We start from the raw sequence: 230,686 nt of genomic DNA, 5'->3' as shown, positions 1-230,686 counted from the left end.
TTCTGCAGCCGGGCGTTTTCCTGGGCGATATGCAGCCGCGCTTGTGCGGCACGCAAGGTGAAGTAGGTCTGGGCCAGTTGCGCATGCAGCAGCACCAGCACGTCCTCATAGGTCGCGCGTGAGGCAAAGTAGGCCGCATCCGCCGATTCGATCGCGCGACTGAAGCGTCCCCAGAAGTCCAGTTCCCAGCCTACGTCCACGCCGGCGCTGTACTGCCAGACACGGGTGGGCTGGACGCCCCCGGACGGCCGGCTATGGACGTAGAGCGCTTCCGCACTGGCCTGCTGGACCTGCGGGTAACGGCCGGCCTGTGCAATGCCCAGCTGCGCCCGGGCCTCGACCACGCGTAGTCCGGCGATCCTGACGCCGGCGTTGTTGGCATCGGCCTCGGCAATCAGTCGTTCAAGGACGGGGTCGTTGAAAACCTGCCACCACTGGCTCAGGTCCGGCTGCTGCCGCGGCTGCGTGGCCTGCTCTAGTGCGGCGGTGCTCCATTGTTCGGTCCAGTTCGCGTGCTGGGCCTGGAAGTCCGGACCCAGCCGCGCGCATCCGCCAAGCAGCATTGCCACCGCCAGCAACCGGCAATGCAGCGCGGCCCGCTTTGCCATGGTCAGAGGCTGGCTGTTGCAGCCATGCCGTTCAGCTGCCGGCCTGGCCGGCCAGGAAACCAGCGCAAGACGCAGGACGCCTGGGGCCCGGTTCGGCGCCTGGTGCCAGGCGAGCCTTGACGGGTCGTCATTTCGGATGCGGGAACCTGCGGCATACGGGTCTCCTCTGCGAAACCGCCATGTGACGATTCGATAGACGTGGCAATTATGCGTTGCCAAGGTTATTTCGCCTATCCATCGTTCGTGTCAGGCGCGCAACAGCCGTGCGGCGCCTGGCACCCACAAGAAAACGGCCGGTCTTGCGACCGGCCGCTGGCTGAGTGTAGTGTCGTCAGCCTGACGCTCAGCGGTTGGCGACCTCGAAGCGGTCCAGGTTCATCACCTTGTTCCAGGCCGCGACAAAGTCCTGGACGAACTTCTCCCCGGCATCCGAGCAGCCATAGACTTCGGCCACCGCGCGCAGTTGCGAGTTGGAGCCGAAGACCAGGTCGACACGCGTGCCGGTCCATTTCAACTTGCCTGTTGCGCGATCGTAGCCTTCGAACACGTCCTTGCTGTCCGCGACCGGCTTCCACTCCGTGCGCATGTCGAGCAGGTTGACGAAGAAGTCGTTGGTCAGCGTTTCCGGGCGGTCGGTGAAGACACCGTGCTGCGTTTGTCCGACGTTCGCGTTCAGCGCGCGCAAGCCGCCGACCAGCACGGTCAGTTCCGGCACCGTCAGGGTCAGCAGTTGCGCCTTGTCGATCAGCAGTGTCTCGGCCGGGACCGCGTACGTGCCCTTCAGGTAATTGCGGAAACCATCTGCAATCGGCTCCATCACGCTGAACGACTGCACGTCGGTCTGTTCTTGCGACGCGTCCATGCGCCCGGGAGTGAAGGGGACCTTCACGTCGTTGCCACCCTTCTTCGCGGCCTGTTCGATGCCGGCGCAACCCGCCAGCACGATCAGGTCGGCCAGCGACACCTTCTTGCCGCCGCTCTGCGTGCCATTGAACTCGTTCCGGATACCCTCCAGGGTCTCCAGCACCTGGGCGAGCTGGGCCGGCTGGTTCACCTCCCAATCCTTCTGCGGCGCCAGGCGCAGGCGCGCGCCATTGGCACCGCCGCGCTTGTCGGAGCCGCGGAACGTCGACGCCGAAGCCCAGGCCGCGGACACGAGCTGCGACACCGGCACCCCCGAAGCCAGAATCTTGCCCTTGAGCGCGGCAATGTCCTGCTCGTCGACCAGCACGTGGTCCACGGCGGGGATCGGATCCTGCCAGATCAGTTCTTCGGCCGGCACCTCCGGACCCAGGTAGCGCGAACGCGGGCCCATGTCGCGGTGCGTCAGCTTGAACCATGCGCGGGCGAAGGCGTCGGCGAACTGGTCGGGGTTCTCATGGAAGCGCCGCGAGATCTTTTCATAGGCCGGATCCACGCGCAGCGAAAGGTCCGTGGTCAGCATGGTCGGGCCACGGCGCCGGGACGGATCATGCGGGTCGGGAATCGAATTGGCCCCGGCATCGCCCTTGGGCTTCCATTGATGGGCACCGGCCGGGCTCTTCGTCAGTTCCCAGTCATAGCCGAACAGGTTCCAGAAGAAATTGTTGCTCCACCTGGTCGGCGTGCTGGTCCAGATGACCTCCAGGCCGCTGGTGATGGCATCGCCCCCCTTGCCGGAACCATAGCTGCTGTGCCAGCCCAGCCCCTGCGCTTCGAGCCCGGCGGCTTCGGGCTCCGGGCCCACGTGGGAGGCCGGGCCGGCACCGTGCGTCTTGCCGAAGGTGTGGCCGCCAGCGATGAGCGCAACGGTCTCTTCATCGTTCATGGCCATGCGCGCAAAGGTCTCGCGAATATCCACGGCGGCCGCGGCCGGATCCGGGTTGCCGTTCGGGCCTTCCGGGTTCACGTAGATCAGGCCCATCTGCACAGCCGCCAGCGGGTTTTCGAGGTCGCGCTCGCCGGAGTAGCGCTTGTCGGCCAGCCACGTGCTTTCGGATCCCCAGTAGACATCCTGGTCCGGCTCCCAGACATCCTGGCGCCCGCCACCGAAACCGAACGTCTTGAAGCCCATCGATTCCAGCGCGACGTTGCCGGTCAATACGATCAGGTCGGCCCACGAAATCTTCTTGCCGTATTTCTGCTTGATCGGCCACAGCAGCCGGCGCGCCTTGTCCAGGTTGACGTTGTCGGGCCAGCTGTTCAGCGGCGCAAAGCGCTGCTGCCCCGAGCCCGCGCCGCCGCGGCCGTCGCCGGTACGGTACGTGCCGGCGGCATGCCAGGCCATGCGGACGAACAAACCGCCGTAGTGGCCGAAGTCCGCGGGCCACCAGTCCTGCGAATCAGTCATCAGCGCGGTGAGATCCTTCTTCACTGCCGCCAGATCCAGGCTCTTGAATGCCTCGGCGTAGTTGAACCCCTTTTCCATGGGATCGGCCAGCGAAGAATGCTGGCGCAGGATACTCAGGTTCAGCTGATTGGGCCACCAATCACGGTTCGATGTCCCCGAGCCGGCGGCGTGATTGAACGGACACTTCGCTTCAGTCGACATGTGTTCCCCTTGCTTAGTTGCATCCAGATCGTTCGCTATTGGATCGTTTGATCCCGACCGCACGGCTCAAGCCCTGGTACATCCAGCCACCGCCTTGCATAGAGTACTGTTTCTCCACACGGGCCGGAAATAGGTTTACTTCATGGCCGAGCAAGAAAAAAGCTAAGGCCTGAGCCGCATTCCCTGTTCTTTCGCATCCTTCGGCTACGGACCTTCATGACCGGGCGGTTTCGCCCCGTTCGGGTGAGACACGCGCATCGGCGGCTAACCGGAATCGGCGGACAGTGTACGCCCGGCGACTAGAATGAAACAGCCCGGCCCCTCGGGTACACCAAAGCCACTGATACCACGCTGCAGGAAGGATTGCCATGACGGAACTCGAAAAGGACAAAGTCGTCGGCGTGCTGAACCGGATACTCGAAGCCGAGCTCGCCGGCGTGGTGCGCTACACCCACTATTCATTCCTGGTGTTCGGCTTCGGACGCATCCCGATCGTGTCGTGGCTGCGCGAGCAGGCTAACGAATCGTTGCTGCATGCCCACCTGGCCGGCGAATGGATCACGACGCTCGGCGCCTATCCGTCGCTGGGCATCGGCAAGCTGCTGGACAGCCATACGTTTGATATCGCTTCGATTCTGCGCGAATCCCTTGCGACAGAGACGCTTGCGCTGCAGCTGTACCGCGAACTGCTGGGCCTGGTCGAAGGCCGTTCGGTGGCGCTGGAAGAATATGCGCGTCAGCAGATCCAGGTCGAGGAACTGCACGCCGGCGAAGTCGACAAAATGCTGCGCAAGCCAGGACAGTCGGCAACGGCACAACCCAGCCCGGGTTGAACCCTACCCGCGCGGCCGCTGCCCTGCAGCCTGGTGGATCGCCGCGCGGATGCGCGAATACGTGCCGCAGCGGCAGACGATATTGCCGAGCGCCGCGTCGATGTCCGCATCGGTGGGCTTTGGCCTCGCCTTGAGCAGCGCGCAGGCGGCCATGATCTGCGCGCTCTGGCAGTAGCCACACTGGACCACGTCGACATCGAGCCACGCCGCCCTGACGGCGTCGATCTCCTTGCCCCCCACGCCTTCGATGGTCGTGATCTTCATGGCCGGGCTTAGCTTCGACAAGGTCAGCTGGCAGGCGAGTTCGGCCTTGCCATCGACATGCACGGTGCAGGCGCCGCAGATGCCCACGCCGCAGCCGAACTTGGTTCCCGTCAGCGCCAGGTCGCAACGCAGTATCCAGAGCAGCGGCATCTCGGGTTCCGCGTCCACGCTGACCGGCTTGCCATTTACGTTCAGGGTCGCCATGGTTGTCCTCCTCGGCTAGGCAAGCTTCAGCGGCAGCGCGCGCAGCCGCTGGCCGGTCAATGCGTACAGCGCGTTGGCCACTGCCGGCGCAATGGGTGGTGTGCAGACTTCCCCAGTGCCCTCCGGGGCCTCGGCGCTGGCGATGATCTCGGTCTGGATCGCAGGGCAATCCGCCATGCGCACCACCGGGAAGTCATGGAAATTCTTCTGCTGCACGACGCCATCCGCAAAGGTGATTTCCTGCAGCAGCGCCGCCGACAAGCCGAAGACGATGCCGCTCTCGGCCTGCTGGCGGATCAGGTTCGGATTCACCGGCGTACCGCAATCGATCACGCAGTACACGCGATGGACGCGGATGGTCTTGTCCCGCGCGACAGAGACCTCTGCCACCTGCCCGACGATGCTTCCGTACGACTGGTGCAGCGCCACGCCGCGTGCGCGAGCGATACCGTCGGCCGCGCGCTCCATCGGCTTGTTCCAGCCCGACAACGCTGCCACGCGCCGCAGCACGGCAAGGTGACGTGGATGCTCGCCCAGCAGCGCCGCGCGGAACGCAACCGGATCCTTGCCCGCCGCCACCGCCATCTCATCGAGAAAGCACTCCGTGAAGAAGGCCTGGTGCGAGTGCCCGACCGAGCGCCAGAAGCCGACTGGAATCGGCAGCATGACATTCGCATGGGAAACGCTGGCGGCCGGCCATGCATAGGGCTGGTCGTAGGCACCTTCCGCCGCGGTCTTGTCGACGGGAATGCGCGGCAAGCCGAAGTCGCGCGCCATTATCTCCGGTACGATCGCCTGCCCTGCCGAACGGGCCTGCCAGCCCACGAGCCGTCCTTCGCGATCGAGACCGGCCCGCAACCGTGCCACGCAGGCCGGTCGGTAAAAGTCGTGCGTCATGTCTTGCGAGCGCGTCCAGATGGTCTGCACCGGCCGCCCCTTGGCCTCGCGCGCAATCGCAGCCGCCTGCGAGACGAAGTCCGCCTCGAGGCGCCGGCCGAAACCGCCGCCCAGGAGCATGACCCGCAAGTCGACCTGGTCGGGCCGCAGGCCAAGGACTTTTGCGGCATGGGCGCGGGCAATGCCGGGCACCTGGGTCGAGACCCACACCGTTGCCGCATGGTCCTCGTACTGGACGGTGCAATTGATCGGCTCGACGGCGCCGTGCGCAAGATAGGGCGCGCGATACTCGGCGTTGATGACCTTCGCGGCGCTGCGCAGTACCTCGTCGACATCGCCACGCGCATAGTATTCATGGCCATCATCGCGATCCAGTGCCGCGGCGATGCGCGCCATTAGCCTGGCGCTCGATGCGCCCGCCGCCGGGCCAGGGTCCCAGTCGACCTTCAACACATCCAGCGCCTGCATCGCGCGGAACGCATTGTCGGCAATCACGGCCACGCCACCCGTGCCGCCGTTGAAAGGCGGCACCACGAACGCCTTCACAACCCCACGTTGCGCCAAGGCTGCAGTGACGTCGGCATGCTTGACGCGGCCGCCGACGGTCGGGCACATCAGCACGCTGGCGTACAGCAGCCCCGGTGGCAAGGCATCGATGCCAAAGCGCGCCGAGCCGTTGGTCTTTGCCGCCGCATCGAGCCTGTGCAGCGGGCGGCCGATCAGGCGGAACGCGGACGGTTCTTTGAGCGAGACCTTGTCCGGCATCGGCTGGCGTGCGGCATCCGCAGCCAGTTCGCCGAAGGTCACGGAGCGTCCGGAGCCATGCAGGACCCTGCCGTCTTCCGTGCGGCATTCCGATTCGGTCACGCGCCAACGCTGCGCGGCCGCGGACACGAGCATGGCGCGTGCCGATGCTCCGGCCTCGCGCAAGGGCATCCACAGGTCGCTGAGGCCGGAGGACCCGCCCGTGACAATCCCGCCGATCTCGCGCATCAGCTTGCGCGTGACGTGGTCCGCATAGCGACGGATCAGGCGATGATCGTCCGGATGAAAGGGCAGCCCGTCGACCACGACCTGAAGGTTGTTGAAGATCTTGTCGGGGGGCGCGTTCTCCACGCGCACGCGGCGCCAGTCGGCATCGAGTTCCTCGGCGAGGATCATCGCCAGACCGGTATGCACGCCCTGCCCCATTTCCGAGCGGCACATCATGATGGTGACGCTGTTGTCGGCGTCGATCTTGACCCATCCATTGAGCGCCACCTCGGTGCCTTGCGTCGGCAGCGGCACCGCTGTGGTCAGGCGCTGGCGCACGGGCAGCACAGTCCAGCCGACAAGCAAAGCGCCTGCCGCGCCGATTGCGCCGATACCGCCGAAGACGAACGCTCTGCGCTTCATGGTGGGGTCAAGGCATGGCGTGTGCCGCGGCCAGCAATTCGTCGGCAGCCTTTTCGGCCATCATGTAGATGGCGCTGACCGGAAAAAAGCCCGGAATGCGCGGGAATGCCGAGGCATCCACCACACGCAGCCGACGCGTGCCATGCACGCCGAAACGGCTGTCCAGCACGCCGCCCGAAGCCGGTGCACCGATGGGGCACGAGCACGACGCATGGTGCCCCCAGGCGTTGTCGCGGATATAGCCGGCCAGGTCTTCATCGCTCTGGACGTGCGTGCCGGGCAGCTCTTCCTGCGCGATATACCCCTGCTGCGCCAGCGGCTGGGCCAAGCCTCGCACAAAGCGGATCGCGCCGATCAGCGCGCGCATGTCCTCGCCCTTCGGATCATCCGCTTCCTCGAAATACCGGAAGTCGATATCGGGCACGTCGCGCGGATCGGCCGAACGCAGTGACACGATGCCGGCGCGGTTGCGCGTGTGCCCCTTGAGGATCGCCCACGTCAGCATGTTGTCGTGCTCCGCGAAGACTTTTGAATAGCCGGGGTAGTAGCCAACAAATCGCTCGAGCAACGCCATGCAGAACATATCGGGCACCGGCGTGCGCCGGCCCGAACGGCGAATCACCGCTGTCGCCACGCCGTTGGTGGTGTAGACGCCGTCGCGCGCATCGAACCAGCTGCGATACGGCGCATCGTCTCGCACGAATTTCACGCCGTGAAGCACGTCCCATGAGCGCGACATCCGGTTCACGACCCCGATCTCATAACGGTCCTGCAGGTTGCGGCCGACGCCGGGCAGGTCCACGCGTACCGGAATGTCGTGCTTGCGCAAATGGTCGGCCGGCCCGATGCCGGACAGCATCAGCAATTGCGGCGTGTTGAACGCACCGCCCGCAAGAATGACCTCGCGCCGCGCGCGGACCTGACGCCGCTCGCCCGCCTCTGCGTTGGGCTTTGCATGGGCCTGATAGAGATGCCTGCCCTTCAGGTACTCGACGCCGCAGGCGTTGTCCTGATCGTCGAACAGGACGCGCGTGGCCAGTGCGTCCATTTCGATATGCAGCCGCGCCGGATGCCGCTGCGCCACGTCCAGCAGGCGTTCGCGCGTACCGTGGCGCGCATGGCGCTGCGTGGTCAGCGGCGTGTAGCAGACGCCGTGAAAGCAGCGCCGCCCCCACAGCCGCGAATTGGGATCGCCCTGCCAGCGGATCAGCCGCAGCCATGCGTGCAGGCGCCGCGGCACGCTTCGCGCGGCCAGTTCCATCGAGCCGATGATGACGCGGACCAGCGCATCGTCGGCCAGCGCTTCCAGCGGCATCGCGCGTTCGGTGTGCAGCCACCCGTCCCATCCGTGCAGCGTGGGGTCCACGCCTAACCGTCGCGCCAGGTTCCACAGTGGCCGATGGTGGCATTGTTCGACGCGTTTGGTATATCGGTGCATGCGAGCCGCCGTCCATGACGGGTCGCCAGTCAGGTCGGCAATATAGTCCCAGTCCGCATCGTGGGGATACACGAAGATCAGCGCGTTGTGCGCGGTGCAGCCGCCGAGCGTGCCCGCGCGCGGATACAGCACGCCCGACGGCCCGCATTTGGGATCGCGGCGCTGCTGGGCGTCGTCGGCATAGTGGCGCACGAAGAAATTCCATGCCATGGCCGGGTTCTCGCTGGCGCAGGCATGGAAGCCCGGCACGTCGTAGTCCTCGGGCATGCACGACATCTCATGCGCGCGCGCATCGCAGCCGGCTTCCAGCACGCACACGCGCATGCCGGCCTCTGCCAGGCGTGCGGCCAGCGTACCGCCGCCAGCGCCGGATCCGACGACTACGTAGTCCCATTCCGTTTCATCTCGCCCAGACATAGCCCCCCGCCACGTCGTCGGCCTTGCATGGTCAGAACGTCTTCAGGAAGGCGATCAAGGCCCGCTTGTCGTCATCGCTCAGCACGGGTTCCTTGCCGAACGCCCGCTCGTCGGCACTCAGGCCGTCCTGGTTGTTGAACTCCGCGGTGCCGAAGTAGTGGCCGCGGTTGACCACGAAATCCGGGCACTTGCTGAGTTGCAGCATCGGCTTGACCACGTCCGCATAGATCCGGCGCAAGTCATCCTCGGTCGCGCCTTCAGGCACCGAAGCAAGGTCTCCCTTGAGCTTGACCAGCAGCTTGAGCACCTTGGCCGCGTGCTCTGCCTTGGCGACCGGGTCGGAGGTCTCCGACAACGGCTGCAGGTTCGCCAGAAGATTCACGGGCATCCTGGCCGGCGCCGGGCCGATGGTCACGTCGCCGCTTTCGCCCACCAGCCAGGGCACCCAGCGGTGGAGCAGGTCCTCCATGGGCCGCAGCGCATCCGGCACGAAGCCGACCGGGATGGTGATCTGGCTGCGTTCCGTGGTGCGGTCGATCACGCCCGGGACTTTCGTGCCGAGCACGGTGTCATGAGCGCGCTTTTCGGGCCACAGCAGCTGTTCGATCGATGCGTCGAAGACTTGCATGCGGCTTTTGACGGAAGGATCGCTGCTGAATGGCCCGAGCGAATTGTTGAGCAGGAACGGCGCCGTCGACCAGATGCTGATCAGCGACGGCACCCGCGTATAACCGCGGCCACCGGCCGGCATGCGGTAGGGCCAGCGCTCGGCGGTGAACGGGTCGTACAGCGTCACGGTGCCGACCGACGGCAGGCTCTTGTAGGTCTGCGAGGAAAAGTTGTCCCAGATATTGCCGCGGATCGCGTTGGTGGCCAGCGGGCTGCAGATATTCGTGCGCAGCAGCGTGGATGGCACGCGCACATCGCTCGACAGGTAGTTGTTGGCAAGGAAGTCCGGCGCGTTGACGATGTCGCGCATCTTTGCCTTGTAGTCATCGGTCTGGGTCCATTTCCAATAGCGCTGGACGCAACCAAGGTACTTGTCGCCGCCGCAGTCGCGCATCTGGAGGTCCGCTGGCGGCGGCGGTCCCTTGCTCGAATGGCAGCGCGCGCACGTCTCCGCGAACACGGTCTTGCCCCGGTCCAACAGACGGGCGCCGTCCGGCGTTGCAGGATCGGCAAGGTAAGCCCTGCCACCCGGGGCGTCAGCGAGGTGGTCGGCCGGCGTCGATTTCAGCAGGAACGCGGCCATGTTGAAGGAGCCGGCCTCCGTGGCACGCCAGTACGAAGAATTCTTCTGCGCCACCGCGATCTCGATCGGAGAGATCGACTTGCCGCCGAGGATCGGATTGAAATGCAGCAGCCATTCCTCGCTGAACAACCCGATGTTCAGGTAGACGCGATTCAGTGCGCCGAGTACGCCGACGGAATCGGCGCCGTCCTTCAGTACGTGCGGCGTCCAGACCGTATCCGGCGCCTTGTAGAACTCTGAAAGCGCCCCGGTCTGGACGAAATCGTTCAGCTGCTTGTTGTTCTTCTCGCCGCCGGCGATGGTCTCCTGTCCGAGCCGCCGGGCCACGCCCATGCGCGCCATCAGGTCGTAGAGCGCATTCATCGTGCGCGGGTTGTTGATGTTGTCGGTCGAGACCAGCGAGGTGTCCATCGCCCCCGGGCGGAAGGTATGGACGAGCTGGAACATGAAGTTCTGCTTGCCCGCGGGCGTGGAGGCGTTGTGGATGAAGAGCCGGTCGACCCACATATACTGCGCACCGACGGTGGAACTGAGTTCCGCCCATTGCGGATGCTCGGGGTCCGCTGGCGGATGGATCGGGCTCGGGCCGACGTGGCAGAAACCGCAAGACATACCCACACGGTAAGGCCGCACGAGATCGGCGCGGTTGTAGTAGGACGGATCGGTGTAGTAGCGCTCCGCGTCCCAGGCCTTGGCGGCCTTCTCGTCGAAGGCGGGATTGGGGAAGAGCCGCAGGCCGACAATGCCGGTCGGGTAGCCGTAGTACGAGCCGACCGGAAGCTTCTGGCCACTGGCGAAGGTCGTGCCGCGCGCGCCGGTCTTGACGCCCGGGTACGCCTGCTCGTTCTCAAACGGATCGGCCGGGCAATCCTTGGCGCGCTGGTCCAGCCACAAGCCAAAACGCTGCGGATCCGGTCCGGCTGGCTTGCTGAAGCATGGCTCGTTGAGGAGGCCAAGATAGGCCCAGCGGTTATCGCGCGAATAGCCCTGGCCTGGATGGGAGCTAATCGACTTGAGCAGGTCGAATGCGCCGAACGTGTAGTTCGTCATCGCGTCCCAGAACCGGTCATTGCCACCGGTCCACACGATCCACATGTTGCGGCCCTGGATCTCTTCCCTGGTCAGGGACACGCCGCGGTCCATGTCGCGGAAGTAGTCTTCCGCCGCATGCCTGAATGACTCGGCATTGCGGCCCGCCTGCTGCGCTTCATCCTCGACGTGGCCGGCTTTGAGCCTGGAGCAGCCACTGGCGGTCACCACACAGCAAAAGATGGCCGCCCAAAGCATCGATTTGCTGTGCAGGTTCACCGTCGTCCCTCCCCGGCCGGATGGTCTACCACAGCAGCGTGTGCGCTACGCACGCCGTTGAGTACAGATAAACCTAGAAATGACGTGAGGAGAAGTCAAGCTTGTTACTGATCTACAACGCTATTTGTCCGCCGTGAGTTCGACGATGTTTCCGACAGAGATAAGCAAAGCGATGCACGGGCGCGCTGGCCGATGCGTTGTGGGATGGTCCGCGCCAATCCGGCGCCGCCAAAGCAAAAACCCCTCGCAGCACATGCTGTCGAGGGGTTTTGCGTTGTAAGAGCCTGGCGATGACCTACTTTCACACGGGTAATCCGCACTATCATCGGCGCGGAGTCGTTTCACGGACCTGTTCGGGATGGGAAGGGGTGGTTCCAACTCGCTATGGTCACCAGGCATAAGGGGTTGTGAGGCTGACGCGGTCAACCTCACCAATTCGGGATGTAGTTCTGTAGTCTTGGGTTGTGCTTGTCAACGCACGGCACAGGCGATTCTCTCACCAGGCTAAAACACACTGGTTATAGGATCAAGCCTTACGGGCAATTAGTACTGGTTAGCTTAACGCATTACTGCGCTTCCACACCCAGCCTATCAACGTCCTGGTCTCGAACGACCCTTCAAGGCGGTCAAGCCGCCAGGGAATCCTCATCTTCAGGCGAGTTTCCCGCTTAGATGCTTTCAGCGGTTATCTCTTCCGTACATAGCTACCCTGCGATGCCTCTGGCGAGACAACAGGTACACCAGCGGTACGTCCACTCCGGTCCTCTCGTACTAGGAGCAGCCCCCGTCAAGATTCCAACGCCCACGGCAGATAGGGACCAAACTGTCTCACGACGTTTTAAACCCAGCTCACGTACCTCTTTAAATGGCGAACAGCCATACCCTTGGGACCGGCTACAGCCCCAGGATGAGATGAGCCGACATCGAGGTGCCAAACACCGCCGTCGATATGAACTCTTGGGCGGTATCAGCCTGTTATCCCCAGAGTACCTTTTATCCGTTGAGCGATGGCCCTTCCATTCAGAACCACCGGATCACTATGTCCTGCTTTCGCACCTGCTCGACTTGTCGGTCTCGCAGTTAAGCACGCTTTTGCCATTGCACTTTAGGTACGATGTCCGACCGTACCAAGCGTACCTTCGAACTCCTCCGTTACACTTTGGGAGGAGACCGCCCCAGTCAAACTGCCTACCATGCACTGTCCCCGACCCGGATTCACGGGCCAAGGTTAGAACCTCAAACAAACCAGGGTGGTATTTCAAGGACGGCTCCACGTAGACTAGCGTCCACGCTTCAAAGCCTCCCACCTATCCTACACAGATCGGTTCAAAGTCCAATGCAAAGCTACAGTAAAGGTTCATGGGGTCTTTCCGTCTAGCCGCGGGGAGATTGCATCATCACAAACACTTCAACTTCGCTGAGTCTCGGGAGGAGACAGTGTGGCCATCGTTACGCCATTCGTGCAGGTCGGAACTTACCCGACAAGGAATTTCGCTACCTTAGGACCGTTATAGTTACGGCCGCCGTTTACCGGGACTTCAATCAAGAGCTTGCACCCCATCATTTAATCTTCCGGCACCGGGCAGGCGTCACACCCTATACGTCCACTTTCGTGTTTGCAGAGTGCTGTGTTTTTATTAAACAGTCGCAGCCACCATTTTATTGCAACCCCTTCACCCTTCTGGCGCAGGCCAGTCAAGCTACCAGGGCGTACCTTATCCCGAAGTTACGGTACCAATTTGCCGAGTTCCTTCTCCCGAGTTCTCTCAAGCGCCTTAGAATACTCATCTCGCCCACCTGTGTCGGTTTGCGGTACGGTCTCGTATGACTGAAGCTTAGAGGCTTTTCTTGGAACCACTTCCAATTGCTTCGCAGCACTAGGCCGCTCGCCCCATAGCCTTGAATTACGCGCCCGGATTTGCCTAAGCGCCTTCTCCACTACAGGGACCGGGACTTCCAACACCCGGACAACCTTCCGCGATCCGTCCCCCCATCGCATCATACGACGGTGCAGGAATATTAACCTGCTTCCCATCAGCTACGCATCTCTGCCTCGCCTTAGGGGCCGACTCACCCTACGCCGATGAACGTTGCGTAGGAAACCTTGGGCTTACGGCGAGGGGGCCTTTCACCCCCTTTATCGCTACTCATGTCAGCATTCGCACTTCCGATACCTCCAGCATCCTTTACAAGACACCTTCACAGGCTTACGGAACGCTCTCCTACCACGCACATTGCTGTGCGTCCGCAGCTTCGGTATATAGCTTAGCCCCGTTACATCTTCCGCGCAGGACGACTCGATCAGTGAGCTATTACGCTTTCTTTAAAGGGTGGCTGCTTCTAAGCCAACCTCCTGACTGTTTTAGCCTTCCCACTTCGTTTCCCACTTAGCTATATTTGGGGACCTTAGCTGGCGGTCTGGGTTGTTTCCCTCTTGACACCGGACGTTAGCACCCGATGTCTGTCTCCCGTGATTGCACTCTTCGGTATTCGGAGTTTGCTATGGCGGGGTAATCAGCAATAGACCCCCCAACCATGACAGTGCTCTACCCCCGAAGGTGAGACACGAGGCACTACCTAAATAGTTTTCGGAGAGAACCAGCTATTTCCAGATTTGTTTAGCCTTTCACCCCTATCCACAGCTCATCCCCTAACTTTTCAACGTTAGTGGGTTCGGTCCTCCAGTACGTGTTACCGCACCTTCAACCTGGCCATGGATAGATCATCTGGTTTCGGGTCTACACCCAGCGACTGAACGCCCTGTTCGGACTCGCTTTCGCTACGCCTGCCCTAATCGGTTAAGCTTGCCACTGAATGTAAGTCGCTGACCCATTATACAAAAGGTACGCCGTCACCCGTTTCCAGGCTCCGACTGTTTGTATGCATGCGGTTTCAGGATCTATTTCACTCCCCTCCCGGGGTTCTTTTCGCCTTTCCCTCACGGTACTGGTTCACTATCGGTCGATCACGAGTATTTAGCCTTGGAGGATGGTCCCCCCATCTTCAGACAGGATTTCACGTGTCCCGCCCTACTTGTCGTACACCTAGTTCCACAACGCTGTTTTCGCATACAGGGCTATCACCTGCTATGGCCGGGCTTTCCATCCCGTTCTGCTAACAACACTGCTAAAGAGTACAAGGCTCTTCCCATTTCGTTCGCCACTACTCTGGGAATCTCGGTTGATTTCTGTTCCTGCAGCTACTTAGATGTTTCAGTTCGCCGCGTTCGCTTCCCTGGCCTATGTATTCAGCCAGGGATGACCCATGCGGGCCGGGTTTCCCCATTCGGACATCTCCGGATCAAAGCTTGTTTGCCAGCTCCCCGAAGCTTTTCGCAGGCTACCGCGTCCTTCATCGCCTGTGATCGCCAAGGCATCCACCACATGCACTTGTTCGCTTGACCCTATAACGAGTGTGTCTCAGTGAGACAGTCGCTACAGGTGAGTTCTCGCATTTGTGCCGTATTCCAAGTCATCTTTCGATCACTTAAATACATTTTGGTTGATACAATCACAACCCGGTATCGCGTTGGTTACTGCAGCGTCTCATCAACGCTCGCGCGACACCTTTACTACATCCCATATTGTTAAAGAACAGCCGATTCGCAGGGCAGACCCGCGATCGCTTGGCAAATGCCAAATGCAAGCGCTTGGATTTAAGCGCTTGCATTTGGCTTCAGCCCAGGCTGAAACAACAAACAGACCGATAAGTGTGAACGCTCGACGTTGGATGCACGCTCTGGAAAGGAGGTGATCCAGCCGCACCTTCCGATACGGCTACCTTGTTACGACTTCACCCCAGTCATGAACCCTGCCGTGGTAATCGCCCTCCTTGCGGTTAGGCTAACTACTTCTGGCAAAACCCACTCCCATGGTGTGACGGGCGGTGTGTACAAGACCCGGGAACGTATTCACCGCGGCATGCTGATCCGCGATTACTAGCGATTCCAGCTTCACGTAGTCGAGTTGCAGACTACGATCCGGACTACGATGCGTTTTCTGGGATTAGCTCCCCCTCGCGGGTTGGCAACCCTCTGTACGCACCATTGTATGACGTGTGAAGCCCTACCCATAAGGGCCATGAGGACTTGACGTCATCCCCACCTTCCTCCGGTTTGTCACCGGCAGTCTCTCTAGAGTGCCCTTTCGTAGCAACTAGAGACAAGGGTTGCGCTCGTTGCGGGACTTAACCCAACATCTCACGACACGAGCTGACGACAGCCATGCAGCACCTGTGTCCACTTTCCCTTTCGGGCACCTAATGCATCTCTGCTTCGTTAGTGGCATGTCAAGGGTAGGTAAGGTTTTTCGCGTTGCATCGAATTAATCCACATCATCCACCGCTTGTGCGGGTCCCCGTCAATTCCTTTGAGTTTTAATCTTGCGACCGTACTCCCCAGGCGGTCAACTTCACGCGTTAGCTACGTTACTGAAGAAATGAATCCCCAACAACTAGTTGACATCGTTTAGGGCGTGGACTACCAGGGTATCTAATCCTGTTTGCTCCCCACGCTTTCGTGCATGAGCGTCAGTGACGTCCCAGGGGGCTGCCTTCGCCATCGGTATTCCTCCACATCTCTACGCATTTCACTGCTACACGTGGAATTCTACCCCCCTCTGACATACTCTAGCCTGACAGTCACAAGCGCCATTCCCAAGTTAAGCTCGGGGATTTCACGCCTGTCTTATCAAACCGCCTGCGCACGCTTTACGCCCAGTAATTCCGATTAACGCTCGCACCCTACGTATTACCGCGGCTGCTGGCACGTAGTTAGCCGGTGCTTATTCTTCCGGTACCGTCATCCCCCCGCCGTATTAGGGCAGAGGTTTTCTTTCCGGACAAAAGTGCTTTACAACCCGAAGGCCTTCTTCACACACGCGGCATTGCTGGATCAGGGTTGCCCCCATTGTCCAAAATTCCCCACTGCTGCCTCCCGTAGGAGTCTGGGCCGTGTCTCAGTCCCAGTGTGGCTGATCGTCCTCTCAGACCAGCTACTGATCGTCGCCTTGGTAGGCCTTTACCCCACCAACTAGCTAATCAGACATCGGCCGCTCCTATCGCGCGAGGCCTTGCGGTCCCCCGCTTTCACCCTCAGGTCGTATGCGGTATTAGCTAATCTTTCGACTAGTTATCCCCCACGACAGGGCACGTTCCGATGTATTACTCACCCGTTCGCCACTCGCCACCAGGCCGAAGCCCGTGCTGCCGTTCGACTTGCATGTGTAAGGCATGCCGCCAGCGTTCAATCTGAGCCAGGATCAAACTCTTCAGTTCAATCTCTGTGTGGACCCGAAGGTCCTCGCTCTTTCGAGCGGTCGCTCACTCTCAGAAAACTGACTGACCAGATCCGAAAATCCAGTCACATTTTGCTGTGCGAGCACTGATAACTTTTAAGCTAAAAGACCGAAGTCTTTCGCATCCGCTATCAAGCGCCCACACTTATCGGTTGTTTGATTGTTAAAGAACTGCGCAACCGGCTTTGCCGTTTTGCGTCGCTGCGTTTGCGTCAGCAGCGAAGGAACGAGACTTTAAAGAACTTTCTTCGGTTAATCAAGCTTTTCGAGAAATTTCTTTTTTCCGGCTATTTTGCTGCCGGGTTCGTTCCTGCAACCTGCCTTCGCCTCGACGCTTTGCAGCGGAGCCTCCAACAGAAGGGAGCGGATGATAATCGCTTGCCCCCTGACTGGCAAGCCCATTCGATGAGAACGGGAATAGGAGACTTTTTGAACACAAAAGCCCCTCTGATTTGTGATGCCTGGACTACGTCACAGCAATTGGGACGCCATCAGGTAGGCCCCCGCGCTATTGCGCCTGGTCCGAGGCTCCAGCCAGCTGCTCGACGACTGTCGTGACAATGTGCTGCACCTTGCCCTCCTCGGACACGTCCTGGCGCATCACCATGCGATTGGCCGGGCAATACCAGTCCGTGACCCGCATGCTCGTAGGCTTCGTCACGATCTGCTCGCCCGCAACCACCATGGGCCCAAGGGAAGTCGTGCGCACATACTCGATTGGCACGCATTCCGACTGACCCAGCGCGGTGCGCATGATTTCGCGCTTGCCCACTCGGCGCGATGTCACCGACACCGTCGCGTGCGGAGCGATGAGCTTGCCCGCCTCATCCCCGGAATCGCGCGAAAAGATGGTGAAGGACGCGCTGGCGTCGACGGTTTCACCAGGAAGCACGTCGCCTTCGCGCAGTGGCAGGCCCTGATACTGGTTATCAAGCAACCCCACCGCGTCAATGGTGGTCGTTCCGTAAAGACGCGCATAACGCGCCCATGCATTGACGGTTGCCTGCCCCGAGATACTGGCAGGCGATCCGTTGGCGGCGGGCCGCAGCAGCACGCGTTGCTGTTGCTCGGTCACCACCGGAGGCCCCATCAATGCAGCCAACGCTGTCTTGGAGTGAATCTCGATGTCGGCCTGGCAGCCCGCCTCCGTCGGCAATGGCGGCCGCAGTATGGTCTTGCGGGACAGCGGCATGGTGCCGTCCGCCTCCATCTGTATGCGTGCTCCGCGTGGAAACCAGATGGTACGGCAAACGTCCTCGTGGCCCTGCGCAGCGGGCTCCTCGGCCCCGGCGGACTGCGCAGTGGCTGCAAGAACGCCGGTAACCAGGCAGACCAGGCCGCGCCGGGACTGACGCTTCAGCAAGAAAATAGGCGCATTTCGCATGATCGGGATACCCGTTGTTTGCAAGCCTGAACGCGTCAGGACGTCAGGATTCGATCCGGTTGCGACCGCCCTTCTTGGCACGGTACAGCGCCAGGTCACTGCGCGACAACGGGGCTTCGGCATTGGCATCCGCCGCCGTCAGGAGCGTGACACCAATGCTGACCGTCAGGTCGATCCGCTGGTCCTGCTCGATCAGCGGGTACTCGGCAATACGCTGCTGGATCCGTCCCGCCACGCCAATCGCGCCGCGCAAATCGGCACCATCGAGCAGGATCCCGAATTCCTCGCCCCCGAGGCGCCCCGCCATGTCGTCGGGCCGCAAATGCGCGCGCAGGATGCTGCCGAAGTGACGCAGCGCGCGATCCCCGACCCCATGGCCCCAGCGGTCGTTGATCGACTTGAAATGGTCGAGATCGCACATCATGAGCGCCACGCCGGCGCCGCGGCCGATCTGCAGGCTGGCGAGCCGCGCCTCGATTTGCATCATGAAGTGCCGCCGGTTCGGTAGCCCGGTCAGGCTGTCGATGGTCGCAAGTTCCTGCAGCTCCGCTTCGATGCGCTTGCGCTCGGTCACGTCCGTGATGAAGCCATGCCACAGGGTGCTGCCATCAGGCAAGCGCTGCGGCCTGGCATCGCCCTGGCGCCAGCGCAGGCCCTGCATCGGCAACTGCACTCGATACTCCAGATGCCATGGCGAGAGTTGTGCGGCTGAAGCACCAAACGAGGCATGATAAGCAGCCAGATCGGCAGGATGAATCAACGCATCGATGCACGACGCATCCGCAGCCACCTGGGCCGGCGTCAGCTCGTATATATCCCTGATACCAGCGCTGGCGTAGGAGAAATACGACCGTCCCCCGGGCCTGGCGCGGTACTGGAACACCAGCCCCGGCACTTCGTTCGTCAGGTTCGTGACCAGGTTGACGGCCTCGCGCAGGCTCTCCGACATGGTGCGCAGCGAAGTGATGTCGGTGGTCGTGCCGACCATGCGCAGCGCGCGGCCCTCACTGTCGCGGTCCGCGACCTTGCCCCGGCTGCAGATCCACTTGTAGCTGCCATCGCGGCACCGGATCCGGTGTTCGACCTCATAGCTGTCGCTCTGACCATCGAAATGGGCCTGCATCGTCGCCTTGACGTACTCGAGGTCGTCGGGATGAAGACGCAGGTAGCTGTCCTCGATCCGGCTCGTCACCTCCCAGTCGGCATAGCCGAGCATGGATTTCCAGCCGCTTGAGTAGTGGATTTCGCCCGTTGCCACATTCCGGTCCCAGATGCCGGTGCCGCTGCCCGCAATGGCAAGCGCAAGCAGCCGTTCCCGCTTGCGCAGCGATTCGAGCTCTTCCGCGAAAGGTCCCGTGGTCCGGGAAACGGCCGTCGGTGCGTCTGCGGATGTCGGCGGTGCAAGCATACGGGCGGTCCGGGAGGCGATCTGAGGGCGAGTATACATGGGCCGATCCGCCACTTGCCAGTGTTGCGCGCTAGCCTTGCGTCACATGGCGATTCAATTGTTGTCTTACCCAGAATCCTGACCAGAGGTATACTGCTAGGTTGCCGCAGCGAGTCCCGGGGTATCGGGTGAGGCTGTATTCGGGGGCCGTCCGCGCTTCGGGGTCCTGATTGGCGCCGTATCGAATGCAGGGCTTTGCGCCCTTGTGGTTGGTGTGGCGGGCAAGATGGGGCGCAAACAGATCGTGAACGTCGGGAGTGCTCCCGGCCCATCCAGGCCTTTGCAAGCGCACCCGACATGCTGCAACGCAACAAACGCTGTAGAATATACGCCCCCTGCTCACGGACAACACGGCCTTTTTGGCTCATCGCCACGCCCAATGCCGATCCGATGCCTTGACAGCAGGCCAGAAAACGCACGCAATGCGTGCACGCTGTAATCAAAACGCGATTCACGAAGGAAACAGCAGTAGATGACGAGCGGTCCACAACGAACGGCTGCCAAAGGCCGCGATGCAGGTACAGTCAAAGCCCTTGGCGCCTCGGCGGAATCCATGTCGCCGGACGAAGTCAACGCGCGCAGCCAGCAGTTGCGTGCCCTGATCCAGCTGGGAAGGCAGCGTGGGTATCTGACCCACGCGGACATCAGCGACCATCTGCAAGAGAACTTCACCGACACGGCGGCGATGGAAAGCATCGTCACCACGTTCGCCGAAATGGGCGTGAAGATCTTCGAGCAGACGCCCGATGCCGAGACGCTTCTGCTCAGCGACAACGCGGTGGTGGCGTCCGACGACCAGGCCGACGAAGAGGCCGAGGTAGCGCTGTCGACCGTGGACTCGGAGTTTGGCCGGACTACCGATCCGGTGCGCATGTACATGCGCGAAATGAGCTCCGCCACGCTGCTGACGCGCAAGGAAGAGGTCGAGCTCGCCAAGCGGATCGAGGAAGGCCTGAACAATATGGTGCATGCCATCTCGGCCTGCCCATCCACGATCGCGACCATCCTCGAACTGTCGGGCCGCGTTGCCAGCGGTGAAATGGGCATCGACGACCTGGTCGATGGCCTGAGCGACGAAACCGGCGCCGATGTCACCGTGAGCGCCAGCGCTGACGACACCGACGACGACAGCACCGACGCCTCGGACGATAGCGATGGCGACGAGGACGACGACGACGCCGACGACGGCAACAGCGCGCAGCAAAACGCTGAAGCCGACCTCGCCAAGCTGCGCGACGAATGCCTGAAGCGCTTTGCCCGCGTTGCCGAGCAGTTCGAGCGCATGCAGCAGGAAAGCGCGACCAACGGCACGGACTCGAAAGGCTTCGTGATCGCCCGCGATACCGTGCGTGAAGAACTGCGCACGATCCGCTTCACCGCGAAAACCATCGAACGCCTGTGCGCCGACGTCCAGAGCATGGTTGACGATGTCCGCGTGGTCGAGCGCCAGGTGGTCCAGCTGCTGGTCGATCGTTGCGGCATGGATCGCGAGGATGTCATCGCGCGCTTCCCGGGCAACGAGACCAACCTGAACTGGGGCCGCGACCTGGCCGCCGCATCGCGCCCGTACAGTGCTGCCGTGGCGCGCGCGCTGCCCGACCTGGAAGCCCATCAGCAAAAGCTGATCGACATCCAGGCCCGCGCGATCCTGCCGCTGGCCGAGCTGAAGGCGGTGAACCGCAAGATGCTGGCCGCCGAGCGCCAGATGCGCCAGGCCAAGCATGAGATGACGCAGGCCAACCTGCGCCTGGTGATCTCGATCGCCAAGAAGTACACGAACCGCGGCCTGCAGTTCCTGGACCTGATCCAGGAAGGCAATATCGGCCTGATGAAGGCCGTGGACAAGTTCGAGTACCGCCGCGGCTGGAAATTCTCCACGTACGCGACGTGGTGGGTGCGCCAGGCCGTGACGCGCGCGATTGCCGACCAGGCCCGCACGATCCGCGTCCCGGTCCACATGATCGAGCAGATCAACAAGCTCAACCGCCTGTCGCGCGAGCTCATGCAGCAGACCGGCAAGGAACCCGATCCGGCCGTGCTCGCCGAGCGCATGGACATGCCGGAGGAGAAGATCCGCGCGATCATGAAGATCGCCCGCGAACCGGTCTCGATGGAAACGCCGGTGGGTGAAGACGGTGACACGAGCCTGGGCGACATGATTGCCGACTCGGACACCGCAACGCCGGCCGACGCCGCGTTGCAGGCCAGCCTGCGCGAAGTCGTGCGTGAAATGCTCGACGAACTGACGCCGCGCGAGGCCAAGGTCCTGCGCATGCGCTTCGGCATCGACATGGCGACCGACTACACGCTGGAAGAAGTCGGCAAGCAGTTCGATGTGACGCGCGAGCGGATCCGCCAGATCGAAAGCAAGGCCATGCGCAAGCTGCGTCACCCGAGCCGCGCCGATCAGCTGATCACCTATCTGCGCGACGCGTGATCGGCACCCGGGCGGCCAGCTTGCGGACACCAGCTTGTGCCCGCCCGGAAGAAAAATGACTGCCGGCAGCCCTTGGGCTGCCGGTTTTCACATGTTCCGTCCCTTTGCGCAACGTCACGCGCTTGCTGGCGGGTGGCGGGTACGTGGCCAAACGACCGGCTGACATATTGGTTGGTGCAAAATTCCAGCTGGAATACTTGAGATTCGCCACGCGGTTCGCGCCGTGACGTTCCGATGCACCGATCCGCGTGTCCCATCCGCTGCCCGCCGTGGCCGTAGGACAGCTCGTCCTTCAACAGAGCACACAGGAGTTTTTCCATGACTGACTCGAACATCCCATTCTTCGGCAGGATTTCGCTTGCCGTAAGCACCTTCTTTGCGATCCTTGGCGACGGCAAGCTCGCCGCGGATGTGCGGCGCCTGCGTACCGGCGGATTCCCCGCCGCTGCCCCGGCCCCCGTGGCGGCGCCTGTACCGGCTCCCGCTCCCGCACCGGCACCGGCCTCGGCTTTGAAAGAAGCGAGCCCCGTGGCCGCGCTGCAGCTGCTGGGCCTGCTCCAGCGCGATGCGCGATTCATCGACTTCGTCGAGGAAGACATCGCCGGCTATACCGACACCGAGATCGGCGCCGCCGCGCGGCTGGTGCACGACGGCTGCCGTGGCGTCCTGCGCGAGCATTTCACGATCCGTCCGGTGCGCGACGAAGCCGAGGGCAGCCGCGTCACGCTGGCTGACGGCTTCGACGCGACCGCCGTCCGCCTGACGGGCAACGTGGTCGGCAGCGCGCCGTTCCACGGCAGCCTCAGCCATCGCGGCTGGAAGGCCGAAGCAGTGCGCTTGCCGCGCCTGGCCGAGCGCCATGACGCCACCGTCATCGCCCCTGCCGAGGTGGAACTATGAGCGACGCACGCTATGCCATCGGCATCGACCTGGGCACCACGCACAGCGCCCTCTCTTACGTCGACCTGAACGTCAGCGACGGCGAGAAAACGACTCAGCATGTCCTGCCGGTCCCGCAGCTCACCGGCCCCGGCGCCACGGAAGCACGGGATCTCCTGCCTTCGTTTCTCTACCTGCCGCACGCAAGCGAACTGGCGCCGGGCGACCTGGCGCTGCCGTGGAACGCCACGCGAGAGTTCGCCGTGGGCGAACTGGCCCGCAGCCGTGGTGCGGGCACGCCGATCCGCCTGGTATCGAGCGCGAAAAGCTGGCTTTGCCACCCCGGCGTGGACCGCCGCGCCGCCATCCTGCCCAACGATGCGCCGCCCGAGGTGCCGCGTATCTCGCCGCTGGACGCTTCGGTGCGCTACCTGACGCACCTGCGCGAGGCGTGGGACCACGCGCATCCCGACGCGCCGTTCGCCGAACAGGACGTCACGGTGACGATTCCCGCCTCGTTCGATCCAGCCGCGCGCGAACTGACCGCGGAGGCCGCCGCCGCGGCGGGTTATGCACGCATGACCCTGCTCGAAGAACCGCAGGCCGCGCTCTATAGCTGGATCGAGAAAAGCGCCGGCCAGTGGCGCAAGCAGGTGAACGTTGGCGACATCATCCTCGTGGTGGACGTCGGCGGCGGCACCACCGACCTGTCGCTGATCGCGGTGATCGAGCGCGATGGCAACCTCGAACTGCATCGCGTCGCCGTCGGCGAGCATATCCTGCTCGGTGGCGACAACATGGACCTGGCGCTGGCCCACGTGGTGGCGCGCAAGCTCGCGGCGCAAGGTACGCAAGCCGATCCCTGGCAGCTGCGCGCACTGACTTATGCCTGCCGCGCCGCCAAGGAGACGCTGCTCACCGACCCGGCCACCGACACGGTGCCGCTGGTCGTGCCGAGCCGTGGCTCCAAGCTGATCGGCGGCTCGATCCGCACGGACCTGACCCGCACCGAGCTGACCCAGATCATCCTGGAAGGCTTCTTCCCGCAAGTGGACGCGTCGGCCCGGCCGGTGAGCCGCCCGCGCGTCGGCCTGACGCAGCTCGGCCTGCCCTATGCGCAGGATGCTGCGGTGACGCGGCACCTTGCTGCGTTCCTCGGGCGCCAGGTCGGGGCGCTCGCGGAACTGGAAGGGATGCAGGCCACGCAGCCGGCGGACGCAACCTTCCTGCATCCGACCGCGGTCCTGTTCAACGGCGGCGTGTTCAAGTCCGGTCTGCTGGCCGACCGCATCCTGCAGACGCTGAACGGTTGGCTCGCTTCGGAAGGCGCAGCGCCGGCACGCCTGCTCGGCGGCGCCGAGCTGGACCTGGCCGTGGCCCGCGGTGCCGCTTACTACGGCTATGTGCGGCGCGGCAAGGGCGTGCGCATCCGCGGCGGCACGGCGCGCTCGTACTACATCGCCGTGGAATCGTCGATGCCCGCGGTGCCGGGCTTCGAGCCGCCGATCCAGGCGCTGTGCGTGGCGCCGTTCGGCATGGAGGAAGGCACCGACGCCGAACTGCCGCCGCAAGAATTCGGCCTGGTGGTGGGCGAGCCCGTTCACTTCCGCTTTTTCGGCTCGTCGGTGCGCCGCCAGGACCAGGTCGGCGCCCTGCTGGACTTCTGGAATGCCGAGGAACTGCAGGAACTGGAAGAGATCCAGGCCACCCTGCCGGCCGATGGCCGCACGCCCGGCGACGTGGTACCGGTCAGGCTGCACGCGCGCGTGACCGAAGCCGGCACGCTGGAACTGGAAGCCGTGCCGAGTGGCGGCACCGAGCGCTGGAAGGTCGAATTCGACGTGCGCGGCGGCGCGGATGCCTGAACCGTGGCCACAAACCAGCAATGAAACGATGAAGCGGTACACCGTCGGCATTGACCTCGGCACCAGCAATACCGTGGTGGCCTATGCGGAGACAGGATCGGATGACATCCGCGTCTTCGACATCGACCAGCTCGTGGGCCTCGGCGAAGTCGCCGCGCGCCCCTTGCTGCCTTCGGTCCGCTACCACGCGGCGCCGGGTGAAATCAGCGGCGACGACCTGCAACTGCCGTGGCAATCGGCGGCCAGCGCTGCCGCGCGCCGCACGGTGTTCGGCCGGCTGGCGGCCGCGCTCGGCGCTCAGGTGCCTGGCAGGCTGGTGGCCAGTGCCAAGAGCTGGCTGTCGCATGCCGCGGTCGACCGCACCGCGCCCATCCTGCCCTGGGGCGCGGACGAGGAAGTCGGCAAGATCTCGCCGGTCGCGGCCAGTGCCAGCTACCTTGGCTACGTGGCTTCGGCGTGGAATCACCATTTTCCGGACGCAAGGCTGGAAGACCAGGACGTAGTCCTGACCGTGCCCGCGTCGTTCGACGAGGGCGCGCGCGCGCTGACGCTGGAAGCCGCGCGCATGGCCGGCCTGCCGGCGTTGCGCCTGCTCGAGGAACCGCAGGCCGCGCTCTACGACTGGCTGTTCCATCATCGCGAGACACTGGACGCGGACCTCTCGCAAACCCGGCTCGTCCTGATCTGCGACGTGGGCGGCGGCACGACCGACCTCACGCTGATCCGCGTCGACATGCAGGACGGGCAGCCGCAGCTGACGCGGATCGGCGTGGGCAACCACCTGATGCTCGGCGGCGACAATATGGATCTGGCGCTGGCGCACGTGGCCGAGGCGCGCCTGGGTCCCTCGCAGGCGCGCTTGTCCGCGTCGGGCCTGTCCCAACTGGTCGCGCGCTGCCGCGCGGCGAAAGAACAACTGCTCAGCGCGCAGGCGCCGGAAGCGGTCACGGTCACGCTGCTCGGCGCGGGCGCCAAGCTGATCGGCGGCGCACGCTCGGTGGAAGTCACGCGGCACGAGGTCGAACAACTCGTCGTCGATGGCTTCTTCCCCAAGGTGTCATCGAGCGAGCGTCCGGGACGCGCACGCGGCGCCATTGTCGAATTCGGCCTGCCGTATGCGTCGGACCCCGCCGTGACGCGGCACGTAGCGGCGTTTCTCGGCCAGCACGCGGCGCAGTCGCGCTCGGCGCTGGACCTGCCGCAGACGCAGGGCGATGCCTTGCCAATGCCGGACACGCTCTTGCTCAACGGCGGCGTATTCCGGGCTGAGGCGCTTGCAAGCCGCATCGCCGACACCCTGGGCAGCTGGCGCGGTTCGCCGCTCAATGTCTTGCACAACGCCGACCCCGATGTCGCCGTGGCGCGCGGTGCGGTGGCCTATGCGCGCGCGCGTTCGGGACAGGCGCCACGCATCGGCGGAGGCTCGCCGCGCAGCTACTTCCTGATGCTCGAAGACGGCGCATCCGGCCAGCAAGGTATCTGCCTGCTGCCGCGCGGCACCGAGGAGGGCCAGGAGATCCACCTCAAGGACCGGACTTTCGCGTTGCGCCTCGGGCATCCGGTGCAGTTCCATTTGGTCTCGTCGGTCGCCGACAGCGCCTACCGGCCCGGCGAACTGGCGGATCTCGCGAGCGCGGACTTCGTTCGCCTGCCGCCGATCGCCACCGTCGTGCAGCCACGCGGGGCCAGCGGGCCGAAGGAAACGCCGGTGCAGATCACGACGTCGCTGACCGAGGTCGGCACGCTCGAAGTCCATTGCCACGAGATCGCCGATACGTCGCAGCGCTGGCGGCTCGAGTTCCAGCTCCGCGGCAATGAGGCGCCCGCCCCGGCGCCCACAACGGAAACGCTCCACCCTTCCCTGCCACAGGCCATCGAGACGATCGACCGCACCTTCGGCGCGCGTTCGCAAGGCGTCGATCCGAAGGAGGTCAAGCGGCTGCGCGCGCAACTCGAACAGTCGCTCGGAGCGCGCGAGCAATGGGACAGTGCGCTGCTGCGCGAACTGTTCGCTGCCTTCTGGGAGCGCGCCAAGCGGCGTCGACGCACCGCCGACCATGAGCGCCTGTGGCTAAACCTGGCCGGCTACTGCGTGCGGCCGGGCTTTGGCTATCCGCTCGACGCATGGCGCGTCGAACAGCTCTGGTCGCTGTATGACCAGGGCATCCAGTACGTCAACGAGACGCAGAACTGGTCGGAATGGTGGACGCTGTGGCGCCGCGCGGCCGGCGGTCTCGATGAAAGCGCGCAACTGCGCCTGCTCGACGACATGGCGTTCTCTCTGCAGCCTCCCGGCAGCGGGCACTACAAGAAGCCGGCCGGTCCGACGCGTTCCGGTTACGCCGACATGGTGCGGCTGGCCGGCTCGCTCGAGAACATTGCCGCCGACCGCAAGATCGAGGTCGCCGAATGGCTGCTGAAGCGCCTGCGCAAACCGTCTGAAAACAACCAGAGCTGGTGGGCCGTGGGACGGATCGGTGCACGCCGGCCGTTCTATGGCAGCGCCCATGGCGTCGTGCCGGCCGAGGTCGCCGCGCAATGGGTGGAGGCGATCCTTGCGCTCGACTGGAAGAAGGTGGAACCGGCCGCCTTCGCCGCCACGCAGATCGCGCGCATGACCGGCGACCGCACGCGCGACCTGCCTGACGAAACCCGCGCAGCCGTCGTGCGCCGGCTTGAAGCCGCCAACGCGCCGCAAAGCTGGGTCGCCATGGTGCGCGAGGCCGTGGAACTCGATGCGGCCGATGAAGGACGCGTCTTCGGCGAAGCGCTGCCGGCCGGCCTGAAGCTGATCGGCGGCGCTCCCTGACATAGCGTTGCCTGCGGCAGCACGCCGGGCGCGGCAGCACCCATGCCGCGCCTGGCGGATAATGCTGCATTTTCGAACGCCTCCGCATCACCCATGCACGCAAGCGCCACCGGCACCAGACGCCTGGACTGGACCACACTGTTCCTGCTTACCTTTCCGCCGCTTAGCTGGGCCGGCAATGCCATTGTCGGCCGCCTGGCAGCCGGCACGGTGCCGCCGGTCACGCTGAATTTCGTGCGCTGGTTGCTGGCGGGCCTGCTGCTGGCCCCTTACGCCTGGCGCGGCGTCATCGCGCACCGCGAGATCCTGCGCCGCCATGCCGGCGTGATCGTCGCGCTGGGCATGCTGTCGATCGCCAGCTATAACGCGCTCCAGTACCTGGCGCTGACCACTTCGACGCCGATCAACGTGACGCTGATCGGCGCGTCCACGCCTCTGTTCCTGCTGATCATCGGGGCCACCTGCTTCAGGGAGAAGGTGAAGCCCTGGCATGTCGCCGGCGCGCTGCTGTGCCTGGTGGGTGTGTCGTTCGTGCTGGTGCGCGGCGAGATCGGCCGCCTGGCGCAGCTCGATTTCGTCGCCGGGGACCTGTTCATGCTGGCCGCCACCATCGCGTGGAGCGCCTACACGTGGCTGCTGCGCAAGCAGCGTCCCGACCTGCCGCTGCCCGTGCTGCTGTTCGCGCAGATCGTCACCGGCCTGGTGGTGAGCGCGCCCGTGACCGCGTGGGAACTGATGACGCTGGACCAGCCTTTGCAATGGAGCGGCAAGGTCGCAGCCATCCTGCTCTATGTGGCCACCATTCCTTCCCTGCTCGCCTACTTCGCCTGGGACCGCGCCATCGCCCGCGCCGGTGCCGAGCTGCCGGTCTTCTTCATCTCGCTGACGCCGGTGTTCGCGGCGCTGCTTTCCACGCTGTTGCTCGGCGACTGGCCGCGCTGGTATCACGCGGTCGGGCTCGTGACCATCGGGGCCGGCATCTGGCTGGCGCAGCGGCGCTGAACCTTCGAAGCGGGTCATCATGAAGAAGACGTTCGCTCCACCGGAGCAACTGGCCATGCTGGTCTATCTGGGCCGCTGGCTGTTTCTCGGCGCACTGGTCGGCATCCTGTCCGGCGCCGGCTCCGCCGTGCTGCTGCTCGCGCTCGACTGGGCGACGAATACGCGCCACGCAAACCCGTGGCTGCTCTGGCTGCTGCCGCTGGCCGGGCTGGCGGTCGGGTTGATCTACCACTACATGGGACAGTCCGTCGAAGGCGGGAACAACCTGCTGATCGATGAAATCCACGACCCGAAACGCATCGTCCCGAAACGGATGGCGCCGATGATCCTGCTCGGCACCGTCATCACGCACCTGTTCGGCGGTTCCGCCGGCCGTGAAGGCACGGCCGTGCAGATGGGCGGCAGCTTTGCCGACACCCTCACGCGGCTGTTCCGCCTCGGCAAGGATGCGCGCCGCATCCTGCTGATGTCCGGGATCAGCGCCGGCTTTGCCTCGGTGTTCGGCACACCGCTGGCGGGCGCGGTCTTCGGGCTGGAAGTGCTGGCCATTGGCCGCCTGCGCTATGACGCCATCCTGCCGTGCTTCATCGCGGCCATCGTCGGGGACCTCGTGCCGCCGTGGCTTGGCGTCCACCATACGATCTATGCCATTCCCGTGGTTCCGCAGATGGGGCTGCCGACGCTGGCGGCAGCCATCATGGCCGGCATTGCCTTCGGCATCACCGGCATGGTGTTCGCGCAAAGCACGCACCGGCTGTCCCGCGCGCTCAAGCGCGCCATCACGTTCGGGCCGCTGCGCCCGTTCCTCGGGGGCTGCGTGGTGGCAGGGGCCGCCTTGCTGCTTGGCACGGACAAGTATCTCGGCCTCGGCATCCCGACCATTGTCGACGCGTTCCGGCAGCCGCTGCCGGCCTACGACTTCGCGGGCAAGATCGCCTTCACGGTGGCAACCCTGGCCTCCGGCTTCAAGGGCGGCGAAGTCACCCCGCTGTTCTACATCGGCGCGACGCTGGGCAATGCGCTCGGCTATGTCCTGCCGCTGCCCTTCCCGCTGCTGGCGGGACTCGGCTTTGTCGCGGTATTCGCCGGTGCCGCCAATACGCCGATTGCCTCGACCATCATGGCGATAGAACTGTTCGGGCCGGAGGTCGGCACGTTTGCCGGCATTGCCTGCGTCGTGAGTTACCTGTTCTCCGGGCATACCGGCATCTACCACGCCCAGCGCGTCGGGCACGCGAAACGCCTGCGCGTGCCGGAAGGCTTGCGTCTCTCCGAAGTGGACGCCTACCGCAAGCAACAGAAAAAGGCTTCCACCGAGGAACAGGATTGACCGGATGATGGGGCTGGCCGCGGGCGAGCGTTATCGCTCCCCACGCGTTCCTCCAGAAGGGAGCATGCTGTGGCATGGCGCTGAAGGAGGAACCATGGAGCGCGGCTATCAGGTCACTTTCTATACCCAGCATGACCGCAGGCACGGCGACAAGCGGCTTGCGGAATGGCTGATGGACACGCTCCGGGAAATGGGTATCGCCGGAGCCACCATGATGGTCTGTTCGGAAGGCCTCGGGCATGACCACGAACTCCATCGCTACCACTTCCGCTCCCCGCATGACCAGCCGGTCGAAGTCTGCGTGGTGGTCAGCGAAGCGGATTGCGAGCGCGTGTTTCGCCGTCTCGATGACGAAGATGGCCTGGCGCTGTTCTACGCGCGCACGCCGGTCGAATTTGGCAATGCCGGGGGAAGCCAGGCGTGAATCGCCGATCCGTGAGCGGCCGCATCGCTGCGGCGGCGAGTAGACTGAATGCAGGATCCTTTTCCGCATGGCAATGCGATGGGAGAACATCGTGCATGGCTATCAGGTCACTCTCTATACGGTCGAGAACCGCCGGCACCATGGCAAGCAGCTCTCCCGCTGGCTGCTCGAAATCATGCGCGAGATGAACTTCCGGGGCGCCACCCACCTGATCGCCGCGGAAGGCATCGGGCACCATCACCGCTTCCATAGCTGGCACTTCGTCGAGCTGGCCGACCGCCCCGAAGAAATCACGATGATTGCGACCGAGTCGGAGATGCAAGCGCTGTTCGACCGCCTGGCCACCGAAGACGTGCATGTCTTCTACGCGAAGTTTCCGGTGGAGTTCGGCTTCCTCGGCAAGGCGGCGCCAGCCGCCGGCGGATCGCCCGGAAGCCATTCCTGACAAGCCATTGCCTGCGGATGAGGCCGGATGGCCTGGCCCTTCCCAGCCCCTGCGGAGACAACCATGAAGAAAGAGAGAAAGACGGCCCGCCAGATCCTGTCGGACAAGCCCCGTGAAGTCATTGCGGTCGGCCCCGATGATTCCGTGCTGGCCGCGCTGGCGCTGATGGCCGATAAAGACATCAGCACCGTGCTGGTCATGCAGGGTGGCAAGCTGGCCGGCATCGTTTCGCAGCGTGACTATTCGCACAAGGTCGAACTGGCGGGCCGCCGTGCCAATGAGACCAGGGTTCGCGAGATCATGACGACGCAGGTGGTCTGCGTCTCGCCGGCGCATACCTGCGAGCAGTGCCTCGCGCTAATGCATGCGAAGCGCATCCGGCATCTCCCTGTCATGGAGTCCGATCGCGTCGTTGGCGTAGTGTCGAGCCACGACGTGCTGGAAGAACTGTTCCGGGAAGACGAACATTTGCTCAAGGATATCGAGCACGACATGCTCAACCTGACCATCGACACCGGCGGGTGCTACTAGCAAACGCTACGTGGACAGATCAGGCATGCGCGGCGAAAAACGGCCGTAGTCGATCACGCCATCGCGCCCGGTCAGAATCGTGGCTTCAGGAATTTCCTGCCACACGCCCTGCACATCGATCAGCGGCTCGGACAGCACCAGGAAGGCATCGTCGCCGGCCGCGATGATGCGCGGATCATCGGGATACAGCGCGCGCAACTGGCGGAACGAGGTGCTGTGGAACAGCGAGCGCGACGCCGACTCGCTGGAGTACCGCACCGCAACCACTTGCTGGCCGTCGGTCACGCACACCGTCATATTGAGCGGATGCTCGACGCCATAGCGATGGCCGACCTCTTCGATCAGCCCGGCCATCTGCTCCAGCGCGGCGCGGGGGTCGCGCTCCAGCCCGAAGGTCAGCGCGAGATAGAACATGATCTCGGAGTCCGTGGAGCCTTCGATCCAGCGGAACAGCTGCGGCGACACGGCCATCATCAGGTCGCGCCGAATCAACGGAAACTCGCGGATCAGCCCGTTATGGACGAACAGCCAGCGGCCGAACCGAAACGGATGGCAGTTGGTTTCCTGCGTCGGTGTGCCGGTCGCAGCACGCACATGGGCGACGAACAGCGGCGCGCGCACGGCCCGCGCGGTCTCGCGCAGGTTGGTATCGCTCCAGGCCGGATGCAGGCAACGGTAGCGGAACGGCACCTCGGACTGACGTCCGTACCAGCCCACGCCGAACCCGTCGCCATTGGTCGTGGTGTGACCGAGCCGGGAATTCAGGCTCTGGTCGATCAGCGAGTGTTCCGGCTGGAAAAGCACCGCTTCAAGCGGAACGGATCGGCCTGAGTAAGCCAGCCAGCGGCACATGGTGCTCCTCCTCTGGATAACGGGTCCGGTGCCTCCCGGCCCACTCTCCAGTTTTAGGACGGCAATGCCCGAACGGCAAAGTACGGAGGAACGCGCCATGCTCGCGCGGATCTTCCGGGGGGCCGTCCGTTCAGCTTTCGGACGCCGGGCTTGCCTTGCGGCGCCCGCCGCTACGCTCGCGCGGCGCCACGCGCAAGGTGGCCAGCAACTGGCGCGCGAGCGCCGCTTCCGCTTCGCCGCGCTCGGCCCGGCGCTGCGCCGCCCCGAGTTCCGCCTGGACGGCCTCCAGGTCGCCCGCGGCCTTGCGCTGCGCCTGCTCGGCCAACCCGAGCCGATCGGCCAGCGCCGCCGCCTGCGCTTCCAGCTTGGCGCGGCCCTCCGCCTGCGCCACGGCGGCATCGCGCGCCTCGCTGCGTGCCGCCGCCAGCTCCGTACGCAGGTCGTCGGCCGTGCGCTCGCCCTTCTGGCGCGCTGTACGTTCCTGGTCCAGTTCGCGCAATGCGCGCCGTTCGCTGGCTTCCGCCCGTTCCTGGGCGATCTGCACCTGCTCGCGCGCACGCTCCAGTTCCGCCGAAAACTGCTTGCGCAGATCCGCCAGTTGCCGGCCGGCCGCCTCCAGTTCGGCACGGCCGGCATCCAGTCGCCCCTGCGTCGCGGCATGCGCCTGGCGCTCCGCGGCCAGTTCGGCCTGCACGGCGTCATGGGCCTGCCGTGCTTCGCCCAACTGCGCCGAGATCGCCATCGCGTCTTCGCGCGCGGCGGCGGTCTCGGCACGTGCGGCGTCGCGCTCCGCCTCGGCGGCAGCCGCTGCGTCGCGCGCTTCGGCCCGCAGCGCGGAGAGCGCATTGCTGGCGGCGTCGTTGGCGGCTTGCCAGATGGTCTTGACTGCCTCCGCGGCGACTTCCTTGAGCGCATCGGGCAGGTCGGGGTGATCGATCGTGACGCGCGTGCGCCCGCGCAAGTCCTGCCAGAACTGCTGAAGCACCTCCGCCGGCGTGCCCATGCTGCCCTTGCGCACCAGGCTATAGAGCTTGTTGGCCGTTGGCGTCACGCCGTAACGGAAGAACAGGAGTCCGCAGACCTCGCGGTACAAGGCGCGCGTTTCAGGAAAGCGCACACGCAATTCGGCGAGATCCGCCTGTAATGTGGCGTCGCTCAGGTTCAGCTCGGAAGTTGGCATGGGCGGCGAAGATGAAATCTATTTTGCGATATATTACTACGTATTACGTAATAAAATGAGTTCCTATGTGATTTATTTAGACATAAGTTTTCTTATGTCTATAATTACGTCGAAATCACATTTCCGACTTACCTCTCGCCATGAATTCCGCCCTGGATACCCGCGATCCGGTCGTTCACACCCTTCCCGCCATGCTGCCTGTGCCGATCGAACGCCTGCGGCTGCCCGCCGAGCTTTCCGGCACGCAGGGCACGAACCGTGCCCCGGCGCGCGGCGCGCAGATTGCCGCGTCCGATGACCTTGCCGCCATCGCCGCCTGGCTCGCACGCTACGCCAATAGTCCGGCCACGCTGCAGGCCTACCGGCGCGAGATCGAGCGACTCGTGCTCTGGGCGACGCTGCAGCGCGGCAAACCGCTTTCCTCGCTGACGCATGAGGATCTGCTGGCGTACGAGCACTTCCTGTCCGATCCCCAACCCGCGGCGCGCTGGGTACTGGCCGGCCAGAAGAAGCTGGCGCGCAGCCATCCGCACTGGCGCCCCTTCGCCGGGCCGCTGTCGCCATCCAGCATGCGGCAAGCCATGGTGATCCTGAACGCCTGTTTCGCGTGGCTCACCGAAGCCGGTTACCTGGGCGGCAATCCTTTATCGCTGTCCCGCCGCCGGCGCGGTCCGAACCAGGCGCGGATCACCCGCTACCTCAGCCATGCGTCGTGGGATGCCGTCAAGGATGCGATCGAAGCCATGCCCACGGACACCGACCGCGAGCGCCTGCACTCGGCGCGCTGCCGCTGGCTGTGCACGGTGCTCTATCTGGGCGGCTTGCGCGCCGCGGAAGTCGCGAGTACCACCATGGGCGCCTTTTTCTGCCGGCGTGACGCCCAGGGCATCGAGCGTTGGTGGCTGGAAGTCACCGGCAAGGGCAACAAGCCCCGGCTGGTTCCCGCGACCGACGAGCTGATCGCCGAACTGGCCCGCTATCGCCGCGCGCATGGCCTGCCGCCCACCCCGCAGATGGGCGAAGCGCGCCCGCTGGTGTTGCCGGTCATTGGCCGGGAAAAAGCGCTGTCTCGCGGCGCCCTGCACCTGGTCATCAAGGAAGTGTTCGGCATGGCGGCCGAGCGGCTGCGGGCGCGGGGGCCGGAATGGGCGGCGCAGGCCGACGTGCTCGCCAGCGCGTCGGCGCACTGGCTGCGGCATACGGCCGGCTCGCACATGAGCGACCGGCAAGTCGACCTGCGCCATGTGCGCGACAATTTCGGCCATGCCTCCATTGCCACCACCAGCATCTACCTGCACACCGAGGACGATGCCCGGCACCAGGCGACACAGGAACGGCACAGGATCGGGTGGACGAAGTGAATGCCCCGGCCTCGCTGCCGCCGCCCACCGGGACTGTTAGAATCCCCCAAAATTCTCAATTGGCAGGACAAGATGGGTTTCGAACAACTGGCAGCACTGAAGGCACAACTGGCAAAGCAGGCGAAGGAAGCCCGCCCGGCGAAGCAAGCGAAGGAAGCACGCCCGGCGAAGCAAGCACGTCCGGCAAACGACGCGCGTCCGGCGAAGCCTCCCCGTCCCCGCGCCGATGCAGCAGCAGCCAAGCCTGCCAATGCGGGCAAGCCCGTCGACCCGGTGATCCAGGCAATTGGCAAGCTGCAGAAGAGATTCCCGCTAGCCTTTCCCAAGAACCCTGCGCCGAAGGTGCCGCTCAAGGTCGGTATTTTCGAGGACCTGCTGCAGCACGCTGCGACGCTGTCGATGGACGAAGCGATGCTGCGTGAAGCCGTGCGGACCTGGTGCCGCGGCACGCGGTACTGGACTTGCATGGTCGAAGGCGCCATGCGCGTGGACCTGGCGGGCGAATCGGCCGGACAGGTGACGCTGGCGGACGCCAAGCGGGCCCAGCAGCAGCGCTCCCAGCAACATCGTGCTGCGCGGACACAGAAGGCCAAGCCGCAGCCTGCTGCGGAAGTTGTGAAGAGTGAAGCCGGTGAGCCGGAAGCTGTAAAGGATGAGGCGATCAAGCCGGAGTGATTTTGCACTCATGGGCCGCCTGGTCCATCGATCCTGCAAAGGCTGCTTTTCGCCGGCGTAGCCGGCGAGTCACTTTTTGTCCGGGCGACAAAAACGCGTCGCTTACCCTAACCGGCGAATATTGATGGTAGCGTGCGAAGAATTTCGTGCCGGTATTCGCTTCAGAGTCTGCACTGCTGCCTGCCGCGTGGTGCGCGTCCGCATTCAGGCGCTCCCGCAATGATTGAACCAGCCCCGAAGCTGTCCGTGGCCCGACACTGCCCGGCGATATTGCATCGTCCCCTACGGCTGCGCTACGCGCGGCTCAGCCAAAGAACCTCCCCGCGGCAACCTCCCATTTGCCCCAAAAAGCTGGACCCATCAAATCTTCCCCACTGGCTCTAACCCGGTATAGCGCGCTTCCCTACCATGGCGCTCACATGCCGCACAAAGCGACATGGACCGGCGCTCCCCGCCACCATCCGGGAAGCCCATCAAACAGAGAGGGTGCACAGACACCCCAGCCACCGGAGACTGGCATGCCTCAAGCAAAACTTCTTCTCCTCCTCGTTTAGGCACCACCCGCGGGCACCGCGCCGGTGCCGACCTACCGTGCCGCCTCCGCGGTCGGCATGCAAGCCGTCTCACTCATCGAGGAGTCTCATCATGCATTGGTTCAAGCAACTGGCAGCAGGCGTCGCGCTCGCGGCCGTCCTGGCCCCGTCCGCCTACGCGCAGAAGGAAGTCGTCATCGCCTATCAGGACATGGTCGTGCCCTGGCGCTATGCGCAGGACATGAAGGAGGTGGAGAAGCAAACCGGCTACAAGGTCTCGTTCCGCCAGTTCACCGGCGGCGGCGACGTGATCCGCGCCATGGCCTCGGGCCAGATCGCCATCGGCGAGGCCGGCTCTTCGCCGATCGCCTCGGCCCTGTCCCAGGGGCTCGATGTCGAACTGTTCTGGATCCTGGACGATATCAACGCCGCCGAAGCCTTCGTGGCCCGCGATGGTTCGAAAGTCACCAGCGTCGCCGACCTCAAGGGCAAGCGCGTGGGCGTGCCGTTCGTTTCGACGACGCACTACCACACGCTGGTCGCATTGGAGCAGGCCAAGATCAATCCGAAGGACGTCAAGATCATGAACATGCGTCCGCCGGAAGTCGCCGCCGCCTGGGAGCGCGGCGATATCGATGCCACCTTCATCTGGGACCCTGTGCTGGCCAAGGTCAAGCGCTCCGGCAAGGTGCTGACGACGTCGGGCCAGATCGCCGCGCAGACCGGCAAGGCCACCTTCGACGGCATGATCGCCAACAAGAAGTTCGCGCGCGAGAACCCCGACTTCATGGTCAAGTTCGTGCGCGTGCTGGCCGCCGCGGACGACAACTACCGCAATAACAAGGCCTCCTGGACGGCCGATTCGCCGAACGTCAAGGCAATCGCCCGACTGACCGGCGCCAAGGCCGAGGAAGTGCCGGCCAGCATGGCGCTGTACAGCTTCCCCACGCTGCAGGAACAAGCCTCGCCGCGCTGGCTCGGCGGCGGCGCGGCCAGCGCCTTGCGCTCGGCAGCCATCTTCCTGAAAGAACAGGGCACGATCCAGACCGTGTTGCCCGACTACAGCAGCGGCGTCAACGCCGAGTGGGTCCGGCGCGCCGCGCAATAACCCCAGCCATTTGAAGCGTCACGTAGCGGTGCCACCCCGGCCCCGCTGCCGAATCTGCCATCGCCCGCCCGTGCGGCCGGCGATGCGGCAAGCCACATCCCAAATTATCAGGAGGACTGTCATGTCCCGGCTGGAAATCGACAAGGTCAGCGTCAACTACGGCGGCCGCGGCGGCGCGCAGACGCTCGCGCTGTCGCAAGTGAACCTGACCATGGAACGCGGCGACTTCGTCGTCGCACTCGGCGCCTCGGGCTGCGGCAAGACCACGCTGCTGTCCTGCATTGCGGGCTTCATGCAGCCGTCGGAAGGCGAGATTCGCCTCGATGGCAAGCCCGTGCTGGGCCCCGGCGCCGAACGCGGCGTGGTGTTCCAGAAGCATGCGCTGATGCCGTGGCTCAACGTGGTCGACAACGTCGCGCTCGGCCTGCGGCTGCGCGGCGTAAGCCGCGCCGAACGTTTGCGCATCGCGCAGGAAAAACTGGCCCAGGTCGGGCTGGAGAAGGTGGCCACCAAGCCGGTCTACCAGCTTTCGGGCGGCATGCAGCAGCGCGTTGGCATTGCGCGCGCACTGGCCAATGATCCGGAAGTCATGCTCATGGACGAACCGCTCGGCGCGCTCGACGCACTCACGCGCGAATCGATCCAGGCACTGATCCTGCGGCTGTGGGCACGCGAGCAGAAGATCGTCTTCTTCATCACGCACAGCGTGGAAGAGGCGCTGTTCCTGGCCACGCGGCTGATCGTGATGACGCCCTCGCCCGGCCGCATCGCCCACAGCTACGACCTGCCCTTCGCCCGGCGCTACATCGAATGCGGCGATTCAAGGGCGGTCAAGTCCGATCCGGAATTCATCCGCTACCGCGAAGAAATCGTCGACCTGATCCATGCCACGCCCTGAGGATAAAGCCATGACCGTACCCGTCCAGCAGGTCGACGCCGCCACGATGGCGGCGACCGTCAACAACACCGCCGGCACTGGGCAGCCCGCTGCCGCGCGCCGCCCCATGCGCACCGTGTCGGGCTATCGCATGCCCGGCGAAGGCTCCAGTTCGCGCATTGCCACCGTCACCGTGGTGTCCTTGCTGGCCCTGTGGTGGATCGCCAGCCACCTCCAGTGGGTGCCGCCGCTGTTCCTGCCCACGCCCGAGGCGATCGTCCGGGCCTTTATCGATGCCTGGAACGGCAACGTGCAGGGTGGCCTGCCGTTGCTGGAACACTTCCACGCGAGCCTGGTGCGCGTGTTCGGCGCCTTCGCGCTGGCCGTGCTCACCGCCGTGCCGGTCGGCGTGCTGATGGGCGTATCGCGCGTCGCACGCGGCGTCTTCGATCCGCCCATCGAGTTCTACCGCCCGCTGCCGCCGCTGGCCTACCTGCCGCTGATCGTGATCTGGTTCGGCATCGACGAGACCTCGAAGATCCTGCTGATCTACCTGGCCTGCTTTGCGCCGCTGGCCATGTCCGCCCGCGCCGGCGTGCGTTCGGTCACCATCGAACAGATCAACGCAGCCTACTGCATGGGCGCCACGCCATGGCAGGTGATCCGCCACGTGGTGCTGCCCGCCGCACTGCCGGACATCCTGACCGGCATGCGCATCGCCATCGGCTTCGGCTGGACCACCCTGGTCGCCGCCGAGATGGTGGCGGCTACCGCGGGCCTTGGACAGATGGTGCTCAATGCCTCGAACTTCCTGCGCACCGATGTGGTCATCATGGGCATCCTGCTGATCGGCCTGATCGCCTTCCTGTTCGACCTGCTGATGCGCAAGTCGGAGACGTGGCTCGTGCCCTGGAAAGGCCGCATGTAATACGGCGCGACAGCCGGCACCGATCGATGGCGCCCGCCTGGCTGCGAAAGCGGCAAGGCGGGCGCCATTTTTCATTCCCGGCAATTCGAAGTGTGGTCAGGCCCAACGCAACCGAGGGGCCTGTTGGCGACCCCCCAACATTTCGCCGCGCCCCGGCGGCGAACTGATCACCCGGAAGTACGATCTGGCGCGTGGCACGGCATGTGCGTAAGCAAGGCAGCCGTCGAAGCCTCCCGGGGAAACAGCCATGAACGCCAGAGTCGCCTACCTGATCACCGTACTCGCCGCAGCCCTTGCCGCTGTCTTTCTCGTCGGCGAGCCTGAGGCCCTCCGGGACGACAACGCCACGGGCATTCCCGAACTGCTGCTGCCCGCGCAGTAGCGGCCGGCTCAGTCCTGCCGCGCCTCGCCTTGCTTCACGCGCGCCAGCGCTGCGCCCACTTCCCCATAGAACTGCTTGAGCGCAACGGCGTCGAGGTCAGGCGGCTGGAGCGCCGGCCACAGCAGCGCGATGAGGTCGCTGGCGGCGCGGTCGATATCGACCGGTCGCCCGCTCACTACCGCATCCCAGAGGATGTGTTCCATCGGCCCGAGAATCGCGGAGCGCAACAAGCGCAACGACAGGTCGGTCCGGATTTCCCTGCGCGCCTGCGCGCGCGCCAGCAAGTCCATCAGCGGGGCCGTGTAGCGGCGCTGCAGCGGCACGAACACCTCATCGAGCCCCTGGCCCTTGGCCCGGCCTTCCGACAGCACCAGGGCGCACAGCCCCGTGCCCTGGATCAGGAACAGCCGCAGGTGCGTGCGGACGAAGAACTCCAGCTGTACCCTGGTGCTCTGCTCGCGCGGCAGGCCGTTCTCCATCGCTGCAATGATCTCGTCGTACCAGTCCTGGATCACCCGCACGCAGAGATCGCGCTTGCTGTGGAAGTAGGTGAAAACCGTGCCTTCCGAGATGCCAAGCCGCTGCGCGATTTCCGTGGTGGTCGCGCGTTCATAGCCAAGCTCCGAGAACACTTCGCGGCCGACCCGGAGGATGTCGCGCATGCGCTGCTCCGCCTTGGCGCGTGCCGGCACCCGGCGCTGTCCCGCAATCTGCTGCATCGACGTGTCCTTGCGTGGTGTGATCTGTGAGGGCCGCATTATAAGTGGCGCCTCCCGCCCTTGGTCGCCCGTCCTGGCACGCCTCGAACTCACTTTATACGATAGTTGACCAACACTCAATTTTTGTTGATTTTTTCTGAGTACGGGTATAACTTTAGCGAACAACGAGAACAAAGCAGCGCCAAACCGCCCTGAAACTTCCCCCTCGCGTTTTGAGCGAAGCTCAAGATAGGGAAGAAAAGACACTGAACGCCGCATTCTGGAGACGAGCATGACGATTCAGCCTGGGACACCCCGGCCCGTGCCCGATACGACCTTGCCCGCCAACGGGCTGTCCTATGTAAAGGGCGACACCACCCCCCCGCTTAGCGAACAGACCATCCCGGCCCTGCTGGCCGATACGGTCGCACGCTGGGGACAGCGTCCCGCCGTGGTCTTTCGCGAGCAAGGCATCCGCTGGAACTGGCAGGAATTCGCCGCCGCGGTCGATGCCCTGGCGGCTGGCCTTCATGCGCTGGGCCTGCGCCGCGGCGACCGCGTCGGCATCTGGTCGCCGAACCGCGCCGAATGGCTGCTGACCCAGTTCGCCACGGCACGCGTCGGCATCGTCATGGTCAACATCAATCCGGCCTATCGGCTGTCCGAGCTGGAGTACGCGCTGAACAAGGTCGGCTGCAAGGCGGTCATCGCGCCGGAGTCGTTCAAGACCTCGCGCTACCTCGACATGCTGCAGACCCTGGCACCCGAGTTGCAGCAATGCGAACCGGGCGCCCTGCAGGCAGCGCGCCTGCCGGCGCTTCGCTGGGTCATCCGCATGGAAGACACGCCCACGCCGGGCATGCTGACGTGGAAAGAGCTGCTGGCCCGCGGCGCCGGCGTGCCGGCTTCCGAGCTGGATGCGATCACGGCGCAACTCGACCGCCAGGACCCGATCAACGTCCAGTTCACCAGCGGCACCACGGGCGCGCCCAAGGGCGCCACGCTGACGCACCGGAACATCCTGAACAACGCGCGCTACATCGCGGCGGCGATGCGCTTCACCGAGCAGGACAAGCTGTGCATTCCGGTGCCGCTGTACCACTGCTTCGGCATGGTGCTGGCCGTGCTCGCCTGCGTTTCGACAGGCGCCTGCATGGTATTCCCGGGCGAAGCCTTTGAACCGGTGGCCACCATGTCGGCCGTCAGCGAGGAGCGCTGCACCGCGCTGCATGGCGTGCCCACCATGTTCATCGCGCAGCTCGACCACCCCGAGTTCGGCCGCTTCGACTTCTCGACGCTGCGCACCGGCATCATGGCCGGCTCGCCCTGCCCGATCGAAGTCATGAAGCGCGTCGTCGCCGACATGCACCTAGCGGAAGTCACGATTGCCTACGGCATGACGGAGACCAGCCCGGTATCGTTCCAGAGCTCGACCGACGACCCGCTCGCCAAGCGCGTGTCCACGGTCGGCCGCGTGCAGCCGCACCTGGAATGCAAGGTCGTCGATGCCCTGGGCCAGACCGTGCCGGTCGGCGAGACCGGCGAGCTGTGCACGCGCGGCTACTCGGTCATGCTCGGCTACTGGGACGACGAGGCCCGCACCAGCGAAGCCATCCAGGACGGCTGGATGCACACCGGCGACCTGGCGACGATCGACGCCGAGGGCTATTGCAATATCGTCGGCCGCGTCAAGGACATGCTGATCCGCGGCGGCGAGAACGTCTATCCGCGCGAGATCGAGGAATTCCTGTTCCGCCATCCGAAGGTGCAGGCCGTGCAGGTATTCGGCGTGCCGGACCAGAAATACGGCGAGGAAATCTGCGCGTGGATCGTGCTCAAGCCGGGCCAGAGCGCGACGGAAGATGAAATCCGCTCGTTCTGCCGCGACCAGATCGCCCATTACAAGATCCCGCGCTACATCCGCTTCGTCAGCGAAATGCCGATGACCATCACGGGCAAGGTGCAGAAGTTTGTCATGCGCGAACACATGACGAAAGAACTCCACCTCACCGAAAGCAAGACCGCCTGACCCGCGGCGCTACTACACCTTTACGGAAGAACACGATCATGACCGAACTCCCTGGCCTGAAATTCGACCTGGGCGAAGACATCGAGATGCTGCGCGGCGCCGTGCGCGGCTGGGCCCAGGCTGAACTGGCCCCGCGCGCCGGCGAGATCGACCGCACCGACCAGTTCCCCATGGACGCCTGGAAGAAGATGGGCGACCTTGGCGTGCTCGGCATCACCGTGGCGGAAGAGTATGGCGGCGCCAACATGGGCTACCTCGCCCACATGGTGGCGATGGAGGAAATCAGCCGGGCTTCGGCTTCAGTCGGCCTGTCGTACGGCGCTCATTCGAACCTGTGCGTGAACCAGATCCACCGCAATGGCAGCGCCGCGCAGAAGGCAAAGTACCTGCCGAAGCTGGTATCGGGCGAATGGATCGGCGCGCTGGCCATGAGCGAGCCCAATGCCGGCTCGGACGTGGTGAGCATGAAGCTGCGCGCTGATTTCAAGGGCGATCGCTACGTGCTCAACGGCACCAAGATGTGGATTACCAACGGCCCGGATTGCGATGTGCTGGTGGTCTATGCGAAGACCGAACCAGAACTCGGCGCGCGCGGCATGACGGCCTTCATCGTCGAGAAAGGCATGAAGGGTTTCTCGGTGGCGCAGAAGCTGGACAAGCTCGGCATGCGCGGCTCGCATACCGGCGAACTGGTATTCGAGGACGTCGAAGTGCCGGTCGAAAACATCCTGGGCGCGAAGAACGGTGGCGCCAAGGTGCTGATGAGCGGCCTGGACTACGAACGCGCCGTGCTGTCGGGCGGCCCGATTGGCATCATGCAGGCCTGCATGGACGTGGTCACGCCTTACATCCACGACCGCAAGCAGTTCGGCCAGAGCATCGGCGAATTCCAGCTGATCCAGGGCAAGGTGGCCGATATGTACACCACGCTGCAGGCCGCGCGCAGCTACCTGTACACGGTCGGCAAGAACCTCGACTCGATCGGAGCGGAACACGTGCGCCAGGTGCGCAAGGATTGCGCGGCGGTAATCCTCTACACGGCGGAAAAGGCCACGTGGATGGCCGGCGAGACCGTGCAGATCCTGGGTGGCAACGGCTACATCAACGAATACCCGGCCGGTCGCCTGTGGCGCGATGCCAAGCTGTATGAGATCGGTGCGGGGACTTCGGAAATCCGCCGCATGCTGATTGGCCGCGAGCTGTTTGCCGAAACGGCCTGATCCGCACCCGACGCCCCACTGCCCGCCCTGACCAGAACAAGACCTGCCCAAGATCGTATGCCGACCTTAGAAACCAAACTCAACGCACGCTCCGAAGCGTTCAAGGCCAACGCCGAAGCCATGCAGGCGCTGGTGGCCGACCTCAAGGCCAAGGTGGCGAAGCTCGCCGAAGGCGGCGGCGATGCCGCGCGCGACAAGCACCTGTCGCGCGGCAAGCTGCTGCCGCGCGAGCGCGTGCAGCAACTGCTGGACCCGGGCACGCCGTTCCTGGAGCTGTCGCAGCTAGCGGCATACGACATGTACGACAATGCCGCCCCGGGCGCCGGCATCATCACCGGCATCGGCCGCGTGGCCGGGCAGGAATGCGTGATCGTCTGCAACGACGCGACGGTCAAGGGCGGTACGTACTACCCGATGACGGTCAAGAAGCATGTGCGCGCGCAGGAGATTGCCGAGGAGAACAACCTGCCTTGCATCTACCTGGTGGACTCGGGCGGCGCCAACCTGCCGAACCAGGACGAGGTGTTCCCCGATCGCGACCACTTCGGCCGCATCTTCTACAACCAGGCCAACCTGTCGAAGCAGGGCATCCCGCAGATCGCCGTGGTGATGGGCTCGTGCACGGCCGGCGGCGCCTACGTGCCGGCGATGAGCGACGAGTCGATCATCGTCAAGAACCAGGGCACCATCTTCCTCGCCGGCCCGCCGCTGGTGAAGGCCGCAACAGGTGAGGTGGTCAGCGCCGAGGATCTCGGCGGTGCCGATGTCCACACGCGCCTATCGGGCGTGGCCGACTATTTCGCGCAGAACGATCATCACGCGCTGTCGCTGGCGCGCAATATCGTGGGGCACCTGAACCGGCGCAAGCCCGACCAGATCCGCCTGCATGAGCCGGCCGAACCGCTGTATCCGGTGGAAGAACTGTACGGCGTGATCCCGACCGACACGCGCAAGCCGTTCGACGTGCGCGAGGTCATCTCGCGCATCGTCGACGGCTCCGAGTTCGACGAATTCAAGGCGCGCTATGGCACCACGCTGGTATGCGGCTTCGCGCGCATCTGGGGCTACCCGGTCGGCATCGTGGCCAACAACGGCATCCTGTTCTCGGAAGCGGCGCTCAAGGGCGCGCACTTCATCGAACTCTGCTGCCAGCGCAAGATTCCGCTGGTGTTCCTGCAGAACATCACGGGCTTCATGGTGGGCCGCAAGTACGAGAACGAAGGCATTGCGCGCAACGGCGCCAAGATGGTGACGGCGGTGGCGACCGCACAGGTTCCCAAATTCACGGTGATCATCGGCGGCTCTTTCGGCGCCGGCAATTACGGCATGTGCGGCCGCGCGTATTCGCCGCGCTTCCTGTGGATGTGGCCGAACGCGCGCATCTCGGTGATGGGCGGCGAGCAGGCCGCGAGCGTGCTGGCGACCGTGCGCCGCGATGGCATCGAGGCGAAGGGCGGCCAGTGGAGCCAGGAAGAGGAAGACGCGTTCAAGCAGCCGATCCGCGACCAGTACGAACACCAGGGCCACCCGTACTACGCGAGCGCCCGGCTGTGGGACGACGGCGTGATCGACCCGGCGCAGACGCGCACGGTGCTCGGGTTGGGGCTCTCCGCCAGCCTGAACGCGCCGATCGACGATATGAAGTTCGGCGTGTTCCGCATGTAAGCCTGCCACTACCGACGCTCACTCAAGCCAGACCGCCATGCAATTCACCACGCTTACCGTCACCATCGCCCGCCATGTGGCGACCGTTACGCTGAACCGTCCGGACGTGCGCAACGCGTTCAACGAGACCGTCATCGCCGAACTGACCGAGGCCTTCCGCGCGCTCGGCAGCCACGACGACGTGCGGGCCATCGTCCTGGCCGGCAACGGCCCTGCCTTCTGCGCGGGCGCCGACCTGAACTGGATGAAGAAGATGGCCGGCTACTCGAACGACGAGAACCGCGCCGACGCACTCGCGCTGGCCAAGATGCTGCACGCCATCTGGTCCTGCGCGCGCCCGGTCATCGCGCGCATCCAGGGCGACACCTACGCCGGTGGCGTGGGCCTTGTCGCGGCTTGCGATATCGCGGTGGCCGCCGACCATGCGCACTTCTGCCTGTCGGAAGCGCGCCTGGGCCTGCTGCCCGCCACCATCAGCCCGTACGTGATCCGCGCCATGGGCGAGCAGGCCTCGCGCCGCTACTTCATCACCGCCGAGCGCTTCGACGCCGCCGAAGCGCTGCGCCTGGGCTTTGTCCACGCCGTGGTGCCGGCCGATGCGCTCGACGCCAAGGTCGAGGAGATCTCGGCGGCGCTGGTCGGCAACAGCCCCAACGCCGTGCGCGAGAGCAAGCGTCTGGTGCAGGAAGTTGCGGGCCGCATGATTGATGACGACCTGCTGGCCGATACGGCGGACCGCATCGCCGCCATCCGCGCCTCGGAAGAAGGCCGCGAAGGCGTGCGCGCCTTCCTGGAAAAGCGTTCGCCTGCCTGGAAGCCGGCTTAAGCCACACGCGACACCCCTATCAAGAAAACCCCCGGCAGCATGCCGAGGCAGCGCCTGTCCGCTGCCTGCATGCGGCAGCGGTCGCGGCTGACACCGCCCGCCCCTCCCCAGGAGAAACCATGTTCAACAAGATCCTGATCGCGAACCGCGGTGAAATCGCCTGCCGCGTCGCCGCCACCTGCCGCCGGCTGGGCATCCGCACCGTCGCGGTGTACTCGGACGCCGACGCCGATGCGCGCCACGTCGCCTTCTGCGACGAGGCCGTCCATATCGGCGGCGCCGCCGCGCGCGACAGCTACCTGCGCGCCGACCACATCATCGAGATGGCGAAGGCAACCGGGGCGCAGGCGATCCATCCCGGCTACGGCTTCCTCTCGGAGAATGAGGGCTTTGCCGAGGCCTGTGCCGCGGCGGGACTCGTGTTCATCGGCCCGCCGGCCTCGGCCATCCACGCGATGGGCAGCAAGAGCGCGGCCAAGCAGCTGATGGAAAAGGCCTCCGTGCCGCTGGTGCCCGGTTACCACGGCGAAGACCAGAATCCCGGCCTGCTGCGCAGCGAGGCCGACCGCATCGGCTACCCGGTGCTGCTCAAGGCCAGCGCCGGCGGTGGCGGCAAGGGCATGCGCGTGGTGGAGTCGGGCGATGCCTTCGAAGCGGCGCTCGCCTCGGTCAAGCGCGAGGCCTCGGCCAGCTTCGGCGACGACAAGGTGCTCGTCGAGAAATACCTGACCCGCCCTCGCCATATCGAGATCCAGGTCTTTGCCGACACCCACGGCAACTGCGTCTACCTGTTCGAGCGCGACTGCTCGGTGCAGCGCCGTCACCAGAAGGTGCTGGAAGAAGCGCCCGCGCCGGGCATGACGGAAGAACGCCGCCGCGCGATGGGCGAGGCTGCCGTGGCCGCCGCCAAGGCCGTCGGCTATGTCGGCGCCGGTACGGTCGAATTCATCGCCAACCAGGACGGCTCGTTCTACTTCATGGAGATGAACACGCGCCTGCAGGTCGAACATCCGGTCACCGAGATGATCACCGGGCAGGACCTGGTCGAATGGCAATTGCGTGTGGCCGCCGGCGAGCCGCTACCGCTGAAGCAGGAACAACTCCGCATCGACGGCCACGCGCTGGAAGCACGCATCTACGCCGAGAATCCCGACAAGCAGTTCCTGCCGTCCACCGGCACGCTGCGCTTCCTGCGCACGCCGCCCGCTGTCCAGTTCATGCGCGGCGGCGATGCCCACGGCCCCGCTGGTGTTCGCATCGACTCCGGCGTGCGCGAAGGCGACACCATCAGCCCCTACTACGATCCGATGATCGCCAAGCTGATCGTCTGGGGCAAGGACCGCGATGAGGCGCTTGCACGCATGCGCCAGGCGCTGGCGGCCTATCACGTGGTCGGCCTTTCCACCAACGTGGCATTCCTGCAGCGGCTGTTGAAGTCCGAAGCGTTCCGTACGGCCGATCTCGACACGGGCCTGATCGAACGCAACGAGGCCACCCTGTTCCCCGCGCCCGCGCCGGTCGGCATGGAGATCATCGCACTGGCAACCGCCGCGCTGCTCGACCGCGAAACACGCGAGCGCCGCAGCGACGCGGCCGACCGGCATTCGCCGTGGACGCATGCCGGCGCGTGGCGGCTCAATGACGCGGGCTACACGACTTACCGCCTGCAAAGCGCTGACGGCGACATCGATGTCACCGTGCGCAGCGAAGTCGGCCGCCAGCGCCTGACTGCGCGCGGGAAGACCTTGCCATGGCGCGCATCGCTGCGCGACGGCGTGCACACCGTCGACCTTGGCGAGCGCACCGTCAAGGGACGGGTCCATATCGAAGGCGACACGCTGCACGTGTTCAGCGGCGAAGCACAGTGTTCGCTCGTAGTGGTGGATCCGCTGCTGCATGCCGGCGAAGCCGAGAGCGAAGGCGGCAAGCTGGCCGCGCCGATGCCGGGCCGCATTATTGCGGTGATGGTCGAGGCCGGCACCACCATCAACAAGGGCGATGCGCTGATCGTCATGGAAGCCATGAAGATGGAGCACACGCTGACCGCGCCAGCAGGCGGCACCGTGCAGGAAGTGCTGTACGCCGTCGGCGACCAGGTCCAGGAAGGCGCGCAACTGGTTACGCTGGAACAGGAGGCTGCCTGACATGGCACCGAACGCCCCTTTCTTTCCCCAGTCGCTGGCACTGCCCGAGGCCGTCAAGATCGTCGAGGTGGGCCCGCGCGACGGGCTGCAGAACGAAGCGCGCCATGTGCCGGCCGCGGTCAAGGTGGAACTGGTCAATCGCCTGAGCGAAGCCGGCTTCGCCAATATCGAGGCGGCGTCCTTTGTCTCGCCGAAGTGGGTGCCGCAGATGGCCGATGGCGCCGAGGTCATGGCCGCCATCGCGCGCCGTGCCGGCACGGTCTATTCGGCGCTGACGCCGAATATGAAGGGCTTCGAAGCGGCGCTGGCCGCCGCTGCCGGCGAGGCAGTGATCTTCGGCGCCGCCAGCGAAGCGTTTTCGCAGCGCAATATCAATTGCTCGGTGGCCGAATCGATCGCGCGCTTCGAGCCGGTGGCCGCTGCCGCCAAGGCGGCGGGCCTGCGCCTGCGCGCCAGCATTTCGTGCGCGCTCGGCTGCCCTTATGAAGGCGAGATCGCGGTCGACAAGGTTGCCGAAGTCGTCGCCCGCATGCGCGACCTGGGCTGCGACGAGATCGATATCGCCGACACCATCGGCGTGGGCACGCCGATGCGCACGCAGGCCGTCATGGAAGCCGCGGCCAGCGTCTTCCCGCGCGAGCGGCTGGCCGGGCATTTCCACGATACCTATGGCCAGGCGCTGCCCAATATCCTGGCCAGCCTGCAAGCAGGCATCCGCATCTTCCACGCCTCCGTTGGAGGCCTCGGCGGTTGCCCTTACGCGAAGGGTGCTTCGGGCAATGTGGCGACGGAAGACCTGCTTTACATGCTGCATGGCATGGGCATCCATACCGGCATTGATCTCGACGGCGTCATACAGGCCGGCGCCTTTATATCCGAGGCGATCGGACGGCCTTATGGCTCGCGCGTCGGCAAGGCGCTGCTCGAGCGCGGCTGCCGGCAGTCAACGCCCTAAGCCGGGCCGCCGCGTCCGGTTGTACCTTTCCTCACCTGCCCGCCTTTCGTCTCGCCGCGCCGGCGCTTGCCACTGCACTTGATGAGGGGCATTGCATTGATGTGGACAGACGCCATGCCACGCCGGCGTCGCTGGCAGCAACGGCGGCCACTGGAACTTTGTGGCCGGGGCGCATAGGCTAGGATTCTGGCGCATCCCGCGGGCATCACCGCCGACGATGCGACCGACGGATCCCAGGGATCCCGATGGCAAGGAGGCACTTATGAAAGCCGTTGCAGCACTGGTTCTCTCCGCCCTGGTCCCGATGGCCGCTCACGCCGCCGGACCCGCGAATCCGGCGGACCGCTACGACTACAACATGCGCAGCCCCAACCAGGGCGGCGCCGCTGCCGATACCCAGCGCTCCACCAACAAGGACGGCTATGTTCCCGACACCCAGCGTGCCGGCGACAAGTTCGATCCGTACACGCAAGGCGCCAAGCAGGAGACTTCCTCGTCCCTGGCCGATGACAAGGACACGCAGCCCAAATCGTCGGGCAAGTCACATAGCCACAAGAAGGCGCCTGCCAAATAACGTCTGATCCTTGCTGCCACCATCGCAATTTCTGCTGCATCGGATCGGACTTGATCCCGCGCAAACCCTTGCGGGCGTTGCGCAGCCAAACTTGCGCGCATGAAATCGACCCCTTCCCCAGCCCGCGCCGGCAGCGCCCTTGCTGTCGGCCAGGCCGCCAAGCACGGCATCAATTCCCGCCAACGCACATCACGTCCGCCACTGCATAGCTGGCCGGTCGGCGCCGCGAGCCTGCTCGTGCTGGCACTCAACACGCTGTTCTGGTGCCTGCTGATGTTCCCGTTCGCGCTGCTCAAGCTGGCGTTGCCGATGCCCGGCGCCAGGCGGCGCATTGATCCCATGCTCAATGCCATCGCCCGCGCATGGATCACCTGCAACGGCGCGTGGTTCGGCGCGATCCAGCGCCATCCCTGGGACGTTGACGGCCTGGCAGGCCTGAAGCGATCCGACTGGTACCTGGTCAACTGCAACCACCAGTCGTGGGTCGACATTTTCGTGCTGCAGCGCGCGCTCAACGGCCGGGTTCCGCTGCTGAAGTTCTTCCTCAAGCAGCAACTGCTCTACGTGCCGGTCATCGGCCTGGCGTGGTGGGCGCTGGACTTTCCTTTCATGAAGCGCCACACGCGCGCGCAGTTGCGCCGCAAACCCCAGCTCCGGCGCGAGGACCAGGACACCGCGCGCCGTGCCTGCGAGAAGTTCTCGCTGTCGCCCACCAGCGTGATGGTGTTCACCGAAGGCACGCGTTTCACCGAAGCCAAGCGCGTGGCGGAGGCTTCGCCGTATCGGCACCTGCTCAAGCCAAAGGCCGGCGGCCTCGCGGTGACCATCAACGCCATGGGCAACCGTTTTCGCGCCATGCTCGATGCGACCATCGTCTATCCGCATGGCGCGCCGAGCTTCTGGCAATTCGCCTGCGGACGCACCGGCCCGGTCATCGTGCGCGTGCATCAGCTGCCGATTCCACCGGCTTTCTGCAACGCAGACTACGGCACCGACTCCGCCTTTCGCAGCGAATTCCATCGCTGGCTCGCGCAGCAATGGGAGGACAAGGACACGGAGATCGACCGCCTGCTGGCCCAGGCGACGGACCGCTGAGGTTCGGGTAACGCGACGCCACGTCGCCCGACCCGGCCGTCATCTCGTTCAAAGCAGTCGAATGACTTGCTCGGGAAAATCGTAGGGAAAGCTGGCCAGAATCGCTCACCATGTCGGCATAGGCGCGCCAGGCAGCAGGCACGGCGTGCGCACCGTCAGGGAGCAGCAAATGGGACTTCTGGTGAATGGCCAGTGGCAGGACAAGTGGTATGACACCGACGCCACCGGCGGACGTTTCGTGCGCAAGGACTCCGCCTTCCGCAACTGGGTCACGGCCGATGGCAGCGCCGGGCCGTCGGGAACCGGCGGCTTCGCCGCGCAGGCCGGACGCTACCACCTGTACGTAAGCCTGGCCTGCCCGTGGGCGCACCGCACGCTCATCATGCGGCGACTCAAGGGGCTGGAAGACAGGATCGGCGTTTCAGTGGTGCACTGGCTGATGCGCGAAGAAGGCTGGACCTTCGCCGATGGGCCCGGCGTGGTGCCTGACACGGTCAACCATGCGCGCGTCCTGCACCAGGTCTATACGGCAGCGGATCCGCAGTACAGCGGCCGCGTCACCGTGCCCGTGCTATGGGACCGGCAGCGCGCCACGATCGTCAGCAACGAGTCCTCCGAGATCCTGCGCATGATGAACAGCGCCTTCGACGGGATTGGCGCAGCGCCCGGCGACTACTACCCCGCCGAGCTGCGCGCGGAGATCGACACGGTCAACGCGCGCATCTACGACACCGTCAACAACGGCGTGTACAAAGCCGGCTTCGCGACCTCGCAGGCGGCCTACGAAGAAGCGGTCTGGCCGCTGTTCGAAACGCTCGACTGGCTCGAAGCCAGGCTGGCGACGCAGCGCTACCTGGTCGGCAATCGCCTGACGGAAGCCGATATCCGCCTGTTCACCACGCTGGTCCGTTTCGACCCGGTCTATGTCGGGCACTTCAAGTGCAATCTGCGCCGGATCGCGGACTATCCGGCGCTGTCGGGCTTTGTGCGCGACCTCTACCAGCACCCTGGCATTGCGGACACCGTGAACTTCGAGCACATCAAGCGCCACTACTACGAAAGCCACCGCACGCTGAATCCGGCCGGCGTCGTGCCGGCCGGGCCGGTGCTGGACCTTGCCGCGCCGCATGGGCGCGAACGACTGGGCTGACTTCAGCCCGCCAGACGGTCCACGGCGCGCCGGCCTTGTGCGACCGCAGCAGTTAGCGACGGGCTGCCCGCGCTGTCGCTGCCCGCGAAACTCACGTTGCCGACACCCGCCGGCGATGCCCACGTCGCCGGGTCTTCTCCCGCTAGCGTGTCGGGCCGATAGCTGTAGCCATGCGCCCAGCGGTTGACGGTGATGGCGCGGATCACATCCTTCGACGCGAATCCCGCCGGCCCGAGCATTCTGTCGAGCTGCATGCGGATGCTGCGCTCGAGTTCGCTGAACGGCGTGCCCAACAGGAATGCGCGACCCGCGCGGAAGCGCTCGCGCGCGCTCATGCCGCTGTCGGGCACCGTCGGCACGTACAGCATGTGCAGCACCGCGGGATCGCCCGGGCTTGTGCCGGCCGGCGGCTCCAGCCAAAGGTCGGTATAGGCCATGGCCGGCGCATGGATGCGCCGCGTCTTGAGCGCGGCAAACGCGCGCCAGTGGTCCAGCGCCACCTTGGTATAGACCAGCGGCGCCTTCACTTCGCCGCGCAGCGTGTCGCGTTCGGCGGCCGGCAGTGACGGCATCAGGTACGGCACCATCATGTTCCAGCCCGCCAGCACCACGTGGCGCGCTTCCACGCGATGAAGATTGCCGCGCCAGCCGTAGGTAACGCGCGTGATCGGGCCATCGGGGTCCACGGCGATGGCGGTAGCTTCCAGCCGCAGCCGTACCGGGGCGCCGTCCTGATCCAGCCGCGCGTAGTCAAAGGCCGCGTTCACGATATCCGTGGGGCGCGCCAGCTTTGCCACGCCGGGAATCAGCTTCTGCACCAGCAGCCGCGCCAGCGAGGCGTTGCCGTCAGGGAACCATAGCCGCGAGGCCGGCGATTTGCCCAGGCGCGCGTCCACCGTTGGTGCCGGCATGCCGGCACCGGCTGGCAGGCCGATGCCGATGGCGTCGGCCACGCTGATGCCGTCCGCATCGAGCGCGAAGGCGTCGTTGCCGCGGCTGCGCAGGAAGCGCTGCCCGGCCAGCCCGATGCCGGCCTTGTCGCGCAGGAACGCCGCATAGCGCGTGCTGCGCAGATACGTGGCACGTTCGCCGGCGGCCATGCCCATCAGGTAGTCGGTACCGCCATCGGCAAGCCGCGCCAGTGCCGCGCGGTCCTGCTGCGGCAACGGCGCGGCATCCAGGAAACGCCTGAGCGCGGCAGCGTCCGGCGCGGCAACGCCCTGCCGCCCGCCGCGCGCGTCGACCAGTTCGCCGAACGGATCCCCGCCGAGCCACTGGTCGCGGCCGAAATGGTCCGAATCGAAGAACACCGCGCGGCCCATGCCGAGCGCGGCGTAAGGGTCCGCCGGCTCGGCCAGCGGCGCGCGCGCCGCGTCGAGGCCAAGCCCGCCGAGCAATTCGCGCATGGCGGCGTCCGCTGCCGCCGTGGGCGGCATTTCCGCGCTGCCGCCATAGGTCACCAGCCGCTTGCCCCGCACCGTGAACTCATTGCGCTTGGCGTGGCCGCCGAAGTCGTCGTGATTGTCGAGGATCAGGATGCGCTTGCCCGGACCAAAGCGGCGCTGGTAGAACCACGCCGCGGTCAGGCCGCTCAGGCCGCCGCCCACCACCACCAGGTCGAAGGCTTCATGGGCCATCACGGTGGGGTACTTCGCACCTTCGCGCGCGAGGCTGTGGGCCAGCGTAAAGGTCCCGGCATGATTGCCGCGCAAGCCCGTCAGCGACGGCGGATAGGCCGCGCCGGGCTGCCCCTGCGGCGCGGCCAGCAGTTGCGCGGGGGCCATGCCAGCGGCGATGGCCAGCGCGGTGCCGTTCAGGAAATCTCTGCGCGAAATCGTCATGGGTTCGTCGTGGCGGGTTCAGCGGGCCGTTTCCAGCTCGCGCCGGCGCGCGGCAACGGCCGCTTCGCCGACCGGCGCGGCGCGGTTGCCCCAGTTGCCGCGGATAAAGGTGAGCACGTTGGCCAGTTCCTGGTTGTCCAGGGTCCAGCCATAGCCGGGCATGTGATAGTCGGTCGGCGCGGTGTCGACTCGCGCGGTCACGGCGCCGCTCAGCAGCAGGTTGACGAGCGATGCGGGGTCCGGATCGGCCACTGTCGGGTTGCCCGCCAGCGGCGGGAACACGCGCGCGAAGCCCTTGCCGTCGGCGCCATGGCAAGGCATGCAGAACTGCGAATACTGGCGCGCGCCGGAGCTGTCGAAGCGGCCCTGCAGCAGGCGCGGCGCCGCCGACGGATCATGCCGGAACGGCTCGGTCTCACCGCGCGCGCCGGGCAACGACTTCAGGTAAGCAGCCACGGCGTCGAGATCGGCGGGGACCATGTACTGGGTCGACGTGGCGATCACGGTGGACATTGGCCCGAACGAGGTTGCGTGCGCATTGCGCCCGGTGCGCAGGAACTCCGCGATTTCCGCGCGCGACCATGCGCCCAGCCCGGTGACCTGGTCCCCGGTGAGATTGGTCGCGGACCAGCCTTCTACGCTGGCGCCTGACAGGAAGCGCTTGCTGCGCTCGTCCAGGCCCTTCTCGGCATAGAGCCACCCGCGCGGCGTATGGCACGCGCCGCAATGCGCGACGCCCTGCACGAGATAGGCGCCACGGTTCCATTCGGCGCTCTTCGCTGCGTCGGTGCGAACCGGTGAACCACTCAGGTACAACGCATTCCACACCACCAGCAGCGGGCGCATGCTGTACGGCCAGCGCATCTCGGCATCGCGGTTGCGCTGGCTGACGGGGGCGACGCCGGCCCGCATATAGGCATAGAGGGCTGCTACGTCTTCGGGCCGCATGCGCGCGTAGGACGGGTAAGGCATGGCCGGATAGAGCCGCCTGCCGTCGCGGGCCACGCCCTGGCGCACCGCGCGGTCGAACTGCGCCAGCGAGTAGCCGCCGATGCCGGTCGCGTCCGGCGTGATATTGGTCGAGTAAACGGTGCCCGCCGCCGTGCGGATAGGCAGGCCGCCGGCAAATAGCTTGCCGGATTCGCTCGTATGGCAGGCTACGCAGTTCGCGATGCGCGCAAGGTAGCGGCCGCGCTCGACATCGGCCGTGGCGCCAGGCGTCGCCGCGGCAGCGGGCGCGGCACCACCGAGCAGACCGGCGAGCAGCGTGGCGGCGGTCAGCAACCGCCGTGCGGGGAAAAGCATGGATGCGTCCCGGTCTTGTCGTTATAGGGGTTCAGCCTGCCGGTGGCCGCCGGCCTCAGGCGCTGGTTACCGCAAACTTTGCCACCAGCACCAGGCATAGCACCAGCCCGGCGGCCAACGTCACACCGGTCAGGATCAGCGGCACCGGCCGCATGGTCTCCAGGTCACGCTGGTGCTCCTGGCCTTCGCGCAAGCCAAGGAAGCCCCATAGTACGGTGCGGACCAATCTCAACGGGTTCATTGGCTACCTCCTTGTTTCGCCTGGCAGCCACTGCGGCGCGCTGCCTGTCCTGGCGCCGATTATCGGCGCCAGCCGCGGAACATGACAGCATCAGATATCGGAGATTTTTGCATATCAGATGGCCGGCCCGCCACGCTGGTGCCGGCCAAGCGTCCATTCCAGCGCCTCGAAGCCGGCCTGCACGACCAGCGCAAGCACGGCGGCAGGAATCGCCCCGGCGAGCAGCAGCACCGTGTCGTTGAGCGCGAGACCGGTGGCGATGCGCTCGCCATAGCCGCCGGCGCCGACGAACGCGGCAATGGTCGCGGTGCCCACGCTGATGATGGCCGCGGTCTTCACGCCGGCCAGCACAACCGGCAGCGCCAGCGGCAGCTCCACGTAGCGGAGCACCTGTCCATCGCGCAGCCCCAGCGCGCGCGCCGCGTCGCGCATGCCCGCGGGAATCTGCTGCAGCCCGATGCAGGTATTGCGCACGATGGGCAGCAACGCGTAGAGGAACAGCGCCACCATCGCCGGCCAGACACCGATGCGCCCCAGCAGCGGGATCAGCATGGCCAGCAGCGCCAGCGACGGTATCGTCTGGAGCACGCTGACCATGGCCAGCACGCCCTGACCCAGCCGCCGGCGCCGCGCCGCGACGATGCCCAGCGGCACGCCCGCGAGCGTGGCAGCCACCACGGCACCGGCCACCAGGCCCACGTGGCGCCGTGTCAGCCGCAGCGTGTCCGGGCCGAGCAGCGCCTGCAGCAAGCCACCGCGCTCCGCCCGCCGCGCCGCATGGCCGAACAGGAAGCCGCGCGCGATTGCGGCAAACGACTGCCCGTCGATCTCGGCCGCTGCGTTCATCGTCACCATGTCGGCGGCACCGATGCGCCCCGCCAGGGACTGCAGCGATTTCCACGCGGCCGGGAAGCGGCGCGGCACGTCGAGCCGGTAGACCACCACGGCGTCGTAGCGCGGGAAGAAGTGCAGATCGTCCTCCAGCACGCGCAGCCGGTACTTGCGGATCTTGGCGTCGGTGGAATAGATGTCGATCGCATCGACCTGCCCCGCCGCCAGCGCCTCATAGGCAACGCCATGATCCAGTCCGACCGGCTGCTGCGGCAGCCCGTAGCGGCGCGCCAGTCCCGGCCAGCCGTCGGCCCGGCCCAGGAATTCGTGCGACAGGCCCAGCCGCAACCGCGGCTGCCGCGCCAGGTCGCTCAGCTTGCGCAAGCCGTCGGCACGCGCCTCCGGCACGGCCAGCGCATAGGTGTTCTCGAAGCCCAGCGCGATGCCCGCGCCCAGTCCCATCGGCGCCAGGGCCTGGTTGATCTGCGCCAGCGTCGCGCTGGGCGGCAGTTTCAGGATCTCGCTCGCAAGCGTGCCCGTGTAGTCCGGATAGAGGTCGATGCTGCCGGCCCGCAGCGCCGCGAACACGATCGCCGTATTGCCGAGCCCGGCCTGGTGGCGCGCGTCGCCGGCCGCCTGGGTCAGCACTTCGCCAAGGATGTAGGACTCGGTAAAGCGCTTGGAGCCAACGCGCAGGACGTCGCCGCCCTGTGCCCGGCACACGCCTGCCAGCATCAGCAACGACGCCAGCAGCAGGCCGGCAAGCCAGGCTGCCGCGCATGCGGGAACGCCACTGCGGCGGAAAAATGACAAGGCAGCGCTCCTGCGGGCACGGGTGGGCCGATGTGCATCCGGCATCTCTACATGATAGGCGTGCGCGTGCGCATGACGTCATAGCGAAATAGTATTTGCCATACGCATGATGGATCGATAAGAATCCGAAATTCGCATACACAATCCTTCGTCCCATGGAAATCCGGCAGCTGGAAGCCTTTGCGGCGGTCGTCACGACTGGCAGCGTCACCGCTGCGGGCCGCCTGCTCGGCCGTTCGCAGCCGGCCATCACCCGGCTCATCCAGGAGCTGGAAGGCGAACTTGGCTTTGCGCTGTTCACACGCAGCGGCCCGCGCGTCAGTCCGACCGAGCAGGGTTTCCTTCTGTATGACGAAGTCGAGCAGACGCTGGCCGGCTTGCAGCAGATCCGCGCCCGTGCCGCCGCGCTGGCGCGCGGCGATGGCCGTCCGCTGCGGATTGCCGCCACGCCGGCGCTGTCGGCGGGCTTGCTGCCCGCGGCGCTGGCACTCGCTTTCGGGCGTGGGCTGTGCTCGCCCGAGCGCGTGGAAGTACGGAGCGTGTCGCCCGAGCAGGTCGTGCACGCGGTACTGACCGGCGCCGCCGAGATCGGCCTGAACAGCCTGCCGCTGGAGCATCGCGGCGTGAATGTCCACTGGATCGGCCAGGCAGCTTGCGTGGCCGCCATGCGCGCAGACGATCCGCTCGCGGATGGCAAGGCCGTGCGGCTGGCGGACTGCAGCCAGCGCCGCATCATCACCATGCAGAACCCGTACCGGCTGCGGCGCCGCACCGATGCCGCGTTTGCCAGCGCCGGCATTGGCGCGGCGGGCGTGATCGACACCAATACCTCGATCAACGCGCTGACGCTGGTGCGCGCCGGGCTCGGCATCGCCGTGCTCGAACCCGTGACCGCGCGGGGCCTGCCGCTGACCGACATCGCCGTGCGCCCGCTCGATGCGGACATCCCGTTCTATTTCGGCGTGGTCACGCCACAGGCGCGCCCTGCCAGCGCGGTCGTGCTCGGGTTGGTCGATGCATTGGCCGAGGCGTCCGCCTCCCTGCTGCCCGATTTCATCCGCCGCGATCCGTCCGAGCACGGCGCCCTGCTCCAGTCGCTGTATGGCGACGGCGCCGCCCCAACCTAGAACCCCGAATCACTGAGCCATGACTGAATCCGACCCTCCACGCGGCCAGGCCGGCCTGGCCGCGCTCGAATCCCGCCTGCGCCAGGACCTGGCCTGGCTGGAACTGCCCGCCAAGGCCTGGACCATGCCGCGCACCCACGACGGGCAAGCCGTGCTCGACGTTGCCGTGATCGGCGGCGGCATGGCCGGCCTGGCCGTCAGCGCCACGCTGAAGCACCTGGGCATCCAGGCCTGCGCGTTCGACCAGTCTCCGGCCGGCCTGGAAGGGCCGTGGGCCACCACCGCGCGCATGGAGACGCTGCGCTCGCCCAAGCAGCTCACCGGCCCTGCGCTGGGCCTGCCGGCGCTGACTTTCCGTGCATGGTTCGAAGCCCAGTACGGCAACGATGCATGGGAAGCGCTCGACAAGATTCCGCGGCTGCAATGGATGGACTACCTGCGCTGGTACCGACAGGTACTCGATCTCGATATCCGCAACGAGCATCGCATTGAACAGGTGCTGCCGCGCGCGGACGGCCTGGTCGCACTGTCGATGACAACGCCCGAAGGCGCGCGCACCGTGCTGGCCCGACGCGTGGTGCTGGCCACCGGCCGCGACGGACTTGGCGGCGCCTACGTGCCGCCAATCGCCGCGCACCTGCCGCGCCAGCTGTGGGCGCATTCATCCGACGAGATGGATTACGGCGCGCTGCGCGGCAAGCGCGTGGGCGTGGTCGGCGCCGGGGCGTCGGCCATGGACAGCGCCGCCACCGCGCTCGAAGCCGGCGCCGCCAGCGTGGACATGCTGATCCGCCGCGCGGACATTCCGCGCGTCAACAAGAGCAAGGGTGCTGGCAATCCCGGCCTGACACATGGCCACTATGGGCTGCCCGATGAATGGAAATGGCGCCTGCGCCATTACATCAACAGCCAGCAGGTGCCGCCGCCGCGCGGCAGCACGCTGCGCGTATCGCGCCATGCCAACGCGCGCTTCAACCTGGATTGCGCGCTTGACGCCATAGACGTGGATGGCGACGTGCTGCGCGTGTGCACGCCCAAGGGCGTGTTCGAACTGGATTTCCTGATCTTCTCGACCGGTTTCCGCATTGCGCTGGAAACGCGTCCGGAATTCGCCGCGTTCGCGCCCCAGACCCGCTTCTGGCGCGATCGTTTCGTGCCACGGCCGGGACAGGAGGACGGCGAACTGTCCGACTCGCCCGACCTTGGCCCCGCATTCGAATTCCAGGAGAAGACGCCTGGCGCGTGCCCGGGGTTGTCGCGCATCCATGCGTTCTGCTATCCGGCCGCGCTGTCGCACGGCACGGTGTCCGGCGACATCCCGGCCATCAGCGACGGTGCCCGGCGATTGGGCCAGGGCATCGCCGGCCTGCTGTACCAGGAAGATGTTGAACTTCACTACGCCGCGCTGCAGGCCTATGCCGAGCCTGAAGTCTTCGGCGACGAATGGGTGCCGGCGCCGCCGCCCGCACTGAACGCCTGAATCCACCCGAACCGTGACAAATACCATGAGCCAAGCCCCCACGTCGCCGGACCTGATCGATGCCATCACCGGGCTGCAGCCCGGCAGCGCCACGCACGCGCTGCGCCACAAGCGCGACAAGGTCGTGGCCGCCACTCAGGGCAGCTATGACGCCCTGTTCGATCCGGCGCTGCCCGGCCTGACGCTGGCCGAACGCCTGCTGGTCGCGCTCTACGCCGCGCGCCTGACGCCGTCGCCGCGACTGGCCGACCATTACCGCGCGCGCCTGGCGGTGGCTGGCGTCGATACGGCGGCCATATCGGTTGCCGAACAGGGCAGCCCCGCCGACGCGGCCGACCCGCGCCTGCGCGCCATCCTGACGTTCACGCGCACGCTGATCGAAAAGCCCGTGGAGGGCGACAAGGCCGCGCTGGAAGCGCTGCCCGCCGCGGGCCTGGGCACGCCGGCCGTGGTCACGCTGGCGCAGCTGATTGCCTTCCTGTCGTACCAGGTGCGGCTCGTTGCCGGCCTCGATGCACTGAAGGCGCTGAACGACAACGCAGGAGCACAAGCATGAGCGAGATCATCAAGGCCCACGGCTTTACCAATGAAGTGCTGGACTGGAAAGCCTGGCTCGATGTCGTCGAACTGGACCAGGCCACGCCGGAGCAGATGGCCGTGCTCGACGAGAGCCATCCCAAGGCCCGGGTGCAGGACTACTACCGCTTCCTCGTGCACCAGCCCGAGATCCTGCGCCAGCGCTCCACTGCGTTCAACGCGATCATGTACGCACCCGGCGGCATGCCGCGCGCCGAGCGCGAGCTGGCGACCACCGTCGTGTCGCGGCTCAATGGCTGCGTCTATTGCGCGTCGGTACACGCTCAGCGTTTCGAGCAGTTGGCCAAGCGCAATGACGTGATCAAGGAAGTCTTCGAGGATCCGCGCTCGGCGGGCACGACCGAGCGGGAGAAGGCGATTGCGAAGTTCTCGATCGCATTGACCGAGGATCCTGCGGGCGTATCGGCGCAGAGCCTGGCGGCGCTGCGCGAGGCCGGGATCAGCGATGCCGAGATCCTTGATCTGATTCACTCCGTGGCAATCTTTGCGTGGGCGAACCGGTTGATGTTGAATCTGGGGGAGCCGGTGTTTCCGGTGGGTGAGTGAGGTGTCGTGCCTGGCGGGCAGCGCCCGCCGGGCACGACTGCCCAGCCAATCCCCTCCCCGCCCCGCCGGCGCTCGCGCAGCGCATCGAGCATTACGCCGGGCTCGAAGCGGCACGCGAGCACCAGCGGCACGGCTCGGATTCAGGCCAGGCGGAGATCAGGGGAGACAGGCCGGCACCCGGCCCACGGCGTCAACGTCGGTTCAGCGGCTACGCCGGCTCGCAATGGACCGCCAGCCATACCGTGGGCGTCGCGGCATCCGTCCATGCCACGCGATGCCGGCAATGTGCCGGCAGGTGCAGCCAGTCGCCAGGGTGCAAGACGCGCGGGGCGGCGTCGCCCTCGCACTCCAGCCCGGCACTGCCGCTCAGCAGCAGCACCCACTCATCTTGCGGGCTGTCATACCAGAAGCCCGGCGGACTGGCCTGGCCATTGGAGATGATCCGCTCGATCTTCAGTCCGGTCCGCTCCAGCAGGGACTGGAAGATTTCGTCCGGCGCCCCCGCGGGCACGTCGGCGAACAAGTTGCCCTGGCTGAGGGTCATGGCGGCTCCCGGTTTCAGTCGCCCGGCCCGGGCGCGAGCACGTCGCGCGCGCCGTTGCGGCCCATCGGCGAGACCAGGCCCGCGGCCTCCATCTGTTCGATCAGCCGTGCGGCACGGTTATAGCCGATGCGAAGCTGGCGCTGTACCGCCGAGATCGACGCGCGGCGCGTGTTGAGCACGAACGACGCGGCTTCGTCATAGAGCGGATCGGCCTCGCCATCTCCGCCGCCGTCGCCAAACAGGTCGCTGGCACCGCCCTCGGGGGTATCGCCCGCGAGAATGCCTTCGTCGTAGTCGGGCTCGCCAAACTGCTTCCAGTGCTCGACCACGCGGTGCACTTCCTCGTCGGCGACAAAGGCGCCATGCACGCGCTGCGGATAGCCGGTACCCGGCGGCAGGAACAGCATGTCGCCCTGCCCCAGCAGGCTTTCCGCGCCCATCTGGTCAAGGATGGTGCGGGAATCGATCTTGGAAGACACCTGGAAGGCCACGCGCGTCGGGATGTTGGCCTTGATCAGCCCGGTGATCACATCCACCGACGGACGCTGCGTGGCCAGGATCAGGTGGATGCCCGCGGCACGCGCCTTCTGCGCCAGCCGCGCGATCAGTTCCTCGATCTTCTTGCCGGCCACCATCATCAAGTCGGCCAGTTCGTCGATCACCACCACGATCAGCGGCAGCGTGGACAGCGGTTCCGGCGCGTCGGGCGTCAACGAGAACGGGTTGGGCACCTTCTGCTCCGACGCCTCGGCCGCGCGGATCTTCTGGTTGTAGCCGGCGAGATTGCGCACGCCCAGCGCCGACATCAGCCGGTAGCGCTTTTCCATCTCGCCCACGCACCAGTTGAGCGCGTGCGCGGCCTGCTTCATGTCGGTCACCACCGGCGCGAGCAGGTGCGGAATGCCTTCGTAGACCGACAGTTCCAGCATCTTCGGGTCGATCATGATCAGCCGCACATCCTCGGGCGTGGCCTTGTACAGCATCGACAGGATCATGGCGTTGACCGCGACCGACTTGCCCGAGCCCGTGGTGCCGGCGACCAGCAGGTGCGGCGCGCGCGCCAGGTCGGTGACGACCGGATGGCCGGTGATGTCCTTGCCCATCGCCAGCACCAGGCGCGAACTGTGCGACTGGAACGACGATGCGCGCACGATCTCGGACAAGCGGATCATCTGCCGGCGCGCATTGGGCAGCTCCAGGCCCATGCAGGTCTTGCCGGGAATGGTCTCGACCACGCGGATCGAGGTCACGCCGAGCGCACGCGCCAGGTCCTTCATCAGCCCAACCACCTGCGCACCGCGCACGCCCATGGCGGGCTCGACTTCGAAGCGCGTGATCACCGGACCGGCGCTGGCGCCGACCACGGCGACCGGCACCTTGAATTCCGACAGGCGCTGCTCGATCAGCTCGCGAGTCTCGAGCAAGCGTTCCTCGGATACAGGCTCGCTCTGATCGGCAGCGCCCTCAAGCAATTCGGCCGGAGGCAAACGATAGTCGACAACGATACGCGGCGCTGGAGCCGGCGCAAGGGCCGGCGCAACAGACGCCGGCTGGGCCGCTTGCTGGGCGTTCAGCGCGACGGTCTTGCCGACCACCGCGGGCAATACGATGCGCGGCTTCGCCGCAGGCACGGCGGGCGCCGGTTCGGGTTCCGGTTTGGGCGCCGGTTCGGGTTCCGGTTCGGGCAGCGCCCCCGATTCAGGCTCGGGGGCGCCCAGCAGGACATTGGCATCGACGAGCGTTTCCGCTTCGGACGCATCTTCCACCGTGGTCTCGGGCAGCGGACCGTCTTCCATGACGAATGCCGGCGCAGCTTCCGGGACGGATTCCACGTCAACAACCTCTACCTCGGCTTCGACGACAACCTCGGCTTCGGCTTCGGCTTCGGCTTCGGCTTCGGCTTCGGCTTCGGCTTCAACGGTGAGATCGGTGCGAGGGGAAGGTTCCCCGGCATTCGTCATTTCCGGCGAAGGCGCGTCCACCGCCGGCGTGGCAGCTGCCTGTCCCTCACCGGCGAGCACGGGGCTGACGGCCTTGCGCGACAGCATCTGCAACTCGGCCAGCAACTGCAGGGCTTCCTCCCGGATGGCTTCCAGCGTTGCCTCGTCGCCGTCAAACCCGTCCACGTCGACAGCGTCCGCGCCGGCGTCACCGGCCTGGCTGCTCGACGCGTCCGTTGACGCCGTCATTTCCACCATAGCGGGCTCGGCCACGGCAACGGCGACATCGGTTGCCGTTTCTGCGACCGCGGCGGCAGCCTCGGCAGGCGTTGCAGTGACCACAGTTGCCGCTGGCACAGCGGCGGGCGCCATGGCTTGCTTTGCCGGGACAACCGTTGCCGCGGCGCGTGCGGGGTTAGCGACTGCCGAGGCCTCGGGCAAGGTCGTGATGGCGGCGCGCACGATGGGCTGCGGCTGGCGCGGCGCGCTGCTAACGACCTTGGCACGCGCTGGCGTGGCCGCACGGGATGCTGCAGCGGGTGTCGAGGTGGCAGCCGCCGCGGCAGCGGCCTGCAGGCTGATCGGGCGGCGCGGCTGCGGAGCCTGCGTGGCGCGCGGCGTCATCGGCTCGGCAACGGGCGGCGTGGCCGGGCGCGCTGGCGGCTTCACCGCGCCCGGCGATTCGGCCTGATGCAGCCAAAGCTCCCCTGGCTGCGGCGGCGACTCGCGCGTGCGCGGCGGCGGCTGCCAGGCGGCCTGGCGGCGGGCCGAAATGGCGTCGAAACTGCGGTGGCGCCCCGATGGCGCGTTCCAGTTGCCCGACGTGGCGCCGCTATGGGGCGTGAATTCCCGGCGCTCAGGTTCCCGCATCGGCTGGGTCGGCACGAATTCCGCGGGCGCGTCTTCGGCACGCGGCGCGCTGCGCGGCCTGCGCAGCAGGAACAGGCCGCGCCACGTTTCGCCGAATACCATCGGCGCGGCCAGCGCGAGCACGCCCAGCATCAGCAGCAGGGCGGGCGTCCAGCCAAACAGATTCCCGACCATGGCGCCAAGCGCGCGCCCTGCGGAGCCGCCCGCGCTCCCGCCTTCGCCGCCGGTCAGGGCCTCGAGCGTAGCGCTCGCGCAGAGCACGATCAGCGTACCGAGCCAGACCCGCAGCGAACCGGGGCCGGCCAGGCGCCGTTCACCGGCAAGCAGTCCACCGAAGAGCCGCCACACCAGCGGCACCAGCCAGAGAGTCGAAAATCCGAACCAGCCAAAACCCATGATCGCCATGCCACGTTCAAAACTACGGGCAGCGATTGTAGCGTTTAAGCAGACCGGCCATGCCGTCGGGCCGCGCAATAAAGCGCAAGTTTTCGTAAGCGCGGCGCGACGGCAACAGAGCCCCCTGCCCTACTGGCCGGCGCGGAACGGGTACCGGGCGAAGATCTGGCTCACCACCTTCTCGATGCGCTGCTGGATATCGGACTGGTTCCCCGTGTCGACGCTGCCCACGGCGACGCCCTCCCAGACCAGTTTCATCGCCTTGCGGTCGACCAGGTCGATGTTCAGGGTGCCCTCGGTATAGGTGTAAACGTCGTTCGAGAAGCCGTAGCCGGGCCACGGCGCATAGAGTCCGCCGCGATAGCCGTAGTAGCCCATCATCGGCGGCGGCGCCGGGGTGACCTGCACCTTTTCCTGCATGCGCGCATTGAAGTTGACCAGCAGGTCGGGCGACTGCGCGTTGTACTGGTAGCCGCGCGACGTCATCTCGCGCTGCACGGCGCCCTTGAGGTACTGCGTCGTCAGGCTTTCATAACCCTGCCGGTCCGTGCCGGGGTTCTTCACGAAGCCAAAGCTGCGATACGCGTCGAAATTCACGCTGCGGTTGTAGTCGGTCTTGATGTCCGGCGCGCTGGCGCAGGCCGTCAGCAGCACCGACGCCATGGCAACGGCCGTTGCCGTCCAGCTTCTCGGGGCCTTCACGATACGCCTCCAGCAACGGGCGGCCATAGCTAGTTCCACCGGCCGGCACCACCCACACCCAGCCTGCCTCCGCCGATCAGCATCAGCGTCAGCCCGGCCGCCAGGTACATGCCCTGCAGTTCCAGCTGCCAGCCACCGGTTTCATTGAGCATGCCGATCTGCTTGATGTGCACCAGCCCGATCGCGAACAGCATGTTCACGACCACGATCAGCGCCGCAACACGGGTCCAAAGGCCGATGATCAGCAGCACGGGCGCAATGACTTCACCGAAATAGACGCCGTAGGAGACCCAGGCTGGCAACCCCGCCTGCGTGGCGGTCTGCTCGACGAAGCCCACGCCTCCCTTCAGCTTGGCAATGCCGTGCATCAGGATCAGCGCGCCCAACACAACGCGCAACACTGCCTTGCCCAAGTCCTGCGAACCCTGAGAGCCGCTCATGGCCATCCTCCTTGCCGGTTGAGAACAATCGGAGCACCCGGGAAGCAGGCCGGCCGTTCGGTGGCCAAGCGACTTCGCCCGCACGCAAGGGGCTCTCGCCCATGTACCTTAGTGCGCCGCGGCGTGAAGGTAAAGGCGCAAGAACCCGGCAAGCGATCGCGGCCGCGCCGTCAGACCACGCGGTGCATCGCCGGCTCCCTGCCCTCGTGCATGCCGACCTTGCGCGCGTTCTCGGGCAGGATCTCGCTGAGGAAATCCAGGAAGCGCCGCACCGCCGGGGTCACGCCCTTGCGCGACGGGAACACGGCGTGCAGCGTGCCCACTGGCATTTCCCATTGGGGCAGCAGCAGCTCCAGTTCGCCACGGTCGATCGCATCTCGGCAGTACATGCGCGGCAGCATGGCCACGCCGATGCCGGCAATCGCTGCCTCGCGCAGCAGTGCAAACTCGTCGGTCACCAGGCGCGGATCATAGGAAATCTGGATGGTCTCGCCGCTCTTGCAGCCAAGAATCCAGACGTGCTTGCCATCGTGCGGCTTCTGGCCGACGCCCGGCATGCCATCGAGTGCCTGTGGCGTGCGCGGCCGGCCGATGCTGTCGAGCAGGCCAGGACTGGCCACCAGCATGAGCTGGCTTTCGCCGAAGGTGCGCACGGCGAGGCTGGAATCTTCCAGGATCTCGCGCACGCGCAGCGCCAGGTCATAGCCTTCGCCGATCACATCCACGCGACGGTTCGTGGCCTCGAGTTCGATGCGCACGGCCGGGTTGGCCCGCATGTAATGGCCGATCGCCGGCGCCAGCAGAATCTGCGCAATCGCCACCGGACAACTCACGCGCAGCGTGCCGCCCGGCTGGTCGCGCGCCTGCTCGATCACTTCGCGCGCGGCCTGCGCCTCGTTCAGCATGGCGCGGCAGCGCTCGAAGAAGGACTCGCCGAGCGGCGTCACGCGCACCTGCCTGGTCGTCCGGCGCAACAGCTGTACGCCCAGATCCCGTTCGAGCTGCGCGATGCGCCGGCTCAGCCGCGACTTCGGAATTCCCGTGGCGCGGCTGGCCGCCGAAAAGCTGCCATGCTCGACCACCTGGGCAAACAGCGACAAATCGTTCAGGTCCTGCATGTGGGCACCTCCGCCTGCGCAACGTCACACGCATCAAGGGCGCGCCAGTCGTTGCACGAATAGAACAATTATTTGCATTTTGCCTCACTACCGATACCAATGGCCAGCCGCTATCTTTCCTCCATCGCAACCGCACCTTAGTGGAGAAAGTCATGAACATCCTGCAGATCGATTCGAGCGTTCTTGGTGGCAATTCCGTTTCCCGCAACCTGACCGCCAGCGCCGTGGCCGACCTGGTCGCCGCCAACCCGGGTGCCACGGTAACGGTGCGTGACCTGGACCAGGACGCCCCGGCCCACCTGTCCGGCAACCTGCTGCCCGTGCTGGGCGGCCCGAAGGACGGCCTGAACGCCGTGCAGGAAGCCGAACTGCAGCGCACCGAAACCTGGCTGGCCGAATTCCTGGCCGCCGACGTGCTGGTGGTGGGCGTGCCGCAGTACAACTTCGGCATCCCGAGCCAGCTCAAGGCCTGGATCGACCGCATCGCCCAGGCCGGCCGTACCTTCAAGTACACCGAGACTGGCCCGGTCGGCCTGGCCGGCGGCAAGCGCGTGATCGTCGTGTCGTCGCGCGGCGGCGTGCGCCAGGACGCCAATGAACTGGACCTGCACGAGAAGACCGTGGATGTGGTGTTCCGCTTCCTGGGCATCACCGACATCACGTACGTGCGCGCCCACGGCCTGGCCATGGGTCCGGACGCTCGCGAAGCCGGCCTGAGCAGCGCCCGCACGGAGCTCGCCGCGCTGAACGACGGCGCCCGCCTGGCGGCCTGACCGCGTCGCGGCACCGGCTCGCCGCGACGGCGGATCGAGTCTATGATGGATGCGGGGCGCTACGGCGCCCCGCGTGCCATTTGGCGACGTCACTGGCCGGCCTGCAACGGCCAGACGCGTCCTTCGCCTCAGTCATCGACCGATCCCGGGAGCCCGCATGACTTCAGCCCTGCTGCCAGCCGCCGCCATCCACCCGCCGCACGAACCCGCCTTGCTGGCGCAGTACCGGCACATCCGGTCCGCGACCGAAGCCATGGTCGCCGACCTGTCGGATGCCGACGCCACGGTGCAGTCGATGGAGGAAGCCAGCCCGGCCAAATGGCATCTGGCTCACACCACGTGGTTTTTCGAGGAATTCGTGCTGGCCGCCCGCATGCCGGACTACGAGCCGGTCGATCCGGACTACCGCTTCCTGTTCAACTCCTACTACGAGTCCGTCGGCGCGCGCTATCCGCGCCCGCGCCGCGGCCTGCTCACGCGGCCGTCGCTGGACGAGATCCTGGCCTACCGCGAAGCGGTGGACGAATCGATGCTGAGCCTGCTCGGCTCCGCCCAGACCGATGCCGAAGCCGCCCTGATCACGCTCGGACTGCACCATGAGCAACAGCACCAGGAACTGTTGCTGACTGATATCCTGCACCTGTTCGCGCAGAATCCACTGCGGCCCGCGTTCGCGCCGGAACTGCTGGAGCCGGTGGTCGCCGACCCGCGGCCGGCCCCGGACTGGGTCCGCTTTGACGGTGGCGTTGTAGAGATCGGCAGTCGCGGCGAGGATTTTGCATTTGACTGCGAAGGGCCGCGCCACAAGGTGTTCCTGCAGCCCTATGCGTTGTGCTCGCACCCGGTCAGCAACCGCCAGTGGTTCGAATTCATCGACGACGGCGGCTACCAGACTGCGGGGCTATGGCTGTCGGACGGCTGGCGCTGGGTGTGCGAACAAGGTATCCAGGCGCCGCTGTATTGGGAGGAGCGCGATGGGACCTGGTGGCAGATGACGCTGCGCGGCATGCATCCGGTCGACCCGGAAAGCCCGGTCACGCATATCAGCTTCTACGAAGCCGATGCCTTTGCCCGCTGGGCCGAGCGCCGGCTACCGACCGAAGCGGAATGGGAACATGCGGCCCGCAACTTGCCGGCGACGGGGAATTTCATCGAGGGCCGCGTGCTGCGTCCGCTGCCGGACCGGCAGAACACCTCGGGCGTGCTGCGCCAGATGTTTGGCGATGTGTGGGAATGGACCGGCAGCGCCTTCCTGCCCTACCCGGGATTCCAGCCGAGCGCCGGGGCGGTGGGCGAATACAACGGCAAGTTCATGAGCAGCCAGATGGTGCTGCGCGGCGGCTCGTGCGTGACGCCCGAATCGCATATCCGGGCCAGCTATCGCAACTTCTTCTATCCGCACCAGCGCTGGCAGTTCACCGGCGTGCGCCTGGCGGACGACGCCTGAACCGGGGCGCGTTCAGCGGCCCGACCACCAGCGCCAGCCTAGCCACGCCAGCAACGCCCAAACCAGCACGATCGCCCCCGCCGCCCACAGGTTGCGTGGGCGCGCTTGCTTCGACGCCTGCCAGGTGTCGGCCTGCGCGCGGCAATCCGCCTTCACGGCAGCTGGCACCAGCCGGAAGGCCAGCCAGATCCCAGCCGGCACCAGCAGGACATCATCGACATAACCGAGCACCGGGATGAAATCCGGAATCAGGTCGATCGGGCTGAACGCATAGGCCACAACCAGCACCGCCAGCAGACGCGCGGCCAGCGGCGTATCCGGATGGCGGCTGCAGAACCACAGCATCACGAGACTGGATTTGAGGCTGCGCGCCCACTGCCGCAGGCGCCGGCTCAGGGGCATCGCCTCCGTCCGCGTACCAGATTTCGACATTATTTGCCGCTGGCGGGCGCTGCCTTCATTGGCTGGCCACCGGGCTGCGCCACGGGCGCCTTCAGCGGCGGCGCGGCGACGATAGGCACCTGCGGGTACAGCTTCTGCCAGCGCGACTTGAGGCCATTGGCGATCTCGGCCTGGTTATAGCGCTCGGCAAAGTCGATCACCGTCATGCCCTGCTGGTTCTTGAGCCGCATGTCCGCGCCTTCGTCGAGCAGCAGCTTCACGGTCTCGATGTGGCCGCCGCGTGCGGCCATCATCAGCGGCGTCGTGCCGTTCGGGCTTTCGGCGTCGATGTAGGCGGCGTGGTCGACCAGGTATTTGACGACATCGTTGTGGCCGGTGGTGGACGCATAGTGCAGCGGCGTCCAGCCGGTCTTGTTGACCTCGGCCTCCATGTCGTCAACCATCAGCTTGACCATGTCGAGTTCGCCCTGCAGCGAGGCGATCATCAATGGGGTTTCGCCGGCGGGGTTGGCCTTGTCGAAGTCGATGTCCTTGGCCTTGATCAGCGCCGTCGCGGCTTTCAGGGACTTTTCCCGCAATGCCACAACCAGCACCGGCTCGCCGCGGCTGTCCACGATATTGGGATCGATGCCCCGGCCCAGCAGCTTCTGCACGGTGCGCGCGTCGTCGAATTCCACGGCCTTGCGCATGTCGTCGGCCGGCGCGGCCCAGGCCAGCGCCGCGCATCCGAGCAGCATGGCGCCGGACAGCGCGCGGATAGATTTCATGTCAAACATGAGCTTCCCTGTTGATGTGCTTGAAAAGCTTGAAGAAATTATCGGTTGTTTGCGCAGCGAGCTGTTCCACCGGGATGCCGCGCAGATTGGCAATGAACTCGCCCACATGGCGCACCCAGGCCGGCTCGTTGGTTTTGCCGCGGTACGGCACGGGGGCGAGGTACGGCGAATCGGTCTCGATCAGCATGCGGTCCAGCGGCACCTTGCGGGCGGTTTCCTGCAGGTCTGCCGCACTCTTGAACGTGACGATTCCCGAAAACGAAATATGGAAGCCTTCGTCCAGCGCCTGTTTCGCGACATCCCAGGTTTCCGTGAAGCAATGCATCACGCCACCGGCCTCGCGGGCGTTTTCCTCGCGCATCACGCGCAGCGTGTCGTCCGCCGAGGAACGGGTATGGATGATCAGCGGCTTTCCCGTCTGCCGTGCCGCGCGGATATGCGTGCGGAAGCGCTCGCGCTGCCATGCCATATCGGCGATGCTGCGGCCGTTCAGGCGGTAGTAGTCGAGGCCGGTTTCGCCGGTGCCCACCACGCGCGGATGCGCGGAGAGTTCCAGCAGACGCTCCAGCGTGGGCTCCTCGCCCTCTTCGTAGTCCGGATGCACGCCGACCGAGGCGTACAGGTTCGAATACTGCTCGGCCAGCGCCAGCACGCGCGGAAAGTCTTCCAGCGTCACCGAGATGCAGAGCGCGTGCGACACCTGGTTGGCGCGCATATTCTCGAGCAGTTCAGGCAGACGGGCGGCCAGGTCGGGAAAATCGATATGGCAGTGTGAATCTACAAACATGGGGGAAACCTCGGTACTGCGACCCAGGAACCGGAAACCGGCTAGCCTGGCGGGACGCTACGGACAACCGCGCCGACTCGGCCGTCGCCACGGGCAACGCGAATACGGTGCTGCGGAGAGCAGCGGTACCGGGCATGTCGCCGGCACCATCGTGCTTACAGTAAAACTAAAAAAATATTCTTCAATATCAGCCAGTTACCAAGCAATCTTCGCAACCATCATAAAGTCTGGGTTGGCCGTCCGGATTCCAACTGCTTGCCCAGGATTTCCTCTACGGCACGCCGCAGGTTGCGGCCATTGTCGTCGTCAGGGAAATGCACGCCTACGCCGGGCGTCTTCATCGGCGTGCCCGGCGGCGTGATCCAGGCAACATGACCGGCGACCTGGTATTTCTGCGGACGGTCCAGCAGCGACAGGACCAGGAACACCTGCTCGCCCAGACGGAACGGCCGGTTCGACGGCACAAAAATGCCGCCGCGCGCCAGGAACGGCATGTACGCGGCATAGAGCCCCGCCTGGTCCTTGATCGACAAGGACAACACGTTCGGCCGCGATGGTGCGCCACCCATGGTGGCGGTGGCCCGCCCCGGTATGGTTGCGACTTCTGCATTCATGACTGACCCCTTTTTGACCGACTATCGTTCTGTTTTAAGTGTTCCGCAGCTGCTCCCCGGCGGTTGCCGGGCCTCGCCTGCTACGCCAGCGCTGTCACTGGAACAGTTGCCGGTATTCGAGAAATACGGATTCCATCACCAGCCTTGCCGCGAGCGGATGATTTTCGCTGCGACGGTGCGCATTGATGCGCGACGCAAACGCCTGCAGCCGATGGGCGCTCGATGCGCCGGCACAACGCGCCAGCACCGCGCGCTCCTTCGGGAAGTAGCGCGGCACCGCGCCGCCCGAGGCATCGAGCCGGCATTTCAGCAGATCGTACGTCCAGCGCTGGAGGATGCCAAGCACGGCGGGGACCGGCATCTTTTGTAGTTGTTCCGCCGCAGCAGACGCGTCGAACTCGGCGCCGGCACCCAGTTGGCCGACCAGCCAGCGCTGCAGCGGCTGCTCCTCGGCTTCGGCGGCATGCAATGCCGTCAGCGGCGAACCGCCGGCCAGTGCAAGCTGGGCTTCGGCGTCCGCCACGCCCTGGCTCTTGAGCCAGGCGAGGGCGGCTTCCGGTGTCGGCCGCTGCGCGGAAAACTGGCGGCAGCGCGACAGGATGGTCGGCAAGATCCGGTCGAGCCGGTCGGTGACCAGCAGGAACACCGTCGAAGATGGCGGCTCCTCGAGCGTCTTCAGCAGTGCGTTGGCACCTTCGGCCTGCAGGGCATCCAGCGGGTAGACCACCACCACGCGCAAGCCGGCCCGGTGCGTCCCGACGCCGACCGCCTCGATCAGCGCCCGCACCTGCTCCATGCGGATGATCTTGCTGGGCGCCTTCTTCTTGCCGCTGTCGTCCGACTCGCCTTCGCCCGAAGCCTCCAGCGCCTCGGGACGGACCACGGTGAAATCGGGATGGTTGCCCTGGCTGAACCAGTGGCAGGCCGCGCACTGGCCGCACGGCTGGCCATCGGGCCGCGGCGACTCGCATAGCAGGCCCTGAGCGAAATGCAGCGCCAGGTCGCGCTTGCCGGTCCCTTGCTGGCCGTGGATCAGCAGCGCATGGGGCAGCCGCTCGCGCAGCGCGCCAAGCCGTTGCCAGTCTTCCGTTTGCCAGGGATAGAGCATGCGAATCAGTCAGTTAGCCGTGAAGGCTGAAGTGCCGCCTTCATCTCGAAAGCGATATTATCAATCAATCTAAAGCTTCAAAATCAAAGCGTTGCGATGATTTTCTCAAGCTCGACACGAATCTGGTCGATGCTCCGCGTGGCGTCGATCACGCGAAAACGGCCGGGTGCTTGCGCGGCACGACGCAAGTACTCGGTACGGGTGCGTTCGAAGAAGGCGCGCGATTCGGCCTCGAATTTGTCCGGCGCTCGCGCACCAGCCAGGCGTTCGCTGGCGGTTTCCAGCGGCACGTCGAACAGCAGCGTCAGGTCCGGCTGCAGTCCCGCCTGCACCCAGTCTTCCAGCGCTTCGAGCCGCGCCGTGGCCAGCCCCCTGCCACCACCCTGGTAGGCAAAGGTGGCGTCGGTGAAGCGATCGGAGATCACCCAGTCGCCGCGCGCCAGCGCCGGTTCGATGACTTCGGCGATATGTTCGCGCCGTGCCGCGAACATCAGCAGCGCTTCGGTTTCCAGGTGCATCTTCCGATGCAAGAGAATCTGGCGCAGGTCTTCGCCCAGCGGCGTGCCCCCGGGCTCGCGCGTGGTGACCACGGCGCCAAGGTCCTGGCGCTCGCGCAGGCGCGCCGCCACCCAGTCGATATGGGTGCTCTTGCCGGCGCCGTCGATGCCTTCGAAGGTAATGAATTTTCCGCGCATGGATGCCTATTTGCCGCGCTGGTACTGGTCGACCGCGCGGTTGTGTTCGGGAAGCGTGTTGGAGAAATGGCTGGTGCCGTTGCCGCGCGCCACGAAATACAGCGCGTCCGACGGCGCCGGCGCCGTCGCTGCCGCCAGCGAGGCCAGCCCCGGCAACGCGATCGGCGTGGGCGGGAGGCCATTACGTGTGTAAGTATTGTACGGGGTGTCGGTCTGCAGGTCGCGCTTGCGCAGGTTGCCGTCGAAGCGCTCGCCAATGCCGTAGATCACGGTCGGGTCGGTCTGGAGCATCATGTTCTTGCGCAGCCGGTTGACGAATACCGCGGCGATCATCGGGCGCTCGGCGGCCTGGCCGGTTTCCTTCTCGACGATCGACGCCATCACCAGCGCCTCGTACGGGGTCTTGTAGGGCAGGTCCGCGGCACGCGCGTTCCAGGCTTCGTTCAGGCGCCGCTGCATGGCCTTGTAGGCATGGCGGTACAACTCGATATCGCTGCTGCCGCGCGCGAACAGGTAGGTATCCGGGAAGAACAGCCCTTCCGGCGCGGCCTCGGCGGCGCCGATCGCCTTCATCAGTTCGGCATCGGACATGCCCTGCGTGTCGTGGCGCAGCGCCGGGCTGGCGTCCACGGCCGCGCGCATCTTGCGGAATTCCCAGCCTTCGATCACGGTGACCACGTAATGCGTCACCTCGCCGCGCGCGAGCTTGCCGATCACGCCCAGCGGCGTGATGCCCGCCTCGAAGGTGTAGCCGCCCGCCTTCAGGTCCGGTCCGTGCCCGGTCAGCCTGACCAACAGCTGGAACAGCCGCGAATCCATGCCCACGCCGCCGCGCTGGAGCTGGCGACCGACGCTGGCGACGCCCGAATTAGGCTTGATGACGACCTCGACGGGCGATGTGGACAGCCCCAGCGGCTGGTTGGCCCACCATGCAAAAGCGCCGGCGACAGCCGCGGCAAGCACCAGGACCACGAGCCCCAGGCGGATGAAAAGACGTGTCATGAAATCCGTTCAGTCTCGGCAGCGTCCGTGTGGCGGGTGATGCCCCCTGCCCGCCGCGCGCGCCGGCGCCGGCTGAAATGCCGGCAGCCCCATATAATACCGGGAGCCTTGCGCCGCCACGATGAGACGGGTCTCTACCGGAGCCGTGACGCGCGGCGCGCACCTGCCAAACGCACCCTCTCGCCTGAACGGAATGCCTGAAATGAACACCCCAGCCCCGGACCTCGCCGCCAGCCTTGACGCCCTGCAAAGCAGGGGCATTGTCTGCGCGCCGTCCGGGCTTGGCTGGATCCGCGTGGCGGGCGACGACGCCGCCACGTTCCTGCACACCCAGCTGACCAATGCGGTCGAGGATCTCGCTCCTGGCGCCGCGCGCCTGGCCGGTTATTGCTCGCCCAAGGGCCGGCTGCAGGCCAGCTTCCTGATGTGGCGCGACGCCGACGGCATCGTGCTGCAACTGTCGGCCGACGTCCTGCCCGCGCTGCAGAAGCGCCTGAGCATGTTCGTGCTGCGCGCCAAGGCGAAACTCAGCGATCTCACGCCGGCCGTCGCGGTGCTCGGCGTGGCCGGGCCGCACGCCGCACAGGCCCTGGCAAAGGCTGGGCTGGCCGCGCCCAACGCCGTGTTCGCCGCCGACAGCGCTGACGGCACGACCGTCGTCCGCCTGCCGGACGCCGCCGGCCAGGCGCGCTGGCAACTGCTGCTGCCGGCCGAGCGCGCCGCCGAAATCCGAGCGGCGCTGGCAAGCCAGCTGTCCGAAGCCGATGCGGCGTTCTGGGACTGGCTCGAAGTCCAGTCCGGCATCCCGCGCATCGTCGCGGCGACGCAGGAGCAGTTCGTGCCGCAGATGGTCAATTTCGAAATCGTCGGTGGCGTCAATTTCCGCAAGGGCTGCTATCCGGGACAGGAAATCGTGGCCCGCAGCCAGTACCGCGGCACGCTCAAGCGCCGCATGTGGCTGGTACAGGGCAACGGCGCCGTGCCGGCACCGGCCGCGGAGATCTTCCGACCGGAAGACCCGCAGCAGCCGTGCGGCATGATCGTCAATGCCGCTCCGGCGCCCCAGGGCGGCTGGGCGGCCCTGGCCGAACTGAAGATCGACGCCGTCGCGGCAGCCCTGCACCTGGGCAGCGCCGAAGGCGCCGCGCTGACAGTGGGCCGTCTTCCGTACGAAGTACCGCTGTCCGAGGCCGCGCAGGCCGCCGGCTGACCTGCAGGACACCGTCATGAGCGATCACCTCTACGTTTATTTCCGCGTGCCGGAAGCCACAGCGGCCGAAGCGCTGCCGCACTGGCACCGCTGGATGGAGACCGTTGCCGAGGCGACCGGAATTGGTGGTACGCTGATGCGCAGGCCCGAAACCCGCGCCGGCGTGCAGACCTGGATGGAATGCTATGCCGATGTCCCTCCCGCCTTCGACGCCACGCTGTCAGGTTTGTGGCGCCAGAGCGGTCTGGAGCAGTGGGTGGATGGCGAGCGCCAGGTCGAGCATTTCATCGACCTGGACCTGCTGTAGATTCTGCGCAGTAAAGGAAGCAAAGCAATGTGCCTGATCCTGGTTGCCTGGCAATCACACCCGGACTATGCCCTGGTGGTGGCCGGCAATCGCGACGAATTCTATGCCCGTCCGGCGGCGCCCGCGCACTGGTGGCAGGAGGCCTCGCAGGTGCTGGCGGGCCGCGACCTGGCCGATGTCATCGGCGAGCCCGGCACCTGGATGGGCGTGGCGGGCGAAGGCCGCTTTGCCGCGCTGACAAACTATCGCGCCCCGTCGGAAAAACGCACCGACGCGCGTTCGCGCGGTGAACTGGTGGCCGGCTTCCTGCGAGGACACCGGGGGCCAGCCGACTACCTTGGCGCCCTCGCAGGCGCGGACGGCTGCTACAACGGCTTCAATCTGCTGGCCTGCGATTTGCACGAACTCTGGTGGTACAGCAACCGGTCGGCCTCTCGCCAGCCGGAGCGCCTGCGGCCGGGCCTGTACGGGCTATCCAACGCCTTGCTCGATACGCCGTGGCCCAAGGTGCGCAGCCGGGTCGGCGCGCTCGCGGAAGTGCTGGCGGCCGATACCGGCCATGCCAACGCCAGCGCCGCACCCTACCTCCAACTGCTGGCTGACGAGCGCCAGGCCGCGAACTTCGAGCTGCCCTCGACCGGTGTCTCGCCCGAGTGGGAAAAGCTGCTGTCGTCGGCGTTCATCCGCTCGCCCAACTACGGCACGCGCGCGAGCACCGTGCTGCGCGTGCGCCACGACGGGCGCTTCGATTTCAGCGAACGCAGCTTCGATGCGAACGGCCAGACCGGCGAGGTCTCCTATCGCGGCAAGCTGAACCTGGCCCGCGACACGGGCACGGTACCGGCGCCGCGCTGATCAGCCGCGCAGGCGTTTGCGCATCTCCACGTGCGGGATGCCGGCTTCCTCGAATTCATCCCCGGCCTGCGTGAAACCGGCGCGCGCATAAAATGCCGCGGCATGCGTCTGCGCGTTGAGCACCAGCTCCGGATAGCCCAGTTCGGCGGCCTTGTTCATCAGCGCCTCCAGCACGCGCGCGCCGACACCGGTGCCCCGCACCAGGCCGAGCACCGCCATGCGGCCGATATGCCCGTCGGGCAGCAGACGGCCGGTGGCAACCGGCGTGCCGTCCCCGGCCAGCGCCAGGGCATGCCAGCTCGGCTCATCCCATTCGTCCCACTCCAGCTCGACCGGCACGCCCTGCTCTTCGACGAACACCGCGTAGCGGATGGCGCGTGCTCGCTCGCGCGCTTCGGACCAGGGACAAATCAGGACGGTGACAGGCATGGAAATTCGTTGGAAGTAAGCGGATAAGCGTTGGAACCGCGGGTAGGCTGCGGCTGCCATGATACGCCACAAACCTCCGCGTATCGGAGGCACCGTCATCGTGCAGCCTGCACCGTATAAGGGTTTACCTGCGCTAACAGATCCCTGTTAAATTTGTATGATGACCTGACCACCCGATGACCAGATAAGCCATGTTCCAGAAAGTCCCGGCCCGAGCCCTGACCGACAATGTCGCCGAACAACTGCTGGACAAGATCCAGAGCGGCGCCTTCTCGCGCGGGGACAAGCTGCCGACGGAAGCTGTGCTGTCCGAGGAATTCGGCGTCAGCCGCACGGTGATCCGCGAAGCGATCTCGCGGCTCAAATACGAAGGCGTGGTCGAATCGCGCCAGGGCAGCGGCGTGTTCGTGACCGAGCAGGCCGGCATCCGCCCGCTGCGAATCGACTACACCGACACCGGCACGCTGGATTCGGTCCTGCAGATCGTCGAACTGCGCCGGGCCATCGAGGCCGAAGTGGCGGCGCAGGCCGCGCGCCGCCGTACCGACGCGACCATGGTGGCCATCGACGCGGCGCTGGCCCGGCTCGATGCCGAAGTGGCCGAGGGCGGCGACGGTGTCGCCGCCGACGTGGCATTCCACCGCGCCATTGCAGCGGCCACGGGTAATCCGTATTTCCTCAAGACCCTCGAATTCCTGAGCCAGTACCTGGAAGCCGCAACGCGCGTGACGCGGACCAACGAAGCGCGCCGCGCCGACTTCACGCGCCAGGTGCGCGACGAACACCTTGCCATCGTCGCCGCGATCCGCGCGGGCGACGCGCTGGCCGCCAGCAATGCCGCGCAAAACCATATGTTCAACGCCGCCCGCCGCCTGTCCCAGCTGGGCCAGGACGAAGCGGACGACGAGCGTTCCGGCACGGCTAGCTGAACCGGCGCCGTCCTCATCGATTGACCAGTCTCACCTGCATCAGGAGTTTTCTATGTCCCGGAATATCGGCGTAATCGGCCTTGGCGCCATGGGCAACGGTGTAGCGCAGTCGCTGCTGCGCGCGGGCCTCAACGTGCATGCCTGCGACCTGCGGCCCGACGTGCTGCAGCGCTTTGCCGATGCCGGCGGCGTGCCGTGCGCCAGCCCCGCCGAACTGGGCAGCCGCTGCGATGTCGTGATCACGCTGGTGGTCAATGCCCAGCAAACCGAGGCCGTACTGTTCGGCGCCAACGGCGCCGCCACGGCGATGCGCCCGGGCACGCTCGTCATTGCCAGCGCGACGGTGCCGCCCGCCTTTGCCGAAGCCCTGGGCCGCCGTCTTGGCGAGCAAGGCGTCCTGATGCTCGACGCCCCGGTGTCCGGCGGCGCCGCGCGCGCGGCCAGCGGCGAGATGACCATGATGACGTCCGGCCCCGCCGAAGCTTATTCGCTTGCCGAAGACGTTCTCGCCGCCATTTCCGGCAAGGTCTACCGCCTGGGCGATGCCCACGGTGCCGGCTCCAAGGTCAAGATCATCAACCAGCTGCTGGCCGGCGTGCATATCGCCGCCGCGGCCGAAGCCATGGCGCTGGGCCTGCGCGAAGGCGTCGACCCGGATGCGCTGTACGACGTCATCACGCACAGCGCCGGCAATTCGTGGATGTTCGAGAACCGCGTGCCGCATATCCTCTCCGGCGACTACACGCCGCTGTCGGCGGTCGACATCTTCGTCAAGGACCTCGGCATGGTGCTCGACACCGCGCGCACCAGCAAATTTCCGCTGCCGCTGTCCGCCGCCGCGCACCAGATGTTCATGATGGCCTCCACCGCCGGCCACGGCGGCGAGGACGATTCCGCCGTGATCAAGATCTTCCCCGGCATCGAACTTCCGGCCAACGCCGACAAGGCCCACTGAGGCGCAGCGCATCATGACCGCCATCCAAGCGCAAAAGCGCCCGCTGCTGGGCTGCATCGCCGACGACTTCACCGGCGCCACCGACCTGGCCAACACGCTGGTGCGCAACGGCATGCGCACGGTGCAGACCATTGGCGTCCCGGACGCCGGCGCCGTGCAAGACATGGCGCAAGCCGATGCCATCGTGGTCGCGCTCAAGTCGCGCACCATTCCCGCCGCCGACGCCGTGGCGCAATCGCTGGCCGCGCTCGACCGGCTGCGCGGACAGGGTTGCAGGCAGTTCGTCTTCAAGTATTGCTCGACGTTCGATTCAACCAGCGCCGGCAATATCGGCCCCGTCGCCGAAGCCCTGCTGGCAGCGCTCGATAGCGACTTCACCATCGCCTGCCCGGCCTTCCCCGAGAATGGCCGCACGATTTTCCGCGGCCATCTGTTCGTCGGCGATGTCCTGCTGAACGAGTCAGGCATGGAGCACCATCCGCTCACGCCAATGACCGACGCGAACCTCGTACGCGTGCTGCAGGAGCAGAGCCGGGGCAAGGTCGGCCTGCTGCGCTACGACGCCGTCGCTCGCGGTGCGAATGCGACTGCCGAACGTATTGCGGACCTTCGCGGCGATGGCGTGCGCCTCGCGATTGCCGATGCTGTGTCCGATGCCGACCTGTTCACGCTCGGACAAGCGTGCGCGGACCTGCCGCTCATCACCGGCGGCTCGGGTATCGCGCTGGGCCTGCCCGAGAACTTCCGCCGTGCGGGCCTGCTGCCGCAGCGTGGCGATGCCGCGTCGGTGCCGCGCATCGACGGCCATGGCGTCGTGCTGGCTGGCAGCGCCTCTCGCGCGACGAACGGCCAGGTTGCGCGCTGGCTCGGTGAAGGCCGCCCCGCCCTGCGCATCGATCCGCTGGCACTCGCGCGCGGCGAGGCGGTAGTCGATGCCGCGCTCGCCTTTGCGGCCGGCCGCGATGAGCCTGTGCTGATCTACGCGACCAGCAGCCCCGATGAAGTCAAGGCCGTGCAAGCCGAACTCGGCGTGGAACGCGCGGGCCATCTGGTCGAACAGGCGCTGGCCGGTATCGCGGCCGGACTGCTCGCCAGCGGCACGCGCCGCTTCGTTGTCGCGGGTGGCGAGACTTCGGGCGCCGTCGTGCAGGCGCTGGGTGTGCGGGCGTTGCGCATCGGCGAGCAGATCGCGCCGGGTGTGCCTGCAACCGTCACGCTCGATGCTCAGCCGCTCGCGCTCGCCCTGAAATCCGGCAACTTCGGCGGCGAGGATTTCTTCGCGCAGGCACTCGCCCAACTCGGAGGACAGCCATGAGCCAGGAAAGCAAGCTGCGCGAAGAGATCTGCCGCATCGGCGCGAGCCTCTTCCAGCGCGGCTATACGGTTGGCTCGGCGGGCAACATCAGCGCGCGGCTCGATGATGGATGGCTGATCACGCCGACCGACGCCTGCCTCGGCATGATGGATCCGGCAGCCGTGGCCAAGGTGTCCGGCGACGGCAACTGGGTCTCGGGCGACAAGCCGTCGAAGACGCTGACGCTGCACCGCGCCATCTATGACAACAACCGCGAGGCGAACGCCGTGGTGCATACGCACTCGACGCACCTCGTGGCATTGACGCTGGCCGGCGTGTGGGCGCCCGCCGATATCGTGCCGCCGCTCACGCCGTACTACGTCATGAAGGTCGGCCACATCCCGATGATTCCGTACCACCGCCCCGGCGATCCGGCCGTTGCGGCGCAGGTTGCCACGCTCGCCAGCAAGGTGCGCGGCGTCATGCTGGAGCGGCTCGGTCCGGTGGTGTGGGAGTCCGGCGTCTCGCGCGCGGCCTTCGCGCTGGAAGAACTGGAGGAGACCGCGAAGCTCTGGATGATGATGAAAGATGTGCCGGGCTTCGCCGCCCGCGCCGCGCTCAGCGAAAGCGCACTCACCGAACTGCGGGATACCTTCAAAGCCCGCTGGTAGCAACTTACTGATTCCCGACCCGACGCGACCCGGACGCGACTGCCGCCAGGCAGCCGCGCGGAGAACACTCGCGCCCCCAAAACCCGAACGGAGACCACCGTGACACCGAACCAACCCGCGGCCAGCGTGCCCGCCTACGACAGCCTGGGCGGCAATGCCCGGCTCGACGCCGACGCCCAGATCGAGAAACGCGCCTATCACAAGGTGTTCTGGCGCATCATGCCGTTCCTGATGCTGTGCTACGTGATCGCCTATCTCGATCGCGTCAATGTCGGCTTCGCCAAGCTGCAGATGGGCCAGGACCTGGCCTTCTCCGAGACCGTGTTCGGTCTTGGCGCCGGCCTGTTCTTCATCGGCTACTTCCTGTTCGAACTGCCCAGCAACCTGCTGATGCACAAGCTCGGCGCGCGCATCTGGATCGCGCGCATCATGATCACCTGGGGCATCGTGTCAGGGCTGTTCATGTTCGTGCAGACGCCGACCCAGTTCTACGTGATGCGCTTCCTGCTGGGCCTGGCCGAAGCGGGCTTCTATCCCGGCGTGATCCTCTACCTGACCTACTGGTACCCGGCCAACCGCCGCGCAAAGATGATCGCGCTGTTCATGTCGGGCATTCCCGTGGCCGGCATGTTCGGCAATCCGCTGTCGGGCTGGATCATGGACGCCTTCAACAACACCCATGGCCTGCGCGGCTGGCAATGGATGTTCATCATCGAAGCGCTGCCGTCCCTGCTGATCGGCGTGCTGACCGTCTTCGTGCTGCGTGATGGCATCGACAAGGCGCCGTGGCTCGACGCTGATGAAAAACGCGTGCTCAAGCGCAATGTCGAGGCAGACCAGCAGAATGCGGTCAAGGCGGCCGGCGCCGCCTCGGGCAAATCGCATGGCCACTCGCTCGGCGCCGTGTTCCGTGACAGCCGCGTCTGGTGGATGTGCCTGATCTACTTCTGCTTTGTCACCGGCCAGTATGCGCTGACGTTCTGGATGCCCACGCTGGTCAAGGCCAGTGGCGTCACCGGCAACTTCAACATCGGCCTGCTGTCGGCGATTCCGTTCCTGTGCGCGATTGTCGTCATGAACTTCCTCGGCCACAGCGCCGATGCCCGCAGCGAGCGCCGCTGGCACCTGATCGTGCCGGCACTGATGGGCGCCACGGGCTTTGCGATTGCGGCCTCGTTTGCGGACAATACGACCGTAGCCATCGCCGCGCTGTCGCTGGCCGCCGCCGGGGTGCTGACCTGCGCGCCGCTGTTCTGGTCGCTGCCAACCGCGTTCCTGTCTGGCATCGCCGCTGCTTCGGGCATCGCGGTGGTCAACTCGGTGGGCAACCTGGCCGGCTTCGTGTCGCCGTATATGGTCGGTGCGCTCAAGGACATGACGCACAGCACGCAGTTGCCGATGTACGTGCTGTCGGCGATCCTGGTGGTCGGCGCCGTGCTCGTATGGCTGACACCGGCCAAGCTGGTCAACCGCTGACCCGCCCGCATTCAAGACTCACAACCGGAAGCCAACCATGCCGCGTTTCGCCGCCAACCTTTCAATGATGTACACGGAGCATGACTTCCTGGACCGCTTTGCCGCCGCTGCGGCGGATGGCTTCCAGGCAGTCGAGTACCTGTTCCCGTACGAACACCCGGCCGCCGAACTGCGCGCGCGTCTCGACGCCCATGGCCTGGTGCAGGCGCTGTTCAACGCGCCGCCGGGGGACTGGGCCGCGGGCGAACGCGGCATTGCCGCCCTGCCCGGCCGCGAAGCGGAGTTTCGCGCCGCGTTCAGCCGCGCACTCGAATATGCCGGCGTGATCGGCAACGACCGCATCCACGTGATGGCCGGCCTGATCCCGGCCGAGGCCGACCGCTCGCGCTGCCGCGCCACTTACCTCGAAAACCTGTCCCATGCCGCCCACGCCGCCGCAGCGCAAGGCATCACCGTGCTGGTCGAGCCAATCAACACGCGCGACATGCCCGGCTATTTCCTGAACCGCCAGGACGACGGCCAGGCCATCTGCAAGGCAGTCGGCGCCGACAGCCTGAAGGTGCAGTTCGACTGCTACCACTGCCAGATCGTGGAAGGCGACGTGACTAAGACACTGCAGCGCGACTTCGCGGGCATCGGCCACATCCAGATTGCCGGCGTGCCCGAGCGCCACGAGCCGGACATCGGCGAACTGAACTACCCGTACCTGTTCGACGTCATCGACAACCTGGGCTACCAGGGCTGGATCGGCTGCGAGTATCGGCCGCGCGCCGGCACCTCCGCCGGCCTGGGCTGGATCAAGCCTTACCTGAAGCGCTGAACCCACGGAGAAGCATTGCCATGAACGTACTGATTACCGGCGGCGCCGGCTTCCTCGGCCTGCAACTGGCGCGCCTGCTGCTGCGGCGCGGGACCCTCGACCTGGACGGCCGCGCCGTCGCCTTCGACCGCCTGACGCTGCTCGACGTGGTAGCGCCGCAAGGCCTGGATGATGCGCGCGTGCGCGTGGTGAGCGGCGACCTGTCGGACCCCGCCGTCCTTGCGCAAGCCATCGATGCCGACACCGGCGCCATCTTCCACCTGGCCGCCGTGGTTTCGGGCCAGGCCGAGGCCGACTTCGAGCTTGGCATGCGCGTCAACCTCGACGCCTCGCGCGCGCTGCTGGAAACCTGCCGCCTGGCCGGCCACAAGCCGCGCGTCCTGTTCACCAGCTCGGTCGCGGTCTATGGCGGCGAGCTGCCACCCGTGGTGCAGGACGATACGGCGCTGAACCCGCAATCGTCCTACGGCGTGCAGAAGGCCATCGGCGAATTGCTGCTGTCCGACTACAGCCGCCGCGGCTTCGTAGACGGCCGCGTGCTGCGCCTGCCGACCATCAGCGTGCGACCGGGCAAGCCCAATGCGGCGGCCTCGTCATTTGCCAGCGGCATCATCCGCGAGCCGCTGGCGGGCGTGGAGGCCAATTGCCCCGTGGCACCGGAAACGCCGCTGTGGCTGCTATCGCCGCGCGCGGCCGTGACGGCGCTTGTCAACGGTATCGAATTGGATGGCGAGCGTCTGGGCAACCGCCGTGTGGTGAACCTGCCGGGTCTGTCGGTGACGGCAGCGGGCATGGTTGAAGCGCTACGCCGCGTGGCGGGCGATGCAGCGGCCAACCGGGTGACGTGGCAGCGCGAGGAACGCGTCGAGAAGATTGTGGGCACGTGGCCGGCGGCGTGGAATGCGGAACGCGCGATATCGCTGGGGTTCCAGAGCGATGCGAGTTTTGATGAGGTGATCCGCGCGTATATCGAGGATGCGGGGTTGGCGAAGTAAGCCGCAACGTTTTGCTGCCCCCCGCTCGCTACTGCCAGCGCCCTCGCATCTCGCAGAAGCCGTTCCCTTCTCCCGTTAGCGGGAGAGGGGAGAAACCACGGCAGCCTCACGCCGCCGGTTTCACCACCTCATACCCTTCAATAATCTCCCTCACCGTCCCCGGAATCGGCGCCGATTTCTGCGACGTCGGATCCGCGCACACATACACGATTTCGCCCGTGATCAGGTGTTCGTCCCCCCGGTACATCTCCACCCGGAACAGCATGCTCGACCGCCCCATCCGCGCCATACGGCCGCGGATTTCGAGCACATCGTCGAACCGCGCTGACGCGTGATACTCCAGCGTGGACTTGACCACGAAGATATCGACCCCATGCGCGTGCAGCACGTCTTCCGGATAGCGGATGCCGGCATCGCGCCAGTATTCGGTCACGCAGATATCGCAGTAGGTCAGGTAGTGCGCATTGAAGACGATCGACTGCGGATCGACTTCGGCCCAGCGCACGCGCAGTGGCATGCTGTGGCGGAAATCTTCTTTTGCCATCGGGCTGGTCTCCCTTGAATGGATCTCACATGGCATTCAGGCCGCCACCCCGCTTCGCATGGTTCCGGCGGGATGGCGGCCTGAGCCGTGGTGCAGGCTGGCGCCAGCGAATTTACTGCTTGGCCAGGCCCAGTTTCTCGATGATGGCCTTTTCCTTCTTCACCGTATCCGCGGCGAACTGCGAGTACTGTGCGCTGTTCATGTAGTACGGCTCCATGTCGAACTTGGCCAGCGATTCGCGGTAGTTCGGCATTTCCATGGCCTTCTTGAAGGCGTCATGCAGCTTCTGCACGATCTTCGGGTCGGTGCCCTTCGGTGCCACCAGGCCAAACGGCGAGGTCTGCACGATGCCCATGCCCAGTTCCTTCAGCGTCGGCACGTTCGGGAAGCGCGCCGAGCGCTTGTCGCCCCACGTCGACAGCAGGCGCAGCTTGCCCTGCTCCACGTACTGCGCCCACGCCGGCGTATCGGCCACCGACATCACGTGGCCGCCCAGCAGCGCCTGCATCGATTCGGAGTTGCCCTTGTACGGGATGTGCGAGAACTGCACGCCCTGCTTCATCGCCAGTTCTTCCATGGTCAGGTGCAGCGTGGTCATGGTGCCGGGCGAGCCGTAGGTCAGCTTGCCCGGATTGGCCTTGGCGTAGGCGATGTAGTCCTGCATGGTCTTGATCGGCGAATCGGCCGGGACCACCAGGCCGAACGAATAGCCGGCCAGGTTGATGATGTAGCTCAGGTCCTTGACCGGGTCCCAGTTGATCTTGGTCGTGTACGGCAGGCGATAGACCGGCATGGCGACCTGCGCCAGCGTGTAGCCGTCCGGCTGCGTCGATTGCATCATCTGGGCCGGCAGCACGCCGCCGGCACCCGGCTTGTTCTCGACGATGACGGGCTGGCCGAGGATCTTCGAGGCGTTTTCAGCGAGCACGCGGAACGGGATATCCGTGGAACCGCCGGCCGTATAGCCGATGACCAGGCGGATCGGGCGTTGCGGGAATTTCTCTGCCTGCGCTTGCGCGGGCATGGCGGCGAAACCAAGCGCGGCGGTGGCGGCGGCGAGGCCGGCGCGGGCGATGAATTGGCGGCGTTGCATTTGACGATATCTCCTTGTGCTGCAAGTCACTGCTAGAAATGATTGGATCGGGTGCCGCGCGTGCCGCGGCCCGATGCTTGCTTTTTATTGCCCGGTGCCGAAAGCGGCCCGGAGCGCCGCCACGGCGTCGGCATGCGCCTGCGCCACGGCGGGGACGAAACGGCCCATCTTGAAAAAATCGTGGATCATGCCAGCATAGTCGGCCAGCGTGACCGCCACGCCGGCCGCGCGCAATTTTTCCGCGTAGGCCACGCCCTCGTCATGCAGCGGGTCGTAGCCGGCCACGGCGATCCACGCGGGACAGCAGCCGCGCACATCGGCACCGGCGCCGCCGCCGTCGAGCGGAGCAAAGCGCCAGTCGTCGCGGCTGGATTCCTGGTCAAGGTAGTGCGAGAAAAACCACTGGATCATGTCCTCGGTGAGCAGATAGCCGTCTGCCAGAGCCCGGTGCGACGGCGTGTCCTGTCGCGCGCAGGTGCCTGGATAGATCAGCAGTTGCAGCACGGGCGCCAGGCCGCTGTCGCGCGCATGGATGGCGCAGGCCGTGGCCAGCGTGCCGCCGGCGCTGTCTCCGCCCAGCGCAATGCGCTGCGGGTCCGCGCCCAGGCGGGCGGCTTCCTCGAACACCCAGTGCAGCACGTCGAAGGCATCGCTGGCCGCGGTCGGGAATCGCCATTGCGGTCCGAGGCGATAGTCGACGGACAGCACCATGCAATCGGCGCGCGACGCCAGCATGCGGCACAACGGATCGTGCGAATTCACGCTGCCCACCGTAAAACCACCGCCATGGAAATACACGAGCAACGGCAACGGCTCGGCCCAGCTCGCCTCGCGCGCCGCATACAGGCGTACCGGAATGGCATGGCCATCGCGTGCACAGATATGGAGATCCTCCACCGCGTGTACCGCGGGCGGCGAAATATCGAGGATGGGCGCACTCTTCTCGTACGCGATCTTGGCGTCTTCGACGTCCATCACATGGATGGGCGGCCGCTTGGCACGCGCGATCAGGTCGAGCAACGCTGCCACTTGCGGATCGAGTGCCACCGCCGGCATGCCAGTAACCGCGTGGCCAGCGGGCGAGGCGGGTGATGAGGTGGACGGTACAGCGGACATGGCAGACACTGGATTCGATACAGCCCTGGCGGCATCCTGGCCGGCCAAAATGTTTCCCGCTTCCCCCGGCATCGGGAGAAGTTCGAATTGTGAACGATCGTTCGATTTAAGTATCATGCCAGTGTTTCAGGAAGCGGGCAGTCCGAAATAACCCCGATGCATGAGCGCGGCGGGGGTTTTCTGGGCGATGATCGACCCATCGAACCCGTTTGGCCAGTGAATACAGGAAGCGCCCTAGAAGCGAAATTAGCGGCGGATCGCCGCAGGAGACAGCGAACCATGGCCTTTATCTATTATCTGACCCACATCCATCTCGACTTCGGCGCGGTGAGCCTGCTCAAGTCCGAATGTGAACGCATCGGTATCCGTCGGCCGCTGCTGGTGACCGACAAGGGCGTGGTCGCGGCGGGCGTGGCGCAGCGCGCGATCGATGCGATGAAAGGCCTGCCGGTGGCGGTCTTTGACGAGACCCCGTCCAACCCCACAGAGGCCATGGTGCGCAAGGCCGCACAGCAATATCGCGACGCCGGCTGCGATGGCCTGGTCGCCGTCGGCGGTGGTTCTTCGATCGACCTGGCCAAGGGCATCGCGATCCTCGCCACGCATCCGGGCGAACTGACCACCTACGCGACCATCGAAGGCGGCAGCGCGAAGATCACCGAGCGCGCCGCGCCGCTGATTGCCGTGCCCACCACTTCCGGCACGGGCAGCGAGGTGGCGCGTGGCGCCATCATCATCCTCGACGACGGGCGCAAGCTCGGCTTCCACTCCTGGCACTTGCTGCCGAAATCAGCCATCTGCGACCCGGAACTGACGCTGGGGCTGCCTGCCGGCCTGACCGCCGCGACCGGCATGGATGCGATTGCCCATTGCATCGAGACCTTCCTGGCGCCCGCCTTCAATCCGCCCGCCGACGGCATTGCACTGGACGGCCTGGAGCGCGGCTGGGGCCATATCGAGCGCGCCACCCGCGACGGCAAGGACCGCGATGCGCGGCTCAATATGATGAGCGCGTCCATGCAGGGCGCCATGGCGTTCCAGAAGGGCCTGGGCTGCGTGCATTCGCTGTCGCATCCGCTCGGCGGACTGAAGATCGACGGCAAGACCGGCCTGCACCACGGCACGCTCAACGCGGTGGTCATGCCAGCCGTGCTGCGCTTCAATGCCGACGCCCCGACCGTGGTCCGCGACGACCGCTATGCGCGCCTGCGCCGCGCCATGCACCTGCCGGAAGACGCCGACATCGCCCAGGCCGTGCACGACATGACCGCCCGCCTGGGGCTGCCCACCGGCCTGCGCCAGATGGGTGTCACCGAGGACATGTTCGACAAGGTGATCGCGGGCGCGCTGCTCGACCACTGCCACAAGACCAATCCAAAAGAGGCCAGCGCGGAGGATTATCGGCGTATGCTTGTGGCGTCCATGTAGGCCAGCCTGGCCCTGGGCCGGTCCGGGACACTCATCCACTGGGGGAGACAGCGAATGACTGGTGAACACTTGCAGGTTGTGCATGGCGACATTACCCGGATGGAAGTCGACGCAGTCGTCAATGCGGCCAACAGCGGCCTGCTCGGCGGCGGCGGCGTGGACGGCGCCATCCACGGTGCCGGCGGACCCGCGATCATGGCGGCGTGCAAGGCCATCCGCGACACGCAGGGTGGCTGCCCGACCGGCGAGGCGGTGATCACCACCGGCGGACTGCTGCCCGCGCCGTACGTCATCCATGCGGTCGGCCCGGTCTGGCATGGCGGCAGCCGCGACGAAGACGCACAGCTGGCCAGTGCCTACCGCAACAGCATCCGGCTGGCCGCCGAACATCACCTGCGCACCATTGCCTTTCCCAATATCAGCACCGGCATCTACGGCTTTCCGCGGGAACGCGCGGCCGATATCGCCATCCGTGCGGTGCGCGAGGCCCTGGCTACCGCCAAAGGCATCGAACAGGTGACGTTCGTCTGCTTCGACGACGAGAACTACAAGCTGTACCGCGAGCGCCTGTCCTGACGACGCCTACGGCACCACGCCATCATCGGCCATGGCCACCGCGGCCTGCGCATGCAGCGCGGTGGTATCGAACACCGGCAGCGCGCTGTCCTGCGGGCCGATCAGCAGCGTGATCTCGGTGCAGCCGAGGATCACGCCCTGCGCGCCGCGCGTGCCGAGTTCGCCGATGATGCGCTGGAATTCCGCGCGCGCCGCGTCGCGAATCGTCCCATGACAGAGCTCGTCATAGATGATGTCGTGCACGATGGCGCGATCGGCTTCGTCCGGCACCACGGTCTCGATGCCATGGCGGTCGTGCATCCGGCCGCGGTAGAAATCCTGCTCCATCGTGAAGCGCGTGCCGAGCAGCGCGACACGGCCGATGCCTGCTTCGCGCAGCGCCAGCGCGGTCGGGTCGACGATATGGACGAACGGCACCGACAACGCAGCTTCGATCGCCGGGGCCACGCGATGCATGGTGTTGGTACACAGCAGCACGAAATCGGCACCGCCGGCCTGCAACTGCCGGGCGGCCTGCTGCATCAGCACGGCAAGCTCGTCCCAGCGCCCATCGTGCTGCAGCGCCTTGATCTCCTCGAAGCACACCGTGGCCATGACGCTGCGCGCATTGCGATGCCCGCCCAGCCGGGCTTTCATGCCCTGGTTGATGAGACGGTAGTATTCGGCGGACGATTCCCAGCTCATGCCGCCGATCAGCCCGATAGTCTTCATTGCCTGCTCCGTGTGGCGCATGGGGGCTGCGCGTTGTCGACGAGGCAATCTACCACCCGGATCTGCCGGCAGACAGGGACAGTTTTCGCGCGGGCGACCCGGCCAGTTATGGCCGGGCAACCATCCCAACTGCACGGCAAGACTGCGTTTTCCGCTACTTCAGCGCGCTGCGTATCAACCGGTTGACCAGTTCCGGCTGCTCGTGCACTACCCAGTGCGTGCCGTCCGGAATGCGCTCCAGCCGCATGTCCGGCACGAACTGGTCGAGGCCATCGAGCAGCGATTTCGGCAGTGCGCGGTCGCGCTCGCCCCAGATCACGAAGGTTGGCACGCGCACCACGAACGCCGCCGGATCGAGCCGCGAGATGTCCGGCGGCGGCTCGCCGGGCCCGGGCGGATGCATCGGAGAAGCGCGGTAGTAATTGACGCCGCCCGACAGCGAATGCGATTCGCCCTCGCCCGGCTGCGCCCATGCGGCCAGGTATTTCTCGCGCGTTTCGCCGCTGAACCACGGCGCGGGTTGCTCGCCACCCGCCTTGAGCATGTTCTCCAGCATCGCGAAACCATTGGCGGCCAGGATTTCTTCCGAGCCCGGGCGGCGTAGCCAGTTCATATAGGCCGAGGCCGCCTGCTGCTGCGGATCAGTTGCCAGCGCTTTGGCGAACAGGTACGGATGCGGCGAATTAATGATCACCAGTTGCTCGACCAGTTGCGGGAACTGGATGGCAAGGTTCCAGCAGATCGCCCCGCCCCAGTCGTGGGCCACGACGATGCAGCGTTCGTAGCCGAGCACGGAGACGAACTGCACCAGGTCCTCGACGATATGGCGCGGGCGGTAAGCGTCGACGGCCTCGGGCTTGCTCGACAGGTTGAAGCCGCGCAGGTCCGGCGCCACCGCAAAGTGGGTGCGGCCGAATTCGGCAAGCTGGGCTTCCCACTCGAACCAGAACTCCGGGAAGCCATGCACGAACAGCATCAGCGGCTTGCCGCGCTCCCCGGCGCTGGCATAGTGCAGGCGCGTGCCGTTGGGCAGGCTGGCAAACTGCAGATGGCGGATTACGGCGGGGGCGGTCATGGCGTTCTCCATGCGCGGGCCTCGTCTGGTTTGTTGCGTTGCGTCAGCCGCGCAGCGCGGCAACCAGGCCGGCGCGCACCTCGGGCTTGTCCGCGAACGGATCGCCCGGATTGCGCTGGCCGATGATGTCCTCGAAACGTTGCTGCACGGGTGCGAGGGCCTGCGGGTGCGAATAAATATAGAAGCTTTCGTCGCGGATGGCATCGAAGGTCTTGCGCGCCACGTCCTCGGCCGTGACCTTGCCGGAAGTGACCGCCTTGTCCGTCAACGCCTGCGACACCATCTGCGAACGCGTGGGCGGCGCGTCGTTCGCCAGATCGGTGGGCCGGTTGCGCTGTGACTGGTTGATGCCGGTCGGCACGAAGTACGGGCACAGCACCGAGCAGCGCACCTGCTCGGTGACGAGCCCGAGGTCCTGGTAAAGCGTTTCGGTCAACGTGACCACGGCATGCTTGGACACGTTGTAGACGCCCATCGCCGGAGGACTCAGCATGCCCGCCATCGACGCCGTGTTGACAATGTGCGCCTGGTACGCGGGATCTTTCGCGGCGGCGGCCAGCATCAGCGGCGTGAAGATGCGCACACCGTGGATCACGCCGTACAGGTTCACGCCCAGCACCCACTCCCAGTCCTTCAGCGAGTTTTCCCACAGCAGGCCGCCCGCGCCGACGCCGGCGTTATTGAACAGCACGTTGACCTGACCGAAGCGCTCCATGGCCGCGTCGGCCAGCGCCTGCACCTGTTCACCGCGCGAGACATCGGTGCGCACGCCGATCACCTCGGCACCTTGCGCCTTCAGTTCGGCCACGGCGGCATCCAGCGCATCCTGCTGCACATCGGCCAGCACCAGCTTCATGCCGAGCGCCGCGCCCGTGCGCGCAAATTCCTTGCCAAAGCCCGAAGCGCCACCCGTGATGACGGCTACCCTGCCTTCGAATTGCTTCATGTTCTAGTCCCCTCTCGCTGTGGTTTGCCTTATGTTCCGGTCGGTCAGTACCGCCCTGCATGCGGCATGCAGGTCATCGTGTCAGTCCAGCAGGTCGGGCTGCTCTTTGACGATACGGGCATACAGCGGCTGGAACTGGAACCAGCCTGCCTGCGCGGTACCGACGATCGAATAAGCCTGGCGTGCGGCAGCATCGGAAATGACTTTGAGCGGCGCATTGGTACGCGCGGCAGCCGCCTCGGCCAGCAGTTGCACCTGGCACGAACGCTCCATCGTGATGAACCACCACGCGGCCTCGTCGACCGTCTTGCCCACCGTCAGCAGCCCGTGGTTCTGCAGGATGGCGGCCTTGTTCGATCCCAGCGCATTGGCGATGCGCTGGCCTTCGTCCAGCTCCACCACCACGCCGCCGAAGTCGTCATAGAGAGCGTGGTCGTTGTAGAACGCGCAGACATCCTGTGTGAGCGGATCGAGCGGACGGCCCAGCGTGGACCAGGCGCGGCCATAGGTGCTATGCGAATGCGCTGCGGCCACGGCATCGGAACGGGTCTGGTGGACGCGCGAATGAATCGCGAACGCCGCCGCATTGACCGGATAGTCGCCCTCGACCACGTTGCCGTGATGGTCGCAGCGGATCAGGTTCGACACCGTCACCTGGCTGAAATGCACGCCGAACGGATTGACCCAGAAGGTATCGGTGAACTCGGGGTCGCGCGCGGTGATGTGGCCGGCCACGCCCTCGTCGAAACCGAATTTGGAGAACAACCGGAAGGCTGCGGCGAGGCGCTGCTTGCGGTGCAGGCGTTCCTGCGCCGGCGTGTCGAACTGCGGCGGGCGCGGCAGGTTTCGATAGCGTGCCTTGACCTCTTCTGACAGGCCGGCGCCGATCTCGTCGTCGGGTGCTGGCCGGGCTTGCGGTGCGTTCATGGCTGTCTCCTGTGGTTGTCGTTCTATGCAGGCCAGCCGGCCGCGCAGGGCCGGCCGCGCCCTCGCCGCTTACACCAGCTTGACCAGCTGCTTGCCGAAGTTCTTGCCCTTGAGCAGGCCCATGAACGCTTCCGGCGCGCTTTCCAGTCCCTGTGCGACCGATTCGCGGAACTTGATCTTGCCCTGCGCAACGGCCGTGCCCAGCTCCTTCAGCGCCTGCGGCCACACTTCCATGTGCTCGGAGACGATGAACCCTTCGACGGTCAGGCGCGACACCAGGATCAGTTGCGGGTTCTTCAGCGGCAGCGGCTGGCCGTCATAGCCCGCGATCATGCCGCACATGGCGATGCGGCCGAACGCATTCATGCGCGTCAGCACCGCGTCGAGGATGTCGCCGCCGACGTTCTCGAAGTAGCCGTCAATGCCGTCGGGCGTGGCCGCCTTGAGCATCGTGTAAAGCTCCTTCGCATCCTTGGCCGCCTTGTAGTCGATACACGCGTCGAAGCCGAGTTCGTTGACCACGTAGTCGCACTTGTCCTTGCCGCCCGCGAAACCCACGGCTCGGCAGCCGGCCAGCTTGGCCAACTGCCCGACCACGCTGCCGACCGCGCCCGACGCGGCGCTGACCACCACGGTCTGGCCGGCCTTGGGCTGGATGATCTTGTTCAGCCCGTACCACGCCGTCACGCCCGGCATGCCGACCGAGCCGAGGTAAGCCGACAGCGGCAGATGCGTGGTATCGACCGGCTGCATGCCGGTGCCATCGCTCACCCCCATCTCCTGCCAGCCGAACATGCCGACGACTTTGTCGCCGACCTTGTACTTTGCGTTCTTGCTGGCGACGACTTCGCCAACCGTGCCACCGATCATCACTTCATTCAGCGGCTGGGGCACGGCGTAGGACTTGCTCTCGTTCATGCGGCCGCGCATGTACGGGTCCAGCGACAGGTAGTGGTTGCGCACCAGCACCTGGCCGTCGGCAAGCTGCGGCACGGGCACTTCTTCGAGCCGGAAGTTGGCGGGCGTCACCGCGCCTTCGGGACGCGATGCGAGAACGATGCGCTTGAATGTGTTCAACATGGTCGGTTCCTTCCAATGGGAGTTGGAAAACTGCGGGCTGCAGGACACTGCGTGGCTGCGATGCGGGAGCGGCGAATCCGCTCCCTTGTGTTTGCTGTGCCGGCGTTCAGCCGTCGGCGCCGGTATCCGTTGCGCCCGGACGCTGCGGAGGCATGCGCCGGATGTACTTGAACGTGCCCGAGCTGCGCGCCACGGTCTTGCCGTCGGCGTCGACGATCTCGGCCTCGCAGAACACCATGGTGGTGGTGCGGTGCACGGTGGTGCCGCGCGCGGTCAGATGGCCGCGCCCCGGCGCCATGAAGCTGGTCTTCATCTCGATGGTGACCACGCCGCGGCCGTCGGCATCGCTGCTGCGGCCGGCCACTGCCATGGCCACGTCGAGAAGGGTCATGATCACGCCGCCGTGGGCCATGTCCCAGCTGTTCTCGTGGCGCTTCTCGATCGGCAGCGAGATCTCGCTGCGTCCGCCCTCCGCCAGGCTGCAAGTCACGCCGAGATCGGCAAGGAAAGGAATATGGCTCAGTGAGCCGGTGTACTGGTTCATGGCAATGCGATTTGGTGTGGGGGATGGTGTGGTGCCGAAGACAGATGATGCCGCCGGCACCGGTTCCGCATTATTGCCGCAAACTCCGACTATCGTTAGGACCGTGCACCGATAGCCGTCAGACCGCGCTGACGCCGCCGTCCACCGCCAGCACCTGGCCGGTGATGTGCTTGCCCGCGTCGCTGGCAAACAGCAGCGCGGCACCCTTCAGGTCCTCGTCATCGCCCAGGCGATGCAGCGGCACGCCCGCGCACATGGCATCGACGCCCATGCGATCGAGCGAGCCCTTGGTCATCTTCGACGGAAAAAAGCCCGGCGCAAGCGCGTTGACGGTGATGTTGTGCTCGCCCCATTCGCCTGCCAGCGTGCGCGTGAAGTTGATCACGGCACCCTTCGAGGTGTTGTAGGCAATGGTCTCCATCGAGCCCGGCGGGTTGCCCGCAAGTCCGGCGATCGACGCAACGTTGATGATGCGGCCATGGCGGCGCGGAATCATTGACAGCTTGCCGATGCGCTGGCTCAGCAGGAACAGGCCGCGGATGTTCAGGTTCATCACCTTGTCCCAGGCCTCGACCGGATAGTCTTCAGCGGGAGCGCCCCAGGTTGCGCCGGCGTTGTTGACGAGGATGTCGACGTGGCCCAGCGTCGCCAGCGCCTCATCGGCCAGGCGCACAATGTCCGCCTCCTGCGCGCCGTCGGCGGCGATCCAGTCGGCCTCGATGCCGCGCGATTTCAGATGCGCCTGCGCGGCCTGCAGTTCGTCGGCCTTGCGCGCGGACAGCACCACGCGCGCGCCCTGCTCGCCGAGCGCTTCGGCGATCTGCAGGCCAAGCCCGCGCGAACCGCCGGTGATCAGCGCGGTACGGCCCTTCAGGTCAAACAGTTGCTGGATGGTACGCATGATTCGGTTCCTTGATGATTCTTGATGTCGGGGAGTGGAGGAGCCAGTCAGAACCAGGCGTCCTGCATGTCCAGCGTGGTGCGGTCCAGCGTGGCCAGCAGGTCGAGTTGCGGACCCACCTTCGGCAGTTCCCAACGCGAGAAGTACGCGGCCGCGGCCAGCTTGCCGCGATAGAACATCTCGTCTTCGCCGCTGGCGCCGCGTGCCAGCGCATCCTGCGCCACCAGTGCCTGCTCCAGCCAGATCCACGCCACCACCACGTGGCCGAAGGCCTCGAGGTAGAGGCTGGCGTTGGCCAGCGTCACGTTGGCATCCCCCGCGCTCCAGAGGACCTTGGTGACCTCCGACAGGCGCGTGGCAGCAGCGCCCAGGGCACGGGCTTCGCCGGCCAGTTCCTTGTCGCCCGTGGACAACGCGCGCTCCCAAGTGGCCTGCACGCGCTCGCCCAGCAGCCGGAACGCGGCGCCATCCTTCATCACCACCTTGCGGCCCAGCAGGTCCAGGCCCTGGATGCCATGCGTGCCTTCGTGGATCGGGTTCAGGCGGTTGTCGCGGTAGAACTGCTCGACGTTGTATTCGCGGGTATAGCCGTAGCCGCCATGCACCTGGATCGCCAGGTTATTGGCTTCCAGGCACCACTGCGACGGCCAGCTCTTGGCGATCGGCGTCAGGATGTCCAGCAGCAGCGACAGCCGCGCGTGCGATGGCGCATCGCCGGCGGTGGCCGCGGCGCGTTCTTCGTCGACGAGCTTCGCGCAATACAGGTTCAGCGCCAGGCCGCCTTCGACGTAGCTCTTCTGCGCCAGCAGCATGCGGCGGATATCGGCGTGCTCGACCAGCTTCACCTGCGGGCTGGCGGGATCCTTGCCGCCGGGGCCGAGCGGGCGGCCCTGCGGACGGTTGCGCGCATAGTCCAGCGCATGCAGGTAGCCGGTATAGCCGAGCATCACGGCGCCCAGGCCCACGCCGATGCGTGCCTCGTTCATCATGTGGAACATGCAGGCCAGGCCCTTGCCGGCCTCGCCGACCAGGTAGCCGATCGCACCGGCCTTGCCGCCTGGCCGGTGCTTCATGCCCTCGCCGAAGTTCAGCAGGCAATTGGTGGTGCCGCGATAGCCCATCTTGTGGTTCAGCCCGGCGAGCACCACGTCGTTGTGCTCGCCGAGCGAGCCATCGGCGTTGACGAGGTACTTGGGCACGATGAACAGCGAGATCCCCTTCACGCCCGGCACGAGCTTGCCGTCCGGGCCCGGAATCTTGGCCAGCACCAGGTGGACGATATTCTCCGACAGCTCGTGCTCGCCTGCCGAGATCCACATCTTGTTGCCGCGCAGCCGGTACTGCGCGCCCAGCGGCGATTCACCTTCGTATTCGGCGCGCGTCGTCACGTCGGACAGCGATGAACCCGCCTGCGGCTCCGACAGGCACATGGTGCCGAAAAAGCGGCCTTCCATCTCTGGCTTGACGAAGGTGTCGATCTGCGCGGGCGTGCCGTGCGTCAGCAGCAGGTTGGCGTTGCCGATGGTCAGGAACGGGTAGGAACTCGTGCCGACGTTGGCGGCCTTGAAGTAGGCGAAGCCGGCCTTCTCGACCAGCACGGGCAGCTGCATGCCGCCCAGTTCATAGTCCTGCCCGGCGGCCATCAGGCCAGCCTCGCAGAAGGCCTTCAGGGCGGTGCCGACTTCGGGAATGATGGTGACGGTCTCGCCATCGAATTCCGGTTCGTGCTGGTCGTTCTTCTTGTTGTGCGGCGCGAACAGGTCGGTGGCGATTTTTTCGCAGGTATCCAGCGCCGCGTCGAAGGTCTCGCGCGAGTGGTCGGCATAGCGCGGAATCTGGCTCAGTTCTTCGGCCTTGAGCCACTCGTACAGGACGAAATTCAGGTCACGGCGGGAAAGGATCAGCGACATGGTGTCTCCGTGCGGCACTGCTTGGCGTGCCGCGAATTCTTTTGTCTTGCTGGTGTGCCCCGGGGCTGCCAGACAGCCCTACTGGAAGGGAGTGACTTCGGAGCGATATTGCGCCAGCTGTAACGGCTGGCCCGGGAATGGCTGCAAGCGTGCTCCCTCTCCCGCAAGCGGGAGAGGGAGCAAACAAGCGGTCCGCCTTTACAGCACTTCGAACAGACCCGCCGCGCCCTGGCCGCCGCCGATGCACATCGTCACCACCACGTACTTCACGCCGCGGCGCTTGCCTTCGATCAGCGCATGGCCGACCAGGCGCGCACCCGACACGCCGTACGGATGGCCCACGGCGATGGCACCGCCGTTCACGTTCAGGCGATCCATCGGAATGCCAAGCTTGTCGGCGCAATACAGCACCTGCACGGCAAACGCTTCATTCAGCTCCCACAGGCCGATGTCGTCGACCTTCAGGCCGGCCTTCTTCAGCAGCTTGGGCACCGCGAACACCGGGCCAATCCCCATTTCATCGGGCTCGCAACCGGCCACGGCAAAGCCGCGGAACACGCCCAGCGGCTGCAGGCCCTTGGCGGCCGCGACGCGTGCGTTCATCACCACGGCTGCCGAAGCACCGTCCGAGAACTGCGAAGCATTGCCGGCGGTAACCACGCCACCCGGCACCGCGGTGCGGATCTTAGACACGGCTTCCAGCGTCGTGTCACCGCGGATACCTTCGTCGCGGTCCAGCGTCACTTCCTTCGTGACCAGCTGGCCCGTGGACTTGTCGGCCACGCCCGCAAGCACCGTGATCGGCACGATCTCGTCCTTGAACTTGCCGGCTTCCTGGGCGGCGGCGGCGCGCTGCTGGCTGCGCACGCCGTACTCGTCCTGGCGATCCTTCGAGATGTTGTAGCGCTTGGCCACGTTCTCGGCGGTCTGGAGCATGTTCCAGTAGATTTCGGGCTTGTTCTTGACCAGCCACGGGTCGGCGATCATGTGGCGGTTCATCTCGGACTGCACGCACGAGATGCTTTCCACGCCGCCGGCCACGAAGATGTCGCCTTCATCGGCAATCACGCGCTGCGCGGCCATGGCGATGGTCTGCAGGCCGGACGAGCAGAAGCGGTTCACGGTCGCACCCGGCACGGTGACCGGGCAACCGGCGCGCAGAGCGATCTGGCGTGCGATGTTGGAGCCGGTTGCGCCTTCGGGGTTGGCACAGCCCATCAGCACGTCTTCAACTTCGCCGGCTTCGATCTTTGCACGTGCAATGGCGTGCTCGACGGCGTGGCCGCCCAGCGTGGCGCCATGGGTCATGTTGAACGCGCCCTTCCAGCTCTTGGCCAGCCCGGTGCGGGCGGTGGATACGATGACTGCCTCGTTCATGTCTTGCTCCTCGGAATCTTGGTGTCTTTCAGTTCGGTTGGTTCGGTTCAGCCTTTGGCTTGCAGCAAGTCGGCAGACTGGATACGCCTCACGCCCGCGGCGGCGAGGTCTTGCCACGCCTGTGCCAGCGACCCGTTCAGGTCGATGGCGCGGCAGGCGTCCTCGGTCAGCACGGCTTCAAAGCCTGCGGCGCGCGCATCGAGCGCGCTCCACGCCACGCAGTAGTCGGTCGCCAGTCCGGCCAGGAACACGCGCTTGACGCCGTGCTCGCGCAGATAGCCGGCCAGTCCGGTGCGCGTGCTGCGGTCCGCCTCCAGGAAGGCGGAGTAGCTGTCCACGCCCGCATGATGGCCCTTGCGGATCACCAGCCGGGCATTGGGCACATCGAGCGCGGCATGGAAAGCCGCGCCCGCCGTGCCTTGCACGCAGTGGACCGGCCACAGCACCTGCTGGCCGTACGGCAACGCCAGCATCTCGAACGGCTGGGTCCCCGCATGGTTGGCGGCAAACGAGACATGGTCCGCCGGGTGCCAGTCCTGCGTCAGCACCACGTGCGAAAACATGCGCGCCAGCTGGTTGACGACAGGAACGATTTCGTCGCCACGCGGCACGGCAAGCGCGCCGCCGGGCATGAAGTCGTTCTGCACGTCGACCACCAGCAGGCAGTCATCCGGACCGGGTCTCATGTTCACCTTTGCCTTCGCTTTCGCCTTCCTTCTGCCTTGCTGCGGCCCGGGCCTCAGTCGTTGAAGCCCTTGCCTTCGTCCGCCAGCTTCTGCAGCAGCGGTGCGACTTGCCAGGCTTCGCCGTGGTAGCCCTTGGCGTACTTCTTCATCGCCAGCGCCACGTTGTAGAGGCCAACCTGGTCGGCGTAAAGCATCGGGCCGCCGCGGAACAGCGGGAAGCCGTAGCCGGTCAGGTACACCATGTCGATATCCGAGGCCTTCGACGCAATGCCCTCTTCGAGGATCTTGGCGCCTTCGTTGACCAGCGCGAACACCAGGCGCTCGACGATTTCCTCGTCGGAGATCTTGCGGCGCGTGATGCCGAGGTCCTTCGAATGCTGCACGATCATGTCGTTGACCTGCTGATTCGGGTACGGCTTGCGGTCGCCCGCCTTGTAGTCGTACCAGCCCGCGCCGGTCTTCTGGCCGTAACGGCCCATTTCGCACAGCAAGTCGGCGGTCTTCGAGTACTGGATGTCCGGTTTATCCACGGCGCGGCGCTTGCGGATGGCCCAGCCGATATCGTTGCCGGCCAGGTCGCCCATGCGGAAAGGACCCATGGCAAAACCGAACTTCTCGATGGCCTTGTCCACTTGCTCCGGCAATGCGCCTTCGTCCAGCAGGTAGCCGGCCTGGCGGCTGTACTGCTCGATCATGCGGTTGCCGATAAAGCCGTCGCACACGCCCGACACCACGGCGGTCTTCTTGATCTTCTTGCCGATCGCCATCACGGTGGCCAGCACATCCTTGCCGGTCTTCGCGCCGCGCACGACTTCGAGCAACTTCATCACGTTGGCCGGGCTGAAGAAGTGCATGCCGACCACGTCCTGCGGACGCTTGGTGAAGGATGCGATCTTGTCCACGTCCAGCGTCGAGGTATTCGAAGCCAGGATCGCGCCCGGCTTCATCACTTCGTCCAGCTTCTTGAAGACGACTTCCTTGACGCCCATCTCTTCGAACACGGCCTCGATGACCATGTCGGCGTCCTTGATGTCGTCATAGGACAGCGTGGTCGACAGCAGGCCCATGCGCTGCTCGACCTTTTCCTGGGTCAGCTTGCCCTTCTTGGCGCTGTTCTCGTAGTTCTTGCGGATGACGCCCACGCCGCGGTCCAGCGCTTCCTGCTTGGTTTCCAGGATCGTGACCGGAATGCCAGCGTTCAGGAAGTTCATGCTGATGCCGCCACCCATGGTGCCGGCGCCGATCACGGCGATCTTCTCGATCTTGCGCACCGGCGTGTCCGACGGCACGTCGGGGATCTTGCTGGCGGCGCGTTCACCGAAGAAAGCATGGCGCAGCGCGCGCGATTCCGGCGTGGTCACCAGGTACAGGAAGCCATCGCGCTCTTCCTTCAGGCCCTGCTCGAACGGCTTGATCGAGCCGGCCACCGCTTCCAGGCACTTCAGCGGCGCCGGGAAGTTCTTGGCCATCGCAGCCACGGTGGTCTTGGCGAAGCCAAGGAAGCCTTCGGCGTTCTCGTGGCGGACCTTGAGATCGCGCACCTTCGGGTACGGGCCGGGCGCGGCGGCAACGTTCTGTGCGAACTTGAAGGCGGCGGGCAGCACGTCACCGTCCACAATCTCGTCGAACAGCTTGGTGCCGGCAAACTTCTCGGACGGCACGGCGGTACCCGACACGATCATGTTCGCGGCCGCTTCCAGGCCGATCACGCGCGGCAGGCGCTGCGTGCCGCCGGCGCCGGGCAGCAGGCCCAGCTTCACTTCCGGCAGCGCAATCTGCGCGCCCTTCGACGCCACGCGATAGTTGCAGCCCAGCGCCAGCTCCAGGCCACCGCCCATTGCCACCGAATGGACCGCTGCCACCACCGGCTTGGACGAGCCTTCGAGCACGCGGATCACCGAATGCAGCGTCGGCTCCTGCGTGGCCTTGGGGGTATTGAATTCGCGGATATCGGCGCCACCCGAGAATGCCTTGCCGGCGCCGGTGATGACGATGGCCTTGACGGCCGCATCGTCCAGCGCACGGGTCATGCCATCGACGATGCCAAGCCGGGTGCTGTGACCCAGGCCGTTGACAGGGGGATTGTCGAGCGTGATGACGGCTACGCCGTCCTGAACCTGATACTGCGCTGTCATGCTGGTTCCTTTGGTGTCTTGGGTTGTCTCGGGATTCGAATTCTCGAATATGTCTTCGTGCTGCACTGCCGGCCTGTCCCGGCCGTCGGACTGCCGCGGCCGGAGCCGCGACCGAAGGGTAAACCCTCCGCATTCCCGCGCCCGACAAGCGTTTCAGCCGACGGGCGAAACACAGCATACACAAAATAGCACGGTCGTTCAATTTTAATTTTCCAGCTATTTCGCTACCATGCGCGGGCTTTATTTCCGCCCTTCGCCGCGTGCATGGGCCCACGGCCCCGCACCCGGATAAACCCTTGTCCAGCCAAGCGTTTGCGGAAAAACCCATGGCGCCCGCCGCACTTTCGCGAAGTCAACGCTGCGGATCAAGGCCAGTATGCGACTTAATTTGAGCTCGGCGGACGATTCCCAAAAAAGACAGGTTAGACTCCCGGCTTTTCATTTTTCGGCCCCGGATCTCCAGAAGAGGTCCGGGCAGGCGAAGTTCCAGCGACCCTGATGTCTTCCCACTCCCACCCTCATCCGCACCAGCACCCGGTCGTCGAGCATGACGATCTCCAGCGCAAGCTCAAGGCGCGCCATCTCACCATGATCGCCATCGGCGGCGCCGTGGGCACGGGGCTGTTCGTCGCCTCGGGTGCTTCCATCGCGCAGGCCGGCCCTGGTGGCGCGCTGCTGATGTATGCACTGCTCGGCTTCATGGTGTACTGCCTGATGACCAGCCTGGGCGAACTGGCCGTCCACATGCCGGTGGCCGGCTCCTTCGTCACCTACAGTGCGCTCTATGTCGACGAAGGCTTCGGTTTTGCGCTCGGCTGGAACTACTGGTTCAGCCTGGCCGTGACCATTGCAGTGGAGCTCACGGCGGCGCAGCTGGTGATGCAGTTCTGGTTTCCCGGCATGCCGGGCTTAGCCTGGAGTGCGGGCTTCCTGCTGCTGATGTTCGCGCTCAACGCGTTCTCGGTGCGCGGCTTCGGCGAGGCCGAGTACTGGTTCGCGCTGATCAAGGTGATCACGGTGATCGTGTTCCTGGGCGTGGGCCTGCTGATGATCTTCGGCATCATGAAGGGCGGGCCGCAATCGGGCTGGCACAACTTCACCCTCGGCGACGCGCCGTTCGTCGGCGGCATACCGGCCATGATCGGCGTGGCGATGATTGCGGGCTTCTCGTTCCAGGGCACCGAGACGGTCGGCGTGGCCGCCGGCGAGGCGGAGAACCCGGCCCAGACCATCCCGCGCGCGATCCGGCAGACCTTCTGGCGCATCCTGCTGTTCTATGTGATCGCGATCCTGATCATCGGCGTGCTGATTCCCTATACCGATCCGAACCTGCTGCGCAATGACGTGACCGACGTCGGCGTGAGTCCGTTCGCGCTGGTATTCCGCCACGCCGGGCTGGCCTTCGCCGCCGGCCTGATGAATGCCGTGGTGCTGACCGCGCTGCTGTCGGCCGGCACGTCGAGCATGTATGTCTCCACGCGCATTCTGTACGGCCTGGCCGTCAGCGGACGCGCGCCGCGCTGGCTCGGCAAGCTGACCGTGAACGGCGTGCCGTTCAATGCGCTGGTGGTCACCACGGCTATTGGCGCGCTGTGCTTCTTCAGCTCGCTGTTCGGCGACAAGGCGGTCTACCTGTGGCTGCTCAATACGTCGGCGATGACGGGCTTCTTCGCGTGGTTCGGCATCGCCCTCAGCCACTACCGCTTCCGCCGCGGGCTGGTCTGCCAGGGCTATGACGTCAATGCGCTGGCTTATCGCTCGCCGCTGTATCCGTTCGGCCCGCTCTTCGCAGGCGTGCTTTGCCTCGTGATCGTGGCCGGGCAGAACTATCAGGCCTTCGCGGACATTCCCAACCGCTGGCCCGAGATCATCGCCACCTATATCGGCGTGCCGGTGTTCCTGGCGCTGTGGCTCGGTTACCGTATCGTCAGGAAGACGCGGCTGATCGACTATGAGGATATGCCGTTCGAGCTGCCGAAGACGGCGAAAGTCGCGGCCAGGCAAGCTGCACAAGCGGGATATCCGGTCGCGTCCGGTGGTGAACCGGACGTGACCTGAGCCTCTACACCTCCAGCCACTCCTTGCGCACCTGCGCATTGGCCTTCAGTTCGGTCGGCGTGCCTTCGAACACGATGTGCCCATGGCCCATCACGTACACCCGCTGCGAGATATCGAGCGCGATGGCCAGCTTCTGTTCGATCAGCAGCACCGACACGCCCCGCTCCTTCAGCGTCTTGAGGTAGTCACCCACCAGCGTCACGATCATCGGCGCCAGGCCTTCGGTCGGCTCGTCGATCAGGATCAGGTCGGGATCGCCCATCAGCGTGCGGCACAGGGTCAGCATCTGCTGCTCGCCGCCTGACAGCACGCCCGCCGCGGTATTCTCGCGCTCCTTCAGGCGCGGGAACATCGCGAACATATCTTGGATAGACCAGCGTGGCTTTGCCTGGCGCGGATTGCGCTTCTCGCCGAGCAGCAGGTTCTGCCGCACTGTCAGCGTCGGGAAGATGTCGCGATTCTCCGGCACGTAGCCGATGCCGAGATGGGCGATCTCGAAGGTGCGGCGGCCCAGGATTTCCTCGTCGCGAAAACGCACCGAGCCCTCGGCTTTCACCATGCCGAGGATGGCCTTGGCCATGGTCGAGCGCCCCACGCCATTGCGCCCGAGCAGCGCAACGATCTCGCCTTCATCGATATGCGCGTCCACGCCGTGGAGGATATGGCTCTTGCCGTAGTAGGCGTGCAGCCCGGTAACGTCCAGCATGCGCTTTGCCATCAGTGCGCTCCTTCGGTGGCGCCTTCATCCAGCGTGGTACCCAGGTAAGCCTCCTTGACCTTGCGGTTGTTGCGGATGGCCTGCGGCGTATCGGTGGCGATCACCTCGCCGTAGACCAGCACCGAGATGCGGTCGGCCAGTCCGAACACCACGCTCATGTCATGCTCGACCATCACCAGCGTCTTGCCCGCGGTGACCTTGCGGATCAGCTCGACGGCATGGTCCGATTCCGAGCGGCTCATGCCGGCCGTGGGTTCATCGAGCAGGATCACGTCGGCGCCACCGGCGATGGTGATGCCGATTTCCAGCGCGCGCTGCTCCGCATAGGTCAGCAGCCCCGCCTGCGACTCGCGCCGGTGCTGCATGCCGATCAGCTCCAGCACTTCGTCGGCGCGCTCGCGCGCGTCGCGCAGCGCCGACAGGCGGTGCCAGAACGAGTACTTGTAGCCGAGCGACCAGAGCACCGCGCAGCGCAGGTTCTCGAACACCGACAGGCGGTGGAAGATATTGGTGATCTGGAAGCTGCGCGACAGCCCCATGCGGTTGATGGCGAACGGCTGCAGTCCGCCGATTTCCTGTCCGTTCAGCCGCACCGAGCCGGTAGTCGGCGCGAAGCGCCCGGAGATCAGGTTGAACGTGGTCGACTTGCCGGCGCCGTTGGGCCCGATCAGCGCGTGGCGCTCGCCCTTGGGAACGGACAGGTTCACGCCGCGGATGATCTCCGTCTGGCCGAATTTCTTGCGCACATCGGTCAGTTCCAGTGCCGCTGTCATGCCCTGCCTCCCGCGATTTCGCCTTGCACCTTGTCCCACGCGGCGCGCACGCGCGCTACCGCCATGCGCCATGCCAGCAGCCCGGCCACCCACAGCACGGCGGCGACCGCCCACGGTATCGGCGTGGCCGCATCGAAGCCGATGCCGAACAGCGACATGCCGGTCCCGTTGGCGCTGTCGACCTGGACCTTGTAGACCAGTTCGACGGTCAGGATCATGGCCGCCAGCAGCACCACGCCCGCTGCCGCTGCGCGGCCATAGGACGGCAGCATCTGCCTGAACTTGCCCTTCGCCAGCAGCGGCATCTGCATCAGCAGCAGGCTGGCAATGCCGCCCGGCACGAACATCACCATCAGCACGAAGAACAGGCCCAGGTACAGCAGCCACGCCTTGGTCAGGTCCGACAGCGCGACCGCGAACAGCATGAAGACCACCGCGCCGATGATCGGCCCGAAGAACACGCCGGCGCCGCCGATAAACGCCGCCAGCAGCACGCCGCCAGAGCGCACCGCGCTGACGTTCTCTGCCGAGACGATCTCGAAGTTGATGGCCGACAGCGCGCCCGAGATGCCCGCAAAGAACGCCGACAGGATCAGCACCAGATAGCGCACGCGCTGCGTGTTGTAGCCAATGAACTCGACGCGCTCGGGGTTGTCGCGCACCGCGTTGGCGATGCGGCCCAGCGGCGTCTGCGTCCACGCATACATCGCCACCATCGACACCAGGCACCACGCGGCAATCAGGTAGTACACCTGGCGCCCGGGACCGAAGGTGATGCCGAGGAACGGGTCGCCCACCACGCGGTTGGTCGAGATGCCGCCTTCGCCGCCGAAGAACTCGGGGAACATCAGCGAACTGGCGAACACCATCTCGCCGATGCCCATGGTGATCATGGCGAATGTGGTGCCCGACTTCTTCGTGGTCACGTAGCCGAACAGCACGCCGAAGAAGGCGCCGGCCACGCCGCCCACAAGGGGCAGCATCGACACTGGCAGCCACACCTTGCCCGCGCCGATCATATTGAGCACGTGCACGGCAATGAAGGCGCCCAGGCCCGAATACACCGCGTGCCCGAACGACAGCATGCCGGTCTGGCCCAGCAGCATGTTGTAGGACAGCGCGAAGATAATCATGATGCCCATCTGGGACATCAGCGTGATCGCAAACCCGCCGGTGAAGATCAGCGGCAGCACCAGCATCACCAGCACGGTCATGCCCCATATCAGCCAGCGCGCCAGGTTTAGCGGCTTGTAGTGCACGGTACGGCCGGTGATGACCGCTTCACGGCGTTGTTCCATCGTCGTTTCGACTCTCATGGCTCAGCTCTCCCGGGTTCCCATCAGGCCGCGCGGCCGGAAGATCAGCATCAGCACCAGCAGCAGGTAAGGCAGCACCGGCGCCACCTGCGCCACGGTGAGCTTCCACAGCGAATAGAACGGCGTGGCGTCGGTCACGGCCAGTCCGATGCTGCTGAAGAGCCCGGCCAGCGACGCATCGATGGTCACCGCAAAGGTCTGCAGCACGCCGATCAGGATCGACGCGATAAACGCCCCTACCAGCGACCCCATGCCGCCCACCACCGCCACGACGAAGACGATCGAGCCGACCGCCGCCGCCATCGATGGCTCGGTGACAAAGGCATTGCCGCCGATCACGCCGGCCAGCCCCGCCAGCGCGGCGCCGCCGCCGAACACCATCATGAACACGCGCGGCACGTTGTGGCCGAGCGCCTCGACCATCTCGGGGTGCGTCAGCGCGGCCTGGATCACCAGGCCAATGCGCGTGCGCGTGAGCACGAGATAGATCGCCACCAGCATGCCGAGCGACACCAGCATCATGAAGGCGCGGTATTTCGGGAATGACGAAGTGAAGACCGTAAACAGCGGTCCATCCAGCTCGGCCGGAATGCGATACGGCACGGCGGCCAGGCCCCACACGAGCTTGACGCCCTCCTCGATCAGGTAGGCCAGCCCGAACGTGAACAGCAGTTCGGCGACGTGTCCGTACTTGTGCACGGTGCGCAGGCCGAAGCGCTCCACCAGTGCGCCGGCTCCAGCCACCAGCAGCGGCGCCAGGATCAGCGCGGGCCAGAAGCCGACCTTGCTGGCCACGGTATAGGCGAAGTAGGCCCCGAGCATATAGAAGCTGGCGTGCGCGAAATTGAGCACGCCCATCATGCTGAAGATCAGGGTGAGGCCTGAAGAGAGCATGAACAGCAGCAGCCCGTAGCTGATGCCGTTCAGCAGTGAGATGACGAAGAATTCCACAACTTATCCTTCAATCAGGCTGCGCCGCGGCACAGCCATCCGGTTTCGACAAGGACGAGCGCCATCGAGCCGGATGCATCGCATCCCGGCGCTCCCCATTTTCGACCGAAAGTATGCAGGATCGGGCGGCCGGCTTTATGCTGCCGGCCGGCCCGCCGTGGGCGGATCAGCCCGGCCGCTTCATCTGGCAGGAAGTCGGCTGCGCCGCGACGTACTGGTCCATCAGCGCATTGGTCTTCCAGCCGTAGCCGGTGTTCTCCTGGTCGTACTTGACGTCCTTGCCGTTGACCTTGGTCCACGTGGCCACCACCAGCGACTGCTGGGCCTGGTGGTCGGATTTGCGCATCTCCACCTGCCCATTCATGCTGTCGACCTTGATGCCTTCCATGGCCTTGGCTACCTTGACCGGGTCGGTGGAGCCGCTGTCCTTGACGGCCCTGGCCAGCATGGCTACGCCGGTGTAGGCAGCCATCACGTAGAAGTCGTCGTTGTACTTCTTCTTGTAGCCCTCGATGATGTCGGCGCCCTTGAAGCCCTCGTTGTTCGGATTGTAGTAGCCGACGTACTTGACGTGCTCGGCGCCGGCGGAGCCCATTGCCGTCGGCACGCCGGTGGTGCCCGCGTAGTACGTGTAGTAGTTGGTGGTCAGCCCGGCGTCCTTGCCGGCCTTGATCAGCAGCGCCAGGTCGCTGCCCCAGTTGCCCGTGATCACGGTATCGGCGCCCGAGGCCTTGATCTTGGCCGCGTACGGCGCAAAGTCCTTGACCTGCGCGAGCGGGTGCAGGTCTTCGCCGACGATCTGGATATCCGGGCGCTTGCGCTTCAGGTAGTCCTTGGCCGCGCGCGCCACCTGGTGGCCGAACGAGTAGTTCTGGTTGATCAGGTAGACCTTCTTGACGTTGGGGTCCTTGGCCAGATAGGTGGTCAGGGCCTCCATCTTCATGTCGGAGTTGGCGTCGAGCCGGAAATGCCAGTAGTTGCACTTGCTGTTGGTCATGTCCGGGTCCACCGCGGCGTAGTTCAGGTAGACGATTTCCTTGCCCGGATTGCGCTCGTTGTGCTTGGCCACCGCATCTTCCAGCGCAAGGCCCACCGACGAGCCGTTGCCCTGCACGATATAGCGGATGCCCTGGTCGGCCACCTGTTTCAGGATAGTCAGGCTCTCCTGCGGCGACAGCTTGTTGTCGAAGCCGACCACCTCGAACTTGTGCGGGCCGCCCCATCCCTTCTGGTTGGCCACCTCGGCCACGTACTGCCAGCTCTTGAGCTGGTTCTGTCCAACGGGGGCCATCAGCCCCGAGAGCGGATCGATGAAGGCAATCTTCACCGTATCCGCGAGTGCCGTGCCCGAAACCAGCGCAGAACCCAGTGCCGCGAACGCGGCCACGCCGGCCACCAGCGGACGCATTTTGGTCATACCTGTCTCCTTCACTCTTGTCGTTGGCTTGTCATCGATCATCGATTGCGGCTTGCCGGGCGGGACTTCCAGCGCTCTGCACGCGCCCGCCGGTGCCCCGCCCGCGCCGTGCCGCAAGCGAGGCACGGCGTGGCGGATGCCCGTTTCCGCCTTACACTGCCGGCAGGCGGTAGTCCTTGAACTGGTCGCGCAGCTTGAGCTTCTGCATCTTGCCGGTGGCGGTCAGCGGGATCTCGCTGACAAAGGCCACGTCGTCGGGAATCCACCACTTGGCGACCTTGCCCTCGAAGAATTTCAGCAGTTCTTCCCTGGTGACTTCGGCGTTCGGCTTCTTGACCACGACGAGCAGCGGCCGCTCGTCCCACTTCGGGTGGTACACGGAAATGCAGGCGGCCATATGCACGGCCGGATGGGCCGCGGCCACGTTCTCGATATCGATGGACGAAATCCATTCGCCGCCGGACTTGATCACGTCCTTGCTTCGGTCAGTGATCTGCATGTAGCCGTCGGCATCGATGGTGGCCACGTCGCCGGTCGGGAACCAGCCGTCGACGAGCGGGTTCGCATCATTGCGGAAGTAGCGCTCGATGATCCACGGGCCGCGCACCAGCAGGTCGCCGAAGGCCTTGCCGTCCCACGGCAACTCCTTGCCGTCGCCATCGACGATCTTCATGTCCACCCCGAACAGGACGCGTCCCTGCTTCTCGAGGACCTTCTGGCACGCCTCCTCGGACAGCTCCTCGTGCTTGGCCAGCAGCTTGCAGGTGGTGCCAAGTGGCGACATCTCCGTCATGCCCCAGCCGTGGATGACTTCGACGTCCAGGGCCCGCAGCGCACGGATCATTGCCGGCGGCACCGCCGAGCCGCCGATCACGGTGCGGCGGAAGGTGGAGAACTTCAGGTTGTTGGCCTGCACATGCTGCAGCAGGCCCAGCCAAACCGTCGGCACGCCGGCGGAGAAGGTCACCTTTTCCTGCTCGAACAACTCATACAGCGAAGCCCCGTCGAGCTTGGCGCCTGGCAACACGAGCTTCGCACCGACCAGCGGCACCGAATACGGCAGGCCCCAGGCATTGACGTGGAACATGGGAACCACGGGCAGGATCACGTCGCGTGCCGAGCAGCCCAGTGCATCCGGCAACGCCGAAGCGTAGGAATGGAGGACCGTGGAGCGATGCGAGTACAAGGCGCCCTTCGGGTTGCCCGTCGTGCCCGACGTGTAGCACAGGCTCGACGCGAGGCTCTCGTCGAACAGCGGCCATTCGTAGTTGCCGTCCTGGGCGTCGACCAGTTCTTCATAGCAAAGAAGCGGAACCTTGGACTCGGCCGGCATATGGGCGCGATCGCTCATCAGCACCCAGCCCTTCACGTTCGGGCAATGCGGCGCAATACCTTCCACCAGCGGCAGGAAGGTCAGGTCGAAGAAGACATAGCCGTCTTCGGCGTGGTTGACAATATAGGCGACCTGCTCCGGAAACAGGCGCGGATTGATCGTGTGGCAGACGGCGCCCATGCCGGACACGCCGTAGTAGATCTCGAGGTGGCGATAGCCATTCCAGGCCAGGGTGCCAACTCGGTCGCCCTGCTTTACGCCGAGCGCACCGAGCGCCTGGGCCAGTTTGCGGGCGCGCAGCTCGCAGTCGCGATAGGTATAGCGATGCAGGTCGCCTTCGGTACGTCGCGAGACGATTTCGGTGCCGCCGTAGTAGCGTGCAGCGTGCTTGATGATCGAGGAAATGAGCAGCGGCGCGCTCATCATTTGACCCATCAATGCCATGAAACAGTCTCCTGAATTTTAGTAATTTTCTTCTGAAAACGAACAACCGTTCTATTTTTTGGCGATTGTTCCCACACCCTGGATCGACGTCAACGGGATTCCGTTGTGCACTGCCATATTCGAGGCCGCAAATGTGTGAGATTCATGCACCGGATTCATCGACGCAATCAATGGGAAGAAGATTGCGTTGGCAGGCAGCCTGGCGGGCCGGATCCGGATGTGGAAGTACAATACTGCGAGCCATGTTGCGCCTCAACATGTCGTTTTCCCTAGCACGCAAGCGCACTTCCGGGACAAACAGCATGCCGGCGCTGCACCGCCCACACGCGGCATTCGCTAGTCAATGCCTGAATCCCTTGCCGCGCGGTCCGCCCCCAGACAATGTCCGATACCCTGAATCCCCCTTCCGCCCGGCGCGATGCCGCCGGCAACAGCGCGACGTTCGAGGCGCCATTCCGAACGACGCCCGGCTTTGCCGAGCTTGGCGAGCGCTTTTTCACGCGCCTGCGCCCCACGCCACTGCCCTCGCCCTACCTCGTCAGCATCGCGCCGTCCGCCGCTGCGCTGCTCGGCATGCCCGCCGCAGCATCGGCGCAGCCCGGGTTCATTGAAGCGTTCGTAGGCAACAGCGTTCCCGAATGGGCAGACACCCTGGCCACGGTGTACTCGGGGCACCAGTTCGGCGTCTGGGCGGGGCAACTCGGCGATGGCCGTGCGATCCGCCTGGCGCAGGCGCAGACCGATGCCGGCCCGTGGGAAATCCAGCTCAAGGGGGCCGGACTCACGCCCTATTCGCGCATGGCGGATGGCCGCGCGGTGCTGCGCTCGTCGATCCGCGAGTACCTGTGTTCGGAGGCCATGGCGGCGCTCGGGGTGCCGACCACGCGCGCGCTGAGCATCATCGGTTCCGACGCGCCGGTGCGGCGCGAGACCATCGAGACCGCAGCCGTGGTGACGCGGCTTGCGCCCACGTTTATCCGCTTTGGTCACTTCGAGCACTTCGCCGCGCACGACGACGTTGCCGCGGTACGCCAGCTTGCCGATTTCGTCATCGACAATTTCATGCCGGGCTGCCGCGAGTCCGCCCAGCCTTACCAGGCACTGCTGCGCGAGGTCGCGCTGCGCACGGCCGACATGGTGGCGCACTGGCAGGCGATCGGCTTCTGCCATGGCGTGATGAACACCGACAATATGTCGATTCTCGGCCTGACCATCGACTACGGTCCCTTCGGTTTTCTCGACGCGTTCGATGCCAACCATATCTGCAACCACTCGGACACCCAGGGCCGCTACGCGTACAGCCAGCAGCCGCAGGTCGCGTTCTGGAACCTGCACTGCCTGGCGCAGGCGCTGCTGCCGTTGTGGCTGGAGCCGGACGCCGGCGACGCCGCGCGCGATGCCGCCGTGGCACTGGCGCGCGAGGCACTCGATCCGTTCCGCGATCGCTACGCCAGCGCGTTCTTCCGCCACTACCGCGCCAAGCTCGGGCTGAGCATGCCCGCCGGCGGCGACAAGGAAGACGAGCCGCTGCTGACCAGCCTGTTCCAGCTTTTGCACCAGCAGCACGTGGACTACACCTTGTTCTGGCGCAACCTGGCCCATATCTCATCCATGGATGGCGCCAGCGACGCGCCGGTGCGCGACTTGTTCCCTGACCGTGCCGCCTGGGACGCATGGGCAGAAGACTACCGGGCCAGGCTGCGGGCCGAACAGTCGAACGACACCGCCCGGCGGGCCGCGATGCTGGCGGTCAATCCCAAGTACGTGCTGCGCAACCATCTTGCCGAAACCGCCATCCGCCACGCGCGGGCAAAGGACTTCAGCGAGGTGGACAAGCTGCTTGCGGTGCTGTCGCGTCCCTTCGACGAACAACCGGAATCGGAGGCCTACGCGGCGCTGCCGCCGGACTGGGCGTCTGGCCTGGAAGTGAGCTGCTCGTCGTGAACTCGGCCGGACGCCCGCCGGCACGCCGGTCCGGGCTGGTGTAAGGTTCCGACCACGGCCGCGACCAATGCGTGAGGCCGGCATGGCACGCCAGCCCCCTACCGAAAGGATCCAGCATGACCACAAGCAAGACCGACGCCGAATGGCGCGAGCAACTCTCCGACATCGAATACCGCGTGGCGCGCGAGTCCGCCACCGAACGCCCGTTCACGGGCCGCTACTGGGACCACTGGGACAACGGCATCTACAAGTGCGTAGGCTGCGGCACCCCGTTGTTCGAATCGGCCACCAAGTTCGACGCGGGCTGCGGCTGGCCCAGCTACTTCCGGCCCATCAACGGCGAGGTGATCGCCGAACACGCCGACCACACGCATGGCATGGTGCGCGTCGAGGTCCGCTGCAAGGAATGCGGCAGCCATCTCGGCCACGTATTCGAAGATGGGCCGGCGCCGACCGGACTTCGCTATTGCATCAACTCGGCTGCGTTAAAATTCGACGATCGCGACCCGGCTGAGCGCGACGGCTGACGCACACGCGCCCGGCCGTGCAGCCGGCCTGCGGGCCGGCTGCACGGCCGGGCCCGCCAACCCAGGCTATTCCTGCATGAAATTCCTTTTCGACCTGTTTCCGGTCATCCTTTTCTTTGCCGCCTTCAAGCTGGCCGGCATCTACACCGCCACGGCCGTGGCCATCGGCGCCACCGTGCTGCAGATCGGCTGGGTATGGCTGCGCCACCGCAAGGTCGAGCCGATGCAGTGGGTGAGCCTGCTGATCATTGGCGTGTTCGGCGGCGCCACCCTGGTCCTGCACAACGAGACCTTCATCAAGTGGAAGCCGACCGTGCTGTACTGGATGTTCGCCGTGGCGCTGATCGGCTCGGTGATCGGCTGGCGCAAGAACCTGATCCGCGCCATGATGGAAAAGCAGGTCACGCTGCCCGACCCGGTCTGGGGCCGCCTCAATGCGGCCTGGGCGACGTTCTTCGCCGCCATGGGGCTGCTGAACCTGTATGTGGCCTTCCAGTTCTCCACGGACGTCTGGGTGAACTTCAAGCTGTTTGGCAGCATGGGCCTGATGCTCGTCTTCATCATCGCCCAAAGTGTCTGGCTGTCACGCCACATGCAGGAAAACACGCCGGACTGAACGCCGGCGCCACATTTGCGAGGCCGGGGCTTCCGGACCTCGCTCCAAGATCCCCGAGGAACACACATGGCAGCTGATCCCGCCACTATCGAGGCGATGCTGCGCGAAGCGCTCGCCCCCAGCCATCTGGTCGTGCGCGACGACAGCGCGTTGCATGCCGGCCACGCCGGCGCGGCATCGGGCGGTGGCCACTATGACGTGACCATCGTCAGCGAGCGCTTTACGGGGCACTCCCGCGTGGCGCGGCACCGCATGGTGTATGATGCGCTGCGCGGTCTGTTCCCCACGCAGATCCACGCTTTGGCCGTGACCGCGTTCACCGATCAAGAATTTCAATCCCGCGAAACTTCACGCGGTTCTTCCAGCAACTCTCAGACCTGATTCCATGAAGACCACCGTCCTCTCGTTCAGCCTGGCGGCTGTGCTCGCTGCCGGCAGCCTGCCCGCAGCCGCCCAGAATGCCGCTGTCGTGAATGGCAAGGCCATTCCCTCGGCCAAGCTGGACAAGCTGATCGCCGGCACCGGCCAGCCCGAAAACCCGGAGTTGCGGGACCGCGCGCGCAGCATGCTGATCGACCGCGAACTGCTGGTGCAGGAAGCCAACAAGCGCGGCCTGACGCAGCGTGACGACGTGCAGGAGCAGCTGGAACAAGCCCGCCTGAACGTGCTGGCCGGCGCGGTGTTCGAAGACTACGTGAAGACCCACGGCGCCAGCGACGCCGAACTGCGCAAGCAGTACGACAAGATCAAGTCCCAGTTCGGCAACGGCAAGGAATACCACGTGCGTCACATCCTCGTGGAAAAGGAAGCCGACGCCAAGGCCATCATCGCCAAGATCAAGGCCGGCGCCAAGTTCGAGGACATGGCCAAGGCCTCGTCCAAGGACCCGGGCTCGGCGGCGAACGGCGGCGACCTGGACTGGGCCAACAGCAGCAGCTACGTGCCGGAATTTTCGGCGGCCATGACGGGTCTGAAGAAGGGCCAGATGACCGATACGCCGGTCAAGACCCAGTTCGGCTGGCACATCATCGAACTGGTCGACACCCGCGACGCCAAGATCCCGAGCTACGAAGAGGTCAAGCCCCAGCTGATGCAGATGATGATGGGCGACCAGAACTGGCAGCGCGAGCAGTTCCAGGCCATGATGAAGGCCCTCAAGGAAAAGGCCAAGATCCAGTAACGTTGCAGGCCGGAGCCCCCGCCCGCCTGCAGACTAGAAGGAAGCAGCAGCGTGGAGCCTCGAGCCGGCTACTGGCAACTCTGGCATCTCTCTTCCCGGGGCATGTGCTATTGCGCGCTTGCCTCGGCCTCGCTTGACGGCGCCGCCCCCGGGTGGCGCACGCTCCATCAGCACCTGCCGTTGCGGGACCGCTATGCGCCGGAGAAGATCCTCCGCGCGGTGGTCGCCTACAAGGAATCGCGCGGCGAAATCATCCCCCTCCAGGATTGCGACCCGCACCGGCTGCTTCACTTCGCCTATGCGTCGTGGAGTTCGCGGTTGCTGGCGCCGCTGCAAGAGTAAGGGGCTCGTGATGCCATGCTTTGCATGACACCACGAGCCCCTTAACCCATCTCAGGCAGCATACGCTGCCCGACTCGGCCCTGAATTACCCCACCCACTTGCGCGCATTGCGGAACATGCGCATCCACGGGCTGGCGCCGTCGGCGACCTGCTTCCAGGCATCGGGCGCCCAGCTCATGGTCGCGGCACGGAACACGCGTTCCGGGTGCGGCATCAGCACGGTAAAGCGCCCATCGGTCGTTGTCACCGACGTGATGCCATCGGGCGAGCCATTCGGATTCAACGGATAGGTCTGCGTCACCGCACCGTGGTTGTCGACAAAGCGCAGTGCCACATTGGCCTTTCCGATCTCGCCTTGTTGCGAGAAATCTGCAAACCCTTCGCCGTGCGCGACGACGATCGGAATGCGGCTGCCTTCCATGCCGGCGAAGAAGATCGACGGCGACTGCTGCACTTCCACCGTGACGTAGCGCGCCTCGTACTGCTCCGATTGGTTGCGCGTGAACTTCGGCCAGGCCCCGGCACCGGGGATGATCGGGGCCAGGTTGCTCATCATCTGGCAACCATTGCACACGCCCAGCGCGAAGGTGTCCTGGCGGTTGAAGAAGGCCGCGAACTGCTCGGCCATCTGCGCGTTGAACAGGATGGTCTTGGCCCAGCCTTCGCCCGCGCCCAGCACGTCGCCGTAGCTGAAGCCGCCGCACGCGACAAAGCCCTTGAAATCAGCCAGGTTTGCACGGCCCGCGATCAGGTCGCTCATATGCACGTCGTGCGTATCGAAGCCCGCGCGGTCCATGCTGTAGGCCATCTCGATCTGCGAGTTGACGCCCTGCTCGCGCAGGATCGCCACGCGCGGACGGGCACCGGTCGCGACGAACGGCGCGGCGATGTCCTCGGCCGGATTGAAGGTCAGCACCGGGCTGATGCCGGGGTCGGCGGCGTCCAGCAGGCGGTCGTATTCGCTGTCGGCGCAGACCGGGTTGTCGCGCAGGCGCGCAATGCGCCAGCTGACCTCGCTCCAGTTGCGCTGCAGGTCGGTGCGCGAGGCGCCGAACACCTTCTTGGCATCGCGATAGATCTCGATCTGGTCGGTTGCGTTGGGCTTGCCGACCACATGGCTGCATGCCGACAGCCCAGCTTCGCGCAGCACCGCGAACACGGCATCGCGTTCCTGCAGGCGCACCTGCACTACTGCGCCCAGTTCCTCAGAGAACAGCGCGCGCAGGGTCTGGTCGTTGCGGCGCTCGGCGATCTGCTGAGCCCAGTTCTTGGCGTCGCCATAGTCCTGTTCCTGCTGCGGGTCGAGCGCCAGCATGTCTACGTTCAGCGAGATCCCGCAGTGGCCGGCAAACGCCATTTCCGCCAGCGTGGCGATAAAGCCGCCGTCGGAGCGGTCGTGGTACGCCAGCAGCTTGCCTTCGCCGTTCAGGCGCTGGATCACGTTGAAGAAGTTCTTCAGGTCTTCGGCGCTGTCCACGTCGGGAGCGCTGTCGCCGACCTGCTGCGTGACCTGCGCCAGGATGCTGCCGCCCATGCGGTTCTTGCCGCGGCCCAGGTCGATGCCGATCAGCACCGTGTCGCCCGCGTCGGTGCGCAGTTGCGGCGTCAGCGTGCGGTTCACGTCGTCCACCGCGGCGAACGCCGAGATGATCAGCGAGACGGGCGCCACCACTTCCTTGGCCACGCCATCGTCCTGCCACTTGGTGCGCATCGACAGCGAATCCTTGCCCACCGGGATGCTGATGCCGAGTGCCGGGCACAGCTCCATGCCCACGGCATGCACGGTGTCGTACAGCTTCGCGTCTTCGCCTTCCACGCCGCAAGCGGCCATCCAGTTGGCGGACAGCTTGACTTTGCCCAGGTCCTTGACCGGTGCCGCCGCCAGGTTGGTCAGCGCTTCGCCGATCGCCATGCGGCCCGAGGCCGGGGCGTTGATCACGGCCAGCGGCGTGCGCTCGCCCATGGTCATCGCCTCGCCGGCATTGCCCTTGTAGTCGAGCGTGGTCACGGCCACGTCGGCCACCGGCACCTGCCACGGGCCGACCATCTGGTCGCGCGCGTTCATGCCGCCCACGGTACGGTCGCCGATGCTGATCAGGAACGACTTGTTGGCCACGGTCGGGTGGCGCAGCACGTCGCGCACCGCTTGTTCCAGCGAGATGCCGGTGACGTCCACCGCCGGCAGCGACTGCTCGACGCGCGTCACGTCGCGGTGCATGCGCGGCGGCTTGCCCAGCAGCACGTCCATCGGCATGTCGACCGTGAAGTGCTCCTTGAGCGCGGCGTCGACATGCGAATCGACCAGCTGCAACTGCTTTTCCTCGGTGGCTACGCCCACCACGGCGAACGGCGAACGCTCGCGCTCGCACATGGCCTGGAACTGGGGGAAACTGTCCGGCGCGATGGCCAGCACATAGCGCTCCTGCGATTCATTGCACCAGATTTCGGCGGGCGAAAGGCCGGACTCTTCCAGGTGCACCTTGCGCAGGTCGAAGCGCGCACCGCGGCCGGCACCGTCCACCACTTCGGGGAACGCATTCGAAATGCCGCCCGCGCCGACGTCGTGGATCGACAGGATCGGGTTCTGGTCGCCAAGCTGCCAGCAGGCGTTGATCACTTCCTGCGCACGGCGCTCCATTTCGGGGTTGCCGCGCTGGACTGAATCGAAATCCAGGTCGGCGGTGTTGGTGCCGGTCGCCATCGAGCTGGCGGCGCCGCCGCCCATGCCGATGCGCATGCCCGGGCCGCCCAGCTGGATCAGCAGCGTGCCGGCCGGCAGGTCGTTCTTGTGCGTGTGGCTGGCGTCGATATTGCCGATGCCGCCCGCGATCATGATGGGCTTGTGGTAGCCGCGCACGGTGCCGCCCACGTTCTGCTCGTAGACGCGGAAGTAGCCGCCCAGGTTGGCGCGGCCGAATTCGTTGTTGAACGCGGCGCCGCCGAGCGGGCCCTCGATCATGATCTGCAGCGGCGAGGCGATGCGGTCCGGCTTGCCCGTCACGCCGGCTTTGTCGTCGGGATTGCGGTGCGCCACTGGCTGGGCAGCGTCGCGGTCGTTTTCCCACGACTCGACGGCCTCGGGCAGCATCAGGTTCGACACGGTAAAGCCGGTCAGGCCAGCCTTGGGCTTGGCGCCGCGGCCGGTCGCGCCCTCGTCGCGGATTTCACCGCCGGCGCCCGTGGAGGCACCCGGGAACGGCGAGATCGCGGTCGGGTGGTTATGCGTCTCGACCTTCATCAGCGTATGGGTCAGCGCCTCGTGGCGGCCATACTTGTGAGCATCGCCGCGCGGGAACCAGCGCTCGGCCACGCCGCCTTCCATCACGGCGGAGTTGTCCGAATAGGCCACGATCGAGCCCTGCGGATTGAGCTGGTGCGTGTTGCGGATCATCGCGAACAGCGACTTGTCCTGCTGCACGCCGTCGATGGTCCAGGTGGCGTTGAAGATCTTGTGGCGGCAGTGCTCGCTGTTGGCCTGCGCGAACATCATCAGCTCGACGTCGGTCGGGTTGCGCTCCAGCTTCGCGTAGGCGTCGATCAGGTAATCGATCTCGTCTTCCGACAGGGCCAGGCCCATGGCCACGTTGGCCTCGGCCAGCGCGCTGCGGCCTGCTGCAATGTCGATGAAGCGCAGCGGCTTGGCCGGCAGCTCCTGGAACAGTCCGGCGGCGTCCTCACGCGAGGCAATCACCGTTTCGGTCATGCGGTCGAACAGGTGCGCGGCCACGGCGGCGCGCGTGTCGGCATCCAGCGTCTTGCGCCCGCGCAGCAGGCCCTTCTTGCAGATCACGGTGATCTCGATGCCGCGCTCGATGCGGTGCACATGCGTCAGGCCGCAGTTGTGCGCGATGTCGGTGGCCTTGCTGGCCCACGGCGAAATCGTGCCGAAACGCGGAATCACGACGAAGCGGTCGCCCTCCGGCTGCTCCGCGAACGGCGCGCCGTAGGTCAGCAGCGCGGCAATGCGGCTCTGGTCTTCCGTGGACAGCGGAGTGTCCGAGTCAACGAAATGGAGGAACTGGCCGTGCACCGATTCGATATCGGTGTCGATCTGCCGCAGGGCGGTGAGCAGGCGTTGCTGGCGGAAGGCGGAAAGCGCCAAAGCGCCGGGGAAGCATGAAAAATGCGCCATGATCGTAGCGGTCGGGAGGCGAAGGAGGAGATAGGGGCTGCTGCATGCCGGCACCGCTGTATGGGATGCCGGCCGGCGGGAAACCGGTATTGTACCTTGCCGGCACCCGGATTTTGCACTGCGCCATCACGGGCGCCCCGTGTTACGCCTTGCCGTGATAATGCCTATGCATCACTTTTTCCAAGTCACCAGCCTTCCAGGCCTTAAAGTGACGTTGCGGAGCGCGCCGCCTGCTCGTATAGCCCGGTCAGCACGCGCATCAACCGTGCGAGTTCGCCGATCTCGGCGTTTTCCTCGCTGCCTGCGGTGAAGTTGCTGGTCAGGCATTGCTCGCGGATTTCGCGGTAGCGCGCGCAGGCTTCGGCGCCCTCCGGCGTGGTCGAATAGGTGGCCTCTTTGCCGACTCTTTCGCCCGTCACCAGCCCCAGGCCCTGAAGCTTCTTCAGCGCGTAGGTCACCAGGTGGGTGTCTTCCACGTTCAGCACGAAGCAGACGTCGGCCAGGCGCTTGGCCCGGCCGCGGTGGTTGACATGGTGCAGCACCAGCACGTCCAGGAAGGTCAGGTCGCGCACGCCGGCCGCGCCCATGCAGCGCACCACCCAGCGGCTGTAAGCGTTGTACGCGGTGTTCAGGCCGAACTCGAACTCGGACAACTCCGGGCTGCGCGCCGACACGAGATGCGACGACGATACGATGTTGGTGCCCGCCGCGCGCGACAGCGAGGTAGCGGACTTGACGGGGACGTCGTCCGGCGCGTGGATGAGGTCCGCTTCGGCGGCCGAACCGGGCGCGGCGGGCTTGCGTGCCATGGGGAATGCTCCTTGCAACGTTGCACGGGAGCCGCCGGGCGATGCCCACCGTGACGTCCCCGCTAATTTTGGCTTGACAGTTTATCGGCAAATTATGAGCATGAATGCCTGACAAGAACAGGCAGGGCGCGCACCGCTGCGCGCCTGGAGCCAGCACGCCGGCTGAATCCGGAGCCATTGCGCCTGCCCGACTCCACGCCTCCAAGCCTCCAAGCCACCGATGCTTCCAGACCTCGACATACTGAACTCCCGCCTGCGCGATGGCACCACGAGCCGCGCCGACCTGGTGGAGACGGCCGCCGCCGCGGCGGCGGGCGAGCACGCGCAGGCCGTGTTCCTGCACAGCACCTTCGACAGCGCGATCCAGACCGCCCGTGCCGCCGATGCCGCGTGCCGCGCCGGCAAGCGCCTGCACCCGCTCGCGGGCCTGCCGGTCTCGGTGAAGGATCTCTTCGACGTCGCTGGCGAAGTCACGCGCGCGGCGTCGGCAGTGCGCCACGACGCCGCACCCGCCAGCGCCGATGCCGCCGTGGTCGCCCGCCTGCGACATGTTGGTGCGGCCGTCGTCGGCCGCACCAACATGACCGAGTTCGCGTTCTCGGGTGTGGGCATCAACCCCCATTTCGGCACGCCGGTGAACCCGGCCAGCGCGGATGGCGTCGCGCGCATCCCTGGCGGATCGTCGTCCGGCGCCGCAGTCTCGGTGGCTCTCGGTCTGGCGGTAGCCGCGCTCGGCAGCGATACCGGCGGATCGATCCGCATTCCGGCGGCCCTGTGCGGCCTGACCGGTTTCAAGCCGACCACGCGCCGCGTGCCGCTCACAGGCGCTTTTCCGCTGTCCTATACGCTGGACACCGCATGTGCCATGGCCCGCACCGTCAACGACTGCCTGCTGGTCGACAGCGTGATCGCCGACAGCGCGCTGGTACCGAGCGTCCCGGCTCCGGCGGCCATCCGCCTGGCCATCCCGCGCCAGGTGCTGCTGGACGACCTCGATCCCGTAGTCGCCCGTGCGTTCGATCGCGCGCTCGGACGGCTCTCCGCCGCTGGCGTGCAACTGGAACACACGGACCTGCCCGAGTTGGCCGAACTGCCGGGGCTGAACGCCGCGGGCGGCTTCAGCGCCGCGGAGGCTTATGCGATCCACCGCCAGACGCTCGCGAGCCGGCGCGAACTCTACGACCCGCGTGTCGCGATGCGCATCGATCGTGGCGCCGCCATGGGTGCGGCCGACTATGTGGACCTTGCCCGTGCGCGCATTGACTGGATCACGCGGGTTGAGGCTCGCCTGGCACGCTTCGACGCAGTGATCTGCCCTACCGTGCCGATGGTGGCTCCCGCCATCGAACCGCTGCGCAGCGATGACGACCTGTTTTTCCGCACCAACGCGCTGCTGCTGCGCAATCCCTCGGCCTTCAACTTCCTTGATGGCTGTTCGATTTCGCTGCCCTGCCATGCCCCCGACGAACTTCCGGTTGGCCTGATGCTGTCCCATGGGCCAATGCGCGATGCCCATCTGTTAGGCACCGCGCTTGCACTGGAAGGCATCGTGCAACCGGGCTTGCGCGGCGAATAGGCGCGCCGCCACGCGACCATCCTCGGGCTTGCCTGTCAATGAACCCCACGCAACCTTGTTGCCCCATCCCGGCCGAAGGCTGGACCGCGCTGGCCGCCGACTCGCCAGAGGCCATCCCGCTCTACGACGTCGACACCCTGCGGCACATCGAGAACGCTGCGTTCGCGCGCCTGCCGTCGTTTGAGCTGATGTCTCGTGCCGGGGGGGCCGCCGCCGGCTGGCTGGCGCAGCACGCGCCGCAAGGACTGCTGCTGTTCCTGGCAGGCCCTGGCAATAACGGCGGCGATGCGCTGGTGGCCGCGACACGCCTGCACCAGAACGGCCGTGATGTTCAGGTCTGGCTCACCGCCGATCCCACACATATGCCAGCCGATGCCACGCGCGCATGGCAGGAAGCCGACGCTGCGGGCGTGCCCATGCACACCGTGCAGCAGACGGCGCCGTGGCCCGCCAGGATGGCGGCCGTTGTCGACGGCCTGCTCGGCATCGGCCTGAACCGCCCCGCGGGCGGCGCTATCGCCGAGTGGATCGCGCGCCTTGCACAAGCGCCCGCACCAGTATTCGCGCTCGATATCCCAAGCGGCCTGTTTGCCGATACCGGTGCCGGCGCCCCCGCGGTACGCGCCTGCCGCACGCTCACTTTTATCGGCGCAAAGCCTGGCCTGCTCACGCTCGATGGGCGCGACTGCGCTGGCAAGATCGATATCGCACCGCTTGGCCTCGACTATCCGCCGGTGCAAACGCCGCGCGCATGGGTGAACGGGCCCGCGCTGTTCCGGCACGCGCTGCCGGCACGTCGGCACGCCGTCAACAAGGGCACGTTCGGCTCGCTCGCAATCCTCGGCGGCAACACCGGCATGACCGGCGCCCCGTTGCTCGGCGCGCGTGCGGCGCAGTGTCTTGGCGCAGGCAAAGTCCACATCGGTTTTCTCGCCCCGTCCGCGCCTGCCATCGATCCACTTCACCCGGAACTGATGCTGCATCCACAATCCGAACTGGCCGTCAGCGCAATGTCGGCCCTTGTGATCGGGCCGGGGATGGGTACGGATGCCGGCGCGCGCAAGGCCCTCGCGCAATGGCTGGAAGACGCCGGTCGAAGCGCATCGCCGCCATCGCTGGTGCTCGATGCGGACGCACTCAATCTGCTCGGCGCCGATGCCAGCCTGGCCGCCACGCTGTCCGCTGCGGGGTTGCCACGCGTCATGACGCCGCATCCGCTCGAAGCAGCGCGCCTGCTGGGCACCACCGTGGCAGCCGTACAGCGCGACCGACTGGCCACCGCCGCGGCGCTGGCGGCGCAGTGGCAGGCCGTCGTCATCCTCAAAGGCTCGGGATCCGTGATTGCCGCGCCCGGTACCTCGGCCATGACGATCAACCCGACTGGCAATGCGGCGCTCGCGAGCGCCGGGACTGGCGACGTGCTGGCCGGCATGGCAGGCGCCCTGCTAGCCCAAGGTATGCCGCCGCTTCAGGCAGCCCAGGCGGCCGTATGGATCCACGGTCGCGCCGCCGACATGCTGGTCGCCAACGGTGCCGGACCGGCCGGCGTCAGCGCCAGCGAACTCTGCCTCCCCGCCCGTTCGATCCTGAATGCGCTATTGCGCGGCGAAGCGGGATAGCGCAGCGCGGTTGCGCCGGTGCCTCAACGGACACAATTGCACCGTATCATCGCTACAATCGGACAAAGGCCTACAGGATTGCGGCAAGGAGATGCGCTACGGTTTCATCTCGTAACGATAACCATCCCGACTAGCCGTGATCGACGCAAGACACGCTTTATACTTACAAGGCCTGGACTACCGGGCATCAAGCCCCCGCCACGAATCTGTGCCCTGCATGCCCACCAATCTTCACGCCTGGAACGCCCTTCTGCAGCATCACGACGCCATTCGCGACCACCAGATGCGGGATTGGTTTGCCGAAGACGGCGAGAATCGCGTCAGGCAGTTTTCGCTGGAAGCCGCCGGCCTGTACCTGGACTACTCCAAGAACCGGATCACGCCGCAGACCATGGAGCTGCTGCTGCAGCTTGCCGACGAAGCCGGCGTTCCGGCCCGTCGCGATGCCATGTTTGCCGGTGAGCATATCAACGCCACCGAGGACCGCGCCGCGCTGCATGTTGCGCTTCGCGCCACCGCGGGCGCAGGTTTCAAGGTTGACGGTGTGCCGGTGATGCCGTCCATCCAGAACGTCCTGGTGCGCATGCGCGCGTTCGCCGAAGCGGTCCGCAGCGGCACATGGACCGGCTCGACCGGCGAGCGCATCACCGATGTCGTGAATATCGGCATCGGCGGCTCCGACCTGGGTCCGAAGATGGTGTGCCGCGCGCTGTCGCATCTGGCGCACGACGACGGCCACTCGGGGCCGCGCATGCATTTCGTATCGAACGTCGACGGTACCGAGCTGGCCGAAGCGCTTGAGCGCCTCGAGCCACGGCGCACACTGATGATCGTCTGCTCGAAGACTTTCACCACGCTGGAAACCATGGCCAACGCGCACAGCGCGCGTCAATGGTTCCTGGCCAATGGCGTGGCCGAGGACCAGTTGGCCAGGCACTTCGTCGCGGTATCGACGAACGTAGAGGCCGTGCGCGCGTTCGGCATCGACCCGGGCAATATGTTCGAGTTCTGGGACTGGATTGGCGGCCGCTTCTCGCTGTGGTCCTCGGTGGGCCTGTCGATCGCCCTGGCGGTCGGCTTCAATGCCTTTGCCGACCTGCTCGCGGGTGGCCGCGCGATGGACGAACACTTCCGCACCGCGCCGCTCGAGCGCAATATGCCGGTCGTGATGGGCATGCTCGGCATCTGGAACCGCAACTTCTTCAACTTGCCGACCAGCTGCATGGCGCCCTACTCCACGTCGCTGGAACTGTTCCCGGCGTACCTGCAGCAGCTGGAGATGGAAAGCAACGGCAAGTCCGTGCAACTCAATGGCCGACGGGTGCGCACGCATACCTGCCCGGTCGTGTGGGGCAGCGCCGGCACCAATGGCCAGCACGCGTACTTCCAGAAGATCCACCAGGGATCGCAGATCGTGCCGGTGGATTTCGTTGCGCCGCTGGTACCGCCGCGCGAACTGCCCGGCCACCATGCCAAGCTGCTGGCAAACTGCTTCGCGCAGGCCGAGGCGCTGATGCGCGGCCGTTCCGCCGAGGAGCTGCGCGCGGCCGGCATGACGGACGAGCTGCGCATCGCCCACATGGTCTTCGAAGGCAACCGTCCAAGCAATACGCTGTTGATGGAAGACCTGACGCCGCATGTGCTGGGCGCCCTGATCGCGCTCTACGAGCACAGGACCTTCGTGCAGGGCGTGGTCTGGAACATCAATTCCTTCGACCAATGGGGCGTGGAGCTGGGCAAGATCCTGGCGCGTCCGATCGAAGCCGAACTGACCGGCGCCGAAGCAGGCCCGCATGACGCCTCTACGGCAGCCCTGATTGCCAGGGCCCGCGGCGTGCTGGCGCGAGGCGGTTAGACCTCGGTCGCCATCCATTCATCGCTGGCCACGCGGCCGGCGTCGATCGTCAGGATGCGGTTGCACCGCGCCGCAACCGACCGGTCGTGGGTAACCAGCACCAGGGTGGAACCCGCGTCGCGGTTCAGTTCGAACATCAGCGCAATCACGGCCTCGCCGGTAGACGTGTCGAGGCTGCCCGTCGGTTCGTCGGCAAACAGGATGTCCGGACGCGTGACGAATGCGCGCGCCAGTGCCACGCGTTGCTGCTCACCGCCGGAAAGCGTGCGCGGATAGTGGTTGAGTCGCGCGCCCAGACCGACACGCTGGAGCATATCGATGGCCCGCTCCCTGACCTGCTCCGCTTCACCGCGCAGTTCGAGCGGCAACATGACGTTTTCCAGGGCGGTCAGGTGTCCCACGAGCTGGAACGACTGGAACACGAAGCCGACATGCCTGCCCCGCAACGCGGCACGCTGATCCTCGTTCAGGGCAAAGAGATCATGCCCCATGAGCCGTACCGTGCCGCCGGTCGGCAGGTCCAGCCCGGCCAGCAAGCCGAGCAGCGTCGATTTACCCGAGCCCGATGCCCCGACGATGGCGAGCGTTTCGCCGCTCGTGACGGAAAACGTGACGTCGTGCAGAATCGTCAACGAACCGGTCGCATCGGCAACGGTCTTTCCCAATGACTCGACGTCGAGGATGGAAGAGGACATGAAGAGTTGGATCCGAAGCAGTTGGCACAAGGCGGCACTGGCCGCCTGCATGGCCTTCATGGTGTCGGCGGCGGCCGCCGCCCCGCAGGCTGCGCCTGCCGTCCTGGTGCTGGGCGACAGCCTCTCGGCTGAATACGGCATCGCGCGCGGCACTGGCTGGGTCAGCTTGCTGCAGCAGCGCTTGCAGAAAGAGCGCCTCGATTATAGCGTCGTCAATGCGAGTATCAGCGGCGAGACCACGATTGGCGGCAAGACGCGCCTGCCTGACCTGCTGGCGCGGCATCGTCCTGCCGTGGTGATCGTGGAACTAGGCGCCAATGACGCCTTGCGCGGCCTTTCGCTGCAGGTGACGGAATCCAACCTGCGCACGATCGTCGGCGGCGCGCAGAAAGCCGGCGCCCGCGTGCTGCTGGTCGGCATGCGCATCCCGCCAAACTACGGCCAGGACTACACCGAGAAGTTCTTCGCGCTCTATCCGCGGCTGGCCCAGGACTTCAAGGCACCGCTGGTGCCGTTTTTCCTCGACAAGGTCATCTCGCGCCAGGACTGGTTCCAGCCGGACCATATCCATCCGACGGCGGACGCGCAACCCGCCCTGCTCGATACCGTGTGGCCCCAGCTCAGGCCCTTGCTCAAGACCGGCGGCAAAGGCTGAGGTCACCGCACTCAGCGCGAACAAAAAAAAAGACCCCTGCAAATTTCGCAGGGGTCTTTTTCCTCGGCGCGGACCTTATTGCGCCGCCGCTTCGCTACCGGCCGCCGTATCGGCCGCCGCGACCGGCTTGAGGATCTTGACCTTCGAGCGCGCCTTCAGGCTCTCGTAATAGGCTCCGATCTCGGTCTGGCCAGCGAGCTGCGAAAGCTGCTGCGCCTCGGCCTGGCGCTGGCCTTCGTTGGCCTGCTGAGGCTGGTTGATCTTGGTGATGCGGTACACCGCGTAGCCGTTCGCGCCCAGGTCCACGCCGACCACGGCGGGCAGCTTGGTGGCGTCCGCGCGCATGATGGCTTCCACCGCCTTGGGTTCCATGCCTTCGGCCTTGGCGCGAGACACCATCGTCACAGCGCCGAAGCCCTGCGCGCTGTCGCTCTTCTTCAGCGCCTCCAGGCGTGCCTCGCCATCCTTGCGCGCCAGTTCCGCCGCCTGCTGGACAACGTAGCCTTCGCGGACCTTGGCCTCGACTTCCTCGAACTTGCGCACGGTCGCCGGACGGTAATCCATGATGCGTGCCGCCACCAGCGTGGTCGGGCCGACCTGGACGGCTTCGGTGTTGCGCTTGTTCTTGATGGCGTCATCGCTGAACAGCGCCTTGAGCAGCTTCTCGTTGTTGAGCGGGCTGTTCTGGCCCAGCGCAGGATTCGGCTGGCGGGTCACGCCGTCGGCGGTCTGGATGGTCAGCTTGAACTTGTCGGCAGCCGGCTTCAGGCTGTCGGATTGCTCGTACACCATATTGCCGAACGCATCGGCATCTTCCGCGTACTTCTTGGCGGCAAGCTGCTTGCGCAGCTCGGCTTCCAGTTCGGGCCGGACGGCCTCCAGCGGTTTCGTTTCCGCCGGCTTGAGGCCGGTCAGCTTGATGATGTGATAGCCGTAGTCCGTTTCCACCACGTCGCTGATCTGGCCTTCCTTGAGCGCGTACATGGCATCTTCGAACGGCTTGACCAGAGCGCCATGGCCCATAAAGCCGAGGTCACCGCCCTTTTCCGCCGAACCCGGATCCTGCGACTGCTTGCGCGCCACCTCCGCGAACGTGTCGGGATGCTTGCGCAGATCTTCCAGCAGCTTGGTGGCCTTGTCCTTCGCTGCCTGCCGCTGTGCCGCCGGCGCATCCTTGGGTGCAGCGATCAGGATATGGCTGGCGCGGCGCTGCTCATCCGTGCGGAAACGCGCGATGTTACTGTCGTAGTAAGACTTCAGCTCCTCCGGCGTGACAGCCTGCGCGGCCGCCAGTGCATCGCCGGACAGCACGAGGTACTCCACCTTGGCCTGCTCGGGCACCGAGAACGCCGACTGGTGGCTGTCGTAATAGGCCTTCAATGCCGCCGCATCCGCCTGCACCTTCGCCGTGTAGTCGGCCGGCTTGAACAGCAGTGCCTGCACCTCGCGCTGCTGGTCGCGCACGGCGATCAGGCGGTCCAGCAACGACTTGGGTACGAACGCCGTGCCGGCGATCGAGGTGCCCAGCTGCTGCGTGGCCAGGTCAAAGCGCATGCGCGCGTCGAACTGTTCGGGCGTCATGCCTTGCGCCGCCAGCAGTTGCAGATAGGCCTTGTCGTCGATCGATCCGTCCTGCTTGCGCGGCAGTTGCGCAATCGCCGGGATGCTGTTGATCGCCTCATACAAACGAGCATTCGATACCGTCAGGTGCTCGCGTGCCACTTCGTTGGCCACCACGCGTTGCAGGATCAGCTGATCCATCACGTTCTTGCGCAGCGCCGGGCCTTCGAACTGGCGCGGATCGTAACTGGCCCCGAGCATCTGGCGCATGCGTTCGCTCTGTTCACGCACCACGTTGTCCAGTTCCTGCACCGTGATCGCGCGGCCGTCGACCTTCGCGACATCGTGCGAGCTGTCCATGAAGCGCGAATAGCTCTCCACGCCGAAAAACACGAACGACGGAAAGACAAGCACCAGCAGCAGCAAAAGCATCAGGCGCCGGTTGTTGCGTACGAAATCAAGCATGCGGACTCAGGTAAGAGGGTTGGCACGAACGTCAAACCCCGCGATTCTAGCAGGAGCCGGGCGCCGCACCGCCATTTGCCGCCGGGGACGGCAGGACACGGATGCCAGTGCTCGACGACGCCCTGACATGGCCGGAGGCCTCGGCGCCAAAAACAAAAATGCCCGCGTAAGCGGGCATTTTTGCATCACATGTCTGGCGGAGTGGACGGGACTCGAACCCGCGACCCCCGGCGTGACAGGCCGGTATTCTAACCAACTGAACTACCACTCCTTTGTCGGTTCCCGCTACGGCCGGATTTGCGCGATGGTGAAGTGGTGGGTGCTGAGGGGCTCGAACCCCCGACCTACGCCTTGTAAGGGCGCCGCTCTACCAACTGAGCTAAGCACCCACTGAACCATCGCAGGCTGGGCCGCCTGCAGGGAATCTCGCTTCGCACGACTCGACAGGTACTGCTTGGCTGCCGCTGTTTGCGTTGCGAGGCCGCGATTGTAATACGAGAGTTTTCGATTTGCCAAGCACTGATGGCAATAATCTTTTGAAGCGCAAATACAAGAATACGGCCTGCCCGGAATAAAGAAAAACGCCGCGGATGTGACTCCGCGGCGTTTCGTCCGCTGTGCAGCAACCGGATCAGTGGTGGATCATCTCGACCTTGGCCGTTGCCTTGTCCGACACGTCCGCCGGCTTGGCATCTTCCTCGGCCAGCGGCTCGGGCTTGCGCTCGAGTGCGAGCTCCAGCACCTTGTCGATCCAGCGAACCGGCACGATCTCGATGGCGTTCTTCACGTTGTCAGGAATCTCTGCGAGGTCCTTGACGTTTTCCTCGGGGATCAGCACCAGCTTGATACCACCGCGGTGGGCAGCCAGCAGCTTTTCCTTGAGGCCACCGATCGGCAGCACCTCGCCTCGCAGCGTGATCTCGCCCGTCATCGCCACATCGGCACGCACCGGAATGCCGGTCAGCACCGACACCAGCGCGGTCGTCATGGCGCCGCCAGCCGACGGACCGTCCTTGGGCGTGGCGCCTTCTGGCACGTGGATGTGGATGTCGCGCTTCTCGAACATCTCATCCGCAATGCCCAGGCGACGCGCCCGCGAACGCACCACCGAACGTGCGGCCTCGACCGATTCCTTCATCACATCGCCCAGCGAACCGGTGCGGGTGATGTTGCCCTTGCCCGGCATGATCGCGGCTTCGATGGTCAGCAGATCGCCGCCCACTTCCGTCCATGCCAGACCGGTCACCTGACCAACCTGGTTTTCCTTGCCGGCCAGGCCGAAGTCGTACTTGCGCACGCCCAGGAACTTGTCGAGGTTGTCCGAATCGACCTTGATCGTGCCCGACTCCTTCTTCAGCAGCAGCAGCTTGACCGCCTTGCGGGCGATCTTGGACACCTCGCGCTCGAGTGAACGGACACCGGCTTCCCGCGTGTAATAGCGGATGATGTCGCGGATCGCCGCATCGGTCACCTCGATCTCGCCAGCCTTCAGACCGTTGTTCTTGATCTGCTTCGGCAGCAGGTAGCGCGTGGCGATGTTGAGCTTCTCTTCCTCGGTGTATCCCGACAGGCGGATCACTTCCATACGGTCGAGCAGCGGCGGCGGGATGTTCAGCGAGTTCGACGTCGCTACGAACATCACGTCGGACAGATCGAAGTCGACTTCGATGTAGTGGTCCTGGAACGTGTGGTTCTGTTCCGGATCCAGCACCTCGAGCAGCGCCGACGACGGATCGCCGCGGAAATCCTGGCCCATCTTGTCGATCTCGTCGAGCAGGAAGAGCGGATTGCGCACGCCGACCTTCGACAGGCTCTGCAGGATCTTGCCCGGCATCGAACCGATGTAGGTACGGCGGTGGCCGCGGATCTCGGCCTCGTCGCGCACGCCACCGAGTGCCATGCGCACGAACTTGCGGTTCGTGGCGCGCGCCACCGACTGGCCGAGCGAGGTCTTGCCCACGCCCGGAGGCCCGACCAGGCACAGGATCGGCGCCTTGACCTTGTCCACGCGCTGTTGCACGGCAAGATACTCGAGGATCCGTTCCTTGACCTTCTCGAGACCATAGTGGTCTTCGTCGAGCACGCGTTCGGCGTTGGCCAGGTCGTTGTTGACCTTGCTCTTCTTGCGCCACGGCAGGTTCACCAGCGTGTCGATGTAGTTGCGCACGACGGTGGCTTCCGCCGACATCGGCGACATCAGCTTGAGCTTCTTGAATTCGGCATCGGCCTTCTTCTTGGCTTCCTTCGGCATGCGCGCAGCCTTGATGCGCTTGTCGAGTTCTTCCAGGTCGGCGCCTTCCTCGCCCTCGCCCAGTTCCTTCTGGATCGCCTTGACCTGCTCGTTCAGGTAGTACTCGCGCTGGCTCTTCTCCATCTGGCGCTTGACGCGGCCGCGGATGCGCTTTTCCACCTGCAGGATGTCGATCTCGCCCTCGAGCTGAGACAGCAGGCTTTCCAGGCGCTCGGTCACATTGACCATCTCCAGGATCTTCTGCTTCTGCTCGAGCTTGATCGGCAGGTGCGCGGCGATGGTGTCGGCCAGGCGCCCGGCCTCGTCGATGCCCGACAGCGAAGTCAGGATCTCCGGCGGGATCTTCTTGTTGAGCTTTACGTATTGGTCGAACTGCGACACGATCGCGCGGCGCAGGGCCTCGGTCTCGGCGCTCTCAACCGGCTCGGGCGGTACGGGGACGGCTTCGCACATGAAGTGCGACTCGTCCTCGCTGACCTCGCGGATGTTTGCACGCTGCGTGCCTTCGACCAGCACCTTCACGGTACCGTCCGGCAGCTTCAGCATTTGCAGGATATTGGCGATGCAGCCGACCTCATACAGGTCGTCGGCGGTCGGTTCGTCCTTGGCAGCAGTCTTCTGCGCCACGAGCATGATGCTCTTGCCCGACTCCATCGCAGTCTCAAGCGCCTTGATGGACTTCGGGCGTCCCACGAACAACGGGATCACCATGTGCGGAAACACCACCACGTCGCGCAGCGGCAACAATGGGAGGCGAATCGGCTCGGCCGGGAGGAGTTGTGTTCCGGACATCATTTTCCCCAAGTCAGTCATTTAAGGCGTAAATTGGGCCGCCCAAATCGATTACAAGATACCGCTGACGAAACCGATTCGGATTGACAGGCTGATGCCGCATCCTGCACTTGCAGGCCCATCTGGAACAGCATACCCGCGTTTCCTCCTCTTCGTCGGTTGAAATAAACAAAAAAAGCCGCTCGCTTCTACGCGAACGGCCTTGCTGGCTGGCTGTCGTGGGCTCCTGACCACTTCACCCCGGACAGCGCTCGCGTCAGTTGGAGCCTGACACCTTCGGCTGCTGTTCCTCGTACATCAGCAGCGGAGGTGCATCTCCGTTGATGGTGCTCTCGTCGATGACCACTTTCTGCACGCCCTTGTAGTTGGGCAGGTCGTACATGACATCCATCAGCGACTGCTCCAGGATCGATCGCAGGCCACGCGCACCCGTCTTGCGGCGAATTGCCTTGCGCGCAATCGCGGAAAGCGCCCCGGGGCGGATTTCCAGCTCCACACCCTCCATCGCCAGCAACTTCTGGTATTGCTTGACCAGCGCATTCTTGGGCTCGACCAGGATCTGCAGCAGCGCGGCCTCATCCAGCTTGGCCAGCGTGGCAACCACCGGCAGGCGGCCGATCAGTTCCGGAATCAGGCCGAACTTGATCAGGTCTTCCGGCTCGGTCTGCGGCAGCACTTCGCTGACATCGCGCTCTTCCTTGCTCTGGACTTGGGCCGCAAAACCGATGCCAGTCTTGTCCGAGCGCTGCATGATGACCTTCTCCAGGCCGTCGAATGCGCCACCGCAGATGAACAGAATGTTCGTGGTGTCGACTTGCAGGAAGTCCTGGTTCGGATGCTTGCGGCCACCCTGCGGCGGCACCGATGCCATCGTGCCTTCGATCAGCTTGAGCAGCGCCTGCTGGACACCCTCGCCCGACACGTCGCGCGTGATGGACGGGTTGTCCGACTTGCGCGAGATCTTGTCGATTTCGTCGATGTAGACGATCCCGCGCTGCGCCTTCTCGACCTCGTAATTGCAGTTCTGCAGCAGCTTCTGGATGATGTTCTCGACGTCTTCGCCGACATAGCCGGCTTCCGTCAGCGTGGTGGCGTCCGCAATCACGAACGGCACGTTCAGCAGTCGGGCCAGCGTCTGGGCGAGCAGCGTCTTGCCGGAGCCGGTCGGACCGATAAGCAGGATGTTGCTCTTGGACAGTTCGACATCGTCCTTCTTGCCGAGATGCTTCAGGCGCTTGTAGTGGTTGTACACCGCCACGGCCAGGATCTTCTTGGCCTGTTCCTGGCCGATCACATACTGGTCCAGGCTTACCCGGATCTCATGTGGCGTCGGCAGGTCCGAGCGCGTGGCCGCGGTCGCATCCTTTTCGGTCGCGGTGGCTTCGTCTCGGATGATTTCGTTGCACAGGTCGATGCATTCGTCGCAGATGAACACCGACGGGCCGGCGATCAGCTTCTTCACCTCATGCTGGCTCTTGCCGCAGAAGGAGCAGTAGAGAAGCTTTTCGCTGGATGAACCTTTTTTTTCCGCCATAGGAATCAGTCACTTAGCAGTGCGCGCACTGCGACACGGGGGGCGCCGCAGGCGTACGCTTCTGACGCATCATACGCCAAAACAATTTGCCCAGCCGGCAGGGGTTACCCCGGCATGTGGGGCAAACGCAAAAAACGAGGCACAAGGCCTCGTTCCGTTGTAGCCTGTGCCGTTTCGGCCAGCCAACGTGCCGCCGCGTACCACCTTGCCGCAGCAGCGCGCAGCATCAGCCGCGGCGGGCAATGACCTTGTCGATCAGGCCGTAGTCCACAGCCTGGTCGCCGCTCATGAAGTTGTCGCGATCGGTATCGCGCGCAATCTTCTCAACCGGCTGGCCGGTCACTTCGGACAGGATGCTGTTCAGGCGCTCGCGCAGGTACAGGATCTCGCGTGCCTGGATCTCGATATCGGAAGCCTGACCACGCGCGCCGCCCAACGGCTGGTGGATCATGATCCGCGAGTTCGGCAGCGCGGAGCGCTTGCCCTTGGCACCGGCCGCCAGCAGGAACGCGCCCATGCTCGCCGCCATGCCCATGCACAGCGTCTGCACGTCGGGCTTGACGAACTGCATGGTGTCGTAGATCGCCAGACCAGCCGAGACCGACCCCCCCGGCGAGTTGATGTACAGCGAAATATCCTTGTCCGGGTTCTCGCTTTCCAGGAACAGCAACTGCGCCACCACCAGGTTGGCGGTCTGGTCATTGACCTCGCCAACCAGGAACACCACGCGCTCCTTCAGCAGGCGCGAGTAGATGTCGTAGGCACGCTCGCCCCGGCCGGACTGCTCGACGACCATCGGCACCAGCCCCAGACCCTGGGTTTCCAGCGCCGAAGCCTGCGTGGTGGCGAGACGGTCCAGCAAATCATTGCGGGTCATGCAAGTTCTCCAGGGTATCGTTGGATGGCAAGGAATGTCGGGCTTCACATCCCCGCACCATGGCACGGGGGCTGCGAATCACGCCTGACCTCAGGCTTGCTGCTGTCCGTTGCCTTCGGCGGTCAGTTCCTCGAAGGACACCGACTTGTCGGTGACCTTGGCCTTGTCGCACACGAAATTTACCACGTTGTTTTCGAGCACGTAGGCTTCCATCTCGGCCAGGCGCTGCTGGTCGCCGTAGTACCAGCGCATGACTTCCTTCGGGTCTTCGTAGCTCTTGGCGAAGTCTTCGATCTCGGCCTTGATCTGGTCAGCCTTGGCTTCCAGGCCGTGGGCCTTGACGATCTCGGCCAGGATCAGGCCCAGCTTGACGCGGCGCTCCGCTTGCTGCGCGAACATCTCGGCCGGAATCGGCATGTCCTTGGCGTTCGGCATGCCACGCTGCTCGAGGTCACGGCGGGCCATTTCCACCAGGCGCTCCTGGTCTTGCTCGATCAGGGCCTTGGGCACGTCCAGCTCGCTCACCTTCAGCAGCGCATCCATGACCTGGTCCTTCAGCATGGCATGCGTGCGGCGCTTCACTTCGCGCTCGAGGTTTTCGCGGATGTCGGCACGCATCTTCTCGACGCTGCCGTCGGCGATGCCCAGCGACTTGGCGAACGCATCGTTCACTTCCGGCAGGTGGGCCCACTCGATCTTCTTCAGCGTGACGGTGAACTCGGCGGTCTTGCCGGCCACGTCCTTGCCGTGATAATCGGCCGGGAACGACAGCGGGAAGCTTTTGCTTTCGCCGACCTTCAGGCCCAGCGTGGCGGCCTCGAACTCGGGCAGCATGCGGCCTTCACCGAGCACGAACGGGAAGTCTTCGGCCTTGCCGCCGGGGAATTCCACGTCTTCGATCTTGCCGACGAAGTCCAGGGTCACACGGTCGCCGTTCTGCGCCGTCACGTCGCCGCCACCGTCGCCGTGCTCGCCGGCTTCGCCGCGCACGTGGTAGTGCACGCGCTGCTTGCGCAGGATGTCGATGGTCTTGTCGATTTCGGCGTCGCTGATTTCGGTCTTGGTGCGGGTCACTTCCGCGCCCGTCAGGTCACCCAGCTTGACTTCCGGGTACACCTCGAAGGTTGCGTCGAACGCGACTTCGTCCGCGCCCACGCCATCGGTCTTGATCTCGAACTTCGGCTGACCGGCAACCTTGACGTCCTGCTCCTTCGTGATGTCGAAGAACTTGCGGGCAGCCTTGTCGAAGCGGACTTCGAACTCGACTTGCTGGCCGTATTGCTTCTCGACCATCTTCATCGGCACTTTGCCCGGACGGAAGCCCGACATCTTCACCGTCTTTGACAGGCGAACCAGGCGCTCCTGCTTTTCCTTTTCGACTTCGGCCTTGGGAATGGCCAGGGTCACCTTGCGGTCCAGCTTGCCGAGGTTTTCAATGACGTTCGACATGGTCGTGATCCAATCCAGAAATGTAGTTGTGTTCGTAGCGCAATCGCCTGCGCGCCGGCCAGTCCGGCACTGGCGCGTGCCCGCGAATAGCAAGCTCCGCGCGAACGGAAAACGAGCATTATCGCACGGTTTCCGTCCGGTTCCGGCAGTTTTTACCCTGAGGTACCGCCAGAATGCTGTTCCGCATCGATGACCAGCCCGTGGCGCAACGCGCGAAGGAGCAAGCGCGCGGGATCCACGGCGTCGGCCAGGTCGGCTTCCAGCGGAAGGGGCTCACCCTCGATCTGGCTGATCAGGAGTTCCGCACCCAATGCGGCCCATGTGAGGCCGCGCGAGCCATATGCAAGTGCAGCGTAAAGCCCAGGCAGGCGTGGAATATCGCGCAAGTGCCCTCCGCGCAATGCCGAGGCCGACGCTGCTGCCGCTGCCTCATCCGGCATCGGACCAATCAAAGGCAGCCGGTTGTGCGAAACGGTACGCACGCCGACATACCCCTCCATCCCGCTGGCGTCCAGCCGTCCGATTTCCTCGGAGGTCGCGGGCAGCAGTCCGGCCAGCCGATCCAGATTTTCTGCGTGGACGTGCGCCCGCGCGACCAGTGGCCCTTCATCCGCCTCATAGCTGGAACCGACCCGGCCACGGCCATCTTCTGCCACCGGCAACAGGTACCCTGCCCCAGTCACCACGCAGTCGGGCCATTGCCCGAGGGCGCCAACCTGCTCCTGCGATAGCGTCGTGAGCTGCCCCCGAACACGACGCACCACCTGGTGCCGCATCGGGACCAGCCGTGGTGCTTCGTGGGCATTAGCCAGGACCATGACGGGGGCCGATGCCAGGATTGCGCCATCGTGCCCGACGGCCTCCCACGCCCGGTCTTGCCTGCGGACGCGATCCACGCGCACGCCGAACCTCGCATGGACGGCATCGCCCGCGCGGCGCAGTTGCGCGTTGCAGATATCCGGCGGCGCGACCCAGCCGCCCTGGGCGAACCAGAGTCCGCCGCGCGCCACGCCGGCGCGGTGATGCGCCGCCGCTTCCTCAGGCGTCATCCAGCGTACGAAGGACTCGGGCAAACCGAGTGCTTTAAGCGCTGCACGCTGCGCTTCGGCTTCCGCTTCGTTCTCGCCGATCTGGAGCACCCCGCACCCATGCCAGCCGACCGGATGGCCGGCAGCAGCGAGCGCCGCCCAGGCACGCAACGCGTACTGGTTGCCCGCGCGCGACAAGCGGGACAACAGGCTGTCGTCGGCCGATATGTGCGCGTGCATGGCGGCAGCGCGATGGGACGATGTCTGCCTGGCCGGGCCGTCGTGGGCGTCCAGCAGCGTCACCCGCCAGCCGCGCGAAGCCAGCCGCTCCGCCATGGCGCAGCCGGCCAGCCCCGCGCCGATCACGATGGCATGCCGGTCGTTCCAGTCTGCGGCAGCTGCCGGCGCATGCCGCCTGACTTTCCATGCCGGACGGAACGTGGCAACGGTCATGTCCGGCTTGTCCCCGGATCCCGGCGCCAGGCGCGCGTCGAACCCGACTTCCTGAAGCCCCCGATGCACGGAGCCGCCCGCCGCATGCGCCGCAAGCGTGGCACCCGGCCGCGCCAGGCGCGCCAGTCCGCGGAACACCTTGGGCGACCACGTATCCGCATTGCGTGCCGGGGCATAACCGTCCAGATAGAACGCATCGGCGCCGGCCACCAGCTTGGGCAGCAGAGTCTCGAGATCGCCAAGCGCCAGCGTCAGGATCACGCCGCCATCCTCGAAAGCAAGCCGGTGCAGACCGGGCAGCGCATCGGGCCACGCAGCCTGAAGCTGGCCGGAGAGCGGCCGCAGTTCATCCAGCCCGGCGTGCAGTTGCGCCAGCCCGTGGCGCGTAAGCGGATGCTTCTCGATTGAAACGAAATGCAGGCGGGCGCAGCGCCGGCGATCCTGGCGCCAGGCCCGCCACGTTGCCAGGAAGTTCAGCCCTTGGCCGAAGCCGGTCTCGATGATGACGAATTGCTCCCGCCCGGCCCACGCCCGTGGCAGCGCGTTGCCGGCAAGGAAAACGTGATGCGCGTGCGCGAGGCCGCCTTCCGCACTGTGGCAGACGTCGTCGTAACGCGGGGAACAAGGGGTGCCTTCGGCAGACAGGACAGGCTCGGCGGGCTCGAGTGCACGCGGCATAGACAGGACAGAAGCAGGAAAAGAGCCAGGGGGCGACTCGCGGCGGATGGTAGCATAGCGCCCCGTCCTGAATCCGGCACGGCCGTCCCGGCCGCCGCCCCGCGCTGATCCGCCATGCTGTCCTATCGTCACGCCTTCCATGCCGGCAACCATGCCGATGTCCTCAAGCACGCCGTCGTGGTGCAGTTGCTCGAGCACCTGACGCAGAAAGACAAGTCGTTCTGGTACATCGACACCCACGCGGGCGCCGGCCTGTATGCGCTGGATCATGCCTACGCGCAGAAGAAGTCCGAGTTCGAAACCGGCATCGCGCCGCTGTGGCGCGCCGCCGCCGGCGGCACCTCGCTGCCGCCCATGCTGGACGCGTATCTGGACCAGGTGCGCGCACTGAATCCGGACGGAAACCTTCGTCACTATCCAGGGTCGCCCTGGCTTGCCTGGCAGATGCTGCGCGACCAGGACCGCCTGCGCCTGTTCGAACTGCACAGCACGGAGATCCAGGTGCTGCGCGACAACTTCCGCGGCGCCGGCCGCAAGGTCATGCTCTACGACGGTGACGGCTTTGGCGGCATCAACGCGATCCTGCCGCCGCCCCCGCGGCGCGCGCTGGTCCTGATCGACCCGTCCTATGAAGACAAGCAGGACTACGCGCGCACGTTGCAGACCGTCCGCGACGGGCTGCAACGCTTCGCAACCGGCGTCTACGCCGTCTGGTACCCGCAGGTCCAGCGCCGCGAATCGATCCAGCTTCCGGTGCAGTTGAAGAACCTGCCGCTCAAGAGCTGGCTCCACGTCAGCCTGACCGTCAAGCATCCCGTGGCCGGCGGACTTGGCCTGCATGGCAGCGGCATGTTCATCGTCAACCCGCCATGGCGGCTCAAGGAATCGTTGCAGGAAGCCATGCCGGTGCTCAAGGAACTGCTCGGGCAGGACAGTGGCGCCAGCTTCGTGCTCGAAGCGGAAGAAGGCTAACCGCGGGAAGCGCCGGTACGCAACCGACCAGCCCAGGCGAGAAGCCAATCCAGCGCCAGAGCAGCCAGCAGACCGATCGAATCAGCCAGCACGTCCGCCGGATCCGCGTCGCGGTACGTCGTCATGCCCTGGAGCAATTCGATCAGGACGCCATATCCCACCAGCGCCAGCAGCACCGCCGTACGCTGGCGCCCATAAGCCCGCCGGCCTAGCCCACCGAGCACCACGAAGGCCAGCACGTGGTTGGCCTTGTCCCAGCCCGTAGTCGGCATCGGCTGCGTGGGCGGCATCAGCGCCAGCACCAGCACGGCGATCACACACAGCCAGAACAGCAGGCGCCAGATGCGCGGCGACAGCCGGAAAGCGGGGTTGGGACTCATGGGGTGGCGTAGTGATCTCGATGATTCCGCATGCTAACGGCTCGCCTGGCTTGCCGCGCATCGCTGGATGCCAGCACGCTAGGCGGCCAGCTTGCAGTCGAAGAATAGCGGTTGGCGATCGTCCAGGATGGCATGCATCGCAGCCAGGTCCGAGGCATCGGGGTCAAGCCACGCGTCGAGATGCTCGGGACGGATAGGAATGATGCAGCGGTCGTGTCCGGCGGCGGCCACTTCCGGCGGCGGCTCGTCGGTAATGGCGGCGAACGAGTACAGGTCCTGCCCAGCCTCCTCGCCAGGACTCACCGACCACAGGCACGCCACCAGCATGTCCTGCGGCGGGCGCGGATGGAATGCCAGGATGACGCTCTCCTCAGCCTCGCCCGGCCGCAGCGCGCGACGTTCCGCCTTGTGACGCGGCACGTGCTCGTAGAACGCGGTCATCACCGCCACGCCGTGGCGATGCCCGAACAACGGGCGCCAGACGCGCTCAAGGTTGTCGCGGCGCGCATTGTAGGTGCCGGGCCGCTTGCGTTCGTCGGCTTCCGTCCAGCCAGGCAGGCGGCATTGGTAGCGCATCGGCACCACCACCCGATGATCGCCCTGCACGATGATCACGGGGGCGTAGTAGCCCGGAAAGAGGCGGTAATCCTGCTCGGTCAGCGCCGGCCGTTGCAGGTCCGCAAGGTTCTGCTGGGCCCGGGTGATCTTGTCCGTCGAAATGCGCCGGTCAGTCTCGGCCTTCTTGGTCGGGCGCGCGGCCAGCGCACGCTCCGCCTCCGCAAGACGCGTGCGCTGCTGGAAGATCTCCGACTCGAACCGGTTGGCCTGCTCCCGGTCGCCGCCCTCGACAAGCGAAGCGTCCGTGCCTGCCTCGGCAAACGCCATGCGCAGCGCCTTGGGGATTCGCTGCCAGCCGCCGCTGCGGCGCTGCTGCCAGAACAGTTCCACGAAGCGCTCCATGCTGATCGACGCGCCGTATTCGCGCTCGAACCTGCGGAACTCGGCCTGAATCTGGGAGGAATAGCACATGGCAAGATCCTTTCGCGTGACGCGGGCGGGCGGAGCAGGATCATTCTAAGCCGAGGTGCCGGGAAAGGCGGCCGTGTGCCGCGGCAGGCCGGGAAGTCAGCCTTTCGCCACTTGAAAAGAAGGGATTGGTGCGAGGGAGGGGACTCGAACCCCTACACCATTGCTGGCGTCAGGACCTAAACCTGGTGCGTCTACCAATTTCGCCACCCTCGCGGTCCTTGCGGCCGCCGGACGGTGGCCACGATGCACGTTGCAGCCATGGCGCGCGAAAGCAAAAAAGGCGGCTGGAACTGCCCGCCTTCTCGCATCGCCCGCTTGCCGCGCTTGCGCGCCGGCTGTGCAACGAAGCAGCGGATTGTAGCGCAAGCGCCGGGGGGAATCCACCCCCGCCCCGATGACATAGTGCAAGCCCTCATGTGCGTCGCCTTTCGCGATGGTGGTCCGCCATCTATGCTGAAGTCGTGGGACGCGCAACGCATGCTTGCAGAGAGCAGCGCGATTTGCGGAGCGCTTCCGCCCCGCACGGAGGGGATATGAAATTACGTGCCTTGCTGTTGGCAGCCTCGATGGCGCTTGCATGGTCATCGACGGCCAGGGCTGCTGGTTGTCAGTACGACATGCAATGCAAAGGGGAACGGATTTGCCAGCAGGGCCAATGCGTGTCCCCTGATGCGGACGAGCAGGCGGACGCCACCGCGCCCAAGGCCACTCCATCCCCAAGGACCACCGCACCGGCAACGCCGGCTCCCGTGGCGGCTCCAGTTGCTCCGCCAGTTGCAGCGCCCGTTGCAGCCCCCGTTGCAGCTCCCGTTGCAGCACAGGTCGCAGCGCCAGCGCCGGCACCAATGTCTGTGCCTGCGCCGCGTGGCTGCTGCACGGTTGCCGGCAAGCTGAAGCTGGCCCCGGGCAGTGCCGGCGACACGACGCTGATCATTGGCGATGCCTGCCAGGGCATGACGAATTCGGGCAAGCCGGTTCCGGGGACGCTCTGCAATTAGTCGGCCTCAAGCCGTCACCGCCCCCGCCCCCGCCTCCGGCTTCGCAACCCGGAACCATGCCGCATACAACGCCGGCAGGAACAGCAGCGTCAGGACTGTGGCGATGATCAGTCCGCCCATGATGGCCACGGCCATCGGTCCCCAGAACAGCGAGCGCGACAGCGGGATCATGGCCAGCACGGCAGCTGCGGCGGTCAGGATGATCGGACGGCAGCGCCGCACCGCCGCTTCCACAATGGCGTTCCACGCCGGCACGCCGGCCTTGACGTCCTGTTCGATCTGGTCCACCAGGATCACCGAGTTGCGGATGATCATGCCCAGCAGCGCCGTGATGCCCAACTGCGCAACGAAGCCCATCGGCGCACGCAGCAACAGCAGCGTGGCGGCGGCCCCGATCAGCCCGAGCGGGCCAGTCAGGAACACCATCAGCGTGCGCGAGAAGCTGTGCAACTGGAGCATGAGCAGCGTGAAGATCAGGAAGATGCACAGCGGCAACTGCGCCGCGATCGATGCACCCGCCTTGCCGCTCTCTTCCTCGGCACCGGCCACCGTAATGCGATAGCCCGGCGGCAGCTGATCGCGCAGCTTGTTGAGCAGCGGATCGATCTGCGCGGTCACGGTGGGCCCCTGGATGCCGTCCACCACATCCGCCTGCACGGTCACGCCGAAGTCGCGATTCTCGCGCCAGATCACGCCCGGCTCGGAGCGCAGCGACAGCCGCGCCACCTGGGTGAGCGGCACGACACGGCCGGTGTTGGTCGGCACCTGGATATTGCCGAGGTCGGACATGGCGTCGCGCTCGTTGCGCGGCGTGCGCATCATGATGTCGATCAGCTTGTCGCCGTCGCGATACTGACCCACCGGAATGCCGGTCAGCACCGTCTGCATGACGCGCGCGATCGAGCTGGTGGTCACGCCCAGCGAACGAGCCTTGTCCTGGTCGATCTCCAGGCGCAGCATCTTGACGCTCTCATTCCAGTTGTCGTTCACGCCGACCGTGTTGGGGTTCGCGCGCATCAGCGCCTTGACCTGGTCGGCGAGCTGGCGCACGCCGGCGGCGTCGGGGCCAATCACGCGGAACTGCACCGGGTACGCCACCGGCGGCCCGTTGGGCAGCAGCTTGACACGCCCGCGCAACTGCGAGAACTGGCTGTTCAGCACCGCGATCACGCGCTGGCGCAGCGCGTCGCGCGCTTCGGCGCTGACCGGCATCACGATCACCTGCGCCACGTTGCTTTGCGGGAAGATCTGGTCCAGCGGCAGGTAGAAGCGCGGCGTGCCGCTGCCGACAAAGGTGGTCAGGCTCTGCACGTCGCGGTCCTGGCGCATGGCGGCTTCGAAGCGCTTGGCTTCGGATTCCATCTGGGCAAAGCTGGTGCCTTCCGGCATCCACAGCTCGACCATCAGCTCGGGCCGGCTCGAGTCCGGGAAAAACTGCTTCTCGACGAACTTGAATGCGTACAGGCCCAGCGCGAACGTCACCAGGGTGATCGCGATGACGGTCTTGCGCCAGGTCACGCACCAGTCCACCAGGCGCCGGAAGCCCGTGTAGAACGGCGTATCGAAAACCTCGTGGTGCTCGCCGCCTCCCGGCCGCGACTTGAGCAGCAGGTAGCCCAGGTAAGGCGTGAAATAGACGGCCGCCAGCCATGACAGCACCAGGGCCAGAGCGGTCACGGCGAAGATGGCGAAGGTGTATTCGCCGACCGTGGATTTCGCCAGGCCGACCGGCAGGAACCCGGCAGCCGTGATCAGCGTCCCGGTCAGCATCGGCATGGCCGTGGAGGTATAGGCGAAGGTCGCGGCCTCCATCTTCGACAGCCCCTCCTCCAGCTTGCGCACCATCATCTCCACGGCAATGATGGCGTCATCGACGAGCAAGCCCAGCGCCACGATCAGCGCGCCCAGCGATATCTTGTGCAGGCCGATGCCAAAGATGTTCATGAACAGGAACGTCACCGCGAGCACCAGCGGGATGGTCAGTGCCACCACCAGGCCGGGGCGCACATCGAGCCGCAGCGGCCGCGTATGCAGGCCCAGCGAGACAAAGCTGACGCCGAGCACGATGACCACGGCCTCGATCAGCACATGCACGAACTCGCCCACCGAGCGCTTTACGGCCTGCGGCTGGTCCTGCACCTGGTCCATCTCGATGCCGACCGGCAACTGGCCGCGCAGGCGTTCGAACGCGCCGCGCAGGTTCTTGCCCAGCTCGATGATGTCGCCGCCCTTCGCCATCGAGATCCCGAGCCCGATGACATTCTTGCCGTTGTACCGCATGGTGCTCTGCGGCGGATCGACATAACCGCGGTACACATGCGCAATGTCGCCCAGGCGGATATTGGCGATGCCGTTCGGTCCCCGCAGCACCAGGTTCTCGAGATCCGACACGCTGGCGAACTGGCCCGTCACGCGCACCTGCAGATTGTCGGTCGGCGTGACCAGCACGCCGCTGCCGTTCAGGTTGTTCTGCTGCGTGATCTGGTCGGCAATGGCATTGATGTCGAGCCCGAGCTGGGCGAACCGTGCCTGGTTGAACTCGATGTAGATCTTTTCGTCCTGCAGGCCGAGCAGCGACACCTTGGCCACGGCGGGCACGCGCAGCAGTTCCTGGCGCACCAGGTCGGCATACTCGCGCAATTCCTTGTAGTTGAAGCCATCGGCCGACAGCGCGTAGATGCTGCCGTACACGTCGCCGAACTCGTCATTGAAGTACGGCCCGCGCACGCCGGCCGGCAGCGTTTGCGCGATGTCGCCGATCTTCTTGCGCACGGTGTACCAGATCTGCGGCGTCTCCTTGGCCGGAGACGTGTCCTTGAGCTGGAAGATGACCGTGGTCTCACCCGGCTTGGAAAAACTGCGGATCTTGTCGGCGTACGGCACTTCCTGCAATTGCCGCTCGATCTTGTCGGTGACCTGCACCGCGATCTGCTCGGCGGTAGCGCCGGGCCAGAACGCCTGCACCACCATCACGCGGAAGGTGAACGGCGGGTCTTCGTCCTGGCCCAGGCGGAAAAATGCCAGCATGCCGGCCAGCAACAGCACCACCAGCAAATAGCGCGTCAGCGGCTGGTGTTCCAGGGCCCAGCGCGACAGATTGAAGCGGGAATGATCCATGCCGCGGCCTCAACCCTGCTGCGGCGCCGAAGCGGCCCCAGGCGCCGAGGCCGGCGCAACGGTCTGCATCGGCCTGACCTTCTGCCCCGGCTTGAGCAAGTGCACGCCGGCCGTGACGATGGTCTGCCCCGGGGCCAGGCCCTGGCGCACTTCGATTTCGTTGCCCACCGGGTCACCCAGCGTCACCTGGACCGGCCGGACCGTGCCGGCGGCCGGGTCATAGATCCAGACCTGGTTGCGGCCTTGCTCCTGCAGCAGCGCGGTCAGCGGCACGCGTACTGCGGGCGCTGCGCCAGTGCGCACGAAGGTCACGACAGCGGTCATGCCGAGCTTGAGATCAGCCGGCGGGTTGGGCACCGACACGCGCGTGGCGTAGGTGCGGGTCACGGGATCCGCGGCAGCGGCGATCTCGCGCACGCGTGCGGGCAGCGCGCGGCCGGGGTCGGCCCATGTGCGCACCGTCACGTCGGTCGTGCCTCGCAACAGCTCGACCTCGTCTTCCGGGAGCCCGATGGCCACTTCCTTTTCGGCGGTCTGTGCCACGCGGATCACCGGCTGACCGGGGGTGATGACCTGGCCGACCTCCGCGTCCACCGCGGTCACCACGCCGTCGGCATCGGCCAGCAGTACGGCATAGGCGGTCTGGTTGGCCTGGCTGCGCAATCCCGCCGAGGCCTGCTTGACGCGGGATTCGGCGGCATCGAAGGTGGCCTGGCGCCGATGCTGCTCGGCAGCGCTGATAAAGCCCTTGGCGAAGAGTTCGTTGTAGCGCTTGAGGTCGGAAGCGGCCAGGTCGCGGTCCGTGCGGGCCGCCTCGTACTGGGCGCGCGAGCCGGCTTCGGCCAGCGACAGGTCGGTCGGGTCCAGCCGGGCCAGCGGCTGCCCCTTGCGCACCATGGCGCCGACGTCGACCAGCCGCGCCGCGATCTTGCCGCCCACACGGAAGCCCAGCCGTGATTCGATGCGTGGCCTGACATCGCCCGAGAACTCGAATGCGGTCTTGCCCGTGTGCTGGCTCAGTTGCTGCAACCGCACCGGCCGAACTTCCGGCGCCGGCTCGCTCTTCTTGCCGCAGCCGGCCAGCGCGAAGGCCACGCCGACCAGGACGACAACGCCCAGCCGGACCAGCCGGGGCCTGAATGAGAAGCAAGGAACAATCTGGGAACGAACGGCCGCAACTTCCGGCATTTGGCAATGCACTGGCATGGATAAGCAGCGAATCGGACAACGTGGGAAAGGCTGGCGCAGCCGGCCTGAGCGCCCCATAGCACACAAACTATAAGCGATGGATGAAGGCCGGCAGTTAAATAACTGGCCGGTCAGCAATATAGCGAGCCCCCTCAGGTGCGTCAAACGGCCTGCGACGAAACAGCCGGAATGGCTACCGAAGCTTTCCTCCAACCGGATGAACAGCGTGACATGCGTACACCCGAGCGGCGACTTGCCCATCCAGGGAGCCAGCGGGTTAGTGATAACGCAATGCTACAATCCGGCGCTCCGCTGGCGCCAACTACGCCAGCAGGCGGGGACACCAACCACCCGTGCCGCATGCCATCGGGCGCCCATCGGACCGCGGCGTTGGCATCAGGCCCGGCCCGCCCGCCTCCCCTACCTCATCAGACCGAGACCGGCGTGACGCCCGATCAGTATTGCCAAGAGAAGGTCGCCCAGAGCGGCTCCAGCTTCTATTACAGTTTCCTGTTCCTGCCCGCGGAACGCCGTCGCGCCATTACGGCGCTGTATGCCTGGTGCCGCGAAGTCGACGATGTGGTCGACGACACCCATGACCCCGCACTGGCCCACCAGCAACTCGACTGGTGGCGCGGTGAACTGCGCCGTCTCTTCGAGGGCGAGCCGACCCACCCCGTGACGCAGGCGCTGCAGCCTCACGTCAAGGCCGCCGGCCTGCCGCATGCCGAGATGTCCGAGGTCCTGGACGGCATGGAAATGGACCTGGCCCAGACGCGCTATCTCGACGAGACCGGCCTGAACCGCTATTGCCACTGCGTAGCCGGCGTGGTCGGCACGCTCAGCGCGCGGCTGTTCGGATACTCCGAGGCGCGTACGCTCGTGTTCGCCGAAAAGCTGGGGCTGTCGCTGCAACTGGTCAACATCCTGCGCGACGTCGGCGAGGACGCGCGCCGTGGCCGCATCTACCTGCCCGTGGATACGCTGCAGCGATTCCAGGTGCCAGCTTCCGAGATCTTGCAGGGCAAGCATTCCGAGCGCTTTGTCGCGCTGATGCAGTACCACGCCGGACGCGCGCGCACCCTGTACCGCGAAGCGCTGGAACTGCTGCCGCGCCAGGACCGCCGCGCCCAGCGCGCCGGCCTGCTGATGGGGGCCATCTACCACGCCCTGCTCGACGAAATCGAACGCAGTGACTTCCAGGTGCTGAACCAGCGCATCGCGCTGACCCCGCTGCGCAAGCTGTGGATCGCCTGGAAGACATGGCTGCGCAATAGCTGAATCCGGCCGCTGAAATCAACGATGTGGCGGCCCGCACGCGGGGCCGCCACCAATATCTGCCCTGGCCTTGCGCCATATGGCACCCCCAGCCATGACCGACAACCTTCATCCGCTCGGACAGAGCATCCTGGATCGCGCCGAAGCGCTCGCGCAATTCTCCGACCTGGAGGGCGGGCTTGCCTGCGCATTCCTCACACCCGCCCACCGATCCGCCCAGGCCCTGCTGGCGCAGTGGATGGAAGCGGCCGGCATGCAGGTGCGCATCGATGCCATCGGCAACGTGATCGGCCGGTATGCCGCCGACCCCGCTGCCGGCGGCGACGCGCGCGTGCTGATGACCGGCTCGCACTTCGACACCGTGCGCAATGGCGGCCGCTATGACGGGCGCCTGGGCATCCTGCTTCCGATCGCGGTGGTGGGCGCGCTCCACGCGGCAGGCATCCGCCTGCCCTACCATCTCGACGTCGTCGGCTTCGCCGAAGAGGAAGGCCTGCGCTTCAAGACGAGTTTCCTGGCCAGCAGCGTGCTCGCCGGGCGCTTCGATCCGGCGCTGCTGGCCAGGACGGACGCCGACGGCGTGACGATGCGCGAAGCGCTCGCGGCCTCCGGCCTGCCGGGCCATGGCGAACTCGCGGCACTGCAGGCCGCCGCCGTGGATTCGGCCGCCTTGCTCGGCTTTGTGGAAGTCCATATCGAACAGGGGCCGGTCCTGCTGGACAAGGGCCTGGCGCTCGGCGTCGTGACCCAGATCGCCGGCAGCAGCCGCTTCCAGGTGCGGGTCGAGGGACAGGCCAGCCATGCCGGCACGACACCGATGGGGATGCGCCGCGACGCCGCCGCAGGCGCCGCCGAGATGATCCTGCTGGTCGAAACGCGGTGCAGCGCGGTGCCAACACTGGTCGGTACGGTCGGCCAGCTGCAGATACCCGACGGCTCGAGCAATGTCATTCCGGCGGCCTGTACCTTCTCGATGGACATCCGCGCGGGAGAGGATGGCATTCGCGAGGCCGCCATTGCCGACATCGTCGCCGGCATCCGGCAGATCGCCGCGCGGCGCGGTTTGTCCGCCCACGTGGACCGGGTCAGGCCGGTGCAGAACGCGCCGTGCGCGCGCTGGCTGATGGACCAGTTCGGCGCAGTGCTGCGCAAGCGCGGCCTGCCTGCCTTTGAGCTGCCCTCCGGCGCGGGCCATGATGCGATGATGATGCAGCGCATCACCGACGTCGCCATGCTGTTCGTGCGTTGCGGGAACGGCGGCATCAGCCACAACCCGCTGGAAACCATCACCGCTGAAGATGCGCAGCTTGCCGCCGAGGTGTTCGTGGATTTCCTGCGCCACTTCCAGCCGCAGGACTGAGCGCGCGAAGCGCCGGGCGGCGTCAGCTGCCCCGGTACATTTCGCGGCCGAGATCGTAGAGGTTCTGGCGCAGCTTGCGGCGCTCGTCCGGCGACAGGCTGGAGCCGGAGCGGCCCTGGTGGCTGCTGCGCTCGGCCTCGCGCTGCTCGGCGCGATGGCGTTCGGCGCGGGTGCGCGCCTCGCGCTGGCTTGCCCCCGGGTCGCTGGCGTGGGTGGATGGGCGCTCATGGCCCTGCAGCAGATTGGCCATGCCGGCCGACTGGGCGTGGGCCGGCCGCGGCGCCGCGCACAGCCACAGCGCCGTACCGACGAGCACCAGACAGGCGCCGACGGCGCCGTGCAAGGTCAGCCCATGCCGGTTACGGTTCACTTTCATCGATAATGGCGTTTTTGGCTTCGGGATTTGCAGCCGTCTGACTGCTCGAAGCCGGAAAATTCGGTACCCCGTCCGTGCAAACGCCGCAATGCAATTTGCGGCTGGCCGCAGATAATCCGGTGGCAATACCCGCGTCAACCGGATAATGATGCAGGGCACGAAAGACGGTATGGCAGTGTAATGGCATGGTTCGTGCACGCTGCCATACCACAGGGTAAAGTATGTAACGTTTTGTTAAGCCATTTTGAGCGAAAGCGATAGTCGCTAAGATACCGCCATGGAAAATACCAGCCACAAGATTCTCGTCGTGGACGACGACCCGCGCCTGCGCGATCTGCTGCGCCGCTATCTTGGCGAACAGGGTTTTACGGTACTGGTGGCGGAGAATGCCACCGCCATGAACAAGCTCTGGCTGCGCGAGCGCTTTGACCTCCTGGTGCTTGACCTGATGATGCCCGGCGAAGACGGCCTGTCCATCTGCCGCCGGCTGCGTGGCGCCAACGACCAGACGCCGATCATCATGCTGACCGCCAAGGGCGAGGATGTAGACCGCATCGTCGGCCTGGAGATGGGCGCCGACGACTACCTGCCGAAGCCGTTCAACCCGCGCGAACTGATTGCGCGCATCCACGCCGTGCTGCGCCGCAAGGGGCCCGCCGAAGTGCCTGGCGCGCCGTCGGAAACGCCCGAGACCTTTGCCTTCGGCGATTTCGTGCTGAACCTGGCCACCCGCACGCTGACCAAGAACGACGAGGAAATCACCCTGACCACGGGCGAGTTCTCCGTGCTCAAGGTGTTTGCCCGCCATCCGCGCCAGCCGCTGTCGCGCGAGAAGCTCATGGAAATGGCGCGCGGCCGCGAATACGAAGTGTTCGACCGCAGCCTGGACGTGCAGATCTCGCGCCTGCGCAAGCTGATCGAGCCCGACCCGAGCAACCCGCGCTTCATCCAGACGGTATGGGGCCTGGGCTACGTGTTCATTCCAGATGGCGTGAAGTAAGACAGTCGGCCGCTCACCATCGTGCCGACCGTCATTGGCCGTACGGCCACGCGTTTCTTTGGTTCGCTGTTCTGGCGAACCTTCATGCTGATCGCGCTCCTGCTGGCCATTTCGCTGGGCATCTGGTTCCAGAGCTACCGGCTGTTCGAGCGCGCCCCGCGCGCGCAGCAGATCGCCATGCAGGTTGTCAGCGTGGTCAAGCTCACGCGCGCGGCCCTGCTCTATTCGGACCCGGCGCGGCGCCGGTTCCTGCTGCTCGACCTGGTGCAGAACGAAGGCATCAAGGTCTATCCGCGCGAAAAGGATGACGATTTCGCCGCGCCGACCGCCAACCCGTTCCTGACGCAGCTGGTGCAGCAGGAGATCCGCAGCCGGCTGGGCGAGGACACGGTGCTGGCCACCACCGTCAACGACATTCCCGGTGTGTGGGTCAGCTTCGAGATCGAGGGCGACGACTACTGGGTGGCGATCAGCCCCGAACGGTTCGAACGGGTGTCCGGCATCCAGTGGTTGTGGTGGAGTATTGCCGCGCTGCTGCTGTCGATCATCGGCGCCGCGTTCATTACCGCGCGCGTCAACTATCCGCTCAAGCGCCTGGCCAATGCCGCGCGCGATATCGGCGCGGGTGGCGACCCGCCCTACTTGCCCGAGCATGGCGCCAGTGAAGTCGCTGTGGCCAACCATAGCTTCAACCAGATGGTGCGCGACCTGCGCCAGCTCGACGACGACCGCGCGGTGATGCTGGCCGGCATCTCCCACGACCTGCGCACGCCGCTCACGCGCCTGCGCCTGGAAACCGAGATGTCGCCGGCGGACAGCGCCACGCGCGACGCGATGATCACCGACATCGAGCAGATGGACGCCATCATCGGCCAGTTCCTGAACTACGCACGGCCGCCCCTCGATATGGTCGAGCCCGTGGACCTGTCGGCGCTGGTCAACGATGCCGTGGGCGTCTATGCGGCGCATGACGATGTGCGCGTGGCGGTGCACGCGACCGAGCCGGTCATGGCCGTGGCCAATCGCATGGAGGTCCAGCGCATCCTCGACAACCTGGTCGAGAACGCGCGCCGCTATGCCAAGGACGACGAAACCGGCATCGCCGAAGTCGAGATCACGACGAAGCTCGACGACAAGGACGCCGTGCTCACCGTGGCGGACAACGGCAAGGGCGTGCCGGAGGCGCAGCTTTCCTTGCTGACGCGGCCGTTCTACCGCCTGGACAGCGCGCGCAGCGAAGCCAAGGGAGCAGGCCTTGGCATGTCGATCGTCAACCGCATTCTGCAGCGCAACGGCGGAAGGCTGGTGCTGTCCAACCGCTCCGCGCCGGATACCGGCCTGGTCGTCAGCGCCTGCTTCCGCCGCGCCTGATGACGCGGCACTCACCGCACACCCGCAGCGATACGCCTGTCCGCTGACAGGTTTTCGACAGCTGCTGATAGGTATCCGTAAGGTATTTGACAGGTCAATGACAGCGCCGCGGCGCACACTGGCGCCGGTCAGCAGGGCCGATGCAAACGCATCTCCCCAGCCATGGCATTGCCTGCTGTCTCCTACCCCACGCCTGGCTGGCTCACCGAACAATCATGCGCCGGAACCCACCGGCGTCGTCCGAGAGAGACAGCCATGTCAGAGACCTCCCAATCCTCCGGCCAGCAGCACGGGTTCAAGACCGTGTTCCGCGTGGTCAGCGGCAACTTCCTGGAAATGTACGACTTCATGGTGTACGGCTTTTATGCCGCCGCCATTGCCAGGACATTCTTCCCCAGCGGCGACGAGTTCGCCTCGCTGATGCTGTCGCTGGCGACCTTCGGCGCCGGCTTCCTGATGCGCCCGCTGGGCGCCATCGTGCTGGGCGCCTACATCGACCATCACGGCCGCCGCAAGGGCCTGATCGTCACGCTGGCGCTGATGGCGGCGGGCACGCTGCTGATCGCCTGCGTGCCGGGCTATGCCTCGATCGGCGTGGCTGCGCCATTGCTGGTACTCGCGGGGCGCCTGCTGCAGGGCTTCTCGGCCGGCGTGGAACTGGGCGGCGTCTCGGTCTACCTGTCGGAGATTGCCAAGCCGGGCCGCAAAGGCTTTTACGTGAGCTGGCAATCGGCCAGCCAGCAGGTGGCGGTGATCTTCGCCGGCCTGCTCGGCGTGGTCCTGCACGCCACGCTGGCGCCGCAGCAAATGGATGACTGGGGCTGGCGCGTGCCGTTCCTGATTGGCTGCCTGATCGTGCCGTTCCTGTTCCTGATCCGCCGTTCGCTCGAAGAGACCGAGGCATTCAAGACCCGCAAGCATCGCCCGAGCATGCGCGAGATCTACCGCTCCATGGCCGAGAACTGGCGCATCATCGTGGCCGGCTGCATGATGGTCGTGATGACCACGGTGTCGTTCTACATGATCACCGCCTACACGCCCACGTTCGGCAAGACGGTGCTCAAGCTCGACGACGTCGACAACCTCATCGTCACGATGTGCGTGGGCCTGTCGAACTTCATCTGGCTGCCGCTGATGGGCGCCGTGTCCGACCGGATCGGGCGCAAGCCGCTGCTGGTGTTCTTTACCGCCGCCACGCTGCTGACCGCCTACCCTGCCGTGTCGTGGCTGGTGGCCGAACCTTCGTTCTCGCGCCTGCTGATGGTGGAACTGTGGCTGTCCTTCCTGTACGGCAGCTATAACGGCGCAATGGTTGTCACGCTGACCGAAGTCATGCCGCCGGCCGTGCGCACCGCGGGCTTCTCGCTCGCCTACAGCCTGGCCACGGCACTGTTCGGCGGCTTCACGCCGGCCATTTCCACGTACCTGATCCATGCCACCGGCAACAAGGCCGCACCGGGCCTGTGGCTGATGTTCGCCGCCGCCTGCGGCCTGGTTGCGACCCTCATCATCTTCCGCGCCCAGCGCGGCCAGCCGGCCCTGCGCCCCGCCTGATACCGCTGTGCCGCTTCTTGCCACGCCGGCCCGCATGGGCTGGCCGTGGCATACTTCCCGCTTCGCAAGTTGTCATGCGCGACGATTAGGATTGCCATGCCGCGCGCCTATCGGGCTGTTTGAGATTTTCAATTAGCCCTGCAGTGCGGGCTGGCGCATAATCTCGCCTTGTCGCGGTGCACCGAGACTCAGGCCCCGGCCAGTGGCAGGTTCATCGCATTTGCACACTCCCTCTTCAACCGTATCAGGAGAAAGTCTATGAAGACCGTTGGTGACAAGCTCGAAGCCTTCCACGTCGTTGGTGTCAAGCCGGGTTTCAACAACCATGAGGAAAACGGCCAGTCGGCTTTCGAAGACATCACCGAAAAGTCGTTCGAAGGCAAGTGGAAGATCATCTACTTCTACCCGAAGGACTTCACGTTCGTGTGCCCGACCGAAATCGTGGCCTTCGCCAAGCTGAACGGCGACTTTGCCGACCGCGACGCGATCGTGCTGGGCGGCTCGACCGACAACGAGTTCGTGAAGCTGGCATGGCGCCGCGAGCACAAGGACCTGAACAAGCTGGACCAGTGGCAATTCGCCGACGTGACCGGTTCGCTGATCGACCAGCTGGGCGTGCGCGACCACGCCGCCGGCGTGGCGCTGCGCGCGACCTTCATCGTCGACCCGGACAACGTGATCCAGCACGTTTCGGTGAACAACCTGAACGTCGGCCGCAACCCGGACGAAGTGCTGCGTATCCTGGACGGTCTGCAAACGGACGAACTGTGCCCGTGCAACCGTGCCGTCGGCGGCGCAACGCTGTAATCGCTGCAAGGTTGCCGGTAATTCTCGGCGACCCGCGGAGGGGCACCCCCCTCCGCCCCAAACCCGCAGAGGCGGGTTTTTTGAGCCCCGATCGATAGGAGAATTAAATGGAATTCCTTAGCACGATTAAGAATCTCATCCCCGACTACGCCAAGGACATTCGCCTGAACGTCGACGGCACGATTGCACGCTCTTCGCTGGAGGGCAACGACGCCGTCGGCGTGGCGCTGGCCGCCGCGTTCGCCGCGCAGAGCAAGGTGCTGGTGGATGCGATCCGCAACGCCAACGTGCTGTCGGCCGAGGAAGTCAATGGCGCGCTCACCGCTGCCGCGCTGATGGGCATGAACAACACCTGGTATCCGTACATCGAAATGGCGGATGATCCGGACCTGGCCAGCCAGCCGGCCGGCCTGCGCATGAACGCGTACGCGACCCACGGCGGCGTGGACAAGCGCCGCTTCGAAATGTACGCGCTGGCCGCCTCGATCATCGGCAAGTGCCATTTCTGCGTGAAGTCGCACTACCAGCTGCTCAAGAACGAGCAAGGCATGACCGCGCAGCAATTGCGCGACGTCGGCCGCATCGCCGCGGTGATTGCCGCGGCGGCCAACGTGATCGCCGCCCAGTAAGGCGGCCATCGTTACCACAACGGCCGGCCGCTTCCCAGTGGGAGTTGGCCGGCTGTTTGCACGGTGCAACCGCTGCCGGCCCTGACCGCTCCACTCGTGCAGCGAACGGCCTACAATCGAGGCAGGACAATGCACTCAGGCATCCGCCCCCGCACCATGAGCATCCTGCCTTCACCGACTTCCCCGCGCTTCCACTACCGTCTGGCCACCGTACAGGACTGGGGCGATATTGCCGCGGTCACGCAGCAGGCCTATTCGCAGTACGAACTCGAGATCATGGAGGACTGCCGCGCCTCCTTCCAGCGCGGCATGCAGGCCGTGCTTGCCGCCAGCCACCCCGACATGGAATGGTGGGTGGCCGAGACCGAACACGGCATTGCGGGCGCCGTGCTGTTCTGCCATCCCGGCGCGACGCTGCCGGCGCTGGACGGCAGCACCATCACGCTGACCCAGCCGGAGGCCCGGCTGCTTTCCGTGAGCCCGCAGGCCCGGGGACTGGGGCTGGGCCATACGCTGATGCAGATCTGCATCCAGCGCGCACGCGATATCGGCGCGCCCACCCTGCTGGTGAGAACCATGCCGGAAATGGGCTCCGCCAACCGCCTGTGCCAGCAGATGGGATTCGCCAAGCGAACCGAGGCCGGTGCCCGCACCGGCGCAATGGCCCGGCTGATCGACTACAGCTACGGCATCACGCCCGAGAACGCACCGGCGCCAGCCAAGGCATAAGCGGCGACCGCCAACGCCGGCGGTCGCCGGTCCCGCTCAGTCCTGCGCGCCGGTGGCCGCGCCGCGCCAGATCAGGACCGCGGCCTGCGCCACGATGCCTTCCTGGCGCCCTTCGAAACCCAGCTTCTCGTTGGTCTTTGCCTTGACGTTGCAGCGCGCCGCCGGCACGCCGAGATCCGCTGCAATGTTCGCCACCATGCCCGCGATATGCGGTGCCAGCTTGGGCTGCTGCGCGATGACCGAGGCATCGACATTGCCGATCTCGTAGCCGGCCTCGCGCACACGCCGCGCGGCTTCGCGCAGCAGCACGCGGCTGTCCGCGCCGGCGAACTGCGCATCCGTGTCCGGGAAATGCCGCCCGATATCGCCGAGCCCAGCCGCGCCGAACAGCGCGTCGGTTATGGCGTGCAGCAGCGCATCGGCATCGGAGTGCCCGAGCAATCCCCGGTCATGCGGAATATGCACGCCACCCAGGATCAGTTTGCGGCCGGGCACGAGCGCGTGGACGTCATAGCCCTGCCCCACGCGGATATCAAATGGCATCATCGATCAGGCTCCTGAATCGGCCGAGCGCGCCGGCGCGGTGCCTAGCAGCACCTCCGCCAGCGCGAAATCTTCGGGATAGGTCACTTTGAAATTGCGCAGCGAACCGTTGACCAGGCGCGGATGCAGGCCCAGCCGTTCGATCGCGCTGGCCTCGTCGGTCACCACGGCGCCGGCGGCCAGCGCGTCCTGCAGGGCCTGGCGCAGCACGCCAAGCCGGAACATCTGCGGCGTCTGGGCCTGCCAGAGCCCGTCGCGCGGCACCGTGGTGCCGATGCGCGTGCCGGCGTCGGCGCGCTTGAGCGTATCGGGCACGGGCACCGCCAGGATGCCGCCGATGGCGGCATCGGGATCATCGTCGCCATCGCTTTCCACCGAGCGCACCAGCGTATGGATCATCGCCGGCGTCAGCCCCGGACGGGCCGCGTCGTGTACCAGCACCCAGTCGGTGTCGACGGCGCCAAGCTGCGCCAGGTGATGCAGGCCTGCCAGGACCGAGGCATGGCGCGTATCGCCGCCGACAAAGGCCGTATCGAAGCGCAGGCCGGCAAAAACGCCGGCGCCGAAGCGCGACTCCAGCGGCATGTCGTCAGGCGCCAGCACCAGCGCCGTGGCGCTGATGGCGTCACAGGCCGAGAACGCCGCCAGCGCGTACCAGATCATGGGCCGGCCGGCGATGGGCTGGTATTGCTTGGGCACGGGGCCACCGGCGCGGCTGCCGGTACCGGCACAGGGAATCAGGGCGAAGCGGCGGTCTGGCACAGGATCGGAATCAAGTGGAAATGCGTTGGGGACGGCATGGCGGCGGCAGCGCCAGGACCGGAGCGCATTCTATAATACGGCCCTTGTTTGCCGCCATGCCGCCACGGCATGCGGCGCACGCCATACCCCCGCCCGCGCTGCCGGCGGGGCGTTGCCGTTCGTTGTCGTCTTCCCGACCGCTGCCCCGATGCCTGACGCCGCTCCCGCCTTTCCCTTCGCCACCCTGCCCCTGGTCAAGCCCGGGCTGCGCCACAATGTGGCCAGCCTGCACGGCTCCGCCGACGCACTGGCCATGGCCGCCTACGCGCGCCAGCATCGCGGCCGCGTGCCGATGCTGGCCGTGGTGTGCGCCAACGCGGTCGACGCCCAGCGCCTGGCCGATGAAATCCCGTGGTTCGCGCCGGAACTGCGCGTGCGCCTGCTGCCGGACTGGGAAACGCTGCCCTACGACAGCTTCTCGCCCCACCAGGACCTCGTCTCCGAACGGCTGGCGACCTTGCACGATATCCAGGGCGGCCAGTGCGACGTCATGCTGGTGCCGGCCTCGACGGCGCTCTACCGTCTCGCGCCCCCGTCCTTCCTGGCGGCCTACACCTTCTTCTTCAAGCAGGGCGAGCGGCTGGACGAGGCCGCGCTGAAGGCGCAGTTCACGCTGGCCGGCTACGAGCACGTCAGCGCAGTGATGCGGCCGGGCGAGTACAGCGTGCGCGGCGGCCTGATCGACCTGTACCCGATGGGCTCGGCGCTGCCGTACCGTATCGACCTCTTCGGCGACGAGATCGAGACCATCCGCGCGTTCGATCCGGACACCCAGCGCAGCCTGTACCCGGTCAAGGAAGTGCGCCTGCTGCCGGGGCGCGAATTCCCGCTCGACGAAGCCGCGCGCACCGCATTCCGCGGCCGCTGGCGCGAGGTGTTCGAAGGCGATCCGACCAAGTCGCCGATCTACAAGGACATCGGCAACGGCGTGCCTTCCGCGGGCATCGAGTACTACCTGCCGCTGTTCTTCGAGTCCAGCGCGACGCTGTTCGACTACCTGCCGGCCGAGACCCAGCTCGCCTTCGTCGGCAAGGTCGACGAAGCGATCCGCCGCTTCTGGGCCGACACCACGCCGCGCTACGACTTCATGCGGCATGACCGCGAGCGTCCGCTGCTGCCGCCGTCCGAGCTGTTCCTGTCCGAGGAGCAGTTCTTCATCGCAGCCAAGCCGCTCGCACGGCTGGTGCTGCAGGCAGAATCCGCCGCGGACCAGCCCGCCTTCGCCGCGAGCGTGCCCGACGTCTCGGTGAACCGGCGCGCGGAAGACCCGCTCGTGAACCTCGAATCGCTGCTGCTCGACAAGGCCACGCGCGTGCTGATGTGCGCCGACACCGCCGGCCGCCGCGAGACCCTGCTGCAGCTCTTCGCCGAAAGCGGCCTGCGTCCGCAGCAAGTGGACGACTTTGCCGCCTTCCTGGCCGGCGAATCGCATTTCAGCATTGCCGTGGCGCCGCTGCACAGCGGCTTCGTGCTGCCGGATGCAAAGCTGGCCTTCGTGACGGAGGCCGAGCTCTACGCCGGCACCGCGCGCCGTGCCGGACGCCGCAAGCAGGAGCAGGCCACCGCCGTCGATTCGATGGTGCGTGACCTGGCCGAGCTGAAGATCGGTGACCCGGTGGTGCACAGCGAGCACGGTATCGGCCGCTACCACGGCCTGGTGTCGCTCGACCTGGGCCAGGGGGAAGAGGAATTCCTGCACCTGGAGTACGACAAGAGCAGCAAGCTGTACGTGCCGGTGCACCAGCTCCATGTGATCTCGCGCTACTCCGGCGCCGATCCGGAAACCGCGCCGCTGCACCACCTGGGCTCGGGCCAGTGGGACAAGGCCAAGCGCCGGGCCGCGCAGCAGATCCGCGACACCGCCGCCGAACTCCTGAACCTGTATGCGCGCCGCGCCGCCCGCGAGGGCTTTGCCTTCCCGCTCTCGCCCAAGGACTACGAGACCTTCGCCGAGAGTTTCGGCTTCGAGGAAACGCCCGACCAGGCCGCCGCCATTGCCGCCGTGATCGCCGACATGACCTCGGGCAAGCCGATGGACCGCCTGGTGTGCGGCGACGTGGGCTTCGGCAAGACCGAGGTCGCGCTGCGCGCCGCCTTCGTGGCGGTGCTCGGCGGCAAGCAGGTGGCCATGCTGGCGCCGACCACGCTGCTGGCCGAACAGCATTTCCAGACGCTGTCGGACCGCTTTGCCGAATGGCCGGTGCGCATCGTCGAGCTGTCGCGCTTCAAGACCAAGAAGGAAATCGACGCAGCGGTAAAGCAGATCAACGAGGGCGCGGTCGATATCGTGATCGGCACGCACAAGCTGCTCTCGGACGAGGTGAAGTTCCAGCGGCTGGGGCTCGTCATCATCGACGAGGAACACCGCTTTGGCGTGCGGCAGAAGGAAGCGCTGAAAACGCTGCGCGCCGAGGTCGACGTGCTGACGCTGACGGCCACGCCGATCCCGCGCACGCTGGGCATGGCGCTGGAGGGCCTGCGCGATTTTTCCGTGATCGCCACGGCTCCGCAGAAGCGGCTGGCCATCAAGACCTTCGTGCGGCGCGAGGAAGACGGCGTGATCCGCGAGGCCATCCTGCGCGAGCTCAAGCGCGGCGGGCAGGTCTACTTCCTGCACAACGAGGTCGAGACCATCGAGAACAAGCGCGCCAGGCTGGCCGAACTGGTGCCGGAAGCGCGCATTGCGGTAGCGCACGGCCAAATGCACGAGCGCGAGCTGGAGCGCGTGATGCGCGACTTCGTTTCGCGGCGCGACAACATCCTGCTGTGCACCACCATCATTGAGACCGGCATCGACGTGCCGACCGCCAACACCATCCTGATCCACCGCGCCGACAAATTTGGCCTGGCACAGCTGCACCAGCTGCGCGGACGGGTCGGGCGATCGCACCACCAGGCTTATGCCTACCTGCTGGTGCATGACGTGGACGGCCTGACCAAGCAGGCGGGGCGCCGGCTCGAGGCCATCCAGCAGATGGAGGAGCTGGGTTCGGGCTTCTACCTGGCCATGCATGACCTGGAGATCCGCGGCGCCGGCGAAGTGCTCGGCGACAAGCAGTCGGGCGAGATCCACGAGATCGGCTTCCAGCTCTACACCGACATGCTCAACGCGGCCGTCAAGGCGCTCAAGGCCGGCAAGGAGCCGGACCTGATGGCGCCGCTCGCTGCGACCACCGAGATCAACCTCGGCACGCCCGCGCTGTTGCCCAACGACTATTGCGCCGACGTGCATGAACGCCTGTCGCTGTACAAGCGCCTGGCCAACTGCGAAGCCCCGGACCGCGTGGACGACATCCAGGAGGAGCTGATCGACCGCTTCGGCCGCATGCCGCCGCAGGCACAGGCGCTGGTGGAAACGCACCGGCTGCGCATCGCCGCGGCGCCGCTGGGCGTGCGCAAGATCGATGCGAGTGAGGCGGCGATCAGCGTGCAGTTCGTTCCGAACCCGCCGATCGACGCGCTCAGGATCATCGAGCTGGTCCAGAAGAACCGCCATATCAAGCTTGCCGGGCAGGACAAGCTGCGCATCGAGGCCAAGATGCCAGACGTGGCCATCCGCGCGCAGACCATCAAGCTGACGCTGCGCGCGCTCGCATAGTCGGTGCTGCAGGGCGTCTGGCCCGCCGGCCGCGGCGGGTGTAGCATCGGGTACTTCACCCATCGGTCCACGCCGCCCCCGCCCCATGCAAGCCGATATCAAATGCAAGATTTCCGCCCCCGAAGCCATCGCGCCGCGTGGCAGCGCGCTGGAATGGACGCAGCGGCTGGTGGCGTACGACACCACCAGCCGCCATTCCAACCTGGGACTGATCGAATCCGTGCGGGACCACTTCCTCGCGAAAGGACTGCGGCCCCACCTGAGCTACAACACCCAGCGCGACAAGGCCAACCTGTTTGTCACGGTGCCCGCCGCCAGCGGCGAAACCAACGGCGGCATCGTGCTGTCCGGCCACACCGACGTGGTGCCGGTGGACGGCCAGAACTGGTCCACCGATCCGTTCAAGCCCGTGGTGCGCGACGGCAAGCTCTATGGCCGGGGCACCTGCGACATGAAGGGCTTCATCGGCACCAGTCTCGCGCTGCTGCCTACGCTGCTCGACGCGAAGCTGCGCCAGCCCGTGCATTACGCGCTGTCGTTCGACGAAGAGATCGGCTGCATGGGTGCGCCCTACCTGCTCGCCGAATTGCGCGAGCGCGGCGTGCGGCCGGCCGGCTGCATCGTGGGCGAGCCCACCAGCATGCGCGTGATCGTCGCGCACAAGGGCATCAATGCCTACCGCTGCTGCGTCAGGGGCCAGGCCGCGCACTCGTCGCTCACGCCGCGCGGCGTCAATGCGATCGAGTACGCCGCACGGCTGATCTGCTTCATCCGCGACATCGCCGATGAATTCAAGGCCAATGGCCCTTACGACCAGGCCTTCGACGTTCCCTTCACCACCGCGCAGACCGGCACGATCCAGGGCGGCATCGCGCTCAATACCATCCCCGCGCTGTGCGAGTTCGTATTCGAGTTCCGCAACCTGCCCGGGGTCGATCCCGAGGCGCTGTTCGCGCGCATCGCGTCGTACGCCAGCGACGTGTTGCTGCCAAAGATGCGGGCCGAACACGCGGACACTGACCTCGTCATCAGCAAGATCGCCGCCGCGCCATCGCTGGATGTGGCCGAGCAGGAAGCCATTACGCAACTCGTGCGCGCGCTCACCGGAGATCGCGAGACCAGCAAGGTGGCCTACGGCACCGAGGCGGGATTGTTCCAGCGCGCGGGGATTCCGGCGGTGGTGTGCGGGCCCGGCGATATCCAGCAGGCGCACAAGCCGGACGAGTTTGTCTCGCTGGAACAGATGGCGGCGTGCGAGGCATTCCTCCATAAGGTCGTTGACAGCTTGCGGGTGGGCTGAAGAAGCCCTCGACTGTTATGTGGACGAGCCGGCGCTTGTGAATGGCGTGCGCTCATTGTCCAACCCGATGGCAGCCTACATGACCATGGCACAGTGCCGGCTCTCTTCGGGCCGCGGGCGGGAACCTGATCAGCGATTACAATGTCGCCTTTGCCGTCCCGCCCTCCGGCGCGCCGCCCTGATCCGCCTGCTGCTGTCATGCCCCTGATTCTCCAGAGTACCCGCCCGCTCGCTTCCGACGACCTGACCGCCATCCGCGCCTTCGCGCGCGCCTCCGAGCCCGTGCTGCGCAGCGAAACCGTGGCGGCTGCCGAAGATTGCGCCCCGCTTACCCCGGCGCTGCGCGACACGCTGGACGACTACTGCGGTCCGCGCGCAATCGACTGGGCCGTCGTGCAGGCCGGCCCCCGCCTGTCGGACTTCCGCCTGGTGGCCATGGACATGGACTCCACGCTGATCACGATCGAGTGCATCGACGAGATCGCCGATTTCTGCGGGCTGAAGGCCGAGGTTTCCGCCATCACCGAAGCCGCCATGCGCGGCGAGATCACCGACTTCAACGAAAGCCTGCGCCGCCGCGTCGCCCTGCTCAAGGGGCTGGACGCCAGCGTACTGGACCGCGTCTACGAAGAGCGCCTGCGCCTGTCGCCGGGCGCCGAGCGCATGCTGCAGACCGTCCAGGCGCTGGGCCTGCGCACGCTGCTGGTGTCGGGTGGCTTTGTCCACTTTACCGAGAAGCTCAGGGCACGCCTGAAGCTCGACGTGACGCGCGCCAACACGCTGGAAATCGTCGATGGCAAGCTCACGGGCAACGTGGTCGGCGAAATCGTCAATGCCGACGTCAAGGCGCGCACCGTGCAGGAAGTGTGCGCGCAGATCGGCGCCACGCCTGACCAGGCCATCGTCATGGGCGACGGCTCCAACGACCTCAAGATGATGGCCGTGGCCGGCCTCTCGGTGGCTTTCCGCGCCAAGCCCATCGTGCGCGCCCAGGCAAGCGTTGCCTTCAATCACGTCGGTCTGGACGGCCTCCTGGCGCTGTTCCCGCACTGAATCCACTCTGCACTGGCGGCGCCTTCGGGACCGCCAGTCGCTTCCCGCTTTACTTCCCCTGCCACAGCTTTATCGCGCCGGCGTGCGTCGATGCCCCTCTCCGCCCTGGCGCAATTCGCCATCACAAATACTAATCATTCTCATTTATACTTGCATTTTCCTTTTACGATTCAGCCTATGGAAGCCTGCGCGGTCCTGCTTGGACTCCTCGCGGCCGCCTGCCTTTACCTGGCGGCGCCCAACCAGGTCTTGCTGCCCTCACCGCAGAACGGCCGCGGCTGGCGGCAGGTGCCCCGGTTGTGTGGCTGGCTTGGGCTGGGGTTGACGGTCCTGAGCACCTGGCTGTGGAGTCAGGCCCAGGGCTGGCCCGTAGCTGTCGCCGCGAACCTGGCGATCGTTCCGACGGGCCTGTCCCTCTGGCCCTTTATCGGCGCGTATATGAACGCGAGGCGGCCGGCGGCCGAAGGGCGAGCATGAGCGGCATGGGCACGAAATGGCTGGCCGGCACCGTACTGGGGCTGCCGCTGTCGGTCGCGCTGTGCACGCTGGCCATCCTGGGGCTGCCCGGCGGCTGGGAAAGCGGTGTGGTTGCTGCAGTCGTGACATGCCTGCCGCTGTGGGTCGCCATCCTTTGCTGCAGCCTGCTGTTCCGCTCCAGCCGCGCCGCATGGCTGTGGCTGGGGGGCGCGAACCTGCTGTGCTTCGGGCTGCTGTGGGGATTGCGCCTGCTGCAGGTGGCACCCTCGGCCGCCCTCGCCTCGTTGTCGGCTTCCTGAGGTCCGCCCATGAAGCCCACCACACTCCGGCTGTACCAGACACTTCACACCTGGGTCGGCCTCATGGCTGGCTGGGCGCTGTTCATCGCCTTCTTTGCCGGCGCCGTGACGGTGTTCCACCACGAACTTCACGTCTGGCAGTCTCCGGACCGGCTCAAGGGCAACACGCAGGCAGAGACAGCCGCCGATCCCGCCGCCGTGGACCACTTCATGCAGAAGCTGGTCGCGCTCTATCCTGAAGCCGCCGCCAGCGCCTACGTCTACATGCCAGCAGCGGGCGAGCCGCATATCAGCGCGTATTGGCAGGACAAGGCGGGAGCGTGGCAGATGACCACCGACGAACGCCTGGCCGGCGACCGCGCCATGCAGCAGGACACCTCGCGCGACCAGGTGATCGGCGAGTTGTCTTCGTTCCTGAACAGCCTGCACTACTCGCTCGGCATTCCGGAAGTCGGCATCTATTTCATGGGCGCGATTTCGGTGCTGTACGGACTGGCGCTGGTTTCCGGCGTGCTCCTGCACCTGCCTCGGCTGAAGAAAGACCTGTTTGCCGTGCGGCCGGGGCGCAACCTCAAGCGCTTCTGGATGGATGCGCACAACGTGATCGGCCTGTTCAGCCTGCCGTTTCACCTGATGATTGCGATCACCGGGGCGCTATTCTGCCTGTCTCTGGTCCTGTTCATGGTCTTCAACACACTGACTTTCGACGGCAAGCTGTTCCCCGTGGTCCCGCGAGTGACCACCGCCGTGCCTGAAGTCACGGCCGCCGGCCGTCCAGCGCCCACGCTGCCGGCGTCAGAGCTGATCCGCATTGCACGGGAAGCGGCGGACGAGCGATTTACCGCCGAGTCCTTCCGCTACCAGCGCTACGGCGACGCCAATGCCGTCGTGGAAGTGCGTGGCAGCAGCACCCGCGCGCTGGGCAACCTGGGCTCCGTTGGCATCCATGCGGCCGCCGGCGAAGCCGATACCGGCACGCTGATCGCGAACCAGACCGCCGGCGGCCGAGATGGCAACCATGGCCTCTACAGCGCGCTGTTCGCCCTCCATTTCGGCACCTATGGCGAACTGCCGCTACGGATCGGCTACGTGCTGGCGGGGCTGGCGGGCGCGTTCCTGTTTTACTCTGGCAACCTGCTGTGGATCGAATCGCGCCGCAAGAGCCGCCAGGCGGAGCAGCCGCGTGTGCACCGGCTGCTCGCGCAAGCCACGGTGGGCGTCTGCATCGGGTGCTGCATCGGCGTGGCCCTGTGCTTTCCGGCGGCGCTGCTCTGGCCCGGCCGCTCAGTCAGCTATGCATACTTCCCGGTCTTCCTTGCCGCCTGCGCATGGGCGCTGCTGCGCCCTCCCGTACGGGCGGCGATCGAGTTGCTGTATACGGCAGCGCTTGCCGCGCTGACCATCCCGCTCGCCAACGCCATCCTGACTGGCGACCACCTGCTGCGCTCGATACCGAGCGGACACTGGATCATCGCCGGCTTCGATATCGGCGCGCTGGCGCTGGCGGCCGGATTTGTGGCGATGGCACGCGCGACGCAGCGGCGTGCGCACAACGGTCCTGCAGAGTCGGTCTGGGCCGCGCGCCGCCCACGGCGTGCCACACACGGTGCGCGCGAGGGCGACGTCGAACTATCGCTTTAATGTGGTTCGCACAGCATGCAAAACGGACGCCGCGGCGTCCGTTTTTTTCTTGTGCGCATTGGCCGCCATTCAGGCGCCCGCGTGCCCTACACTAGCTTTGAGTGACAAACCCGGAAGCGGAGCCCCCTCATCATGCAAAGCGCCTTTCATCGTTTTTCCGAGCTGTTCGCCCAGTTGGGATTACCGAGCGATCCGCCCAGCATTGCCGAGTTCATCGAGACGCACGGGAAGCTGCCTGGCAACGTTGAACTGGCCGACGCGCCGTTCTGGACCCCAGCGCAGGCCGCCATGCTGCGCAACGAGATCGCGGACGATGCCGACTGGGCCGAAGTGGTCGACCGGCTCGACGTGGCATTGCGCGCGAGCTAGCCGGTCGGCACCGGTCAGCCGCCGAGTTGCTGCTCCAGCGCCTGGCGCAGGTCCGCGATGAGGTCACGCGTGTCTTCAAGGCCGATATAGAGGCGCACCAGTTCACCGGCATGCTGCCACCCCGCCGGCGGCCAGCTTCCCGCGGGGCGCATGGTCGGCACGTGGTAAGGCACGGCCAGGCTGTGCGCGCCGCCCCACGACCAGCCGATCGCGAACAGCCGCAGCGCTTCGACGAAGGCATCAACCTGCTCGCGCGTGTACTTGTCGTGCAGGATGATCGCGAACAGGCCGCTGGCACCGCTGAAATCGCGCCGCCAATTGGCGTGGCCCGGGCAGTCCGGCAGCGCGGGATGCAGCACGCGCACGACCTCAGGCCGCTGGTGCAGCCACTCGGCCACCTCGCGTGCGCCACGGTCGTGCGCGGCCAGCCGCACCGGCAGGCTCGGCAGCGAACGCAGTACCAGATGGCAGTCGTCGGCGGAAACGCCCCAGCCCATCAGCATGCGCGTGCGCTTCAGACGGGCTTGCAAGTCGTCGTCCCGCGTCAGCACGGCGCCCATCAGGACGTCGCTGCCGCCGGACTGGTACTTGGTCAGAGCCTGCACGGAGATATCGATCCCCATGTCGAACGGCCGGAAGTAGAGGCCGGCTGACCACGTATTGTCGATGGCCGTCAGCACGCCGCGGGCCTTGGCCGCGGCGACGATCGCCTGGCTGTCCGGGACCTCCATGGTCACCGAGCCCGGCGACTCCATCCAGATCAGCCGCGTATTGGGCCGGATCAGGCTGGCGATGCCGCTGCCGATCATCGGGTCGTAGTAGCGCACCGCCACCCCGAAATCGCGGGCCAGCCATTCGCCGTGATCGCGGTTCGGACCGTAGACGTTGTCCGGCACCAGCACGTCATCGCCGCTCTTGAGCAGCGCGAAGTAGACCAGCGAGATCGCGGCCAGGCCGGACGGCAGCAGCAGCGTATGGCTGGCGCCTTCGAGCAAGGCCAGATGCTGGCACAGAGCTTCGCTGGTAGGCGTGGCATGCAGGCCGTAGCGCCAGTACGTGGTACTGCGGTCGCCGTATGAGCGAAGCTCGGCCAGGTTCTGGAAGACCACGGTCGAACCGCGGTGCGTGGCGGGAGAAAACGAATCGAACCCCGGTGCGATATCCAGTTCGGGCTGGACCGCAACAGTCTGGATGAAATGGGAGGCAGGGCTCGACGCGGGCTTGTCGGAAGTAGGATCGGACACGGCGGATTCCTTGATGGCTGACATGCGGCACCGCATTGCACGGTGGGCATGAAACGGACGTGACAACCGTTCGAGCTTACCAGCAAATGCCGGTAGCGCCACCGGGAAGCCGGACTCAGCGACCGTGGACCGTCGATTTGGGCGGCGCAGGCGCGTAGGTGACTGCGCTACCGGGTGTCTCAGAAGGGGGAATCACCAGCACGCTTCCGAACGGGCGGATGAAGAAGGGAAGCACAACAGCCGGGTTGAAGGCATCGGTCCAGATGCCGCGCACGGCGCCGCTCGCGTCGATGGTGCCTTCCCAGTTGCCGGAGACACGCGTGCCGTCGTCGGACTCTTCCATCAGGAAGCTGCCGTCCTCCCACTCGCCAGCCAGCAGGCGCACGCCGGGCACGCCGTTGGTGGTGTATTCGCCGCGCAGGCTGTCGCGCTCGTCCGGCTTGGGACCGATGCGCAGGCGCACCGGCTTGTCGCCGACCTTGCCGACGTAGACGGGCAGCCTGGCGTATTCCGGGCGCGGCGCGAGCGGTGCCATCGCTGCGCCGACGGAAAGCGCCGCGCCACGGCGCGCCTCGCCTTCGCGGATGGCCTGGCTCAGGCCCAGGTCCCCTGCACTGGCTTGCGGGCCGCTCGACAACACCCTGTCATCCGCGGCCCGCGCCAGCCCCGCCCCCGCCCCCGCAAGCGCCAGCGCGCCAGCCAGGCCGGCCAGCGAAAGGCGCTGAAACATGGGGCGATGCGGCATCGGCAAGACTCAGACGCGCTCGAAGATCGCGGCAATACCCTGGCCGCCGCCGATGCACATCGTCACCAGCGCATAGCGGCCTTGCACGCGCTGCAGCTCGTACAGTGCCTTGACCGTGATCAGTGCCCCGGTGGCGCCGATCGGGTGGCCGAGCGAAATGCCGGAGCCGTTCGGATTGACCTTGGCCGGGTCCAGGCCCAGCGCCTTGGTCACCGCGCAGGCTTGCGCGGCAAACGCTTCGTTGGCTTCGATCACGTCCAGGTCGGACACCGACAGGCCGGCGCGCTCCAGCGCGATCTTCGTGGCCGGCACGGGGCCGATGCCCATGGTCTTCGGATCCACGCCGGCGTGGCCGTAGGACACCAGGCGGGCCAGCGGCTTCAGGCCGCGGCGCTCGGCCTCGGCACGCTCCATCAGCACCACCGCGGCGGCGGCATCGTTCAGGCCCGAGGCGTTGCCCGCGGTCACCGTGCCATTTTCCTTGACGAAGACCGGCTTGAGCTTGGTCATGTCGTCGATGGTGGCGTCATGGCGCACGTGCTCGTCCGTGTCGAAGCTCACTTCGCCCTTGCGGCTCTTGAGCGTCACCGGAACGATCTGGTCCTTGAAATAGCCGGCCTTGATGGCGGCCGAGGCGCGGCGGTGCGACTCCAGCGCGGCCTCGTCCTGCTGGCTGCGGCTGATGTCGTATTCCTTGGCCACGTTTTCCGCCGTGACACCCATGTGGATGCGATGGAACGGGTCGTGCAGCGCGCCCAGCATCATGTCGACCATGGTGGCATCACCCATGCGCGAGCCCCAGCGGGCGGCAGGCGCCAGGTACGGCGCGCGGCTCATGCTTTCGGCACCGCCACCGATGGCAATGTCGGCATCGCCGAGCAGGATGGTCTGCGCGGCGCTGACAATCGCCTGCAGGCCCGAGCCGCACAGGCGGTTCACGGTCAGCGCGGGCGCATTGGTCGTTACGCCGCCGTTGACGGCCGCCACACGGCCCAGGTACATGTCGCGCGGCTCGGTCTGAATCACATTGCCGAACACGACGTGGCCAACGTCATCGCCGGACACTTTGGCGCGCGAAAGCGCTTCACGCACCACGAGCGCACCCATATCGACCGGTGCCATGTCCTTCAGGCTGCCTCCAAACGTCCCGATTGCCGTACGTACGCCACTTACCACTACGACTTCACGCGTCATGTCTCGTCTCCATGAGGTTATGTTGCGGTGCACAGTATAGCGGCATCGCGGGGAAATCGAACGAACGTACTTTTACTTAAAGGTATGAGCAGTAAACGCCGCTTTATTGGGCTTCACCCCACAGGTCGTGTCCATCGGCGCCCGTGATCGTCACCTGGACGAAGTCGCCGGCCCGATAGCGCTGCGATACCTTCTCCGGCGGCGCGATATAGACCAGGCCGTCGATCTCCGGGGCGTCGGCAGAAGAGCGGCCGATGCCGCCCTCCTGGTTCACTTCGTCCACCAGCACGCGCAGGGTCTGGCCGACCTTGCGCTGCAGCCGGCGTGCCGAGACTTCCTCGGCGACTTCCATAAAGCGGGCGCGGCGTTCCTCGCGCACTTCGTCGGGCAGCGCGCCAGGCAGGTCATTGGCGGTCGCGCCCTCCACCGGCGAATAGGCGAAGCAGCCCACGCGGTCCAGTTCGGCCTCGGCGATGAAATCCAGCAGCGTCTGGAACTCGGCCTCGGTCTCGCCCGGGAAGCCGGCGATAAAGGTGCTGCGGATGGTCAGGTCCGGGCACACCTCGCGCCAGGCGCGGATGCGGTCCAGGGTTTTCTCGGCGTTGGCCGGGCGCTTCATGCGCTTGAGCACATCCGGATGGGCGTGCTGCAGCGGCACGTCCAGGTACGGCAGCACGTGGCCACCGTTCATCAGCGGGATGATCTCGTCGACGTGCGGGTACGGATAAACGTAGTGCAGGCGCACCCAGGCACCGTACTTGGCCGCCAGCTCGCCCAGTGCGGCCACCAGTTCGGTCATCCGCGTCTTGAGCGGGCGGCCATCCCAGAAGCCGGTACGGTATTTCACGTCCACGCCGTAGGCGCTCGTGTCCTGCGAGATCACCAGCAGTTCCTTGACGCCGGACTTGAACAGGTTCTCGGCTTCCAGCATGACCTCGGCCACCGGGCGCGACACGAGATCGCCGCGCATCGACGGGATGATGCAGAACGAGCAGCGGTGGTTGCAGCCCTCAGAAATCTTCAGGTAGGCGTAGTGCTTCGGTGTGAGCTTGATGCCTGCAGCCGGCACCAGGTCCTTGAACGGGTCATGCGGCTTGGGCAGGTGCGTGTGCACCGCCTGCATGACCTCGCCCAGCGCATGCGGACCGGTCACGGCCAGCACCTTCGGATGGACCGACGACACAATGTCTTGCCCCGCCGCATCCTTCTTGGCCCCCAGGCAGCCGGTCACGATGACCTTGCCATTCTCGTTCAGCGCCTCGCCGATGGCGTCCAGGCTTTCCTGCACGGCTTCGTCGATAAAGCCGCAGGTGTTGACCACGACCAGGTCGGCGCCGTCATAGGTGCCACTGATCGCGTAACCCTCGGCGCGCAGTTGGGTGATGATCTGCTCGGAGTCGACCAAAGCCTTGGGACAGCCAAGCGAAACGAAACCCACGCGCGGACTTTGGTCTTTCTGGGTCATTGATTCTGAAGGATTTTTCACGGGGAATGCGAATAGAGGACAGGCGGGGCGCAGTATATCGGGTAATCTCGACCGAGGCCGGACACGACCGCAAGGCGCCGTACGGAACCTTGTATTTTAACCGTTCGCGAGGTTTACCCGGCGTCTCAGACCAGACATGGCCTGGCGGCCGAACCATCGCCTGATTCTGGGATTTGTCCGGACGTGACGTCCGGAAAACTTTGCAGCACTTGCGCGATGTGCGCCGAGTCATGGATCCGGCGGATCGCCGCGTGCAGCGCCGCGGCCTGGGGCCAGGTCCGCTTGAGATAGCTCAGCCACAACTTCACCCGGCCATGCTCGTTGCCGGCGTCGATCCGGTCGTGCAGTTTCCGCAGATACGCTGCAATCTGATGCTGCACCAGCGGCCACTCCTCGTCGGACGGCGTGCTATCCATGAGCCCCCTGATACGCAGGGCCAGGAACGGGTCCGATACCGCGCCGCGCCCGATCATCACATCGGCGCAACCGCTGACCGCGCGGCAACGCTCCCAATCGGCCACGGACCAGACTTCGCCGTTGGCAATGACCGGAATGTCGATGGTGTCGGCGATGCGGGCGATCCATTCCCAGTGCGCCGGCGGCCGGTAGCCGTGGTCGCGCGTCCGGGCATGCACCACCAGCGACGCGGCCCCACCCTCTGCCAGCGCCGTGGCGCAATCAAGCGCCAATGCGGTATCCGAGACGCCAAGCCGCATCTTGGCAGTCACCCGGATATGTGGCGGGACCGCCTCGCGCACCGCGGAAACGATGCGATGCAGCTGCTCGGGATGCGCCAGCAGCATCGCACCGCCACCGTGCCGGTTGACGACTTTTGCCGGGCAACCGAAGTTCAGGTCAACACCATGGGGAGACATGGTCGCGGCATGGGCCGCATTACGCGCCATCCATGCGGGATCGCTACCAAGCAGCTGGATCACCATCGGCGTGCCAGCCGTGGTGCATCCGCCCTGCAGGATTTCCGGGGTGTCGCGTTCGTAGACACGCCCGGGGAGCAGCGATCCCGTCACCCGGACGAACTCGGAGACGCACCCATCATAGCCGCCCAGTCCGGTCAGGACATCGCGCAGCACATAATCGGCGAGCCCCTCCATCGGGGCAAGGAAAAGCCGGCTCATGGGTCAGGCCGGAGCCAGCAGGGATACGCCGGATTCAAGCGGCGTCACTTCGGAACGGTGGAAGCTGGAAGACATCGGGATATCGCGCTGCAAGGCGAATCCGCAAAATGAGCCGCCAGTTCAGGAGGGGAGCATTTTACCTGTTTGGGCACCGCCCCGCAGAACATCCGGAACAGCGCCAGGAGGCAAGGCAGCGAACCGGGCTGCCCGCCGCCGGTACTTCCTACTTCTTTTCGGGCTGATTGAACGGGAACGTCCCGAACATATTCTTCGCCTGGCTCTGCATCTGCTCCTGCATCTGCACGAACAGGTTCTTGCTCTGCTCGATGTAGTTGCTCATCATGCCCTGCATCATCGGTCCCTGCATGTTCATGAACTGGGACCACATGTCGGGGCTGAAGGCCTCGCCGGAATAGAGGCCCTTGGAGTTCTCGGCCAGCTTGTTCTGGATGTCGATGAAGGCCTGGATGTTCTTTTCCAGGTAGGTCCCCATCATGCCCTGCATGGCGTGGCCATAGAAGCGGATGATCTGCGACAGCATGGCGCTGGAGAACATCGGCACGCCACCGGTTTCTTCTTCCAGGATGATCTGCAGCAGGATGCTGCGCGTCAGCTCGTCACCGGACTTGGCGTCCACGACCTTGAAGTCCTCTGACTCCATGACGAGCTGCTTCACGTCGGCCAGGGTGATGTAGGTGCTGGTCTGAGTGTCGTAGAGCCTGCGATTGGGATATTTCTTGATCAGTCGCTCTGCGCCTTTTTTGCTCGTGGCCATCGGTGCTCTGTCCTCTTGTCGTCGCTGATGGGCGCTGCTGCACCGCATGCGGTGCAGTGCGCAAACCGGGAGTGCCGGGCCATCGGGAAGATCGTGAAAAGTTTCTATGTGCGCACTCGCGGATTCGTCGCGGATTCGTCGCGGGTCATCGCGAATTCAGCCGCCAGTGGCTCGTTGCCTTCGCCCCCGCGAAGGCCGCACGTTGCACGACATTGGTGCCAGCCGTGCTGCTGCCTTGATTCTATGCCCAACAAAGCACTAAGAAAAGCCGGGTAGCTTAAGGAAAACCCGCACGCACAAAGGAATTGCGGGCCCCGAAGGGCCCGCAATTCGTGTTTGACAACGCCTTGTGCGCTGCGCTGGCTGCACCGCAAAAACGGTGCGTTCGCGCAGTATGCAGAGCGCGATCAGCCCATATGCAAACCGCCGTTCAGCGAGAAGTCGGCGCCCGTCGAGAAGCCCGATTCCTCCGACGACAGCCACGCACAGATGGACGCGATTTCCGACGGCTCGCCCAGGCGCTTGACCGGGATGGTGCCGACGATCTTGTCCAGCACGTCCTGGCGGATCGACTTGACCATGTCGGTAGCGATATAGCCCGGCGAAACGGTATTCACCGTCACGCCCTTGGTCGCGACTTCCTGCGCCAGCGCCATGGTGAAGCCGTGCAGGCCAGCCTTGGCAGTGGAATAGTTGGTCTGGCCGAACTGACCCTTCTGCCCGTTCACCGACGAGATATTGACGATGCGACCAAAACCGCGGTCGACCATGCCGTCGATGACCTGCTTGGTCACGTTGAACAGCGACGTCAGGTTGGTGTCGATCACCGCGTCCCAGTCGGCACGGGTCATCTTGCGGAACACCACGTCACGGGTGATACCCGCGTTGTTGATCAGCACATCGACCTCGCCGACTTCGGCCTTCACCTTGTCGAAAGCAGCCTTGGTCGAATCCCAGTCGGCCACGTTGCCTTCGGAGGCAACGAAGTCGAAGCCGAGCGCCTTCTGCTGTTCGAGCCACCGTTCGCGACGCGGTGAATTGGGGCCGCAACCGGCCACCACGCGGAAGCCGTCCTTGGCGAGACGTTGGCAGATAGCGGTCCCGATGCCGCCCATACCGCCGGTCACATATGCAATGCGCTGAGTCATGTCCACTCCTTGATTGGCTCTTCGTTATCTTCGCCCTGGCCGCGCGAACCGCCGCGCGCCCAGGGCACACCCCATTACTTGCGTTCGACGGCCAGCGCCACGCCCATGCCGCCGCCGATGCACAGCGAGGCCAGGCCCTTCTTCGCGTCGCGACGCTTCATCTCGTGCAGCAGCGTCACCAGGATACGGCAGCCCGATGCGCCGATCGGGTGGCCGATCGCAATGGCGCCGCCATTCACGTTGATCTTGGACGTGTCCCAGCCCATCTGCTGGTGAACGGCCAACGCCTGCGCGGCAAAGGCCTCGTTGATTTCCATCAGGTCCAGGTCTTGCACGCCCCAGCCCGCGCGCGACAGCGCACGCTTGGACGCCGGCACCGGGCCCATGCCCATGACCTTCGGGTCCACACCGGCATTGGCGTACGCCTTGATTGTGGCCAGCGGCGTCAGGCCCAGTTCCTTGGCCTTGGCGGCCGACATTACCACCACTGCGGCCGCACCGTCGTTAAGGCCGGAAGCATTGGCGGCGGTCACCGTGCCAGCCTTGTCAAAGGCGGGCTTCAGGCCGGCCATGCTGTCCAGCGTAGCGCCCTGGCGGACGTACTCATCCTTGTCGAAGGCAACGGGATCGCCCTTGCGCTGGGGAATCATGACAGGGACGATTTCATCATTGAACTTGCCCGCCTTCTGCGCAGCCTCGGCCTTGTTCTGCGAAGCCACGGCGAATTCATCCTGCGCTTCGCGGGTAATGCCGTATTCCTTGGCCACGTTCTCCGCGGTGACACCCATGTGGTACTGGTTGTACACGTCCCACAGGCCGTCCACGATCATGGTGTCGACCAGCTTGGTGTCGCCCATGCGGAAGCCGTCGCGCGAGCCCGGCAGGACGTGCGGCGCGGCGCTCATGTTTTCCTGGCCACCCGCCACGACGATTTCCGCATCGCCGGCCAGGATCGCGTTGGCGGCGAGCATCACTGCCTTCAGGCCCGATCCGCACACCTTGTTGATGGTCATGGCCGGCACCGACGCCGGCAGGCCCGCCTTGATCGACGCCTGGCGGGCCGGATTCTGGCCCGAACCGGCCGTCAGCACCTGGCCCATGATCACTTCGCTGACCTGTTCGGGCTTTATGCCAGCACGTTCCAGCGCTGCCTTGATAGCGATGGCGCCCAGCTCCGGCGCGGGGATCTTCGCGAGCGAACCGCCAAACTTGCCTACAGCGGTACGGGCGGCGGAAACGATGACGATATCGGTCATTTGCAGTCCTCTCAAAGGGTATCTGGGGTGGTCAGCGGATGATCCCGTTACCGGGACCGTCCGCAAGAGTCATGCCTTGGCTTTGACGTAGCGGCCAGGCGCGGGTTCGATAGCAGGATAGCGCGCATTGCCATAGCCGATCGGCGCGGCACGCTTGGCGCCGGCCTGCTTGCCGAGCCAGTTCATCCAGTCCGGCCACCAGCTGCCGTGATGTTCTTCGGCACCAGCCAGCCATTCTTGCGCTGAAGCCGGCAGGGCCTCATTGGTCCAGTGGCTGCGCTTGTTCTTGGCCGGCGGGTTGATAACGCCGGCAATGTGGCCGGATGCGCCGAGCACGAAGCGCAGCTTGTTCTTGAGCAACGCGGTCGATGAATACGCCGCCACCCACGGCACGATGTGGTCTTCGCGCGAGCCGTAGATATAGGTCGGCACATCGATGGCGCTCAGGTCGACCGGCGCGTCGCAGACGGTCAGCTTGCCCGGCACCTTCAGCTCGTCCTGCAGGTACGTATGGCGCAGGTACCAGCAGTACCACGCGCCCGGCAGGTTGGTGGCGTCGCCGTTCCAGAACAGCAGGTCGAACGGCACCGGCGTCTTGCCCTTCAGGTAGTTGTCGACCACGTAGTTCCAGACCAGGTCGTTCGGGCGCAGGAACGAGAACGTATTGGCCAGTTCCACACCGCGCAACAGGCCGCATGGCGTCCCGGACGCGCCGCCAAGCGTGGCTTCGCGCAGCTTGACGTGAGCTTCGTCGACGAATACGTCAAGGATGCCGGTATCGCTGAAGTCAAGCAGCGTGGTCAGCAGCGTCAGGCTTGCCACCGGTCGTTCGCCGCGCGCCGCCAGCACCGCCAGTGCAGTGGAAATGATGGTCCCGCCCACGCAGAAGCCCAGCGCGTTGATCTGGTCCTGGCCGCTGATATCGCGCGCCACTTCGATCGCGCGGATGGCCGCATGCTCGATGTAGTCGTCCCACGTGCGGTCGGCCATGCTGGCATCGGGATTGCGCCACGACACCAGGAACACCGTATGGCCCTGCTCCACCGCGTACCGCACCAGCGAGCTTTCCGGCTGCAGGTCGAGGATGTAGAACTTGTTGATGCAAGGCGGCACCAGCAGCAGCGGGCGCGCATAGACCTTATCGGTCAGCGGCTTGTATTGCAGCAACTGGAAGAATTCGTTTTCGTAGACGACCGACCCTTCGGTGACCGCTACGTTGCGGCCCACTTCAAACGCGCTCTCGTCGGTCTGCGAAATCTTGCCGCGGCCCAGGTCTTCCAGCATGTTGCGCACGCCGGCCCGCAGCGACTCGCCGCCGGACTCGATCAGCCGGTGCTGCGCATCGGGATTGGTGGCCAGGAAATTGGCGGGCGACATGGCGTCGACCCATTGCGACACGGCGAAGCGGATACGCTGGCGCGTCTTGGGATCCGCCTCGACGGCCTCGGCCATCTCCGTCAGCACGCGCGCATTGAGCAGGTAGAACGCGGCGGTGTACCGATACGGCGCGTTCTTGTGCCAGGCTTCGCTGGCAAAGCGACGGTCGTGCAGCTTGGCGCCGGATTCGGTATCGCCTTCAGCCAGGCCACGCCACAGGTCGGCAAAGTCGCGCATGTAGCGCTGCTGGATTTCCGCGAGCAGGGCCGGGTCGATCTTGACGCCCGCCAGCGGGCTGGCACCGAACGCCTCGAATCCGGGGAAGCCGGAAAAGCCCGGGGGAAGCCCCGTGCCGTTGCCCTGAGGGCCTTGCCACTGACGGGACCACTCCAGCCACGTTGCTGGATCCAATGGCCCCGGCGGAAACTTGAACGGTTGGGACTTGTCTTCCGCTGTGGAAGCTGCCGCACCTTTGCCGGTCGCCATGATGTTAATGTCTCTCTGCCGTCACTATGTCAGACCGGCTCCCGGGACATTGCCCTGGCCGGCACTTATGCATCTGGAGACGCAATCCGGATAGACCTGGTCAATGCACCCGCGACCAGGGCACCCAGGACTTCCACATGCAGCTATCCCTTCGATCTGGATAACGTCCCCTGCCCGGCTTGCACCACACTCCGGCATGGCAGCGCCATGCGGTATGCTTGCCGGCAAAAACAAGGAAACTACGCGGGATTCCGCAACATTCGAGGCCATTGTTGCCTTGCAATGTACGCGCTGTCAATGCGGAAAACTGCGTCGGCCCAAACACCCGGAAAACCTACCTGCCGGTAGGCAGACGCGGGTTCGGGGAGCAGCGCGCAAGCCTATCTGCAAAGGATGAAAGTTTCATGTACATCGTAGCCATCGGATGGCTCTACGTGGCTCTGATGATGGCGATCACCGAGCACAGCATCGTTGCCGGCGTCGCCACGTTCCTGCTCTATGGCGCCGCACCGGTGGCGCTGGTGCTCTACATCATGGGGACGCCCGGCCGGCGGCGGCGCCGCAAGGCGGAGGAAGCGCGCGCCGAACGCGCACGCGAAGAGGAAAGCGCCGGGTCCGGCGAAAGCGGGCCGCAGTAAGCGGCCCGCCACCGGTTGAGCTTGAGAGCCAGACGAGGCTGGCCATGCGGCCCGTCACGCCGTCGCGCCGATAGGAATAGAAGCGCTGCGGGTCGGATACCGTGCAGGCATCGCCACCGTAGACGTCCGTGCAACCCGCACGGGCCAGGCGCGTGCGGGCCAGTGCGTAGATGTCGGCCATGTACTTGCCTTCAGCGCCAGGCCGGAAGGCAGCGTCCACGGCCGCCTGCTCGCCTGCCCGGGCCTGCGCCAGAAAGGCGTCACGCACTTCGGCACCGACTTCGAAGGAGCCGGGTCCGATCGCGGGTCCCAGCCAGGCAAGCCAGCGCGATGAAGATTTGCCGCGCGCGGCCTGCATGCGCGACAGCGTGGCCTCGATCACGCCGCTGCACAGGCCGCGCCATCCCGCGTGCGCGGCACCCACCACGGTCCCCTCGGCATCGCACAACAGCACGGGCAGGCAGTCCGCAGTCATGATCGCGCACACCTCCCCGGGCGCGACCGCCACACTCGCATCGGCGCGCGGAGCCGCCGCGTCCGACTTTGCGAGATGATCCACCGTGGCCACGGCACAGCCATGGACCTGCTCCAGCCACAGCGGCATGGCGGGCAACTGCGCGGCTAGACGCGCACGGTTTTCGGCGACATGCGCGGGATCATCCCCGACATGCGTACCGAGGTTAAGACCGCCCGGTTCACCGCCGTCCCGCCCATACACGCCACGGCTCACGCCGCCCGCCCGCGTGGTGGACAACGCAAGCACCGAGGCGGGCGCGGGCCAGTCCGGCTGGAGCCACGCGGGATCAGTCGTCATCGTCGTCCCCATCGGCCCAAATGATCTCGGGACCGTCTTCCCAATCTTCGTCCCAGTCCTCCTCATCGGCATCGCTTTCGGCTTCACCGGCAGAAAAGTCGAGTGCATCGATCAGGGCCTGGAGGTCTTCCGGCGGCTGCGCGGTCCACTTCACCGCCTTGCCCGTGGCCGGGTGCACCAGACCCAGCTTGAACGCATGCAGCGCCTGCCGCTCGAAAGGCACCGGCAGCTGCACGCGCACGGCCGGCCGCTGGCCGCGTTGCGTGGCGCGAAAGTAGACGGGATCCCCCACGAGCGGATGGCCGATCGATTCGAAATGCACGCGGATCTGGTGCGTGCGCCCGGTTTCGAGCTGGCACCGCACCATCGACACGAAGCTGCGCCCGAGCGGCACCGTCGCCAGCGTGCGGAAATGCGTGCGCGACGGCTTGCCGCTGCTGGTATGGACAATGGCCATGCGCGTGCGCTCGCGCGGATCGCGGCCGATCGGCGCATCGATGGTGCCTTCGTCGTACGTGCGCCCCCACACCAGCGCGAGATACGTGCGCTTGACCGTGCGCGCCTGCAGCTGGCGGACGAGGTCGGTCTGCGCCGTCAGCGTGCGCGCCACGACCATCAGCCCCGTGGTTTCCTTGTCGAGCCGATGCACGATGCCCGCGCGCGGCAAGGCCGCCGCGCCAGGGTAACGGTGCAGCAACCCGTTGAGCACCGTGCCGCTCCAGTTGCCGGCGGCGGGATGCACGACCAGCCCGGCCGGCTTGTTGACGACGAGCAGCGTTTCATCCTCGTACACGATGTCCAGCGGCACGTCTTCCGCGGCGAACGCCTGCGATTCCGGCGCGGCCTGCGGTTGTATCTCGATGCGGCTGCCCATCTGCACCGCGTCGCGCGGCCGGCGCACTTCGCCGTCGACGCGCACGGCGCCGCTTTCGATCCACTGTTGCAGCCGGCTACGCGAGAATTCGCTGAAATGCCGAGCCAGGAGCTTGTCCAGCCGCTCGCCATGTGCGGCACTGTCGACTTCCAGGATCAGCGGTATGGCAAGATCTGCCGCGGGTGCCGGGGGCGCCTCGTCGGCGAAGTCTTCGACCTCATCGTTGTCGGCCAGGGATGCCTGGACGCGCACCTGACCGGGTGACTGTGTTCCCGGGCCGGATTCTGGCTGGGGGCTTGGGCTATAATGCTTGACGCTATTTTTCTTCATCCGGGATACGTTGCCCATGCAATTGCTGAGCATGAAGCGCGCAAATTGGCGCGCGGGATTTGGAGCGATTCTGCTCGCAGGCGGCTGCGTCATGCTGTCGGCATGCGGCCTGCTCGCTGACCAGCCCGACGAGACTGCCGGCTGGTCGGCCAACAAATTATATTCGGAAGCCAAGGACGCCCTGGACGGCGGCGACTACACACGCGCCGTCAAGCTCTACGAAAAGCTCGAGGGCCGCTATCCGTTCGGCCGCTACGCGCAGCAAGCCCAGATCGATACCGCCTACGCCAGCTACAAGGATGGCGAGACGGCGGCGGCACTGGCCGCGGTGGATCGCTTCATCCAGCTGCACCCGAGCCACCCGAACATCGATTACGCCTACTACCTCAAGGGCCTGATCAACTTCAACGACAACCTGGGGTGGCTGGGCCGTTTTTCCGGCCAGGACCTGAGCGAGCGCGACCCGAAGGCGGCCCGCGCGGCCTACGACGCCTTCAATACGCTCGTCACCAAGTACCCGGACAGCAAGTACACGCCTGACGCCACCGCGCGCATGCAGTACATCGTCAACTCGCTGGCCCAGCACGAGGTCCACGCCGCCCGCTACTACTACAAGCGCGGCGCCTACCTCGCCGCGGTCAACCGGGCCCAGCAGTCGCTCAAGGACTACGACGGTGCCCCGGCCAACGAGGAAGCGCTGTACATCATGATCCGCTCGTACGACTCGCTCGGCATGAAGGACCTGCGCGACGATACGGCACGCGTGATGGAACGCAACTTCCCCAACAGCGACTACATCAAGTACGGCGAGCGCCGCAAGGACAAATCGTGGTGGGAAGTGTTCTGAGCGGCGGCGACGCAGCGCACTGACCCTGCGACGCACACAGGAACGGGACAAATCCGCAAGGATTGTCCCGTTTTTTTGTTCGATGACGGCACGGGCGACGCGGCTCAGTCCTGCTGTGCGCCGTCCATGTCCAGGCCCGCGTCCTCGTCGTTGCTTCGGCTGTCGCTCTCGCCCTCTCCCTTCCCCCTGTCCCGCAGGGATTCGAGGAAGCGCACCACGGTCTGTGCCTCGCGCGTTCGCGTGAACGGCGGCAGGCTTTGCCAGATCTGGCGGCCATAGGGCTTCTCGACCAGCCGCGTATCGCAGATGGCCAGCACGCCGCGATCGGATTCCGAGCGGATCAGCCGCCCGGCGCCCTGCTTCAGCGTGATCACCGCATGCGGCAGCTGGTGTACCGCAAACGGGCTCAGGCCCTTCTTCTGCAGCACCTCCATGCGCGCGGCGAGCACCGGGTCATCGGGCGGCGCGAACGGCAGCTTGTCGATAATGACCAGCGACAACGCCTCGCCGCGCACATCCACGCCTTCCCAGAAGCTCTGGCTGCCCACGAGCACGGCATTGCCCAGTTCGCGGAACCGGTCCAGCAGTTCCGTGCGGCTGGCCTGCCCCTGCACCAGCAGCGGCAGTTCGAGTCCGCGCTCGGCAAAGGCATCGTAGAGCAGGTCCGAGGCGCGCTGCACGGCGCGCAGCGTCGTACACAGCAGGAACGTGCGCCCGCCGGCGGCCTCGATCAGCGGCAGCGCCGCCGCCACCACCGCATCGGTGAACTGCGGCGAATTGGGCGGCGGCATGTCCCGCGGGACGTAAAGCAGGCCTTGTTTGCCGTAGTCGAACGGGCTCGGCAAGGTCAGCGAATTGTCCTTGTTGAGCCCCAGTTGCGCGGCATAGTGCGTGAAGTTGCCTTTCACCGACAGCGTCGCCGACGTAAACACCCATGCGCGCGGATGCCCTTCGCGCTGCCGCGTAAAGATCGGCGCGATCGATAGCGGGGTACGGTGCAGCTGGACGGTGTGCGAGAACACCTCGACCCAGCGCACCGTCTCGGGGCCGAACTGCGCCGGCGCGGCCGGCGGCGTTGCAGCGGGCGCCTGCGCGGCTTCGTCCGCCGTGTCCGCCGTGTCCGCCGTGTCCGCCGTGTCCGCCGTGTCCGCCGTGTCCGCCGTGTCCGCCGTGTCCGCCGTGTCCGCCGCTTGCGGGGCGGGTACGGCGAACGCCTTGCCTTCGTCCCGCCACGCTTCCAGCCGCTGCTGCAGCTCGACGGCGCGCCGGTGGCATTGCTGCAGCGTCTCCGCCCGCTCGGCCTGGCTCTCGAGATGCTCGACGAAGATCGACAGCGCCTCTTCGAGCGTATCCAGCGTGTCGAAGAACGGCTCGCCGATACGCCGGTCGGCCTCGATCTGGCCCAGCGCCAGGCGCGCATTCTCCTTGCCGAAAGCCAGGCGCAGGTCGCGCGTGGCGCGCTCAAGCGGCGCCGCGATGGCAACCCAGTCGACCGCATCGCGCGCGTGCGACAGCCCTTCGGCCACCGTGTCGCGGCAGATCTCCAGCAGCTGGCTGGTCGACAGCGTCTCGCCAAAGAACAGCGTGGCCGTGTCGGGAAGCTGGTGCGCCTCGTCGAAGATGATCGTGTTCGCGGCCGGCAGCAGTTCGGCCATGCCGGTGTCGCGCAGCACCACATCGGCAAAGAACAGATGGTGGTTCACCACCACCACGTCGGCCTGCTGGGCTTCCTTGCGGGCCCGCATGACGAAGCAGTCCTTGTAGTTCGGGCACTCCGAACCCAGGCAGTTGTCCCGCGTGGAGGTTACCAGTTGCCACACCGGCGCATTTTCGGGCACTTCGGCCAGTTCAGCCTTGTCGCCCGACGTGGTGGTCTTGGCGAAACGCGCGATGTCGCGCAGCCATGCCGCGTCCTGCTTGGACGCGAGCCGGCCGTTGGCCTGCGCGCGTTCAAGGTGATAGTGGCAGAGATAGTTGGCCCGGCCCTTGAGCAGCGATACCGAGATCGGCACATTCAGCGCGCGCCGCACGGTCGGGATATCGCGCAGGAAAAGCTGGTCCTGCAGGTTCTTGGTGCCGGTCGAAAGCACCACCTTGCCGCCCCACAGCATGGCGGGGACCAGGTAGGCAAAGGTCTTGCCCGTGCCCGTCCCTGCCTCGACGATCACCGTGTCGCTGCGCTCGATGGCTCCTGCCACGGCCTGCGCCATCTGCTGTTGCGCGTGGCGCGGACGATAGCCCGGAATGCCCTGCGCCAGCGTGCCGGTTTCGGCAAAGATCGTGGCCAGTTCGCTGGCGTGGTTGGCGGGGACGGCGGACGCGGGAACCAGGTCGGCCTGCGCTGGCGCGGGGCTTTCGGTGTCTGCGCCCGGCTCTGGCAGGTCGGTCGGATCGGTCAGGATGGTCAAGGCGGGCAAGGCTCAGGAGTTCGCGCCATGTGGCGCTGTCAGTGTCGCGTGCGCTGCGCTCAGGCCGGCACGTCGGGTTCGAGCTGGAGCTGCAGCAGGGTGATGGCGTCCTTCAGCTTGAGACGGCGCTTCTTCAGCCGCCGCAACTGGAGTTCGTCGTGGGTCGGGTCGTCCGCCAGCCGGTCGATCAGGTAGTCCAGGTCGCGGTGCTCGATCTGCAGGTCCATGATCTGCCGTTCGAGGGTGTTCAGGTTATCGTCCATTTGCATTTCCCCGCCGCATCTGCCCAAAACAGGCTGGCATGGCCCCGGCTCAGAAGCCAAAGGGCCGCGGCGCCGACGCCTGCCCCTGCTGCTGTTTCGCCTTGGCGCGCCGCTCGTCCTGATCCTTTTGGCGCTGTTCGGCCTCGCGCTGCTTGGCCTCGTACGCCTTGACGTTCTCTTCGCGCTGCCGTGCCTGTTCCGCCCCCTTGCTCTGCGCCTCGCGCATGCGGGCGTCGTAGTCGGCCTGCTTCTGCTGGTAGGACTGTGCGTTGGCCGAGCGCTTCGGTGCGTCGGCCTGGTGCTGCGCGTCCCGCAGTTGCTGCGCCTGCTGCTTCTTTTCGAACGACTCCCGGCTGGCCTGTTCGTTCGCGCTGCGCTTGGGCTGGCCAGCTTCGAACTCGGCCCGGCGCAACGCCTGTTCGCGATCGCGGTCGGCCGCACGCTGGGCGCGCTCGGCTTCACCCACTTCCAGCTCGCGCTGGCGCAATACCTGCAATTCCCCGCGCTGGACTTCCTTCGCCTGGTCGATGCAGTGGGTGACGAAGAACTTGTCGTAGCACGCGCGTTCCGCCGTGGCGAAGCGATAGTTGGTCCACGCGCGGGAATCGCCGATCGCCTTGCGTTCGGCGGCGAAATCACGCGGCGCCGCTGCCGGCGCGATGGCCTGCGCGGCGCCGTCCGACAGCGGTGCCAGCGTGCCGGCGCCGACGACGGTCAGCCACACCGCCATGGCAAACAGGCGGGCAGACGGCATCATTGGCCCCTCACGGCGCGGGACGGAACGGGGCAGGCATGCGGCGGGGATCGGGGCAAGGGTTGCCGTGTCGCGGACGGCCACGGGCGTGGCGGGCGCGACGGCCGGATGGGGCTTGAAGGTCATGGCCGAATTCTAGCATCCGCCCGCCACGCGCCTGAGGGCGCTGCCGGGCGGCGTGCAGCAAGATACACGCCCGCAAACAGTCCCTCTTCTGTGACGGAAAGCCGCCCCGCTTGTGGCAAAATGCCCCGCTTTCGACTGACCGCTTCGACAGACCGAATTCCCGATGTCCAATCTGCCCGCATCCGTTTCGCAAAAGATTGTGTCGCTCATCGCGGCTGAACTGACCGTTCAACCCCGCCAGGTGGCGGCTGCCGTGGCCCTGCTCGACGAAGGCGCGACCGTTCCGTTCATTGCCCGCTACCGCAAGGAAGTGACCGACAACCTGGACGACACGCAGCTGCGTACGCTGGAAGAGCGCCTGCTGTACCTGCGCGAAATGGAAGAGCGTCGCCTGGCGATCCTTGCCTCGATCGAGGAGCAAGGCAAGCTCACGCCGGAGCTGCGCACGGCCATCGAGGGCGCCGAAACCAAGCAGGCGCTGGAAGACCTCTACCTGCCCTACAAGCCCAAGCGCCGCACACGCGCCCAGATCGCGCGCGAATGCGGCCTGGAGCCGCTGGCCCAGGCATTGCTCGCCGATCCGACGCTGGACCCGCAGGCTGAAGCGGCCAAATACGTGAACGGCAACCCGACCGCCGATGGCGGCGTGCCGGACGTCAAGGCGGCGCTGGACGGCGCGCGCGACATCCTGTCCGAGCAATTCGGCGAAACCGCCGAACTGCTCGGCAAGCTGCGCGAGCACCTGTGGAGCAACGGCGTGGTCAGTTCCACGGTGATGGACGGCAAGGAAACCGCCGAGGAAGAGAAGTTCCGCGACTACTACCAGTACAGCGAGACCATCCGCTCGGTGCCGTCCCACCGCGCGCTGGCGCTGTTCCGCGGCCGCAATGCGGGCGTGCTGATGGTCAAGCTGGGCCTGGGCGAAGAGCAGGATGCCATGGTGCCGCATCCGTGCGAAGGCATGATCGCGCGCCACGTCGGCATCCAGAACCAGGGCCGCCCCGCCGACAAGTGGCTGGCCGATGTCTGCCGCTGGTGCTGGCGGGTGAAGGTGCAGCCGCACCTGGAAACCGAGCTGCTGACGCAACTGCGCGAAACCGCGGAAAGCGAGGCCATCAAGGTGTTCGGCCGCAACCTGCACGAGCTGCTGCTGGCCGCGCCCGCCGGCCCCAAGGCCGTGATGGGCGTCGATCCGGGCATCCGTACCGGCTGCAAGGTAGCCGTGGTCGATGCCACCGGCAAGCTGCTGGAAACTGCGACGATCTACCCGCATGAGCCGCGCCGCGACTGGAACGGCTCGCTCGCCACGCTGGCGCGCATGGCCAAGCAGCATGGCGTTGCACTGGTGTCGATCGGCAATGGCACCGCGAGCCGCGAAACCGACAAGCTGGTGCAGGACCTGATGCGCCTGGCGCCCGACCTGACGCTCACCAAGATCGTCGTGAGCGAAGCCGGCGCATCGGTGTACTCGGCATCGGAGCTGGCCGCCAAGGAATTCCCGGAACTGGACGTGTCGCTGCGCGGCGCGGTGTCGATCGCGCGCCGCCTGCAGGATCCTCTGGCCGAGCTGGTGAAGATCGACCCGAAGTCGATCGGCGTGGGCCAGTACCAGCACGACGTGAACCAGCGCGAGCTGGCTCGCACGCTCGATGCCGTGGTCGAGGACTGCGTGAATGCCGTGGGCGTGGATGTGAACACAGCGTCGGCGCCGCTGCTGGCGCGCGTGTCGGGCCTCAACACGGTGCTGGCGCGCAATATCGTCGAGTACCGCGATGCCAACGGCGCGTTCCCGAACCGCGACGCGCTGAAGAAGGTGCCGCGCCTGGGCGACAAGACCTTCGAGCAGGCGGCCGGCTTCCTGCGCGTCAATACCGGCGACAATCCGCTGGACCGCTCGTCGGTGCACCCGGAGGCCTATCCGGTGGTCAAGCGCATCCTGGACCATATCAAGAAGGGGCTGTCGGACGTCATGGGCAACCGTGAAGCGCTGCGCGGCCTGTCGCCGGCGCAGTTCACCGACGAGTCGTTCGGCCTGCCGACCGTGCGCGACATCCTGACCGAACTGGAAAAGCCCGGCCGCGACCCGCGGCCCGAGTTCAAGACCGCCACCTTCCAGGAAGGTGTCGAAGACGTGAAGGACCTGCAGCCGGGCATGATCCTGGAAGGCGTGGTCACCAACGTGGCGGCATTCGGCGCGTTCGTCGACATCGGCGTCCACCAGGATGGTCTCGTGCATATCTCCGCCCTGTCGAACAAGTTCGTCAAGGACGCGCATGAAGTGGTCAAGGCCGGCCAGATCGTCAAGGTCAAGGTCATGGAGGTCGACGTCAAGCGCAACCGTATCGGCCTGAGCATGCGGCTCGATGACGAGCCGGGCCAGACTTCGGCGCGCCCGTCGGGTGACCGCGGCGGCCAGCGCCCGGGTGGCAAGGGCTTCGGCAACGGCGGCGCTCGCCGCGAGGTGGAGTCGGGCGGCGCCATGGCGGCGGCATTCGCCAAGCTCAAGCGATGAGTTGACGGATTCCGCGTCCGCGAAAAAAGCGCCCCGTGGGTCATTGACCGCACGGGGCGTTTTTTTACTGCTCGCCGCAGCGGCAGATGCGTACCGTCAGCCCGGATCGGTCGGTGCGGTTGGCAAACGCAATGCCCAACCCATGCAGCCTCGCCACGTGCTGCGCGATCGAGATGCCGAGCCCATGCCCCTGCTCCCGCTGGCCACCCGCGCGGAAGAACCGGTCCCCGAGCCGCGCCAGCACCTCGGGCGCCGCCCCGGGCCCTTCATCGCAGATCACGATCGCATCCGCACGGAAATCCATGGTGACCATCGCGCCCGCCGGGCTATAGCGGATCGCGTTGTCCAGCAGGTTGCGCAGCATCAGCCCCAGCAGGTTCGGGTCGCCGGCCAGCGGCAATGGCGCGACGTCCTCGGGCGGCCAGATCAGTTCCACATCCACCTTCCTGCGCTGGGCCAGCACCAGGCAATCCGACAGTGCCTGCCGCGCGATCGGCCGCCAGTTCGCGTCCTCCAGCATGGCCAGCGCCGAGGCATCCTCCAGCCGGCTCATGGTCAGCAACTGCGACACCAGCCGGCTCATGCGGTCGATGCCGGACTCGACGTTGGCGCGTGCCCGGGCCCGCTCGCTTTCATCGGGCGAACGCTGCGCGATTTCCCATTGGGCCTTCAGCGCCGCCAGCGGCGTGCGCATTTCGTGCGCGGCGTCCGCGGTCAGGCGCCGCTCGTGCTCGATCGAGTCCGAAACGCGCACCAGCAGCCGGTTCATGGCGTTGACCAGCGGCACCAGTTCGCCCGGCACGGCGGCCAGGCTTAGTGGCGCAGGGTCGTGCGGGGAGCGGCGCTCGATATCGGCCGACAGTTCACGGACCGGCGCCATGGCACGCCGCATGAACCAGATCAGCAGTCCGATCAGCACAGGCAGGCCAACAATCCAAGGCAGCACCTGCGCGGCGATATAGGACAGGATCAGCTCGTTGCGCTCGCCCAGCTTCTGCCCGATACAGACTCGCCACCCGGTCATGGCATCGTCCAGGTAATACAGCCGCCAGCGATGACCGTCGATGCGCCGGTCGGTGAAACCCGTGGCGGCCGGCGCCCGCGGCAGCCGGTCCCCGTCCGGATCGATATGCATGGGCGTGCCGTCCGGCAGCCACGCGGCAATGGCGAGGTCGCCAAGGCCCGCATCGCCCTGGTCACCCGCCGCAAGCGTCGGCAGCCGCGCGCGCGACGGCGCTGCCGTGATGTCGACCAGCGGCACCAGCGAATGCATCTGCATCGCCATGCGGACCATGGCGGTGTCGTAAAGCTCGTTGATCTCGTGGCGCGCCCGCACGTACGTCATGGCGATGGTCAGCAGCCACACCACCGGGGTCGCGATCAGCACGGCCAGGATCAGGCGCCGCTGCAGCGTCATGCGCAATCCTCGGCGGCGCCCAGGGTATAGCCGGCGCCGCGAAAGGTGCGAACGATCTTCGGATGGATCTTGCGGCGCAGATGGTGGATATGCACTTCGAGCGTGTTGCTCTCCAGCCCGGCCTGCCAGTCATAGAGCTTGTCGCGCAGGACCTCGCGCGTCAGCAGCCGGTTCGGATGCGCCAGCAGCAACTCCAGCAGCATGGCCTCGCGGCTGGTCAGGTCCACCGGCTTGCCGTGCCAGAAGGCCTGCTTTGCCGCCGGGTGGAACTCCAGCGCCCCATGCCGCCAGACCGGCGCCGAGTTGCCGGCGGCGCGGCGCGTCATGGCGCGCAGCCGGGCGGCCAGTTCATCGAGGGAAATCGGCTTGACCAGGTAATCGTCCGCGCCGCTGTCCAGGCCGCTGATGCGGCTCTCGATTGCGTCGCGGGCCGTCAGCACCAGGACCGGTATCTGGCACCCGCGCTCGCGCCAGCGCCTGAGCCACGACATGCCGTCGTCGCCGGGCAGCCCGAGGTCCAGCACCACGGCGTCGTACTGCACCACGCCCAGCGCATGATCGGCCTCGGCGCCCGTGGTGAACCAGTCGACGATGTATCCCATCAGTTGCAGCCCGTGCAGCAAGCCGTCGCCCAGCATGGGGTCGTCTTCAACAATAAGAATTCTCATTTTCCAGGCCAGCTTTTTTGCGTTATAGGCCAATACAGGGCGATAAAGCCGCGGCAAGTCACGCAGCCGCCATTCTGCCCAAATTTCCTTAATCTGCCATTAAGGTTCGTCACTTATCCTCCCATGTTGCCCTGAGCCGGCCGCTTGTCCGATCGCTATCCGACAACCGTTGCCACACGGCATTTGCCCGGTTTCCGGCCCGATATCCGCCACGCCCTCCCTTCCTTCATGCATCAAGGTTCCGACCGCCTGACGAGCGAGCCCGACGCGCTTGCCTCGCAAGCTGCCCTGCCGTGGCACCGGCGCCGCTTCGGCGGTGTGCCCATGATGGTGCTGGCCGGCGTCTGCGCGCTGATCGCGCTGCTCTGGTTCGGTACGCTGGAGTTCCGCCACCTGATCGGGCCCGATGAAGGCCGCTATGCCGAAATCGCCCGCGAAATGTTCGTCAGCGGCGACTGGGTGACAATCCGCTACAACGCGCTCAAGTACTTTGAAAAGCCGCCGTTCCACATGTGGGTGACGGCGCTGTCCTATGTGCTGTTCGGCATCGGCGACTGGCAGGCGCGCCTGTGCGTGGCCCTGGCCGGCGCTTTCGGCCTGCTGGCCTCCATGCTGGCTGCGCACCGGTGGTTCGGCGCCCGCGCCGCGCTGCTCACCGGCCTGGTGATGGTCGCCGCGCCGATGTGGAGCGTGGCGGCGCACTTCAATACGCTAGACATGACGCTGTCCGGGGCCATGGCCTGCGTGCTGGCGTTCATGCTCCTGGCGCAGCACCCCGACGCCACGCCGGCCACCCGCCGCAACTGGATGCTGGCGTGCTGGCTCGCCATGGGCGTCGCCATCCTGACCAAGGGACTGGTCGGCATCGCGCTGCCCGGGCTGGTGCTCGTGATCTACACCTTCGTGACCCGCGACCTCGGCCTGTGGCGGCGCCTGCATCTGGTGAGCGGCATCGCGCTGATGCTGCTGGTCGCGGCGCCGTGGTTCTGGCTGGTATCCGAACGCAATCCGGAATTCCTGCGCTTCTTCTTTATCCACGAGCACTGGGAGCGCTACACGTCGAACGTGCATTCGCGCAAAGGCCCGCTGCTCTACTTCGTGCCGCTCGTGATCGGCGGGTTCCTGCCGTGGCTGGGCCTGGTGCCGCGCATGTGGCGCGCGGTGCGCGAGCGCGCCGGCGTGACGGCCGGCGACGTCCCGCGTCCATTCCAGCCCGCGCTGCTCGCCGCCATCTGGGCCATCGCCATCTTTGTCTTCTTCAGCCTGTCGCACTCGAAGCTGCCCGGCTATATCCTGCCGGTCTTCCCGGCGCTGGGCATCCTCGGCGGCGTGGCGCTGGATTCGATCAACGAGCGCTCCTGGCGCCGCCAGCTCGTGGGCGGCCTGGCGATCGGCATCATCGGGCTGCTGGCGAGCCCCATCGTCGCCACGCTCAATTCGAACAACACGCCCAATACGCTGTATCGCGCCTATGCCATCTGGGTGGCCGTAGCATTCGGCCTGATGATCGCGAGCACGCTCGCGGCGCGCTGGCTGCTGCCGCGACGCGGACTGATGGCAAGCATCACGGTCTATGCGATCGGCATGTGCACGGCATTCTCCGGTGCGCTGCTTGGGCATGAAGTGATCGGCCGCTCGGCGTCCGGCATCGACATGATCGCGCCCGTGGCGCGCGTGCTGCGGCCCGAGATGAAGCTCTATAGCGTGCGCGTGCTGGACCACACGCTGCCGTTCTACCTGCGCCACACGCTGGTCATGGTGGAGCGGCCCGACGAACTCGAATTCGGCGTGACCCAGGAACCGCGCAAGTGGCAGCCGACCACCGCGTCGTTCCTGGCCGCATGGCAGGACGGCCAGCCCGCCATGGCGATCATGTCGCCCGATACCTTCGCCGAACTGAGCCAGCGCGCCCCCATGTACGTGGTCGCACGCGACTGGCGCCGCGTGGCCGTAACCAACTTTGCCGTGAATGCACCGGCACCACAACGCTAGGCTGGCCCCCGCGCCCGGCCCATCCTTACGCTTAACCCATGCAACAGACCACTCCCATGCAAGGCAAGAAAGTCCTCATCCTTGGCGTCAACGGCTTCATCGGCCACCACCTGACGCGCCGCATCCTGGAAACCACGTCGTGGGAGGTCTACGGCATGGACATGTCGTCCGACCGCCTGGGCGACTTGGTCAACCATCCGCGCATGCACTTCTTCGAGGGTGACATCACCATCAACAAGGAGTGGATCGAGTACAACATCCGCAAGTGCGACGTGATCCTGCCGCTGGTGGCCATCGCCACGCCGGCCACCTACGTGCGCAACCCGCTGCGCGTGTTCGAGCTCGACTTCGAAGCCAACCTGCCGATCGTGCGCAGCGCCGTCAAGTACGGCAAGCACCTGGTGTTCCCGTCGACCTCCGAGGTCTACGGCATGTGCGCGGACGAGGAGTTCGATCCGGAAGCCTCGCCGCTGATCTACGGCCCGATCAACAAGCCGCGCTGGATCTACGCCTGCTCCAAGCAGCTGATGGACCGCGTCATCCACGCCTATGGCATGGAGCAGGGCCTGAACTACACGCTGTTCCGCCCGTTCAACTGGATCGGCGCCGGGCTCGATTCGATCTTCGAATCGAAGGAAGGCTCCTCGCGCGTGGTCACGCAGTTCCTGGGCCATATCGTGCGCGGCGAGCCGATCAAGCTCGTTGACGGCGGTGCGCAGCAGCGCGCGTTTGCCGATATCTCCGACGGTATTTCGGCGCTGATGCACATCATCGAGAACAAGGATGGCGTCGCCAGCGGCAAGATCTTCAACATCGGCAATCCGTCCAACATCCACTCGGTGCGCGAGCTGGCCGAGATGATGCTGAAGATGGCCGCCGACTACCCCGAGTACGCCGAAGAGGCGCGCAAGACGCAGATCGTCGAGACCTCGTCGGGCGACTTCTACGGCAAGGGCTACCAGGACGTGCAGCACCGCGTGCCGAAGATCGACAACACCATGCAGGAACTGGGCTGGAAACCCGAGGTGACGATGGAGCAGGCGCTGCGCCGGATCTTCGAAGCGTACCGCGACAAGGTCGTGGAAGCGCGCACCCTGGTCAGCGACTAAGCCATACGCGGCGCTTCCGCATCGGCGCGGTCAAAGCCCGCCTTGCGGGCCAGCACAATGGCCTGCGACCGGTTTTCCACTTCCAGTTTGGAAAAGATGCTGGTGATGTGGTTGCGCACGGTCTTCTCGCTGAGGTCGAGGCGGGCGGCAATCTGGGCGTTGTCCCGCCCCTGCGCAATCAGCTCGACGATATCGCGCTCGCGGCGCGTCAGCGCCAGGAACGCCGGGTCGGCCACCGCGACCGGGGCCGGCAGGAAGTTGTGGATCTCGTCGAGCCAGCGCTGCCACTCGCGTTCGGTTTCGAGCAGAAGGTGATTGCCGCTTTCCAGCGGCACGAAACGTGCGCCGGGAATCTCGCTGGCGATCAGGCGCCCCTCGTCGAACGGCACGCGCGCATCGCGCACCGCATGCAGCACCAGCGTCGGGCAGGAAACCCGCGGCAGCAGCGCGACCACGTCGATCTCGTTAAACACCCGCATGAAGCGCGCCGCGTTAACCGGCGAGGTCGAGACCCTTTCCAGTTCATTGAACCACCGGTGCTGCTCGGCCGTGCCGCCGGGAATGAACTGCGTCGTGAAGAACTGGCGGAACGCGGGGTTCTCCTGGCCCCAGCCAAGTTCGGCAAGCTTGTTCATCAGCTCGGCTTCGTCGCGCAGGTGCGGATTCAGGTGCAGATCGCGCTTGAGCCGCCCGCGCGCGTAGCCCCCGTGCAGGATCAGGTGGCTGACCCGCTCCGGGTGCGCCACCGCGTACGCCACGGCAATCGATGCGCCCTGCGAGATACCCAGCAGCGGAAAATGGTCCACCCCTGTGGCATCGACGATCGTTTCCAGGTCGCGCAGCCACGCGTCGAACGACAGGTCTTCGACCTCGCGATCGGACAGCCCGCAGCCGCGTTCGTCATAGCGGATCAGCGTGTGGTCGCTGGACAGTGCCGTCAGCAGATGGCTCCACACCGGGCTGCCGACATCGAACTCGAGATGGCTCATCCAGTTCGCCGCCTTGACCAGCGGCGGGCCGCTGCCGGTGATGGCATACGCCAGCCGCACGCCTTCGCGGCTGGTGCACAGGCGGATCTGCTGCTTGAACATCGGCATTTCGGCTCAGGCCGCACAGGTTGCCGGCGCGGGCAGCAAACGGCCCACGCAATTGGCGCGCGACGTGACCTACCTAGAGTAGCAAAGGAATCCGCTTGCGAGACGGCAAAGCGCTGCCACACCCGGTGAAAACCGGGCCCGGCGCGCTCGGCCTCAGGCCTGCGCCGGCGCGGGCGTGTGGCGGTCATGGCGCACACGCCGCGCTGCGCAAGATCAGCGGGCGAGCATCGGGAAGGTTGCCCTGGGATGGCGAGCGTGACTACGCGTGCTGGACCTCCCGTATCAGGCAGGCGCCGCCACGGTCTTCTCCCTGCTGCGCGCGAGCGCCATCGGTGAACGGATCGTAGCGGCCGCCCTGCCGGCTGCCGTCGGTGTAAGCATCAGGCTTGCCCATGCGCATCGCGCCCTGGTCAGCGCCCAAGCCATCGACCGCGCACACGGACATGCCCTGACGAGCGATGACGGCCTGCGCTTCGGTTCGCGCTTCGGTTCGCGCTTCGATTCCCGTATCGGCCAGTGCTGCGCCGCGGGCGCCATCGGTGAAAGGATCGCGCGGGCCGTGATGGCCCGGCGCGGCAGCAGCCCGTGGGGCTTCGCCACGCACGTCGGCGTGGGCCATGCTGCAAAGCCCGGCGGCGAGTGCGGCGGCAAGCATGGTCTTGGCAAGGTACATACGCATGGATGACTCCAGACAGGGCCCGCCGGACTGTCTCGCACGGCACCGGGGTACGGCATGGCCTTGTACAGGCGATCTCGCTCGATGAGCACCTTCAGAACGGGCCGCACGGTGATCGCCTTTGCCGTGCCTGGCCAAGGTCGGCGCGCGTTTGCCGCCATCCCATCGTGGCGGCGCCGGCGTACCGGACTGCCGTGTCGTGTCAACTTTGCAGGCAGGCCGCATGGCTGCAGCGGCGCCGGACAAGCAGAAGAAGGCATTGTCGGCCGCCCGCCAGGCGCACACATGAGGCGCTTGTCCCAACTCGGGCCCGACTGCGTTTGCCGGCCGCAGGCATGGCGGGACCCATGCCCCGGATCCCCTCCGCCACGGCCATGCGCATGGCGGAGATATCCATCGCGTCAACGGTCGCGGCGCATGCGGACCGCACCGGTCATCACTGGTCTCGCGCTGCGCGCTCAACGGGGTGGCAAGTGAGGCCAAGCCGTCGAACCGGGACCGATGTCCCGCCAGCGGCCGTCAAAGCTGCCGCGTCAGGCCACCCGATCGGGACGTGCGCCTCATGCCGTGACGGCCCGATGCGTGAATGATTCGCTCACCGTCAATCGCGACGGCGCTATCCCGACAGGAGTTGCCATGCAAGACCTCGCCCCGACCACCGACACGCAGCGCTATGCCCGCTGCATCGCCGCATCCCGCCGCATTCGCTGGGACATCGACCGCGACGTGATCCGCGACCGCAGTTTCGACCTGAACCACAAGTTCCTGCCGGACGGCCTGTCGCTGATCGACGAGCTCACCTTCCTGACGCCGGACGAACAACGCTTCCTGAGCCAGGTGCAGGGCCGCACGTACGCCAATATGTTCGGGCTGGTCGAGCGTTTCGTCAGCGCGAAGATCCTGGAGCTGACGCAGAACCACCGCCTGGGCGACCAGACCGCGCTGGAAGCGCTGATCCGCTTCACCGACGAAGAGCTGAAGCACCAGGAACTGTTCCGCCGCATCGAGCGCCTGGTGGCGGTGCACATGCCCGCCGGCTACCACTTCGATGCCGCGCCGAACGACGTCGCCGCCTTCGTACTCGGCAAGCGGACCTGGGCCGTGCTCGCGATGACGTGCCAGCTCGAGCTGTTCTCGCAGGCGCACTACCGTGCCAGCATCGGCATGGCACCGGACCTGTCCGAGCTGTACAAGGATGTGTTCCTGTTCCACTGGCGCGAGGAGTCGCAGCACGCCATCCTCGACGAACTGGAGTGGAAGCGTGAAGACCTGCGCATCTCCGCCGCCGAGCGCGATGCCGCCGTGGACGACATGATCGCGCTGGTCGCCGGCATGGACGAGATCCTGCAAGCCCAGGCCAGTGCCGATGCGGACTACTTCCTGCGCGTGACCGGCAAGCCCGAGGATTCACCCCAGGCCACGCAAGTCCGCGAGCTGCTGCTCAAGGCCTATCGCTGGACCTATATCGTCACCGGCGTGCTGGAACCACGCTTCAACAAGCTGTTGGGCGACATGATCAATCCGGCGCAGGCCGCGCGCATCGAAGCGGCCATGGCCCCCTTGATGTATGCGATGCCCGCCGCCGGCCAGCCATCACCGGCCATGGCGGCCTGACACCGCTGAAAAGACAAAGCCCCCGCAGGCCTTGCGCCTGCGGGGGCCTTGTTCTGCCGCTTCCCGGATCAGATCTCGACCTTCGTGCCGAGCTCGACCACGCGGTTGGCGGGAATCTGGAAGAAATCCGACGGCTTCGCGCCGTTCTGATGCATCCACGCGAACAAGCTCTCGCGCCACATCGACATGCCCGGCAGCTTGGAAGGAATGACCGACTCGCGTGCGATGAAGAACGAAGTCTCCATCAGTTCGAACTGCATGCCGAGCTTGCGCTGCGCCAGGTCCAGCACCTTGTGCACGTCCGGAGTTTCCTTGAAGCCGTAGTCCGACTTCAGGATGAAGACGCCACCGCCAAGGTCCTTGCAGCTGAGGCGATGCTCGTCATCGACATACGGAATGTCGCGCGTCACAAAGCTGAGAAAGACCACGCGTTCATGCAGCACGCGGTTGTGCTTGAGATTGTGCAGCAGCGACACCGGCACCGACTCGGTATTGCCGGTCAGGAACACGGCCGTGCCTTCGACGCGGTGCGGCGGGTGCGCCAGCAGGCCGGCAATGAACGGCTCCAGCGGGATGCCGTCTTCGAGGCTGCGTGCGCGCAACAGCTTGCGGCCGCTGTACCAGGTCATCAGCAGGAAGAATGCGGTACCGCCCATCAGCAGCGGGAACCAGCCGCCTTCCGCGATCTTCAGCAGGTTGGCCGCGAAGAACGCCAGGTCCACCATCAGGAACGACAGGCCGATCAGGGTCACCAGCACCGGGTTCCACTTCCAGACATTGCGCATCACCACGGCGGCCAGGAAGGTGGTGATCACCATGGTCGTGGTGACCGCAATGCCATAAGCAGCGGCCAGGTTATCCGACTTCTTGAAGGCCATCACGACCGCCACCACGAGCACCAGCAGGATCCAGTTGATGACCGGCAGGTAGATCTGACCGATTTCCGCCTCCGATGTGTAGCGGATCCGCATGCGAGGCACGAAGCCCAGCTGGATGGCCTGGCTGGTCAGCGAGAACGCGCCGGAAATGACCGCCTGCGAGGCAATCACCGTGGCGCAGGTCGCCAGCAGCACCATGGGCAGTTGCAGCGCGCCAGGCACCATCAGGTAGAACGGATTGGCCACGGCTTCCGGATGGTTCAGCAGCATCGCCCCCTGGCCAAAGTAGTTCAGCATCAGGCACGGCATCACCAGCACGAACCACCCATAGCGGATCGGGCGCGCGCCAAAATGCCCCATGTCCGCGTACAGCGCCTCGGCACCGGTCAGCACCAGGAACACAGAGCCCAGCACGACAAAGGCCTGCAGCGAATGCTCCATCAGGAACTTGATGCCATGGTGCGGGCTGATGGCCATCAGGATGCCCGGCGCCTGCAGCAGGTGCAGCAGGCCCAGCGCGCCCAGTGCGATGAACCAGACGAGCATGATCGGCCCGAACAGCTTGCCGACGGCATGCGTGCCACTGCGCTGAATGAAGAACAGCGCGCCCAGGATGACCAGCGTGATGGGAATGACAAAGTGGGAAAGACCCGGGGCGGCAATCTCGAGCCCCTCCACCGCGGACAACACCGAGATGGCCGGCGTGATGACTGCGTCGCCGTAGAACATGCAGGCGCCGAAGATGCCCAGCATCATCAGCACCTTGGCCATGCGCGAGCGTGGTGTCGCGGTGCGCAGCGCCAGCGCCATCAGGGCCAGCACGCCGCCCTCGCCATTGTTGTCCGCCCGCATCACGAACAGGACATATTTGAGCGACACCACGATGATCATGGCCCAGAACAACATCGAAATGATGCCGAGCACCGCCTCCGGGCTGAAGGGAATGCCGTGTTCCTGGCTGAAGCACTCCTTGAGCGCGTACAGCGGGCTGGTCCCGATATCGCCGAACACGACGCCGATTGCGCCGATCACGAGAGCGCGCGTGCTCGGGCTCTCGACAAAGTAGTGGCTGGTGGTTGCGGATTGGGTGGTCATGAATTCTGGTCTCGACGACCGGATCGCGGGCGGTAGAGGGCTCTACCCGGAATCCGGCCCGACACAGCAGCCGTGAATCGGCCGCCTCCCTCTTCAGTTGTTCTATTGCGTTGCACAAACGGCCGCAATTCTAGAGGAACTGCGGCCCGCCGGCCACTGACGATGCCCCGGATACCGCTGGCGGAACGCATCAAGCATGGGTGGGAAGTGGTGGATGGTCAAGTCCCGCGCCAAATAGCACTGGACGTACCGGTGCTGGGACGACGTTGCCAAGTCGCCACAAAATGAGATGTTTAGGCTACTTTTCGTATGAGATGTCTTTACACGCCGAGGTAGCGGTCGAGCGCCTCATGCTTGTCCGCGAGGTCTGCGGCGGGGCCGGTCAGGACGACACGCCCCTTCTCCAGCACGACCACGCGGTCCGCATGGGCGAGTACGGACCGGAAGTTGCGATCCACCACGACTGAGGCGATGCCCGTGGCACGCACGGTGGCAATGACCTCCCAGATCTCGCGCACGATGCGCGGCGCCAGCCCTTCCGTAGCTTCGTCCAGCACCAGGCAGTCGGGATTGGTCATCAGTGCGCGGCCGATCGACAGCATCTGCTGCTCGCCGCCTGAGAGTTGCTGCCCGCCATGGTCTAGGCGCTCCTTGAGCCGCGGAAACAGGTCGAGCACGCGCGCCTCGTCCCAGTCGTGGCGGCCGTTGCAGCCTTTGCGCGCGGCCATGACCAGGTTCTCGCGCACTGACAGATTCGGAAACACGCCGCGCCCTTCGGGCACGTAGGCCACCCCCAGGCGCGCCACCTCGTAGGGCTGGGCGCGCGAGACTTCGCGCCCGGCCACGTGGATGTTGCCGGTGCGCTGTCGCACATGGCCCAGCAGTGTGCGCAGCAGCGTACTCTTGCCCATGCCATTGCGGCCGAGCAAGCCCACGGTCTCGCCGATGCCGACACGAAAATCCACGTCGCGCAGGATATGGCTGGAGCCGTACCAGGCGTTGATGCCGCTGGCTTCGATCATGGCAGCGCTCATGCCGGCACCTCGCTGTCTTCCGCCTCGCCCAGGTAGGCAAGCTGGACGTCCCGGTTGGCGCGGATGGCATCGGGCGTGCCGCTGGCGATGACCGTGCCGTTGACCATCACGGTGATGCGGTCGGCCACCGAGAACACGGCGTCCATATCGTGTTCGACCAGCAGGATCGCGTGACCTTCGCGCAGGCCGCGCAGCAGCGCCAGCATGCGGGACGACTCCTCGGCGCCCATGCCTGCCAGCGGCTCGTCCAACAACAGGGCCACGGGCTGCGTAGCCAGGCACATCGCCACTTCAAGCTGGCGCTTCTGGCCGTGCGCCAGTTCGCTGGCCAGCCGTCCGGCATGCGCGGCCAGCCCGGCGCGCTCCATGGCCTCGTCCGCAAGCGCCCCGCTCATGCGGCAGTCGCCCGCGCTCTCCCAAAGCCGCCATGCGCGCTGCGCGCGCGACTGCGCCGCCAGCCGGCAGTTCTCGCGCACGGTCAACGGCAGGAAGATGTTGTTGCGCTGGTAGCTGCGGCCAATGCCATGGCGGGCCAGCCGCGGCTGGGACCAGCCCGTCACGTCCCGGCCCTGCAGGTGGAGTTGCCCTGCCGAAGGCGGCAGTTCGCCGGACAGCATGTTGATCAGGGTGGATTTGCCCGCGCCGTTCGTCCCGATCACCGCATGGATCTCGTGCAGCGCCAGCGAGAGATCCACGCCGGCCACAGCGGTCAGGCCGCCGAAACGGCGCGTCAGGCCCGTGGCCTGCAATACCGGTACCGGTGTGCTCATGCGGCCTCCGTGTTGCGAGGGCTGCGGCGCTCGCCTGCCGCCTCCTGCGCCGTGTCATCGTCATCGCCCGCGGTCCCGCCATGGCGCGCGCCTGGGGCGCGCATCTTCAGGCGCAGCATCGACGGCAGGCTCACCAGCCCGCGCGGCAGCAGCGCCACCGCGACGATGATGAAACCGCCCATCAGCAGCTGCCAGTGCTTGGTCATGGTGCTGAACCACTCGGCCACCAGCACGAAGGAGAAGGCCCCGAGCACCGCGCCGGCCAGGCTGCCCACGCCGCCCAGGATGACCATCAGCATGGCGTTGCCCGACTGGTGCCACGAAGCGATTTCCGGGTTGACGAAGCCGAACTGCACTGCATACAGGAAGCCCGCCAGGCCCGCCAGCATGCCGCCCGCGACGAACGCGCCGAGCTGGTAGCGGTACGTGGCATAGCCTGCGGCGCGCATGCGCTGCTCGTTATGGCGGATGCCCACCAGCGCGTGGCCAAAGCGCGAACGCAGCAGCAGTGCCAGCACGACCACGGTCACGCCCATGGCGCCCCAGACCATCCAGTAGAAATGACTGGGGTCGTTGACCGTCATCTGCCGCAAGCCCGGCACCGGGAATTCCGGGCGGAAGTAAATATACGTGCCGTCGCTGCCGCCGGCGATCTTGGTGTCGTGGAAGACGAAATACACCATCTGCGCGAACGCCAGCGTCACCATGATGAAGTACACCCCGCGCGTGCGCAGCACCAGCATGCCGACCAGCATGGCCAGCGCCGCCGCCGCGCCCAGCGCGCCGGCCAGCAGCAGCCAGCCGTTGCCCGGTCCCGATTCAGGCGCCAGCATGGCCGTGGCATAAGCCGCCGCCGCGAAGTAGGCGGCGTGGCCCAGGCTCACCAGGCCGGTATAGCCGATCAGCAACTGCAGCGAGAGCGCGAAGATGGCCATGATCATGACCTTGCTGAGCAGCTCGATATAGAACTTGTTGCTGTCGGCAGTCAGCAGCAGCGGCAGGCTGGCCAGCACCGCGAATGCCACCAGCCACGCTAAAGCGACGCGCGCATTGCCATGCGATGGCGCCGGGGAAAGCTTGGTATCCATATCAACCCGCCTTGAACAGGCCTTGCGGCTTCCACAACAGGATCACCGCCATCAGGAGGTAGATCAGTACGCCTGCTGCATCCTGCCAGAACACCTTGCCGAAGGTATCGACGAAGCCCAGCAGCAGCGAGGCCACCAGCGCACCCTTCACCGAACCGATGCCGCCGATCACCACCACCACGAAGCAGACGATCAGCACCTGTGCGCCCATGCCCGGGTACACGGACGACACCGGCGCGGCAATCATGCCCGCCAGCACCGCCAGCGCCACGCCAAGCGCGAACACCACGCGGTACAGCACGGTCACGTTGATGCCGAGGGACTGCACCATTTCACGGTTGGTGGCGCCGGCGCGGATCATCATGCCGAGGCGCGTGCGCCGGATCACGTAATACATGGCCGCCGCCACCAACAGGCAGACGGCCGAGATGCACAGGCGGTAGATCGGATACGTCATGTCGTTGCCGATCGGCAACGAGCCGTCGAGCAGCGCGGGTACCGGCACGCCATGCACATCGTCGCCGACCAGGATGCTGCGCAGTTCCTCGAACACCAGGATCAGGCCATAGGTCATCAGCACCTGCTGCAGGTGGTCGCGCTCATAAAGGAAGCTGAAGAACACCCATTCGAGCACGTAGCCGAAGGCCACGGCCAGTACGATGCCGAGCGGCACGGCGATCAGCAGGTTGCCCGTGAGGCTGGCCAGCGCGAACGCCAGGTAGGCGCCGAGCATGTAGAAGCTGCCGTGCGCCAGGTTGATGACGCCCATGATGCCGAAGATCAGCGTCAGGCCGCTTGCCACCAGGAACAGCAGCAGCCCGTACTGCACGCTGTTCAGGCACTGGATCAGGAAAGAGACGATGTCCATGCTGCGTAGGGAAGATGCCCGGCGCGCGGCAAGCCGCGCACCGAAGCATCAAGCCGGTCGAAAGGTGGGAATCAGAGTCGGCAGCCGCGCGCCGGATCGGCCAGCGACTTCACCGCCACGGTGCTCACCTTGTTTTCGCGGCCATCCACCTTGCGCAGGTAGAAGTCCTGCACTGGGTTGTGCGCCTTGGACAGCGTGAAGGCACCGCGCGGGCTGTCCACCTTGGCCGCTTCCATGGCCTTGTAGAGTTCGGCCTTGCGGGACATGTCTCCCTTCACGGCGGTCGCTCCTGCGGCCAGCAGCTGCGCGGCGTCGTAGCCCTGCACGGCGTACACGTCGGGCTGCAGCTTGTAGGTCTTGGCGTAGTCCAGGCGGAAGCTCTTGTCGCGCGCGTTGCTCAGGCCATCGGCGTAGTGCAGCGTGGTTTCGAGGCCCTGCGCCGCGTTGCCCTGCGCTTCCAGCGTGCCATCGGTCAGGAAGCCCGAGGCATAGAGCGGAATCTTGTCCTTGAGCCCGGCGGCAGCCCAATCCTTGACGAACTTGACGGCACCGCCGCCCGCGAAGAAGACGAACACAGCGTCGGGCTTGAGCGCGGCCACTTCGGTGATCAGCGCCTGGAATTCGACGTTGGGGAACGGCAGGCTCAGTTCCTTCACCACCTTGCCGCCCTTGCCTTCGAAGGCTTCCTTGAAGCCCTTCACGGATTGCTCGCCGGCCGCGTACTTCCAGGTCAGCGTGACCACCTTCTTCATGCCGCGCTCGGCCAGCACGTGGCCCATGGCGTAGCCCGGCTGCCAGTTCGAGAACGACGAGCGGAAGATGTTCGCGCCGCACAGCGGACCGGTCGCTTCATCCACGCCGGCGTTCGGGATGATCAGCAGCGTGTTGTTTTCCTTGGCCACCTTGACGATGCCCATCTGCACGCCCGAATGCACCGTGCCGACCACCACGTCGACCTGGTCGCGCTTGATCAGCTTGGTGGCGTTCTCGGGCGCCTTGGCGGGATCGGATTCGTCATCGACCTTGAAGTACTCGATGTCGCGGCCGCCGAGCTTGCCGCCCTGTTGCTGCACGTACATGCGGAAGCCGTTCTCGATGGCCGTGCCCAGTGCCGCATACGTGCCCGTGTAAGGCAGCATGAACCCTACCTTGATCTTCCCGCCCGGCGCGCTTTGCGCCTGGACGGCCCCGGTGGCGGCAAGCATTGCAGCAACGGCAAGGCAGGCAGGCGCGAGCCTGCGCGATGTGAAGCGGTGCATGATGTCTCCTGGTGGTCAAGCCGGCTGCTGTGGAACCGTAATCGGCCCTGCCCCAGGTTCGTTTTGCATGTCCGGACGCATGCCAGGATGCAAACGCGGGGGCTGGCGACGAATTATTTTAGGTATGAAGTATGTGCGGTTATAAACCGTACCGCCTCCTGCGTCAACGGCGCCGGCTGGTCGCGATGTGGCGAATGACCGCACCGCGCGAGTTTAAGCAAGGCGGTTTGTGGGGCATATCGATGGATACCCTCGATCTGGGCCATGGTGCCGTACTCGTCGTCCTCGCCCTGCACCGCCAGTACCGGGCAACGCAGTTGCGGCAGCAGCGCATGCAGGTCCCACTGGCGGAACGCGGGGTCGAGCCAGATGTCGTTCCAGCCCCAGAAGGCCGAATCCACATCGTCGTGATAGCGCGCAAGGCGGTTGCGCAGGTCGGTCTGCAGGTAGGCCTGGCGCGCGGCTTCGATGCTGCGCACTGAGCGGTCCTCGACGACGATATGCGGAGCCAGCACCGTGATGCCATCCACGGCATCGGGAAAGCTCGCGGCGTGGATCAGCGCGATCGAGCCGCCGTCGCTGTGGCCGAACAGCCATGGTTTGCCACGGCTGCGGCCGGGACCGATATCGAGTGCATCGAACAGCGCCGGCAACGCCTCGCGCGCCTGCCGGTGCATGAAGTCGACGCCCCACTTCTCGTCGTGCGGCCGCGGCGTGGAACGCCCGTAGCCATAGCGCGAGAACACCAGTCCACGGAAGTCGCCGGCGTCGCAGAAGCGCTCCGGGAAATCGCGCCACATGCTGACCGAGCCAAGCCCTTCATGCAGAAACACCACGAGCGGACGCTCAGTGCGCTCCGCGCGCAGCCACTGGTGCTCGATGCGGATGCAGCGGCCATCAAACGGAATATCGACCCAATCGGTGTGCATGCCGTCCCTGTCGTCAGGCATTGGCGGCGGCCGTTGCGTGCCGCGCCGCTTCCTCGCGCTGGCGCAGCCGGAAGCGCTGGATCTTGCCCGTGGCGGTCTTCGGCAATTCCTCGACGCACTCGATCTGCCGCGGATACTTGTACGGCGCGAGCCGCGACTTGACGAAGGCCTGCAACTCGGCAGCCATGCCCGCGTGCCATTGCTGCCCCGGTCGCATCACGACAAAGGCCTTCGGCTTGACCAGGTCATCGGCATCGGCCACGCCGATCACCGCCGCCTCGAGAATTGCCGGATGCTGGGCGAGCGCGGCTTCGACCTCGAACGGCGAGACATAGATGCCGCCGACCTTGAGCATGTCGTCGCTGCGTCCGGCGTAGATGTAATAGCCGTCGGCATCTTGCAAATACTTGTCGCCACTGCGCGTCCATTCCCCCACGAACGTGTCGCGACTCTTGTCGCGGTTGCACCAGTACATTAGCGCCGCAGATGGCCCCTTGATGTACAGATCGCCGATCTCGCCGGGCTCGCTGGGTTCGCCGAGCTCGTCGAGCAGCTTGAGTTCATAGCCGGGCACTGGCTTGCCGGTGGTGCCGTAGCGCACGTCTCCCGGCCGGTTCGACAGGAAGATATGCAGCATCTCGGTGGAGCCGATGCCGTCCAGGATGTCGCAGCCGAAGTGGGCGCGGAAGCGCTCGCCGATATCCCGCGGCAAGGCCTCGCCGGCCGAGGTGCAGACGCGCAGGGCCACGTCGCTGCGCGGCGGCAGCTCCGGCGCGGCAAGCATGCCGGCAAACAGCGTTGGTACGCCGCAGAACACCGTCGGCCTGTGTTCGCGCAGGCGCCGGAACACCGCAGGCGGTGTCGGACGTTCCGCCATCAGCACCGTGGTGGCGCCGACCGACAGCGGAAACGTCAGCGCATTGCCAAGACCATAGGCAAAGAAGAGTTTCGCCGCCGAGAACACCACGTCGTCTTCGCGCAGCCCCAGCACGCGGCCTGCATACAGGTCGGCGGTATGGAACAGGTTGGCGTGCGTATGCACGGTGCCTTTAGGCCGGCCCGTGGAACCGGACGAATAGAGCCAGAACGCCATGTCGTCAGGACCAGTGCTGACCGCAGGCGGCGCCGAGCGCGTGCGCGCCACGACGGCCTCCACGCTGCAGCTGGGTGCCGAGTCCTGATGCGGCCCCGCCTGGATCACCAGCGGCGACAGGCCGCTCTTGGCGATCGCGGCCTTGATGGTCGGCAGCAAGGTCTCGGACACCACCACCGCACGCGCGCCGCAGTCGTCGAGCATGTAGGCGTAGTCCTCCGCCGTCAGCAGCGTATTGACCGCGACCGGCACCACGCCGGCGAGCAGGCAGCCCAGGAACACCGTCGGAAAATCGATGGTATCTAGCGCGCACAGCAGCAGCCGCTCTTCGCGCCGGAAGCCGGCGTCATGCAGCGCGGCGGCAAAGCGGCGGCTGCGCGCATCGAGCTCGGAAAAGGTCAACGTGCCGGCATCGTCGACATAGGCAATCTTGTCGCCACGGCCAGCGGCCAGGTTGCGGCCGAGCAGGTCGGCGGCCGCGTTGTACCGGGCTGGCAAGGCAGTGATGCCGGCTTCGGCAGGTCCGGGCGAATGCGATACACCCGCCGGCGAACCGGCAGCGGTATTGGGGGGCGTCATGTCTCCACTCCTTGGTGTCGCCGGCTGCCGGCGCAAGCACCGGAGGCGCGGCGGCGTCAGGCCGGTCGCTCTTGGATTGCCGGTGCGCTGAGGCGATCGCAGCGGCTTGTCGATGCATTTTATTTCATATCACCTATCATGCAAGTCAGTAGATGCACTATATGACACCGGAGCGCCGGCAACCCAAGGGATTCCCTTATAATTCGCCTCTTTTTTGCCGGCCGGTGCTGCACAAGGGCCGGCCAAACCGCCTGAATCGCCCGCCATGCGCCGAGACCCCGAACCGCTGCCCTCGCCCGCTGCTCCAGCCAGCGGCGCCAATGGCGAACGCGACCCCTATCTCACGCAACTGGGCGAACGCATCCGCTCGCTGCGCGCCGCGCGCGGCATGTCGCGCAAGGACCTGGCGCGGGGCGCGGATGTCTCGGAACGGTATCTCGCCAACCTGGAGACCGGCACGGGCAATGCGTCGGTGCTGCTGCTCAGGCAGGTTGCGCGGGCGCTCGATGTGCCGCTGCCGGTCGTGCTGGCGGAGGTGGAGGGGCTCAACGGCCAGCAGGCCACCGAGTTCGCACAGCTGGTGCAATGGCTGGCACAACTGCCCGCGGGCGACCTGGCGCGCGTGCGCGAAGCCTGCCGCCATGCGCTGGCGCCCGCTGAATCCCGGGATGCGCGGCATCGCCGGATTGCCTTGATCGGTTTGCGCGGCGCAGGTAAATCGACGCTAGGCCGCGCCCTGGCGGCTGCCGAAGACTTGCCTTTCGTCGAACTCAACAATGTGATCGAGCAGGAAGCCGGCGCCAGCCTGTCCGAGATCCATTCGCTGTACGGCCAGGCCGCGTACCGCCGCTACGAGATGCGCGCGCTCGAACGCGCGCTGCGCGAGCACGACAGCATGGTGCTCGCCACGCCGGGCAGCCTCGTCTCCGAGCCAGCCACCTTTAACCTGCTGCTCGCGCGCTGCTACACGGTATGGGTCAAGACCTCGCCGGAAGAACATATGGCCCGCGTGGTGGCCCAGGGCGATATGCGCCCGATGCAAGGCAACCGCGAAGCCATGACCGACCTGCGCCGCATCCTCCAGGCACGCACGCCGCTCTACGCCCGCGCCGACGTTGCCCTGGACACCAGCGGACAAGACGTCCACACCTCGCTGCAGGGACTGCGCGCCCAGCTTCCCAACGTCACCGCCTGAGGCGGGTTCGCTTGTCCGCGCCAGAGGCACAGAAAGGGATTGCGCCGCCCGATTCGATGCACTATATTTCATAAAAAGCCGCAAGGCACTATAGTGCATCAAGGAGACAGCCATGTCCGCGCCGGCCACCGCCCCCAGCCAAGCATCAGACCAACCCGTCACTTTTGAACGCCATCCCGATCAATACCGCCACTGGAAGCTCACATTCGACGGCCCGGTTGCCACGCTGGCCATGGACGTCGATGAAGAAGGCGGGCTGCGGCCGGGCTATACGCTGAAGCTGAACTCCTACGACCTCGGTGTCGACATCGAACTGCACGACGCCCTGCAACGCATTCGCTTCGAGCACCCCGAAGTCCGCGCGGTGGTGATGACCAGCGCGCGCGACCGCATCTTCTGCTCGGGCGCCAATATCTTCATGCTGGGCCAGTCGTCGCATGCGTGGAAGGTGAACTTCTGCAAGTTCACCAACGAGACGCGCAACGGCATCGAGGATGCCAGCCGGCACTCTGGACTGAAGTTCATCGCCGCCTGCAACGGCACCACGGCGGGCGGCGGTTACGAGCTCGCGCTGGCGTGCGACGAGATCGTGCTGGTCGATGACCGCTCGTCCGCCGTGAGCCTGCCCGAAGTGCCGCTGCTGGGCGTGCTGCCGGGCACCGGCGGCCTGACGCGCGTGACGGACAAGCGCCATGTGCGTCGCGATCATGCCGACATCTTCTGCACCACGACCGAAGGCGTGCGCGGGCAGCGCGCCAAGGACTGGAAGCTCGTGGACGAAGTGGTAAAGCCCGCCCGCTTTGCCGACTATGTCGCCGAACGCGCCGCCGCGCTGGCCGCCACCAGCGATCGCCCGCAGGGTCACCATGGCGTCGAACTGACACCGCTGTCGCGAACGGTAGAAGAAGACGGTTATCGCTACGACACCGTGCGGGTCCATTTCGACCGCGCCGCGCGCAAGGCAACCATCACGGTATTCGGGCCGGACCGCCACCAGCCGACGGATCTGGCTGGCGTCGTATCGGCAGGCGTGCAGTGGTGGCCGCTCAAAATGGCGCGCGAACTCGACGACGCCATCCTGACGCTGCGGACCAACCATCTCGATATCGGCATGTGGGTCCTGAAGACCGATGGCGACCCCGCCGCCGTGCTGGCAGCCGATGCCCTGATGGAAGCGCACGCCAGCCACTGGTTCGTGCGCGAAACCATCGGCATGCTGCGCCGCACGCTGGCACGGCTGGACGTGTCTTCGCGCAGCCTGTTCGCGCTGATCGAGCAGGATTCATGCTTTGCGGGCACGCTGCTGGAACTGGCGCTGGCGGCTGACCGCAGCTACATGCTGCACCTGCCCGATGCACCGGATGATGCGCCACGCGTGTTTCTCAGCGAAGCCAACTTCGGCCGCTATCCGATGCCAAACGGCCTGTCGCGGCTTGCCGCGCGCTTCTATCAGGACGAAGCCGCCATCGCCGCCGCGCGCGAGCACATCGGCGCACCACTCGACGCGCTCAGCGCGGATTCGCTCGCCCTGATCACTGCGGCACCCGACGACATGGACTGGGAAGACGAGATCCGCATCGCCGTGGAAGAGCGCGCCAGCCTGTCGCCCGATGCGCTCACGGGCCTCGAAGCCAACCTGCGCTTCGGCCCCGGCGAGACCATGGAAACCCGCATCTTCGGCCGCCTCACGGCATGGCAGAACTGGATCTTCAACCGCCCCAACGCGGTGGGCGAAAACGGCGCGCTCAAGGTGTTCGGTTCAGGCAACAAGCCCCGCTTTGACTGGAACCGCGTCTGACGCCATCACGACCCGACACGGACAAGGAGACACCTCGTGAGCATCGACTACAGCCAGAAGATCCCCAACAACGTCAACCTGGCGGACGATCGCGCGCTGCAGCGCGCGCTGGAGCACTGGCAGCCGGCGTTCCTGGACTGGTGGCGCGACATGGGGCCGGAAGGCTCGCACGACTTCGACGTGTACCTGCGCACGGCGGTATCGGTCGACCCGTCCGGCTGGGCGCATTTCGATTACGTGAAGATGCCCGACTACCGCTGGGGCATCTTCCTGCAGCCGGCCGACGCGGCGCGCCAGATCCATTTCGGCGAGCACAAGGGCGAAGCCGCGTGGCAGGACGTGCCCGGCGAGCATCGCGCCAACCTGCGCCGCATCATCGTCACGCAGGGCGATACCGAACCGGCCTCGGTCGAGCAGCAACGGCACCTCGGCCTGACCTGTCCGTCGCTGTACGACCTGCGCAACCTGTTCCAGGTGAACGTCGAGGAAGGCCGCCATCTGTGGGCCATGGTGTACCTGCTGCACCGCTATTTTGGCCGCGACGGGCGCGAGGAAGCCGAGGCGCTGCTCGACCGCCGCTCCGGCGACCAGGACAACCCGCGCATCCTGGGCGCGTTCAACGAGCGCACGCCCGACTGGCTGTCGTTCTTCATGTTCACCTACTTCACCGACCGCGACGGCAAGTTCCAGCTTTGCGCGCTGGCCGAATCGGGCTTCGATCCGCTTGCTCGCACTACGCGCTTCATGCTGACCGAGGAAGCGCACCATATGTTCGTGGGCGAATCGGGCGTGTCGCGCGTGATCCAGCGCACCTGCGAAGTCATGCGCGAGCGCGACATCCATGATCCGGCCGATGTGCGCGCCGCGGGCGTGATCGACCTGGAGACCATACAGCGCTACCTGAACTTCCACTACAGCGTCACCATCGACCTGTTCGGCGCGGACCAGTCGTCCAATGCCGCGATCTTCTACAGTGCGGGACTGAAGGGCCGCTTCGAGGAAGGCAAGCGCACCGACGACCACGTGCTCAAGAGCGACGTCTACCGCGTGCTCGAAGTGCGCGACGGCCAGCTCGGCGAGCGCGAGGTCCCCATGCTCAACGCCCTCAATGAAGTGCTGCGCGACGACTACATCCGCGATTCGATCGGCGGCGTGGCACGCTGGAACAAGGTGATCGAGAAGCATGGCATCCCGTTCCGGCTGACGGTGCCGCACAAGGCCTTCAACCGCAAGATCGGCACGCTTTCCAACGTGCGCGTGTCGCCGACCGGAGAGGTGCTGTCCGAAGCGCAGTGGCAGGCCAATGCACCCAAATGGCTGGCCACCGAAGCGGACCGCGCCTATGTTGCCTCGCTGATGGGACGCGTAGCCGAGCCGGGCAAATATGCGAACTGGATTGCGCCGCCGGCCGTCGGCGTCAACCGCCAGCCGATGGATTTCGAGTACGTACGGTTCAACTGACCGGCCGCATCGATCGCCAACACATCAATAGAAAGACAAGCTGTCAGCCCGGGGCCGCATATGGCCCCGCCCCACATGGAGACATACCATGGGCGCCCCCGAAATCATCAAGCAGCATCTGATCGATCCGGAAATCTGCATTCGCTGCAATACCTGCGAAGACACCTGCCCGATCGATGCCATCACCCATGATTCGCGCAACTACGTGGTGAAAGCCGACGTCTGCAACGCCTGCAACGCCTGCCTGTCGCCGTGCCCCACCGGCGCCATCGACAACTGGCGCACCATGCTCAAGGGCCAGGCCTACCCGATCGAGGAGCAGCTCCTGTGGGACGAGTTGCCAGCCGAGGTACCGCTGCCGGCAGCCGATCTCGATGCCGCGGGCACAGATGAAGCCGTGCGCGCCGACACCGCCGCCGCGGCCGATGAAAGCGGCGTGACGGTGCAGGCCGTGGAAACGAGCCGCCACACGTCATCGCGTGCGCCGTGGTCGGCGGCCCACCCGTATGCGAACCTGCACGGCGTACGCGCGCCGTTGACCGCCACGGTGGCGGGCAACTACCGGCTGACCGCGGAGGATGCCTCCAGCGATATCCACCACATCGTGCTGGATTTCGGCACGCACTTCTTCCCGGTGCTGGAGGGGCAGGCCATTGGCATCCTGCCGCCGGGAGTGGATGAAACCGGCAAACCGCACTACATCCGCATGTATTCGATTGCCAGCCCGCGCGACGGCGAGCGCCCGGGGTATAACAACCTGGCGCTGACGGTGAAGCGTGTCGAAGAGGATCACGACGGCAACCCGGTGCGCGGCGTGGCATCGAACTTCCTGTGCGACCTGGCCAAGGGCGACGCGGTGCAGGTGGTGGGGCCGTTCGGCACCACGTTCCTGATGCCGAACCATCGCGAGGCCAGCATCATGATGGTGTGCACCGGCACGGGCTCTGCCCCCATGCGCGCCATGACCGAGCGCATGCGGCGCAATATGGAGCACTTCGGCGGACGCCGCATGCTGTTCTTCGGAGCCCGCAATGCGCGCGAGCTGCCCTATTTCGGCCCGCTGCTCAAGCTGCCCCGGGATTTCCTCGACATCCACTTCGCCTTCTCGCGCGATGCCGAGGTGCCGCGCCGCTATGTCCAGGACGCGATCCGCGAAGCCTCCGCCGGCGTCGCGGCCCTGCTCACCGATCCGCATGGCCATGTCTACATCTGCGGCCTGAAAGGCATGGAGGAAGGCGTGCTGTCGGCCTTTGACGATGTCTGCGCCGCGGCCGGCGAATCGTGGCCCGAACTGGAAGTCACAATGAGGCGCGAAGGCCGGCTGCATATCGAGACGTACTGAGGACGAACCCCGCGCCGCCTCGCTCGCCGTCGCCCCCACTGCACTGCGGGGCAGCTTTCTGCATCCGGCACTTCCCTTCTGAAATGACTCGCCTATAATGTTTCTGAAGAAACAGGAGCAGAGGCGATGCAATCCAGGCGAATTCCGGAAGCAGAACCCGTCAGCGGTCCCGACCCTGGCGCCACGCTGACCAAGGCCGTCATGCGCGCGGCCGGCTTCCTGGGCATCAGCCAGGCGATCGTGGCCAGCGTGCTCGGCATCAGCACGGCTTCGGTGTCACGCATGGCATCCGGCCTGTATATCCTCGACAAGCATCGCAAGGAGTGGGAATTCGGCGTACTGTTCGTACGACTGTTCCGCTCGCTCGATGCCATCCTCGGCCATGGCGACCAGGCCCGGCTATGGCTGACCAACGAGAACCTGGCGCTTGGCGGCAAACCCCTTGAAATGATCCGCACCACCGAAGGTCTCGTTCGTGTCGTTCACTACCTGGACGCCACCCGCGGTCGCGTCTGAGCGCCGGCCGTTCGCGCTCAGCCTCTGGCGTGCGGTGGAAGCCCAGCACGTGGTGTCGACCATGCCTCTGGTCGACAGCCTCGAGGAGCAGGCCGTGCTGGAAGCCGTGCTCGACGCCGGCAAACCCGCCGTGCCCGCCGAAGCGCGCCATCTCCACTATCTGCTCTTCACGCCGTTCCGCTATCCGCCATCGCCGTGGGGCTCGCGCTTCCGGGCCGCGCACGATCCGGGCGTGTTCTATGGCGCCGAGGAAATCCGCTCGGCCTGCGCCGAACTCGGCTACTGGCGCTGGCGCTTCCTGAATGACAGCCCGGCCCTGCCCCGCATCGACGCGCGCGCCCAGACGCTGTTCGAGGTCAGCGTGCGCACCGACGGCGTGGCGCTGGACACGCCGCCGTTCGACCAGGAACACGCCCGCTGGATGGACCCGGACAGCCACGAGGCCTGCCAGGCGTTCGGCCGGGTTGCGCGCGAAGCCGGCATCGGCCTGATCCGCTACACCTCGGTGCGCGACCCGCAGCACGGACCGTGCGGTGCGGTGCTGACGCCGCGCGCGTTTGCGGATCCGCAGCCGCTGGCCACCACCACGTGGATGCTGACCGTGCGCCGCGACCGCGTGATCTGGCAGCGTGACGACCTGCTCCAGCGCGACAGCTTCGAGTTCGCCGCATCGCTGTGGCAACGCACAAGCGAAAGCCCCGCTGAAGGCTGAACCTTGCCGGCGCCCCCGCCATCTAATGGTTATGGCAGGCGGCATTGCATGTTGCTTCACAATTTTCTCAGCCAGATGTTGCAATGCGGCGCCCACTGCCTTATACTCTTCTCTTCGACGGACGCGGGGTGGAGCAGTTGGCAGCTCGTCGGGCTCATAACCCGAAGGTCGCAGGTTCAAGTCCTGCCCCCGCAACCAAAGCTTAAAATCGTCGAATCAGCAAAGCCCGCAATCGCGGGCTTTTTGCTTTCCGGGTCTTCTGGACCAGCAACGCACGCATTGGCGCCGTGCCTATCCGGCAAGGGGGCCGCGCGGTGATACACTTTGCCCCATTCCTCCCGGACGCCCCTCATGAAATTCTGCTCGAACTGCGGCCATGCGGTTGTGCTGCGCGTACCCGACGGCGACAACCGCCCGCGCAGCATTTGTGACAACTGCGGCACCATCCACTACGTGAACCCGCGCAACGTGGTCGGCACGATCCCGGTCTGGGAAGACAAGATCCTGCTGTGCAAACGCGCGATCGAGCCGCGCTATGGCTTCTGGACGCTGCCCGCCGGCTTCATGGAAATCGGCGAGACCACGGCGCAAGGCGCCTCGCGCGAAACGCTGGAGGAAGCCGGCGCGCGCGTGAAAATGGGGGAACTGTTCTCGATCCTGAACGTGCCGCACGTGCACCAGGTGCACCTTTTCTACCTGGCTACGCTGGAGGATCTGGACGTCGACCCGGGCGAGGAAAGCCTGGAAGTCAAGCTGGTGGCGGAAGCCGACGTGCCGTGGGACGAACTCGCCTTTCCCACTGTGATCCATACGCTGCGCTGTTTCTTTGCCGACCGTGCCGCCGGCCGCCTGCAGGACGGCAGCTTCCGGCTGCACAGTCTCGATATCGACAAGCCCATGCGCCCGCTGACCAGCCGGGCGACGGTCACTCCCTGACCCGCCCTGCCCCGGCAGCCCCAGCATGATTGTCTGGCTGGATCCGCAGGATCCGTTTCCGCCGGTGGAGCGCGCGCTGGGGCCGGCCACCGAAGCGCCCGGCCTGCTGGCCGCGAGCCGCGACCTGTCGCCACAGCGGCTGCTGCTGGCTTACCGCCAGGGCATCTTCCCGTGGTACTCGGTGGGCCAGCCGGTGCTGTGGTGGAGTACCGATCCGCGCATGGTGCTGGTACCGCAGGCGCTGAAAATCTCCACCACGTTCCGCAAGACACTGCGCCGCGTGCTGCGCGACCCCGACTGGGAAATCCGCGTCGACGACGATTTCCTGGCCGTGATGCGCGCCTGCGCGCTGACGCCGCGCGAAGGCCAGGACGGCACCTGGATCACCCAGGAGATCATAACGGCCTACAGCGCACTGCATGCCAGCGGCATGGCGCACTCGGTGGAGGCCTGGTACCGCGGCGAACGCGTCGGCGGGCTCTACGGCGTGGCGCTGGGCCGCATGTTCTATGGCGAATCGATGTTCGCGCACCGCACGGATGCCTCCAAGATCGCGCTGGCGGCGCTGTGCGCGTTCCTCGGCAACCACGGCGTGCCGATGATAGACTGCCAGCAGGAAACCGATCACCTGGCCTCGCTTGGCGCGCGCCCGATCTCGCGCGCGGAGTTCCTGGCCCATGTGCGGACTGCCTCGGCACAACCGGCGATCACGCCGTGGCGGTTCGACAAATCGGTGCTGGAGCGGTGGACCGCCACGCCCGCCACCCCGGCCGTCTGACAAGCTGGCTGCATCATCCGCCCCAGGTCCGAGCCATGAGCAAGCTGAAGGAGCTTCCGCTTTCCGCGCTGCAGTTCTATGCCACGGCGCCCTATGCCTGCAGCTATCTCGAAGGCCGCATGGCCCGCTCGCAGGTGGCGACGCCGGCCCACCTGATCAATGCGGACGTCTACTCGCGGTTGGTGCGCGCGGGCTTCCGCCGCAGCGGCATCTTCACCTACCGGCCATATTGCGATGAATGCCACGCCTGCACGCCTTGTCGCGTGCTGGTGGACGAGTTCGAGCCGGACCGCTCGCAACGCCGCGCCTGGCGCCGCCACGGCCACCTGCAGGCGCTGGTGGCGCCGCTGACGTACGTCGAAGAGCACTACGCGCTGTACCTGCTCTACCAGTCGATGCGCCACGCCGGCGGCGGCATGGACCAGGACAGCCGCGACCAGTACGAGCAGTTCCTGCTGCAGAGCCGCGTCAACTCCCGCCTGGTGGAATTCCGCGAGCCGCCGGGCTCGCCCGAGGCCGGCAAGCTACGCATGGTCAGCATGATCGACGTGCTTGATGACGGCCTGTCATCGGTCTACACCTTCTACGATCCGCTCGCGCGCAACGCCAGCTACGGCACCTACAACATCCTCTGGCAGATCCGCCAGACGCGCGAACTTGGCCTGCCGCACCTGTACCTGGGCTACTGGATTGCCGAAAGCCGGAAGATGGCTTACAAGGCACGATTCCGCCCGCTGCAAGTGCTGACCGGCAACCAGTGGCAGGCGTTCGAGGACGACACGCGCGACACTCCGCCGGCTGCATCGGAAGACGCTCCCGGCCCCGCACAGGAATAGCCGGCGGGCGGGCCGGCCCGGCCGCCCGGCGCGCGGGCAAGCGCCCCAGCCGCTACAATGCCGGCTTGGTTTTCACTCTGCACCGGCCCTCCGGTCGCCTCTCCCCGTGCTCAACGCGCTCTATCCCCTGCTCCGCCCCGCCCTGTTTTCGATGGACGCGGAGGACGCTCACCACTTCACCCTGAACAACCTGTTGCGCGCCAAGCGCATGGGCCTGGCCGGCTGCATCGGCAATCGCGTCGCCGACGATCCGCGCACGGTGATGGGCGTGCGCTTTCCGAACCCTGTAGGCCTTGCTGCCGGGCTGGACAAGGACGGCGCCTATATCGACGGGCTCGCTGCGTTCGGCTTCGGCTTCATCGAGGTGGGCACGGTGACGCCGCGCGCGCAGGCCGGCAACCCTCGCCCGCGCATGTTCCGCCTGCCGCAGGCCGATGCGCTGATCAATCGCATGGGCTTCAACAACGGCGGCGTCGATGCCTTCATCGCAAACGTCAGGGCATCGCGCTGGAAGGCCGAAGGCGGCGTGCTGGGCCTGAACATCGGCAAGAACGCCGACACGCCGATCGAACGCGCCGCCGACGACTACCTGTACTGCCTGGAGCGCGTCTATCCGCATGCGACCTACGTGACGGTGAACATCTCGTCGCCGAATACCAAGAACCTGCGCCAGCTCCAGGGTGCGAGCGAACTCGACAGCCTGCTGTCGACGCTCAAGTCCGCCCAGCAGCGCCTGGCCGACCAGCACAAGCGCTACGTGCCGGTGGCGCTGAAGATCGCGCCGGACCTCGATGCCGACCAGATCGGCAATATCGGCGACGCACTCGTGCGCCACAAGATCGACGGGGTAATCGCCACCAACACCACGATCTCGCGCGATGCCGTGAAAGGCCTGCCGCACGCGGAAGAAGCCGGCGGCCTGTCCGGCCGGCCGGTGTTCGAGCAGTCGACTCACGTGGTGCGCGCGCTGCGCCAGGTGGTCGGCGACGCGGTGCCCATCATCGGCGTCGGCGGCATCTTCAGCGGCGCCGACGCGCGCGCGAAGATCGATGCCGGCGCCAAGCTCGTGCAGGTCTACAGCGGCCTGATCTACCGCGGCCCGACGCTGGTGCGCGACTGCGCCGCCGCGCTGCGCGCCTGACGCCCCGCAAGACAGCAAGGAGAGCGACATGGAAACCGTCCGCCTCGGACGCAGCGACCTGCAGGTCTCGCGCATCTGCCTCGGTACCATGACCTTCGGCGAGCAGAACACCGAAGCCGAGGGCCATAGCCAGCTCGACTACGCTTTCTCGCGCGGGATCAACTTCATCGATACCGCCGAGATGTACCCGGTCAGGCCGTGCGCCGAAACCTACAGCCGGACCGAACAGATCATCGGTAACTGGCTCCGCAATCAGCCGCGCGACCGCGTGGTGCTCGCCACCAAGGTGGCCGGCCCCGGCCGGATGCCCTGGATCCGCAATGGCGACGACCTGACGCCCGCGGGCATCCGCGCGGCGGTGGACGCCTCGCTGCAGCGGCTGCAGACCGACTACATCGACCTGTACCAGCTCCACTGGCCCGCGCGCAACGCGCCGATCTTCGGCCAGACGAGCTTCGATCCGGCCAAGGAACGGCCCTGCACCTCGATCCAGGCGCAGCTCGAAACTTTTGCCGAACTGGTGCAGGCGGGGAAGATCCGCTATGTCGGCGTCTCCAACGAAACGCCGTGGGGCGTGGCGGAGTTCGTCAGGCTGGCGGAGCAGCATGGGCTGCCGCGCATCGCCACCATCCAGAATCCGTACAACCTGGTCAACCGCAGCTTCGAGCAGGGCCTGGACGAGGCCTGCTTCCGCACCGACGTGAGCCTGCTGGCCTACAGTCCGCTCGCGTTCGGCCAGCTCACCGGCAAGTACCTGAGCGGCGATCCGGCCAGGCCACTGTTCAACGACGCCGCAACCGGCCGCCTGACGCGCTTCGGCGCCGACTGGAGCCCGCGCTACATGCGCCCGGAGACCATGGCGGCCTCGGCCCGCTATGTCGAACTGGCGCGCACGGCCGGACTGTCGCCGGCGGCGCTGGCCCTGGCCTGGTGCTATTCGCGCTGGTTTGCCGCCAGCACCATCGTGGGCGCCACGTCGCTGGATCAATTGCGCGAAAACATCGATGCGTGGCAAACGCAATTGCATGAAGATGTGATTGCCGCAATCGGGGAAATCCACAAGGAAATCTGTAATCCCGCGCAATAATCTGCGCCTGGATGGCTAATAATCGGCCCCCGGCAGCATCGGATGCCTCGCATTCCCTCCGAGACTTCGCATATCGTGCGCGAGAAGTGGTATCCTCGCAGGCTTATCGCTGTCTTGCTTTCGCGCAGGCGCGCCCTTCCATCAGCCGCAGGAAGTGCCCCGCCGCCCGGAGCGGGTGCCGGCCATGTGGCGGCGCCGGCAGCGAGACCAAGCTTGTGCGCGGCGTACCATCCAGAACCGAGTCACTCGGAGGAGAACAGATCAAAATGAAGGGTCTCAAGGCAACGAAGTCCATCCTCGGCGGCGCAGTCGCGCTGGCATTGCTGTGCGGCGGCGCCGTGCACGCCCAGACCGTCAAGGTCCTGTCGATCGTGGACCACCCCGCGCTGGACGCCATCCGCGACGGCGTGCGCGAGGAGCTGAAGGCCGCCGGCTATGACGCCGACAAGAACCTGAAGTGGGAATATCAGAGCGCGCAGGGCAACACCGGCACCGCCGCCCAGATCGCCCGCAAGTTCGTCGGCGACAACCCGAACGCGATCGTTGCCATCGCCACGCCGTCGGCCCAGGCGGTGGTCGCCGCCACCAAGACCGTGCCCGTTGTGTACTCCGGCGTGACAGACCCGGTCGCCGCGCAACTGGTCAAGAGCTGGGCGCCGTCGGGCACCAACGTGACCGGCGTGTCGGACAAGCTGCCGCTGGACAAGCAGGTGGCCCTGATCAAGCGCGTGGTGCCGAATGCCAAGACCGTCGGCATGGTCTACAACCCGGGCGAAGCCAACTCGGTCGTGGTGGTCAAGGAACTGAAGGAACTGCTGGCCAAGCAGGGCCTGACGCTGAAGGAAGCCGCCGCGCCGCGCACGGTTGACATCGGCGCCGCCGCCAAAAGCCTGATCGGCAAGGTGGACGTGATCTACACCAACACCGACAACAACGTGGTCTCGGCCTACGAAGCGCTGGTCAAGGTCGCCAACGAATCGAAGATTCCTCTGGTTGCCGCCGACACCGACAGTGTCAAGCGTGGCGCCATCGCCGCGCTGGGCATCAACTACCTGGACCTGGGCCACCAGACCGGCAAGGTCGTGGTGCGCATCCTGAAGGGCGAGAAGCCTGGCGCGATCGCGTCGGAAACCAGCAGCAACCTTGAACTGTTCGTGAACACCGGCGCCGCCCAGAAGCAAGGCGTGACGCTGTCGCCGGAGCTGATCAAGGAAGCCAAGACCGTCATCAAGTAAGCAGAACGTCTGACCTGTGCCGTCCGCGCCGCGCGGACGGCCGCGCGTCCGCTAGTCCACTACAGTACAAGATCCAGACTGCCCTACCCGGGCCCGCCCCCTGAACGAGACGGCAAGCCGACCGACCTTATCCGGGCGGGCCGCGCCAGCTGTCAACAGGATTCACCATGTCCCTCTTTTCCCTTCTGGGCGCCCTCGAGATCGGCCTGATCTTCAGCCTGGTTGCCCTCGGGGTGCTGATTTCCTTCCGCATCCTCAATTTCCCCGACCTGACCGTCGACGGCAGCTTCCCGCTGGGCGGCGCCGTGGCCGCGACGCTGATCGCCGCCGGGCAGGACCCGTTTGTCGCCACCGCCCTCGCCATCGTGGCCGGCGCCCTGGCTGGCTTCATCACCGGCTGGCTCAATGTACGGCTCAAGATCATGGACCTGCTCGCCAGTATCCTGATGATGATCGCGCTGTACTCGGTCAACCTGCGCATCATGGGCCGCCCCAATGTGCCGCTGATCACGGAGCCAACGCTGTTCACCATCCTGCAGCCCGACTGGCTGCCCGACTACGTGCTGCGCCCGCTGGTCCTGTTCATCGTGGTGGTCATCGCCAAGGTCGGCCTGGACTGGTTCTTCTCGTCGCAGCTCGGCCTGGCCATGCGCGCGACCGGCGCCAATCCGCGCATGGCGCGCGCGCAGGGCATTGCCACGGGCCGCGCCACGCTGGCCGGCATGGCACTTTCCAACGGGCTGGTCGCCCTGGCCGGCGCGCTGTTCGCGCAGACTCAAGGCGGCTCCGATATCTCGATGGGCATTGGCACCATCGTGATCGGCCTGGCCGCCGTAATCATCGGTGAAAGCATCCTGCCGGCACGCCGCCTGGTCTGGACCACGCTCGCCGTGGTGCTGGGCGCCATCCTGTACCGCTTCTTCATTGCGCTGGCGCTGAACAGCGACTTCATCGGCCTCAAGGCGCAGGACCTGAACCTGGTCACCGCCGCACTGGTGACGATCGCCCTGGTGCTGCCCGCCACCCGCAAGAAGCTGTTTGCCCGCAAGAACGGAGGTGCCTGAGATGCTCCGCGCACAAGACCTGAAGCTCACCTTCAACCCCGGCACCCCGATCGAGACCCGCGCGCTGCGCGGCCTGAGCCTGGAGATCCCGAGCGGCCAGTTCGTGGCCGTGATCGGTTCCAACGGCGCCGGCAAGTCGACCTTCCTGAACGCGATCAGCGGCGACCAGATGGTCGATTCCGGCCGCATCACCATCGATGACACCGACGTGACGCGCAAGCAGGCCTGGGATCGCGCCCACCTGGTGGCACGCGTGTTCCAGGACCCGATGGCCGGCACCTGCGAGGCGCTGACGATCGAAGAGAACATGGCGCTGGCGATGGCCCGCGGGTCCAGGCGCGGCTTCCGCGCGGCGCTGAACCGCGGCTCGCGCGAACTGTTCCGCGAGAAGCTGCGCCTGCTGAACCTCGGCCTGGAAAACCGCCTGACCGACCGCATCGGCCTGCTCTCCGGCGGCCAGCGCCAGGCGGTGAGCCTGCTGATGGCCTCGCTGCAGCCGTCGCGCATCCTGCTGCTCGACGAGCACACCGCCGCGCTGGACCCGAAGACCGCCGCGTTCGTGCTGGAACTGACCGCGCGCATCGTCGAAGAAAGCAAGCTGACGACGATGATGGTCACGCACAGCATGCGCCAGGCGCTGGACTATGGCCAGCGCACGGTGATGCTGCACCAGGGCCAGGTCGTGCTGGATGTGTCCGGCGAGAAGCGCAAGGGGCTCGATGTACCTGACCTGCTGCGTATGTTCGAGCAGACGCGGCATGAACAGCTGGACGACGACGCGTTGCTGCTGGGCTGATCAGGCTGCGGCACACATGAAGAAAGGGAGCCTAGGCTCCCTTTCTTTTTTCAGTCAGACCGTAGCAGCCTTGTCCAGCCAACGCCTTAGCTGGTCCGTCACGGCCGTGCTCGAGAACGAGCAGCTGTCCTGCGCGAACACGGCCGACATCTCCAGCCGGCGCAGCAGTTCTTCCATCGCCTGACCGAACACCGGCGGCAGCATCAGCGCGGGCGCTGCCTCGCGCCACGCGTTCACGAGTTCGGCCGCCGGCAGCGTGCCGCCGGTGTGCTGGTCCAATGCCGAACGCATGCGCGCCAGCGTCTCCGTATTGGCCGCGCTCATGTGCGTGCCCTCCTTTCTTTGTAAAGCTCGCGGAACGTGCGTCCCGAGGGTGCGGGCATGTCCCGCGTCTGGGTCCAGCCCTTGCCCGCCATGGGCAGGCTGGCGATCAACCGGTTGCTACCGCCCATGCGCGCCAGCACGCGCGCGCCGAGACGGCTGGCCAGCGCATAGAGTGCCGGCCGCCGGGCGACGAAGCCCCAGGCCTGCAGCGCGAAGCGCTCCTGCCACGGACGCAGGCCGCGCTCCATCTGCTTCTCGCGCAATTTGCGCAGCAGGTCCGACAGCGGGATCGATGCCGGGCACACGCGATTGCATTCGCCGCACATCGTGGCCGCCTGCGGGAGGTCCACGGCATTGGCCAGGCCCACGTAGCTGGGCGTCAGCACGCTGCCCATCGGCCCCGGATAGACCCAGCCATAGGCATGGCCGCCGATCTTCTGGTAGACCGGGCAATGGTTCATGCAGGCGCCGCAGCGGATGCAGCGCAGCATCTCCTGGAACTCTCCGCCGATCAACCCGCTGCGGCCACCGTCGACGAGCACGAAGTACATATGCTCGGGACCATCGCGCTCGCCTTCGGCACGCGGGCCGGTCAACAGCGAGAAATAGTTCGAGATCGCCTGCCCCGTCGCCGAACGCGGCAGCAGCCGCATTACGGTCGCCAGGTCTTCCAGCGTCGGCAGCACCTTCTCGATGCCAGTGACGGCCACATGCACGCGAGGCATGACGGTGCACATGCCTTCATTGCCCTCGTTGGTGACCACCGCCACCGAACCGGTTTCGGCAATGATGAAATTGCCACCGGTCACGCCCATGTCGGCGGACAGGAACTCGGGACGCAGCACCTCGCGCGCTTCGCGCGTCATTTCCGGGATATCGGTCAGGCGCGGCTTCTGGTGGACCTTCGCGAACAGGTCGGCGATCTCGTCCTTGTCCTTGTGCACCACCGGCGCAATGATGTGCGACGGCGGCTCGGAGTCGTTGATCTGCAGGATGTACTCGCCGAGATCGGTTTCGATGCTTTGCACGCCCATCTCGCCGAGCACCTGGTTCAGCCGCATCTCCTCGGTCACCATCGATTTGCTCTTGATGACCTTCTTCACGTCGTGCTTCTGCGCGATCTCCGCGACCAGGCGCGCCGCATCTGCCGTGGTCTCGGCGAACAGCACCGTGGCGCCGCGGCGCGTGGCGTTTTCCTCGAACGTGGCGAGCCAGACATCCAGGTTTTCCAGCGCGCGGTTGCGGCGCTCTTTCAGTGCGGCGCGGGTCGCATCGAAATCGATATCACGGATGGCATCCGCGCGCGCGGTGACGAACTTGGTGGAGAGCTTCTTGAGGTTCTGCTGCAGGCGCTGGTCAGCCAGCTTCTGGCCGGCGCGCGCCTTGAATTCCATGCTGTGGACTTGCATCGTCGCGTCTCCGGTGCTCAGGCGTCGCCCGCCAGGATCTGCGCGATATGCAGCACGCGCGTCTGCGTATCGCCGCTGCGGCGCAGGCGGCCTTCGATATTGAGCATGCAGCCCAGGTCGCCCAGCACCACCGCATCCGCGCTGCTGGCCTTGATATTGGCGCACTTCTCGTCAACGATCGCCGTCGAGATATTGCCGTACTTGACCGAGAAGGTGCCGCCAAAGCCGCAGCAAGCCTCGCAGTCCTTCATCTCGGTGAGCTGCACCCCGGGCAGCTTGCCCAGCAGTTCGCGCGGCTGCGCCTTGACGCCAAGCTCGCGCAGGCCCGCGCACGAATCGTGATACGTAACGTGGCCGGTGAAATTGGAATCGAACTGTTCGATCTTCGCTACGTTCACCAGGAAATCGGTCAGTTCGAACACCCGTTCGCGCAGCCGTTCATAGCGGCCGTTGAGTTCCGGGTCATCGCGCAGCAGGTCCGCATAGTGCTGGCGGATCATGCCGCCGCAGCTTCCCGACGGCACCACCACGTAGTCGAACATCTCGAATTCGCGCAGGAATTTTTCCGCCAGGTCGCGCGACACGGCGCGCTCGCCCGAGTTGTAGCTGGGCTGCCCGCAGCAGGTCTGGGCTTCAGGCACCATCACCTCGTAGCCGGCGCCTTCCAGAAGCTTCAGCACGGAGAAGCCGATCTCCGGGCGCATGAGGTCCACCAGGCAGGTGGCGAACAGGCCAACTCGCATTTGCTTTCTTTCTCCAGACCCCGAAACCCCGCAATTATGCGCGCTTGCGCCGCGGAGTGGCGCACAAACCATTCAGGCGCGCCGTGCATTCCGATCAGGCCGCAACACCGTCATCGGCGACACATCACGACAGGATTCTTACCGGAATGTCATTTCACCTATTGAAATTTTCACGATGCGAGATAGAATCAGGCAAACGCTTAATTTGCCGCAGGGCAACATTTCCTTATGTCAGACGCAGACAAGTCGCCTGGAAAGACATCGATCCAGGTTATTGAACGCATGATGACGCTGCTGGACGCACTGGCCCAGCACGCCGACCCGGTCAGCCTGAAAGAGCTGTCGATGTCTACCGGACTGCACCCTTCCACCGCGCACCGTATCCTCAACGACATGGTTGCGTGCCGCTTTGTCGATCGCTCGGACCCGGGCAGCTACCGGCTGGGCATGCGCCTGCTGGAGCTTGGCAACCTGGTCAAGGCACGCCTGTCGGTGCGCGACGCGGCGCTCGCGCCAATGCGCGCACTGCACCGTGTCACCGGGCAGACCGTCAACCTGTCAGTGCGCCAGGGCGACGAGATCGTGTATATCGAGCGGGCCTACAGCGAGCGCTCCGGCATGCAGGTGGTGCGTGCCATTGGCGGACGCGCGCCGCTGCACCTGACGTCGGTGGGCAAGCTGTTCCTCGCCGCCGACGAGTCCACGCGCGTGCGCAGCTATGCCACGCGCACGGGACTGGCCGGGCATACGCGCACCTCGATCACCGACCTGACCAAGCTCGAGCGCGAACTGGGCTGGGTCCGCAGCAACGGCTACGCCCGAGACAACGAAGAGCTGGAACTGGGCGTGCGCTGCATCGCCGCCGGCATCTACGATGATTCGCGCCGCCTGGTGGCCGGCCTGTCGCTGTCGGCACCCGCCGACCGCCTGCAGGACAGCTGGCTGCAGAACCTGAAGGATACGGCGCTGCAGATTTCGCGCGGCATGGGGTATGTGATGGAGTCTGAAGCCGCCTGATCGGCTTTGGCTTGCCGGCGGCTAAGGGAACTTCCGCCCGCCGCCGGTTCAGCCGATCATGGCCACGCGGTCTAAGGGTTTACGTGCAGTTTTCAGATAACCTGAAAACCCTATAATCGGGCGGCTATGCGAACCCGAGCCATTACCTTGACCGAACAGGTCACGCGCCAGATCCGGACCGACATTGAGAACGGCGTTTATCCCGTAGGCAATCGACTGCCCACGGGCAAGCAGCTGGCCGACCAGTACGGCGTCAGTGCTGCCGTGATCCGTGAAGTGACCGAACATCTGCGTTCTCAAGGCTTCGTGGAAACGCGCCAGGGCGTGGGTTGCACCGTGCGTTCCCGTACCGGCGCGGCGGGCTTCCAGCTTCCCGGCGAGCCCGACCTGGGACGGGCCGAGCTGGCCGACCTGTATGACCTGCGCATGGACCTCGAGAGCGCGGCAGCCGCACTGGCCGCCATGCGGCGCAGCGCCGACGATGTCGATACCCTTGCCGGGCTGCTGCATCGGCTGAAGACGCATCTGTATGATGCCCAGCCGGCGGTCGATCTCGATGCCGCGTTCCACATCGGCATTGCCAGTGCCACCCACAACCCGTACTACCGCCAGCTGCTGCAGTACATGAACCTGCAGCTGCACCAGGCCGTTGCCACCGCGCGCGCCAACACGCTGCAGCAAGCGCAATTGCCTGAGTCCGTGCACCAGGAACACGAGGCCATCTTCGAGGCGATCCGTGACGGCAATGCCGAAGCGGCGCGCCAGGCCACCATCCGCCACCTGCAATGCGCGGCGCAGCGACTGGGCTTGCCCCTGCGCGCACGCGCCGCCGATCCCCTGCCCTGAAAACAGAAAGCTGAAAGCGCTCCCTCCATGCCAGCCGCCAACCTGCCCCAGCGTCTCACCGAAGCCCTTGGTCCCGACACCGTGCTCGCCCAGCCCGACGACATTGCGCCGTGGCTGTCCGACTGGCGCGGCATTTACCGGGGCCAGGCCCAGGCGGTGGTCCGCCCGCGCACGGTCGACGAGGTCTCGCGCTGCCTCGCGCTCTGCCAGCAGGCCGCGGTACCGGTCGTGCCGCGCGGCGGCAACACCGGCCTGTGCGGCGCCGCCACGCCCGACGGCCAGCCGCTGAACGTGGTGCTGAGCCTGGACCGCATGCATGCGATCCGCTCGCTCGACACCGTGGCCAACACCATGGTTGCCGAAGCGGGCTGCATCCTCGGCAACCTGCGCCGCGCCGCGGCCGACGCCAACCGGTTGCTGCCGCTGAGCCTGGCGGCGGAGGACTCGTGCCAGATCGGCGGCAACCTGGCCACCAATGCCGGCGGCGTCAACGTCGTGCGTTATGGCATGACGCGCGAACTGGTGCTCGGTGTCGAGGCCGTACTGCCCAACGGCGAGGTCTTCCACGGCCTGCGCACGCTGCGCAAGGACAACACCGGCTACGATCTCAAGCAGTTGTTCATTGGCTCGGAAGGCACGCTCGGTGTCATCACGGCTGCTGCACTGCGCCTGTTCCCGCGTACCGATACGCGCAGTGTCGTGCTGGCGGCAGTGGAATCGCCGCAGCAGGCGCTCGAGCTGTATTCCCTGCTGTTCGAGCAGTGCGGCGCACGGCTGCAGGCTTTCGAGTTCTTCACCGGCGCGTGCCTGGACCTGGTCCTGACGCATGCCGAAGGCGTGCAAGAACCCTTTGCGCAGCGCTATCCCGCCTACGTTCTGGTGGAACTGGCCGACACCGCCGAAGAAGAAGCGCTCAATGCGCTGCTGGAGCGCGTCATTGGCGAAGCGCTCGAACGCGGCCTGTGCCTCGATGCGGCGGTGTCTGCATCGCTGGCCCAATTGCAGGCGCTGTGGAAGCTGCGCGAAGAAATCTCCGAAGCGCAGCGCGCGGACGGGCCGCACCTGAAACACGACGTGTCGCTGCCGATCGAACAGATCCCGGCGTTCATGGCGTCGATGGAAGCGCGCCTGCGCGCGCTGGACCCGGCGATCCGGCCCTTCATATTCGGGCACTTTGGCGATGGCAACCTGCACTACAACCTGTCGCGCCCGGCGGGAGCGCCGAAGGACTGGGCAGCGACGCACGAAGACGTGGTGACCGGCACCGTGCTCGATGAAGTGATGCGCTACGGCGGCAGTATCAGTGCGGAACATGGCATCGGGCAACTCAAGCGGCATGCATTCCTGCAATACAAGGATCCGCTGGAGCTGCGTTTGATGCGCGAGGTCAAACGCGCGTTTGACCCGGCCGGCATTATGAATCCGGGCAAGCTGCTCTGAAGGGTGAAGCCCATAAAAAACGCGCCAACCGTGGCGCGTTTTTTGGGGCAGGCGGAGTTCAGGTTCCGCGCGCCGAAGTCAGGATCGCCTGCGCGCCGCCGGGCGACTGCGTGAGGTTCGGCGACGACGGAAACGCATGGGGCTGCGGTGCCGACGGCGAGGCATGTTCCAGCCAGTCACGCACGCGCGTGGCGTCGGCAAAACGCGAGAGCTTGCCCACGGAATCCAGGAACACCATCACAACGTTGCGGCCGTTGACCTTGGCCTGCATGACCAGGCATTGGCCCGCTTCGGAAATGAAGCCGGTCTTCTGCAGGCCGATGTCCCAGTTGCCGCCGCGCACCAGGCGGTTGGTGCTGACGTAGTGCTGGGTACGGCCAAGCACATTCACTTCGTGCTCGGTCTGCGTCGAGAACTCGCGGATGGTCGGGTTGCGGTAGGCCGCGTTGACCATGCGCGCGAGGTCCATGGCGCTCGACACATTGCTGCTCGACAGGCCGTTCGAGTCCACGAAGTGGCTGTCGTTCATGCCCAGTTCACGGGCCTTGCGGTTCATCGCCTGGACAAACGCGGGCAGACCACCCGGATAGTTGCGACCCAGCGCCGATGCCGCGCGGTTCTCGGACGACATCAGCGCCAGCAGCAGCATTTCCTGGCGCGTGAGCTGGGTACCGAAGCGCAGGCGCGAGCTGCTGTGCTTCTCGGTGTCCCGGTCTTCTTCCGTAATGGTCAGGGTCTCGTCCATCGGCAGGCGAGCATCCATCACCACCAGTGCAGTCATCAGCTTGGTGATCGACGCGATCGGCAGCACCGCGCTCGGATTCTTCTGGAACAGCACCTCGTTGGTGTTCTGGTCCATCACGAGCGCGACGCTCGATCGCAAGGCCAGCGCATCCTCGGTATCGCGCAGCCCCATGGCCTCGCCGAGCGACGGCTTGGCCGGCGTAAACACCGCCCGCACGGGCGCGGCCCGGTTCGACGCCACGACACGGTGCCGGCCGTTCTTCACCACCATCACCTTGCGGGAAGACGCGGCCTCGGCCTTGGCCGTCGTGCGCTTGCTGCCCGAACTGGCCTTTTTCTCGGCTTTGAGCGACTTTGTCGGCTTTTTCGTGGAATTTTCAGTGGAAGTCGACTTGGTGGCAGCCTCGGCCAACGGGGCTGCCAGCATCGACGCGGATGCCAGCACGGCTACGGCTACGGCGCTCAGGGGCGTCGAGCCGAAGAATCTGGAAAAAATGGAATCAGACCGGAACATGATTCGTTCAGCGCATCGTGGATGGCGCTAGTGTAGGAAATTAAGAAATTGTTAGCAAGATTAAAGACTTACGAAGGCTAGTTAAAGTTCGATTTGCAAACATTTCCATAATGCGGAAATTGTTGACTCTTCGTCACGTGCGTCATCGTAGACCTCCTGTAAGTCACTGCGCGGCTGCGGGGTTCACCCGCCACTGCCGTAGTCTTGGTTTGTATGTCGGCGCGAATCGTTACACATTGACACATATCTCACTATGAGAGGAAACGCGCAAACCCACTAACCGGTTCACGTTCAGTGTTAAGGCGATTTTCTATCGCCTCCGGATCCGCATAGCCCAGGGACATGCCGCACACCACCATCTCCTCGCCTGGCAGGCGCAGGTGATCGCCAATGATCTTGTGGAACTGCGTGAACGCGGCCTGCGGGCAGGTATCGAGCCCGCGCGCCCGGGCGGCGACCATGATGCTTTGCAGGAACATGCCGTAGTCGAGCCAGCTGCCCAGCTCCATGATGCGGTCGATGGTGAAGATCATGCCGACCGGCGCATCGAAGAAGCGGAAGTTGCGCGCGTGCTGTTCGTGCATGCGCGATTTATCCTCGCGGCTGATTTCCAGCAGGCCATACAGGTCCCAGCCTACCTTGCGGCGCCGGTCCAGGTAGGGGTTCACCCAGGAGCGCGGGTAGTACGGATACTCTTCCAGGTACTTGCTGTCGCGCTCGGGGTCTTCGTAGGCGGTCAGCAGGTCCGCGCACAGCCTGGCCTTGGCGTCACCCGCCAGCACATAGACATGCCACGGTTGCGTGTTGGTGCCTGATGGCGCGCGGCTGGCGACGGCGAGAATCTCTTCCACCGTTTCGCGTGGCACGGGCGTATCCAGGAACGCCCGGACCGAGCGGCGCGTGAGGATGGCCCGGTCGACGCAGTCGACCGCCTGCTGCACAGCAGCCTCGGCGGCCGCTTGCTTGCGAGCTTGCGCGTCCTGCGACATCTTTCCTTCCTCCATCACGCCACGCCCGGCGCTGGTGCGCCAGCCACCGCCAGTGGCTGGAGCGCGCGGCGCAGCGGCTCGGGCAGGGGCACCGGGCGACGCGTGACGCGATCGACATAGACGTGGACAAAATGCCCTTGCGCCGCCGCGATCTCGTTATCGCCGCTGAACAGCCCCACCTCATAGCGCACGCTGCTGGTTCCCAGCCGCGCCACCCGCAAGCCAGCCGTGACCGTGTCCGGGAAGCTCAGCGACGAGAAGTAGTTGCACTGCGTCTCGATCACCAGCCCGATCGTGCTGCCCGATTCAAAGTCGAGCACGCCTTCCCGGATCAGGTACGCGTTCACGACGGTATCAAAATAACTGTAGTAGACAACGTTGTTCACGTGGCCATAGACATCGTTATCCATCCAACGCGTGGTGATGGCCTGGGCGTGCGGATAGGCGCTGCGGTGCTCGGCTTGCGGTTTCATGGGAACGTTGCGGAACAGGAAAGAAGGAAGAACGCGAAACGACTAGCGCCGGATGACCAGTGCGACGCCCGCCGCGGCCAGGGCCATGCCGGATGCCGCCAGTGGCGGAAAGCGCTCGCCGAACAGCAGCCATGCCATCACGGCCGTGGTCGGCGGCGTCAGATACATGAGGCTGGAGACTCGCGTCGCCGCACCCTGCCGGATCAGCAGGAACAACAGCGAAATGGCTCCGATCGAGAGCGCGACCACCGACCAGGCGAGCGCGCCGACCATCTCGGCGGTCCAGTCGACGTGGCGAGTCTCGAACATGAACATAAAGGGAACGCAAGCCAGCGCGGATGCCGCGAACTGGATGACGGAGCCGATGCGCAGGTCGAACACGGCGCAGAAGCGCTTCTGGTACAGCGTGCCGAAGGTGATGCTTAGCAACGCCCCGCCCGCGAGCAGCACGCTGGCCGCGGACAGTCCGCTGGCGCCCAGTTTGTTGGCCACCACCAGGCCGACTCCCACGATGCCAAGCAGCAGCCCCAGCCACTGGCGCATGCTGATGCGCTCGCCCAGGCGCGCGGAAATCAGTGCGGTCAGGATCGGTTGCATGCCGACGATCAGGGCCGACATGCCGGCTGGCATGCCCAGCTTGACGGCGGCCCAGACGCCGCCAAGATAACCGGCCTGCAGAAACAACCCGGCTACCGCGATATGGCCAACCATGCGCCAGTCGGCACGCCCTTCGCGTTGCGGCAACGGCACGCGCGCGAGCCACACGAAGGGCACCATCAGCACCAGGACGCCGACAAACCGCAGGAACAGGAACGTCATTGGCTCGGCATGCGGCATGCCATACCTGGCCACGATAAACCCCGTGCTCCAGATCAGCACGAACAGCCACGGCATGCTGGCAGACCAGAGGGTTCGCCGCGCGCTTGCGCCAGCTTCAGCCATCGTGCTCATGCCGACACCTTCCGCGCCGGCGTGACACCATCGTCCCCGGCCCGCGGCGCCACGCGAAACGCCAGCCCGGGAATGCCGGTCACCGCTTCACCCGGCATGCTGTATTGGCGCATCGCGAAGCGATGGCCCCGCGGCAGCGGCAGCACGAAGTGATTGGCGTAAAAGGCAGGCATGGCGTGGCGAAAGGAGCGTTCTTGTTGTGGGCGCGACGCTTGCATAGTCAAGCGTCGGCAGGCTGCGATGGTAGCACCGCTGGAAAACACGCGGTACCGCGCACGATGCATGGCGCTACCGGCACATTCCGAGCCGATTTCCGTTGCATTTTGTGCGACGCACAAAAACTGCTTGACACCGCCCTGGCTTTCCCTAGAATTGCAATTGTTGCGGCGCACCAAAGCGAATGAGCGAGCGCCCGACCTTGATCCCCACGCCTGGGCTGGACGACGCGGAACGATATCCGTCACGGTCCTGAAATCCAGGCGGTTTAATTTTGCTTGACCTTGAAGTTCACCACTGGAGACCAGCAATGATCCTCACCCCGGAACAAGTCGCAGCAGCGCAAAAGGCTAACCTGGAAACCCTGTTTGGCCTGACCACCAAGGCTTTCGAAGGCGTCGAGAAGCTCGTCGAGCTGAACCTGCAGGTCGTCAAGACCACCTTCGCCGAAAACGTCGACAACGCCAAGAAGGCGCTGTCCGCCAAGGATGCCCAGGAACTGCTGGCCATCCAGGCTTCGCTGGTTCAGCCGGTCGCTGAAAAGACCCTGGCCTACACCCGTCACCTGTACGAAATCGCTTCGGAAACCCAAAGCGAATTCACCAAGGTCGCCGAAGCCCAACTGGCTGAAGGCTCGAAGAAGGTGCAGGCTCTGGTCGACAACCTCGCCAAGAACGCACCGGCCGGTTCGGAATCGACCGTGGCCATCGTGAAGTCGGCCATCTCGGCTGCGAACAACGCCTACGAGTCGGTCCAGAAGGCCACCAAGCAGGCTGTCGAGATCGCCGAAAGCAACTTCCAGGCTGCCGCTTCGGCCGCCAGCAAGGCTGCCCAGCAGGCCAGCGCCACGGCCCGCAGCGCGGCTGTCAAGAAGACCGCCTGATAGCCAGCTCGGCTGACAGGTAGTGCCAGCGACCGGCCCCGTGCCGGTCCGTTGGCAAAGCGCACCGCCGGACGGCGCGTTTTGCCAACGATGATGGCGACAGCCGCAACAGGCTTGCCGCTAGCGTGCCAGTGTCTCCTCGGTACCGCGGTCTCCTTGTCCAAAGGTATCGTTCAAGCCCGACCCTAAAGGTTCGGGCTTTTTTTCGCCTTCTTCGCGCGCGCTGCCCTCTTTCACTCGAATTTCCGGCCGCGCCGATGCCTTCCAAAGCGCGTCCGCAGCGTTGTCCTTGCCCAATGCCGGAGCGGGCGACTATCGTTAGCAAGGTGCAGCCCGCGGCATTCTGGCATGCCAGGGCCCGCCCTTCGGATTTACATGGCGCGGCGCAATACCGGGCCATGCCGGCATGCGTGGCGCAGCGCTTGCGCGACGCAACAGCATCTGGGAGATGCCATGAAGACGCAGCGCCACATCACGACCTACATCGTCATCGCGATGATCCTCGGCGGCGTGGTCGGCTACGGCTGTCATGTCGCCTTTCCCGATCCCAAGCTGGCAAAAGAGATCGCGGGCTACATCTCGATCATCACCGACGTCTTCCTGCGGCTGATCAAGATGATCATCGCGCCGCTGGTGTTCTCGACCCTCGTCATGGGCATTGCCCACATGGGCGATGCCAGCACCGTCGGCCGCGTAGGCATCAAGGCGATGGGGTGGTTCATCACCGCATCGCTGGTATCGCTGACGCTGGGCCTGATCATGGCCACCATGCTCCAGCCGGGCGTCAATATCGGCCTGCCGCTGCCCGACGTCGGCTCCGCGACCAATCTGAAGACCAATGCCTTCACGCTGAAGGATTTCGTCGCTCACCTGGTGCCCAAGTCGGTAGCCGAGGCCATGGCCAACAACGAGATCCTGCAAATCGTGGTGTTCTCGATCTTCTTCGGCACGGCCCTGGCCACGCTTGGCGAACACGGCAAGCGCATGGCCGGCGTGATCGAGGATCTCGCGCAGATCATGCTGAAGATCACCGGTGCGGTGATGTGGCTGGCGCCGGTTGCAGTGTTCGCCGCGATCGCGTCGACGGTGACGACCCAGGGCCTTGGCATCCTGCTGACCTTCGCCAAGTTCATGGGCAGCTTCTACCTGGCCCTGTTCGTGCTATGGGGCTTGCTGACGCTGGCGGGCTTCGTGTTCCTGGGGCGACGGATCTTCAACCTGATCAAGCTGATCCGCGAGCCGTTCCTGCTGTCGTTCTCGACCGCAAGCTCCGAAGCCGCGTATCCGAAAATGCTCGAGGCGCTAGACAAGTTCGGCGTCAACCGCAAAATCTCCAGCTTCGTGCTGCCGCTGGGCTACTCCTTCAACCTGGACGGGTCGATGATGTACTGCACGTTCGCCGTGCTGTTCATCGCCCAGGCCTATGACATCCACTTGCCGATGAGCACGCAGATCACCATGCTGTTGCTGCTGATGCTCACCTCCAAGGGCATGGCCGGCGTGCCGCGCGCCTCCCTGGTGGTCATCGCCGCCACGCTGAACCAGTTCAATATTCCCGAAGCCGGCCTGCTGCTGATCATGGGAGTGGATCAGTTCCTCGACATGGGCCGTTCGGCCACCAATGCCGTGGGCAATTCGATCGCCTCCGCCGTGGTGGCCAAGTGGGAAGGCCAGCTCGCCAGCGAATCGACGCTCGATACCGGCGACCAGGGCGGCATGGGCGGGGTGGACGACGAGCGCGAGGCGTTGGCCAAGCCCGAGACCGCGCGTGCCTGAGCGCTGGCGCGCAGACCGCAAAGGAGCGACCCATGTCTTGCACTGTTGCCCGGTGTGGCCGCTTTGTGTGGTGGCGGATAGCGGCGCTATGCCTCGCGCTGTCCGCCGGCCTGGCGCTGGCGCAGGAGCCGATCGCCCTTTCCGGCACACTGAAAAAGGCCAAGGAAACCGGCACGCTGACCATCGGCTACCGGGAATCTTCCCTGCCTTTTTCGTACCTTAACCAGATTCGCCGGCCGATCGGCTATTCGATCGATATCTGCTCGGCCATCGTTCAGGCCGCCGGTGCCGACGTCGGCCGCGACCTGACCATCAACTGGGTGCCGGTGACTTCCGAGAGCCGCATCGAAGCGATGACGTCCGGCAAGATCGACCTCGAATGCGGCTCCACCACGCGCAATGCCGAGCGCCAGCAGCGCGTGTCGTTCTCACCGGTGATTTTCGTCGCAGGCACCAAGCTGCTGGTGCCGCACGGCTCGCCAGTCCGCACGTTCCAGGACCTCAAGGGCAAGACTGTGGTGGCCACCGCCGGCACCACCAATGCGGACGCCATCGAGCGGCTGTCCGCACGCTTCAATCTGGACGTGACCCTGATCCGCGCCCGTGACCACGCCGATGCCTTCGAAGTGCTGCGCCACGGCGGCGCCGACGCCTATGCGGGCGACGATGTGCTGCTGTACGGCTTCCTCGCCAAGTACGGGCTCGGCAAGAAATATGACGTGACGCGCGACTTCCTGTCGTACGATCCCTACGGCATCATGCTGCGCAAGAACGACCCGCAGTTCGCCGCGGTCGTCGACAAGGCGGTTCGCGACCTGATGACCTCAGGCGAGCTTGAGCGCCTGTACAAGCAGTGGTTCGTCAACCGCTTGCCCACTGGCGAACGCCTGGGCATCCCGATGAGCGCCCAGCTCGAAGACATCATCCAGTCCACGCCTCAGCAGCCGGAATAGACGTCAACTGGCTAGCGCGGCCGTCCCCTGCCGGGCTAAATCGGCGGTGGCTCCAAATTCCTGTCGGTTAATTGCGTAATCGGGTAAAAAGAAACCCGCCGCACGGACGGGTTTCGATGCTTGCAGCTTGCCGCAATCAGCGCTTGCGCGGCGGCGGCACGTCGGTGCAGGTCCCTTCGTAGATCTCCGCGGCCATGCCGATCGACTCGCCCAGGGTCGGGTGCGGGTGGATCGTCTTGCCGATATCCACTGCGTCCGCGCCCATTTCGATGGCCAGGCAGACTTCGCTGATCAGGTCGCCGGCATGCGTGCCGACGATGCCCCCGCCAATGATGCGATGGGTTTCCTCATCGAAGATCAGCTTGGTGAAGCCCTCGTCGCGGCCA

Annotated in this window: 195 protein-coding genes, 4 tRNA genes, 3 rRNA genes and 2 pseudogenes (2 of these 204 running past the window's edge); 98 read left to right on the top strand and 106 right to left on the bottom strand. The window is 65.7% G+C overall.

Annotated features, from left to right (window positions below):
- Together ACIGJC_RS07325 and katG are read right to left on the bottom strand one after the other, a co-directional pair.
- Positions 1–608: the beginning of an efflux transporter outer membrane subunit gene (locus ACIGJC_RS07325; RefSeq protein WP_483711337.1), read on the bottom strand. It extends 943 nt beyond the left edge of the window; the window shows 608 of its 1,551 coding nt (coding positions 1–608); its start codon is at positions 606–608; the stop codon falls past the left edge of the window.
- Between the two features lie 343 nt (positions 609–951).
- Positions 952–3,138 carry a catalase/peroxidase HPI gene (katG, locus tag ACIGJC_RS07320; protein ID WP_483711336.1) on the bottom strand — a complete coding sequence of 729 codons (2,187 nt, stop codon included), beginning with the start codon at positions 3,136–3,138 and terminating at the stop codon, positions 952–954.
- Between the two features lie 368 nt (positions 3,139–3,506).
- On the opposite strand from katG, the gene ACIGJC_RS07315 reads away from it, so the two are divergent.
- The gene (locus ACIGJC_RS07315; RefSeq protein WP_483711335.1) at positions 3,507–3,971 is read left to right on the top strand and encodes a ferritin-like domain-containing protein; all 465 of its coding nucleotides are present in this window, start codon (positions 3,507–3,509) and stop codon (positions 3,969–3,971) included.
- Between the two features lie 3 nt (positions 3,972–3,974).
- Here the strand turns inward: ACIGJC_RS07315 and ACIGJC_RS07310 are convergent, their stop codons facing one another.
- The 9 genes from ACIGJC_RS07310 to ACIGJC_RS07270 form a co-directional block, all read right to left on the bottom strand.
- Positions 3,975–4,439, bottom strand: a complete 465-nt coding sequence (locus tag ACIGJC_RS07310; protein ID WP_483711334.1) for a (2Fe-2S)-binding protein — start codon at positions 4,437–4,439, stop codon at positions 3,975–3,977.
- A 15-nt stretch (positions 4,440–4,454) separates the two neighbouring features.
- Positions 4,455–6,731, bottom strand: coding sequence for a xanthine dehydrogenase family protein molybdopterin-binding subunit (locus ACIGJC_RS07305; RefSeq protein WP_483711333.1), 2,277 nt, complete (start codon positions 6,729–6,731; stop codon positions 4,455–4,457).
- 7 nt (positions 6,732–6,738) lie between these two features.
- Positions 6,739–8,586 (bottom strand): GMC family oxidoreductase, encoded by a 1,848-nt coding sequence (locus ACIGJC_RS07300; RefSeq protein WP_483711332.1) that lies wholly within the window; start codon positions 8,584–8,586, stop codon positions 6,739–6,741.
- A 31-nt stretch (positions 8,587–8,617) separates the two neighbouring features.
- A complete protein-coding gene (locus ACIGJC_RS07295; protein ID WP_483711331.1) occupies positions 8,618–11,146 on the bottom strand; it encodes a hypothetical protein in 2,529 nt (842 codons plus the stop codon).
- Between the two features lie 282 nt (positions 11,147–11,428).
- Positions 11,429–11,542 (bottom strand): 5S ribosomal RNA (gene rrf, locus ACIGJC_RS07290).
- A 126-nt stretch (positions 11,543–11,668) separates the two neighbouring features.
- Positions 11,669–14,549, bottom strand: a 23S ribosomal RNA gene (locus ACIGJC_RS07285).
- 339 nt (positions 14,550–14,888) lie between these two features.
- A 16S ribosomal RNA gene (locus ACIGJC_RS07280) occupies positions 14,889–16,420 on the bottom strand.
- Together the 16S, 23S and 5S rRNA genes form the textbook arrangement of a ribosomal RNA operon.
- A 528-nt stretch (positions 16,421–16,948) precedes the next feature.
- On the bottom strand, positions 16,949–17,650 hold the full coding sequence (locus ACIGJC_RS07275; RefSeq protein ID WP_483711330.1) for a hypothetical protein: 702 nt from the start codon (positions 17,648–17,650) through the stop codon (positions 16,949–16,951).
- A 217-nt stretch (positions 17,651–17,867) separates the two neighbouring features.
- Positions 17,868–19,232 carry a sensor domain-containing diguanylate cyclase gene (locus tag ACIGJC_RS07270; RefSeq protein WP_483711329.1) on the bottom strand — a complete coding sequence of 455 codons (1,365 nt, stop codon included), beginning with the start codon at positions 19,230–19,232 and terminating at the stop codon, positions 17,868–17,870.
- A gap of 511 nt (positions 19,233–19,743) precedes the next feature.
- On the opposite strand from ACIGJC_RS07270, the gene rpoD reads away from it, so the two are divergent.
- From rpoD to ACIGJC_RS07225, 9 genes are all read left to right on the top strand, one after another.
- The gene (gene rpoD, locus ACIGJC_RS07265) at positions 19,744–21,708 is read left to right on the top strand and encodes an RNA polymerase sigma factor RpoD (protein WP_483711328.1); all 1,965 of its coding nucleotides are present in this window, start codon (positions 19,744–19,746) and stop codon (positions 21,706–21,708) included.
- Between the two features lie 318 nt (positions 21,709–22,026).
- A complete protein-coding gene (locus tag ACIGJC_RS07260; RefSeq protein WP_483711327.1) occupies positions 22,027–22,608 on the top strand; it encodes a DUF2760 domain-containing protein in 582 nt (193 codons plus the stop codon).
- Positions 22,605–24,452, top strand: coding sequence for an Hsp70 family protein (locus ACIGJC_RS07255; protein ID WP_483711326.1), 1,848 nt, complete (start codon positions 22,605–22,607; stop codon positions 24,450–24,452). Before ACIGJC_RS07260 ends, ACIGJC_RS07255 begins: the two co-directional genes overlap by 4 nt.
- A gap of 28 nt (positions 24,453–24,480) precedes the next feature.
- A complete protein-coding gene (locus ACIGJC_RS07250) occupies positions 24,481–27,261 on the top strand; it encodes an Hsp70 family protein (RefSeq protein ID WP_483711325.1) in 2,781 nt (926 codons plus the stop codon).
- A gap of 93 nt (positions 27,262–27,354) precedes the next feature.
- Entirely contained in the window at positions 27,355–28,263 is a 909-nt protein-coding gene (locus tag ACIGJC_RS07245; protein WP_483711324.1) for a DMT family transporter, read from the top strand.
- A gap of 19 nt (positions 28,264–28,282) precedes the next feature.
- Positions 28,283–29,593 carry a voltage-gated chloride channel family protein gene (locus ACIGJC_RS07240; protein WP_483711323.1) on the top strand — a complete coding sequence of 437 codons (1,311 nt, stop codon included), beginning with the start codon at positions 28,283–28,285 and terminating at the stop codon, positions 29,591–29,593.
- A gap of 94 nt (positions 29,594–29,687) precedes the next feature.
- A complete protein-coding gene (locus ACIGJC_RS07235; RefSeq protein WP_483711322.1) occupies positions 29,688–30,017 on the top strand; it encodes a DUF190 domain-containing protein in 330 nt (109 codons plus the stop codon).
- 67 nt (positions 30,018–30,084) lie between these two features.
- Entirely contained in the window at positions 30,085–30,462 is a 378-nt protein-coding gene (locus ACIGJC_RS07230; protein ID WP_483711321.1) for a DUF190 domain-containing protein, read from the top strand.
- Between the two features lie 63 nt (positions 30,463–30,525).
- A complete protein-coding gene (locus tag ACIGJC_RS07225; RefSeq protein WP_483711320.1) occupies positions 30,526–30,993 on the top strand; it encodes a CBS domain-containing protein in 468 nt (155 codons plus the stop codon).
- A gap of 6 nt (positions 30,994–30,999) precedes the next feature.
- Here the strand turns inward: ACIGJC_RS07225 and ACIGJC_RS07220 are convergent, their stop codons facing one another.
- Together ACIGJC_RS07220 and ACIGJC_RS07215 are read right to left on the bottom strand one after the other, a co-directional pair.
- Positions 31,000–31,845, bottom strand: a complete 846-nt coding sequence (locus tag ACIGJC_RS07220) for a class II glutamine amidotransferase (RefSeq protein ID WP_483711319.1) — start codon at positions 31,843–31,845, stop codon at positions 31,000–31,002.
- 130 nt (positions 31,846–31,975) lie between these two features.
- The gene (locus tag ACIGJC_RS07215) at positions 31,976–33,025 is read right to left on the bottom strand and encodes a DNA-binding protein (RefSeq protein WP_483711318.1); all 1,050 of its coding nucleotides are present in this window, start codon (positions 33,023–33,025) and stop codon (positions 31,976–31,978) included.
- A gap of 140 nt (positions 33,026–33,165) precedes the next feature.
- Here ACIGJC_RS07215 and ACIGJC_RS07210 point away from each other — a divergent pair, with 140 nt between their 5' ends.
- From ACIGJC_RS07210 to ACIGJC_RS07185, 6 genes are all read left to right on the top strand, one after another.
- On the top strand, positions 33,166–34,386 hold the full coding sequence (locus tag ACIGJC_RS07210) for a tyrosine-type recombinase/integrase (RefSeq protein WP_483711317.1): 1,221 nt from the start codon (positions 33,166–33,168) through the stop codon (positions 34,384–34,386).
- A gap of 72 nt (positions 34,387–34,458) precedes the next feature.
- The gene (locus ACIGJC_RS07205; protein WP_483711485.1) at positions 34,459–35,061 is read left to right on the top strand and encodes a ProQ/FinO family protein; all 603 of its coding nucleotides are present in this window, start codon (positions 34,459–34,461) and stop codon (positions 35,059–35,061) included.
- Positions 35,062–35,706: 645 nt separating this feature from the next.
- Entirely contained in the window at positions 35,707–36,702 is a 996-nt protein-coding gene (gene tauA, locus ACIGJC_RS07200) for a taurine ABC transporter substrate-binding protein (RefSeq protein ID WP_483711316.1), read from the top strand.
- 121 nt (positions 36,703–36,823) lie between these two features.
- Positions 36,824–37,600, top strand: a complete 777-nt coding sequence (locus ACIGJC_RS07195) for a taurine ABC transporter ATP-binding protein (protein ID WP_483711315.1) — start codon at positions 36,824–36,826, stop codon at positions 37,598–37,600.
- Between the two features lie 46 nt (positions 37,601–37,646).
- Positions 37,647–38,507, top strand: a complete 861-nt coding sequence (locus ACIGJC_RS07190) for an ABC transporter permease subunit (RefSeq protein WP_483711484.1) — start codon at positions 37,647–37,649, stop codon at positions 38,505–38,507.
- Between the two features lie 247 nt (positions 38,508–38,754).
- Complete coding sequence (locus ACIGJC_RS07185) at positions 38,755–38,889, top strand: hypothetical protein (protein WP_483711314.1); 135 nt, start codon at positions 38,755–38,757, stop codon at positions 38,887–38,889.
- An 8-nt stretch (positions 38,890–38,897) separates the two neighbouring features.
- Here ACIGJC_RS07185 and ACIGJC_RS07180 read toward each other — a convergent pair whose 3' ends face one another.
- Positions 38,898–39,608, bottom strand: a complete 711-nt coding sequence (locus ACIGJC_RS07180) for a TetR/AcrR family transcriptional regulator (protein WP_483711313.1) — start codon at positions 39,606–39,608, stop codon at positions 38,898–38,900.
- Between the two features lie 271 nt (positions 39,609–39,879).
- Here ACIGJC_RS07180 and ACIGJC_RS07175 point away from each other — a divergent pair, with 271 nt between their 5' ends.
- The 9 genes from ACIGJC_RS07175 (at position 39,880) to ACIGJC_RS07135 (ending at position 51,245) form a co-directional block, all read left to right on the top strand.
- On the top strand, positions 39,880–41,616 hold the full coding sequence (locus ACIGJC_RS07175) for an AMP-binding protein (protein WP_483711312.1): 1,737 nt from the start codon (positions 39,880–39,882) through the stop codon (positions 41,614–41,616).
- A 38-nt stretch (positions 41,617–41,654) separates the two neighbouring features.
- Positions 41,655–42,836 carry an isovaleryl-CoA dehydrogenase gene (locus ACIGJC_RS07170; protein WP_483711311.1) on the top strand — a complete coding sequence of 394 codons (1,182 nt, stop codon included), beginning with the start codon at positions 41,655–41,657 and terminating at the stop codon, positions 42,834–42,836.
- Positions 42,837–42,893: 57 nt separating this feature from the next.
- Positions 42,894–44,501 carry a carboxyl transferase domain-containing protein gene (locus ACIGJC_RS07165; protein WP_483711310.1) on the top strand — a complete coding sequence of 536 codons (1,608 nt, stop codon included), beginning with the start codon at positions 42,894–42,896 and terminating at the stop codon, positions 44,499–44,501.
- A 37-nt stretch (positions 44,502–44,538) separates the two neighbouring features.
- On the top strand, positions 44,539–45,327 hold the full coding sequence (locus ACIGJC_RS07160) for an enoyl-CoA hydratase/isomerase family protein (RefSeq protein ID WP_483711309.1): 789 nt from the start codon (positions 44,539–44,541) through the stop codon (positions 45,325–45,327).
- 119 nt (positions 45,328–45,446) lie between these two features.
- Positions 45,447–47,471 carry an acetyl/propionyl/methylcrotonyl-CoA carboxylase subunit alpha gene (locus tag ACIGJC_RS07155; RefSeq protein ID WP_483711308.1) on the top strand — a complete coding sequence of 675 codons (2,025 nt, stop codon included), beginning with the start codon at positions 45,447–45,449 and terminating at the stop codon, positions 47,469–47,471.
- Positions 47,472–47,505: 34 nt separating this feature from the next.
- Positions 47,506–48,426, top strand: coding sequence for a hydroxymethylglutaryl-CoA lyase (locus ACIGJC_RS07150; RefSeq protein WP_483711483.1), 921 nt, complete (start codon positions 47,506–47,508; stop codon positions 48,424–48,426).
- Between the two features lie 262 nt (positions 48,427–48,688).
- Complete coding sequence (locus tag ACIGJC_RS07145; RefSeq protein ID WP_483711307.1) at positions 48,689–49,000, top strand: hypothetical protein; 312 nt, start codon at positions 48,689–48,691, stop codon at positions 48,998–49,000.
- A 99-nt stretch (positions 49,001–49,099) separates the two neighbouring features.
- A complete protein-coding gene (locus ACIGJC_RS07140; protein WP_483711306.1) occupies positions 49,100–50,095 on the top strand; it encodes an acyltransferase in 996 nt (331 codons plus the stop codon).
- A 169-nt stretch (positions 50,096–50,264) separates the two neighbouring features.
- Complete coding sequence (locus tag ACIGJC_RS07135) at positions 50,265–51,245, top strand: glutathione S-transferase family protein (protein ID WP_483711305.1); 981 nt, start codon at positions 50,265–50,267, stop codon at positions 51,243–51,245.
- Between the two features lie 2 nt (positions 51,246–51,247).
- Here the strand turns inward: ACIGJC_RS07135 and ACIGJC_RS07130 are convergent, their stop codons facing one another.
- From ACIGJC_RS07130 to ACIGJC_RS07115, 4 genes are all read right to left on the bottom strand, one after another.
- Positions 51,248–53,086, bottom strand: coding sequence for a flavin monoamine oxidase family protein (locus ACIGJC_RS07130; RefSeq protein WP_483711304.1), 1,839 nt, complete (start codon positions 53,084–53,086; stop codon positions 51,248–51,250).
- 18 nt (positions 53,087–53,104) lie between these two features.
- Positions 53,105–54,391: a cytochrome c gene (locus ACIGJC_RS07125; RefSeq protein ID WP_483711303.1), complete on the bottom strand. Its 1,287-nt coding sequence runs from the start codon at positions 54,389–54,391 to the stop codon at positions 53,105–53,107.
- A 55-nt stretch (positions 54,392–54,446) separates the two neighbouring features.
- On the bottom strand, positions 54,447–54,632 hold the full coding sequence (locus ACIGJC_RS07120; RefSeq protein ID WP_483711302.1) for a DUF2970 domain-containing protein: 186 nt from the start codon (positions 54,630–54,632) through the stop codon (positions 54,447–54,449).
- 114 nt (positions 54,633–54,746) lie between these two features.
- Entirely contained in the window at positions 54,747–56,198 is a 1,452-nt protein-coding gene (locus ACIGJC_RS07115) for an ABC transporter permease/substrate-binding protein (protein WP_483711482.1), read from the bottom strand.
- 233 nt (positions 56,199–56,431) lie between these two features.
- Here ACIGJC_RS07115 and ACIGJC_RS07110 point away from each other — a divergent pair, with 233 nt between their 5' ends.
- The 4 genes and pseudogenes from ACIGJC_RS07110 to ACIGJC_RS07095 all read left to right on the top strand — a co-directional run.
- On the top strand, positions 56,432–57,403 hold the full coding sequence (locus ACIGJC_RS07110; RefSeq protein ID WP_483711301.1) for a LysR family transcriptional regulator: 972 nt from the start codon (positions 56,432–56,434) through the stop codon (positions 57,401–57,403).
- 19 nt (positions 57,404–57,422) lie between these two features.
- Positions 57,423–58,883 (top strand): SidA/IucD/PvdA family monooxygenase, encoded by a 1,461-nt coding sequence (locus ACIGJC_RS07105; protein WP_483711300.1) that lies wholly within the window; start codon positions 57,423–57,425, stop codon positions 58,881–58,883.
- A 25-nt stretch (positions 58,884–58,908) separates the two neighbouring features.
- Positions 58,909–59,439 (top strand): CMD domain protein, encoded by a 531-nt coding sequence (locus tag ACIGJC_RS07100; RefSeq protein ID WP_483711299.1) that lies wholly within the window; start codon positions 58,909–58,911, stop codon positions 59,437–59,439.
- 8 nt (positions 59,440–59,447) lie between these two features.
- Positions 59,448–60,026, top strand: a pseudogene (locus ACIGJC_RS07095) (peroxidase-related enzyme); the annotation flags it as partial.
- Between the two features lie 208 nt (positions 60,027–60,234).
- Here the strand turns inward: ACIGJC_RS07095 and ACIGJC_RS07090 are convergent.
- The 5 genes from ACIGJC_RS07090 to ACIGJC_RS07070 form a co-directional block, all read right to left on the bottom strand.
- Positions 60,235–60,570 carry a cupin domain-containing protein gene (locus ACIGJC_RS07090; RefSeq protein ID WP_483711298.1) on the bottom strand — a complete coding sequence of 112 codons (336 nt, stop codon included), beginning with the start codon at positions 60,568–60,570 and terminating at the stop codon, positions 60,235–60,237.
- A gap of 14 nt (positions 60,571–60,584) precedes the next feature.
- The gene (locus tag ACIGJC_RS07085) at positions 60,585–63,776 is read right to left on the bottom strand and encodes a DNA translocase FtsK (protein ID WP_483711481.1); all 3,192 of its coding nucleotides are present in this window, start codon (positions 63,774–63,776) and stop codon (positions 60,585–60,587) included.
- A 129-nt stretch (positions 63,777–63,905) separates the two neighbouring features.
- Positions 63,906–64,439 (bottom strand): DUF4136 domain-containing protein, encoded by a 534-nt coding sequence (locus tag ACIGJC_RS07080; protein ID WP_483711480.1) that lies wholly within the window; start codon positions 64,437–64,439, stop codon positions 63,906–63,908.
- 68 nt (positions 64,440–64,507) lie between these two features.
- Entirely contained in the window at positions 64,508–64,918 is a 411-nt protein-coding gene (locus tag ACIGJC_RS07075) for a DoxX family protein (protein WP_483711297.1), read from the bottom strand.
- Positions 64,919–65,088: 170 nt separating this feature from the next.
- Entirely contained in the window at positions 65,089–66,036 is a 948-nt protein-coding gene (locus ACIGJC_RS07070) for a LysR family transcriptional regulator (RefSeq protein ID WP_483711296.1), read from the bottom strand.
- A 152-nt stretch (positions 66,037–66,188) separates the two neighbouring features.
- Between ACIGJC_RS07070 and ACIGJC_RS07065 the strand changes: the two genes are divergently transcribed.
- Complete coding sequence (locus ACIGJC_RS07065) at positions 66,189–66,809, top strand: FMN-dependent NADH-azoreductase (protein WP_483711295.1); 621 nt, start codon at positions 66,189–66,191, stop codon at positions 66,807–66,809.
- A gap of 157 nt (positions 66,810–66,966) precedes the next feature.
- Positions 66,967–68,256, top strand: a complete 1,290-nt coding sequence (gene egtB / locus ACIGJC_RS07060) for an ergothioneine biosynthesis protein EgtB (protein ID WP_483711294.1) — start codon at positions 66,967–66,969, stop codon at positions 68,254–68,256.
- Between the two features lie 12 nt (positions 68,257–68,268).
- Here the strand turns inward: egtB and ACIGJC_RS07055 are convergent, their stop codons facing one another.
- The 7 genes from ACIGJC_RS07055 to mltG form a co-directional block, all read right to left on the bottom strand.
- Positions 68,269–68,658 carry a YkvA family protein gene (locus ACIGJC_RS07055; protein WP_483711293.1) on the bottom strand — a complete coding sequence of 130 codons (390 nt, stop codon included), beginning with the start codon at positions 68,656–68,658 and terminating at the stop codon, positions 68,269–68,271.
- Positions 68,659–68,687: 29 nt separating this feature from the next.
- Complete coding sequence (locus ACIGJC_RS07050; protein WP_483711292.1) at positions 68,688–69,434, bottom strand: ankyrin repeat domain-containing protein; 747 nt, start codon at positions 69,432–69,434, stop codon at positions 68,688–68,690.
- Complete coding sequence (locus ACIGJC_RS07045) at positions 69,427–70,221, bottom strand: TatD family hydrolase (RefSeq protein WP_483711291.1); 795 nt, start codon at positions 70,219–70,221, stop codon at positions 69,427–69,429. The genes ACIGJC_RS07050 and ACIGJC_RS07045 overlap by 8 nt, the downstream gene beginning before the upstream one ends.
- A 218-nt stretch (positions 70,222–70,439) precedes the next feature.
- Positions 70,440–70,835: a PilZ domain-containing protein gene (locus tag ACIGJC_RS07040; RefSeq protein ID WP_483711290.1), complete on the bottom strand. Its 396-nt coding sequence runs from the start codon at positions 70,833–70,835 to the stop codon at positions 70,440–70,442.
- Between the two features lie 94 nt (positions 70,836–70,929).
- Entirely contained in the window at positions 70,930–71,943 is a 1,014-nt protein-coding gene (locus ACIGJC_RS07035) for a DNA polymerase III subunit delta' (protein ID WP_483711289.1), read from the bottom strand.
- 83 nt (positions 71,944–72,026) lie between these two features.
- On the bottom strand, positions 72,027–72,638 hold the full coding sequence (gene tmk / locus ACIGJC_RS07030; RefSeq protein ID WP_483711288.1) for a dTMP kinase: 612 nt from the start codon (positions 72,636–72,638) through the stop codon (positions 72,027–72,029).
- A 6-nt stretch (positions 72,639–72,644) separates the two neighbouring features.
- The gene (gene mltG, locus ACIGJC_RS07025) at positions 72,645–73,640 is read right to left on the bottom strand and encodes an endolytic transglycosylase MltG (protein ID WP_483711287.1); all 996 of its coding nucleotides are present in this window, start codon (positions 73,638–73,640) and stop codon (positions 72,645–72,647) included.
- A gap of 202 nt (positions 73,641–73,842) precedes the next feature.
- Here mltG and ygfZ point away from each other — a divergent pair, with 202 nt between their 5' ends.
- From ygfZ to ACIGJC_RS07010, 3 genes are read left to right on the top strand one after another with little or no spacing between them, the layout of a single operon-like run.
- Positions 73,843–74,850, top strand: a complete 1,008-nt coding sequence (gene ygfZ, locus ACIGJC_RS07020) for a CAF17-like 4Fe-4S cluster assembly/insertion protein YgfZ (protein ID WP_483711286.1) — start codon at positions 73,843–73,845, stop codon at positions 74,848–74,850.
- A gap of 16 nt (positions 74,851–74,866) precedes the next feature.
- Entirely contained in the window at positions 74,867–75,157 is a 291-nt protein-coding gene (locus tag ACIGJC_RS07015) for a DUF4936 family protein (protein WP_483711285.1), read from the top strand.
- A 27-nt stretch (positions 75,158–75,184) separates the two neighbouring features.
- The gene (locus ACIGJC_RS07010) at positions 75,185–76,012 is read left to right on the top strand and encodes an NRDE family protein (RefSeq protein WP_483711284.1); all 828 of its coding nucleotides are present in this window, start codon (positions 75,185–75,187) and stop codon (positions 76,010–76,012) included.
- Here the strand turns inward: ACIGJC_RS07010 and ACIGJC_RS07005 are convergent, their stop codons facing one another.
- Positions 76,013–76,441, bottom strand: a complete 429-nt coding sequence (locus tag ACIGJC_RS07005) for a GNAT family N-acetyltransferase (RefSeq protein ID WP_483711283.1) — start codon at positions 76,439–76,441, stop codon at positions 76,013–76,015.
- 191 nt (positions 76,442–76,632) lie between these two features.
- Here ACIGJC_RS07005 and ACIGJC_RS07000 point away from each other — a divergent pair, with 191 nt between their 5' ends.
- From ACIGJC_RS07000 to denD, 7 genes are all read left to right on the top strand, one after another.
- Entirely contained in the window at positions 76,633–77,370 is a 738-nt protein-coding gene (locus ACIGJC_RS07000; protein ID WP_483711282.1) for a FadR/GntR family transcriptional regulator, read from the top strand.
- Between the two features lie 52 nt (positions 77,371–77,422).
- Complete coding sequence (ltnD, locus tag ACIGJC_RS06995) at positions 77,423–78,325, top strand: L-threonate dehydrogenase (RefSeq protein WP_483711281.1); 903 nt, start codon at positions 77,423–77,425, stop codon at positions 78,323–78,325.
- Between the two features lie 13 nt (positions 78,326–78,338).
- Positions 78,339–79,640, top strand: coding sequence for a 3-oxo-tetronate kinase (gene otnK, locus ACIGJC_RS06990; RefSeq protein ID WP_483711280.1), 1,302 nt, complete (start codon positions 78,339–78,341; stop codon positions 79,638–79,640).
- On the top strand, positions 79,637–80,290 hold the full coding sequence (gene otnC, locus ACIGJC_RS06985) for a 3-oxo-tetronate 4-phosphate decarboxylase (protein ID WP_483711279.1): 654 nt from the start codon (positions 79,637–79,639) through the stop codon (positions 80,288–80,290). The genes otnK and otnC overlap by 4 nt, the downstream gene beginning before the upstream one ends.
- A 99-nt stretch (positions 80,291–80,389) precedes the next feature.
- Positions 80,390–81,766, top strand: coding sequence for an MFS transporter (locus tag ACIGJC_RS06980; RefSeq protein WP_483711278.1), 1,377 nt, complete (start codon positions 80,390–80,392; stop codon positions 81,764–81,766).
- Between the two features lie 37 nt (positions 81,767–81,803).
- Positions 81,804–82,586 (top strand): 2-oxo-tetronate isomerase, encoded by a 783-nt coding sequence (otnI, locus tag ACIGJC_RS06975; RefSeq protein WP_483711277.1) that lies wholly within the window; start codon positions 81,804–81,806, stop codon positions 82,584–82,586.
- A 20-nt stretch (positions 82,587–82,606) separates the two neighbouring features.
- On the top strand, positions 82,607–83,581 hold the full coding sequence (gene denD, locus ACIGJC_RS06970) for a D-erythronate dehydrogenase (RefSeq protein ID WP_483711276.1): 975 nt from the start codon (positions 82,607–82,609) through the stop codon (positions 83,579–83,581).
- Positions 83,582–83,687: 106 nt separating this feature from the next.
- Here the strand turns inward: denD and ACIGJC_RS06965 are convergent, their stop codons facing one another.
- The 3 genes from ACIGJC_RS06965 to ACIGJC_RS06955 all read right to left on the bottom strand — a co-directional run bounded on the left by ACIGJC_RS06965 (position 83,688) and on the right by ACIGJC_RS06955 (position 86,274).
- The gene (locus tag ACIGJC_RS06965) at positions 83,688–84,125 is read right to left on the bottom strand and encodes a YbgC/FadM family acyl-CoA thioesterase (protein ID WP_483711275.1); all 438 of its coding nucleotides are present in this window, start codon (positions 84,123–84,125) and stop codon (positions 83,688–83,690) included.
- 112 nt (positions 84,126–84,237) lie between these two features.
- Positions 84,238–85,218: a tripartite tricarboxylate transporter substrate binding protein gene (locus tag ACIGJC_RS06960; protein WP_483711274.1), complete on the bottom strand. Its 981-nt coding sequence runs from the start codon at positions 85,216–85,218 to the stop codon at positions 84,238–84,240.
- A gap of 84 nt (positions 85,219–85,302) precedes the next feature.
- Positions 85,303–86,274: an alpha/beta hydrolase gene (locus tag ACIGJC_RS06955; protein WP_483711273.1), complete on the bottom strand. Its 972-nt coding sequence runs from the start codon at positions 86,272–86,274 to the stop codon at positions 85,303–85,305.
- Positions 86,275–86,613: 339 nt separating this feature from the next.
- Between ACIGJC_RS06955 and ACIGJC_RS06950 the strand changes: the two genes are divergently transcribed.
- Positions 86,614–87,762: an iron-containing alcohol dehydrogenase gene (locus ACIGJC_RS06950; protein WP_483711272.1), complete on the top strand. Its 1,149-nt coding sequence runs from the start codon at positions 86,614–86,616 to the stop codon at positions 87,760–87,762.
- A gap of 54 nt (positions 87,763–87,816) precedes the next feature.
- Positions 87,817–88,338 carry an O-acetyl-ADP-ribose deacetylase gene (locus ACIGJC_RS06945; protein WP_483711271.1) on the top strand — a complete coding sequence of 174 codons (522 nt, stop codon included), beginning with the start codon at positions 87,817–87,819 and terminating at the stop codon, positions 88,336–88,338.
- 6 nt (positions 88,339–88,344) lie between these two features.
- On the opposite strand, the gene ACIGJC_RS06940 is transcribed toward ACIGJC_RS06945, so the two are convergent.
- The 11 genes from ACIGJC_RS06940 to ACIGJC_RS06890 all read right to left on the bottom strand — a co-directional run bounded on the left by ACIGJC_RS06940 (position 88,345) and on the right by ACIGJC_RS06890 (position 100,630).
- Positions 88,345–89,049, bottom strand: a complete 705-nt coding sequence (locus tag ACIGJC_RS06940; protein ID WP_483711270.1) for an aspartate/glutamate racemase family protein — start codon at positions 89,047–89,049, stop codon at positions 88,345–88,347.
- Positions 89,050–89,203: 154 nt separating this feature from the next.
- Positions 89,204–90,136 (bottom strand): alpha/beta fold hydrolase, encoded by a 933-nt coding sequence (locus tag ACIGJC_RS06935; protein WP_483711269.1) that lies wholly within the window; start codon positions 90,134–90,136, stop codon positions 89,204–89,206.
- 31 nt (positions 90,137–90,167) lie between these two features.
- Positions 90,168–91,070 carry an SDR family oxidoreductase gene (locus ACIGJC_RS06930; RefSeq protein WP_483711268.1) on the bottom strand — a complete coding sequence of 301 codons (903 nt, stop codon included), beginning with the start codon at positions 91,068–91,070 and terminating at the stop codon, positions 90,168–90,170.
- 81 nt (positions 91,071–91,151) lie between these two features.
- Complete coding sequence (locus tag ACIGJC_RS06925; RefSeq protein ID WP_483711267.1) at positions 91,152–91,997, bottom strand: class II aldolase/adducin family protein; 846 nt, start codon at positions 91,995–91,997, stop codon at positions 91,152–91,154.
- 69 nt (positions 91,998–92,066) lie between these two features.
- On the bottom strand, positions 92,067–93,077 hold the full coding sequence (locus ACIGJC_RS06920) for an NADP-dependent oxidoreductase (RefSeq protein WP_483711266.1): 1,011 nt from the start codon (positions 93,075–93,077) through the stop codon (positions 92,067–92,069).
- 106 nt (positions 93,078–93,183) lie between these two features.
- The gene (locus ACIGJC_RS06915) at positions 93,184–93,621 is read right to left on the bottom strand and encodes a PaaI family thioesterase (RefSeq protein WP_483711265.1); all 438 of its coding nucleotides are present in this window, start codon (positions 93,619–93,621) and stop codon (positions 93,184–93,186) included.
- 118 nt (positions 93,622–93,739) lie between these two features.
- Positions 93,740–94,522, bottom strand: a complete 783-nt coding sequence (locus ACIGJC_RS06910) for an SDR family oxidoreductase (RefSeq protein WP_483711264.1) — start codon at positions 94,520–94,522, stop codon at positions 93,740–93,742.
- A gap of 47 nt (positions 94,523–94,569) precedes the next feature.
- Positions 94,570–96,432: an acyl-CoA dehydrogenase gene (locus tag ACIGJC_RS06905; RefSeq protein WP_483711263.1), complete on the bottom strand. Its 1,863-nt coding sequence runs from the start codon at positions 96,430–96,432 to the stop codon at positions 94,570–94,572.
- Between the two features lie 198 nt (positions 96,433–96,630).
- A complete protein-coding gene (locus ACIGJC_RS06900; protein WP_483711262.1) occupies positions 96,631–97,809 on the bottom strand; it encodes an acetyl-CoA C-acyltransferase in 1,179 nt (392 codons plus the stop codon).
- Between the two features lie 47 nt (positions 97,810–97,856).
- Positions 97,857–98,495, bottom strand: coding sequence for a bifunctional nicotinamidase/pyrazinamidase (gene pncA / locus ACIGJC_RS06895; protein WP_483711261.1), 639 nt, complete (start codon positions 98,493–98,495; stop codon positions 97,857–97,859).
- Positions 98,496–98,548: 53 nt separating this feature from the next.
- Complete coding sequence (locus ACIGJC_RS06890; protein WP_483711260.1) at positions 98,549–100,630, bottom strand: 3-hydroxyacyl-CoA dehydrogenase NAD-binding domain-containing protein; 2,082 nt, start codon at positions 100,628–100,630, stop codon at positions 98,549–98,551.
- Positions 100,631–101,128: 498 nt separating this feature from the next.
- Here ACIGJC_RS06890 and ACIGJC_RS06885 point away from each other — a divergent pair, with 498 nt between their 5' ends.
- On the top strand, positions 101,129–102,688 hold the full coding sequence (locus ACIGJC_RS06885; RefSeq protein WP_483711259.1) for an amino acid permease: 1,560 nt from the start codon (positions 101,129–101,131) through the stop codon (positions 102,686–102,688).
- 4 nt (positions 102,689–102,692) lie between these two features.
- Here ACIGJC_RS06885 and ACIGJC_RS06880 read toward each other — a convergent pair whose 3' ends face one another.
- From ACIGJC_RS06880 to ACIGJC_RS06855, 6 genes are all read right to left on the bottom strand, one after another.
- Positions 102,693–103,406, bottom strand: a complete 714-nt coding sequence (locus tag ACIGJC_RS06880) for an ABC transporter ATP-binding protein (RefSeq protein WP_483711258.1) — start codon at positions 103,404–103,406, stop codon at positions 102,693–102,695.
- Positions 103,406–104,179: an ABC transporter ATP-binding protein gene (locus tag ACIGJC_RS06875; protein WP_483711257.1), complete on the bottom strand. Its 774-nt coding sequence runs from the start codon at positions 104,177–104,179 to the stop codon at positions 103,406–103,408. The genes ACIGJC_RS06880 and ACIGJC_RS06875 overlap by 1 nt, the downstream gene beginning before the upstream one ends.
- Positions 104,176–105,495: a branched-chain amino acid ABC transporter permease gene (locus ACIGJC_RS06870; protein WP_483711256.1), complete on the bottom strand. Its 1,320-nt coding sequence runs from the start codon at positions 105,493–105,495 to the stop codon at positions 104,176–104,178. Before ACIGJC_RS06870 ends, ACIGJC_RS06875 begins: the two co-directional genes overlap by 4 nt.
- Before the next feature lie 3 nt (positions 105,496–105,498).
- A complete protein-coding gene (locus ACIGJC_RS06865) occupies positions 105,499–106,446 on the bottom strand; it encodes a branched-chain amino acid ABC transporter permease (protein WP_483711255.1) in 948 nt (315 codons plus the stop codon).
- A 166-nt stretch (positions 106,447–106,612) separates the two neighbouring features.
- Entirely contained in the window at positions 106,613–107,863 is a 1,251-nt protein-coding gene (locus ACIGJC_RS06860) for a branched-chain amino acid ABC transporter substrate-binding protein (RefSeq protein ID WP_483711254.1), read from the bottom strand.
- 151 nt (positions 107,864–108,014) lie between these two features.
- Positions 108,015–109,640 (bottom strand): 3-(methylthio)propionyl-CoA ligase, encoded by a 1,626-nt coding sequence (locus ACIGJC_RS06855; RefSeq protein WP_483711253.1) that lies wholly within the window; start codon positions 109,638–109,640, stop codon positions 108,015–108,017.
- 381 nt (positions 109,641–110,021) lie between these two features.
- Between ACIGJC_RS06855 and ACIGJC_RS06850 the strand changes: the two genes are divergently transcribed.
- The 6 genes from ACIGJC_RS06850 to ACIGJC_RS06825 all read left to right on the top strand — a co-directional run bounded on the left by ACIGJC_RS06850 (position 110,022) and on the right by ACIGJC_RS06825 (position 114,249).
- Positions 110,022–111,584 carry a protein adenylyltransferase SelO gene (locus ACIGJC_RS06850; RefSeq protein ID WP_483711252.1) on the top strand — a complete coding sequence of 521 codons (1,563 nt, stop codon included), beginning with the start codon at positions 110,022–110,024 and terminating at the stop codon, positions 111,582–111,584.
- Between the two features lie 116 nt (positions 111,585–111,700).
- Positions 111,701–112,111: a peptide-methionine (R)-S-oxide reductase MsrB gene (msrB, locus tag ACIGJC_RS06845; RefSeq protein ID WP_483711251.1), complete on the top strand. Its 411-nt coding sequence runs from the start codon at positions 111,701–111,703 to the stop codon at positions 112,109–112,111.
- Between the two features lie 76 nt (positions 112,112–112,187).
- Positions 112,188–112,727, top strand: a complete 540-nt coding sequence (locus tag ACIGJC_RS06840) for a septation protein A (protein WP_483711250.1) — start codon at positions 112,188–112,190, stop codon at positions 112,725–112,727.
- A gap of 66 nt (positions 112,728–112,793) precedes the next feature.
- Positions 112,794–113,108 carry a BolA family protein gene (locus tag ACIGJC_RS06835; RefSeq protein WP_483711249.1) on the top strand — a complete coding sequence of 105 codons (315 nt, stop codon included), beginning with the start codon at positions 112,794–112,796 and terminating at the stop codon, positions 113,106–113,108.
- A 4-nt stretch (positions 113,109–113,112) separates the two neighbouring features.
- Positions 113,113–113,907, top strand: a complete 795-nt coding sequence (locus tag ACIGJC_RS06830; protein WP_483711248.1) for a peptidylprolyl isomerase — start codon at positions 113,113–113,115, stop codon at positions 113,905–113,907.
- Positions 113,908–113,958: 51 nt separating this feature from the next.
- Entirely contained in the window at positions 113,959–114,249 is a 291-nt protein-coding gene (locus ACIGJC_RS06825) for a hypothetical protein (protein ID WP_483711247.1), read from the top strand.
- Positions 114,250–114,334: 85 nt separating this feature from the next.
- Here ACIGJC_RS06825 and purL read toward each other — a convergent pair whose 3' ends face one another.
- On the bottom strand, positions 114,335–118,381 hold the full coding sequence (purL, locus tag ACIGJC_RS06820) for a phosphoribosylformylglycinamidine synthase (RefSeq protein ID WP_483711246.1): 4,047 nt from the start codon (positions 118,379–118,381) through the stop codon (positions 114,335–114,337).
- A gap of 203 nt (positions 118,382–118,584) precedes the next feature.
- A complete protein-coding gene (locus ACIGJC_RS06815; RefSeq protein WP_483711245.1) occupies positions 118,585–119,190 on the bottom strand; it encodes a winged helix DNA-binding protein in 606 nt (201 codons plus the stop codon).
- 220 nt (positions 119,191–119,410) lie between these two features.
- Between ACIGJC_RS06815 and ACIGJC_RS06810 the strand changes: the two genes are divergently transcribed.
- From ACIGJC_RS06810 to pgi, 3 genes are all read left to right on the top strand, one after another.
- The gene (locus ACIGJC_RS06810; protein WP_483711244.1) at positions 119,411–120,766 is read left to right on the top strand and encodes an amidase; all 1,356 of its coding nucleotides are present in this window, start codon (positions 119,411–119,413) and stop codon (positions 120,764–120,766) included.
- Positions 120,767–120,804: 38 nt separating this feature from the next.
- On the top strand, positions 120,805–122,385 hold the full coding sequence (locus ACIGJC_RS06805; RefSeq protein ID WP_483711243.1) for an NAD(P)H-hydrate dehydratase: 1,581 nt from the start codon (positions 120,805–120,807) through the stop codon (positions 122,383–122,385).
- 217 nt (positions 122,386–122,602) lie between these two features.
- Positions 122,603–124,240, top strand: coding sequence for a glucose-6-phosphate isomerase (pgi, locus tag ACIGJC_RS06800; protein ID WP_483711242.1), 1,638 nt, complete (start codon positions 122,603–122,605; stop codon positions 124,238–124,240).
- Here the strand turns inward: pgi and ACIGJC_RS06795 are convergent.
- Positions 124,237–124,935 (bottom strand): ABC transporter ATP-binding protein, encoded by a 699-nt coding sequence (locus ACIGJC_RS06795; protein WP_483711241.1) that lies wholly within the window; start codon positions 124,933–124,935, stop codon positions 124,237–124,239. The two genes, pgi and ACIGJC_RS06795, sit on opposite strands and share 4 nt — an antisense overlap.
- Between ACIGJC_RS06795 and ACIGJC_RS06790 the strand changes: the two genes are divergently transcribed.
- Positions 124,934–125,590 (top strand): arylesterase, encoded by a 657-nt coding sequence (locus ACIGJC_RS06790; protein ID WP_483711240.1) that lies wholly within the window; start codon positions 124,934–124,936, stop codon positions 125,588–125,590. The genes ACIGJC_RS06795 and ACIGJC_RS06790 overlap by 2 nt on opposite strands.
- Before the next feature lie 75 nt (positions 125,591–125,665).
- On the opposite strand, the gene ACIGJC_RS06785 is transcribed toward ACIGJC_RS06790, so the two are convergent.
- The 8 genes from ACIGJC_RS06785 to mnmC form a co-directional block, all read right to left on the bottom strand.
- Entirely contained in the window at positions 125,666–127,615 is a 1,950-nt protein-coding gene (locus tag ACIGJC_RS06785; RefSeq protein WP_483711239.1) for a SurA N-terminal domain-containing protein, read from the bottom strand.
- Between the two features lie 194 nt (positions 127,616–127,809).
- A tRNA-Asp gene (locus ACIGJC_RS06780) sits at positions 127,810–127,886 on the bottom strand.
- Between the two features lie 42 nt (positions 127,887–127,928).
- Positions 127,929–128,004 (bottom strand) — tRNA-Val (locus ACIGJC_RS06775).
- A 242-nt stretch (positions 128,005–128,246) separates the two neighbouring features.
- Complete coding sequence (lon, locus tag ACIGJC_RS06770; RefSeq protein WP_483711238.1) at positions 128,247–130,658, bottom strand: endopeptidase La; 2,412 nt, start codon at positions 130,656–130,658, stop codon at positions 128,247–128,249.
- Positions 130,659–130,914: 256 nt separating this feature from the next.
- Complete coding sequence (gene clpX / locus ACIGJC_RS06765; RefSeq protein ID WP_483711237.1) at positions 130,915–132,192, bottom strand: ATP-dependent Clp protease ATP-binding subunit ClpX; 1,278 nt, start codon at positions 132,190–132,192, stop codon at positions 130,915–130,917.
- A gap of 226 nt (positions 132,193–132,418) precedes the next feature.
- Positions 132,419–133,069: an ATP-dependent Clp endopeptidase proteolytic subunit ClpP gene (gene clpP, locus ACIGJC_RS06760; RefSeq protein WP_211948088.1), complete on the bottom strand. Its 651-nt coding sequence runs from the start codon at positions 133,067–133,069 to the stop codon at positions 132,419–132,421.
- Between the two features lie 90 nt (positions 133,070–133,159).
- Positions 133,160–134,518 carry a trigger factor gene (tig, locus tag ACIGJC_RS06755; protein ID WP_483711236.1) on the bottom strand — a complete coding sequence of 453 codons (1,359 nt, stop codon included), beginning with the start codon at positions 134,516–134,518 and terminating at the stop codon, positions 133,160–133,162.
- Between the two features lie 152 nt (positions 134,519–134,670).
- Positions 134,671–136,677, bottom strand: a complete 2,007-nt coding sequence (mnmC, locus tag ACIGJC_RS06750; protein ID WP_483711235.1) for a bifunctional tRNA (5-methylaminomethyl-2-thiouridine)(34)-methyltransferase MnmC2/FAD-dependent 5-carboxymethylaminomethyl-2-thiouridine(34) oxidoreductase MnmC1 — start codon at positions 136,675–136,677, stop codon at positions 134,671–134,673.
- A 114-nt stretch (positions 136,678–136,791) separates the two neighbouring features.
- Between mnmC and ACIGJC_RS06745 the strand changes: the two genes are divergently transcribed.
- Positions 136,792–137,649 (top strand): 23S rRNA (adenine(2030)-N(6))-methyltransferase RlmJ, encoded by an 858-nt coding sequence (locus ACIGJC_RS06745; protein WP_483711234.1) that lies wholly within the window; start codon positions 136,792–136,794, stop codon positions 137,647–137,649.
- On the opposite strand, the gene ACIGJC_RS06740 is transcribed toward ACIGJC_RS06745, so the two are convergent.
- From ACIGJC_RS06740 to ACIGJC_RS06730, 3 genes are all read right to left on the bottom strand, one after another.
- Positions 137,646–138,029 carry a VanZ family protein gene (locus tag ACIGJC_RS06740; RefSeq protein WP_483711233.1) on the bottom strand — a complete coding sequence of 128 codons (384 nt, stop codon included), beginning with the start codon at positions 138,027–138,029 and terminating at the stop codon, positions 137,646–137,648. The genes ACIGJC_RS06745 and ACIGJC_RS06740 overlap by 4 nt on opposite strands.
- A gap of 78 nt (positions 138,030–138,107) precedes the next feature.
- Complete coding sequence (locus ACIGJC_RS06735; RefSeq protein ID WP_483711232.1) at positions 138,108–139,058, bottom strand: SOS response-associated peptidase family protein; 951 nt, start codon at positions 139,056–139,058, stop codon at positions 138,108–138,110.
- Positions 139,059–139,184: 126 nt separating this feature from the next.
- Positions 139,185–139,271, bottom strand: a tRNA-Leu gene (locus ACIGJC_RS06730).
- A gap of 632 nt (positions 139,272–139,903) precedes the next feature.
- Here ACIGJC_RS06730 and ACIGJC_RS06725 point away from each other — a divergent pair.
- Positions 139,904–140,056: a hypothetical protein gene (locus ACIGJC_RS06725; protein WP_483711231.1), complete on the top strand. Its 153-nt coding sequence runs from the start codon at positions 139,904–139,906 to the stop codon at positions 140,054–140,056.
- A gap of 6 nt (positions 140,057–140,062) precedes the next feature.
- On the opposite strand, the gene ACIGJC_RS06720 is transcribed toward ACIGJC_RS06725, so the two are convergent.
- Complete coding sequence (locus ACIGJC_RS06720; protein ID WP_483711230.1) at positions 140,063–143,173, bottom strand: efflux RND transporter permease subunit; 3,111 nt, start codon at positions 143,171–143,173, stop codon at positions 140,063–140,065.
- A 9-nt stretch (positions 143,174–143,182) separates the two neighbouring features.
- On the bottom strand, positions 143,183–144,379 hold the full coding sequence (locus ACIGJC_RS06715; RefSeq protein WP_483711229.1) for an efflux RND transporter periplasmic adaptor subunit: 1,197 nt from the start codon (positions 144,377–144,379) through the stop codon (positions 143,183–143,185).
- A 426-nt stretch (positions 144,380–144,805) separates the two neighbouring features.
- On the opposite strand from ACIGJC_RS06715, the gene hpnD reads away from it, so the two are divergent.
- Together hpnD and ACIGJC_RS06705 are read left to right on the top strand one after the other, a co-directional pair.
- Positions 144,806–145,642, top strand: coding sequence for a presqualene diphosphate synthase HpnD (hpnD, locus tag ACIGJC_RS06710; RefSeq protein ID WP_483711228.1), 837 nt, complete (start codon positions 144,806–144,808; stop codon positions 145,640–145,642).
- Between the two features lie 91 nt (positions 145,643–145,733).
- Positions 145,734–146,999, top strand: coding sequence for a Zn-dependent hydrolase (locus ACIGJC_RS06705; protein ID WP_483711227.1), 1,266 nt, complete (start codon positions 145,734–145,736; stop codon positions 146,997–146,999).
- A 22-nt stretch (positions 147,000–147,021) separates the two neighbouring features.
- On the opposite strand, the gene ACIGJC_RS06700 is transcribed toward ACIGJC_RS06705, so the two are convergent.
- Together ACIGJC_RS06700 and ACIGJC_RS06695 are read right to left on the bottom strand one after the other, a co-directional pair.
- Entirely contained in the window at positions 147,022–147,375 is a 354-nt protein-coding gene (locus ACIGJC_RS06700) for a hypothetical protein (RefSeq protein ID WP_483711226.1), read from the bottom strand.
- Positions 147,359–147,670: a hypothetical protein gene (locus tag ACIGJC_RS06695; protein WP_483711225.1), complete on the bottom strand. Its 312-nt coding sequence runs from the start codon at positions 147,668–147,670 to the stop codon at positions 147,359–147,361. Before ACIGJC_RS06695 ends, ACIGJC_RS06700 begins: the two co-directional genes overlap by 17 nt.
- Here ACIGJC_RS06695 and ompR point away from each other — a divergent pair.
- The 6 genes from ompR (at position 147,653) to ACIGJC_RS06665 (ending at position 153,465) form a co-directional block, all read left to right on the top strand.
- Positions 147,653–148,375, top strand: a complete 723-nt coding sequence (gene ompR, locus ACIGJC_RS06690) for an osmolarity response regulator transcription factor OmpR (RefSeq protein ID WP_010810107.1) — start codon at positions 147,653–147,655, stop codon at positions 148,373–148,375. The genes ACIGJC_RS06695 and ompR overlap by 18 nt on opposite strands.
- Before the next feature lie 21 nt (positions 148,376–148,396).
- On the top strand, positions 148,397–149,746 hold the full coding sequence (locus tag ACIGJC_RS06685) for an ATP-binding protein (RefSeq protein WP_483711224.1): 1,350 nt from the start codon (positions 148,397–148,399) through the stop codon (positions 149,744–149,746).
- Positions 149,747–150,001: 255 nt separating this feature from the next.
- On the top strand, positions 150,002–151,300 hold the full coding sequence (gene tcuC / locus ACIGJC_RS06680) for a tricarballylate/proton symporter TcuC (protein ID WP_483711223.1): 1,299 nt from the start codon (positions 150,002–150,004) through the stop codon (positions 151,298–151,300).
- A 258-nt stretch (positions 151,301–151,558) separates the two neighbouring features.
- Complete coding sequence (locus ACIGJC_RS06675) at positions 151,559–152,107, top strand: peroxiredoxin (protein WP_483711222.1); 549 nt, start codon at positions 151,559–151,561, stop codon at positions 152,105–152,107.
- A 107-nt stretch (positions 152,108–152,214) separates the two neighbouring features.
- Positions 152,215–152,736, top strand: a complete 522-nt coding sequence (locus ACIGJC_RS06670; RefSeq protein ID WP_483711221.1) for a carboxymuconolactone decarboxylase family protein — start codon at positions 152,215–152,217, stop codon at positions 152,734–152,736.
- A gap of 156 nt (positions 152,737–152,892) precedes the next feature.
- Positions 152,893–153,465, top strand: coding sequence for a GNAT family N-acetyltransferase (locus ACIGJC_RS06665; protein ID WP_483711220.1), 573 nt, complete (start codon positions 152,893–152,895; stop codon positions 153,463–153,465).
- 36 nt (positions 153,466–153,501) lie between these two features.
- Here the strand turns inward: ACIGJC_RS06665 and ispF are convergent, their stop codons facing one another.
- Positions 153,502–154,011 carry a 2-C-methyl-D-erythritol 2,4-cyclodiphosphate synthase gene (gene ispF, locus ACIGJC_RS06660; protein ID WP_483711219.1) on the bottom strand — a complete coding sequence of 170 codons (510 nt, stop codon included), beginning with the start codon at positions 154,009–154,011 and terminating at the stop codon, positions 153,502–153,504.
- Positions 154,012–154,014: 3 nt separating this feature from the next.
- Entirely contained in the window at positions 154,015–154,770 is a 756-nt protein-coding gene (ispD, locus tag ACIGJC_RS06655; protein WP_483711218.1) for a 2-C-methyl-D-erythritol 4-phosphate cytidylyltransferase, read from the bottom strand.
- A 187-nt stretch (positions 154,771–154,957) separates the two neighbouring features.
- On the opposite strand from ispD, the gene mfd reads away from it, so the two are divergent.
- From mfd to ACIGJC_RS06620, 7 genes are all read left to right on the top strand, one after another.
- Entirely contained in the window at positions 154,958–158,407 is a 3,450-nt protein-coding gene (gene mfd / locus ACIGJC_RS06650; protein WP_483711217.1) for a transcription-repair coupling factor, read from the top strand.
- 85 nt (positions 158,408–158,492) lie between these two features.
- A complete protein-coding gene (argE, locus tag ACIGJC_RS06645) occupies positions 158,493–159,707 on the top strand; it encodes an acetylornithine deacetylase (protein ID WP_483711216.1) in 1,215 nt (404 codons plus the stop codon).
- Positions 159,708–159,905: 198 nt separating this feature from the next.
- Entirely contained in the window at positions 159,906–160,760 is an 855-nt protein-coding gene (serB, locus tag ACIGJC_RS06640) for a phosphoserine phosphatase SerB (protein ID WP_483711215.1), read from the top strand.
- A 177-nt stretch (positions 160,761–160,937) separates the two neighbouring features.
- Positions 160,938–161,237 carry a hypothetical protein gene (locus ACIGJC_RS06635; protein WP_483711214.1) on the top strand — a complete coding sequence of 100 codons (300 nt, stop codon included), beginning with the start codon at positions 160,938–160,940 and terminating at the stop codon, positions 161,235–161,237.
- 5 nt (positions 161,238–161,242) lie between these two features.
- Complete coding sequence (locus ACIGJC_RS06630; RefSeq protein WP_483711479.1) at positions 161,243–161,536, top strand: hypothetical protein; 294 nt, start codon at positions 161,243–161,245, stop codon at positions 161,534–161,536.
- Between the two features lie 9 nt (positions 161,537–161,545).
- A complete protein-coding gene (locus ACIGJC_RS06625) occupies positions 161,546–163,177 on the top strand; it encodes a PepSY-associated TM helix domain-containing protein (RefSeq protein ID WP_483711213.1) in 1,632 nt (543 codons plus the stop codon).
- 132 nt (positions 163,178–163,309) lie between these two features.
- Positions 163,310–163,546 carry a DUF2789 domain-containing protein gene (locus tag ACIGJC_RS06620; protein ID WP_483711212.1) on the top strand — a complete coding sequence of 79 codons (237 nt, stop codon included), beginning with the start codon at positions 163,310–163,312 and terminating at the stop codon, positions 163,544–163,546.
- A gap of 14 nt (positions 163,547–163,560) precedes the next feature.
- Here the strand turns inward: ACIGJC_RS06620 and ACIGJC_RS06615 are convergent, their stop codons facing one another.
- From ACIGJC_RS06615 to phaC, 9 genes are all read right to left on the bottom strand, one after another.
- Entirely contained in the window at positions 163,561–164,790 is a 1,230-nt protein-coding gene (locus ACIGJC_RS06615) for a cystathionine beta-lyase (RefSeq protein WP_483711211.1), read from the bottom strand.
- A 115-nt stretch (positions 164,791–164,905) separates the two neighbouring features.
- Positions 164,906–165,520 (bottom strand): hypothetical protein, encoded by a 615-nt coding sequence (locus tag ACIGJC_RS06610; protein WP_483711210.1) that lies wholly within the window; start codon positions 165,518–165,520, stop codon positions 164,906–164,908.
- A gap of 24 nt (positions 165,521–165,544) precedes the next feature.
- A complete protein-coding gene (gene bktB / locus ACIGJC_RS06605; protein WP_483711209.1) occupies positions 165,545–166,729 on the bottom strand; it encodes a beta-ketothiolase BktB in 1,185 nt (394 codons plus the stop codon).
- Positions 166,730–166,832: 103 nt separating this feature from the next.
- Positions 166,833–168,194, bottom strand: a complete 1,362-nt coding sequence (gene rimO / locus ACIGJC_RS06600; protein WP_483711208.1) for a 30S ribosomal protein S12 methylthiotransferase RimO — start codon at positions 168,192–168,194, stop codon at positions 166,833–166,835.
- Positions 168,195–168,340: 146 nt separating this feature from the next.
- Positions 168,341–169,351, bottom strand: coding sequence for a tRNA dihydrouridine synthase (locus ACIGJC_RS06595; protein WP_483711207.1), 1,011 nt, complete (start codon positions 169,349–169,351; stop codon positions 168,341–168,343).
- Positions 169,352–169,574: 223 nt separating this feature from the next.
- Entirely contained in the window at positions 169,575–170,126 is a 552-nt protein-coding gene (gene phaR, locus ACIGJC_RS06590; protein ID WP_483711206.1) for a polyhydroxyalkanoate synthesis repressor PhaR, read from the bottom strand.
- Between the two features lie 407 nt (positions 170,127–170,533).
- Entirely contained in the window at positions 170,534–171,274 is a 741-nt protein-coding gene (locus ACIGJC_RS06585) for a 3-ketoacyl-ACP reductase (protein WP_483711205.1), read from the bottom strand.
- Between the two features lie 74 nt (positions 171,275–171,348).
- Complete coding sequence (locus ACIGJC_RS06580) at positions 171,349–172,530, bottom strand: acetyl-CoA C-acetyltransferase (RefSeq protein WP_483711204.1); 1,182 nt, start codon at positions 172,528–172,530, stop codon at positions 171,349–171,351.
- A 69-nt stretch (positions 172,531–172,599) separates the two neighbouring features.
- Positions 172,600–174,393: a class I poly(R)-hydroxyalkanoic acid synthase gene (phaC, locus tag ACIGJC_RS06575; protein WP_483711203.1), complete on the bottom strand. Its 1,794-nt coding sequence runs from the start codon at positions 174,391–174,393 to the stop codon at positions 172,600–172,602.
- Between the two features lie 404 nt (positions 174,394–174,797).
- Between phaC and ACIGJC_RS06570 the strand changes: the two genes are divergently transcribed.
- Entirely contained in the window at positions 174,798–175,031 is a 234-nt protein-coding gene (locus ACIGJC_RS06570) for a hypothetical protein (protein ID WP_483711202.1), read from the top strand.
- Between the two features lie 22 nt (positions 175,032–175,053).
- On the opposite strand, the pseudogene pgeF reads toward ACIGJC_RS06570, so the two are convergent.
- Positions 175,054–175,845: pseudogene (pgeF, locus tag ACIGJC_RS06565) on the bottom strand (peptidoglycan editing factor PgeF); the annotation flags it as partial.
- A complete protein-coding gene (locus ACIGJC_RS06560; protein ID WP_483711201.1) occupies positions 175,835–177,049 on the bottom strand; it encodes an RluA family pseudouridine synthase in 1,215 nt (404 codons plus the stop codon). The gene ACIGJC_RS06560 and the pseudogene pgeF, both read right to left, overlap by 11 nt.
- A gap of 16 nt (positions 177,050–177,065) precedes the next feature.
- Here ACIGJC_RS06560 and ACIGJC_RS06555 point away from each other — a divergent pair, with 16 nt between their 5' ends.
- Complete coding sequence (locus tag ACIGJC_RS06555) at positions 177,066–177,896, top strand: outer membrane protein assembly factor BamD (protein WP_211948054.1); 831 nt, start codon at positions 177,066–177,068, stop codon at positions 177,894–177,896.
- Between the two features lie 104 nt (positions 177,897–178,000).
- On the opposite strand, the gene yoaA is transcribed toward ACIGJC_RS06555, so the two are convergent.
- The 3 genes from yoaA to ACIGJC_RS06540 all read right to left on the bottom strand — a co-directional run bounded on the left by yoaA (position 178,001) and on the right by ACIGJC_RS06540 (position 181,447).
- Entirely contained in the window at positions 178,001–180,295 is a 2,295-nt protein-coding gene (gene yoaA, locus ACIGJC_RS06550) for a DNA repair helicase YoaA (RefSeq protein ID WP_483711478.1), read from the bottom strand.
- A gap of 68 nt (positions 180,296–180,363) precedes the next feature.
- Positions 180,364–180,567, bottom strand: coding sequence for a DUF465 domain-containing protein (locus tag ACIGJC_RS06545; RefSeq protein WP_483711200.1), 204 nt, complete (start codon positions 180,565–180,567; stop codon positions 180,364–180,366).
- A gap of 49 nt (positions 180,568–180,616) precedes the next feature.
- Positions 180,617–181,447, bottom strand: coding sequence for a hypothetical protein (locus ACIGJC_RS06540; protein ID WP_483711199.1), 831 nt, complete (start codon positions 181,445–181,447; stop codon positions 180,617–180,619).
- A gap of 163 nt (positions 181,448–181,610) precedes the next feature.
- Between ACIGJC_RS06540 and ACIGJC_RS06535 the strand changes: the two genes are divergently transcribed.
- Entirely contained in the window at positions 181,611–183,959 is a 2,349-nt protein-coding gene (locus tag ACIGJC_RS06535; RefSeq protein ID WP_483711198.1) for a Tex family protein, read from the top strand.
- A 64-nt stretch (positions 183,960–184,023) separates the two neighbouring features.
- Here the strand turns inward: ACIGJC_RS06535 and ACIGJC_RS06530 are convergent, their stop codons facing one another.
- On the bottom strand, positions 184,024–185,376 hold the full coding sequence (locus ACIGJC_RS06530; protein ID WP_483711197.1) for an ATP-binding protein: 1,353 nt from the start codon (positions 185,374–185,376) through the stop codon (positions 184,024–184,026).
- Positions 185,373–186,044 (bottom strand): response regulator, encoded by a 672-nt coding sequence (locus ACIGJC_RS06525; RefSeq protein WP_483711196.1) that lies wholly within the window; start codon positions 186,042–186,044, stop codon positions 185,373–185,375. The genes ACIGJC_RS06530 and ACIGJC_RS06525 overlap by 4 nt, the downstream gene beginning before the upstream one ends.
- Before the next feature lie 228 nt (positions 186,045–186,272).
- Here ACIGJC_RS06525 and ACIGJC_RS06520 point away from each other — a divergent pair, with 228 nt between their 5' ends.
- Both ACIGJC_RS06520 and ACIGJC_RS06515 read left to right on the top strand, forming a co-directional pair.
- Positions 186,273–188,036, top strand: coding sequence for a glycosyltransferase family 39 protein (locus tag ACIGJC_RS06520; protein WP_483711195.1), 1,764 nt, complete (start codon positions 186,273–186,275; stop codon positions 188,034–188,036).
- Between the two features lie 56 nt (positions 188,037–188,092).
- Positions 188,093–189,145 (top strand): bifunctional UDP-4-keto-pentose/UDP-xylose synthase, encoded by a 1,053-nt coding sequence (locus ACIGJC_RS06515; protein WP_483711477.1) that lies wholly within the window; start codon positions 188,093–188,095, stop codon positions 189,143–189,145.
- On the opposite strand, the gene ACIGJC_RS06510 is transcribed toward ACIGJC_RS06515, so the two are convergent.
- Together ACIGJC_RS06510 and ACIGJC_RS06505 are read right to left on the bottom strand one after the other, a co-directional pair.
- A complete protein-coding gene (locus ACIGJC_RS06510; RefSeq protein WP_483711194.1) occupies positions 189,142–190,242 on the bottom strand; it encodes an alpha/beta fold hydrolase in 1,101 nt (366 codons plus the stop codon). The two genes, ACIGJC_RS06515 and ACIGJC_RS06510, sit on opposite strands and share 4 nt — an antisense overlap.
- Positions 190,243–190,501: 259 nt before the next feature.
- On the bottom strand, positions 190,502–190,921 hold the full coding sequence (locus tag ACIGJC_RS06505; protein WP_483711193.1) for a hypothetical protein: 420 nt from the start codon (positions 190,919–190,921) through the stop codon (positions 190,502–190,504).
- A gap of 633 nt (positions 190,922–191,554) precedes the next feature.
- Here ACIGJC_RS06505 and ACIGJC_RS06500 point away from each other — a divergent pair.
- Complete coding sequence (locus ACIGJC_RS06500) at positions 191,555–192,532, top strand: hypothetical protein (protein ID WP_483711192.1); 978 nt, start codon at positions 191,555–191,557, stop codon at positions 192,530–192,532.
- 68 nt (positions 192,533–192,600) lie between these two features.
- Here ACIGJC_RS06500 and ACIGJC_RS06495 read toward each other — a convergent pair whose 3' ends face one another.
- The 8 genes from ACIGJC_RS06495 to ACIGJC_RS06460 form a co-directional block, all read right to left on the bottom strand.
- Positions 192,601–194,505 (bottom strand): potassium transporter Kup, encoded by a 1,905-nt coding sequence (locus ACIGJC_RS06495; protein ID WP_483711191.1) that lies wholly within the window; start codon positions 194,503–194,505, stop codon positions 192,601–192,603.
- A 320-nt stretch (positions 194,506–194,825) separates the two neighbouring features.
- On the bottom strand, positions 194,826–195,539 hold the full coding sequence (locus tag ACIGJC_RS06490) for an ABC transporter ATP-binding protein (protein ID WP_483711190.1): 714 nt from the start codon (positions 195,537–195,539) through the stop codon (positions 194,826–194,828).
- Positions 195,536–196,309, bottom strand: a complete 774-nt coding sequence (locus ACIGJC_RS06485; protein WP_483711189.1) for an ABC transporter ATP-binding protein — start codon at positions 196,307–196,309, stop codon at positions 195,536–195,538. The genes ACIGJC_RS06490 and ACIGJC_RS06485 overlap by 4 nt, the downstream gene beginning before the upstream one ends.
- The gene (locus tag ACIGJC_RS06480; RefSeq protein ID WP_483711188.1) at positions 196,306–197,397 is read right to left on the bottom strand and encodes a branched-chain amino acid ABC transporter permease; all 1,092 of its coding nucleotides are present in this window, start codon (positions 197,395–197,397) and stop codon (positions 196,306–196,308) included. The genes ACIGJC_RS06485 and ACIGJC_RS06480 overlap by 4 nt, the downstream gene beginning before the upstream one ends.
- Before the next feature lies 1 nt (position 197,398).
- Complete coding sequence (locus ACIGJC_RS06475) at positions 197,399–198,265, bottom strand: branched-chain amino acid ABC transporter permease (protein WP_483711187.1); 867 nt, start codon at positions 198,263–198,265, stop codon at positions 197,399–197,401.
- A 71-nt stretch (positions 198,266–198,336) separates the two neighbouring features.
- Positions 198,337–199,524 (bottom strand): ABC transporter substrate-binding protein, encoded by a 1,188-nt coding sequence (locus tag ACIGJC_RS06470; protein WP_483711186.1) that lies wholly within the window; start codon positions 199,522–199,524, stop codon positions 198,337–198,339.
- Between the two features lie 113 nt (positions 199,525–199,637).
- Positions 199,638–200,453: an alpha/beta fold hydrolase gene (locus ACIGJC_RS06465; protein WP_483711185.1), complete on the bottom strand. Its 816-nt coding sequence runs from the start codon at positions 200,451–200,453 to the stop codon at positions 199,638–199,640.
- Positions 200,454–200,466: 13 nt separating this feature from the next.
- On the bottom strand, positions 200,467–202,125 hold the full coding sequence (locus ACIGJC_RS06460; RefSeq protein WP_483711184.1) for a benzoate-CoA ligase family protein: 1,659 nt from the start codon (positions 202,123–202,125) through the stop codon (positions 200,467–200,469).
- A gap of 265 nt (positions 202,126–202,390) precedes the next feature.
- On the opposite strand from ACIGJC_RS06460, the gene ACIGJC_RS06455 reads away from it, so the two are divergent.
- From ACIGJC_RS06455 to ACIGJC_RS06385, 15 genes are all read left to right on the top strand, one after another.
- On the top strand, positions 202,391–203,320 hold the full coding sequence (locus ACIGJC_RS06455) for a helix-turn-helix transcriptional regulator (RefSeq protein ID WP_483711183.1): 930 nt from the start codon (positions 202,391–202,393) through the stop codon (positions 203,318–203,320).
- A 112-nt stretch (positions 203,321–203,432) separates the two neighbouring features.
- Positions 203,433–205,118, top strand: coding sequence for a 2,3-epoxybenzoyl-CoA dihydrolase (gene boxC / locus ACIGJC_RS06450; RefSeq protein WP_483711182.1), 1,686 nt, complete (start codon positions 203,433–203,435; stop codon positions 205,116–205,118).
- A 36-nt stretch (positions 205,119–205,154) separates the two neighbouring features.
- Positions 205,155–206,579 (top strand): benzoyl-CoA 2,3-epoxidase subunit BoxB, encoded by a 1,425-nt coding sequence (boxB, locus tag ACIGJC_RS06445; protein WP_483711181.1) that lies wholly within the window; start codon positions 205,155–205,157, stop codon positions 206,577–206,579.
- An 88-nt stretch (positions 206,580–206,667) separates the two neighbouring features.
- The gene (gene boxA, locus ACIGJC_RS06440; RefSeq protein ID WP_483711180.1) at positions 206,668–207,921 is read left to right on the top strand and encodes a benzoyl-CoA 2,3-epoxidase subunit BoxA; all 1,254 of its coding nucleotides are present in this window, start codon (positions 206,668–206,670) and stop codon (positions 207,919–207,921) included.
- A 126-nt stretch (positions 207,922–208,047) separates the two neighbouring features.
- Positions 208,048–208,437, top strand: coding sequence for an antitoxin Xre/MbcA/ParS toxin-binding domain-containing protein (locus ACIGJC_RS06435; protein WP_483711179.1), 390 nt, complete (start codon positions 208,048–208,050; stop codon positions 208,435–208,437).
- Positions 208,397–209,149 carry an RES family NAD+ phosphorylase gene (locus ACIGJC_RS06430; protein WP_483711178.1) on the top strand — a complete coding sequence of 251 codons (753 nt, stop codon included), beginning with the start codon at positions 208,397–208,399 and terminating at the stop codon, positions 209,147–209,149. The genes ACIGJC_RS06435 and ACIGJC_RS06430 overlap by 41 nt, the downstream gene beginning before the upstream one ends.
- A gap of 122 nt (positions 209,150–209,271) precedes the next feature.
- Positions 209,272–209,347 (top strand) — tRNA-Met (locus ACIGJC_RS06425).
- Positions 209,348–209,500: 153 nt separating this feature from the next.
- Positions 209,501–210,085, top strand: coding sequence for an NUDIX hydrolase (locus ACIGJC_RS06420; RefSeq protein ID WP_483711177.1), 585 nt, complete (start codon positions 209,501–209,503; stop codon positions 210,083–210,085).
- Between the two features lie 25 nt (positions 210,086–210,110).
- The gene (gene aat, locus ACIGJC_RS06415; RefSeq protein WP_483711176.1) at positions 210,111–210,863 is read left to right on the top strand and encodes a leucyl/phenylalanyl-tRNA--protein transferase; all 753 of its coding nucleotides are present in this window, start codon (positions 210,111–210,113) and stop codon (positions 210,861–210,863) included.
- A gap of 35 nt (positions 210,864–210,898) precedes the next feature.
- Positions 210,899–211,699, top strand: a complete 801-nt coding sequence (locus ACIGJC_RS06410) for an arginyltransferase (protein ID WP_483711175.1) — start codon at positions 210,899–210,901, stop codon at positions 211,697–211,699.
- Between the two features lie 106 nt (positions 211,700–211,805).
- Positions 211,806–212,840 carry a quinone-dependent dihydroorotate dehydrogenase gene (locus ACIGJC_RS06405; protein ID WP_483711174.1) on the top strand — a complete coding sequence of 345 codons (1,035 nt, stop codon included), beginning with the start codon at positions 211,806–211,808 and terminating at the stop codon, positions 212,838–212,840.
- 28 nt (positions 212,841–212,868) lie between these two features.
- Complete coding sequence (locus ACIGJC_RS06400) at positions 212,869–213,927, top strand: aldo/keto reductase (RefSeq protein ID WP_483711173.1); 1,059 nt, start codon at positions 212,869–212,871, stop codon at positions 213,925–213,927.
- A gap of 266 nt (positions 213,928–214,193) precedes the next feature.
- Positions 214,194–215,162, top strand: a complete 969-nt coding sequence (locus tag ACIGJC_RS06395) for an ABC transporter substrate-binding protein (RefSeq protein ID WP_483711172.1) — start codon at positions 214,194–214,196, stop codon at positions 215,160–215,162.
- A gap of 167 nt (positions 215,163–215,329) precedes the next feature.
- Complete coding sequence (locus ACIGJC_RS06390; RefSeq protein ID WP_483711171.1) at positions 215,330–216,226, top strand: ABC transporter permease; 897 nt, start codon at positions 215,330–215,332, stop codon at positions 216,224–216,226.
- 1 nt (position 216,227) lies between these two features.
- Positions 216,228–217,022 (top strand): ABC transporter ATP-binding protein, encoded by a 795-nt coding sequence (locus tag ACIGJC_RS06385; protein ID WP_483711170.1) that lies wholly within the window; start codon positions 216,228–216,230, stop codon positions 217,020–217,022.
- 54 nt (positions 217,023–217,076) lie between these two features.
- Here ACIGJC_RS06385 and ACIGJC_RS06380 read toward each other — a convergent pair whose 3' ends face one another.
- From ACIGJC_RS06380 to ACIGJC_RS06370, 3 genes are read right to left on the bottom strand one after another with little or no spacing between them, the layout of a single operon-like run.
- Positions 217,077–217,346: a hypothetical protein gene (locus ACIGJC_RS06380; RefSeq protein WP_483711169.1), complete on the bottom strand. Its 270-nt coding sequence runs from the start codon at positions 217,344–217,346 to the stop codon at positions 217,077–217,079.
- On the bottom strand, positions 217,343–218,755 hold the full coding sequence (locus ACIGJC_RS06375; protein ID WP_483711168.1) for a LutB/LldF family L-lactate oxidation iron-sulfur protein: 1,413 nt from the start codon (positions 218,753–218,755) through the stop codon (positions 217,343–217,345). The genes ACIGJC_RS06380 and ACIGJC_RS06375 overlap by 4 nt, the downstream gene beginning before the upstream one ends.
- Before the next feature lie 17 nt (positions 218,756–218,772).
- Positions 218,773–219,498, bottom strand: coding sequence for a (Fe-S)-binding protein (locus ACIGJC_RS06370; RefSeq protein ID WP_483711167.1), 726 nt, complete (start codon positions 219,496–219,498; stop codon positions 218,773–218,775).
- A 228-nt stretch (positions 219,499–219,726) separates the two neighbouring features.
- Between ACIGJC_RS06370 and ACIGJC_RS06365 the strand changes: the two genes are divergently transcribed.
- From ACIGJC_RS06365 to ACIGJC_RS06355, 3 genes are all read left to right on the top strand, one after another.
- Positions 219,727–220,515: an IclR family transcriptional regulator gene (locus ACIGJC_RS06365; RefSeq protein WP_483711166.1), complete on the top strand. Its 789-nt coding sequence runs from the start codon at positions 219,727–219,729 to the stop codon at positions 220,513–220,515.
- Positions 220,516–220,641: 126 nt separating this feature from the next.
- Entirely contained in the window at positions 220,642–221,361 is a 720-nt protein-coding gene (locus tag ACIGJC_RS06360; protein ID WP_483711165.1) for a FadR/GntR family transcriptional regulator, read from the top strand.
- A 27-nt stretch (positions 221,362–221,388) separates the two neighbouring features.
- A complete protein-coding gene (locus ACIGJC_RS06355) occupies positions 221,389–222,801 on the top strand; it encodes an FAD-binding oxidoreductase (RefSeq protein WP_483711164.1) in 1,413 nt (470 codons plus the stop codon).
- A 58-nt stretch (positions 222,802–222,859) separates the two neighbouring features.
- Here ACIGJC_RS06355 and pbpG read toward each other — a convergent pair whose 3' ends face one another.
- The 5 genes from pbpG to ACIGJC_RS06330 all read right to left on the bottom strand — a co-directional run bounded on the left by pbpG (position 222,860) and on the right by ACIGJC_RS06330 (position 226,999).
- On the bottom strand, positions 222,860–224,059 hold the full coding sequence (gene pbpG / locus ACIGJC_RS06350; RefSeq protein WP_483711163.1) for a D-alanyl-D-alanine endopeptidase: 1,200 nt from the start codon (positions 224,057–224,059) through the stop codon (positions 222,860–222,862).
- Between the two features lie 251 nt (positions 224,060–224,310).
- Positions 224,311–225,048 (bottom strand): nitroreductase, encoded by a 738-nt coding sequence (locus tag ACIGJC_RS06345; RefSeq protein WP_483711162.1) that lies wholly within the window; start codon positions 225,046–225,048, stop codon positions 224,311–224,313.
- Positions 225,049–225,062: 14 nt separating this feature from the next.
- Entirely contained in the window at positions 225,063–225,521 is a 459-nt protein-coding gene (locus tag ACIGJC_RS06340) for an acyl-CoA thioesterase (RefSeq protein WP_483711161.1), read from the bottom strand.
- Positions 225,522–225,563: 42 nt separating this feature from the next.
- A complete protein-coding gene (locus ACIGJC_RS06335) occupies positions 225,564–226,463 on the bottom strand; it encodes a DMT family transporter (RefSeq protein ID WP_483711476.1) in 900 nt (299 codons plus the stop codon).
- A gap of 5 nt (positions 226,464–226,468) precedes the next feature.
- The gene (locus ACIGJC_RS06330) at positions 226,469–226,999 is read right to left on the bottom strand and encodes a hypothetical protein (RefSeq protein WP_483711160.1); all 531 of its coding nucleotides are present in this window, start codon (positions 226,997–226,999) and stop codon (positions 226,469–226,471) included.
- Between ACIGJC_RS06330 and phaP1 the strand changes: the two genes are divergently transcribed.
- The 3 genes from phaP1 (at position 226,999) to ACIGJC_RS06315 (ending at position 230,300) form a co-directional block, all read left to right on the top strand.
- Positions 226,999–227,571 (top strand): TIGR01841 family phasin PhaP1, encoded by a 573-nt coding sequence (gene phaP1, locus ACIGJC_RS06325; RefSeq protein WP_483711159.1) that lies wholly within the window; start codon positions 226,999–227,001, stop codon positions 227,569–227,571. The genes ACIGJC_RS06330 and phaP1 overlap by 1 nt on opposite strands.
- 453 nt (positions 227,572–228,024) lie before the next feature.
- Positions 228,025–229,347 (top strand): dicarboxylate/amino acid:cation symporter, encoded by a 1,323-nt coding sequence (locus tag ACIGJC_RS06320; RefSeq protein ID WP_483711158.1) that lies wholly within the window; start codon positions 228,025–228,027, stop codon positions 229,345–229,347.
- 32 nt (positions 229,348–229,379) lie between these two features.
- Positions 229,380–230,300, top strand: coding sequence for an amino acid ABC transporter substrate-binding protein (locus ACIGJC_RS06315; protein ID WP_483711157.1), 921 nt, complete (start codon positions 229,380–229,382; stop codon positions 230,298–230,300).
- Between the two features lie 136 nt (positions 230,301–230,436).
- Here the strand turns inward: ACIGJC_RS06315 and lpdA are convergent, their stop codons facing one another.
- Positions 230,437–230,686, bottom strand: partial view of a dihydrolipoyl dehydrogenase gene (lpdA, locus tag ACIGJC_RS06310; RefSeq protein WP_483711156.1) — the final stretch only. It continues 1,532 nt past the right edge of the window; the window shows 250 of its 1,782 coding nt (coding positions 1,533–1,782); its start codon lies beyond the right edge, outside the window; it ends in the stop codon at positions 230,437–230,439.

The organism is Cupriavidus sp. C3SS-1 (assembly GCF_057073755.1).
The sequence above is the reverse complement of the archived record's forward strand: the minus strand, read 5'-3'. Positions and strand labels throughout refer to the sequence as shown.

Coding starts and splice junctions, on each gene's coding strand:
- katG (WP_483711336.1), bottom strand. CDS start 3,138: ATGTCGACTGAAGCGAAGTGTCCGTTCAATCACGCCGCCGGCTCGGGG.
- ACIGJC_RS07315 (WP_483711335.1), top strand. CDS start 3,507: ATGACGGAACTCGAAAAGGACAAAGTCGTCGGCGTGCTGAACCGGATA.
- ACIGJC_RS07310 (WP_483711334.1), bottom strand. CDS start 4,439: ATGGCGACCCTGAACGTAAATGGCAAGCCGGTCAGCGTGGACGCGGAA.
- ACIGJC_RS07305 (WP_483711333.1), bottom strand. CDS start 6,731: ATGAAGCGCAGAGCGTTCGTCTTCGGCGGTATCGGCGCAATCGGCGCG.
- ACIGJC_RS07300 (WP_483711332.1), bottom strand. CDS start 8,586: ATGTCTGGGCGAGATGAAACGGAATGGGACTACGTAGTCGTCGGATCC.
- ACIGJC_RS07275 (WP_483711330.1), bottom strand. CDS start 17,650: ATGGAGGCGGACGGCACCATGCCGCTGTCCCGCAAGACCATACTGCGG.
- ACIGJC_RS07270 (WP_483711329.1), bottom strand. CDS start 19,232: ATGCTTGCACCGCCGACATCCGCAGACGCACCGACGGCCGTTTCCCGG.
- rpoD (WP_483711328.1), top strand. CDS start 19,744: ATGACGAGCGGTCCACAACGAACGGCTGCCAAAGGCCGCGATGCAGGT.
- ACIGJC_RS07260 (WP_483711327.1), top strand. CDS start 22,027: ATGACTGACTCGAACATCCCATTCTTCGGCAGGATTTCGCTTGCCGTA.
- ACIGJC_RS07255 (WP_483711326.1), top strand. CDS start 22,605: ATGAGCGACGCACGCTATGCCATCGGCATCGACCTGGGCACCACGCAC.
- ACIGJC_RS07250 (WP_483711325.1), top strand. CDS start 24,481: ATGAAGCGGTACACCGTCGGCATTGACCTCGGCACCAGCAATACCGTG.
- ACIGJC_RS07245 (WP_483711324.1), top strand. CDS start 27,355: ATGCACGCAAGCGCCACCGGCACCAGACGCCTGGACTGGACCACACTG.
- ACIGJC_RS07240 (WP_483711323.1), top strand. CDS start 28,283: ATGAAGAAGACGTTCGCTCCACCGGAGCAACTGGCCATGCTGGTCTAT.
- ACIGJC_RS07235 (WP_483711322.1), top strand. CDS start 29,688: ATGGAGCGCGGCTATCAGGTCACTTTCTATACCCAGCATGACCGCAGG.
- ACIGJC_RS07230 (WP_483711321.1), top strand. CDS start 30,085: ATGGCAATGCGATGGGAGAACATCGTGCATGGCTATCAGGTCACTCTC.
- ACIGJC_RS07225 (WP_483711320.1), top strand. CDS start 30,526: ATGAAGAAAGAGAGAAAGACGGCCCGCCAGATCCTGTCGGACAAGCCC.
- ACIGJC_RS07220 (WP_483711319.1), bottom strand. CDS start 31,845: ATGTGCCGCTGGCTGGCTTACTCAGGCCGATCCGTTCCGCTTGAAGCG.
- ACIGJC_RS07215 (WP_483711318.1), bottom strand. CDS start 33,025: ATGCCAACTTCCGAGCTGAACCTGAGCGACGCCACATTACAGGCGGAT.
- ACIGJC_RS07210 (WP_483711317.1), top strand. CDS start 33,166: ATGAATTCCGCCCTGGATACCCGCGATCCGGTCGTTCACACCCTTCCC.
- ACIGJC_RS07205 (WP_483711485.1), top strand. CDS start 34,459: ATGGGTTTCGAACAACTGGCAGCACTGAAGGCACAACTGGCAAAGCAG.
- tauA (WP_483711316.1), top strand. CDS start 35,707: ATGCATTGGTTCAAGCAACTGGCAGCAGGCGTCGCGCTCGCGGCCGTC.
- ACIGJC_RS07195 (WP_483711315.1), top strand. CDS start 36,824: ATGTCCCGGCTGGAAATCGACAAGGTCAGCGTCAACTACGGCGGCCGC.
- ACIGJC_RS07190 (WP_483711484.1), top strand. CDS start 37,647: ATGGCGGCGACCGTCAACAACACCGCCGGCACTGGGCAGCCCGCTGCC.
- ACIGJC_RS07185 (WP_483711314.1), top strand. CDS start 38,755: ATGAACGCCAGAGTCGCCTACCTGATCACCGTACTCGCCGCAGCCCTT.
- ACIGJC_RS07180 (WP_483711313.1), bottom strand. CDS start 39,608: ATGCAGCAGATTGCGGGACAGCGCCGGGTGCCGGCACGCGCCAAGGCG.
- ACIGJC_RS07175 (WP_483711312.1), top strand. CDS start 39,880: ATGACGATTCAGCCTGGGACACCCCGGCCCGTGCCCGATACGACCTTG.
- ACIGJC_RS07170 (WP_483711311.1), top strand. CDS start 41,655: ATGACCGAACTCCCTGGCCTGAAATTCGACCTGGGCGAAGACATCGAG.
- ACIGJC_RS07165 (WP_483711310.1), top strand. CDS start 42,894: ATGCCGACCTTAGAAACCAAACTCAACGCACGCTCCGAAGCGTTCAAG.
- ACIGJC_RS07160 (WP_483711309.1), top strand. CDS start 44,539: ATGCAATTCACCACGCTTACCGTCACCATCGCCCGCCATGTGGCGACC.
- ACIGJC_RS07155 (WP_483711308.1), top strand. CDS start 45,447: ATGTTCAACAAGATCCTGATCGCGAACCGCGGTGAAATCGCCTGCCGC.
- ACIGJC_RS07145 (WP_483711307.1), top strand. CDS start 48,689: ATGAAAGCCGTTGCAGCACTGGTTCTCTCCGCCCTGGTCCCGATGGCC.
- ACIGJC_RS07140 (WP_483711306.1), top strand. CDS start 49,100: ATGAAATCGACCCCTTCCCCAGCCCGCGCCGGCAGCGCCCTTGCTGTC.
- ACIGJC_RS07135 (WP_483711305.1), top strand. CDS start 50,265: ATGGGACTTCTGGTGAATGGCCAGTGGCAGGACAAGTGGTATGACACC.
- ACIGJC_RS07130 (WP_483711304.1), bottom strand. CDS start 53,086: ATGACGATTTCGCGCAGAGATTTCCTGAACGGCACCGCGCTGGCCATC.
- ACIGJC_RS07125 (WP_483711303.1), bottom strand. CDS start 54,391: ATGCTTTTCCCCGCACGGCGGTTGCTGACCGCCGCCACGCTGCTCGCC.
- ACIGJC_RS07120 (WP_483711302.1), bottom strand. CDS start 54,632: ATGAACCCGTTGAGATTGGTCCGCACCGTACTATGGGGCTTCCTTGGC.
- ACIGJC_RS07115 (WP_483711482.1), bottom strand. CDS start 56,198: ATGCTGGCAGGCGTGTGCCGGGCACAGGGCGGCGACGTCCTGCGCGTT.
- ACIGJC_RS07110 (WP_483711301.1), top strand. CDS start 56,432: ATGGAAATCCGGCAGCTGGAAGCCTTTGCGGCGGTCGTCACGACTGGC.
- ACIGJC_RS07105 (WP_483711300.1), top strand. CDS start 57,423: ATGACTGAATCCGACCCTCCACGCGGCCAGGCCGGCCTGGCCGCGCTC.
- ACIGJC_RS07100 (WP_483711299.1), top strand. CDS start 58,909: ATGAGCCAAGCCCCCACGTCGCCGGACCTGATCGATGCCATCACCGGG.
- ACIGJC_RS07090 (WP_483711298.1), bottom strand. CDS start 60,570: ATGACCCTCAGCCAGGGCAACTTGTTCGCCGACGTGCCCGCGGGGGCG.
- ACIGJC_RS07085 (WP_483711481.1), bottom strand. CDS start 63,776: ATGGGTTTTGGCTGGTTCGGATTTTCGACTCTCTGGCTGGTGCCGCTG.
- ACIGJC_RS07080 (WP_483711480.1), bottom strand. CDS start 64,439: ATGGCGTCGGTGCTGCTGACGGCCTGCGCCAGCGCGCCGGACATCAAG.
- ACIGJC_RS07075 (WP_483711297.1), bottom strand. CDS start 64,918: ATGAGCGGCTCTCAGGGTTCGCAGGACTTGGGCAAGGCAGTGTTGCGC.
- ACIGJC_RS07070 (WP_483711296.1), bottom strand. CDS start 66,036: ATGCAGGACCTGAACGATTTGTCGCTGTTTGCCCAGGTGGTCGAGCAT.
- ACIGJC_RS07065 (WP_483711295.1), top strand. CDS start 66,189: ATGAACATCCTGCAGATCGATTCGAGCGTTCTTGGTGGCAATTCCGTT.
- egtB (WP_483711294.1), top strand. CDS start 66,967: ATGACTTCAGCCCTGCTGCCAGCCGCCGCCATCCACCCGCCGCACGAA.
- ACIGJC_RS07055 (WP_483711293.1), bottom strand. CDS start 68,658: ATGCCCCTGAGCCGGCGCCTGCGGCAGTGGGCGCGCAGCCTCAAATCC.
- ACIGJC_RS07050 (WP_483711292.1), bottom strand. CDS start 69,434: ATGTTTGACATGAAATCTATCCGCGCGCTGTCCGGCGCCATGCTGCTC.
- ACIGJC_RS07045 (WP_483711291.1), bottom strand. CDS start 70,221: ATGTTTGTAGATTCACACTGCCATATCGATTTTCCCGACCTGGCCGCC.
- ACIGJC_RS07040 (WP_483711290.1), bottom strand. CDS start 70,835: ATGAATGCAGAAGTCGCAACCATACCGGGGCGGGCCACCGCCACCATG.
- ACIGJC_RS07035 (WP_483711289.1), bottom strand. CDS start 71,943: ATGCTCTATCCCTGGCAAACGGAAGACTGGCAACGGCTTGGCGCGCTG.
- tmk (WP_483711288.1), bottom strand. CDS start 72,638: ATGCGCGGAAAATTCATTACCTTCGAAGGCATCGACGGCGCCGGCAAG.
- mltG (WP_483711287.1), bottom strand. CDS start 73,640: ATGACACGTCTTTTCATCCGCCTGGGGCTCGTGGTCCTGGTGCTTGCC.
- ygfZ (WP_483711286.1), top strand. CDS start 73,843: ATGAACACCCCAGCCCCGGACCTCGCCGCCAGCCTTGACGCCCTGCAA.
- ACIGJC_RS07015 (WP_483711285.1), top strand. CDS start 74,867: ATGAGCGATCACCTCTACGTTTATTTCCGCGTGCCGGAAGCCACAGCG.
- ACIGJC_RS07010 (WP_483711284.1), top strand. CDS start 75,185: ATGTGCCTGATCCTGGTTGCCTGGCAATCACACCCGGACTATGCCCTG.
- ACIGJC_RS07005 (WP_483711283.1), bottom strand. CDS start 76,441: ATGCCTGTCACCGTCCTGATTTGTCCCTGGTCCGAAGCGCGCGAGCGA.
- ACIGJC_RS07000 (WP_483711282.1), top strand. CDS start 76,633: ATGTTCCAGAAAGTCCCGGCCCGAGCCCTGACCGACAATGTCGCCGAA.
- ltnD (WP_483711281.1), top strand. CDS start 77,423: ATGTCCCGGAATATCGGCGTAATCGGCCTTGGCGCCATGGGCAACGGT.
- otnK (WP_483711280.1), top strand. CDS start 78,339: ATGACCGCCATCCAAGCGCAAAAGCGCCCGCTGCTGGGCTGCATCGCC.
- otnC (WP_483711279.1), top strand. CDS start 79,637: ATGAGCCAGGAAAGCAAGCTGCGCGAAGAGATCTGCCGCATCGGCGCG.
- otnI (WP_483711277.1), top strand. CDS start 81,804: ATGCCGCGTTTCGCCGCCAACCTTTCAATGATGTACACGGAGCATGAC.
- denD (WP_483711276.1), top strand. CDS start 82,607: ATGAACGTACTGATTACCGGCGGCGCCGGCTTCCTCGGCCTGCAACTG.
- ACIGJC_RS06965 (WP_483711275.1), bottom strand. CDS start 84,125: ATGGCAAAAGAAGATTTCCGCCACAGCATGCCACTGCGCGTGCGCTGG.
- ACIGJC_RS06960 (WP_483711274.1), bottom strand. CDS start 85,218: ATGCAACGCCGCCAATTCATCGCCCGCGCCGGCCTCGCCGCCGCCACC.
- ACIGJC_RS06955 (WP_483711273.1), bottom strand. CDS start 86,274: ATGCCGGCGGTGGCACTCGATCCGCAAGTGGCAGCGTTGCTCGACCTG.
- ACIGJC_RS06950 (WP_483711272.1), top strand. CDS start 86,614: ATGGCCTTTATCTATTATCTGACCCACATCCATCTCGACTTCGGCGCG.
- ACIGJC_RS06945 (WP_483711271.1), top strand. CDS start 87,817: ATGACTGGTGAACACTTGCAGGTTGTGCATGGCGACATTACCCGGATG.
- ACIGJC_RS06940 (WP_483711270.1), bottom strand. CDS start 89,049: ATGAAGACTATCGGGCTGATCGGCGGCATGAGCTGGGAATCGTCCGCC.
- ACIGJC_RS06935 (WP_483711269.1), bottom strand. CDS start 90,136: ATGGAGAACGCCATGACCGCCCCCGCCGTAATCCGCCATCTGCAGTTT.
- ACIGJC_RS06930 (WP_483711268.1), bottom strand. CDS start 91,070: ATGAAGCAATTCGAAGGCAGGGTAGCCGTCATCACGGGTGGCGCTTCG.
- ACIGJC_RS06925 (WP_483711267.1), bottom strand. CDS start 91,997: ATGAACGCACCGCAAGCCCGGCCAGCACCCGACGACGAGATCGGCGCC.
- ACIGJC_RS06920 (WP_483711266.1), bottom strand. CDS start 93,077: ATGTTGAACACATTCAAGCGCATCGTTCTCGCATCGCGTCCCGAAGGC.
- ACIGJC_RS06915 (WP_483711265.1), bottom strand. CDS start 93,621: ATGAACCAGTACACCGGCTCACTGAGCCATATTCCTTTCCTTGCCGAT.
- ACIGJC_RS06910 (WP_483711264.1), bottom strand. CDS start 94,522: ATGCGTACCATCCAGCAACTGTTTGACCTGAAGGGCCGTACCGCGCTG.
- ACIGJC_RS06905 (WP_483711263.1), bottom strand. CDS start 96,432: ATGTCGCTGATCCTTTCCCGCCGTGACCTGAATTTCGTCCTGTACGAG.
- ACIGJC_RS06900 (WP_483711262.1), bottom strand. CDS start 97,809: ATGAACGAGGCAGTCATCGTATCCACCGCCCGCACCGGGCTGGCCAAG.
- pncA (WP_483711261.1), bottom strand. CDS start 98,495: ATGAGACCCGGTCCGGATGACTGCCTGCTGGTGGTCGACGTGCAGAAC.
- ACIGJC_RS06890 (WP_483711260.1), bottom strand. CDS start 100,630: ATGACAGCGCAGTATCAGGTTCAGGACGGCGTAGCCGTCATCACGCTC.
- ACIGJC_RS06885 (WP_483711259.1), top strand. CDS start 101,129: ATGTCTTCCCACTCCCACCCTCATCCGCACCAGCACCCGGTCGTCGAG.
- ACIGJC_RS06880 (WP_483711258.1), bottom strand. CDS start 103,406: ATGGCAAAGCGCATGCTGGACGTTACCGGGCTGCACGCCTACTACGGC.
- ACIGJC_RS06875 (WP_483711257.1), bottom strand. CDS start 104,179: ATGACAGCGGCACTGGAACTGACCGATGTGCGCAAGAAATTCGGCCAG.
- ACIGJC_RS06870 (WP_483711256.1), bottom strand. CDS start 105,495: ATGAGAGTCGAAACGACGATGGAACAACGCCGTGAAGCGGTCATCACC.
- ACIGJC_RS06860 (WP_483711254.1), bottom strand. CDS start 107,863: ATGACCAAAATGCGTCCGCTGGTGGCCGGCGTGGCCGCGTTCGCGGCA.
- ACIGJC_RS06855 (WP_483711253.1), bottom strand. CDS start 109,640: ATGGCATTGATGGGTCAAATGATGAGCGCGCCGCTGCTCATTTCCTCG.
- ACIGJC_RS06850 (WP_483711252.1), top strand. CDS start 110,022: ATGTCCGATACCCTGAATCCCCCTTCCGCCCGGCGCGATGCCGCCGGC.
- msrB (WP_483711251.1), top strand. CDS start 111,701: ATGACCACAAGCAAGACCGACGCCGAATGGCGCGAGCAACTCTCCGAC.
- ACIGJC_RS06840 (WP_483711250.1), top strand. CDS start 112,188: ATGAAATTCCTTTTCGACCTGTTTCCGGTCATCCTTTTCTTTGCCGCC.
- ACIGJC_RS06835 (WP_483711249.1), top strand. CDS start 112,794: ATGGCAGCTGATCCCGCCACTATCGAGGCGATGCTGCGCGAAGCGCTC.
- ACIGJC_RS06830 (WP_483711248.1), top strand. CDS start 113,113: ATGAAGACCACCGTCCTCTCGTTCAGCCTGGCGGCTGTGCTCGCTGCC.
- purL (WP_483711246.1), bottom strand. CDS start 118,381: ATGGCGCATTTTTCATGCTTCCCCGGCGCTTTGGCGCTTTCCGCCTTC.
- ACIGJC_RS06815 (WP_483711245.1), bottom strand. CDS start 119,190: ATGGCACGCAAGCCCGCCGCGCCCGGTTCGGCCGCCGAAGCGGACCTC.
- ACIGJC_RS06810 (WP_483711244.1), top strand. CDS start 119,411: ATGCTTCCAGACCTCGACATACTGAACTCCCGCCTGCGCGATGGCACC.
- ACIGJC_RS06805 (WP_483711243.1), top strand. CDS start 120,805: ATGAACCCCACGCAACCTTGTTGCCCCATCCCGGCCGAAGGCTGGACC.
- pgi (WP_483711242.1), top strand. CDS start 122,603: ATGCCCACCAATCTTCACGCCTGGAACGCCCTTCTGCAGCATCACGAC.
- ACIGJC_RS06790 (WP_483711240.1), top strand. CDS start 124,934: ATGAAGAGTTGGATCCGAAGCAGTTGGCACAAGGCGGCACTGGCCGCC.
- ACIGJC_RS06795 (WP_483711241.1), bottom strand. CDS start 124,935: ATGTCCTCTTCCATCCTCGACGTCGAGTCATTGGGAAAGACCGTTGCC.
- ACIGJC_RS06785 (WP_483711239.1), bottom strand. CDS start 127,615: ATGCTTGATTTCGTACGCAACAACCGGCGCCTGATGCTTTTGCTGCTG.
- lon (WP_483711238.1), bottom strand. CDS start 130,658: ATGTCCGGAACACAACTCCTCCCGGCCGAGCCGATTCGCCTCCCATTG.
- clpX (WP_483711237.1), bottom strand. CDS start 132,192: ATGGCGGAAAAAAAAGGTTCATCCAGCGAAAAGCTTCTCTACTGCTCC.
- clpP (WP_211948088.1), bottom strand. CDS start 133,069: ATGACCCGCAATGATTTGCTGGACCGTCTCGCCACCACGCAGGCTTCG.
- tig (WP_483711236.1), bottom strand. CDS start 134,518: ATGTCGAACGTCATTGAAAACCTCGGCAAGCTGGACCGCAAGGTGACC.
- mnmC (WP_483711235.1), bottom strand. CDS start 136,677: ATGCCGCGTGCACTCGAGCCCGCCGAGCCTGTCCTGTCTGCCGAAGGC.
- ACIGJC_RS06745 (WP_483711234.1), top strand. CDS start 136,792: ATGCTGTCCTATCGTCACGCCTTCCATGCCGGCAACCATGCCGATGTC.
- ACIGJC_RS06740 (WP_483711233.1), bottom strand. CDS start 138,029: ATGAGTCCCAACCCCGCTTTCCGGCTGTCGCCGCGCATCTGGCGCCTG.
- ACIGJC_RS06735 (WP_483711232.1), bottom strand. CDS start 139,058: ATGTGCTATTCCTCCCAGATTCAGGCCGAGTTCCGCAGGTTCGAGCGC.
- ACIGJC_RS06725 (WP_483711231.1), top strand. CDS start 139,904: ATGTCTGTGCCTGCGCCGCGTGGCTGCTGCACGGTTGCCGGCAAGCTG.
- ACIGJC_RS06720 (WP_483711230.1), bottom strand. CDS start 143,173: ATGGATCATTCCCGCTTCAATCTGTCGCGCTGGGCCCTGGAACACCAG.
- ACIGJC_RS06715 (WP_483711229.1), bottom strand. CDS start 144,379: ATGCCAGTGCATTGCCAAATGCCGGAAGTTGCGGCCGTTCGTTCCCAG.
- ACIGJC_RS06705 (WP_483711227.1), top strand. CDS start 145,734: ATGACCGACAACCTTCATCCGCTCGGACAGAGCATCCTGGATCGCGCC.
- ACIGJC_RS06700 (WP_483711226.1), bottom strand. CDS start 147,375: ATGAAAGTGAACCGTAACCGGCATGGGCTGACCTTGCACGGCGCCGTC.
- ompR (WP_010810107.1), top strand. CDS start 147,653: ATGGAAAATACCAGCCACAAGATTCTCGTCGTGGACGACGACCCGCGC.
- tcuC (WP_483711223.1), top strand. CDS start 150,002: ATGTCAGAGACCTCCCAATCCTCCGGCCAGCAGCACGGGTTCAAGACC.
- ACIGJC_RS06675 (WP_483711222.1), top strand. CDS start 151,559: ATGAAGACCGTTGGTGACAAGCTCGAAGCCTTCCACGTCGTTGGTGTC.
- ACIGJC_RS06670 (WP_483711221.1), top strand. CDS start 152,215: ATGGAATTCCTTAGCACGATTAAGAATCTCATCCCCGACTACGCCAAG.
- ACIGJC_RS06665 (WP_483711220.1), top strand. CDS start 152,893: ATGAGCATCCTGCCTTCACCGACTTCCCCGCGCTTCCACTACCGTCTG.
- ispF (WP_483711219.1), bottom strand. CDS start 154,011: ATGATGCCATTTGATATCCGCGTGGGGCAGGGCTATGACGTCCACGCG.
- mfd (WP_483711217.1), top strand. CDS start 154,958: ATGCCTGACGCCGCTCCCGCCTTTCCCTTCGCCACCCTGCCCCTGGTC.
- argE (WP_483711216.1), top strand. CDS start 158,493: ATGCAAGCCGATATCAAATGCAAGATTTCCGCCCCCGAAGCCATCGCG.
- serB (WP_483711215.1), top strand. CDS start 159,906: ATGCCCCTGATTCTCCAGAGTACCCGCCCGCTCGCTTCCGACGACCTG.
- ACIGJC_RS06635 (WP_483711214.1), top strand. CDS start 160,938: ATGGAAGCCTGCGCGGTCCTGCTTGGACTCCTCGCGGCCGCCTGCCTT.
- ACIGJC_RS06630 (WP_483711479.1), top strand. CDS start 161,243: ATGGGCACGAAATGGCTGGCCGGCACCGTACTGGGGCTGCCGCTGTCG.
- ACIGJC_RS06625 (WP_483711213.1), top strand. CDS start 161,546: ATGAAGCCCACCACACTCCGGCTGTACCAGACACTTCACACCTGGGTC.
- ACIGJC_RS06620 (WP_483711212.1), top strand. CDS start 163,310: ATGCAAAGCGCCTTTCATCGTTTTTCCGAGCTGTTCGCCCAGTTGGGA.
- ACIGJC_RS06610 (WP_483711210.1), bottom strand. CDS start 165,520: ATGTTTCAGCGCCTTTCGCTGGCCGGCCTGGCTGGCGCGCTGGCGCTT.
- bktB (WP_483711209.1), bottom strand. CDS start 166,729: ATGACGCGTGAAGTCGTAGTGGTAAGTGGCGTACGTACGGCAATCGGG.
- rimO (WP_483711208.1), bottom strand. CDS start 168,194: ATGACCCAGAAAGACCAAAGTCCGCGCGTGGGTTTCGTTTCGCTTGGC.
- ACIGJC_RS06595 (WP_483711207.1), bottom strand. CDS start 169,351: ATGAGCCGGCTTTTCCTTGCCCCGATGGAGGGGCTCGCCGATTATGTG.
- phaR (WP_483711206.1), bottom strand. CDS start 170,126: ATGGCCACGAGCAAAAAAGGCGCAGAGCGACTGATCAAGAAATATCCC.
- ACIGJC_RS06585 (WP_483711205.1), bottom strand. CDS start 171,274: ATGACTCAGCGCATTGCATATGTGACCGGCGGTATGGGCGGCATCGGG.
- ACIGJC_RS06580 (WP_483711204.1), bottom strand. CDS start 172,530: ATGACCGATATCGTCATCGTTTCCGCCGCCCGTACCGCTGTAGGCAAG.
- phaC (WP_483711203.1), bottom strand. CDS start 174,393: ATGGCGACCGGCAAAGGTGCGGCAGCTTCCACAGCGGAAGACAAGTCC.
- ACIGJC_RS06570 (WP_483711202.1), top strand. CDS start 174,798: ATGTACATCGTAGCCATCGGATGGCTCTACGTGGCTCTGATGATGGCG.
- ACIGJC_RS06560 (WP_483711201.1), bottom strand. CDS start 177,049: ATGAAGAAAAATAGCGTCAAGCATTATAGCCCAAGCCCCCAGCCAGAA.
- ACIGJC_RS06555 (WP_211948054.1), top strand. CDS start 177,066: ATGCAATTGCTGAGCATGAAGCGCGCAAATTGGCGCGCGGGATTTGGA.
- ACIGJC_RS06545 (WP_483711200.1), bottom strand. CDS start 180,567: ATGGACGATAACCTGAACACCCTCGAACGGCAGATCATGGACCTGCAG.
- ACIGJC_RS06540 (WP_483711199.1), bottom strand. CDS start 181,447: ATGACCTTCAAGCCCCATCCGGCCGTCGCGCCCGCCACGCCCGTGGCC.
- ACIGJC_RS06535 (WP_483711198.1), top strand. CDS start 181,611: ATGTCCAATCTGCCCGCATCCGTTTCGCAAAAGATTGTGTCGCTCATC.
- ACIGJC_RS06530 (WP_483711197.1), bottom strand. CDS start 185,376: ATGACGCTGCAGCGGCGCCTGATCCTGGCCGTGCTGATCGCGACCCCG.
- ACIGJC_RS06525 (WP_483711196.1), bottom strand. CDS start 186,044: ATGAGAATTCTTATTGTTGAAGACGACCCCATGCTGGGCGACGGCTTG.
- ACIGJC_RS06520 (WP_483711195.1), top strand. CDS start 186,273: ATGCATCAAGGTTCCGACCGCCTGACGAGCGAGCCCGACGCGCTTGCC.
- ACIGJC_RS06515 (WP_483711477.1), top strand. CDS start 188,093: ATGCAAGGCAAGAAAGTCCTCATCCTTGGCGTCAACGGCTTCATCGGC.
- ACIGJC_RS06510 (WP_483711194.1), bottom strand. CDS start 190,242: ATGCCGATGTTCAAGCAGCAGATCCGCCTGTGCACCAGCCGCGAAGGC.
- ACIGJC_RS06505 (WP_483711193.1), bottom strand. CDS start 190,921: ATGCGTATGTACCTTGCCAAGACCATGCTTGCCGCCGCACTCGCCGCC.
- ACIGJC_RS06500 (WP_483711192.1), top strand. CDS start 191,555: ATGCAAGACCTCGCCCCGACCACCGACACGCAGCGCTATGCCCGCTGC.
- ACIGJC_RS06495 (WP_483711191.1), bottom strand. CDS start 194,505: ATGACCACCCAATCCGCAACCACCAGCCACTACTTTGTCGAGAGCCCG.
- ACIGJC_RS06490 (WP_483711190.1), bottom strand. CDS start 195,539: ATGAGCGCTGCCATGATCGAAGCCAGCGGCATCAACGCCTGGTACGGC.
- ACIGJC_RS06485 (WP_483711189.1), bottom strand. CDS start 196,309: ATGAGCACACCGGTACCGGTATTGCAGGCCACGGGCCTGACGCGCCGT.
- ACIGJC_RS06480 (WP_483711188.1), bottom strand. CDS start 197,397: ATGGATACCAAGCTTTCCCCGGCGCCATCGCATGGCAATGCGCGCGTC.
- ACIGJC_RS06475 (WP_483711187.1), bottom strand. CDS start 198,265: ATGGACATCGTCTCTTTCCTGATCCAGTGCCTGAACAGCGTGCAGTAC.
- ACIGJC_RS06470 (WP_483711186.1), bottom strand. CDS start 199,524: ATGCACCGCTTCACATCGCGCAGGCTCGCGCCTGCCTGCCTTGCCGTT.
- ACIGJC_RS06465 (WP_483711185.1), bottom strand. CDS start 200,453: ATGCACACCGATTGGGTCGATATTCCGTTTGATGGCCGCTGCATCCGC.
- ACIGJC_RS06460 (WP_483711184.1), bottom strand. CDS start 202,125: ATGACGCCCCCCAATACCGCTGCCGGTTCGCCGGCGGGTGTATCGCAT.
- ACIGJC_RS06455 (WP_483711183.1), top strand. CDS start 202,391: ATGCGCCGAGACCCCGAACCGCTGCCCTCGCCCGCTGCTCCAGCCAGC.
- boxC (WP_483711182.1), top strand. CDS start 203,433: ATGTCCGCGCCGGCCACCGCCCCCAGCCAAGCATCAGACCAACCCGTC.
- boxA (WP_483711180.1), top strand. CDS start 206,668: ATGGGCGCCCCCGAAATCATCAAGCAGCATCTGATCGATCCGGAAATC.
- ACIGJC_RS06435 (WP_483711179.1), top strand. CDS start 208,048: ATGCAATCCAGGCGAATTCCGGAAGCAGAACCCGTCAGCGGTCCCGAC.
- ACIGJC_RS06420 (WP_483711177.1), top strand. CDS start 209,501: ATGAAATTCTGCTCGAACTGCGGCCATGCGGTTGTGCTGCGCGTACCC.
- aat (WP_483711176.1), top strand. CDS start 210,111: ATGATTGTCTGGCTGGATCCGCAGGATCCGTTTCCGCCGGTGGAGCGC.
- ACIGJC_RS06410 (WP_483711175.1), top strand. CDS start 210,899: ATGAGCAAGCTGAAGGAGCTTCCGCTTTCCGCGCTGCAGTTCTATGCC.
- ACIGJC_RS06400 (WP_483711173.1), top strand. CDS start 212,869: ATGGAAACCGTCCGCCTCGGACGCAGCGACCTGCAGGTCTCGCGCATC.
- ACIGJC_RS06395 (WP_483711172.1), top strand. CDS start 214,194: ATGAAGGGTCTCAAGGCAACGAAGTCCATCCTCGGCGGCGCAGTCGCG.
- ACIGJC_RS06390 (WP_483711171.1), top strand. CDS start 215,330: ATGTCCCTCTTTTCCCTTCTGGGCGCCCTCGAGATCGGCCTGATCTTC.
- ACIGJC_RS06385 (WP_483711170.1), top strand. CDS start 216,228: ATGCTCCGCGCACAAGACCTGAAGCTCACCTTCAACCCCGGCACCCCG.
- ACIGJC_RS06380 (WP_483711169.1), bottom strand. CDS start 217,346: ATGAGCGCGGCCAATACGGAGACGCTGGCGCGCATGCGTTCGGCATTG.
- ACIGJC_RS06375 (WP_483711168.1), bottom strand. CDS start 218,755: ATGCAAGTCCACAGCATGGAATTCAAGGCGCGCGCCGGCCAGAAGCTG.
- ACIGJC_RS06370 (WP_483711167.1), bottom strand. CDS start 219,498: ATGCGAGTTGGCCTGTTCGCCACCTGCCTGGTGGACCTCATGCGCCCG.
- ACIGJC_RS06365 (WP_483711166.1), top strand. CDS start 219,727: ATGTCAGACGCAGACAAGTCGCCTGGAAAGACATCGATCCAGGTTATT.
- ACIGJC_RS06360 (WP_483711165.1), top strand. CDS start 220,642: ATGCGAACCCGAGCCATTACCTTGACCGAACAGGTCACGCGCCAGATC.
- ACIGJC_RS06355 (WP_483711164.1), top strand. CDS start 221,389: ATGCCAGCCGCCAACCTGCCCCAGCGTCTCACCGAAGCCCTTGGTCCC.
- pbpG (WP_483711163.1), bottom strand. CDS start 224,059: ATGTTCCGGTCTGATTCCATTTTTTCCAGATTCTTCGGCTCGACGCCC.
- ACIGJC_RS06345 (WP_483711162.1), bottom strand. CDS start 225,048: ATGTCGCAGGACGCGCAAGCTCGCAAGCAAGCGGCCGCCGAGGCTGCT.
- ACIGJC_RS06340 (WP_483711161.1), bottom strand. CDS start 225,521: ATGAAACCGCAAGCCGAGCACCGCAGCGCCTATCCGCACGCCCAGGCC.
- ACIGJC_RS06335 (WP_483711476.1), bottom strand. CDS start 226,463: ATGGCTGAAGCTGGCGCAAGCGCGCGGCGAACCCTCTGGTCTGCCAGC.
- phaP1 (WP_483711159.1), top strand. CDS start 226,999: ATGATCCTCACCCCGGAACAAGTCGCAGCAGCGCAAAAGGCTAACCTG.
- ACIGJC_RS06320 (WP_483711158.1), top strand. CDS start 228,025: ATGAAGACGCAGCGCCACATCACGACCTACATCGTCATCGCGATGATC.
- ACIGJC_RS06315 (WP_483711157.1), top strand. CDS start 229,380: ATGTCTTGCACTGTTGCCCGGTGTGGCCGCTTTGTGTGGTGGCGGATA.